This is a genomic window from Zobellia roscoffensis, assembly GCF_015330165.1.
Taxonomy (GTDB): domain Bacteria; phylum Bacteroidota; class Bacteroidia; order Flavobacteriales; family Flavobacteriaceae; genus Zobellia; species Zobellia roscoffensis.
In genome coordinates this window covers 4,037,011-4,267,696 of sequence record NZ_JADDXT010000002.1, presented here as the reverse complement: position 1 = coordinate 4,267,696, position 230,686 = coordinate 4,037,011, and the positions used below count along the sequence as shown (strand labels likewise).

Genomic DNA, 230,686 nt, shown 5'->3' with positions numbered 1-230,686 from the left:
TTTTAAGTTTGATGATAACTTCGTTTCCTTCTCGTGCAACAACAATACGGTCTTGTAAATTGTCATTCGCTTCAATTTGGATTTCCTCTTTATTATCTGAAAAGGTAACGTAGACATCAAAAGCATTGGAAACTTTTAGTCCGTCATAATCTGAAATGGTTAAATCTTTAGTGGTGATTTCGTCCGAAGCTCGTATATGGTCATAGTCACAAGAGGTAAGAATTCCACATGCCAGGGCCATGGCGATAAAAATCGTTTTTGTTTTCATTTTGATTGTTTTTAAGCTTGCCCTAAGGGAAAGCAGATTGATGAATTGTGGTGTTTTAGACGTTTACTAAACGCTCCTGAAGCTTAACTACAGGAATCCACTGAAAGTTAATGGGTGACCATTCTTCTTTAGTTGAGGAACTACCGGTACAATTGTTTCTAAGAAATACTTGGTTGTTTTCACTGAATACATGTTGTGTTTCTATAACATCGTGACAACGCGAACATATTTTTTCGTTTGTTGCTTTCATTGTACGTTCTTTTTGTATCTATTACGACCCATATTAAAAATACCCACTTTAACTCCTATTCCGACTGAGAAGCCATTAATACGAGTAGTTCGTGTTGGAGGAAGTTCTATTCTACTAGAAAAACGATATTTGACACCTGCTTCTAATTGCAGATAGCGCGATACATTAAAAAGAGCGCTGATTCCGGGTTCTGCTACAAAAACTACATCAAAATCATCTTCGGTAAGTTCTTCGTCATAATTATCCTCATCGTGAAAACGATTATCGATATAACCAACACCACCGGCACCTAGTAAAAGTGGAAAAGAAAGATTAACACGTCTTTTACTGAAAAAAATAGGCTCTAGATGTAAACCACCGTAGGCACCAATTAGGTCTTCATAACGTGCTAGACTATTGTTATAAATGTCTTGTTCCGAATATAAAAAATTGCCTGCAAAGCCTATTTCAAATTGACGATTTGCTACGTAGGCCACTTTAAGTCCGCCCATAAATGCGTTTTGATCGTCAATTTCACCAACGCCCATGGTAAGGCCCAGGTATACGCCATGCACAACATTGTTACGGTCGTTAAATTCTAAGTATTCTTCCGTTTCATTTTGGGCAAAACTAAAGAAGGTAGTCCCCAAACATATTACAAGAAGACTCGTTTTAAAAGATTTCATCACTGTTCGTTTTTCGATTGATTACCTAATAGACAGCCTAAGGCACAAAAAGTTGCACCAAAAACGAATTATTTTCAAAAAAAAATGAATTTTTCCTTGTAATAGGAATTGTGAGTAGTGAAAAGGATACTTAATTTAATGGAGGTTTACTATTGTCAGCGCCCCATTTATCCAGACTTTCTAAGATGTCTTTGAGTGATTTTCCTTTTTCTGTTAAACCGTATTCAACTTTTGGAGGAACCACGGGAAATACCTCTCTGATGACCAGTCCGTCTTTTTCTAGTTCACGTACAGTTTGAGTAAACATTTTATTTGATATTCCTGGAATTTTCTTCTGTAAAACGCCAGAACGTAATTGCCTATCAAGGAGATGAAAAAGAACAATTGGTTTCCACTTGGTACCGATTAAATTCATGGTGTGATCTAAAGGGCAGTAATTTTCGTTATTCATTTTAGGTACAAACTGTTGATAATTAGTAATTTACTCTTTTTGGTAACTATGTCACTTTTGGGTAAGTTATTGTCTGTAAGTCAAATATAGGTTTGTTTTGTAGTGTAAAACTAAAAATATGAACACAAATAAAGAGTATCCAAAATCATTTTCACATATTGGTATTACGGTTCCCAAATTAGAAGAAGCCGTTACATTTTATTCCGAAGTAATGGGGTGGTATGTGATAATGGCTCCATCAAAAGTTAAAAAAGAAAAAGAAACAGCCATTGGCCAGATGTGTATTGATGTTTTTGGTGAAGACTGGGAAGAATTTGAAATTGCCCACATGTCCACTTCCGATGGTATTGGAATTGAATTATTTTCATTTCCACAGGGGGGTAAAGAGGCACCAGATTTTAATCCGTTCAATACGGGACTATTCCATTTTTGCATACAAGACCCAAACATTGAAGATTTGGTTGATAAAATTGTAGCGCATGGCGGAAAGCACCGTATGCCTATAAGGTCTTATTATCCTAATGAAAAGCCCTATAGAATGTGTTATGTAGAAGACCCTTTCGGAATTGTTTTTGAAATCTATTCGCACAGTTATGAGTTGACGTATTCTTCCGGGGCATATACGGAGTAATTGAAACAAAATTTAAAATGAAAGCGACCAATACTCAAAAGAGTGTTGGTCGCTTTTTTATACTTTAAAAATTTCTCAAAAGTTAACTTCTCAATACTCAATACCCACAGCTACATCACTACCCACTACATCTAAAGCTCCTTCAACAAAACCACACCTTTTTTACCGGTAATAGAAATACGCCCCTGTGCATTTTTACCATAAACTGCTTTTATTTCCCGTAGTTTATCGCCTTTATCCAATATCTTGGAGTCTACGTCATGAAAGGATTTGGGTAAGCGCACCAGCCCTTCGGCGAGTACTGCTGTAAATTCATGAGGAAAATCGGAGATATTTAAGCTAACCTCAGAAGATTCTTGCTCTATTGCAATAATGGCATTGGGGTCCACTATTTTTTCCACTCTAAAATCTGATATTTTTAGAACTAAATCTATATCCTTGGCTAACCTTCTTAATTGAATAGTACTAAACTTGAGCATCCCGTAAAAAGTGCCTATTTCTTCTAAGTCTACTTCATCTTTGTTGGAATAGAACTCTAAGGAACCAACGGTATGCATGTCAATTTCACAGCCCGCACTATTCAATCGCATGGTCTTGGAATTGTTCATGTTAAGTCCGCCATTCTTTAGGTCTAGGTTGGCATAACTAATGTTTTTGGCTCTAAGCTTGCCATATTTTATACTAATATCGGCTTTGTTCAAGTCGTCATTTATCCACATATCACCATGCTGAACATCAGCCTTTAAAATACCCAGCCAATCTTCAATAAAAACATCACCGAACTTATTGATGATTTCCAATTCGGCCTTTTCGGGCATAAACACTTTGTAATCTATTTGAACATTGCTTCGGTCAAAATCAAACGGATTTGCCTTTTCAAAAAGGTTGGAAAAGAAGCCGTCATTATTCTCGCCAATTTCATAACTAACAGAAATAAAATCGTCACTATGCCTTAGAACGGGGTGTATGCGATCTAGAAGTTCTTGTGCATTATCGTGTTTTTTATGTGTAACGGTAATGTTTACGGTAATAGAAACCTCGTCTTTTGTCCACCCATAAATATTGATATTACCATATTTATTGTCTAAATGAATTTCTCCTGCATTGGTAAACCCGTAAGTCTTGGTTACCTTTTTAGACACTTTTTCCTGCGCCATGACCGGAAGGCCAAAGACCATCACCGCAGCGAAAAGGAGCAGTTTTTTATAAAGTATATCCATAATCGTCATCTTTTAATTTTGATTCGTTTAGCTGGTGCAATAGGTTCTCTATGAGTTCTATTCGCTTTCTATAATTAGAAACAATAGCCTCCAGTACTAGTTCGTTATCCAGGTTGTTCCTCATTTCTAACTTTAATTGTTCATACTCGGCATCCAGTTCATCCATAAAGGATAAAAACTCTTCTTTATCGGCCTCTGATAGTTCATCGTTATTCTTCACCAATTGAACCTGGTAGGACACCAAACCTTTGTAATGCATATCTATATCTTGTAGTTCCTTGGACACAAAGCTATTCTCGGTACTGGAATCATCAAGAAAAGAAACACCGATGAGACCGGAAATCCCCAAAATTATTAGGACGCTAGCGGCAATGCGGATCATAGGAGATTTCCAAAGTGGAACTACCTTTGGCTTCGCCGGTTCTAGCTGGGGCTCTATATTTGCCCACATTTTGCCTCGGTCTGCTTTATGGTCGTCAAACAGCGCCTTGTTCTCCCGGATGTGTTTTTCAAAATTGTCCATTATAATGTGTTTATAATTTCAACTAGTTTCTTTTTGGCCCTGTGGTATTGTGATTTTGAGGTGGATGTGGAAATACCCAGTACCTCACTTATTTCGTTGTGGTCATAACCTTCCAGTAAATACAGGTTAATTATTTGTTTATAGCCCAGGGGGAGCTTTTCAATTCCTGTTTTTACTTTTAAAATATCTACGGGATCTACTTTTTCATGTGCCTCGTCTTCCGTTAGGTGGTATTCATGATCGTCCATTGTGGCAAGCGGTAAACGCTTAACTTTTAAATGGTTGATGCTCTTATTGATTACAATCCGCTTTAGCCATGCCCCGAATGTAGACTCATACTTAAAGTTGTGCAGATTTTTAAAGGCATCTACAAAACTGTCCTGAACAATGTCTTCTGCATCCTCTTTGATTCCCAGAAATCGCATCCCAATATTGTACATAGCATCTACGTAGAGTTCATACAGTTGGTACTGTGAACTTCTATCGCCGGTCTTGCTGCTTTCAACAAGAGATTTATGCCTAAAACGAATATCGGTTTCCAATTAATTTAAGAGGGTTGATTATACTCTATAATTACATTTCACTAACAAAGACAAGCAAAAGTTGGGAGGGTTGCATTTGGTGTGAAATATTTTAAGACTAAGATATAAATATATAGTAGTTCTTTACTTTTACCGTAGATAAGCCTTACAACGTATTTTTTTTAGATAAAAAACTAAACATATGCAACCTTCTCAAAGTTTAGTTGTCAATAAGGGTGTTCATAAATCAAAACGAAAAAGTAAAATGATAAAAATTGAAAAGCACAAGGTTTGGCTGCGGCAATCAAAAGCCGTCTTAAGTCTACTATTATTACTTGTAAGTACGTGTGGTATAGCACAAGAAAATTATACTGTTAGTGGTAAGATAAGTGACAAAGAAGATGGTGAGACCTTATTTGGGGCTTCCGTGTTTCTAGAGGGAACAACCATTGGAGTGGTAACCAACGAGTACGGATTCTATTCCATTACGGCGCCAAAAGGAAACTACCGTTTGCTTATTTCTTATATGGGGTATTCTGAAGAGTACCAGGAAATTACTTTGGATAAAAACCAAAAACTAGATTTTGAGATTATGGCGGTGTCTACACAACTAGAAGAAGTAGTGGTCTCCGCAGACGAACCGGAAATGGCCGTTTTGCGAAAACCAGAAATGAGTGTTGCTAAAATGAATATTGCAACGGTAAAACAAATGCCTGTGGTTTTGGGTGAGGTAGATGTTTTAAAGTCATTGCAAATGCTGCCCGGAGTGACCAATAATGGGGAAGGAACTGGCGGTTTTCACGTACGTGGTGGTGCGGGAGACCAAAACCTGGTTCTTTTAGATGAGGCCATTATTTATAATACCTCGCATATGTTCGGTTTCTTTTCAGTGTTTAACGCTGATGCCATTAAGGATGTGAAATTGTACAAAGGGGGTATTCCTGCACGTTATGGGGGTCGAGTTTCTTCTGTGCTTGATGTGCGTCAAAAAGATGGCAATAATAAGCGGTTCGAAGCTACTGGGGGTGTTGGTATAATTTCAAGTCGCTTGGCTGTTGAAGGTCCTTTGTTCAAAGAAAAAGGGTCGTTTATTATTGCGGGAAGAAGGTCGTATGCAGATTTACTTTTAAAAGCGGCCGGTGAAGATAACAGTGTTAGTTTCTACGATTTAAACCTCAAAACCAATTACAAGATCAATACGAACAACAGGCTTTATCTTTCCGGTTATTTTGGTAGGGATGCTTTTGAATTGGGTGAAAATTTTAGTAGCAGCTATGGGAATTCAACCGGAAATCTGCGTTGGAACCATATTTTTAATGATAAACTTTTTTCAAACTTATCGGCTATATACAGTAAGTATGATTATGATTTAGGGATAACAACAGCGGAGTTCGATTGGGTTTCTTCTATTACCAATTACAATCTAAAATATGATCTAAAATACTATTTCAGTGACAAGTTTAAACTGGATTTTGGGGCTAGTGGTATTTATTATGATTTTGACCCTGGCGAGATTAGGCCTACCTCAGAGACATCAGCCGTTAACCCCTTAACCTTAGATCGTAAAAAGGCCGTGGAAAGTGGTGTATATGTAAATGCCGAACATAAATTAACAGAGAATTTAACCGCTCAGTATGGATTGCGCTACAGCGGATTTACTAGACTTGGAGGGCAAGCCATGGTAGATTATGCAAATGACCAACCTGTTGTTTACAATTCTACTTTGGGTATATATGAACGTGGAACCGAAGTAGGGGAGACAAATTATGAAAAAGGGGATGCCATAGAAACATTTGGAAACTTTGAACCCAGAGTATCATTGGCCTATACTCTAAATGATAATTCGTCATTAAAAGCAGGGTTTTCTAGGGTTGCTCAATACATTCATTTGCTTTCGAATACTTCTTCTGCTACTCCGTTGGATGTTTGGGCACCAAGTGGCCAGTTTATCAAACCACAATTATCCAATCAATATGCACTGGGGTATTTTAGAAATTTCAAGGACAAGGCATATTCCATGGAAGCGGAGGTCTATTTCAAAAACACGGACAATAGAATCGATTATATTGATGGGTCTAATTTAATAGGACAGAATACGATTGAAACAGAAATCTTAAGCGGAGAATCAAGAGCGTATGGTCTTGAACTTTTATTACGTAAAAACGAGGGTAAATTCACGGGGTGGATTGCGTATACCTTATCAAAGTCTGAACAACGCACTCCAGGAGGTAATGCCGGCGGATTAGGAATCAACAATGGTGAATGGTACAATACACCTTATGATAGAACTCATGACATTTCTATTTCCGGGTCATATAAATTGAATAATAAATGGAGCTTTAGTTCTAATCTCGTTTTTCAAACGGGAAGACCGGTTACGTATCCAAACGGGCAGTATGAATATGAAGGTATTTCTATTGCTAGTTATGCAGGCAGAAATTCGGATCGCCTACCTGCGTATCACCGGCTAGACTTATCTGTTAATTATAAACCAAACCGTAAGCCTGAGAGTAAATTTAAAGGGGAGTGGGTATTAGGTATCTATAATGCTTACAATCGTAAAAATGCAGCTTCTATTTCTTTTGGTCAGAATTTAGAAACTGGAGCCAACGAAGCTACTAGAACAGCCATTTTTGGCATCGTCCCTTCTTTAACCTATAACTTTAAATTTTAAAAAAATGCGTAATTATATAAAAATCACAGTATTGCTTTTAGTCTTGTCAATCTCTTGTACAGATGTTGTTGATGTAGACGTACAAGAAGCCCCAACACGTTTGGTAATTCAGGCCTCATTAGATTGGGAGAAAGGAACTATGGGCAATGAGCAAATGGTAAAATTGAGAAACTCTACCGAATTTTTTGATACCACCAGTAATACAGAGGTAACAGGCGCTTCTGTTTCTGTTACGAACGACACTAGCGGAGAAGAATTTATTTTTACCGATCAAAACAACGGCGAATACATTACTACTGAATTTGTACCTGTTTTAAATCAATCTTACACTCTTGAAGTTGTACATAATGGTGAAACCTACTCAGCTCAGGAAACATTGATGCCCGTTACCGAAATTACGGATTTGTACCAAGATAGAGAAGATGGTTTTGATAATGAAGAATTGGAATTACATGTTGAATTTACAGACCCTGTGGATGAAGAAAATTTCTATCTCTTTAAATTTCAAAGGCAAGGAGACCTGTTACCAGAATTTGAGGTGGGATACGATGAATTTGTAAACGGAAATGAAATCGATTGGTGGTATGAACAGGAAGAGGATGAAGACACTGATAAAATAGAGGTATTGGTTCCAGGCGATGTTGTAGCCATAGAAATGTATGGCATTTCTGAAGCATATTATGATTATATGGATATTCTAATTGACCAAATAGGAGGCGTTGGTATTTTTTCGGCAACACCAGTTTCCGTAAAGGGAAATTGTGTAAATCTAACCACTCCTGATAATTATGCACATGGGTACTTTCGGTTAACAGAGGTAAATAAAGCCAGTTATACGTTTGAGTGATTTGTGTTGGTATTAAGTAGTTAGTATGGAGTATAGAGAAGAAAGTATTGGGTCGTTGTTTGCAGTTTTAAAAGTTGGTACTGACGGGACAATTAAAATAAAAAAACTCAGGTAGAGCATTTTTATGATGGGCGTTTTTTAACTACTACTAACTACTAACTACTAACTACTAACTACTAACTACTAACTCTCACCACCAAACCACAAAAAACTTCTCAAACTCGGTATCGGATTTTTTCATCCAGAGCATGGGAGCATTTTCGTTAAGGGTTCTTAGGTTTACTTCCATTAGAGTTTCAAAGTGCGATGACCATCTTACCATTTTATGAGGTTCTATCACCCATTCGGATTTATAGGGGAGGTAGTATTTATGATTTCTGAACGCTGAATTTTCAAAATCAGTAAAACGAACCCAATAACCATAGATACAGTCTGTATTTAAAGGAGTGATATCAACATTCATATCGGTAAAAGGCATGAAAAGCTGGGCCTTATAGCACGCTTGATGCTCAATATCCTCATGGTTTATATTTCTTTCAGATAACGTTCTAATTCCATTTTCGGAATGAAGAAGAGGAAATTGTTTATCGCGTATTTTTTCCATTTTAGTATAGAACATATCCCTTCGGTTAGGTCCTATTAATCGGTGAATAGGTTCCGAAATGGTGGGGTCAATAATGTAAAATTTATAGGTGAGTTCTACATGTAGCAGTTTTTCTGTTTCTCTATTTTTTAGAATAAAATCGATTTCACCAATGGTTAGATTTCCATCTTTTACCGGTTGGTTGTGGAGCACAAGTTCGTAGGTGTTATTTCGTATTAACAGCTGTTCAAAAACATGTTCCATTTGATGACCTAACCGCATCTTTTTAAAAATGGGTTTAGGAAGGAACCTACTCATGTTGAGCTCAGGGAAAACAAACTGTTCTATTCCAAATTGCTCACCTATCCACAAAGCAGGTGTATTCAAAAATCCTAAGCATTGTTCTTTTATCATCTTTTACTCGATAATCGAGATTAAATGCTCCGAGGCTTGCCTCGAAATCAAGGTATATTTCTTTAAATGCCTCGCGGGCTTGCCCGGAGTTTACGAAGATATGTTCTCTAAACGGGCTGTCAAAAAAATAAACGGCACTTTGTAAGACTTTGATAGGAGTGGCATTTCTTGTGATTTAAATTGCTAAAACTTCTTTATATTGTAGTTTCATTTCTACAACAACTCACTAAAAAAGACAAATGAACTCGAATAGAAGAAATTTTCTAAAAAAATCGTCATTGGTAGGAGCAGGAATTGCTCTGGCTCCAAATATTTCTCAAGCTAATTTTTTAGGAACGGAGCGGCCATTTTCGTCGCAATATATGGGTGGCTTTAAGGCCCCTAAATTGGATAAGGTACGTTTTGCATTTATTGGTGTAGGCGCTAGAGGTTCAGGTCACGTAGAACAAATAGCGGCTATTGAAGGTACAGAGGTTGTTGCTATATCGGATTTATATGAAGATTTAGCTCAAAAATCTGCTGATGCCTGTAAGGAAGCTGGTAGAGGCCAAAGACATAAAAAGGTAAAGCTTTATACGGATGGAGAGAACGATTGGAAAAAAATGCTGGAAAAAGAAAAGCCAGACGCTGTTATTATAGCAACCCCTTGGAGTCTACATGCCCCAATGGCCATTGCAGCTATGAATGCCGGTGCTCATGCTTTTGTGGAAGTTCCTATTGCTTTAACTGTTGAAGAAATGTGGCAAATAGTAGACACCTCCGAAAAGACGAAGAAGCATTGTATGATGATGGAAAACGTTAACTACGGTAGAGATGAGTTGTTGTATCTAAATATGTGCCGTGAAGGCGTAATAGGTGAGCTGTTGCATGGCGAGGCATCCTATATTCACGAATTACGTTTTCAGATGATGGAAGAAGAACGTGGCACAGGTTCTTGGCGTACACCACATTATGCGCATAGAAATGGAAATTTGTACCCAACTCACGGTTTGGGTCCGGTAGCACAATACATGAACGTTGGCCGTACAGACGATAATTTTAAGTTTATGAATTCTTTTTCATCGCCTGCAAAAGGTCGTCAATTGTATGCAGAAAAGAACTTTTCTGAGAATCACAAATGGAATAAATTAGATTATAAAGGAGGTGATATCAATACTTCAATCATAAAAACTACTTTGGGTAGAACCATAATGGTACAATGGGATGAAACAAGTCCACGGCCATACACGCGTCATAATATGATCCAGGGGACAAAAGGTACTTTGGCCGGTTTTCCAACGCGTATTGCCATAGAAGGTGGAGTTGAAGGTGCAACCGAAGACCACCATCACTGGGCGGAAGGAGATGGCTTGACAAAGATCTATGAGAAATATGAACACCCATTGTATAAAAGAGTGGGAGACCTAGCTACTAAAATGGGCGGCCACGGAGGAATGGATTTTATGATGCTTTTCCGTATTGTAGAATGTTTGAGAAATGGAGAACCTTTAGATCAAAATGTATATGAAGGTTGTCTTTGGAGTGCGGTTTCACCTTTAAGCGAAGCTTCCGTAGCAGCAAATGGTGCACCTCAAGCATTTCCGGATTTTACTCGCGGTGCTTGGAAAACTACCGCTCCTTTGGGTATTATAAGTTAAGACACTTTTTTCTTCTAAGTAACAGGGCATCTGTGCTCTGTGTTTGGTAATAGCCTGTAACCGTTAACATTTCCTAAAAATGGAGGTGTTAACGGTTTTATTAAGTAATTTTATATAATGGCTATGAACACAAGAAAAGGGTTCCGGTTTTCAACGTATGAAGCACCGGAACAGACTCCCTTTGAAAAACTTTTCGATATTTTTCAAGAACTCATAACCCATACTTCGGGCGATTTTGATGAAGCCATAGATTGGCTGCGTGAATTGGATAAGGAGTATGAACTGACGGATGATGAATACACGATCGATGATTTCATAGAGGAGCTAAAAGCAAAAGGATACATTCAGGAAGAATTTGACGATGATGCTGCCGGTGGAGAAGGAGAAGAGGGCGATGAAAATGGTGGGAAAGGAAATATTTCTATTACGGCTAAAATGGAACGCCTTATTCGCCAACGTGCATTAGATCAGATTTTTGGTAAAATTAAACGTAGTGGTTCCGGAAATCACAAAACTGGTAAATCTGGACAAGGAGATGAACATACCGGCGATTTGCGAGAATACCGTTATGGTGATGGTTTAGAACATATTTCAATGACCGAGAGTCTCAAGAATGCCCAGATTAATCATGGAATGGGTAGCTTCACTTTAAATGAAGATGATTTAGTAGTTGAGGATACGCAGCATAAAGCACAGATGAGCACCGTTCTGATGATAGATATTAGCCACAGTATGATTCTGTATGGCGAAGATCGCATTACGCCTGCAAAAAAAGTGGCGATGGCATTGGCAGAGTTGATTACGACTCGCTATCCAAAGGATACTTTGGATATTTTGGTTTTTGGTAACGATGCTTGGCCTATTCCCATAAAGGACCTTCCGTACTTAAAGGTAGGGCCATATCATACCAATACGGTAGCTGGACTTCAATTGGCAATGGATATGTTGCGCCGTAAGCGGAATACCAATAAACAGATTTTTATGATTACGGATGGGAAGCCCAGTTGTTTACGGCTTCCTGATGGTACGTATTATAAGAATAGTGTAGGCCTGGATGATTATATTGTTGAGAAATGTTATAATATGGCACGGCAGGCACGGAAATTACACATCCCCATAACAACTTTTATGATTGCACAAGATGCTTATTTAATGCAGTTTATTCGTCATTTTACAGAAGCGAACAAAGGCAAGGCTTTCTTTACTGGATTAAAAGGTCTGGGTGAAATGATTTTTGAAGATTACGAGAGCAACAGGAAAAAAAGATTGAAATAAGAGATTCTACCTATGAAATTAGATAATAAAAAGATGCAAACGCTTGGCGAGTTAAAAGCTGCCGGATACCAGACCAAAAGCGTTAAGGATGAGTTACGTGACAATCTCATTCAAAAAATTAAAAAAGGAGAAGATGCGTTTACAGGCGTGTGGGGTTATGAAGATTCCGTAATTCCAGAACTGGAACGTGCGATTCTATCTCGGCATAACATCAACTTATTAGGGCTACGGGGGCAGGCAAAAACACGTTTGGCACATTTAATGGTCAATTTGCTGGATGAGTATATTCCTGTGGTAGAAGGTTCTGAAATTAATGATGACCCTATGAAACCCATGTCTAGATACGCCATGGAACTTATAAAAGAAAAGGGTGATGCCACTCCAATTTCTTGGTTACATAGACAAGAGCGTTTTGCAGAAAAATTAGCTACACCAGATGTTACGGTAGCGGATTTAATTGGTGATGTAGACCCTATAAAAGCGGCGAACCTTAAATTGTCGTATGCTGATGATAGGGTGATTCACTTTGGAATGATCCCACGGGCCAACCGTTGTATTTTTGTTATCAATGAGCTTCCGGATTTGCAGGCTAGAATTCAAGTTTCGCTATTTAATATTTTGGAGGAAGGCGATATTCAGATTCGTGGTTTTAAATTGCGTTTACCGTTGGATATTCAGTTTGTATTCACTGCTAACCCTGAAGATTATACCAACAGGGGAAGCATTGTAACGCCGTTGAAAGATAGAATCGGCTCTCAAATTTTAACGCATTATCCAGAGGATATTGAAACGGCTAGAAAAATTACGGAGCAAGAAGCACATCTTGATGCACGCCAAACAGATTCTGTTTATGTTCCAGATTTGGCGAAAGACTTGTTGGAACAGATTATTTTTGAAGCAAGAGATAGTGAGTATGTAGATGCTAAGAGTGGGGTAAGTGCCCGAACTAGTATTACGGCTTTTGAAAACTTGTTGAGTACTGCCGAAAGAAGAGCGTTATTGACAGATGCGGATAGCACAATGGTTCGCTTGAGCGATTTTATGGGTGTTATTCCTTCTATTACGGGTAAAATAGAATTAGTGTATGAAGGAGAACAAGAAGGAGCAGATGGCGTGGCTGAAATTTTGATTGATGATGCCGTTAAAAGTTTGTTTCCTCAATACTTCCCGGCTATAAACAAATTGGAAAGAAAAGATGCTCCATCTCCTTATGATGACTTATTAAGTTGGTTCTTTCAAGGGGAAGGTTTTGAACTTTTAGATGAGTTTACCGATGAGGAATATAAACGGACTTTAGATAGTATTCCTGAACTGAGTCAACTGGTAAAAGAACATCAACCAGATTTTCCAAAAGAAGATATATACTTCTTAAAGGAATTAGTTTTATGGGGATTGGTATCGCATAAAAAACTAAGCAAAAACAGATTTGCAGAAGGATATCAATTCAAAGACCTCTATGGTAGCTATATAGACGGTTTGTAAAAAAAATGGCATAAAAAGCAAAAAGCCCTTTCGTTAGGAAGGGCTTTTTTAATAGGCTCTTACGGGTTTTTATTCAATAACCCAAACGTCGTTATAGTGCGTTCTAAGATTGTCATCTTGGTCAATGTTCAATCCGCCGGAAATAAGTATTTTATTTTCAAATAACACAGAAGCGTGTCCTAATCTTCCAGTATAGGAATCGTTACCGTTCAGTTTATTCCATTGGGTTCCATTCTCTGAATACCACACATCTGCGAACGAAACAACATCTTGTTCCATCGTTTCTTGATTCGTTACAGCTTGCCAGCCACCAATGACCCACATTTTATTGTCATAAACCAATGAAGTGTGATTGGCACGAATTTCAAATACGGATTCAGTAGCTACTTCCGTCCAGTTAATACCATCGGTTGATGTATAAATGTCATTATAGAATGAAGGAGAAAAATCTTGAACTGAGGTTCCTCCCATTAAGTACATTTTACCATCAAATACAACAGTAGTGTGGTCTGTACGTGGAGAAAATTGCGTGCTTGAGGCAGCTTCTGTCCAAGTTATTCCATCTTCAGAATACCAAACGTCATTCATTTGTTCATTTACCTTAGTACCACCAATAACCCATAGCTTACCATCATAAACTACAGTAGAATGTCCTTCTCTAGAACCGAACGGACCGGATAAATCATTCTTAACCCAATCAATACCATTTGTAGAGGACCAGATATCACTAAAACCTCCACCAATAATCCAAAACTTATCTTTGAACACAATAGCGGTATGATTGTTTTTGCCAAAAAAGGCAAAAGGATTTTCAGCAATTAGTTCCCAAGTTTTCCCATCTATAGAAGACCAAACATCCTTGTAACTTGAATTGTCGTCTTGACCACCTATCAACCATAGTTTTCCGTCAAATTCGGTAATACTGTGGTTTCTTCTTTTGCTAAATTCTGCGTTAGTGGTAAGAGCTGATTCGGATAAAGCAAAGCCTTTCGTGCTAAAACTAAAAGTTTCGGTACTTTCGGTTTCACCTCCGTTAGCATCCATAGCAATCACTTTCCAGTAGTATACTTTGTTTCGGTTCAAACCTTCGGTTATGGAAAATTCGGTTGTTGTAAGATTTTCGGCAATAGTAGTTTCAGGAGATTCATTGGTATCTAAAAGTAGTTTATATGTAATATCATCGCCATCTTGATCCGTTGTAGCAGTCCATGTTAAAAGGGGATTTAATTCTGTGTCTGCGGCACCATTAACTAGAGCAGAGAGGTTAAATGCATTTGGAGGCTTGTTTCCGGATTTTTGTTCTTTTTCTTCAGGTTGCTCTGTGTCCGTTTCTGGTACATCAATTTCCAAATCGTCACTAGAACACGCACCAAATATTACTAAGGAAGCACTAACAAATAGTAGGTCTTTAAACTTCATGATAGGGATTTTAAGTTAGAAGTATATAACTAGCCGTTTTAAAAAAGATTTGAAGATTTAGACCAAGTGTTTCTTGTTATAGATGAACATCAATTAATATAGGAAGGGGAATGTGGTTAGTTAAAAATATAGGAAAAAGAATATAATGATTAACTAATTAATACTATTCGATATGGCTAAATACTTTGTTTAGAATAATAAATAAGTTATATTTGGTAAACCAGTTTGGTAAACCAATTAAATCAAGAAGAATTACTCAATATTCTTATCGATTTAAAGAATCAAATAGAACAAACGCTCTCAATACACTTGAATAATGAAAACTAGTTTATTAGTAATAAGTGCAGCTTTTTTATACTTTTCTTTTGCAAAAAAAACTAAAGAAGAAGGAACCTACGTAAAAGATATCACTGAACTGAATACAGCAATACATACCGCCAGTCCCGGTGATGAAATCATTATGGCTAATGGTAATTGGAATGATATACAAATAAAGTTTGTTGGTTATGGTAATGAGAAACAGCCTATTATTTTAAGAGCAGAAACTGCGGGCAAAGTGATTATTAGTGGTCAATCTGATTTAAAACTTGGGGGAGAGTACTTGATTGTTAGCGGCTTGTACTTTACCAATGGTGCATCTCCTTCTGATGCTGTTATAGATTTTGCAATTAACAAAGATACGGTTGCCAACCATTCTCGTGTTACTAATACAGTAATTTTAGACTTCAATAAAGCTCAAAGAAACCAAACGGATCTTTGGGTACTTTTTAACGGTCGTTACAACGAGTTGGACCATTGTTACATTGCCGGTAAATCTAACCGAGGACCTACGGTGAGGATTGATTTAGCAGGAAACAAAAGCATAAAGAATCATCACAAAATCCATGATAACTATTTTGGTCCAAGGCCTCCTAAAGGTGGTCCCAGCGCAGAAACCATACAACTAGGTAATAGTTATACCTCAATGGCTCCAAGCTATACGGTTGTATCAAATAATTTCTTTGATAGATGTAATGGGGAAGTAGAGATTATTTCTAGTAAAACAAACTTTAATGAATTTAGGAACAATGTCTTTTATAAGAGCGAAGGTTCTTTGGTAACGAGACATGGTAATTACTGTTTAATAGATGGAAATTATTTTATAGGCGATACTGATTCTGAGCAAATAGGAGGGGTTAGGCTGATTGGTACTGGTCATTGGGTCACAAATAATTACTTCTTTAATTTGAAAGGGAAGACTTTTAGAAGCCCACTTGCTGTGATGAACGGTATTCCAAAATCACCTCTTAATAGATATTTACAAGTAACGGACGTAGTGGTTGCCAATAACTCATGGATTAACTGTGATTCGCCGTGGCAGTTTGGAGTAGGGACAAATGTGGACCAAAAAGAAATTCTTCCGCTTTCTGAAATCCGGTCCGCTAGACCTATTCGTACAATTGTAGCCAATAATCTTATTTATAACGATAAGGGAGATCAGCAGCCTATTGTAGCTCACGACTCAATAGATGGAATTGATTTTGAAAACAATATAATCAATAACCAAGGTGTTTCGTTTGAAAAAGTATCAGGGTTGGAGGCTAAAGGCTTTACAGTTTCGGAATTGGAGGAAAACGTTTTTATTCCTGCAAGCGATATATCAGGTACGGAGCTATACAATGGTTTTGAATTTGACCAGATTAAAACGGATATCTTTGGAAATTTCAGGGAGGATAAAAATTCGGTGGGAGCGATAGTTGAAACGCCATCGGAAAAACCAAATCTTATGGATAGGTCACAATACGGTCCGGATTGGTTTACTTCTGAAGCGACAAATAGTGTTGTTAACAAAACTCATTCCGTAGGTTCGGTTTCTCAATTAACAAAAGCCATTCAAAAGGCAAAAAGTGGGGATACTATAGTTTTGACTTCAAATAGATATAAACTTAAAACGCCATTAAAGATTGAAAAGGACCTGACTATTCGGTCTGAGGATAAAAGTAAAAAAGCTATTATTCAATATAACGGGCAAGAAAAGACGCCAGCTTTTGAAATGAATCCAAAAGGAGAGCTTACTCTAATAGATTTAATTCTAAAAGGAACAGGTGAGCAGTATGCCTTTGCAAGTTTAAAGAACAATATGTCCAGTCTCTATAACCTATCGGTTGTGGATTCTAAAATATCTGATTTTGATTATGTGCTAAAAGCCTATAAACTTTCGTTCTCTGAGTACATTAAATTTAAATCTACTGCAATTACCAACTGTGCAAATGGTATAGAACTGTCTGAGGAAACTGATGATCGTGGTGAATACAATGCCGAGAATATTTTAATTAATGCATGTCAATTTAAAGAAGTAGGCAAAAATGTAATTGATTACTACAGGGGCGGCTATGACGAATCTACAGTGGGGGGAAATTTAGTGGTAACCAACAGTAGCTTTACAAAATGCGGTGCACAAGAAGAAGATGGAGTTTTGCTAAATACCTATGGAATTATAAATGTGGAGCTTTCAGGAAATAAATTTCTAGATAATCCGGTAAAATTTGTTGCCCGTCTTTGGGGAGCAAAAAACAACACACATTCAAATAACGAGATCAAAAACTCAGGTGAGCTGATTGTAGAGGAGAATCTTCCGCTTAAACTTATGTATTAAATCAGTCTCAATATTAATGGTTTATTGTGAATCGTGCACACATACAATTCTCTTTTGAATAGTTCTTAGGATATATGGATTTACTGCAATAGCAGAATTACCGTAGTTAGAATTGTTAAATTATCAGTTTCAACAATAAGTAATCGGTCAATATGAATAATATTGACCGATTTTATGTTAAAAATTTGTGTGCTTAACAAATATGCGTATTTTTGGTAAACCAGTTTGGTAAACCAATTATTACATATGAAACACTTAAGTGAAATTTTATCGTTAATTATAATTACAGTTACCTGCTCTTTGGCTACTGCCCAACAAATAGAAACAGTAAAAAGTGTAGAAGAATTTGAAGAAGCACTTCAAAATGTACAACCTGGAGAAAGTATTGTTCTTGCTAATGGCGTATGGACGGATGCAGAGCTTTTATTTGAAGCTAATGGTACTGCTGAAAAACCAATAACACTTACCGTTGAAGAAAAAGGAAAGGTTACCCTAGAAGGAGCTTCTAATCTAAGAATTGCAGGAAATCATCTAATTGTTAGAGGTCTCGTTTTTAAAAATGGATACACGCCAACTAATGCCGTGATTTCTTTTAGGAAGAGTAGAGAAGAAATGGCAAATAATTCTAGATTAACAGAATGTGTTATTGATAATTTTAATAACCCAGAACGTCAAGTACAGGATTATTGGGTTACGATTTATGGCAAAAATAACAGAATAGACCACAACCATATTGTAGGTAAAAAGAACCTAGGTGTTACTATGATTGTAGGTCTGGATACTGAAGATAGTAGAGAGAACAATCATAAAATAGACCACAACTATTTTGGACCTCGTCCTACTTACGGGAACAACGGAGGTGAAACGTTAAGAATAGGAACCAGTCACCATGCATTAGAAAATTCCAACACTTTAGTGGAATCCAACTACTTTGATAGAACGAATGGAGAGCACGAAATCATATCAAATAAATCTTGTCAGAATACCTTTAAGTACAACACATTTTTTGAGTGTACAGGAACATTAACCATGCGACACGGAAATGAAACCTTGGTAGACGGAAACGTATTTATAGGCAATGGAAAACCAAGTACAGGAGGTGTTCGAGTAATTAATGAAACACAAACGGTTACTAATAATTATCATATTGGTTTAACCGGTTACCGTTTTAGGGGTGCATTTGTCATGATGAACGGAGTGCCAGATTCTCCGCCAAACCGCTATGTACCCGTAATTAATTCTAAGGTGAACAACAACACTTTTGTAAATTGCGATAATATTCTTTTTGGTGCTGGTAGTGATGAAGAACGAAGTCAGGCACCAAGAACATCTGAATTTTCGGAGAATATTATTTACAATGAAACTAAGAAAGACATCTTTACTATTGATGATGATATTAGCGGGATTATCTTTAAGAATAATATTTTAGGAAAAAACTCTGAAACCAGTATTCAGAAAGGCTTTAAAAATGCGGATATTAAATTGGTAAAAAATGAGCAAGGGTTTTTGATTCCTACTTCCAAAAAAATAAAGAATAAGGTCACCATTAGTCCAAAGATTGCAACTAAAGAGAATACAGGTACAACTTGGTATTCCAAAGCAGACAATAGTGTAGCATTAAATTCAGGTAAAACGATAAAAGTAAAAGCTGGAATCAATACTTTGTTTGATATCGTAAAAAAATCGGAAGCAGGTGATATCATTGAATTAGAAGAAGGTGGTATATACTTACTAACAAAAGCTGTAAAAATAAATCATCCGCTTACTTTTAAAACAAAAGAAGCAAAAAAAGCAACCATTTTGTTCGAAAGAATGATGGCTTTTGAGATTCAAAACGGCGGAAGCTTATCTTTAGATAATATTACTTTTGATGGTGCTAAATCTCCTGATTACGCAGGTAATTCAGTTATTAGTACAAGTAAGAATTCCATGAATGACAACTACAAATTATTCATTAATAATTGCGAGTTTAAAGATTTGGTCGTAAACCATTCTTTTGATGTGCTACGGGTTTCAAAAGGCACGTTTGCAGATACCATAAGCATTCAAAATTCGACATTTAAAAAGATTACGGGTAGCATCGCAGCACTAGATAAGGAGACGGATGATATTGGTGCGTATAACGTTGAGTACTTCATCATGAAGAACAATACCATAAGCGAACTACAAGGAGCGGCATTACGCTTGTATAGAGGAGGCAAGGATGAAAGTACTTTTGGGCCTTTCCTAGAAGTTGATCACAATGTGTTTGATAATGTAGGTTTTGGAAAGAAAAACAAATACAAATCTGCTATCTCTTTATATGGCGTGCAGGAAACAGATATTAAGAACAATATTTTTAAAGATAGCAAAGCCATTGAAATGCATTTGGTAGTGGGCGAGCCCATAGTTAAAGTACGTAATAATGCGCTAAGCAATTCAGATGAAATGGTTGTAACAGGAGATCAGAAGTATTTTGTAGAAAACCAGTGGGATTTAGCCCCAAAATTCACCGATGGCTCTTATTCTTTAAGTGCAGATTCTCCCCTAAAAGGAAAAGCTACGGACGGCAGTGATTTAGGAGTAAAATAGGAGTGAAGTGAATTGAGAAAACAAACTCAACTATTGTTTATTTCCGTAGTTTATAAAATTGATAAAGCTGAGCACTCCTTCGTTAACTTACGAATAGTGCTCAGCTTTTGTTTTAAACTTGATAAGCTGGAAGGTTGAAGATAAAAGAACTTCCTTCTTTAGGTTTGCTCAACACGGTAATAGTGGTGTCATGTAAATCCATTATCTTTTTAACTATGGCCAAACCAAGGCCATAACCTTGCTTTTTAGCACTTTTATCTACCTGTTTGTAACGGTCAAATATAAAAGGCTGTTCATTTACAGGAATTCCGGTACCAGTATCAGTTATGTTGATTTCAACATTTTTTCCTTTCTTTTGAAGTGATAGCGTAACCTTTCCATTCGCTTGGGTGTACTTAAGTGCATTTTCAATCAGGTTCTGTAAAGCTCTTTCCACAAGACTAACATCTGCAAAGACCATACAGTTTTCTTCAGGATTGTCTAGTTGAAGGTTAATTTGCTTCTGTTCTGCCAACACTCTAAACTTCGCAATCAAATCATGAGAAAGTTCTGTAATGGAAAACGGTTCTTTTACAGGTGTTACTTGTTCGGCCTCTAATTTAGAATATTCAAAAAGTTGATTGATCAAGTTGGAAAGCTTATCTACGTTATCATGAGTAATTTGAAGATATTCTTGCTTTTGAATTTCGGAAAGTGAATCGTTTTTAATCTGTAAAGTTTCAATATAACCTTTTAAAATAGCCAAGGGAGTCCTAAGGTCGTGGGAAACATTGGCAATTAATTCCCTTCGTAACAAATCAATAGATTGCATTTTATCCATATTCCCAACAATACTATCGGCCATTTCATTAAATGAGTTTGCAAATACTTCAATATCCGATTTTTCAGGATTTACTATTCGTGCTTGTAAATCTCCATCATGGAATTTCCGAACCGTTTTTGTAATTAAACGCAAATTTTTGGTTAAGAACCAAATAGCAATAAGGCCAATAATCAGAGAAAAAAGCATGGTCAATAAGGTTGCACCAATTCCTAATTTGGTGAAATATTGACTTAATAGGTTATCACTTACTTCTTGGAATTTTTCGCCGGCAAGAACAATATAAACAAATCCGTTACGACCATCAACAGAGTAAGGAGCAGCAGAAAATATCTTTTGCTCTCCAATATTTCTAGGGTCATCACCTAAAACAAAACGTTCCCCTTTATTTTTAATGAAGAATTCTATAGGCGTTAAAGAAACACTTTTGATAGAACTTTTATCACCATGATCTAATACTACGGAATACAAAACTTCTCCAGTTTCATTCAATAAATAGACTTCAATACTCTGGTTTACGGCCATCATATCGTGCATCAAGTCACCAAAAAGAGGCTTGTTTACACTGCCGTCTTCAAGAAATGGTGAGGCGTCTTTAAACTTTTCGGCTATAACGTGATGGGCAACATCAGCATTAAGGCGTTGCGTAGTCTCTTGGCTATATTTATTGGCAAAATAGCCTGTAATAAATATGAATGAAGCCCCCATCAATAAGACAAGAAGGATAAAGGCCAACCAAAGTTTTTTAATTAGCTTGGGCGTTAATGTTTTTTCTTTTTGACTCATAATGAAATGTCTTCGTTAAACTTGTAACCCACACCCCAAGTCGTAAGAATAAAGGTAGGATTTGCCATGTCAGATTCAATTTTAGCTCGTAGACGATTAATATGAGAATTGACCGTATGTTCATAACCCTCAAAATTATAACCCCAAATCATGTTCAAGAGTTCGGTTCTTGAGTAGTTTCTTCCTGGATTGGAAGCCATTAAAACCAGAAGTTCAAATTCCTTTGGAGACAGTTCAACTTTAGAATCATTTAAAAGCACTTTCCGTTTGTCGATGTCTATAAATAGACCTTCACATTCAATAGTTGCCGTGTTTTCCGCTTTAGTTTGCTGTGCGTCCGTACGTCTCATAACTGCTTTAATACGAGCCAATAACTCACGTATACTAAAGGGTTTTGTGATATAGTCATCCGCACCAATTTCTAGTCCTAAAACGCGATCTATCTCTTCCGATTTTGCGGTAAGCATAATTACCGGTGTATTCTTTTCGACTCTTAGTTTTTTGCAAATTTCAACCCCATCCATACTTGGTAAGGTTAGATCTAATAGTATAAGGTCATAATCATTATTCAACGCCATTAATAAGCCTTCAGCACCATCCATGGCTTTTGAAGTTTTATAAATGAGATCAGTAAGGTGGATTTCTAACAGTTTGATGATTTCTGGATCATCTTCTATAATTAATATTTCTTTCATAATTCTGAGTACGAATGACGTTAAAAAGTATCACATAGTTATCACAAAGAATCTAAATTAGATAAAGGGAAGACATTGGTCTATAATAACCTTTGAAACCCTAAAATTATTGATAACCTGACGTTTAAGTCGTAAAAGTTCACAAAAGTATCACGGAATTAAAGGAAAAGTTTAGCTTTCTGTGACTTTTCCTTTCAATATAACAATTAGTTTGGGTACAACTTAAAAACACGTTATTATGGAAAGAAAACTACTTTTTAATTTGAATGCGAACAACAGATCACTTTTGTATTGGTCTGCACTCTTGCTGACTTTAGTGATGTTTTTCATCTCACCAACAATTTTAGCAAATGATACTACTGAAGCATCCGAAGGAGGAGAAATTAGCGGAGGTCCTTTTATGTTTTGCGTTGGAGATAAATATCCAGACCACGTTTCCGGGGTAGAAGTCTCTGGAAATAACGGAGAAAACTCACAATGGGTCGTGACTGATGAGGCGGGTAACATATTAGGATTGCCACCAAAACCGGAAGCTGTTAATTTTGACGGTGCGGGAGCAGGAACATGCTTGATATGGCATTTAAGCTATACCGATGGCTTGGAAGGCTTGGCAGATGGCATGAATGTTTCTGGGTTGGAAGGTGAATTCAGTTTTTCCAATTCTGTTACCGTGTATCGGAACCAGCCAGACGGAGGTACATTAACAGGTGGCCCATTCGAATTTTATGTAGATGGCACTCCGGATATGGTCAGCGGAATCGCCGTTACGGGAAAACGTTCAGGCAAGAACAGCACCTTTGTCATTACCGATGAGGAAGGGAAGATATTGGGAATCCCACCATCCATGGCCGCAGTTGAAGGTGTAGACTTTGATGGAGCGGGAGCGGGCACTTGCCTAATCTGGCATTTACGTTATGAGGACGGACTTCAAGGTGCTGAGATGGGCCTTAATGCCAATGACCTTGTAGGGTGTTATGACCTGTCCAATCCAATAGAAGTGGTGCGAAAGGAGAAAATGGTGGTCAATGCCGGGGAGCTTTCCGGTGGTCCTTTTTATTTCTGTGTGGACGGAACTGAGGATATGGTCTCTGGAATCAGCATGGGCGGTGACGCCATGGGAAGCAACAGTTCCTTTGTTATTACGGATGATGCCGGAAAGATACTGGGGCTTCCACCAACCATGGATGCCGTTGAAGGCGTAAACTTCGATGGAGCGGGAGCAGGTACTTGTTTGATCTGGTATTTGAGATATGAAGATGGACTGGAAGGCGCGGAAATGGGAATGAACGCCCACGACTTAAAAGGGAACTTCGATTTATCGAATTCAATTATGGTCGTCCGCACGGAAACCGATGCTGGTACATTAACAGGTGGCCCATTCGAATTTTATGTAGATGGCACCCCCGATATGGTCAGTGGAATTGCCGTTACGGGAAAGCGTTCCGGTAAGAACAGCACATTTGTCATTACCGATGAAGCAGGGAAGATATTGGGAATCCCACCATCCATGGCCGCAGTTGAAGGTGTAGACTTTGATGGAGCTGGAGCGGGCACTTGCCTAATCTGGCATTTACGTTACGAGGACGGACTGGAAGGTGCTGAGATGGGGCTGAACGCCAATGACCTTGTAGGGTGTTATGACCTGTCCAATCCAATAGAAGTGGTGCGAAAGGAGAAAATGGTGGTCAATGCCGGGGAGCTTTCCGGTGGTCCTTTTTATTTCTGTGTGGACGGAACTGAGGATATGGTCTCTGGAATCAGCATGGGCGGTGACGCCATGGGAAGCAACAGTTCCTTTGTTATTACGGATGATACAGGGAAGATATTAGGGCTTCCGCCAACTATGGAAGCTTTGGAAGGTGTAAACTTTGATGGAGCGGGAGCAGGAACATGTTTGATCTGGTATTTGAGATATGAGGATGGACTGGAAGGCGCGGAAATGGGAATGAACGCCCACGACTTAAAAGGGAACTTCGATCTATCCAATTCAATTATGGTCGTCCGCACGGAAACCGATGCGGGTACATTAACAGGTGGCCCATTCGAGTTTTATGTAGACGGTACTCCGGATATGGTGAGCGGAATTACCGTTACGGGAAAGCGTTCCGGTAAGAACAGCACATTTGTCATTACCGATGAAGCAGGGAAGATATTGGGAATCCCACCATCCATGGCTGCAGTTGAAGGTGTGGACTTTGATGGAGCGGGAGCGGGCACTTGTCTGATCTGGCATTTACGTTATGAGGACGGACTGCAAGGCGCCGAGATGGGTCTTAATGCCAATGACCTTGTAGGGTGTTATGACTTGTCCAACCCTATAGAAGTGGTACGAAAGGAGGTTCCGGTTACAGAAATGACTTCAAAAGCTTACCCAATACCAGCTACCGATGTTTTAACTGTTTCCTTACCCGAATTTACTGCACCAAACGTTGCAGTTTCATTATTTGACGTTGCAGGCAATCCTGTAAAAAGCGAAATGAGTTCGGTAGAGGATAAACAAATTGCTCTCAATGTGCAATCGGTGCCGGGAGGTTTATATCTTCTGCGAATTAGCCAGCCAAATGGTAAAACAATTACAAAAAAGATTGTAATAAAATAACCATAAGATTGTCATGAGGTTTTGAACGATTTCTCAATTGTTCAAAAAAGAAACCCCCGTTAATTAACGGGGGTTTTGTATTGTAATGGATTATTGCTTATTCCCAAGAATCAATATGTTGGTTCATATCATCAAATTCATATGCTCCCACCATATCCCTACGGTACTTAATTGCTAATAGGGTTAGACCTAATAAAAATAAATGCAACAAGAATATCAATATACCAATAGGAAAAAAACTCGCAGGAATAATATGGTTTTCAAATTCGGAATAACTAACAAGAATATATAATGACTCTACTGTTTTAAACACATAGACGGCAAAAACGGCATACAATATGTATTCAATATTACGCATTTGCGGGTCTGTTAATTCGTCTTCCTTGATTTTAAACCAGAGTACATATAGAAAAGTGAAATGACATAAGGTCAACAACGGAAATATATAGTTGTTAGGTTTAAGAAGGTAAAAGGTATTAGTGTAAAGTCCGTAAAAGCTAAAAATAATAAGTATAGTTATGACAGCTATGGAAATATTTATTGTTCGTTTCCAGGGAAATATTCTTAAAATAAACTTCATAAAAAGTTGTTTTCCAGAGGTTGGGGGTTAATTTTGGAGACTAAAAAACGTCTTTTTTCCTACTTTATTTAAAATAATCGTTAAAGCGCAATATGCTTTGTTTAGTTTAACAAAACAATGGTATTATCAATATTCAAGATTTATGAACACCAATTTATTTTATTGTCTAATTTGCTCTTTTCGACAATATTATGAAATCCAACCTTTAGAATAGCAATATTTTGCAAATAAAACTAAAGCTATACTCACCACAATTATCATAACAGGTAAATATATAGCGCTAGATCCATACACTTCAAAAGTATTGCTTAGGAAAAATTGATACACATTTTGAGCAAGAACTCCTATTAAGGAAATAAAAAGAAGGGATTGTGACCATTTTTTTCTGAACAACAGTGCTATTGACCCTATTATTCCTGCCCAGACAGCAATTGCGTAGGCAGATGTTACCCAAATAGGTCTTGATTCATAAAGTAATCTTTGGTCTTGAGATAGTAGAGCTAGTTCTTCAACACTGATAAAAGCATCAGCTAAGTAAGCACAAACCCCCATTAAATTCCATATAAAGGCGAATATGCTTATAGCCCAAAACCATATGGAAGGTTTGGTTATTTGATTAGCAGTCATTTTTGTCGGTTTTATTGGTTGGCATCTACAAAGTACGAAAAAAATAGTAGCTTGGCCGTAAACAAAGAATTGCATGCAAATACCCCGTTATTGTTATTTAATACGCCTTCAATATTTAGGCTTCCGTTACAGTGGGTGGCAGAAACAGCCAGGTCAAAAAACAGTGGAGGCTATGCTAACAAAAACATTGAAATTTGTATTGATAGACCGGAAATTTAAAATTTTAGGAGCAGGAAGGACTGATGCAAAAGTTTCGGCTCTTGCTATGGTTGCAGAACTTTTTATAGAGGACGAACCTCTTGATGACCTAGACGGTTTTCTACAATTATTCAATAAAAACCTCCCTCCGGATATTAGGGCTTTAACCGTATCCGAAACTAGTAGTTCATTCAATATTATTCAAGACGCTAAAATTAAAGAGTATGTATATTTGTTTTCTTACGGAGAAAAGAACCACCCGTTTTGTGCACCTTTTTTAGCTAATATTTTAGACACGCTGAATGTTGAAAAGATGACAATAGGAGCGAAGCTTTTTGAAGGAGAGCATGATTTTAAAACGTACACGGCTCGTTTGCAGGAAAGCACCAAAACCAAACGGACCATACTTTCTTGCCAACTAAAGAAAAACAAACTTTTAAAAGCAAATTTCTTCCCTGAAAAAAGTTATGCATTACATGTTAAAGGAAAGGGGTTTATGCGGTATCAAATTCGTATGATTATGGGAGCATTGATTCAATTGGGGAAGGGAGATTTAACCTTGGTCGATATTGAAGACTCTCTAAAACCAGAAAGCACCGTTCAACTTACCTATGTGGCCCCGGGTTCTGGACTGTTGTTAAACCAATTAGATTTTGATTCCCAAGAAATATAATTGACCAACTTCTTGTTATATTTATAAAAAAATCATTGAATGGCCCGAAGAAAACCTCTGAGTAAAATCATTCCCAAAAGAAAATCTAAGTTCCATAAAAAAAAGGGTAAGGCCCCAGGAACTATTACCTATATGGGGAAGAGGGAAGGAGGAGCATCCGTTGTAAATATATTAGAATATAATGAGAGTAGTTTTAAAGAACATACTCCAGGCAATATTGATGAGATTGCTGCCCACAAAGACCCACCGGAAATATCTTGGGTAGATGTCATTGGTTTAAGCGATGAAATATTTATTGATAAAGTAGGTAAACGATTTGGTCTAAACCCTTTAGTACTTGAGGATGTTGTTGACACCAATCAACGTCCAAAAATAGATGAGTATGAAGGGTATATATTTGGGGTTTTTAAAATGCTTTATATCAATGAAGAACAGCAAATTGTGTATGAGCATGTAGCCATGGTCATGATGGAAAATTGTGTTCTTGTTTTTCAAGAGTTGGAAGATGATGTATTTAAGGGAGTACGAAATCGCATTACTTCAAAGTCAGGTAGAATACGTACCAGAGGTGCCGATTATCTGTTCTTTGCTTTGTTGGATGCTATTGTAGATAATTATTTTGAAGTCTTGGAGCACCTGAATGAGAAGATTGAACGTTTAGAAGAAGTTGTTTATGACCATCCCACACCTGAGGTTGCCCAGCAAATTCAGGAAGTAAAAAAAGAGGTACTCAAGATTAGAAGGTGGATTTTCCCTGTTAAAGAATTGATCAGTAGGTTAATAGATTCAGAGAATGAATTGGTGACTAAGGATACTAAAGTGTTTTTGCGCGATGCACTGGACCATTCTCTTGAAATTAATGAAAGCATTCAGATTTACCGTGAGATGTCCATGAGTCTTATGGAAATGTACATGAGCAATATGAGTAATAAAATGAACGAAGTCATGAAAGTGCTTACGATTATGGCTTCTATATTCATTCCGCTTACCTTTGTTGCCGGTATTTATGGGATGAATTTTGAACACATACCAGAATTGCAATGGGAGTATGGTTACTATTATTTTTGGGGACTTATGATTACGCTTTTTATAGGTATGATGATTTATTTCAAGAGAAAACATTGGCTTTGATAACGCCCAGTTCCTTATAAAAGTTATCCGTAATTTGTAAAACCGATTCCAAAATTTAAAGTACCGTTATGCGCAGATTGAAGAAATGGGGATTGATACTTGCTGTTTTGTATGTATTAATTACCATTCTAGCTTACACTTACCAAGAACGTTTGGTGTTTTTTCCCTCCACGATGCCCCTAAACCATACCTATGATTTTTGTCAAGATTTTGAGGAACTTAATTTTACTACTAACGATGGCGCTAGTTTAAATGCAGTTCATATCAAACAAGATAGTGCCAAGGGGGTTATTGTGTATTTTCATGGTAACTCCGGGAATATTTCACATTTGATACATGTAGCGAACCTTTTTTCAACAAAAGGTTACGAATCTATTCTTGTGGATTACAGGACCTACGGGAAAAGCACAGGAAAGCTTAGTGAGCAGGCGTTATATAATGATGCGCAACTTTTTTATAACTATGCTAAAAAACTATATAGCGAAGACGAAATTTTGCTTTATGGACGTTCTTTTGGCACTGGTATAGCTACTTGGCTGGCTTCAGAAAACAACCCTAACAGGTTGATTTTAGAATCACCCTTTTACAGTGCAGTATCATTAGGAAAGCATCGCTTTCCCTTTCTACCTATAGATTGGTTGTCCAATTTTAGATTTCCTTCTAATGAATACATCACAAAAGTAGAGTGCCCTATTTTCATTTTCCATGGAAAAGAAGATGTGGTCATACCATATGAATTCGCAGAGAAACTCTACGCGGCCATCCCCGGAAATAACAAACAATTCTTCACAATCAAAGAAGGCGGGCATAACTACCTCCAAGACTTTAAGGTTTTTAAAGAAGGGATGAGCAAAGCCTTAGACTAAATCAATCGCTTTAATCGAATAAATCAGAAGATAAGTATCGGTCTCCTCTGTCGCAAATGATGGAAACTATAGTTCCACTTTCTAGTGTATCTGCTAGTCGTAAAGCTGCTGCTGCTGCGCCGCCGCTACTCATTCCCGAAAATATACCTTCTTCTTTAGCCAATCTTATGGCCATTTCTTTAGCTTCAGCTTGACTTACCTCTATAGTTTGATCTACTTTTTTTGCATCAAAAATCTGAGGCAAATACTCTTTGGGCCATTTTCTAATTCCAGGAATGCTAGAATCATCGGTAGGTTGAACGCCAACAATCTGAATATCTTTATTTTGTTCTTTTAAATAGGTAGAGGTACCCATGATGGTCCCTGTAGTTCCCATAGCAGAAACAAAGTGGGTTATTTTTTGATCGGTATCTCTCCAGATTTCCGGCCCTGTAGATTGGTAATGCGCTTTCCAGTTATCATCATTAGAAAACTGGTTCATCATTACATACCCCTCATTCTTTACTTTATCTTCGGCATAATCCCTAGCACCTTCAATTCCAACACCGGCAGGGGTAAGGGTAACTTTTGCTCCATATGCTCGCATTGTTTGTACACGTTCAATAGTACTTTTTTCTGGCATGACCAATTCTATATCTAAACCGTAAATACCGGCAATCATGGCTAATGCAATACCTGTGTTTCCACTTGTAGCTTCAATGAGTTTAGAGCTTTTATCAAAATCTCCTCTATCAAGACCATTTTTAATCATGTTATAGGCAGCACGATCTTTGACACTACCTCCAGGATTGTGCCCTTCCATTTTAAAAAAGAGCTTAACATTAGGGTTTTTGTTCAATACTTTTGATTCAACCAAAGGGGTATTACCAATTAGGTCTAAAATACTATGAGACATGGGGAAGTGTTTTTATTTTAATTTCAGGTGTGTGAAAAACTGTTGAATTTGGAGGAACTGATGCTGTTAACCAAGCATTACCCCCAATAATGGAATTTTCTCCAATTACCGTTTCACCCCCTAGAATAGTTGCGTTTGCGTATATAGTAACATTGTTTTCAATAGTAGGGTGCCGTTTGGTGCTCTGCAAATGTTTGGCCACATAAAGTCCGCCCAAAGTAACCCCTTGGTATATTTTTACATGGTCTTTGATAATGGCGGTCTCACCAATAACAACCCCTGTTCCATGATCAATATGAAATGAATTTCCAATATCAGCACCTGGGTTTATATCTACACCTGTTTGCCTATGGGCATATTCCGTCATTAATCTAGGTACTAAAGGAAAACCTTCTGAATAAAGCTCATGTGCCAAACGATAAATGGCTATGGCATAAAAACCAGGATAGGCCATATATACTTCCTCTACGGATAATGATGCAGGATCACAGTTTACTGTTGCCTCTGCATCTAGATTTAGACGTTGTAATATGCTAGGTAGTTTTTCTACGTAATTCTCCCAGACTTTTTTACAAGGCTTATTGATGTCCCAACAAGCTAAATCAACTACACTATCAAAAAGTTGCTCTAGTTTGTCTAAATTTTTCTCCACAGGCGTGTCAATATCAAAGAGTGTGTAGAAAAGTAAATTGGTAAACTCTTCAACTTTTTCTTTAAGCCTGTATCTTAAGTTAGGCTGTTTCTTATGCCTGTTAATTTTGTCAATGATTGAAGTATGGTCCATATGCTATTGCTGAAAGGGCTAAATTACTCATAAATCTAAAAGCCGATTTCGTAAAAAGGTTAACTTTATCTAAAATAACAACATTTAGGTCGTATGTTAGATCCCATAATTACGAAAGAAACACTCAATTTTTTAATTCAGCTTAAAAAGAATAACAACAGAGAATGGTTTACAGAGAACAAACCAAAGTTTAAACGTCACGAACAGAGCGTTAAAGCATTTTTTGAAGGCGTAGCCACTAAACTTAACACTCATGATGAAATTGAAAAAACTAAAATGTTCCGGATTTATAGGGATGTTCGTTTTTCTAAGGATAAAACACCTTACAAAGCACATCTAGCAGGTTCTTTTTCCCGTGCAGGTGCCCAAAGGCGTGGCGGTTATTATTTGCATATAAAACCGGGAGAGTCCTTCTTGGCAACGGGTTTTTGGAATCCGAACAAAGAAGATTTGCTCCGGATTCGGAAAGAATTGGAACAAGATTCTTCAGAAATGCGGGAAATTATCTCGCAAGAGCATTTTAAGGAAGCGTGGGGAGAACTACAAGGTGATGAGCTTAAAACTGCACCTAAAGGCTTTGATAAGGCTCACAAGGATATTGATTTAATTAAAAAGAAGCAATTTATTTTCACCCGAAAGTTTACGGACAAGCAGGTGCTGTCTGCAAATTTCGCTGACGAAATTAATGAGACATTTATAGCCATCAGACCTTTTTTTGATTATATGAGTGATGTGCTAACGACAAATTTAAACGGAGAATCGCTTTTAGAGTAATACAGGTTCTTCAAAAAGCTGGACTTGGTCCTTTAAGCGGTCTATAACCATGTTCATCATGCGCTTGTTCAGTGCAGAAGAGTTTTTAATGTAGATTTCGTATTCTTCTACGGTAAAATGGCCAATTACAATACCTTTTAAGGAATTACGGAACTTAATGTCCTTTTGTATGGCATTCTCTATAAACTCAAAACGTTTTTCTAGTGAAAGCTCGTAAAAACTGTTTTTGTGTTTGGCTATATAATTTTTAAAAACGGCAATGAACATGAAATTCTGAAGCTTTAGAATAGGGCGAAAGGTTAGGTTTTGAAACCTTTCATTTTCGCTCATGTTATCAGAGATTTTTGCAGATGGAATTTCAGGACGAATACTTAAGAGATTGTGGGATCGATCACTCATGATACGGGTTTCTATAAAGATAAGGATTAAGCCGCCCAGCCCTTTTTGTGCTAAAATTAGTTTTTAACGAGGTTATGAACATTCTTACAAAGCAGTTACTTTGTAGCGGTAAAAAAATTGCTGAAGAGTATTTAAAATTATCTAAAAAATAATAGAATGAAGGAATCTATAAACCCATATAACGGAGATAAACTGTTTAACTTTAATGAATTGACTTATAATGAATTAGAGGGTAAGGTTAAAGTAGCACATGAATGTTATCTTGACTGGAAAGAGACCTCTTACGAAGAACGAACAAAGCTCATGTACAAGGCTGCGGAAGAACTAAGAAATGACAAAAGGAAGTATGGTGAAATTATAACTAAAGAAATGGGTAAACCAATTTCTCAAGCTATTGCCGAAGTTGAAAAATGCGCCTGGGCTTGTGAGTATTATGCAGAAAATGCAGAAAACCAATTACAAGATGAAATTATAGAAACAGATGCAGAGACCAGTTATGTGCATTACCAACCTTTAGGTGTAATTCTAGCGGTTATGCCATGGAATTATCCATTTTGGCAAGTTTTCCGCTTTGCGGCTCCTAATTTAATGGCAGGTAACGTGGGAATTTTAAAACATGCCTCAAACGTTATGAAATCTGCAGAAATGATTCAAGAGGTTTTTGAGAACGCAGGCTTCCCTAAAGGTTGTTTTCAAAACTTAATATTGAGTAGCGATAAAATTAAATCTGTAATAGAGAACGATTTGGTAAAAGCCGTAACCTTAACAGGAAGTAAGCCTGCGGGGTCTTCAGTTGCATCCATAGCCGGTGAACAAATTAAGAAAACAGTTCTGGAACTAGGGGGAAGTAATGCGTTGGTGGTATTTGATGACGCCAATTTGGATGAAACCATAGAGACCTGTGCTACAGCGCGTTTTCAGAATGTTGGTCAAAGCTGTATAGCCGGTAAGCGCCTTTTGGTACATAAAAGTATTGCAGAGCAGTTTACAAAGCTATTTATAGAAAGGGTGAAACGTTTTAAAGTCGGAGACCCTATGGAGGAAGATACCTATATTGGGGTAATGGCTAGAGAAGATTTAGCAAAAGACCTAGAAAAACAGGTGTCCGATTCCGTCGAAATGGGAGCGAAGGTCGTTTTGGGCGGGAATAGAAAGGGTACGTATTTTGAACCGACCATACTCTCTGGAGTTACTGCGGATATGCCTATTTTTAATGAAGAAACGTTTGGCCCAGCTATTGGAATTACTGTTTTTGACAGTGATGATGAGGCCGTTGAACTTTCTAACAATTCAGTTTTTGGTTTAGGTGTCAGTATATTTACTTCAGATAGGAATCGTGCTAAAAACCTTATCCCCAAGTTTAACGAAGGGGCTGTATTCGTTAATGAATTGGTGAAAAGTGACCCTAGGTTACCTTTTGGAGGGATTGGTATATCGGGATATGGGAGAGAACTGTCGTCACATGGAATTAAGGAGTTTGTGAACAAGAAAACGGTATACATTAAGTAGTCACTCTTTATTTTATATTTTGTTTGTAACTGTTTTATTGTAAGGTAGTTATGAGTTATTTTTTGCTGCTATCGGATAGATCAGGAGAGCAGTTGCAATTAACGATTAATATTAAACAATTAAACTTGTTCATTTTTGAAACGTTTGTATCTTGTAAGAAATATTAACCGCTATAAACAACTAAATTCAGATGTGTAAATTTTTAGTAATGGCATTATTGGTCGTATCCGCTACTACCTATGCCCAGAAAATGAAAGTAAAAGAAGGGGATATAAAAAACCTCAAGGATATTTCTGCCTATACCTTGGAATTTGACTACAGCAATCTGGAAATTCCAAAGTTCGATTCTGAAGAAGATTTTTTAGCTGATAAAATGGCTAAACGAGAGGAAAAAGAAGCTGGTACGGGTGAAAAATTTAAAGAATCTTGGTTTGCGGACCGCGAGGAGCGTTACGAGCCTAAGTTTATTGAATCTTTCAATAAGCGTTTTGATGATGGTGAAGTAAGCGTTTCTATGGATGCTGCTGATTATACCATGAAAATACATACCACTAAAATCTATGCCGGCTATAATGTGGGAATAGTTAGAAAAAATGCCGAAATATCTACTGTTATTACGGTGTATGAAACAGCAAATCCAACTAATGTGTTATTAGAAGGTACGTATGAAGATGTTCAGGGCTATGGCGCAATGGGCAATGATTACAATAGTGGCTACCGTATTTCGGAATGTTACGCTAAACTTGCTAAAAACATTGCAGGGTATATTATTAAGAAGGCATTGAAGTAATACCAGTAAATATATTATTTTAAGAGCGGCTATTTTAATAGCCGCTTTTTTCTTTAGGTAAAGTGCCACATTGCCATTCAGTAAGAATAAATTTAGAATTGAAAATTTATTTAAGATGAAATTTGGAAAAGTAGACCATCCGGAAAATATTGATTTTACACTACCTGAGGACCATGTAACTACTGCTGGAGTACTATCTAAGGTTGATGAAAACCAACCTTTGCAAATTTCCGTAGGGTGTGCCAAATGGAACCGTCAAGATTTGAAGAATTTTTATCCGCGCGGAACAAAAGATGAGCTGGTCTACTATAGTTCTCAATTTAATTGCATAGAATTGAATGCAAGTTTCTATCGCATATTTCCCGCCGAACAGTACACCAAATGGTATGATAAAACCCCGGAGGGGTTCACATTTTTCCCGAAAATCTCTAGAGATATCAGCCACCTTAGACGTTTGAACGAAGCCTCTCTGCCCATTGTAGATAGGTATTTGGAAAACACCTCAAACCTAAAAGAGAAATTAGGGACTATCTTTTTACAAATGCACGATAATTTTGGGCCAAAAAACTGGGATAGGGTGGTGCGCTTTGTAGAATATTGGCCCAAAGAGTTTCCTTTAGCTATGGAATTTAGGCATACAGATTGGTTTAATGAAGAAAAAGTAAGTCAAGAACTGTATCACCTTTTAGAAGAAAACAACATAGCCAATATAATTGTGGATACGGCAGGGCGCAGGGATATGTTACATATGCGCCTTACCAACAACGAAGCTTTTATTCGTTATGTGGGCGCTAATCATAGTAGTGATTACAACCGGTTGGAAGATTGGATTGAAAAACTGGATAGTTGGAAAAAGCAGGGGTTGAGAAACATTCATTTCTTCGTGCATCAAAATATGGAATTGGAGTCCCCTTTATTATCGGCACAATTTATTGACAAATTGAATAAAAAATGGGACACAGACCTTCAAATTCCGAAAACGCTTCAAGATTCTTCGGGTAAACTATTTTAGGGTTTGTTTGTTTCTTAATTTCGCATAAAAATTCAACACTCTTAAACCATTAGTAACATGAGATTTCATTCTAGAAAATGGGTTAAACCCGGAGATTTAAATGCCAACGAGACCTTATTTGGTGGTCGCGTATTGGCATGGATAGATGAAGAAGCTGCATTGTACAGTATTATTCAATTAGAAAACAAAAAAGTGGTCACCAAGTACATGTCAGAAATCAATTTTATGAGTTCTGCTGTAAAAGGTGACATTGTAGAAATTGGTATTGAAGTTGTTAAGTTTGGCAAATCTTCATTAACCTTAAACTGTGAAGTTAGAAATAAAATGACTCACGAAACCATTGTTACCGTAGATAATATTATCATGGTAAACCTTGATGATGATGGTAAACCTAAGCCTCATGGAAAAACAAAAATTGAATATGTTGTAGACCGTTTGGCTACGGAGGATTAAGGTTTTTGCATGTTTTTGGCTATAGCTTGGACTTCATCTAAGACTCTCAACAGATTTTCGCCCCATAATTGGGCAATTTCTTCTTCGGTGTAACCACGTTTTACAAGTTCAAGGGTAACATTAAAGGTTTCAGATGCATCTGACCATCCTTTGATACCGCCACCACCGTCAAAATCAGAACTAATGCCTACATGGTCAATACCTATTAAATTGACCATGTAATCTATATGATTTACAAAATCTGAAACATCTACCATGGCCGGTGCATCAGGAGCTTTGTCTGCGATAGAAATCGCAATTTTTTTCACTTTGGGATAATTCTTCATGAAAACTTCTTTTTGAGAATCGGTCAATGAAGAAAACTGATCTCTTCTATACCATTCTACTCCCATAGAATCTGCAACTTTTTCTAATATGTTTTTGATGTAGGCATTATAGGCCTCATCTTTTTCCGTATTTAAATATGAACTAAAAGCTACGGTCTGTACTACACCACCATTTTCCTTCATGAGTTTTAACTGCTCGTCATCTAGGTTTCTACTGTGGTCGCACAAGGCTCTTGCAGAAGAATGTGAAGCTATAATTGGCGCCTCAGAAAGTGCAATCATCTGTTTCATAGCTTCTTTGGAGGGATGAGAAACATCCACCATAATGCCCAGTCTATTCATCTCTTTTACAGCTTTTTGACCTAATTCACTTAAACCATTGTGGAGCCATACGCTATCTTTCTCGCCGGTATTGGAATCACTAAACTGACTGTGGCCATTATGCGATAATGAAATATAGCGTGCTCCTAAGTCATAGTACTTTTTAAAATTAGCTAAATCATTGCCCATGGGGTACGCATTTTCAACACCGATCATGGCTACCTTTTTGCCGGAATCATGTATGCGTTTTACATCTTCTGATGTTAAAGCGAGTTCTATTTTTTCAGGCGCAATTTCTTCGCATAAACGATGTATAGATTCAAATTTAGAAATAGCATTTTTTTCAGCTTTGGCATAACCTTCATTTGTTAAAGTGTCTTGACCGGTATACACTATAAGCCATGTAACATCCAATCCACCTTCATCCATTTTTGGCAGATTAATTTGTGTTTCTAGGCGTTGGGTATAGTTAAGGCTGTCCGTAAAATTATGGACATTGATGTCATTATGAGTATCTATTGTAATTACTTTTTCATGTATTCGTTTTGCCTTTTCCAGTATGGATTCTTGTGTTTTCTCTTCTACTTTCTTATTGGTTTGGCCACAGGACAGAAAAGACAGAATGCTTAAAAAACAGATAAAATGCTTCATATTAATAGGGTTTTGACATCCAATTTATGCATTTTGACAACATTTATAGGGGCTTAGGGAACATAAAGTTGCTCACCCTTTGTTAAAAAGGGAATTTTACTTTTAGAGCATAGTATACCTATTAAATTTATAAATAAAGTAATGAAAAAATAGTAAAAAATCAGTCCCATTCTTATTAACCTAAACTACCTAAATTGAAAACGAAAAACCTACTTTTCCAATTAACGGATTTAGAGTCGCACCTAAATGATTTTTCAGTCGAAAAATTAACTAAGGATGAGGCTTTTCATCTTAAAGTATCTTTCCAACATTTTAAAAAGAACCTTTTAGAAATGGTCTTCCTGTCTAAGGAAAATATAGACACGGATAAGCAAAAGGAATTATCAAAAGCTAAGTCCAACGAGTTTGAAAAGGTGTATCCAGATTTAGATTTAGAGACGTATGAAGCTGTAATTGAGCATCACAAATCTTACGGTAATGTTTTAAAGGAACTGCAAATTGATACTGCTATGGATAAAAAAGAAATATTAATTCTTAACGGAAAAACAAATGTAAGTGAGCATGACGATACAGAGATTGATTTAAAACCAATGCTGATGGAGTGTATGGGTGAAATGAGCTTATTACGTGAATTGATTTCAATTTTCATAAGTAATGGGCTTGAGTTTATTGGAGCTTCTAAAATTCACCTACAGACCCAAGATTTTGAAGAGTTAGATTTAGCCGCACACAAAATAAAAACGGGATTGGCTATGATGCGAACAGATAATCTACATGAAATTATCATCCAAATTCAGAAAGGATGTAAACTAGATCAGGACCCAAAGCATTTGGAGTTTCTTTGTAAGTGTTTTAGTGAAGAATTCCCAAGAGTTAAAACAGAATTAGACCGTGCTTATGTAGAGCTTACCAATAATTAAAAACCTAGCAATGACCAAAAAGAGATTATTGTTAGCGGAAGATGATGAGTTACTGGCGTCTTTGCTCAACTTTCGATTAAAGAAAGGGGGCTATGAGGTTAATCATAGCACCAACGGAAAAGAGGTAAAAGAATATCTGTCAGGGCACATGCCCGATATTATTGTAAGTGATATTATGATGCCCTATTTCTCCGGTATGGAGCTTATTGCTTATGTACGCAAGGAATTAAAATCTCAAGTACCCATTATTATTATATCATCTGCAGGAAACGAAGAAAACGTGTTGAACGCGTTTGAACTGGGCGCAAACGACTTTATATCAAAACCGGTGAGTCCATCTGAGCTTTTAGTGCGTGTTGCACGAGAATTGAATAAAACTTAATTTGTTAGAAACCTTTAACACATATTATGGTGTGGCGCTTATTACGGCACCAAAAATAAACACAGACATTCTGTGGGGTTTATCTATTGTGTTCGTTGTTCTAGCTGTGGTGTATTTCGTTTCGGTTTTCTTTTTTAGAAATAAGATATCTGCAACGGCAGCACGCACCAGGCAGCGCAAGAAGGAACTCTCACCAATGATTAGTGAGTTTTTGTTCTATGAAGAAGATGCGGATAAGGGAGAAAAATCTAACTATATCTCCTTAAAGATTGAAATAAGAGAACTCCTTAAGGATAATTTCAATAGAAAAGTTTTAGTAGAAGTGCTTTTAGATTTGAGAAAGGATGTTTCGGGAGATACACAACTCCGACTTTTTAGCCTTTATCAAGATTTAGGGCTTCAAAAAGAAGCATTCAAAAAATTGAAAAGCTGGCGTTGGGAAATTATCTCAAAAGGAATTTTAGAGCTTACCCAAATGCAGGTGGTAACGGCTTATGGCTTCATAACCAAGTTCATTAACCATAAGACGGCAACTATAAGGAAGCAGGCAGAAATTGCAACGGTTACCCTAAAGCCAGAAGGAATCAACTATTTTTTGGATACTACACGTTACAAAATATCTGAATGGCAGCAGTTAAAACTGCTTGATGTACTTAGGAACCAAGAGAATTATGAGCCACCTAGGTTCAGAATGTGGTTGACCTCTAAGAATAAACATGTAGTGCTATTCGCTCTTAGGCTCATTAAATATTACAATCAGAATGATGCCAATTCTTCGCTTATAGAGCTGATTAAACACAAGAATTACCAAATAAGAGAAGAGGCTATCAGCTGTATTAAAGAGTTTTATGTGGTTGAGGCGATACCAACACTCAAGGACATTTTTAAAAAATGTAATACAGATGGTAAGATTGCGGTGTTAGGGGCTATTTCTGAATTGGGAAGCGTTGATGATATTAATTTCCTTAAAAATGTAGCGAGGAAAGAAAATAACTTCTCTGTATCTAGCAAGGCTTTGGCAGCAATTAATACAATTTCTCCGGAGACTGTTATGCCATCCGAAGGGTTGGAAAAACCAAAAGCTTATTCAGCAGATATTGAAGAAAGTGAGGCGTTGCAAGATACTGATGTTATAAACTCGTTGCCTGTTCCTACTGAGGAAAAGGCTGTGATTGTTTCTGTAATTGAAGAGGGGCAAAAGGAAGAGGGTGTTCAAGAAGAGTTGCTTGAAGTTAAAACAGCAGAAGCTACAGTTAAAGAAGAATTAGTAGATGCAATAGAAGATGGTATTGCTGATGTAAAGAAAGAAGCCACAGCAGAGCAAGAAATTAGTTTAAGTTCTGATGAAATCTATGCGGTGGAGACCATCTTATCCGAGGAAAAATATGGGTATGTAAAAGAAGAAGACCAAATAGAATTTGTTGAAATAACGGAGATAATAGTTATAGATCCAATTACAGTGACTGGGTTTTTATCAAAAACAGAAAACATACAAATTGAAAATTTTTCAGATTCTTCATTACAACTAGACTTTTTACCTGTTGTAATTGACAATCCAGTATACCCTAACCAACCAACTATAAAATACCGACCCATGGGCGATTCAGAAAACAATAATCTTGATGTTAGATGTATTGAAGTTGAATATGAAGAAGTGGCTTCAGATATTCAAAAGGAAGCTTTACCAGAGGAACCTATGTTTGACATTTCTAAAATTGATTTTCTACCCATAGTAATTGATGATCATAAATTAGAGATTGACGAACTTAAAACTAACAACGGCGCTAATATTGATGATACTTCGGTTGAAAAAGGTACAGAAGAACTGCATGAATTTGTAAATGAAATTAGCGAGCTCAATTTCTTACCTATTGTTATGGATAGTGAAGTAGTGGTAGAGCAAGATATGTCTGAGGTTATTTCAGAAGAGGAGATATCTGAAAGTTCAAATAGTCTTGATGGTTTTACATTATCTGATTTTGAGATTGATTTTGAAAGTACGGAAGATGTAATGCCCGTAGAAAATGATGAAATCCATGAAGAGGCTGCTAATTCTAATTCTCATGAAACGGCAATAAATGATACTGAAGATGTAATGTCTTGGTTGATGGCAGAGAATGAACTTAGGGAGATTGAATTGGAATACGAAGTAGTTTCATCCAAAGAATTACCCAACCCACTTTTAGAGTTAATTCCTGAGCCTATTTATTACAACGAGCATGAAGCGTATATGATGGGGCTTTTAGATGATTTAGAGGAAATGGGTGATCATCGTGAAATCCCTTTGTTGCAGGAACTTTTGGCAGAAGAAACAGAAAATTTTGTAAAAGATCGTATTCATAGTCTTATTGAGCAGTTTTCATATTTTGAAACCTCACTTAAAAACGTTAAAAGCAAACCAAAAGAATCATCAGAGATAGAAATGCCCGTATTTAGTGTGTTTGCAGATTTGTTTAAGAATATAGATACTGAGTCCAAACTGGTTCTCTTAGATGAAATTGTTTCAGTAGGAGATGAAAAAGAAATCGATTTTTTAGATGGATTATTAGAAGATCCTAATCTTAAAATTAGAAAGAAGGCACAGGAAGCCCTGAAGAGTTTGGTTGAAAAAGTTTCAAGAAAAGCTGAGTTTGAAAAAGACCTACTACCTAAACCTATAGAGGAGTTACCTATTGATTTGTCCATTTTAGAGCCATTTACAGGGTCAAAATCTAAAAAGGTTAAGCACATACCAACGAATGAAGGGAACAACTACGAAGGTCAGGAAGTTGTTGGTTTTGATTTTGAATTAGATGACACCCAGGTGCTTGATAAAAAGTATGACCAAAAAACATTGAACATTAACGTTGAATCAACAGATGTACCTCCTAACGAGGGTTCCTTTTTGACCACAATTATAGATTTTCCAAGAAAATTCATTGGTAAATTAAATGGATAGTACTTTTTTCAATATCCTTTTAGATTACATAAACATCGTTTTTTTGATGTTTACAGTTATATTATTTACTTTATTTACCATAATGGGGTATCTATCTACCCGAAACTCTATCCATTACCGAAAAAAAAATAGTTTTGGCAGCCTTTCAAAAGTAATGGCTTCGCCTTTATCTCCCAGTATTACCATTATAGCACCTGCTTACAATGAGGGTTTGACCATTGTAGAGAACATTCGCTCACTCATGTCACTGCGTTACGTAAATTATGAAGTAATGGTGGTTAACGACGGTAGTAAGGATGATACGCTTAAAAAGATGATAGATGCGTATGATCTGGTTAAAATTGAACAAAAGATTGACCCTAATTGGAAAAACAAACCTATTCGTGGTGTTTACAAATCTCCCCATAGGGCGTTTGCAAAGCTCACAGTCATAGATAAAGAAAATGGAGGAAAATCCGATGCCTTAAATACAGGCATGGCACTATCTACAAACCGTTATGTGGGGTGTATAGATGTAGATTGTCTTCTATTGCCAGACGCATTGTTACATGTGGTGAAATCCTTCTACCAACGTTCGGAAAAACGGGTAATAGCAGTAGGCGGAGTGATTCGTGTAGCTAATTCCTGTGTGATAGAAGGCGGGCAATTAGAAGAAATACGATTACCAACCAATTGGCTCGCGCGCTTTCAATTATTAGAATACACGCGTTCTTTTATTTTAGGAAGAATGGCCTGGGGAAGTATAGATAGCCTCCTAATTATTTCAGGAGCTTTTGGGTTTTTTGATAGAGAAATTGCATTAGCTGTTGGCGGTTATGATACAGGTACGGTAGGCGAGGACATGGAAATTGTCTTTAAGATGAGAAGGTATATGCATGATCGTAAAGAACCGTATACCATTGAATATATTCCTGATCCGCTGTGTTGGACGGAAGTTCCGGAGGATTTAAAAATTCTGGTGAACCAAAGAGATAGATGGGCTAGAGGGAACTTAGAGACTTTATTTAAGCATAAAGACATGTTTTTTAATTCTAAGTATGGGCGTCTGGGCTTACTGAGTTATCCATATTGGTTTTTTTATGAATGGTTGGCTCCGTTGTTGGAGTTTTTCGGATTCTTTACCATTATACTTTTTACATATCTGGGAATTTTAAATTGGGACTTTTTTATAGCCATTACGGCAATGGTGTATTTGTTTTCAATTATGTTTTCGTTCTATGCCATTCTATGGGATGTGTATAGCTACAATGAATACAAAAAAACAAAAGATATTTTAACGCTTATGCTTTGCGCTGTTATAGAGCCCATATTTTTTCACCCTATCGTAGTATGGTCAGCAGTAAGAGGTAATTATAAGAAACTATTCAAAATTAAATCGGGATGGGGATCTCAGGTACGAAAAGGCTTCGCTAAAGCCACATAAAATTATAGATGAATACAAGTACAATAGACAGGTACTCTTTAAAGCACTACACGAGATTGATGATTTCTTTCTTTGGTAGTCTTCTGGTGCTTACTATATACCAATACACCACTTTGTATTTTAAAGGCGTTGTAGATATTATTTTTGGAACCAGCTTCTTTATTGCTGTAGTCCACCAAATTGGGTTTACCTCTTTGGTTGGGGTGATTTTAGCATTTCCATTCAATTTTTGGGAAAACCTGAGACCACGTTATGGTTTCAACTTGGTGTTTGTGTTACTTCTGGTTCTATTAATCGTAGAAGCTATGCTTATTAGTTATTTCTGTACGGCATTGGTACCATTAGGCTCGGATTTATTAGGCTATAGTTTTAGTGATATTAAAATGACAATTGCTAATTCTGGGGGAATCTCATGGGTGTTGCCCTTGGGGTTTGTCATTATAGTGGCTATGTTCTTTGGGTTGTACAAAATTTCCTCTAAACATTACCACCATATTAGTAGAATGTACCCGTTTACTATCATTTTGTTTAGTATGTTCATTGCCACGCTTTTTATTGAGGGTAAACCCATTAATCACAATAAAACGCAATACCTAGCGCTCAACCTTTATGATACCTCTACGGAAGATACTTCATATAATTCAGATGTTGAATTCCCTTTAATCAAAGCAAAACCAATACAGAATGTTTTAGGAGAGTATTTTGAACTTAAAGAGCAGAAACCCAATATCGTCTTTTTAATGGTAGAAGGGCTTGGGAGAGATTTTGTTGGAGAAGGAGCGGAGTATGGTGGCTTTACCCCTTTTTTAGATTCGCTTACTACTAAATCATTGTATTGGGAAAACTGTTTAAGTAATACCGGGCGTACTTTTGGTGTGCTTCCATCCTTGTTAGGATCATTGCCTTTTGGTAAAAGCGGATTTATGGAGTTGGAAAAATACCCTAACAAGCTCACTTTGTTTAGTATTTTAAAGAACAATGGGTATCACACCTCTTTTTATCAAGGAACCAATAGTTCTTTTGATAATGTAGATCGATTTCTAACCAGTGAAAATGTAGATTTTGTTTTAGACAAATCGGGTTTTGGTAGTAAATACCAAATGCAGGCAGAAGATGCAGCAGGTGCTTCATGGGGCTATCCGGACAGGGAGCTTTTTAAAAAGAGTATGAGTTTGCCTCGTACAGCGGAACAGCCACGTATGGAGGTCTATATGACCATTAGTACTCACGAACCGTTTATTCCGCCCAAGCAAGATTATTATGAGGCTAAGGTTGCCAAATTACTATCAGAAGGGGATTATAGTGGAAAGATAGAGAAGGTTATTGAGAAAAATGATAATGTGTTCGCTACGTTGTTATATACTGATGATGCCTTAAAATATGCATTTGAAGAATACCGAAGACAACCGAACTATGACAACACCATATTTATTATCACCGGAGACCACAGGTTGATTCCCATACCACAGCGTAATAACCTTAGCCGTTTTCATGTGCCTCTTATTATGTATAGTCCGCTTTTAAAGAAAACTAAAAAAATGAGTGCGGTCAATTCTCATTTTGATGTTACGCCAACTTTATTGGCACTCATGGAAGCTAAATATGAGTTGAAAATGCCTAAAAAAGTAGCTTGGATGGGCAGTGCGTTGGATATGTCCGAAGATTTTCGATCTGTCAAGAACATTCCGCTAATGCGAAATAAAAATGAGCTAAAAGAATTTGTGGACGCAGAGAAACTTTATTCTGATGGATCTATTTACTCTTTGGACGAGAATATGGATTTAGGATCCTCTTTTAGCAGCTCCAATAGTGAGAAAAAGTTGCAAGCTTTTAAATCTATAAATGCTTACGTGACAAATAATGACAAAATAATTCCAGATAGTTTGGCCATATTTTCGGTGAAAAAAGAAAAATTCACAGACTCGGAAATTGTATGGATAAACAGTGTTTACAACGGTCAAAATTTTGATAAGGTTTATATGATTGCACGGGAACTGGCCTTTGAGCGCGAATATGAAAAATCACTTTTACTTAGTCGTTATATTCTTTCGGAAGCTCCAAGTCATATAGATACCAAGGTTTTAATGGGTAGAGTCAATGTGTGGATGGGCAACTATGATGAGTCCATTAAAATATTAAAGGCGTGTGTTAAAATGAATCCTAATTATATAGATTCATATTCCGCTTTATTTGATGTTTATTTTTGGTCGGAACGTTCTAAAGAAGGCTTGGAGTTAGTAAAGTTGGTTCAGGAGAATAGCTCAAGTGCCCATGAAATTAAGGACAAAATAGATAGGGCCAAGAGGCAGGCACAAAAGAAGAGAATTGCTGCATCCATAGAAAAAATTAGAAATTCCAATACGGAGACCGCCATAAATACGTTTGAAATAGAATGAGTAGCCAAACTATATATCTATTTCTGTTATGCATTTTCCTAAGCCTATGGACTAGAGGTCAGGATGTTGTTCTTAACGATGTTAGTTTTGATGAAGCTCGTGACTTAGCTTATGAAGGTGATTATAGGTCTGCAAATGCGATGTTGGCCCAATTGGTGAAACCGGACTCCAAAGATACTGGTGCACGTGCTTTGTTGGCCAGTACGTATAGTTGGAACGGAGAATATGATAAGGCTAGAGATGAATTTAATACTATAATATCTTCAGAAAGGAACGATAGAAAAGTATGGATAGCCGCTATAAAAAATGAACTTTACGCTAGAAATAATGCTACAGCAATGGGCTTGGCAAATAAGGCTTTAGTGTATCTTAAAAGTGATGTTGAGGTAGAAAGACTCAAAAGTATTGCCGAAGAGGATTTTAAAAACAATGAATATTCAGAGATTGGCTGGTTCAATAGTAATGACTCGGTGGTTCCAAAAGAACAAGTTGAAGTAGCCATTGCTAAAGAGAAAAAACCGGAAGCTATTGATACTCTGGCGGCGAAAACTCCGGTTGCAGAAGACGTTTTTAAAAATAGGGTAGCAGTAAGGAACTCCGCGACTATATATGATACCAGGTATGACCCAATGTTTTATTCCAGTATTTCATATAATAGACAGACCTTGGCAGGAACTCTTATTCCTAGAATAAATTATAGTAATCGTTTACAGACGAATGGGGTGCAGTATGATCTGGATTTTTATCCAAAATTCTCAAAACGGTTTTACGCTTATCTAAACTATGGTTTCTCAAACGCTTCAATTTACCCTAAACACAAGTTTGGTGGAGATTTGTATGCCAACCTTCCAGGTGCTATTGAGTTCTCTGCAGGGGGTAGATATATCAGTTATGATAACACCAATGTATCCGTCATTACAAACTCGTTAGGGCATTATAGGGGGAACTATTATTTTTCTCTTCGTTCGTATATTACGCCAATGCCGGATAACCTTACCCGTTTCTCAGGTAACTTGTTGGTTCGTAAATATTTAAAAGATGCCGAGAATTATCTTGGATTAAATGTAGGCATGGGGTATTCGCCAGAATTGAGACAATTGACTTCGGGCGATGAGCTTTTGGCGGAAACTCTTTTATACGTAGAATCACAACGTTTAAGTCTGGAGTATCAATTTACAGGTAAGAACAATCCAAATATTTATAGAGCCAACGTGGGTGCTACCAGACAGGAATTGGCATTTGCTTCAGGCACTTTCTTTTACGGAGTTTCAGCGGGAATTACCTATGAGGTGAAATTCTAATTTGAGGCTGTTTATTTACTGTCCTTTATTGTGATTGCATCAAATACCCATTTATCGGCATACATACCATAAACTAACCCTATTTCATTCTCTTGTACATAGGTTTCATCTTTTCCTGGATCAAAGTTTACATTATATACATATACCTTAATTCCATTATCTCTCAACTGAAGCATCAACTTTTTTTGGGCGGACAATATTCTACGCGATAGCGCTACGTGCTTTACATTATTGATAGTCAACCATTGTAATTTATCTCCTTTTATCTTTAGTAGTGGCTCTTGTGAAATCATTGCATGGATGCCCTGTTGAGAAGCATCTTCTACAGCCATAGGACTAAAAAGCTCCATGAGTAACCTGTCTTTATCTATAAATTGATTTGCAAAATCTATGGGGTTATTTACTTTGTCAGTAACCAATGTAGCATCTGGGTGGGCTTTAAACCAAGAATTTATTCCTTTTAGATCTAGTGTGGTGTATGCTCCATAAATTTTATGTTTCATGAATTCTGAATGGGAGGGAGGTAATTCCCCAGGATAATCCGTGAATCGTGCCCACATGGCCCAGTCGTGTGCTGCTACTAACTTTCCATCAGATGTTTCAATAATATCTAGTTCAAAAAGGCGAAACCCTTTTTTATAATTTTCATCAAGTGCGTTCTTGGTATTGGTAGATTTAACTCCGTCTATTTCTCCACCAGCATGAGCTATATACCGATTATTATTTGGTTCAAAATCATAAGTGACACGAGGAAAATAGATTTGGGCATCTTTAGATATGTCTGGAACATTTTCAGAAATCATGACAGAACTATCGTTAACCTCTTCCGTAATTATACCATTAAAATTATGCATGATGTATGCTTGGCGACCTTTTAAGGCTCCTAGTTTTTGAAAACCCATCTGTGTTAATTCAGTTGAGGTTTTTAATTCACCGTTTACAGCAGAATCATGGGCGAGAATGGCGAAAGTAGCTTTGTGGGATTGTAACTGTTTTAATACGGACATAAGTTTATCCAGTTCTTCTGGGTTAGAGTAGGTGTCATAGGTTTTAAACTCAAAAGTGTCCGATGAGTTAAAATGAATTACCGTGAGACCCCTTTCAATATGTTCGGTTTGACCGCCAACCGTAAAACTACTTTTTTGTTTGGCGTTAAAGCTATGGCTATTTAAGGTTAGGATTGTTTGGTTTACTGTTAGGGATGGCGAAAGTGGAGTAGAACCGGTTTCCATACAACCAGTTTCAGACGACCCCATACAGAGGCTAGTGTATATAAATAGTAAGCCGGCAATTTTTGCTTTATTTTTCATTGTAACTGGTAAAAATAATTTTCAAGACACATATAATATGGGGTATAGAAGGCAATTCTATAAACATTAGTCTATAAGATAGTAACGTTTTGGATTGCTTGCTTATTGCGGTATGTTCTTAGTGTGGTTGATATTGGCCTGTTCTACTAAAAAGAGTTGGTAGATTTTAGAAAATAATGTTTTGAAGTGAAAATTTCTATAGTTGATAATTTTTTGAAAAATAAGCGACTAAGAGTACTAGCACAATGTAGTATAGATTGTAGATTTGAGGCTGCAATTATCCAGTACTACCTATAAACATTGGGCTTAAAGAACGGTAAATATTTGATAAACAGAGGTTAATAGATTAAATGTATCATTTTTACGATGAATAACACACCTGTTTTGTTCAATAAAAGGGCATTTTTACATGATTAACAGGTTTTACAACATTTTTCATTCGTTACACCACATTTTGTTGTTGAAGGTGGTCTTATTGAATAAGTTTACATCATAATAATTGAGACACCAAATCAAAATATTAACTTAACCTATACAAGATTATGCTTTACGATACCTACGGAGAAGAATACCTATCATTCCTTCAAGACTTAAATGAAATCCTAAGTTTAAACGAATTAGTAGAATTAGATTATATGTAATCAGGATCCCAAATCCATCAACTTTTAATACCTACAACTATGGCAAATCAAAACCCAGACAATGCGGCTTACATGAATTTTATTGAAAATTTAAATGAAATTCTAAACAGTGAAGAAATTAATAAATTAAATTTTTCTTAGTTATTTAGTGAAAATTAGTTGTTCAAAAAAAGCCCTAACGAAGAATCGTTAGGGCTTTTTTACGTACAATGTTTTTTAGGGCTTAGCCTAAATAGGTTTTCAATAGTTTACTTCTTGAATTGTGACGTAACTTTCTAATAGCTTTTTCACGAATTTGACGAACTCTCTCTCTGGTGAGATCAAAAGTCTGCCCAATTTCGGCCAAAGTCATAGATTGTTGATCACCTATTCCGTAATACAATTTAACCACATCCGCTTCTCTTGGAGATAAGGTCTCTAGAGCACGGTTAATCTCTGTATTCAAAGACTGTTGCATTAAAATCTTATCAGGCTTTGGAGACTCACCACTACGAAGTACATCATAAAGGTTGGAATCTTCACCTTCTCTAAGAGGAGCATCCATAGATACATGCCTTCCAGAGTTTTTCATTGATTGCTTTACCTCGCTAACCGTCATTTCTAGCTCTTTGGCTATTTCCTCAGCAGAAGGTGGTCTTTCATGTGCTTGCTCTAAATAAGAAAATGTTTTTTTAATCTTATTAATAGAACCAATTTTGTTCAATGGCAAACGTACAACACGAGACTGCTCGGCAAGAGCCTGAAGAATCGATTGGCGAATCCACCAAACGGCATAGGATATAAATTTAAAACCACGTGTTTCATCAAAACGTTTAGCGGCTTTTACAAGTCCAAGGTTACCTTCGTTTATTAAATCGGGTAACTTTAAACCTTGATTTTGATATTGTTTGGCCACGGAGACCACAAAGCGTAAGTTAGCTGTAGTTAATTTTTCTAGGGCTACTTGGTCCCCAGCTCGTATTCTTTGTGCGAGTTCTACTTCCTCAGACGCATTGATCAGATCAATTTTACTGATATCTTGCAAGTACTTATCCAATGATTTTGATTCACGATTCGTAACTTGCTTGATAATCTTTAGTTGCCTCATATATCTAGTATGTTTAGGATTACTACAAGAGTACAGTATACATTTTTATTATCGATTTTCCAAAGAGATGTCAGTATTCTTATACAAAATTTATGAGAAGTTTAAGATTTTAAGTACGAATGTAGGCGGATTCTCGTTGTTCCGTTATTTTTGAAGATAAATAAAGTAAAATGAGCAAGCGAAAGCTGAAAAAATACCTTTCAGAAATTGATAAAGAAGCTATTGAAGAACAGCTTTTAGATCTTTATGATCGTTTTCCAGAGGTAAAGGAGTATTATAACTTCATCTTTAACCCAAAAGAAGACAAGCTTGTTCAAGAAGCGAAAACAAAAATTAGTAACGAGTATTTTCCTGTGAGGAGAAAAAGGCCCAGGGCCAGACGGTCCGTGGCGCAAAAGTTCATAAAGCACTTTAAAAAACTAGGGGTAGATCCACATCTTACGGCAGATGTTATGTTGTACAACTTAGAGATTGCCCAAATATTTGAAAAGGACCGCAACATACCGGATTCCTTTTATAAAAGTATGATGAATTCATTTACTGAAGCTGTGCAGTTTGTTTCGGTAAATGGCCTATTGGGAGAATATAAAGAGCGTATCGTAAAGATTTATACCATAACACAAGAACAAAATTGGCAATTTGGCGAAGGATTTTCCCGAGCCTTGGATATCATAGATTAATATGGCAATAGTAATTATTAGACAAGACGATAAAATTGAACTTTGGAAAAAAGCCCTTTTAGAGCAGCAACCAGATTTGGAAGTGTATAGCTACCAAGAAGAGCATCCCAAGGAAAAAATAGAAATGGCCCTGGTTTGGAAACACCCAAACGGTGCATTGGCTCATTATCCTAATTTAAAATTGATAGCATCAAGTGGGGCAGGGGTAGACTTCATTTTTGAAGATGAGTCGGCACCTAAAAACCTACCCATAACACGGGTGGTAGATGATATGTTGGCAAAAGATATGAGTGAGCATGTTTTGGCTGTCATCTTAGGTCATCTTAAAAATTTAGATCGTTACAGAATTAATCAGACAAAGGGTATTTGGCAACCTGTGCAATACCATCGTATTTCAGATTTTAATGTGGGTATTATGGGTTTGGGAGCGCTAGGCAAAGAATTGGGAACGGATTTGGTAAAATTCGGTTTTAGGGTTCAAGGTTGGGCAAACTCAAAGAAAGATATTGACGGTATTAATTGTTTTGTAGGTGATGCTGGCTTTTCAAATTTTCTTGAGACAACCCAGATTTTGGTATGCCTTTTACCTCTTACGGATGCTACTTCTGGTATTTTGAACAGGAAGGTTTTTGAACAACTGCCAAAAGGAGCTTTTGTAATTAATGTGGCTCGGGGTGGTCATTTAGTTGATGCGGATTTGTTAGAAATGCTGAATAACGATCATTTGTCCGGCGCGGGATTAGATGTATACCATCAAGAACCTTTACCAAAAGAACATCCGTTTTGGAACCATGAAAAAATTCAGATGACACCTCATTACGCTAGTGTTTCTGATACGAATTCGGTAGTTCCCCAAATTTTAGAAAATTATGATAGACTTCAGAAAGGTAGTTCTTTATTAAATGAAGTGGTGATGGATAAAGGGTATTAAAGAATTATTTTTCTATTTTAAATAGATGAAAATCACTCGCGTTTTTAGGGAGGTGAGAAGCTTTTATTTTGCCTTTTTATCGATTTAACTCGAATAAATTTCAAATAAGTACAAATTTCCTTTAATTTTGTGAAATTGAGATTTTGGGGTACCCCACCTACTTACAATAATTGAACACTAAATTTTAGACCCTACTTGGAGTTAAAAAAAAATACTACCGAAAAGCAGCTGTACGACTATCAGATTGAAGATCTGAATACCATTTTTAAGCATCTTGAAGATCCTGAAGAGAAAGGAAATTTACTCTATCAATTACCTACGGGAGGCGGAAAAACGGTTGTTTTTTCTGAGATTGCCCGTCGTTATATTGAGAAAACGGGTAAAAAAGTGGTTGTACTTACACACCGTATAGAGCTAAGTACACAGACATCTAGAATGCTAAAAAGCTTTGGTGTTAAGAATAAGATCATTAATAGTGAGGTAAAGGAACTTACCGATCAAGATGAGTTCATGTGCTTTGTAGCCATGGTAGAAACCCTTAACAATAGGCTGCAAGAAGAGAAAGTAGAGATAAATGACATAGGCTTGGTTATTATAGATGAAGCCCATTACAATTCGTTTAGAAAGCTATTTAAGTTTTTTAAAAAATCTACGATTTTAGGAGTTACCGCAACACCTTTGAGTTCCAATATAAAACTACCCATGAAAGACAACTATCAAAAGTTGATCGTGGGGGAATCCATAGGTGCTTTGATCAAGAGAAATTTCTTGGCCAAGGGAAATATGTACAATTATGATGTAAGTCTGCAAAGTCTCAAATTGGGTATTAGTGGGGATTATACCGTTAAATCATCAGATGAGCTGTATAGCAACCAAAGTATGTTGGGTAAGCTACTATCGGCATACAAAGAAATAGCTGAGGGTACAAAAACGTTAATATTTAACAATGGTATCAATACCTCCCGTTATGTGTATGAAACGTTTAAGAAGGCTGGTTATAATGTGCGTCATCTAGACAATAAAAATACCTCTTCTGAACGTAAAGAAATTTTAGAGTGGTTTTCCAATACACCAGATGCTATTTTAACTTCGGTTAGTATTCTTACTACGGGTTTTGATGAACCATCTGTAGAAACTATTATTTTGAACAGGGCTACACGTTCGCTTACGCTGTATTTTCAGATGATTGGTCGTGGGTCTCGTATTTTAGAGAATAAGAGTGAATTTACGGTTGTAGATTTAGGAAACAACGTAGCTCGTTTTGGTCTTTGGGATGCTCCAATTGATTGGCAAGAGATTTTCCATTTCCCAGATTTCTATCTTGAAAATATCAAGAATGATGAGGAAATAGAGAAAGAATTCGTTTATGAAATGCCCTCGGCACTTCGTGAAAAGTTCAAAGATTCAACGAACATTGAGTTCAATATAAAGGAAGAGTATAAAAAGGTTTTTGCTCAAGGTCTAAGGTCTAAAATAGTGCTTGAACGAAGTATTGATCAACATGCCCAAATCTGTGTAGAAAATTCCGAAGATGTTTTTGATGCGCGTATTTTAGCAAAAGAACTCAAGGAAGAGATCAAGTATAGGGTACGTCAATATTCGTATTGTATTATGAACAATACCAAGAATTACAAAGAATGGTTAGAGGAGGATTATGAGCGTAAATTGCGTTCAAGTATTTCTCGTATGTTTGCTGCCAAGATGTAGTTTCCTTAAGGGATATAAGAAGTGTTGTATTAGCTAACCTAAGTTCTTAAGTAGGGCAAAGTGAAGGAGAGTGTACTATTAGTTATCGGTTTTACTTGGCCAGAACCGGCTTCTACTGCGGCGGGAAACCGAATGCTTCAACTTCTTCTCTTTTTTAAAGCGGAGGGGTACCGTATCGTTTTTACTAGTACCGCGTCAAAATCAGAACTTTCTTTAGATCTTAATGCACTTCAAATAGAATCAAGGTCTATTACTTTGAACGATTCGGGTTTTGATTCTTTTATTAAAGAATTAAACCCTAGCATTGTTCTGTTTGACCGATTTTTGACCGAAGAACAATTTGGATGGCGCGTTTCTGAAAATGTGCCTAATGCTATTAGAATATTAGATACTGAAGATTTGCATTCTCTTAGAAAAGTTAGGGAAACGTCTCTTAAAAAAGGAGTTCCTTTTTCAGTTCAGTCTTGGTTGAAGGATGATAGTGCAAAACGTGAAATAGCAAGTATACTTCGTTGCGATTTGTCATTGATGGTTTCAACCTTTGAGATTCAATTGTTGGTCAAAGAAGTTAAACTAGACTCTAATTTACTTTTACATTTGCCGTTCCTTTTGGAAGAAATACAAATGGAGAACCAAAGGAATTGGACTAGTTTTAAGGATCGATTAAATTTTGTGTGTATTGGGAATGGAAAACATGCACCAAATGTTGATGCCGTAATATGGTTGTATCAAGAAATTTGGCCTCTAATTAGAAAGGCTTTACCAGATGCTCAGGTTGCCGTTTATGGAGCGTACATGCCACAAAAAGTGAAGGAGCTGCACAAACCAGAAATAGGTTTTCTAATTAAGGGATGGGCTAAAGATGCAAATAAAGTATTAGAGAATTCACGAGTAAATCTTGCTCCGCTGCGTTTTGGTGCGGGTATTAAGGGAAAACTTACTTTAGCTATGCAAAACGGCACACCAAGTATTACTACGGGCATAGGTGCGGAAGGAATGCATGAAGGTTTACCATGGAGTGGAGTCATTACCGAAACTGCCATTGATTTTGCTCATGAGAGCATAGAATTGTATACCAATGAGAAGTATTGGCATGATGCGCAACACAATGGTGTGGACCTAATTAATCAACTGTACAGCAGAAAAGAACTGAGCAAACATTTTTCTATAGTATTAGAAAACTTACTACAAAACTTAGAGATGCACCGTCAACAAAATTTTATTGGGAGTTTATTGCAGCATCAAACCATGCAGAGTACAAAGTATCTTTCAAAATGGATAGAGGTGAAGAATAAACAAGAATGATTTTAACAAGGTGAAATTGCAGCATAGGTTTTAATCAAAAAGGATACTAAAAGTAGCACCTTCGTTTACTTTATTAGACACTTTTATTTCTCTGCTCACAGCTTTAAGTTGGGTCTTTGTCATAAAGAATACAACCCTTGTAGTTTCTGGGTGATTATGAAGAACTTCGGTTCATAATTAAAGTGTGTTCCAAATTCTATTAAAGCTTTTAATCCATCTGCAGTTTTGATTAGGGTTTTATTAGGTGTGTCAACAGGCGTTTTCTCTCCTCTTGTTAATTTAGTCTAAGGCATCACAGTATTTACTCACAGCGCTATCTATATCGTAAACCCCTGTATCTACATTTAATTTTCCAAGCACCAATTTTTAAGATGCCATGAATACTATTCATGGCATTGGTACTTAAAGTATTTTTTTCTTACTCATTTACAATGAATTTGAAACTATTGTATAATAGAGGGGAATAGGTGTATGTTTAATCTTTAGGCAGTTAATAAAAGTTGAATCAATTTATAAATTAATATATTATTTACATGCTAGTGTTTCTTCAATTAGTGATTTAAGCTTGTTGCTTTTTAAGGGCTTGGATAAATAGTCTACAACAGATGAGTAGCTTTTGGCTCTTTCTATATCTTCTGGGTCCACGGATGAGGAAACCATATAAATAGGAATCTGTTTGCTTATAGTAGACTCAATATTCTTGTATGCTTCTAAGAATTGAAACCCGTCCATAATAGGCATGTCAATATCCAAAAGGATAAGATGGGGGAGAGCATCAGGGTTATTCTGGTTTTCTAAGATGTAGTTGAGTGCTTCTTCTCCATTACGAAATACAGAAGTTGTGTGTTCTATCTTTAAAAATTTTACAGATTGAATAATTGTAAACCTATAAATATCATCGTCATCAACAATACAAAGGTGAAAGGGGTTTTTCATAATTTTTTAATTAAAATGAATACTAAAAGTAGTGCCTTCATTGACCTTACTCTCTACTACTATTTTGCCACCCATAGCTTCAATTTGGGTTTTTGTCATAAATAAACCAATCCCTTTTGCTTCAGGATGGTTATGGAAAACTTTATTTAACCCAAAAACTTTATGACCATGTCTTTTTAAGTCTATTCCTAAACCATTGTCTTTAAAGCATAGGGTTACCTTGTTTTTATCAATTTTTGAAAAAATTTCTATTTCCGGAGTACGATCGTCAGATTTATATTTTAGTGCATTTCCCACTAAATTTTGAAAAATGCTCTCTAAATAGATCTTATGGTAAAATATAGAGTCAACCTCCGAAAAATCACTTTTAATTACAGCTTTGGTACTTAAAATTTCAGCCGTAAATATTTCTTCAGTTTTAATTAAAGTACTGCTAAATGAAACTTCACGACGATCAATAGCGGTATTATTTTTAGCGTTTAATGCTTCAATTAATGTATTAAGTGTAGAAGTTAAATGACTGATTACAGTCTCAAATTTTAAAAATAACTCTTTGCGGTCTTCTTCGTCATCCATTATTTTATAAATCTCTAAAAGAGAGTTTAGGTTGCTGACCGGTGCACGTAAGTTGTGAGAGGTAATTTGGGTGAAATCTGCAAGTTGATGATTTTGATCGGTAAGCTCTTTGGTTAGGAGTTCTAGTTCTTCTTTAGCATTTAAAATTTTATATTGATAAAGCTTTTCGTCTGTAATATTGCGTATGGCCATAGATATAAGTAGCCCTCCCTTGTTTTGTAGTGGGCCAAGTGTTGCTTCAACTGGGATTTCCTTACCAGATTTGTCTATCATGTAAAAATCCTCTCCTAAATCTAGCTTTAGCACTTTAGGGTTTTTTTGAAATTTTTTTCTCGCTGGTTTTCGTTTTTCGTCAAACCTAGAAGGTATAAGAAGATTAAGAGACTTTCCTACAAGTTCTTCAGAAGTATAGCCAAATAAGTTTACGGCTTCTTTATTAATCATCTGGATAATATTGCCCTTCCCAATAATTAGAGTTGCATTGGGTGCAGATTCTAAAAGGCCTTTAAATTTGATTTCTTCTGCGCGGTGTTCGCTCACATCTTGCAGGGTGCCTACCATTTCGATAACACCACCAGACTCTATATTGGTAACAGTAGCAGATAAATATATTGTTTTGATGTTTCCGTTGGCTAATATTATGCGGTGTGTGACACTTTCATGAGTTTTGGTTTCCCGAAGTTTATTGATTTTAGCCATTACATTATCTCTGTCATCCGGATGTATATAATGGAAATAAGTTTGAAATTCAATTTTTAAATTTACATCAAGCTCAAAAATGCGATATAAATTAGGGGACCAATCTATGGTATTGGTAATTAGGTTCCACTGCCAATGACCAATTTTTGATATTTGTTCTGCAAACGTTAAGAGCTGATTTTTGCTTAAGAGCTTATTTTCAACAGCTTTCTGATCCGTGACATCTTGCGAAATTCCTAAAACATCTAAAACATTTCCGTTTTTATCCGTATTTACTTTTCCATTTACTTTTATATATCTAATAGCATCGTTTCTAACAATTCTATGCGAAAAGGCTATAAAAAGTTTTGTTTTTACGGTTTCATTTAAACACGCATGTACATAATCTATATCTTCAGGATGTACATCTTTTAAGAGGATGTTTAAAGGGAATTTGGTATTTTCCTCAATGTTAAGAAAACGAGACATGTTTTCGGAACAATTGACTAAATTAGTCTTGTGGTCCCATTGCCAGTATCCAAATTTTATTTTTTTCTGTGCAACTAAGAATAGTTGATTTTTTTTAAGAAGCTCATTCTCAAAGTATTTACGGGCAGTAACATCTTGAGAGCTGCACATAAAACCCGTCAGCTCATCGGTATCATCAAAAATGGGTTCTCCTAAAACTTGAATTACTCGCTCTGAACCATTATTAAGAATAAATCGGTGGAAAAGAGTTTTAAAGAATTTATTTTTTACTGAATTTTTTAAATGCTGTAGTGCATATTCTAAATCTTCAGGGTGTATCCCTTCCGTTAATTTTTGAATGGTAACCGGAGTGCCAATAGGAGTGCCAATTATCCTAGATATGTTTTCTGAACATGTAATTAAATTCATGGTCAAGTCCCACTTCCAATGTCCTAAGCCTGCTTTATTCTCTGTAAAATCTAGTAGTTCATTCTTTCTAGATAATTCATTTTCAGATTTTTTCCTATCCGTAATATCTTGTAGCAATCCGGATATTTCTATATTACCTTTGTGTTCTGAGTTGCGTTTACCTATTAAAAGCACCCAAATATCACTTGTATCAATAGAACTTAACTTTAATACATTATTTAATGGGATATTTTCTTTTAAGGAGGTGGTTATTAGTTGTTTTATGGATTGTAATTTATCCTGGAAAAAAGCAACTCCTTTTTTTTTATGAGGGGTACCATGAGGTAGTTCTAAAATTTCATAGGTAACCTTATCAAGCTGAAATTCTTGTGTTTTAATATTGAATTTCCAATAACCTATCCGTGCAATAGCGTTCAAATCTGCGACTGCAATATCTGTGTTATAGAGTTGGTGATTTTCAATACTCATGTAACTAAGATAGTTTAAGTTTTAATTAACAGGAAAAAAACTTCTAATTTTATCTTCTATAACTTACCAAAAATTTATTTATTCCTACTTAAATGTTGTGAATTTTGGAATTAGAACTAACTCGATATGGCTAATTAATTGGATTATTCGGTGTTTGTTCTATGTTTAAAAATTTATTACTTCCATGTAGTTCCTACTTTTAGACTACTTGTGAGTTGAATTTTTAATTGTATTCATCTATCTAAACTTTATTTTCTCATACTTCAAGCAGTGTAGAGTTTGTTTTTTTCAAATTGCTTTACTTTGCAACGCTTAAACTATGATCATGCAAAAACCAGATTGGAAAACAGCCAAAGAATTTGAAGATATCACCTATAAAAAGAGCAATGGCGTAGCTCGTATAGCCTTTAACCGTCCAAATGTGCGTAATGCATTCCGGCCTAAAACTACGAGTGAGCTTTATCAGGCCTTTTATGATGCTCAAGAAGACACTTCTATTGGCGTAGTTTTACTCTCTGCAGAAGGTCCTTCTACTAAAGATGGCATATATTCTTTTTGTAGCGGTGGAGATCAAAAGGCTAGGGGTGATCAAGGTTATGTTGGCGAAGATGGGATGCACCGTTTAAATATTCTTGAAGTACAGCGTCAAATACGTTTTATGCCCAAAGCAGTTATTGCAGTAGTGCCAGGCTGGGCTGTTGGTGGAGGGCATAGTCTGCACGTGGTTTGTGACCTGACTTTAGCAAGTAAGGAACACGCTATTTTTAAACAAACGGATGCAGATGTAACCAGTTTTGATGGTGGTTATGGTTCGGCTTATTTGGCAAAAATGGTGGGTCAGAAAAAAGCTCGGGAAATCTTTTTTTTAGGACGAAACTATTCTGCGCAAGAAGCTTATGAAATGGGAATGGTAAATGCCGTAATCCCCCATGATGAATTGGAGGATACTGCGTACGAGTGGGCACAGGAAATTCTTGAAAAATCACCTACATCTATAAAAATGCTAAAGTTTGCTATGAACTTAACAGATGATGGTATGGTGGGGCAACAGGTATTTGCAGGTGAAGCTACACGTCTGGCTTATGGTACCGAAGAAGCAAAAGAAGGTAGAAATGCATTTTTGGAAAAGCGTAAACCTAATTTTGGCAAGAATAAATATATTCCTTGATACTTAGGAATGTATTTTTTTATTGGAGATTGGTAAGAGAGGAGATGAACCCTCTTAAAACCAGAAAAAGCCTTCCCTGTCCGGAAAAGGCTCTTTCATCGAGAACACTATATGAAAATGAAAAAATTTACTTCTTGTTTTTTACTACACTGTAAATTTACCATGAACCTCCTTTACTACATAACTATTGTTGCGTAGCAAGGTGGAATTGTTGTGTAATTACAATAAAAGTATGTTAAGCTTTTTCTTACGTATTTCGTGAGCCTGAAATAGTGTAGTTATTTTATTGCCGCAAGTATATTTTTCAAAAATAAGTTGATGTCAAAATCAGGAGCTTCGGCAAGTCCGGTTCGTACTACCACTAAATCTTTAGAGGGAATTATAAAAACACGTTGCCCTTGGTAACCATTAGCAGAATATAGGTCTCTAGGTACATCTGGGTATTTCCCGTTAGCATTTAGCCAAAAATGACCACCGTAAGTACCATCGGAATGTAAAGTTGGTTCCGAAACATAGTCAACCCAAGATTCGTCAAAAAGTTGTTCTCCGTTCCAATTTCCTTTGTTAAGATATAAAAGGCCGAATTTAGCCCAATCCCTTGTTGTGGCCCAAGCATAAGAGGAACCCACAAAATTCCCTTTCATATCGGTTTCAATGAGCATACTACTCATTCCTATTTTATCGATTAGGGCTTCATACGGGTAGTTAATGTAGTCTTGGTGAGATTTAAATCGTTTTCTTAAAATGCCAGATAATAAGTTTGAGGTTCCCGAAGAATAGTTCCAGACTTCAGTTGGTGGTGCTATAGCTTCTTTTTTGGCCTGAGAATTGGTCATATCGGCATCCATAAAAAGCATTCGCGTCACATCAGAAATAGAAGTATAATCCTCATCCCAAGCTAGACCACTTTGCATACGTAACAGGTGGTTCAAGGTGATTTTTTTTCTACTGTCTTTCTCCCAGCCTTCTAAAATTACAGGTTCGTTCAAATCTATTTTACCTTGGTATTCTAGGATTCCATACAAAGTAGCGAGTACGCTTTTGGTCATACTCCATCCTAGAATAGGGGTGTCCTTAGTGAAACCATCCAAATACTTTTCGCCAATAATATGGTTTTTATGGGCGACTAAAACGGTTCGTGTCTTTTGAACTTCATTATTGGTAAAAGCACTATTGATTCCCTTTTTTAGTATATCATAATCCACATTGCTAAAAACGGTGTCTTTGGCTTCTTTATCCCCATATGGGAAAACCAAATTATTTTCATTTTTAACACGCTGTGGAACGGGCATCGTAACATTTGGGTCATAATCCTTGTTTACCAAAGTGCAGCCCAGTCCCTCGTGACATATTGCTTTTCGCTCCATAAGTCCAAATACAGAGGCAGATGCACTTTTGCCGTCGGTCTCAACATCGGCAAGATTTATGAGAGGCACATCATTATCATTCAATTCAATAGACTTGGCGCTACGATCTGTTATAAAAACAGTAGAAGCCATATTTTTTGAAGCATAGCCGGATATGAAATTTAGTTTGGGGAAATTAAAATACACTGCCACTGTTATAATTACGAATAAAATTAAAAGTATGCGTTTGAGGATTTTCATGTAAATGGTGGGGTTTGAAAATGAAATATGCACCAAAAGATGCGTAAAAGTAAACCAATTTGTAAAACCGTCAGTAAGATTTTATAAATTGCTTGCTATGAAAGTACTCGTACCGCTAAACATACCGGACATTGGAATAGAAATGTTGAAAAAGGAGGGCCTTGAAGTCACCAAATGGACCAAGGATCTACCCATGACCAAAGAAGAGCTTTATGAAGCAGCCGCTAAACACGATGCGCTTTTAAGTACAAGTAATTATAAGTTTGATGCTGAATTCTTAAACGCGAACAAGCATCTTAGGATTATTTCTCAATATGCAGCGGGTTACGATAATATAGATTTGTCCGAAGCTAAAAAGTTGGGTATTCCTATTGCGAACGCTCCCAATTCTATGACGGATGCCACAGCGGATATGGCTTTCATATTGATGTTAGCAGTATCAAGAAGAATGTTATACATGCACAAAACTATTGCTAGGGGTGAATGGAAACATTTTCGGCCACAAGCTCATTTGGGTATGGAATTAAAGAATAAGACCGTCGGCATTTTTGGTTTAGGGCGAATAGGGTTTGAATTTGCCCGTCGTTGTAAGGGGGCTTACGGAATGGATGTCCTCTACTGTAATCGCTCCAACAACCAAGAGGCAGAAGAGGAGTTAAAAGCTAAAAAGGTCAGTTTTGATGAGCTGTTGGCGCAGAGCGATGTAATCTCGGCTCATTGTGCGCTTACCAAAGATACAAAGTATACGTTTGACGCCGAAGCATTTCAAAAAATGAAACCTACCTCTATCTTTGTAAATACAGCTCGTGGTCAGGTTCATAAGGAAGCGGATTTGATTGCTGCGCTAGAAAATAATGAAATATGGGGTGCAGGTCTTGATGTTACCGACCCTGAGCCTATGAAAAGAGACAATCCCTTACTTGCTATGGAGCAAGTAGCGGTTACGCCGCATATAGGCTCAGCTACGGTTGAGGCACGGAATCAAATGTCCGTATTTGCGGCAAAAAATATTATTGCCCTACATAGGGGAGAGCCGCTACCATACCCAGTTTCTTAAAATTATGTAGCTTTAAGGGAAATCTCTTCAGCTATGTTCAATAAGATAACCGCATTTTTGTTGCTGGCTTTGCTTTATAATGCCTGTGCCAAAAAAAACGACTACGTCTGGAAAACAAAGGAGGTAAACGTTTCTGCATACAACTCCGTTCATTGGCAAACAGATGGTGAGCCTAGTGTAGCTGCCTGGGGCGATACTCTGAAGCCTGGGATGAAGATTATTGCTATTTCTCGAGATTTAATGAAACTAGGGTTTGAGCCGGGTACTCAAGTAAAACTACCTGGGTTGGAAGGTGTTTATGAAGTGAGGGATAAAATGCACAGTAGATGGAAAAATAAAATTGATGTCTATATGGGCTCAGATGTTCAGAAAGCTAGGGATTGGGGAATGAAAAAAGTGAAAATCGAATACCGCGTGAAGCGAGAAGATAATACTCAGAGTGAATGAATAACAATTTTAAAATACTCATAGTTCTTATTTGCTGCACTGCCAGTGTGAACTGTAAACCGGTAAAGGAAACCGTAAAACCCCCAGAAATAATTGATAAACCCATAGTTTTTGACATAACCCGAAAAGAACTTACTTTAGAATATCTCAAAAATAGATATGGAATTGAAAAACAATCCCCTACCATAGATCCTAAGATGATTGTTTTGCACTGGACGGTCATCCCTACGATGGAGAAAACTTTTGATGCGTTCAACCCGGCTACCTTACCTAATTGGCGGCCAGATATTAAAGACGTAAGCGGACTAAATGTTTCTTCGCAATTTTTGGTGGACCGTGACGGAACCATTTACAGGTTATTACCTGAAACTACAATGGCGAGACATGTGATTGGATTGAACCATTGTGCCATTGGCATAGAAAATGTAGGAGGAACCGATGCTTTACCCTTAACGAATGAACAAGTAAAATCAAATATAGCACTGGTAAAATACTTGGCAAATAAGTATGCTATTGACTATCTAATTGGTCATTATGAGTATACGCTTTTTGATAACCATCCGCTTTGGTTAGAAAAAGACCAAGGCTACCGCACAACTAAAACAGATCCCGGTGAAGATTTTATGAAGAAGGTTAGACAAGCCACCAAAAATCTTAATTTTGAATCCTTACCCAATAAACCGATTACCCCATGAAAATACAGATTACCGCATTGTTTCTAGTTGCCAGTCTTTTTTGTGCCGCTCAGGAGAAAGATTTAACCACTATGCTTTATGACACCTATGAAGCCTATAAAGAACCGGTGCTAAAGAAGAGGCGTATTAAACATGCCGATTTGCAACCACTGGTTGAGCAATACCGAAAAAATGAAAAGTTTAAGGTAAGCCAAGTTGGCACCTCAATAGAAGGTCGGTCCTTATCGCTAATTAGTATTGGTGAGGGTGAAACCGATGTTTTTCTATGGTCACAAATGCATGGTGATGAACCTACGGCAACCCAAGCTATTTTTGATATTTTCAATTTTTTTGATAGTAGCGATTTTGCTTCTGAGAAACAGGAGATACTGGAAAACTGCACCCTGCATTTCTTACCTATGTTAAATCCAGATGGTTCGGAAGTATATCAGCGTAGAAACCGTTTGGGCATTGATATTAATCGTGATGCCCTACGTTTACAGTCCCCCGAAGGGCAAACTCTTAAAAAAGTCCGTGATAGTTTAGATGCGGACTTCGGGTTTAATTTGCATGACCAAAGCACGTATTATAATGCGGAAAGAACGGAGAAACCTGCTACTATTTCGTATTTGGCACCCGCGTACAATTATGAAAAGGAGATAAACGAGCAACGTGGCAATGCCATGAAGGTTATTGTTTTTATGAACAACATCATCCAAAAGTATGCACCTGGACAAGTAGGGCGTTATAATGATGATTTTGAGCCAAGGGCTTTTGGCGATAATATTCAAAAGTGGGGTACAAGCACTATTTTAATTGAATCTGGCGGATACTTAGGCGATGTAGAAAAACAAGAAATCAGAAAACTGAATTATGTTTCTATCCTATCGGCTATCTATTCCATAGCAACAGAAAATTACAAGAAAATTGCTCTAGAGGAATATGAAAAAATACCGGAAAATGACCGCAAGCTTTTCGACCTTAAAATAGAAAATGTAGCCTATTCGCTCTTGGGGAAAAATTATATTCTAGATATAGGCATGAACCGTTTAGAAGTAGATAAAAAAGAGCATAACGATTTCTGGTATAGTAGTCGTATTCTTGATCAAGGCGATCTTTCTACGTATTACGGTTACGAAACCTTAGATGCTACTGGATATATAGTAACTCCCGGGAAAGTATATCCTATACTGGTAACATCATTAGAGGCATTGGCAGTTTTGGATATTAAATCTTTATTAAAATCTGGGTATACGTATGTTCGTGTCGAGAATATTCCATCAGGAAAATTGGCTTCTCCATTTCCTATCCATATTCTAGGAAAGAAATACGAAGTGCCGGAATTTTCTATAGAGGTAGGACTCAACCCTACTTTCCTTCTAAAAAAAGGAGAAACCATTACGCATGCAGTAATAAATGGTTTCTTAATCGATTTAAATAGCGATAAAAAAACCAATTTTAAAAATGCAATGATTTATAGGTAAGAGAGGCCTCTGCTTCTAGTAGCCGAATCTTGTTGCCATTTCTGACATTTCAGAGGCGTGAATTGCGATTCTAAAATACATTGTAATTGCCACTATTGCTATGATAGTGAATAACGAAAGGGTTAAAGCCTGGTACCATTTAGGCATTCCGTTTAAAGTTGTGTTCTGAATAATAACTGTTAATACATCCATGTGTTCTAATTTTGCCATTTAGCATAGCATTTGTTCTCAGGATGTAGGTGTTCATTTTCGAATATGGGGTACTCGTGTTCCTTAGACAGCGAAGTAGCCAAAAACCCTACTTAATATTGCTTTAATTCGTTAAAGCGCACAAAAAAAAGGGAGAACGGTATGTTCTCCCTTTTTCTATCACCAAGTTCATGAACTTGGTAAAAAATAGGTCTTAAAGTGACTCGGCATCTAAAAGTGCAAAGAACTTGTTTAAGTTAGGAATGATGACGATTTTAGTACGTCTGTTCGTAGCTCTGTTCTCTCTTGTGTCATTATCTACCAAAGGTAAGTAGCTACTTCTTCCGGCAGCAATCATCTTAGTAGGGTCAACATTGTATTTGTTCTGAAGGATATCTACAACGCTAGTAGCACGTTTAACACTCAAATCCCAGTTGTTACGGAACATTTCAGTGCTTATAGTTTTAGAATCTGTGTGACCTTCAACCATAACTTCCATACTTGGCTCAGAATTGATTACTTGTGCCAATTTTTCAAGAATTTTGTTGGCTTTGCTACTTACACGGTAGCTACCACTGTTAAAAAGAAGTTTGTCAGAGATATTGATCATAACAACAGTCTTGTCAATATTTACATCAACATCATCTTCATCATCAGAGATAGATTTTTTTAAGTTGTATGATATAGCCAAGTTCATTGAATCTTGTAAAGTCTTAGCTTCAGCCAATTTGGTAGGGTCAACATTTGCAAGAGTAGCTCTCATTTTATCTTTAGTGTTGTTGCTCATTACGGCAACATCATCCACAGATGTCATTTGGCTATCGTTAATTTCTTTTAAAGAATTGATTTTAGAATTGTACTCAGCTACACGAGCCTCTATCTTCGTCATTTTTCCTTCAAGCTCTTCCTTTTCAACTTGTGTCTTGGTCAATGCGCTTTGAGTTTCAGATAAATTGTTCTCAAGAGCAACATATTTTTTCTTAGAAACACAAGATGCCATTAGTGTAACGGCAAGCGTACTTAGGATAATAGATTTTTTCATTTTTGAATGTTTTGTTATAAAGTATTTTGATTACTAGTAATACGAAATAGGTTTAAAATTGGATGTCAAAGGCTTCTTAAGATTATCGATCAAAAGTCTCGTAAATACGTTGAATTATAGTTTAACTATTTGATTTTAAGTTGTTCATAGTTGATTGTAGCGCATAAAAAAAGACACCTATTTTAGGTGCCTTTTTTTTGTTTTTTTATGAGTTTTATTAGCTATTCGCAGCCTCCGGTGAATCCGTCAGCATTAAATTTGGTCTGAACAGCGCCCTGTAAACTTCCTTTTTGAACCTGAATGGCCAAATTATTATCACCACCTCTTTTTGGGCTACAGTATTCAAAAAGATAAAAACTACTTGCTCTTTCAGAAACCAAGTCAGAAATTTTATTGAACGTATCTTCCAATTCCTCCTTGTTTGCAGCAAACTCGCTAGAGGTTTTTCCAATAGCAGTCAATGCCTCTGTGTCTATCTCAGATCCTAAACCAATAGTGAAAAAGGAGATGTTCGGGTCTGCTGTATCTACCTTTTTCTGGGCTGCATCTTTTGAATAACGTGATGCTTGGTCTTTACCATCTGTGAATATAACTACAGACGCAGCACCTATTTTTTCACCTTGAGTACTTTCGTTTAAAAGGTCGGTAGCTATATCGGTAGATTTAATAACAGCACCATAAAGATCTGTAGAAACATCACCGCTAATATCATTATTAATACTAGCAATAGCTTCTGTCAATTCTGATTTCACGGAAGTTAGCGGATTCAGTTCGTGCAGCACATCTTCACCATCAAACCAATAGATAGCCATTTTATAGGAATCTTGAGTTGTAGCTGGCATTACCGTATTTACAAAACTTGTACTTGCTGTCTTTAATTCCTCTAAGCTACTTTGTAAAACACTGTTACTTAAATCCAGTATTAATAAGGTGTTGCTTGAGAATATTTGCTCATTAGGCGAAATTCTTGCGTTAGACTCCGAGGTTGAGATGGTATTGAAACAATCATCATTTCTACCTTGCTCATAAATGGTAAACTGGTCAGCGGTCAATCCTGAAACCGGTGTACCGTCACTATTAGAAACTTTAAAGAAAATTGATACTTTACCGGGGTCTTTGGTGAATTGGTCTTGTATGGATAGGATCAAGTCATTTTCTCCAAGGTCAAGGCAGTCATCAACAACTTGTCCCTGTCCAAGTCCATCGCCCGTATTTAAGGCATAGTTTACATCGTCATCTGCATTTCCACAGGAAACAAATAAGGCAATAGATAGAAAAAACAAAATAAGTTTAAAGGAGGAATTCATTTTCGAGATTTTTACGTTCAACCATCACAACGTTGATTTTCGGTTTAAAGTATGAATACCTTAAAAAAATATGTTAATTATTGTTAAGGCTGCAAAGCAGGCTTGTTACTACATTTTTGACAATCAAAGAATACATCCTTTACTCATAGAATAATAAATTTAGAAAATGTATAATGGCTTATGTCTACCCGTAAAGGGCTACAGGGTTTTTAAGCTGCTATTACAAGGGGGCTTATAGACTAAAGAAATTGTTAAAGTGACATCTAAAGGTTATAATTTTAATATCTTGTAATATTATAATCGAGAATCAAAACTAAAACGATATTTATGCCAACCTATCAACTAACGGTAAACGGAAAAGCTCATACGGTAGAAGCTAGTGAAGACACCCCATTATTATGGGTTTTACGAGATCATTTAGATATGGTCGGTACAAAATTTGGTTGTGGTATAGCACAATGTGGGGCCTGTACGGTTCATGTTGAGGGCAATGCTACAAGAAGTTGTTCCTTACCGGTAGCATCTGCTGTAGGAATGTCCATTACAACAATAGAAGGATTGTCCGAAGATGGCTCTCATCCGGTACAACAGGCGTGGAAAGAAGTAGATGTTCCACAGTGTGGGTATTGCCAAGCGGGCCAAATGATGACCGCATCTGCGTTTCTGGCTCAAAATCCAAATCCTTCAGAAGATGAGATTAAGAATGCAATGAACGGTAACATCTGTAGATGTGCCGCATACAACCGTATTAGAAAAGCGGTAAGCGTAGCTGCTGATAAAATGGCCTAAAACATACTACTACGCTTTTAAAAAAAACTAAAAGCTGCAATTCTATAAAATACTGCTCATGTCAACACCATCCATACAATTTAGTAGAAGAAACTTTTTGCGCACGTCATCTTTGGCGAGCGGAGGCCTTTTAATAGGCTTTAACCTTTTTACGGCCTGTAAGTCGGACGTAAAGCCGCCTGTAGATTTAGCGGATTTGAATTATAACGACTTTAATGCCTTTATTAAAATAGCCAAAAACGGAGCGGTGACTATCTTTTCACCAAATCCGGAAATCGGTCAAGGTATAAAAACCTCAATGCCCATGATTATTGCCGAAGAGCTAGATGTTTCTTGGGATAATGTATATGTGCAACAAGGGGTGCTAGATACCAAAAACTATACAAGACAGATCGCCGGTGGTAGCCAGTCCATTCGTTTTGGTTGGGACGCCCTTCGCCAAACAGGTGCCACGGCAAAACAAATGTTGGTAAATGCAGCAGCAGCTCGTTGGGGTGTAGAGGCATCCGAACTTTCGGTTAGTGATGGTGTAATTACGAACAAGGCAGGTGAAACTTTAAGTTATGGAGATGTTGTGGATGAGGCCGCTATTTTGGAAGTACCTGAAAACGTTACCCTAAAAGAACCTAAGGATTATAAGATTATTGGTACGGATAGGCGTAATGTAGATATTGATAAAATTGTAACAGGTCAACCGCTATTTGGTATTGATTATAAAGAGGAAGGAATGCTTTATGCTTCCGTACTTAGGCCCCCTGCTTTTGGTCAGGAATTGGTTTCATTTGATGCTACAGAGGCCAAAGCGATACCAGGTGTAGTTGATGTGATTCAAATTGGTGACATGGCCAAGGCGCTGTTAGGTGAAGAGAAAGTCAACTGGACGGCACAATTAAGTGGTAGCGGAAAAGTAGTGGTTTTGGCAAAGTCTACCTGGGAAGCTTTTAAAGGTAAAAAAGCGATTAAAGCGGTCTGGTCTGATGCTACTCCTTTGGAAAGTACTGAGTTTCATGATGAAAAGTTAAACGGACTATTGGATGGTAAGGATTTTGTTACCATGCGTAAAGATGGTGATGTAAATAAAGCGTTCGCACAAGCGGATAAAGTTTTGGAGCGCACCTATGAATCCCCTTTCTTGCCCCATAATTGTATGGAGCCCATGAATTTCTTTGCGAACGTTAGCGATGAAAAAATTCATTTGGTAGGCCCGGTTCAGACTCCAGAGGACGCCGCTAATACGGTTGCGGCACTTTTAGGGCGTGATGTTGAAGACATTCATTTAGAAATGACCCGTATGGGTGGTGGGTTCGGAAGAAGGCTTTATGGTGATTTTGTATATGAAGCAGCTGAGATTAGCGCCACAATTAAAAAACCGATTAAAATGGTCTCTTCTCGAGAGGATGATATGTCTACTGGAGTCTACAGACCAGCTATAAAATATAGGATTAAAGCGGCAATCAAAGATGGCCAGTTAACTGGTTATCAATTAAAGGAAGCCGCTATTAATGGAAATATGTACGGATTGATACCTAATTTTTTCCCTGCAGGCGCTGTTGAAAACTATCAAGTTGATGTTGCTAATTACAAGAGTAATATTACTACAGGGGCGTGGCGTGCACCCTATACCAATTTCCTAGCGTATGCTGAGCAGAGTTTCTTTGACGAACTTGCTGAGGAAATGGAAGTAGATAAAATAAAAATGCGTTTAGACCTTTTGGAAAAAGTAAAAGGCACGGAAGATGAACGAATTCAGTATTCCCCAGAACGCATGCAAGAAGTTATAAAAATGGCCGTAGATAAATCCGGTTGGGGCAATCAGCCTAAAGGAACGTATCAAGGTTTTGTAGCGTATTACTGTCATAATACCCATGTTGCCGAAGTTGCCGATGTCCAGATTGAAAATGGTTTGCCTGTAGTTAAAAAAGTAACATGTATAGTTGATTGTGGTATTGTGATAAACCCAATGGGAGCTTTAAACCAAATAGAAGGTGGTGTTGTAGATGGTATAGGACATAGTATGTATGGCAGTTTCGGATTTGAAAACGGAAAGCCAACAGCTAACAATTATGATAAGTATCGTTTGGGGCGGATGAAGGAAGCGGCGGTTGTGGAGACTCATTTGGTTCAAAATGAGCTTTCTCCAACAGGATTGGGAGAACCTACTTTGCCTCCGGCCGGAGGAGCGGTAGCCAATGCGCTTAAAGCTGCAACAGGAAAACGCGTCTATAAGCAACCTTTTATAGAGCAATCAGAATTGTGGAAGGCAAAAGAAGAAGAAATATTGGGTTAGTACATGAACCTCCAATATAAAAAAAATCAGTTTCTGTAATGGAATACGATTTGTATGACACATGAACTAAAGAACATAGTAAGAGCCTATAAGGCCGGAAAAGAAAAGAAGCAAAAGACCGTCCTCGCGACGGTCGTTGCTTTAGAGGGCTCTTCGTACCGTCGTCCGGGAGTCCGCATGCTTATCCGTGAGGATGGCAAAAGGGTAGGAGCTGTTAGTGGCGGTTGTGTAGAAAAAGAAATCGTTAGACAGGCGCAAACCGTTTTTATTGATGATGTGCCCAAAATGATGATTTATGATGGTAGATATCGATTGGGTTGTGAAGGTATTTTGTATATTTTGATAGAACCCTTTATTCCAAACCCGGCTTTTCTTGATGCTTTTGATGAGATATTAAAAAGTAGAGCGCAATTTGAGATTAGGTCTTCCTTTACCAAGGAGGAAGGAACATATGCAGACTTAGGTTCGTTTTTTGTCATTGGTGAAAAGAACTATGGAGTGCGACCTAATGTTATTTTAAGTACGGAAAGAATATTATTTAACCAGCAAATGAATCCTTGTTTTAAGTTGATAATAATAGGGGCAGAGCACGATGCCGTGCAGTTGTGTTCTTTTGCCTCTTTAACCGGTTGGGAAGTAACTATTGTAGCTGCAGCAGCAGAGGAAAAGAACATTAAAGATTTTCCGGGAGCAAGTCTTTTTCTGCCGGAAGAACCAGAAATGTTATCTATAAATTCAATAGACAATCAAACTGCAATCGTTTTAATGACACATAGTTATGTTCGTGACCTAAAGTATTTGTTAGCTATAAAAAAATCACAACCTGTGTATTTAGGTTTGTTGGGTCCTGCCCAGCGAAGAGAGAAATTATTGAATGAATTCATGGAACATTACCCCGAAGTTTCAGGTACTTTTTTTGATGTTGTTCATGGTCCTGCCGGTTTAGATATTGGTGCGGAAACTGCGCAGGAAATCGCATTGGCTATTCTTTCGGAAATACTTTCGGTAACAAGAAATAAGGAGCCTATAATGCTCAAAAATAAACAAGGAAGGATACACACCTAATGAAGAAAAAACAGCACCATATTGCCCTTATAATATTGGCAGCTGGAGCTTCCATAAGAATGGGGAAACCAAAGCAACTCCTTCCTTGGAAAAACACTACGTTATTGGGGCACGCAATTCAAACCGCCAAATCTTCAAATGCTATAAAGGTGGTAGTTGTTCTAGGGGCTCATGCGGACCTCATTAAATTAAATGTAAAAGAAGAGGTTGTTTTTGTTGAGAATACTTCATGGCAATCTGGTTTAGGAACGTCTGTTACCGTTGGGACAGAATGGTTGCTTCAAGCTGATATAGAATTTCAAGGAATTCTGATTATGTTGGCGGACCAGCCATTAATCGACCCAGAATACTTGAATAAGTTGATAGCTATCTCCGAACAAAATCCGGATAAAATTATCGCATCAGCCTATAAAAAACGGTCCGGAGTACCTGCAATTTTCCCTAAAACATATGCGGATGCTCTTTTAAAGTTAAATGAGGATTTTGGAGCGAAGCATCTGTTGGAACAAGAACAACGTAATGTAATCACAGTACCTGCTGCGCACCGTATAGTAGATATTGACACTCAGAACGATTATGAACAACTAAAAACCAGAAATGAAATTGAAAATTAATATGATCTTATTCCTATTAGCGAGCCACTTTTTGGCAGCTCAAGAAATGGGCTTTGAAGAGTACAATCCAAAATCTACCTTGGTTGTTCCGGTACATGAGGTGAAAAAAGCGAAATATCCCTTTATAGATATTCATAGTCATCAAAGAAACATGAGTGCGCGAAGCCTTAAAGGTTTGTTGAAAGATATGGATGCCATGAATGAAGCTATTATGGTAAACTTAAGTGGAGGCTCTGGGAGTAAATTAGCGGAAAGTGTAGATAATATCGCTGAAAATTATCCGAATAGATTTGTCGTTTTTGCTAATGTAGATTTTGATGGCACTGGAAAACCAGGGTGGATTGAAAAGACCGTTGCTCAATTGGAAGCAGATATTAAAAAAGGGGCCCGGGGTCTAAAGGTTTTTAAAAGCTTAGGACTAAGAAATATAGATAGTAATGGTGAAAGATTGGCGGTAGATGATGCTCGTTTAGATCTTATTTGGAAAAAATGTGGGGAATTAGGTGTTCCTGTGTTGATTCATTCTGCCGACCCAAAATCTTTTTGGGACGATATGAATTCGGATAATGAACGTTGGTTGGAATTGAAAACACATTCACGTAGAAAGCGATCAGATACGGACCCTGCTCCTTGGCAACAAATCATTGATGAGCAACATAACATGTTTAAAAAACATCCCAATACAAAGTTCATTAATGCCCATATGGGTTGGTACGCAAATGATTTAAAGCAATTAAGTAGTTATTTAGATGACATGCCTAATATGTATGTTGGTATTGCTGCGGTAATAGCTGAATTAGGTCGTCAGCCACAGAATGCACATGACTTTTTTATAAAATACCAAGACCGGATTCTATTTGGAAAAGATAGCTGGAAACCAGAGGAGTTTCCAACCTACTTTAGAGTATTGGAAACCAATGACGAGTATTTTCCTTATTACAAGAAATATCATGCTTTCTGGGCTATGTATGGATTAAATTTACCTGATGACGTGTTGAAAAAAGTATATTATAAGAATGCTCTGAACTTGGTTCCGGGCTTAGATAAAAGTCTGTTTCCTAAGGAGTAGTTATTTTTTATAGAAAAACGAACGAAATTAAAACCCTAAACCTATGTGTACAAAAGCCCAATGTTATATCATCCCTCCATACTTACTTGAAAAACTCGCTAAACACGGTAATAGCAGTTGTAAAAGAGCTTTGAACGATACAGGAAGAATTGCAGAGCGCAGACGTAGTAGTCTTAACAATCTTTTGTTGCGTAACCAACCAGAGGGGAATGGGAAACGTTTCGTATACGATTCTAAAAACCAATTTGAGCAGCGATTGGAGTTGGCAAGAGAAGAAGGACAAGATGCTACGGAGGATGAAACCGTTAATAATGCATATGATACTTCGGGTTTTGTGCGGGATTATTTTCAAGATACTTTTGGGTTGAATTCCATTGATGGAAATGGCTTAGATATTATTTCCAATGTACATTATGGGGAGGCATATAACAATGCGTATTGGGATGGTGATGAAATGACTTATGGTGATGGTGATGGAAAGGAATTTAAGGATTTTGCTAGTGCTATTGATGTCGTTGCTCATGAATTGGCTCACGGTGTAACCCAGTTTTTCGCTAATTTGGAATACCAGAGTCAGCCTGGGGCCCTTAACGAACACTTTTCTGATGTTTTTGGAACGGTAATCAAGCAGAAATACTTGAAACAAGATATTTCAGAAGCAGATTGGCTTATAGGAGATAGTGTCGTTACCGAAGAATTTCCAGGAGTGGCAATTCGCTCAATGAAAGCACCTGGTACGGCAAATGATTTTGATACCCAGCCGGATCATATGGATAACTATTTCAATGGTATGGGTGATAATCAAGGTGTGCATATCAATTCAGGTATCCCTAACAAAGCATTTTACCTTTGCTGTCTTGAAGTTGGTATTGATGACTGTGCTTTAATATGGTTTGAGACTCTAAAGGCACTCTGGCGTACGGCAGATTTCAATGATATGGTTGAAACTTTAGTGAGTACGGCACAACGTTTAATTTCAGAAGGCAGAGTATCTGAGAAAGCGGTAGAAGCGATAAGTGTAAGCTTTTCGCAGGTAGGTTTAACCCCAATCGTTGTATAATGAAATACGATATTAACATAGAAGGTGGTTTTATGGGCATTCCTAAGAGATTTGAGGGAGAGGTAAAACTAGATAAAAACGAAGAACAGGAGATGCGAGATGCTGTAAGTGTCAAGCAAGAAGATCACAGTCATTTACGTGACGGTTTTACGTATACAGTAAAGTTAACTGATGAAAAAGGGGTTTATGAATCGCAATTCAATGAATCTAATTTGCCTAATAAAATTAGGCGTTTTATTACTGATATTCAAAAAGGAGGCAACTGAACTGCAATCAAAAAACAAGATAGAATGAAGAAACCCGAGTTGCTTATTTTTGATATAAATGAAACGCTTTTAAACTTAGGTCCATTGACCGACGCCATAAATGAATCGTTAGATTCTGAACATGCTTTCTCTTTGTGGTTTAGAACATTACTTCACTATTCATTAACTGAAACTTTAACTGGTAATTATGAGGATTTTAGTGTTATTGGGAAAGCTACATTAAAAATGACAATGCAAAAATTTGATAAAAATCTATCGGATGATGCTTTAGATTCTATTTTGGGAAACATCAAAAAATTGCCTGCACATGATGACGTAGAAGAAGGTTTGAAAATCTTAAAGGGAGATGGAATCAAACTCGTAGCGCTTTCTAATAGCAACGCAAAATTACTGAACGAACAACTGCAATTTGCGGGTATCGCTTCTTATTTTGATGCTATCGTTTCTGTGGAAGAGGTGGCTAGTTATAAGCCGGAAGCGGCTCCATATAAAGCTGTTCTTGCCAAAATGAGCGTATCACCAGAAAACACCATGATGGTAGCCGCTCATGGATGGGATATTTTAGGAGCCAAGCGTGCGGGTTTACGAACAGCATTTGTTGCACGTGAAGGCCACGCCATTTATCCCTTGAACGGAACGCCGGAAATAGAAGACAAAACTATACTAGAAGTTGCCCAAACAATTTTGAACAACTAGTTCCTGACTAGTTCTTCCTTCTCGTTCAAATCACCATAATCTTGAAAAATACCGCAAGAGTATTCTTTCTTGATTAAAGATTTTTCTTCTTGTTTTCGCTTTTTGGCTAGAACTTCTATTTGAGGAGATAAGTAACCCATGTTTTCTATTTTTTTAGGTATCGTTAAAACGCCCTTAGTTTAAAATTGTTGTCTTTATTTTCGGTTTTTAGTCGAAATACAGGTCAAATGTAAATCCGTATTTTGAAACCGAATATAATTTTACAAAAACTTTGTGATTTGTTTACCTACAGGTTGAAAATGAGTTACATAGAAGTATTCAACGGTTTGACTTATAACCGTGATAATAATGCTGAAGATGTGTGGAAATGATTAAAAAAAACAAAGGAATTAAGACATTCCTTAAAGAATCTACAATACCACAAGTTGCTTTTCTATGTAGCTTTTTACAAGCATTAAATTCATTTTAAGAACCAATGCCGCAGAAGGAATATTATCATCTTCAATAGCTGAAATTATAGCATTATGCTGATCGTTGGAGTTATAGTGAAAAGAATCATTGGACATAAAGGCGCGTTCATAGAAGAAAACACGTGTCTTCAGGTCTTTTAGTATTTGTTGAAAAACGGAATTTTTATAGTTACAAGTTAGTAATCTATGAAATTCCATATATGCATTTACCCGTTCCAAAGCATCTTCTGCATTTGCAATATGGTTGCTTTGCTTTTTGAGCTTTGCTATTGCTGCTTCATTAAAAATTGATTCTTCTAGCGCTAGAACTTCTAAATGAGCAACCAGTTCGTAAAGATTTTTAGCCTCTTCAGGGTTTACGGCGGCAATTACAAATCCACGGTTGGGTATGGCTCTTATAATATGAGATTGTTGTAATTGGGTCAAAGCCTCACGAATAGGAGTGACACTTACCTTTAGTTTCCTGGATAATGCGGCAAGATTAATGCCTTGTCCGGGTTGTAAATCTCCCTTTTGCATTTGTCTCAAAAGATGCTCGCGTACCTTGTCTCGTAATATGATGCTCATTCCCATATGGTAAATATAACAATCGTATACGATTCTGCAAGGTGGTTTTTATCATAATGAATAATGTTTTAGCGCTAATTTGATTTCCATTGAACCAAGAAAAGTGCATTTCAACTGAAAAAACGTGTGCACAATACTAAAAATCAGGGTTGAACGTTTTAGAGCAAAACCCAAAAATTTGATTATGAGCTACTTATTTAACAAAATCAGTCCTTACTCTTTAGTTGTTTCTGCCGCCTTGTTGGCTTTCAGTTGTTCCGATGATGCTGATGAAATTCTAGATAACCAACAAAATCAAAAAGTTGATCAAACTGAAATTAAGACGGTTCTTGAGACGGATGAGATATCTAGTTCTGCAGATATGATTGTTCAGGGTCTATTTAGCAATAAAGAGTCGGGTAAATCTGCTAAAGATGCCTCTTGTTATGTTGCTGAGTATTCAGATACTGGTTTTACGGTTAGTTTTGATGATTGCTCCGCTGAAGAGAACGGAGAAATACTAAACGGTTCTTTAAGTGTAGTTTATGGTACGGATAATGATTCATTTGCTTACACGGTAATTTATGATGATTTAAAAGTAGGAGGGATAGGTTTAGATGGAACAAGGGCTTTTACATATAGTCAAAGCGAGAGTGGTTCCGTGCTTTTTGATGTAACTATTGATATGACCTTGACTCTGGAAGATAATAAGAAAATATCCGAAAAAGGGTCTAAAACTTTTGGGTTCGTATTTGAAGAAGAAAAGAACATGTTTACTATAGATGGTGATTGGGTGCTTAAATCTGGGAATGATACATATGAAGTAGATATTACTTCAGATTTAGAAACAGAATTTGCATGTGAGTATATTGGCAAAGGTACAATGGACTTAACTAAAAACGGTTTGGAAGTATCTGTAGATTTTGGAGATGGTGCATGTGATGATACCGCTACGCTTATTTATCCGGATAGTACCGTTGAAACAATTTCTTTAAAAGAGTAACCTTTTATCAATAAGACAAATATAAAACGCCCTTGTCCATTAGGATAAGGGCGTTTTTGTTGTTGTATTGTTTTAGACTTCTAAAGTGTTTTTAGGTATTCTAACAGTGCCAATCGTTGGGCGCTGGTTAGGTCGTCTCCAAAAGTGTGTCCTCCATTTCCATACCCTTTTATGGTTGTATCATAGGTTTTCTTGTCTACTTTACTAGTTTCCACGGTGTAGTTCCATCCTAAGTTTTCTTTATCGTAATCAGTACTACTAAAGGTTCGGCTCCAATATTTAGGACGTTCAGAGCTATTTAGCACTTCTGCAATTGTTGCTACGGAGCCGTTGTGAAAATACGGGGCAGTTGCCCAAATACCATCTAACGGAGGGGCAATATATCCTCCTTCTGCTTTGAACTCCAATCCGGCAGTTCCAGTTCCGAACCAACCTGTATTAAACCAATCTAAAAAATAGTCATTTACGGTTGAAGGTGTCGTGTAGAGATTAGAAAGGGCCGGATCTGTTCCAATAGATGTAAGGGATACCAAGAGGTTGGGGTATTCTTCGGTTTCTCCATAAGAGCCGTGGCATTTTACGCAGTTTTCCTCAAAAATGGGTTTACCCTGAGCTGCTAAATCGGTGTCAATTTCAAACGGGTATTCCGGTGCTTCTATACTATAAATATAGGCTAGTACATCGGGCATTTTGGGGTCTATCTCTTCCGCTTTCGTTTTATCATCCAACGTCAATAAACTAGAACCGATGAATGATTTACAAAAATCTTTACGTCCTATAGCGTGGTAAAACATGGCATTTTTCTTTTTCAATAACCACCAGGCAGGTACATCGGCAGGAATCACCTCATCACTCACGTTTACGTATGGCGTATCTGTCCATTCTAATGAGTTCTTATCTCTATGGGATGCTAAAACCCTAGTGATTTTATCAGCAGGATTAGCACCACGGGTTTCTGTTAGTGTTTTTTCTCCAATAGCCTCTATACTTTTTCTAAATTGGTCGAATGCTTCCCATTCGTTACTCTCCTGTCCACCATAAAGGAATGAAATGCCATTACTAACTAAAGCCATGTTAACCGCTCTGTTAATGGTAAAATCCGCGGCGTGACTTCCTAGGCCAACAATAAACTCATTATTAATTAGGCCGGCATGACAGGACATGCAATTGGGTGAAACTATCCGAACTCCATTTGCCGCATCAACCGCAGTATATTCGTAGGTAATATTAGCGTTGTCTCCACTTCGTTGCAATATGTTTGTATTATCTTCTCCAAAACCCTGTATGAATGCATCATAAGGTACACCAGAGCTCATATAATCTCCTGAAATTAGAAACTCATATCCTTTGGCGACGTCACCAATTCTTTGTGCAGAGGCGGGAATTGCATCTAGTTCCAAAATAGGTTCTGGCTCGGGTTCAGGTTCGGGGTCTGGAGTAGGGGATTCCGTATCTGGTTTTGGTACAGGTTCGTATGCATTGCTATCGTTAGAACAGGCATAACCAGCTAATAATAGTACAGCTATCGAAAGGGTGTTAAAGTGCTTTTTCAAAATCAAAAGTTTTTATTCGCTTGGAGGACAACGTTATGGAACTGGGGGAAGATACTGATAAAGGTAATTAATGTAGTCCTTAAACACGTGAAAAACGTAAAAATCAGATAAACCGAAAAAAATAATCTTAGTGTTCAATTCAACTAAATAATTCAAAATTATAACTTGGCAATTCGGACTTGCTGTCGTTTAAAATGATCTACTCTCTTTAGAGATACTAAAAAAAGGAATTGAGAATGATGCTTTTGTGTTTTAGGTAGCAACGATAATGTGCTGTTTTTTAGTATTTTGTAAATTAATTTTAAAGTAAAAGTTTATGCTATTGCTCCTTGTATTTCTTAACATTGAAATCAAAATATAATCAAAATTATTTCTTACCTTATCCTCCTAATTTTAAAACAAGAAAAATACCGAATGGCTAAATCTCAGCAAACTTATAATAAGACTGAAAAAGAGAAAAAACGTTTAAAGAAACGCGAAGAGAAACAAAAGAAAAAAGTTGCGCGTAAAGCTGCTGCAAAAGACAATGACGAAGGAATTCCGTTTGCTTATGTAGACTTCAATGGCAACCTAGTGGATACTCCGCCAGACCCATCACAAAAAGTTCAAGTTGATGCCGAGGATATCGTTCTTGGTATTCCTAAAAAAGAAGAGGGAGACGAAGAAGAATTTGACCCGGTACGCAATGGAAAAGTATCTTATTTTGATTTCTCAAAAGGTTTCGGTTTCATCATCGATTCTGAGAATCAGGAAAAATACTTTGTTCACGTAAGCGGTCTTATCGACGAAATTAACGAGAACGATAAAGTATCTTTTGAACTTGAAAAAGGTATGAAAGGTATGAATGCGGTTAGAGTAAAGAAAATATAGCACCTGTTGCTGTTGAACTTCCAATTGCATTGTTCTAATTGGGCATAATAATTTGTCCATTTCCAATATTTATGAAAAAATATATTTTAGTTTTTTCTATAGTTTTCGCTACCCTTTGGTCATGCGCACCAAGAGCAAAAAATCTATTTAACGGAAAAGATTTAAATGGTTGGCATATAGATGTGCCGGCTATGGATAGCACAGATGCAAGAAACCCTTTTATCATAAGAGATGGCATGTTGGTGAGCTTAGGCACTCCAGCAGGCCATATTATTACAGATGCCACATACGAAGACTTTCGTTTAGATGTGGAATACCGTTTTGCCGGTGAACCTGGCAACTGTGGAGTTTTGGTTTTTGCTTCTACGCCACGCTCCCTATACAAAATGTTTCCAAAATCTATTGAGGTGCAAATGATGCACGAAAATGCTGGGGATTTTTGGTGTATTGTAGAGGATATAACCGTTGATGATATGCTGGCGCGTCGTGGACCTCAAGAAGAATGGGGTATTACCGAAGGTAAGAAACGGAGAATATTAAACCTGACGGATGATTCCGAAAAGCCGGTAGGCGAGTGGAACCACATGCAAATTGAATGCCTAAAAAACGAAATTAAGGTTTGGGTCAATGGCGACTTGGTAAACCACGGTTATGATGCTACGGCACAGACGGGGCAGATTGCTTTGCAAGCAGAAGGCTCGGAAGTTGAGTTTAGAAAGGTTGCGCTCACGCCGATCACTCAACTTACAGAATAAGTCCCAGCTTATTTTCTATTACAAATTTAATTCCTGTGGTAAATCAGGAAAATCGATTACATCCGATGGATTCATACCTTCTAAAGTAACCGACCCTATCCGAACCCGTACCAGTCGTAGCGTAGGAAAACCAACTACAGCGGTCATTTTTCGCACTTGTCTAAATTTTCCTTCCGTTAAAGTAACGGACAACCAAGAATTAGGTCTGTGCGTACCGACCCGTAATAAATGATGTGGTTCAGGAAAATCGGGTTCTTCTGTAAGTAGTCTTGCGTTACAGGGCTTGGTCAAATATTTTTTCCCTTCAATCCCAATTTCAACCCCTTGTTGTAATTCAGCTATAGCTTCAGGGGTAATGATGCCATCCAATTGGGCATAGTATTCCTTTTCTATTCCGGAGCGATTAACGGTATCACTCAGTTTTCCATCCGTGGTCATCAAAAGAAGACCTTCAGATTTTAAATCCAATCGTCCTATCGCCATGACACTATCATCAAAAGGGTATAGCTCACTTATAAACCGCTTAGACCTTTTTTCTTTTATATTGTTAGACCCCATTTGACTTATAAATCCAAAGGGTTTGTAAATTTTGTAATGTTGGTGGGTCATTAAAAAAATTTAAGAACAAAGGTAATAAAGAGTATAGTGTAAAACCTAAACAGAAGTATAGGATAAGATTGAAACAGGAAAGAAGTTGTTATGGGTTAAAAATCGATTAATCTGAATCAATAAAATAGCCCAGTACAGCATAAATTTGTAGTAACTAAAAAATGATGAAATGGAAAATGTATTAGTAGCGGGTGCCAACGGTACCACGGGGAAAAAAATAGTAACACTTCTAAACGAGTCTCAATATTTTACACCTATAGCCATGATTCGGGAAGAATCGCAGAAAGAACAATTTGAAAAAGACAATATCGCCACGGTTATGGGCGATTTGGAAAAAGATATATCCCACACGGTAAAGAACATAGACAAAGTGATTTTTGCTGCCGGTTCCGGTGGAAAAAAGGTAGAGGCCGTAGATCAGGACGGAGCTAAAAAAATGGTGGATGCTTCAAAATCGGCAAATTTAAAGAAGTTTGTAATGCTAAGCTCTATGGGAGCCGAAAACCCAGATAAGGCAAGTGACCTAAAAGAATACTTACAGGCCAAGCATAATGCAGATGTGTATCTTAAAGGTAGCAACCTTGTGTATACTATTGTTCGTCCAGGTTCTTTAACGAACGATAAGGGAACAGGGAAAATTAAGGCCGAAGGAAGTTTAGAGCAATCAGGGTCAATTAGCAGGGATGATGTAGCCCAGACGTTGGTACGTTCTTTACATGATGATGCGGCTAAAAACGCCACTTTCGAAATTTTGGAAGGTGAGACCTTAATAGGAAAAGCTATAGATTCGGTTTCATAAAATGTAGATATTTTCGGTCGTACGGAAAGATTGTAATATATTCGGGTTTGTCTTTTAAGGCAAACCCATTTTTTTGTTCAATTTATTGAAATTCCCCCATTAAAATATGCTTAGAAGAAACTTTATGAAACAGAGTGGTTTGGCATCTGCCGCTACATTTTTACCGGTAACTGGTTTTACCATGAAAAACAAACCCAAATTTAAAATGGGGCTGCAATTATTTACCATTCGTGATGCCATGAAAGCAGACCCCTTGGGTAGCTTAAAAAAGGCAAAGGCTATGGGTTATGAAGACTTGGAAATTTATGGTTTTGACCCAGAGCAAATAGGGTATTACGGGTATGAGGCAAAAGAATTTAAGATGATATTAGATGACCTTAACCTCACAACTACCAGTGGCCATTATGACTTTTCGTCCTATTTTGATAAACCCGATGATGAACTCAAAAGGTATTTAAATTCCTGTATTCAAGGGGCTCACATTTTAAACAAGCCTTATATAACTTGGCCTTGGTTGGCTCCGGAATTTAGAACAATTGAAAATTTTAAAATTCTTTCGGAAAAACTGAATTGGATGTCGGAATATGTAAATGCCGCGGGATTAAAATTTGCGTACCATAACCACGATTTTGAATTTACGGACCACAATGGGCAAACCGGATATGATATTCTATTAAAGGAAACTAACCCACAATTGGTAAAGTTACAGATGGATATGTATTGGGTAATGCATTCCTCAAACAAGACACCACAGCAACTTATTACGGACAATCCGGGCCGCTTTGTCATGTGGCACATAAAGGATATGGATAAGGTAAGCCGTGATTATACGGAACTGGGTAACGGCTCTATAGATTATAAAGAAATGCTTTCGGGTATAGATACGGATGCATTAGAGTATTATTACATAGAACAAGGCAGTAATTTTGCGAAAAACTCCATGAAGAGTATCGCTGATAGCGCTAAATTTTTCAAAAAGAATTTGCAACAATATCTTTAAACCAATCTCATGAAAAACAACACAATTAAAACTTTAGTAATCGCTATGGCGGTTGTAGGTTTTACCGCCTGTAATGAAAAAAAGCAGAAAGTAGAGGAGAAGGAACCTATGGTAAACTATGATGAGCCAGTTTCTGAACTACCCGTTGACCGTTTGAACTTGCCCGCTGGTTTTAAAATAGAAGTATATGCAGATGGTATAGATGGCGCACGTTCTATGGCTATGGGAGACAACGGAACCTTGTTTGTAGGTACAAGAAATGAAAAACGCATTTACGCCGTCCAAGATCGGGATAAAGATTTTAAAGCGGATCATATAATTGAACTGGATTCTACCTTGGAATCTCCCAACGGAGTAGCATTTAGAAATGGGTCGTTGTATGTGGCAGATGTGAGCAAGCTCTTTAGATATGATAATATTGAGGAAAATCTAGACAGTCTTCCTGAGCCCAAATTGATTTATGAAGATTATCCTGAAAATTTTCACCATGGATGGAAATACATTGCTTTTGGACCGGATGATAAGCTGTACGTGCCCGTAGGCGCGCCTTGTAATATTTGCGATTCTACTTCCGTAGATGAGCGTTTTGCTTCTATTACCCGTATGGATCCGGACGGAAGCAATCGTGAAGTGTATGCCCGTGGGGTTAGAAATACCGTGGGTTTTACATGGCACCCAGAAACCAAGGAAATGTATTTTACGGATAACGGTAGGGATATGATGGGTGATGATATTCCCCCATGTGAGTTGAACCGTGTTACGGAAGCTGGCCAGCATTTTGGCTATCCGTTTTGTCATGGAGGTACAATTAAAGACCCTGAGTTTGGCGACCAACACCCTTGCTCGGATTTTGTTGCCCCTGTTCAGACCTTAGGCGCCCATGTTGCGCCGTTAGGGGTCAAGTTTTATACGGGCGATATGTTTCCTGAAAAGTACAAGCAGTATGCTTTTATAGCTGAACATGGCTCTTGGAACCGCTCCAAAAAATCTGGATACAGAATTTCTTTGGTAAAGTTTGAGAACAATGAGGCTGTAGCCTATGAAACCCTTATTGATGGCTGGTTGGATGACGAAACCCAAGAGCAATTTGGTAGGCCTGTAGATTTATTATTTCTAAAAGATGGTTCATTATTAATTTCCGATGATTTTGGGGATGCTATTTATAGGCTGAGTTATGATGATGGAAGTAGTCAAGTGGCTAGTGTGGAGTAGGAAAGAGTATCTCCACTGTTTGTGTCAGTCAAATAATAAAATAAAATATAGTCAGATTTAGTTTAAAGAGCCTAATAAGGTCTAGTAAAACTCATAAAATCATAATTCTAAAAATGATAAAACGACATTTCACAATATTTTATTCATGGCAATCGGATACGAATAAGAAAGAGAATAATTACCTAATTAAAAAGTCAATTGAAAAGTCGATAAAGATTTTGAAAAAAAAATTGATTTAGAGTTATCCTTGGATAAGGATACACAAAAATTAGCAGGAAGTCCAAACATTGTTGACTCAATTTTTAAAAAAATTAAAAACTCTGATATATTTATTTGCGATGTAACAATCATAAATAATAATTTAATTTCAAAAATTTTTAATAATAAAAAAACACCTAACCCTAACGTACTTATTGAATTAGGTTATGCAATTAATCATCTAGGCTGGGAGAGAATAATTTGTGTAATTAATAATTCTATTTGTAAAATAGAAGATTTGCCATTTGATATAAAGCAGAACAGAATATCTCAATATTCCCCAAAAGAGAAGAAGAATCTAGAAAATTTAATGAATGGTGCAATAAATCGAATTATAGATAATTATGACGATATATTGAATAGGGCAAATGTCGATGATTCCAATAATATTGATAGGAAAAATTTTAATCAATTTATTAGGATTCTTAGTGATGACGCTCTGAAAAGCAGTTTAAATTTTGCAACATCAAATTTGCGAACATCAAATTTTTATTATGCTATTTGGGATGAAACAATAAAATATTTGGACAAATCACAAAATAGTTTTCTCAACGTTTCTATTCGAGTAAAAGCCTTAACCTTTAAAAATGCCTTAAGTCATTTTGTTGGATTGTGCTGTAAATTTTTCATTCCCGAGGTCTATGGTGGAGAAGAACAGATTAGTGATTATGAAAATTCTGGAATAGAAATAACAAAAGAGATAATTAATCAAGTGAACAGGTCACAAAGGTACTTGTTTCCAAAAAGTCCGAGCAATAACAATTGGGAGGAATATCATAAGAACCTTAGAAAAGTACAAATGGAACTTAATAAGTCGAGCGAATTGGTGGAAGAAGCTTACAAAGAATTTATAATTGAGGTTAAAAAAGAATTACTAATCTAAGGTTAAAACGACCTCGCTAGTACGAACGTCACGCTCGTAGAAGTAACAAAACAAAAACATAATAAATCAATTTCCTTTTTCTACCAAACTAGAATCTTTCCAAAAGTAAAAATGATGAAGTTAGGTCTTAAATCAATAATCATAATCCTTGCCATTTGGACGATCATGCCCACATACGCACAAGATATTATTGAAGCGTATAGCAAGGTGAAAAACGACAGTTTACGAATAGGTAAGTTAGACACTGACTTTTTAAAATTTACAGAAGAAGGGTATACGTTGGCTTTACCGGATAACGGAAAAGTAAATGGAGTCCTTATCTTTTTTGAAGACGCTAAATTTGACAACAAAAACAACAGCGCAAAACAAATCTATTCCCAGTCAAATGAAGCGGGGTATGGAGTTTTGTCCGTCTCAACAGAAATACCGTTGGACTTCTTTTTCTCGAATACTTCAATTCTGGACGCACACAAAACTATAGGAAAAGCGTTTAAGGAAAATAAGCTTCCCAATAAAAATGTATTCTTAATGGGTGTAGGTTTATCGGGTCATTGTGTATTAAAATATGTTGAATTTGTAAAGAAAACCAATCCTAGTTTTATATTAGACATTTCTGGATTAGTAGTTTGTGATGCTCCATTAGATTGGGTTAGGCAGTACAATGAAGGTAAAAGAGATAGAAGAATAAACTTTGATGAAGGAGCGGTTTGGGAAGGCACTTTTTCCAATTTTATATTAGAAAAAAACCTCAATGGCACTCCATCAACACATCTTGAAAACTACCTCGAGTTTTCAACCTATAGCTATTCTGATAAAACCAACAGGCATATTCAATATTTCAAAGAGTATCCGGTAAGAGCATATATGGAAGTCGCCATAGAATATTGGTTGGAGAAGAAGAGAAAAACCACAATAGACAATAACGGTCCAGATATGGTTGGTCTTATTGCGCAGTTAAAATTGGCTGGAAATGAAAATTCCGATTTGGTCATCTTTTATCCCCAAGACAGTAAAACAGAGAAAAAAAATACTGCCGCAACCTGGGTAACTGTTGATAAAGATGAACTTATTGATTGGGTGAAAATGCAATCTTTCAATTGAAAAATGTAGAACTAAATTATCCCCGCTAGTGCGAGCGTCACGCTCGTACCCATAACTAAAAGGGCAAAATATCATAAAAGCATGAGGACAATTCGGCACAAACAAGATGCCTACGCTAGCATAAAGATGTAATCTAAGAGTTTGTATATTAGTTATTTAGTGTATACTCTTTAAGGAAAAGAGTTTCAAATCTATTACAGCTATTGCAGGCATCATTCTCGCAACTGATTACTACACTATAAAAGCGTATTTTAGTTTAGCAACCTAGAACAGGACTATTCAAATGCATAAGTTAACAACAGACCTATATTTAGAACCTATTACGATAGGTGAATATCAACAGCTATATGATTTAATGTGTACTATATATCCGCCTGCTTATTCACATTTGTGGCCGGATAAGGGTGCTTCGTATATAAACAGTTTATACGCTAAAGAGAATTTAGAGAAGGAGCTTGGTCAACCAAATTCCGAATACTTTTTCATAACCTATAAAAATGAAAAAACGGGAATTTTAAAAGTACTTCTAAATGAATCTTTGCCTCCTGCCCATACAGTTAACGGAACCAAACTACAACGTATTTATTTAGACCAGTCACTGCAAGGAAAAGGTATTGGTAAAGCCCTTATTCTTTGGATTGAGAAGGAATACAGAACTACGAAAAAATCAACCTTATGGCTAGAAGTGATGGATACGCAAGATCAAGCACTTCGGTTTTATGAGAAATTGGGTTTTAAAAAGGTGAATAGTTTTAGTTTTGATTCGGACTTTATGCATGAAGCTATGAAAGGTATGTACCGAATGGCTAAAGAGATTTGATGTGAGCTGTAGATTATTAAAACTATCAATAGTTAAAAGGCGAAAAGTAAAAGAAATATGCTATAAATCAACTTTAGATGGGAATGCAGTCTTGGTTTCCGAAAGGCAATCTTATTTTATAGTGTTCAACTCTAAATTGACTATTTTCGGGAATATAAAGAGAAGCAGAATTGATTATCGATTTTAAAAATATAGTTTACCTAAAACAGGGTAACGAGCGGCAACAATTGGCATATGCTGCAATCGTAAAACATCAGGTTTTAGAAAAACTTGGAGATTACAATCCTATTTTAACGGGTACGATTCCTATTGAAATAGATCTGCCGGAGAGTGATTTAGATATCATTTGCCATTGCAAAGACCATAAGCGGTTTGGTGGCTTTTTAGTGAAGCAGTTCGGCAATGAAACAGATTTCAAATTAGCTACTACAATCCAAAACGGAATTGAGGCTACGGTAGCAACGTTTAGCGCTGATAAATTTGAGTTTGAAATTTTTGGTCAAAACCTACCAACGGAAAAACAAAATGCCTACCGGCATATGATAATTGAGCATAGACTTATACTCAAAAAAGGAAACGATTTTAAGCAGGCCATTATAGAACTAAAATCAAAAGGCCTAAAAACGGAACCCGCTTTTGCCAAACTCTTGGGAATTAAAGGAAATCCGTATGTAGAGTTGCTAAAACGGGAAGATAATTTAAACTAGAAATATGAATCAAAGCAGAGCCTTCATCTTAATTTTAATCACTTGTTTTCTTTCATTTTCTGTATTTGCGCAGGATACAATTTTTACGGGTTATACGGTAAAGGAATTCTCGTTTAAAGGACATGATGCCAAAATTGTATTTCCAAACCAAGCACACGCCAACCACTATTGGATTTGGCGGGCAAGATTCTGGGGGCATGAGCCACAGTTAGATAAAGTGTTGTTAAACAAAGGTTTTCATGTGGTTCATGTGGACGTTGCCAACTTATTCGGAAATAATGAAGCAGTAGAATTGTGGAACGACTTTTATGAATTTTGTGTTTCCACGTACGGTTTAAACCAAAAAACGGTTTTAGAGGGAATGAGTCGCGGTGGATTGATCGTTTACAACTGGGCCTCGAAAAACACGGATAAAGTTTTTAGCATTTATGCGGATGCTCCCGTTTGCGATATTAAAAGTTGGCCAGGAGGAATGTTTAGCGGAGAGGGTAGCGCCAAGGCTTGGGAACTTTGTTTGGCTGCTTATCAACTAGATAGTGTTTCAGTTAAAGAATTTAAAGACATTCCCATTCAAACAAGTGTAAAAGTCGCAAAAGCAGGTATTCCTGTAATTCATGTGTATGGAGATGTAGATGTGGTCGTTCCTTATGATGAAAATACGGCACTGCTCAAAGAAAATTTTGAAAATGCCGGAGGCACCATAGAACTTATCAAAAAAGAAGGGGTTGGTCACCATCCGCATAGTTTGGAGAATCCTTCTCCAATAGCAGATTTCATTTTAGAAAGCGTAGGATACCATAAGTAGCTAATAGAATCTGTAGCTTCAGCTTTCAATCTCAAAAAAAAGAAGTAAATAAAATGGGTGTCCGGTTAAACTTTAAACAAAAATAAACGTCCAATAAGAGATTAGGTTTCGACTTTTTCTACACCTCTTACCTTAAATGATAAAGGGTTCTTGATTTTACTTTATATCGGTAGGAACCCAGAATATAAAATTGAACGTAGGTGTTTTTTTTTTTTTTTTTGTAATACAGTATTGATAATCAGTATATTGGTGTAGGTGTAGTCGATTTTATCTATCAACCTAAAAATAAAAGAATAGAATGGGATTAGTGGAAACCCTTATTAAAAAGGTACTTGAAAAAGGAACGATTGTAGAGAAGACCCAGCTATCGGAATCTGTTTTTAAAATTAGGATACGGAGTGAGCATATAAAAAATGTGGATTTTGTTCCAGGATATTTTATCCGATTAGGAGTAGGTATCGGTAAGGATGAAATTGGACTTAAAGACAAAGTAAGAAGTTATAGTATTTGGGATGTAGACCACGAAAATAAAACCATAGAATTGGCCGTAGCAACGCATAGCAAAGGGATAGGAGCTGAGTGGGCCGAAAATTGCCAAGTAGGCGATGAAGTATATTTTAAATGGAAAAAAGGAAACTTCCTTCTGGACGATACAGCGGACAGTTACCTCATGATCGGTGATTTATCGGCATTGTCCCACCTCTATATGATTAACCGTCATTTACCCGATGCGAAGCAGGTTGAGAGTGTAATTTATACTTCAGACCTGAGTGAATTGTTTTCAGATGTAGATGGAACCGTCCCTTTCGATTTTTATGAAATGGACCAAAACCCAACAGCAGTTCTTAGTGAGGTGTTGCAAAAACTGCTCCCTAATATGTCCGGTAAAAAGATGGTATATATTGCGGGAGACAGTAGGGTTTGTGTGGCTTTGAACAAATATTTTAGAAAGGAACTGAACTGGAATACCAAACAAATTAAAACAAAACCTTTTTGGAATCCTGATAAAAAGGGGTTGGAATAGTTTTCTGTATTCAAGTTACGGTAGGGGTGTACTGATCATTATTATCTAAGCGAACCCCTGGTTACACATTTACCATCTGCGACCGTTTTTTGACCTTTATTCCAATGTTATTAAGGCACATCTTTGCAGGTTCGATCAAAAGCCTTAATAAAAACTAATCCATAAAAAAATGAGTGAAAATCCAGTAAAGAAGAAAACTTCTAAAGTAAGGGTATATGTAGATATTTTCTTTTTTGCCTTGATGATTCTTGTGTTAATTCCTCAAATTACGGGTGTACCTATTCATGAATGGGCAAGTTTTATCATTATTATGCCTTTCTTTTTGCATCTTATTATCAATTGGGAATGGATACGTGCAAATTCCAATAAATTTTTCAAGAAACAGCCTAATAAGACTCGTTTTGACAATGTTTTCAATTGGATTTTATATCTATTTATGGTGGTTGTTACCCTTTCCGGAATAGTAATATCGGAATCTGCCTTACCATTGGTGGGTATCCATTTTGAACCCGATGCATTTTGGTCTAAAATTCACGATGTGAGTGCTACATTATTTATGGCCTTACTAGGTGTACACATTGCCCTGCATTGGAAATGGATTGTTGGAGCCTTTAAGAAACTTAAGTTTAAAAGCGATATACACCATTTAACAGATGTCAAACGAATTCTAGGAACGAGTTCGCGCCAATTGATGTATATAATTGTATTCAGTATTTTTGTGTCTTTTGTGGTCTATATTTTAGATTATAGCGACTGGGCAGATAGCCTGCGAGTTACAAAAGAAGTGACGGAAAGAGCGCAAAATGAAACTTCTGATGGTCGTCCTAAAACTTGGATGAGATACGTGCTTCCCATGGTGAAGGTTACGGTTCTCATGACTATTCCAGCATTGATTACGGGAGGTATTCTTAGACTTAAGAAGAGAATAAAAAGGGCTTAGTTCTATATCTAAGACAATAGATTTATAAAGAACATTCTATTAAGACGTCGTTTTTTAGGTAATTTATGTAACCAGTTACGATATTATTTTTATATTTGAGTAACCAGTTACATATATGAGTATGGATGACTATTTATCAGAGATAGAATTTGCAGGATTAATAAGTAGAATTAAGCGATTGAGTGATGAAATCCTTTATAGCACAAGAGATTACTACAAAACGGTGGGTTTGGATATTGAGCCTAATTGGCATTTGATATTCTTATTGTTAGAGGAGTATGAGTCCATGACCATTACGGAAATAGCGCAAGAGTTGAGAATGTCACATCCCGCATGTGTCAAGATTATCAACAAAATGAAGAAAAAGGGATATGTAACCACTAGAACAGATGACCGCGATTTGAGAAGACAATTGCTAGAGCTGTCTGAAAAATCTAAAAAACAGCTACCTCTTTTCCATAAGCACTGGAACGCTGGAATGAAAACGACCGAAGAGCTGGTAGCCAACAGTCCGCATTTTATTAAAGAATTAAAAGAGATGGAAATTAAGATAAGTAAGAAAAGTTATAAGGAACGAACATTAAACAATTTAGATTTGAGATGAACCTACTTGCTGAAATATTGGGATATATTGCGATTGGTACGGGATTTTTTGCGGCAACCAAAAAAGAAATGGGGTCATTTAGGGTATGGCACCTGGTTTCCAGCTTTTTCTATATTATTTACGGACTATTCTTAAAATCCGGCCCATTAATTATTGCCGGTGTTGTATTCTGTATTATTCATGTGTATCATTTGTATAAGATGAAAGGCAATCAAATCAATAAGCCTCAGAAGACACAATAGGGAAGATGTGGTTAGATTTCTTATTTTTAGGTGAAATTGCAGGACTATTCATTTAAAAATCAATAGCCCTGTTCAAATCTTTTTAATTTGAAGTTAGATACACGAGCCATATGGATTGACCTAAATGAAGAACTGTATAAGTTTATTTTGGGTAAGGTTAAGGAAGAACAAACGGCTAAAGATATTCATCAGGAAGTTTTCTTAAAGATTGAAACTAAGATTTATCAACTAAAACATTCTTCAAAAATTACTTCTTGGGTGTATAAAATTACGCGGAATACTATTATTGACTACTTTCGCAAAGCGAAGAATCAAAACATAGCCATAGGTGATTTAGATATTCCTGAAACAGCACACGACAATTTTGAATATGCGAATTTATCCAACTGCATCAATTCAAAAATAGATAGTCTTTCCGCAGAACATAAAGAGGCAATTGTTTTAACCTCCTTTAAAAACTATTCTCAAAAAGAACTCGCTCAACATTTAAAAATCTCTTATTCGGGAACAAAATCAAGAGTTCAAAAAGCCAGGGAAATTCTTAAGGATAATATTATAGATTGTCCCAATGTTGAGTCGGATAAGTCTGGAAAATTAATTGATTTTGAAAATAATCAAGATTAGCTACGTCTTTTTCTATTTCATACCGTCTATAAGTTGTAACCCAATACATAGATACAATGAACACTTCAAAAAAGAAAGTAACAGTACAGATTCTTAATGCCTTTGCCGAAAACGGAAAAGGAGGAAACCCAGCAGGAGTAGTGCTCAATGCAGATGAACTTACTACAAAAAACAAATTAGAAATAGCTAGAAAAGTAGGTTTGTCTGAAACCGCATTCGTCTCAAAATCCAAGACAGAAGATTTTAAGTTGGACTTCTTTACTCCTAGCAAGCAAATAGCTCATTGTGGCCACGCCACCGTTGCTACGTTTTCATATTTAAAACAAATTGGTGCGCTAAAGAACAATAGTTCTTCCAAAGAAACCATTGATGGAAGCCGGAAAATTCAGATGATAGGAGACTTGGCTTTTATGGAACAATTGGCTCCAAAATATGCAGATGTAAGTCATAAAGAAAGTGCTATTCTAAAATCCTTAGGGTTAAACAAAGTAGACCTTTTAGCTAATGCCCCAATCCAATTAGTGAACACGGGAAACTCATTTATACTAATTCCGGTAAAGAGCAAAGAGATACTAAAAAGCATAGTTCCAGATTTAAACCTAATAACTGAAGTCAGTAAGGAATTTGATTTGATAGGTTATTATGTATTTTCCACTGACATGGAAAGTACAGCCTATGATGCTACTTCAAGAATGTTCGCACCCAGTTATGGAATTGAAGAAGAAGCAGGAACTGGAATGGCTGCGGGACCGCTTGCCAGTTATATGTTTGACGTTTTAAAAAATAAACAGAACAGTTTTAAAATTCAACAGGGGAAATATATGAAAATACCTTCGCCCAGCTTAATTCTCGTAAATCTACAAATTGAAAAAGACGAGATAATGGGCTTGATGGCTGGTGGAGTAGGGTTGCTTCAAAATGAAATAGAGATTGATATTTTATAACTAAATCACCTGACATTTCTAGTGTAGGGTGGTTTAATTGTAAACATTCCAGAGTCTTACTCGATAATCGAGATTAAATGCTCCGAGGCTTGTCTCGAAATCAAAATGTATTCCTTTTAATGCCCCGAGGTAGTTTACTTCGTTGTTATTTCGCCCATTTGGATGACTTCAAAATTGTTTAGGGTAACATTTTTTAATGCTCTAAGGTCATCATTATTCCAGTTGTCATCTGGTGCACCTGATATGAACATGTTTGACCCAACATCTGCTAGTATCAACCCATATTTTTTCATGGCTTGAAGAATTATTTTATTCGTTTCAGAAAAATTACTGGTGTCAAATGTTGACTTAAGTCTTAAAACAGCTCCAAAAGGTAATAATTGGTCACCTTTATCACCAGAAACCAAATGACGTGCAGGATGTATATACCCCTCGTAAATTTTAGACCTAGGTATCGTAAAACGAATGGGGTGGTCTATTTCTCCTTTTTCTATTTCACTATACCTAACCAGTAATGGAAAAATTGGTAATCCTGCCGCATCTGCCGATGTCCATCCATCTGGCCTAAACGTAGTTGCATTTAAATCAAATACAGCTGCACTAGATACTTCAAAACCACTGCCAACTTGTTTTGAATTGAATAGTTCATACAACATACCATTTTCTACATCTACAGAAATAACATGACTATCACCTTTTCCATTACCTTCTATTGGCGCGTCTAAGGGAATAGGAAAAGGTCCCTTGTCACTTTCTGAAGGATACCCGTTTTCACTAAAAGTAATAGGCATATTTTCTTGGCTACCATCAACTACAACATAAGGTATACCAATGGGAGCATCATTATATAACCCACTACCAAAGTCAGTAAAAAGCCCAGAATTTAAACCTATATTTTCTAGTATTAAATTGGAATTAGAATCTATAGGGCTATTGGTAATCTCTTTATTTAATGGATGATTTGATGGAAAAATCTGAATATTTTCTGCACTAGACAGCTCAATTGATTCACTAGATTGTTCATTTAATTCACTATCATCAGCTAGAATAGTATCTGACTCCGAAGAACAAGAAGTAGTAAGTATTACTATTGGTACAATAAAAAGACGTTTTAGGTTAAGTATATTTTTCATGATTATAATTTTTGTTTGGTACCGTTGATGGAGTATTATATGTTAATAAGGCAATGAAGGATGTAAATGCGATTTTACCAGCTAAAAGTCTTTCTCCTTGAATATCACTGGTGATAACGTTAATTGAAAACTCTTTTCCTTAATCATTATTGTTATGTGATTCAAAAAAATAGAGTAAGCAAAATGTATTTATCCAGTATTGAATAGAACTTCTGGAGACCTCATATTTTTTGTCGGTCTTATTTACAGAAATCTGTTTATAAAAGTTCGTAAATTTTCAGTCCAAAAAAAAGCATAGCACAAAAAATCATTATATGAGTAATCAGCTTAGAAAACATATTGAGGAAGTAGTTGCTTTAATTGATGATGAATACTCCTTTGTCCTGTCTCATTTCTCAAAAGAAGCTTATGGTAAGAATGATTTTCTGATTCAAAAAGGAGAATCTGTAAACCATTGCTACTATGTTATTTCCGGACTTTTAAAATTGGTTTATGATGATGCAGATGGAAAGGAGCACATAGCTTCCTTTGCTATGGAAAATTGGTGGGAGAGTGATTTTGCCGCTTTTTTTACCCAAACAAAGGCTCAGATGTCATTGCGATGTATTGAGGAAACTCATGTGCTAAGCATTAGTTTGAATAATTATAACAAACTGGCCGCCGACTGCCCTAAAATGGAATATTTCTTTTTGAAGAAATCCAATGCAGGTCATATAGCTTCCCAGAGAAGAATTTTATCTTTTTTAACTTCAAGTGCTAAGGAAAGGTATGAACAACTGTTGGAACAATATCCAATACTATTTCAACGAGTTCCTAAAATACTTTTGGCTTCGTACTTGGGCGTATCCCGGGAAACACTCAGTAGGCTATCCCATTAAATATGTTACTCGATAATTGAGATTAAATGCTCCGAGGTTTGCCTCGAAATCAAGGTGCATTCTTTTTAATGCCTCGCGAGTTTGCCCCGAGGTAGTTTACTATTTTCACAATTGTGATGTTTGTCACACCATAGTGAATACCAAAATTCAAACCTTTGTAATACACCTAATAGTTGGATTTGTGACTTATAAAAGAGGAATTTTAGTAATCGCGTTAGTGACCGTTACGTCGGTATCCGCACAACATCAAAATCAAATGAAAAAAAGAATAGTTAACCCATGGAAATGGCAAAACGAAAGGAGTTATGTACAAGCTGTTGAAGTGACCAATACACAAGGAACACTTTATATATCTGGCCAGACCGCAATTGATGCAGATGGAAAATCTAGTACGGAGGATATGAAGCCGCAATTGATAAAGGCAATTGAAAACCTTGAAAGGGTAATAAAAGATGCCGGGTATGAATGTAAAAACATAGTAAGATTAAATGTTTATACCACATCTACAGAAGAATTTTTTAGCTGCTTTGATGTGTTTCAAAATTGGACAAAGAAGAATAACGTGCAACAAACCAGTACGGTCTTAGAAGTGAAAGGTCTTTTTGAAACTTTAAAAATTGAATTGGAGGCAACTGTAGTAAAATAGGGTTTCAATGGTCTTAAGTGATGTGCCGAGAATCAACCCAAAAACAAAAAAAGCTCACCGATATAACCGGTGAGCTTTTTGCAAATTTGGGGGAACTACAATTAGTTTAAGCTAGCCAAAAGTTTTTCGGCAACGAGCTCAGATGAAGCAGGGTTTTGTCCTGTTATTAGATTTCCATCTTGTAAAGCGTAGGCAGCCCAATCTTCACCTTTGGAGTAGATACCTCCATTTTCTTTTAATGCATTCTCAACCAAAAATGGAACTACATCTGTAAGTTGAACTGCATCTTCTTCTGTATTTGTGAATCCGGTTACTTTTTTACCTTTCACCAAGAATTCTCCATCTTGTCCTTTTACGCTTTTTAAAGCAGCAGGAGCGTGGCATACAAAAGCAATAGGTTTTTTCTGTTCGTTGAATTTTTCAATCAATGCTATAGAATTAGCATCGTTTGCCAAATCCCATAACGGACCGTGACCACCAGGATAGAAAACCGCATCAAAATCCTCAGCATTTATATCTGCCAATACTTTGGTGTTCTTGATTTTTTCCTGAGCAACGTCGTCTTTTTCAAAACGTTCCGTATCTGCAGTACTTGCATCTGGAGTGTTACTACTCGGATCAATTGGAGCGGCGCCACCTTTTGGAGTCGCTAAAGTAATATCAGCACCTTTGTCCAACAATGTATAATATGGATTTGCGAATTCTTCTACCCAAAATCCTGTTTTTTTACCTGTATCTCCCAATTTATCATGAGAGGTTAAAACGAATAATATTTTCATCTTTTTAAGTTTTTGAATTATTATTAATATGCCATTTTTACGATCTTCTCAGCATCCTGAGGCGTTAAAGCTTGGCGCTCGCCAAGACCTTTCCAACCACGATCGGTAAAACGTTGGGCAATTTTTTCAGCTGTACCTTCATAATCAGAGGTGTAATCAGATAATTTGGTATCGATACCTAACTCTTTAAAGAAAGCTTCCGTTCTTTCAATAGCAGCATACGCTTTATCATCAACACTTCCTTCGGTTACATTCCATACACGTTCTGCATATTGAGCCAATTTTTCTTTTTTAGCTTCAAAATTATACTTGTAATGACTTGGTGCCACTACTGCCAACGTTCTTGCGTGATCAATTCCGTACATAGCAGTAAGCTCATGGCCCATCATATGAATGGCCCAATCACCAGGAACACCTTGTTGAATAAGTCCGTTTAGGGCCATAGTACAGCTCCACATAAAGTTTGCTGCAGCTTCATAATCACTAGGGTCTTTTATAACTCTAGGAGCTACCTCAATTAGTGTCTGTAAAATGCTCTCAGCAAAACGGTCTTGTAAAAGTCCGCCTACGGGATACGTCATATATTGTTCAAGAACATGGGTAAAAGCATCTGTAATACCATTTACCAGTTGTCTTTCAGGAATAGATGTAATTACTTGCGGGTCAAGAACTGAAAATTGAGGGAATAGTGCAGGACCACCAAAAGCTAATTTCTCTTGGGTTTCTTTTCTGGAAATTACGGTTCCAGAGTTCATTTCAGAACCTGTAGCCGGTAATGTTAAAACCGTTCCAAAAGGCATTCCTTTGGTCATAGGCTCTCTCTTTTTTACAAAGTCCCATGGCTCATCACCTTCATAAACCGCAGCAGCCGATAAAAATTTAGTTCCGTCAATAACCGAACCACCACCAACAGCTAGTAGATAGGTAATATTCTCTTCCTTGATAACCTTTAGGGCATCCATAAGAACAGCATATTCCGGATTGGCAGGAATACCTCCAAACTCAACTACATCAGCTTTTGCTAAGGCAGATTTTACTTGGTCATAAACACCGTTCTTTTTGATACTTCCACCACCGTAAAGCAGTAATACTTTAGCGTCAGAAGGTATTTCTTCTGTTATTTTCTTTATCGTATCTTTCCCAAATATAATTTTGGTAGGATTTTTAAATTGAAAATTGTTCATTGCTTTTTCTTTTTTTGTTTGCAGTCATTAAATCTTAACGACCATTTTTCCTTTATTTTTTCCATCGAATAAATCGATGAATGCCTGTGGAATGTTCTCAAAACCTTCTACAATAGTTTCGCTATAAGTCAACTTATCTTCAGCCAACCAAGTTGATAATTGTTTAAGTGCTTCGGGATATTTTTCTTGATAATTAAAAACGATAAACCCTTGCATTAGCGCACTGTTTTTAACCAGAAAGGGTTGCACGCTAACACTCTTGGGCAGTTCAGTATTGTTATATACCGAAATGGCACCACAGATAATCATTCTCGCAAAGTGATTGATATTGAATAATACCGCATCCGAGATAGGACCACCAACGTTATCAAAATAAACATCAACTCCGTTTGGAGCAGCTTTGGCAATTGCCGCAGTCATGTCTTCCGTAGTATTGTAATTAATGCCTTCATCAAAACCGAATTTTGATTTTAGTAACTCTACTTTTTCATCACTACCGGCAATACCAATAACATGAAGCCCCAATATTTTACCAATTTGGCCAACAACACTACCCACCGCGCCAGCAGCACCAGAAACTATTAAAGTTTCGCCTTTTTTAGGCTTACCAATCTCGGTAAGGCCTAAATAAGCGGTAAGACCGGTCATTCCCAAAACTCCTAAATATGTACTTAAAGGCGCTTTATTCTCATCAACTTTTGTAAGACCTTCACCATTGGAAATCTGTTGAGTACTCCAATCTAACATCCCGGCAAGGTAGTCTCCTTCTTTATGCTCAGTGTGCTTAGAAGCTATAACTTTTGCAACCATACCTGAATGAACAGGTTTGTTTAATTCAAAAGGAGGAGTGTAGGACTTAGCATCATTCATTTTTCCTCTTAAATAAGGATCTACAGAAACATATGCAGTCTCTAAAAGCAATTCTCCATCTTTAATTTCTAACGGCGAATCGTTCTCTATAAATTCAAAATCAGAGACTGATGGTCTTCCTTTAGGTCTATTCTTTAATAATATAGTTTTCATAGTAATTTTCTTTTTGTAATTAGTCCATTACGGTTACTAGGTCTTCAGTGCTTTTTCTCACTTTAACCAAATTTGCCAACCAATCCTCTTCTGTTTTTCTGTAGCCAATTGGCAACAATACACAGCTACGCAAACCTTTTGCTCTTAGGCCAAGAATTTCGTCTACTGCATCTGGATCAAAACCTTCCATTGGCGTAGAATCTACACCCTCAAAAGCGGCAGCGGTAAGGGCTTCGGCAAATGCTATGTATGCTTGTCTAGCGGCATGCTCAAAGTTTACTTGTGGGTCACGCTGTGGGTACATTCCCAATAATTGTTGTCTGTAGTTTTCCCAACCTTCATTTTTAAAACCACGAATTTCATTGGTCAGGTCAAACATTTTATTAATACGTTCTTCAGTATAGTTGTCCCAAGCCGCGAAAACTAATAAGTGAGAAGAATCTGTAACAACAGACTGGTTCCAAGCTACAGGCTTAATTTTTTCCTTTAATTCTTGATTGGTCACCACTATAATTTCAAAAGGCTGCAATCCGCTAGAAGTAGGGGCAAGGCGCGCAGCTTCTAAAATACGGTCCACTTTTTCCTGTGGTACGGTTTCGCCGTTCATTGCTTTAGTAGCGTATCTCCAATTTAATTTATCAAGTAATTCCATTTGTATATAATATTTAAAATAATTGTGTTTATATTTTTATACTGTTCCAAGCAGACTGGTAAGCTTCCTCTAGGTGATCTTCATTTAACTGAAAGCGCCCTCTTTTTTGTGTGATCATTAAAAAAGATAACGGGTTGATGGCGTAGGCGTATAATATATAATCCGATAGTGGCTTTATCTTACCTTCCTTTTTACCACGCTCCCACAAGTCCAACAAAGGCTGTAAATGCTTAATGCCTTCCTCTCTGCTTTGTTCGTCAATCATAGGTGTATTATCGCACTGTGCTAAAAACATAGCCTCTTCACATTCTTTAAGCTTAAAGTCTGCAATACGCTTCCATATAACTTCAAAACCTTCGGCGACTTCCATATTTGGATCGTAAGTAGCGAATGCATATTCCGTAAAAGATGCCTTCACTTCTATATATACTTTGTTCACCAAATCCTGTTTGTTCTCAAAATAGAGATAAATAGTTGCAGGCGATACGTTAGCTATCTTAGCTATTTTCGACATAGGAGCTGCGTGAAAGCCACTGTTGTTTACCAACTCTATTGTGGCCTTAACCAATGCTCTTCTCTTAATTTGACTCTTTGTTAATTCTGCCATGATTTCTAATTCTGGTACAAAGGTATATATAAAAATGAACGTTCATTCTTTTTTAACAAAGGTTTAGTTTTTCAGTTGAATCAGGGTGGGAGTAACTATGGAATACTTTAGTAAATTTGTGTTCAAGTGCTACCGTGAAAGCAAGAAGTTTCTAAAAAAAATTTTACCTATTTATCAAAAACATAAATTATGAGTGAGAAGGAAGGATCAACCGTAGAAGTTATTTTATCAGATTTGAATGCTACTACTGTAGATTGGCAACGAGTGCTGGAGAACGTTATTGCCTGTTTTGATTGTACTACGGGAACTCTTCATTTTTTGGACCAAGAAACTGAATTACTACAGATACAAGCTCATAAGGGAATCCCTCCTTTTTTAATCCCAAAGTTATCTACTATTCCTATTGGTAAAGGAATGGCAGGTATTGCCGCTGAACGTAAAGAGGCGGTTGAAATGTGTAACCTACAAACAGATGATTCAGGAGTGGCTCGTCCTGCAGCTAAGGAAACCAAAGTAGAAGGCTCTATTGCAGTGCCTATGTTGCTAGACGGAAAGCTATACGGAACATTGGGTATTGCCAAACCTGTACCTTATGATTTTACGGAAGAAGAGCGTAGGAACCTTCTTGAAATTGGCGAGGCTATGAGCAAGGCTTTATTGGCCTAATTTTCTTTTTTTTTTAGAGGGAAAACGTAAGCCCTAGTTTTAAGTTGGACGAACGGTCACTTTCGGTAGAAGTTGAAAAGCTACTATAGAAATAATTATAAAGTGCAGAAACGCTGAGATGGTCCGTTAGGGGCATTTCGGCCTTAAGCTGACTCAATATTCTATGGTTTGCCATATAGCGATATAAAGGCTGATAGTATACGGTGCCGGTAAAATCTAATCGCGTTTTAGGAAATGAATAGGTGGCAGATAGGTAGCTACTGTTCCTGTGGTTATAAAAGCGTTCTTCAGAATCTACTTGTTTTTCTATTTCATACATATATGCATTTCCAAAATAGACTTTTGCATTGTCTTCGGAAATCAATTTTAAGCGAATACCGGCACCTGCCAGATTTCTATTGGATATGGTGAGAAGAGTGTTGTTCTGATTTTGTATAAAACCTTCGAGTCTAAAGAAATCCGTTATTTTATGGTTATAACGTAAATGAAAGAAATACGAATTCTGGAAGTCTTCGTCTTTACTTCTAATGAGGTTGTAATTTCCGATAAAGAAGAAAATTTTCTTAAGGTCTTTAGATTTTAATTGGGTAGTAATGTTGGAACCAATTTGTAAAATATAGGCGCCATTGTTATCAGTGTAATTAAAAAGCAAATCGCTTTTAAGGGCAAAACGTACCGAATCTTTTTGCATACGTTTAGACTCAATATTTACCAATTGGGCACTAGCATTAGAAATAAAAAGTAACGTTATACCTAAGGATAATGGAAGTTTCATGAAGTAAGCAGTTTTCAAGCTGCAAAACTATCTAATTTCTTTCTTAAACATAAACTTCATGTAAGGGTAATCTTGTGTAAAGCATAATTTCTTACCAAAAACAGCTTTCTTCGAAATAAAATAGAAACAAAAATCGTATTATTGGTGTAAGCAGATTTTAATTCTAAGACCGCTTAACAGCTGTAATATGCAGCATAACGTTAAACGGTGAAGAGAAAAAAATCATTTTAGAAGATATAGGTAGATGGAAATAATAGACGCATTGCAGAAAGATATAAAAGATATTCAATCTATTAATATAGTGCCAACCATTCTAGATGTGGTTTGCAGGGCTACAGGCATGGGTTTTGCTGCTATTGCAAGGGTAACAGAAGATACCTGGGTAACCTGTGGCGTTTTAGATGTTATTCCTTTTGGACTTTCTGTAGGAGACGAACTGGACATACAAACCACCTTTTGTAAACAGGTGCGGGAAAGTGATCAGTTGGTGGTTATAGATCATGTTGAAAAAGATGAAGTATACCATAACCACCCTATACCTGCACAATATGGTTTCCAGAGTTATATTTCTGTACCTATTATGCGAAAGAACGGTGAGTTTTTTGGTACTCTTTGTGCGCTGGACCTTAAACCCAATAAGGTTAATACCCCACAAATAATTGATATGTTTTCAATGTTTACGGAATTGATTGCATTTCATTTAGATGCCCTTGAAACTATGCGAAAGCAGGATACAGCCATAAAAAAGAAAGATATTGAGCTTGCTGCCTATGATTTTATTTCAAGTCATGATTTGCAGGAGCCACTTCGAAAAATTCAGATTCTGACCAGTACCATTGAAAAGAAGGAAGAACAAAATCTTTCGGATAAGGGTAAAAAATACTTTAAATCCATAAAAAAGGCAGCCACTAGAATGCGCAATATTCTCAATGACCTTTTGACCTATTCAGAGACGGAGTTTAAACCTAAAAGTTTTAAAGAACAAGATTTAAAGGTTCTTGTAGAACGGGCAAAAGATAGGTTAACTAAGAAAATAGAGAAAACTAACACCATCATAAACATAGATGATTTATGTACGTTGAGAGTGGTTCCCATACAAATGGAACAGCTTTTTTATAACCTTTTTACGAATAGCTTAAACTTTAAAAGTACCAAAAGGCCCCTTTTAATTGAAATAAGTAATAAAAAGGGTTTGGGTCAAACGTTTGGCGTTCAAGGTTTAGAGGACAATGTAATGTATTGCGAAATTTTGGTAAAAGACAACGGAATAGGGTTTGATCAGCAATACAGCGAAAAAATATTTGATATTTTCCAACGTCTTAAAACCAAAGAGAACGATAAGTCTACTGGAATAGGGCTTTCTATTGTTAAGCGCATTGTAGAAAATCACCAAGGAAAAATCATAGCCGTTGGTAAACCTGATCATTATGCTATTTTTAAGATGTACTTGCCGTTATAAGTAAACTACCTCGGGACAAGCCTGCGAGGCATTAAAAAGAATACATCTGGATTTCGAGGCAAGCCTCGGAGCATTTAATCTCGATTATCGAGTAAAATTCCTTTTTTAAATAAGCATTGGGGCAGCATCTAAAATAGAAACTGCTTGCTTTTCAATTTCATTTAGGAGCTCTATAAAGTCTTTTCTAGAAGTTAAAGGATTCATTACTGAACAACGTAAAGTAAGCTGATCCGCAATTGTAGTTTGTACAATGTAGAAACTTCCTGAAGCTACCAATCTTCTTCTAATATCAGCGTTCAATATGTTCAATTTATTAAGACTCATTTTTTTGTGGGGCACATATCTGAAGTTTACAATATTAGACTCTGGTTCATGTGTTAATTCAAATTCAGGTTTATTTTTTACTAATTGAGCCATCAATTTTGCCGAATCATATAGCTGATTTACATTTTTTTCAAATATATCTGTGCCATGGGTTTTTAGGATAAGGTAAACTTGGGCAGATAAAAAGGGTTTGCTGCATTCAAAGGTTCTTTTTGCAGAATTGTACCATTCTTCCGTTTCTGGAGAATCCCATAGATATTGTGCTCGTTGCGCAAAAGTTCTGTAAACTTTGTTTCCTTCTTTAAATAATAGAGCCGTGCTGAGCACTGGTGTCATAAGCATTTTGTGAAAATCAATAACAACAGAATCTGCTTTTTCCATTCCCCTTGTCAGACTCTTGTATTTTTTAGAAAATACCACGGCACCGCCATGCGCACCATCTACATGTAGCCAAAGGTTATGAGCTTTGCTAAATTCTGCCAAGGCATTAAGGTTGTCATATGAGCCTGTAGCAGTAGAACCTGCGCAGCCAATAACGCAGAATACATGTAGGCCGTCCGCTTTAGCTTTTTCTAGATACTGGGGTAATAAGTCTGTACGGATTTTAAAATTGGAATCTACGGGAACCTTAATAATGCCTTTATCTCCCAAACCTATAATCTTAGCAGCTCTTTCAATACAATAATGAGCTTCTTCAGAAACCAAAACGGCTAATTTTTCATTGTGACCTTCTTCCCATACATTATTAGGCGCTTTGTCTTTTCTAGCCGCTAATAGCGCTGTTAAATTGGCAAGGCTTCCGCCAGAAGTCATAATTCCGGAAGAAAATATATCATACCCTACTTTCTTGGCGGTAAAGTCTGTTATTACCCGTTCCATTGCATTTGATGCAGGCCCCATTTCATACACCCCTGTGCTGTTATTAATTAAATTTGTAACGAGGCTCGTGAGTGCTGAAATAGGAGCTGGAACGGCTGTTTGGTGCCCCATATATTTAGGGTGTTGCGTTTGTTGTGAACGGTTAAGGAGCGTAGTAAGAGTTGCTATTGGATTTGCCTTTTCCTCTAAATCATTTTGCCAAAAGTGCAGTTCTTCCTCAGGAGAATTATTAGGGTATACTGTCTTTTCTTTTTGATGCTGTAAATCATTCAAATGATTTGCTAAAACATCGATTAGTTCTTTTCCTATAAATCTAAACTGTTCTGCATCGTAAACTTTTGAAAGTCTTTCGTTCGTTGTCATAGTCAATATGTTTTGGGGTCTGCATCATCCTACCCACCACAAATCTAGATATCTATAGTTATATATATAAATGCTTAATTTTGATAAACTAATAACAAATACGTATTACTGAAATGGATTTACAGCATATAAGAAGCGCCGTACTGCTTTCAAAAAAATTGAATTTTACAAAAACGGCAGAAGCGTTGCATATTGTGCAACCAGCATTGAGCCGAAAAATAAAACAACTTGAAGAGGCTATTGAGGCACCTTTGTTTAGGAGGAATAAACGTAATGTGGAATTGACCCATGCAGGAAGTTATTTTATCCCAGAGATGGAGAAACTCTTGCTTCAGTATGATTTTATAATTAAGCGAACCCATCAAGTACATAAAGGGGAGGCGGGGGAATTGAAAATTGGTTTTACACACTCCGTCATGCAGTCAATCCTTCCTGAAATACTGGTTGATATACGTAAAAACTTGCCTAATATTAAGACTATACTAAAAGAACTCAATAACCGAGATCAATACATACGTTTACAATCTGGAGAATTAGATATAGGCTTTGCAACCAATCCGTTAGTGCCTGTAGGATTAAAGAGCAAAGTTTTGCATATAGATAATTATGCGGTTTTAGTTCCAAGGGGTTTTGATATGAATAGATTACACGTTAACGGTTTCTCTACATTTGCAAAAGAACCGTTTATCTTCCCTTCAAAAACAGATGGCCCAAACTATGTAAATATTATAGAATCTATTTGTACAAGTGCTGGTTTTATACCTAATGTAGTTCATGAAACCGATTCTGTGAGCACAAGTATAAGATTGATTGAAGCAGGTATGGGGGTTTCGTTAGAACCCATTTCATCTCTTCGCGGTCTTCATTTGCCAATTGATTTTTATGAGCTAAAAGACACTCCCCAAAAAGCTAGATTAACTATGATTTGGAACCCTAAACTAGAGGTTGAACATCCAAAATTATTCAGTCTTTTAAATACGATCAAATAGGTAGCACAGATAACCATAGACCTCGTTTTTAGAGTAATTACAAGGTGGTTTTTCTGATTGACTTTTTTTTGCGATAAGTAATTTGGTAAGATTATCTGAGACAATTTTTTGTACAAATACGTTCAGTTTCTAGCCGAATTAATAGTGAAATAGCTGATTATTTGATCATTTATATCTTAAAATGATGATTTTTTTTCAACTTTTTCCATTATCACCTTAAAAATTAGCATACCCTCTCGAGGGTGTGGAATTGTAAATTGTACAAATAAAGGATTTAAATACACAAAACAATGTATCATTGCTAATTTTTAGATTAAATATGTGCTTAATTAGCAAATATCATAGCATAGCATACAAAAAAAAATTAAAAAACACCTCTATTAGTACATATATCCCCTTTATTTATACCTAACTTGAACATACGAGAGTAGAACGTTATATGTGATCCAAAAAAAATATTCATGGACACCTAGTCCCCTAAATGTATAACCATGGCATTCGTATTGTCTAGCATAATGGAATTAGGAAAGAGGGCCCCGGAATTTAAGTTGCCGGATACGGTTTCAGGTGAGTTATTGTCTTTAGAGAAATTAAAGTCTGATAAAGCAACGATTATAATTTTTATTTGCAATCATTGCTTGTTCGTAAAACACATAAACTCAAAGCTTGTTGAAATTGCAAATAAATACCAGGCTTTGGGAATGCAATTTGTTGCAATTAGTAGTAATGATGTAAAACAACATCCAGAAGACACTCCGTTTATCATGGCCCAAGTAGCTAAGTATCATAAATATCCATTTCCTTATCTCTATGACAAATACCAAGATGTTGCATTAAATTATGGTGCGGAAAGCAACCCGGATTTGTTTGTTTTTGATCATAATTTAGAATGCGCTTACACTGGTAGGTTTGATATGACCAGACCCAATATTCAGCCGGCCACGGGAGCGGATCTTATCTCGGCACTGGACATGCTTCTATTGGGAGAAAAACCAAATCCTAACCAATACCCAAGTATGGGTACTAGTATAGCTTGGAAACATGGAGTGTATAGAAATGATGATAATATCTTCTAATAAAAACTACTTTTTTATAATTGAGCTGTAGTAGCCGCACAGTTTGTATTACGCTTTAGTAGCATATACTCACCATTGTTTTTGAATTCACGTAATGAAGCCCCTGTATAGCGTTTAAATGTTTTAGAAAGGTGACTTACATCAGTAAAGCCTAAATCGTCCGCAATTTGAGTTAACGTAAAATCTGAATTTAATAAACGTATTTCTACTAATTTCAGCTTTGCCTTAATTATATATTCCCTCAAAGATATACTGACTTGTTTTTTGAAAAATTCACTTACATATGTGGGAGACATCATAAATACCTCTGCTAAATTCTCAACTTTTAACTGTTCCGGTTTATCAATATTCTCGTTAATAAAAGTCAGCATTTTGATAATGCGATCATCTGTATTACTCTTTGGCAGTTCGTAAAAACTTCCCTTTTTTACATTTCTGATTAATATTTCCATGACGGAAATCATTAAGGATTTGATTAAAGCTATAGATTCATTACCAAAACTTCTAGATTCTTGTAATATCATAGAAGTCAATTTTTTTAAATATTCTCTATCCCTATCGCTTTTAATAATGTCCCCTGGTAATTGATTGTAATTGGATAGTATATAGGATGCCTCCTTAAACCATTCGTTTTTTTCCGTTATGGAACGGTTTTCATTTTTAAAAAAAGAATCAGTGAATTTTAAGAACACAAATTTTGTAGGCTTTTCTATGGTAAATGAGTGACACTTTAGAGGGGGAAGCAGAAACATGTTGCCCTTGCTGTAGTTGTGGTCATTATAGTTTATACACTGCGTACCTTGGCCTTCTTTTATTAGGACCAACTCAAAAAAATTGTTCTTAACAGGGCGTTGTTTCCAGTCTGTCAATTCAATTTCTTGTATTTCAAAAGGTTTATGTGCTTCTAGTATCTGCATAATAGGCTATTTAGGCTGCTAAAATACAATTTTGTACGACCACAGTGCTGGTTTATATTCATTTTAACCTTTAAAAATACATAATTATCCTTTTTCTATACTTCGTTAAAGGACGAAAGCAGACATATCTTTGTTCTGTATTTAAAAACAAATTTTATTCTTTATAAAATGAAAAATTTATTAGTAGTATCTTCTTTAGCATTAGTGATGTGTAAATCACCAAAATAAAAAGAAAAAAATGATTTCAGAATCAGTTATAACATGCCTATGTTTTTGGTAAGTTTTAGCCTGAGTTCCCGACAAATGATTACATATTAAAATGGAAGAAAATACAAATGTATTTATTTAATCAAACCAATTTATTTTCAACGGAAGAAGTTCGTAAAACTACTTTTGATTTACCAGGTGCTGATGTTACTTTATTTGAGAATTTCTTCAGTTTAGAAGAAAGCAACAACTTGTATGCTAGCTTACTTGAAAATACACCTTGGCAACAAGAACAGATTACCATACACGGCAAACTTGTGGATTACCCTAGGTTGACGGCTTGGTTTGGTGATATTAGCAAAGACATTCAATACACAAATACAAAAAGTAAAATGCATGTTTGGAATGATGATTTACTTTTTATAAAGAAACGAATAGAGCAGGAGGTAGATATAAAATTTACACGCTGTTTACTTAATTATTACCGTGACGGAAAAGATAGTGTAGACTGGCATCAAGATTATAAGGGAGCTCAACGAAAAAATACGGTTATTGCTTCAGTAACTTTTGGTGCTACTAGGCCCTTTCAATTAAAACATGTATCAAGAACAGATTTAAAACGTGTAGATATCCCATTAGCAAATGGCAGTCTTTTATTGATGCAAGGCGCCACCCAAGAAAACTGGAAACATAAAATACCGAAGACCACAAAACAGATTTCCCCAAGAATTAACCTAACCTTTAGGTGGATCGGTTAATTTATCCGGCATCAATCTTTACTTTTATAGTTCTAACATTAGAACCAATTTAAAGCATCTTATGAAAAAATCGTATTTAACCTTAGTGGTACACATTTTAGTAAAAGAAGAATTTAGAGAAGAAATAAAAGCCGAATTGCTAAAACTTATTAGTCCCACTAGAGGAGAAGAAGGTTGTATTGCTTACGACTTACATCAAGATAACGATAACCCGAATCTGTTTTTATTCCACGAGAAATGGGTGAATCAAGATTATTTGACCAAGCATTCACAAAGTGACCATATTGAGGCCTATAGACTTGCTTCTAAAGATAAGCTTGAGAATGTTTCTGCTTATAAAATGACAGAGCTTACCAATTAGAATTGTAATTATAAAGGCTTAACATTAAATTAATGTATTAAAAACCGGTAATTTTACCTGTAACAAGCTCGTTTTGGCAATATTTTAAGATTTCGCCACTTAAAAACCTCCATTTATACCTTATTCTCCTTTTTTTGTACACTATTTAGGGTGTGTTCTCCAATTATCTTTGTCGTCAATAAAACTATCAATTATAAAAAGACATAATAATGAATACACCAAACATTGCACAAGAAGATATTTTAAACGCATTTAATTACAGACATGCTACCAAAGAATTTGATGCGTCAAAAACATTAACCGATGAGCAAATCAATTTCATTTTAAAAACAGCAAATTTATCTCCAAGTTCATTTGGTTTTGAACCTTGGCATTTTATCGTTGTACAAGATAAAGAATTACGTGAGCTTTTAAAGCCAGTAGCTTGGGGCGCTCCCGTAAAATTAGATACTGCTAGTCACTTTATTCTAGGTCTGGCAATGAAAGCTCCTATGGTAAAGCATGATGCGCCATATATTGAACATATGATGAAAGAGGTAAAACAAATGCCCGAAGATGTTGTAGAAGTATACTCTAAGTTTTACCGAGAGTTTCAAGAGCGTGATTTTAATCTAGATTCAGACAAGAAGTTATTTGATTGGTCATCAAAGCAAACCTACATTCCTCTAGGTAATATGATGACTGCCGCAGCCTTAACAGGTATCGATTCTTGTCCTATTGAAGGTTTCCATATAGAGGATACGGAAGCTTTATTAAGAGATAAATTTGGAATAGATACAGATAAATATGGAATTTCTTTTATGGCTGCATTTGGACATAGAAAGGCAGACCCAGAATTTCCAAAATCTAGAAGACCATTAGAGGACATTGTAACTTGGAAATAGGAAATATTATGAAAGCAATAGGATACAAAGAGAATCTTCCAATTGACAATACAAAATCTTTACAAGATGTAGAATTGGAAACTCCAAAAGCTACGGGAAGAGATATTTTAGTTGAAATAAAAGCTATTTCTGTAAATCCGGCAGATTATAAGGTACGTGCAGGAATGCCCGCAGAAGGTGACAGCTGGAAAGTTATTGGATGGGATGCTACCGGAATAGTTACGGCAATTGGTGAAGATGTGACTCTTTTTAATATTGGAGATGAAGTTTGGTATGCAGGCGATTTTACGCGCCAAGGTAGTTATGCAGAATATCAAATTGTAGATGAGCGTATTGTTGGTAAAAAACCTCAAAGCTTATCTTATGCTGAAGCTGCTGCATTACCATTAACCACACTTACAGCCTACGAAATGTTGTTTGATCGATTAGAGGTATCTAAAGACGATGCCAACAAATCTATTTTGGTTATTGGTGCCGCTGGTGGTGTAGGTTCTATTTTGGTGCAATTGGCTAAAAAACTGACGAAGTTGAACATTATAGGTACGGCTTCTCGCGAAGAAACCACATCTTGGTTAAAAGAATTAGGTGCAGATACGGTTATTAACCACAGAAACAAGTTGAGCGAAGAGTTCGAGAAATACAATTTACCGGCTCCAGAGTACGTAGTAAGCTTAAATGCTACGGAACACCACGTAGATGAAATTGCTAAACTGATAAAACCTCAAGGGAAATTCGGATTAATAGATGACCCAAAATCGCTAAATGTAATGCCTTTTAAAGGTAAAGCGGTTTCTACGCATATAGAGTTAATGTTTACACGCTCTATGTTTCAGACCGAAGATATGATTGAGCAGCATAATATATTGAACAAAGCTTCTGAATTAATCGACAACGGTACCATTAGAACCACGCTAGGCGAAAATTTCGGAACTATAAACGCTGAAAACCTTAGAAGAGCGCACGCTTTTTTAGAAACGGGTAAAGCAAAAGGTAAAATTGTTTTAGAAGGATTTTAAGTGTAATGAGCCAAAAAATATATTATAATGAAAATTAAAATTACACTTGCAGCAGTAGCTATAACAGCATTATTTATAAGTACTACGGCAAATGCTCAAGTAAATACCATAGATTCTGTAGCCACTTCAAAAGTACAACATTTCAATTTTGATGAAATGGAATCTGAGTCCATAGGTGAAGGCATTAAAAGAAAATGGTTTCACGGTGAAAAAGGGCAAATGACCATTTTTGACTTGGAAAAAGAAGCACATATTCCTTGGCACAAACACCCTAACGAGCAGATAACATACATTATGTCTGGTAAGGTAAAAATCAAGACTATAATTGATGGCAAAGAGGAATTTGTAATTGTTTCTGGCGGAGAAGTAATTGTTTTCCCAGAAAATGTACCACACGAATTTTGGGCATTGGAAAAAACGGTGGATTTAGATGTTCACGTTCCTGTTCGCCAAGATTGGTTAAGCAAAGAATTACCAGATTATTTAAAGAAAAGTGAATAAAATTTGCATCAGCAATACTTATTAATAATACATATATAAAATATATCAAAATGAAAAAAACAATACTACTTGCATTAGCGATAGCAACAACGGCATATGCAAGTGCACAAACACCAACAACGGATCCTGCCAAATCTGTAAATGAGGTGGTAACGGCGGACAATGTAGAATGGGGGTGGTTGAATCCACTTCGAGGCGATAAGAGTCCCGCTGCAGGAAAACTTTGGGGAGATCGTACAAAAAATGAACCTGCAGGATTTTTAGTGAAATTTAATAAAGGATTTTCATCGCCTCCACACATTCACAACATTACTTATAGAGGTGTTGTAATACAAGGATTATTACACAATGACGATGAAAAAGCAGAAAAACAGTGGTTGCCAGCAGGTTCTTATTGGCAGCAACCAGCAGGAGAAGCACATATTACAGCTGCTGACGATAACGAGAATATGGCTTTTTTAGATATTCAAGAAGGACCGTATTTAGTACAACCAACTTCAGAAGCTTTTGATAATGGCGAAAGACCAATTAATGTTGATAAAAGCAATATGGTTTGGTTAAATGCCAACGATATAGAATGGGTTTCTGCAAAAAGTAATGTTGAAACTGCCTTTTTATGGGGAAGCCACGGGGAAAATCAATTGCGTGCAACACTTTTAAGGTTACCAGCAGGCTTCAGTGGAAAAATCAAAAATTTGAGTCCTAATTTTAGAGCAGTTGTTATTTCTGGAGGAATATCACATCAGTTTTCTAAAAAAGAGGATAAAAATGAATTAGAAGCTCCTTCATATTTTGGTACAGAAGAAAACGCAACCTCTATCATTTCAACAACTAAAGAAACGGTGATTTATATTAGAAGTAACGGTGATTTTGAAGTGAAGTAATGATGAAAAAGATAAGTATCATATTAAGTTTAGTTACTTCAGTTATGGCTTTGCAAGGACAAAACACCGTTTCCGAAGTAGAAACATATGGTACGGTAGATCAAGCGGTGGGAAATATTGCTTTTACCAATGATGGTGAATTAGTATACAGTCATCATCCATTTTTTTCTCCAGAAATAAGAGTCGTGAAGTTTGATAAAAAGGCGAACACAACTTCGCCTTTTCCCAACTTGGAATGGAATACACCACGAGAAACCGATGATAATTACTTAAGCAATGTTCTCGGAATCCGTAATGATGAAAATGGTGTTATCTGGATGATAGATATGGCGCAGCGTAATAATGTTACGCCAAAAATTGTAGGTTGGAATACAAAAACCAATAAATTAGAACGTATATATTACTTACCAGAGTCAAGTGTGCCTTCAATTAGCCAACCCAATGATATGGTGGTTGATACCAAACACGGCTTTTTTATTATAGCAGATGAGGGTATAGGTAATGGAGGAGATGGAAGCAAGGCAGCTTTTATCATCGTAGATATGAAAACGGGAAAAACACGTCGGGTTTTGGAGGGTACACGTACTACAAAACCAGAAAATACCCCAACGGTTATAAATGGTAAGCATCTGGCAGTAAATGGAAAAGATTTGTTGATTGGTAATGACGGAATTACTGCCGATGCTAATTTTGAATACATCTATTACGGATCGTTAAACGGACCAAAAATCTACCGAATTAAAACGTTGGATTTAGTTAATGAAGATTTCACGGATGCCGATTTAGATATCAAAATTGAAACCTACTCAGACAAACCAAACAATGGCGGTATGTCTATTGATAATGAAGGCAATTTATATTTAACTGCTTTAGAAACCAAAAGTGTTGCTGTAGTTCTAGCTAAAGACCGTAGCGTAAAAACAATGGTTCAAGACAAAAATATGGTTTGGCCAGATGGTGTTAGTTACAACCACGTAGATGGTTATATGTATGTATCGGCAGCACAAGTAAATAGGGGAGCTCCTTTTAATGAAGGTAAAAGTGTTGCAACTAAACCATTTTATATTTTCAGGTTTAAGCCTGTTGTAAAAGGTGTTTCATTTAGATAAAACGTGATAAAATATATTAGGATAATTCAAAAAGCCACTTTTCCTAATGTGGCTTTTTCATTTTAACGCTTTCTTGAATTTGTAAAGCAAACTGAAGTATTCAATTTTTAAGCGGTAGACTTTGTAAGATTAGTACGATGAATATCAGATAATCGATATCATTTATAAAAACGGCGGTGAATTGTTTCGGAAAGCCCTTCAATATATTAGTAATTATATATTGAAGGTTTTACCTTTGCATGCTACAGAAAATGATATCATGCAAGAGACTCAATTTGAACTACAAGAAAAGAAGACTGAAAAAGAACTTTACAGCTACCAGCAAGGTGCCATTCAGCGCATATTTGAAAAGTTCGATAATGAAAGAGAAGATTACCACCTATTATATCAATTACCTACTGGTGGTGGAAAGACCGTAATTTTCTCTGAAATGGTCCGGCAATACCTTAAAAATCACTCGAAAAAGGTTTTGGTAATGACACACCGTGTAGAACTCTGTAACCAGACTTCTAAAATGCTCACCAGTTTTGGAGTGGTCAATAAAGTAGTCAACAGCAAAGCCAATTTAGATGACCATGAACGTTACAACTGTTATGTTGCCATGGTAGAAACACTAAATAATAGGCTTAACGATGGTATATTGGATATTTCGGATGTTGGCCTGGTCATTGTGGATGAGGCTCATTATAATTCCTTTACAAAACTGTTCAAGTTTTTCGAAAATTCTTTTATTCTTGGTGTTACCGCTACGCCCTTAAGCTCCAATAAGGAGTTGCCCATGAACAGCAACTATGATGAGTTGATACCTGGGGAATCTATAGAAAACCTAATTGAAAATGATTTTCTGGCCAGAGCTGAAACTTTTCAGTATGATATGGGGCTGACTTCATTGGAGGTAGGTTCCAATGGGGATTATACGGTTAAATCCTCAGCGGACTTGTATACTAGCCCATCTATGCTGAACAAATTATTGGAAGCTTATACCGTGCATTCCAAGGGTAAAAAAACACTAATATTCAATAATGGTATTGAAACTTCAATACAGGTATACCACACCTTTAGGAGTGCGGGGTTTCCTATTATGCATTTGGATAATACCGCTACCAAAAAACAACGAAAACAAATACTAACGTGGTTTCATGAAACTCCGGACGCGATACTAACATCCGTAAGTATTTTGACCACTGGTTTTGATGAACCCACAATAGATACCATTATTCTAAACAGGGCCACAAAATCATTAACCTTGTACTACCAAATGATAGGTAGGGGTTCTCGTGTGTTGAACAACAAGTCTAAATTTACCGTTATAGACCTTGGTAATAATATCTATCGTTTTGGCCCTTGGGGAGCGGACTTAGACTGGGAAGCAATTTTTAAATCTCCTAATTTCTTCATAGACCGTATTAAGGATGATGAAGATATTGAAGGTTCTTTTAAACATGAACTTGCCGATGATATTCGGTCAGAATTTTCAAAATCTAAGGACACTTACTTGGATATTAAAGCTATATATAAGGAAGCGACCTTTTCCGGAGAATCTTCCAAAGTGGTATTGGAAAAATCCATTGAACAGCATGCCTATATCTGTATAGAAAACAGTGAAGACGTGTATGATGCCCTTGCGTTGGCAAAATTACTTAAAGAGGACATAGATAATAGAATACAAGTGTATGGCAAGTGTATAAGTAAAAGCACCTATAATTTTATCAGTTGGCTGAAAATGGATTACCAAAAAAAGCTTAATGTCTATCTTCGAGAAAACTTTGATGCCGTTTTTGAGCAAATTCACGGGCATCCGCCAGAAGATTAACCAAGTGCGATAATTAAGAAATTAGATTGTTTTTTGGTTTATCTAATACTGGTTGAAATAAGGTGAAATTGTAGTAATCAAACCTTTTTGCTTTTATAGATGTAAGCCAGTTATAGAAGGGGTTTGCTTTAATGAATTTCAATGTGAATTTAACGATTTAGAGGCTTTTTAGTATCTTACTAAAAGAGTGTTATCAAACTAACAGTTAACCATTAAACTACCAAATATGGCGCGAACCATTATTGATAATATTGTTATTGCCCAATATAAAGATCAAACTTTTTTTGAATTTTGTAAATATACTACCATTCGGTTTTTTGAAATTGTATATTTTGAAAAAGGTGAAGGAACTATTAAGATTAATGGGCATACCGTAAATTATTCGGCTAACAGTATTTTCGTTTTTGTTCCCGACGATATTTATATAGTGAATCCAGAGACTGCAACCACAACCACGGCTATTAAATTTTTGAAAAGTTTTTTTAGGGGAGATGCTCAGCAAAATGCAAATCTTCCGGTGAACGATTGGTTTCGTAAAATTGAAGGAATTCTAAATAGTGAAAGTCATCAATTGCGTGAAATGCGTTTTGAAACGGAATCGGATAAAATACACCTAATATCACTGATAAAAATGGTGGCAGCGGAAAACGATAAAAAGAAATCATACGATTTGTTTATCATTCAAAATTCACTTTCTGTAATTCTTCATCTTGTTGCACGTAATATTCAGTTTTTAAATGCTGATATGACGACCAAGCTTGTAGAATCGTCTAAAATTCAACAAATCATAAATTATCTTCATGCTAATATTTACAACCCAGAATTATTAACCACCAAAAACTTGGCAGAGGAGTTTCATATGGCGGATAATTATATTAGTGAGTATTTTAAAAAGCATACGGATGTTTCTTTAAAAAAGTACATTCTTAACTACAAATTGAAGCTGGTAGAAACAAGATTGAAATATACGGATTTGCAGTTTTCTGAAATTGCAATGGAGCTTGGTTTTACAGATTCTAGTCACCTTAACAAAACCTTTCAAAGCTATAAGGGAATGACCATTGGAGCTTACAAGGCTAGTATTTCTGCATAATTTTTCAATGGAATAGTTTTTTATAACTGCTGTCATCGATTTTCATAATCGATGGTTTTAGGGTATTCTATAGTTTGTTTACCTAAAAAAATACCATTAACCTTTTTTTTTACCAGAAGCCCTTTGTTTTTTACCCTTTTAAAAGTGTATGTCCAAGATACCTTTGTACTGTAATTATTACAGAATAAATATCAACCAAAAACTTAATACTATGGACTACAAGAATTTTCAAACATTTACGGCAAAACAAACAGGAGGAATTTTAACAGTTGATATCAACTTTGGACCAGTAAACGTACAAGGACAAGAAATGCTAGCAGATTTAAGCAGCCTTTGTTTACGATTAGAACGCGATAGAAGTGTAAAAGTAGTCGTTTTTGAATCTTCAAATCCTGGGTACTGGGTATGTCATTATGATACCAACTTGTTAAAAGATTTATCTACAGAAGCGGTACCAAGAAACGAAGTGGAGTTGTTTGATTTACAATTAATCTTAGAAAGATTAAGCAATGTACCACAAGCGACTATAGCAAAAATTGAAGGTTTTGCTCGTGGTGGCGGACACGAAATGGCATTGGCTTTAGATATGCGTTTTGCAGCAAGAGGAAAAGCCAAGTTCATGCAGATGGAAGTAGGCATGGGTATTCTGCCTTGTGGTGGCGGAGCTTCACGTATGGCAAGACAAACAGGTTTAGGAAAAGCATTAGAACTTATTTTAAGTGCCAAGGATTGGGATGCAGATGAAGCCGAAAAATTTGGCACCATAAACAAAGCTTTAGATGCTGATGAAATAGGACCTTATGTAGATACTCTAGCACAACGTATCTCTAAATTTCCTGCAGAGTCTATTGCTGCTAGTAAACGTGCTGTACATACTTCTATAGACTTACCTATTAAAGAAGCTTTAAAAGAAGAAGCATACCAATTGTTTCAAGCAACAAGTAAAACTCCAGCCGTTAAACGTTTCCAATATGCAGATGATAACGGCGCCCAGTTTGACCATAATAACCAAAAGAATTGGGAGCAAATGGTAATGGATATTCAAGAAGTAAATTAATAAAACAAGAATTATAATTAAATAAAAACAGAGATTGATATGAAAGCAATGTTATTAAACAGTTACGGAGAAAATGCAAATTTTGAAGTTTCCGAAATAGCGAAACCAGAAGTTACCGCAAATCACGTTTTAGTAAAAATAGTGGCATCTAGTGTCAATACTATTGATATGATGATTAAAAATATGGGGACGGATTTACCATTGTCTCCTGCTACTCCAGCTTTATTAGGTATGGATTTTTCCGGAGTAATTGAAGCTGTTGGAGAAGGCGTAGAAGGTTTTAATGTAGGTGATGAAGTTTATGGTTGTGCAGGCGGACTTGCAGATTTACCAGGTACATTAGCAGAATACATTGTAGCAGATAGCAACCTTGTGGCTCACAAACCAAAAGGATTAACAATGCGTGAAACTGCAGCCTTACCTTTAGTAGCTATTACAGCTTACGAAGGTTTAACTAGAGCAGGCGTAAAAGCGGGTCAAAAAGTATTGGTACACGGTGGTTCTGGTGGTGTTGGTCACTTAGCGGTACAACTGGCTAAGTATTTTGGAGCAGAAGTTTTTGCTACAGGAACAGGAGAAAACCAAAAAGCAATTGTAGAAAAATTTGGTGCAACCTTTATTGATTTTAAAACTGAAAAGGTAGCAGATTACACAGCAAAATATACCGATGGTGGTTTTGATGTGGTTTTTGATACGGTTGGAGGTCCAAACCTAACCAATTCTATTGAAGCGGTTGCCTTAAACGGACACATTTCTACAACAGTATCATTATGTGAGTTAGATTTAACACCGTTACACTTTAAAGGTGCTACATTACACGTAGTATTTATGTTAATACCAATGTTACATAATTTTAAAAGAGACGTGCACGGTAATGTATTAGAGCGTTTAGCAGAAATTTCTAACGAAGGACACTTAACTCCAATTGTAGATGAAAACAGCTTTTCTTTAGAACAAGTTGGTGATGCTTACGCACATTTACAAAGTGGTAAAGCTATTGGTAAAATAGTAGTAGAAAACTAAAAATAATAGGGATTTCCAATGTATCCTTATGTCTGACTAATAGTGATGAATGCCTCTTTTTTAGAGGCATTTTTCATTTTTAGAAAGTCAACCTTGTTTTTTACCTAAACTTCCATTTTTGTTACCAAACGCCAACCGGTGTTGGTCCTTAACTTTGTATTAAATAACAAGAACAAAAGCAGTTATACAACTTTTAAAAAATAAAAATCATGAAAACAATAACAAATACAAATGCACTTGAACAAGCTCTTGCACTAGAAGTTCCTACACGAGAAGCTTCATTAAGACGAGAACCATCCGTTTCTCAATTTTGGAATGACAACCGTAAATTGTTAGAAGCTGCTTGGGCAGAATGGGAAACTGAAAATAAAGACAATTTACTGGTTCCTGATGAAACCTTACTTGACCCACGATTACGACAAGCTATTAACGATGCTTGGGAAAATCCAGAAAAAGAATCTGCCGTTGCCGATTTGTGGGAAGAAATTATTCCTGGTGTTTATGTTGCACAGTTTTTTGATGTTGAACGTTTAGCAGAATTCCGCAGTTATTTGGAAGATGTGGTTAACTCAAAAATACCGAAACGCGCACCTTACGGTATTCAGTTGAATCGCTATGGTATGATGTTGGATCCACGATCGGAAGGTCATCTTGCAGCTCCTAATTTTCAGGCATTTTATAATGAAATGATGGATCGTTACATGCGTCCAATTGCACGCTTGTTACTAGGTACTTATGGTTACGATAACCAAACCTTTGGTTTCTCTATTCAGTATAATCCAGATAAGGATAAAGATTTACACGCACATACGGATGCCTCGGCTGCAACCTTAAATATCAACATTAACTTACCTGATGAAGAATTTACAGGTTCACAAGTTGATTTTCATGATACATCCACAAGAAAAGTTGTTCAGACTATCTTTGAACCAGGTAAAGCAATAATTCATACCGGAAAAGTACCACATGCTACGCACCCAATCACCAGCGGACAACGGAGTAACTTGGTAGTATGGCTATATGGAGACCGAATGCAAATACCACGAGGTGGTACAAGCAGCTATGGTGGTGGCAATAACGCTGCATCCAAAGTTGTTTCGTCAGAAGACATTACTGCACGCCAGCGCTGGAGTTTGCCAGATGGTCCTAAAGATACCATTGCACCGTTTTAAAAAGAACAGGAATCAGAATTTTGGCAGAAAATATTCTGCCAAAATTCCATTTAAAATATTCAAAAGTTTATTAAAATGAAATATATATTAATTACAGGAAGCACAGACGGAATAGGAAAATTACTAGCATTACGTTTGGCGAAAGAAGGTCATTTTGTTGGTGTTCACGGTAGAACCGAAACTAAGTTAAAAGCTACTGTAACAGCAATAAAAGAGCAATCCAATAACGAAAATATAATTGGTTTTTTAGCGGATTTTTCAGATTTGGCGGATGTTAAAAAGATGGCTGCTGATGTCATTGAAACTATGCCAAAAATTGATGTTTTAGTAAATAATGCAGGTATTTTAACCAGTAAGGTGGATAGTATTCCTTCGGGAATTGATATTCGTTTGGCAGTAAATTACTTGGCACCGTATCAACTTACAAATACCGTTCTATCTTTATTAAAAAAGGCTGATGCTCCGCGGGTAGTGAATTTGAGTTCAGCAGCACAGTCACCGGTTTCATTGCTTGCTTTGGAAGGAAAAACATATTTAGGTACTAATGAGGCCTACGCCCAAAGCAAATTAGCCTTAACCATGTGGAGTTTTGATTTAGCCGCAAAAGAACCAAATATTCTTGTTGTAGCCGTAAACCCAGGTTCATTATTAAATACCAAAATGGCACATGAAGCATACGGCCAGCATTGGTCTCCCGCTGAAAAAGGGGTAGATGTTCTATACGATTTAAGTATGACCGATAAAGCTAAAACAGCATCTTATTTTGACAATGATAAAGGTGGGTATTCGCAAGCACATCCGGATGCTTATAATTCAAGAAAGATTGAAGAACTCATTGCATTAAGTGATACCATCACTTTAGAATAGAATAAGTTCTAAAGAAAAATACGGATGATTACTGTATAAAAAGAAAATAACAATGATTCTTTGCATTGTAGTTTCAGCTAAATTTGCGTTATGAAGAATATATTAGTTTTATTTTCTCACCCTAAGTTTGAAAAATCTAGGGCTAATTCCATTTTAGCAGATAAAATAAAGGATAAAGTTGGGGTAACATTTCATGATTTGTATGAGCGTTACCCTGATTTTAATGTAGATGTAGATGCTGAAAAAGAATTGATGGAGGCGCATGATATCATTATTTTTCACCATCCATTTTATTGGTATAGCTGTCCTCCTCTAATGAAGCAGTGGATAGATATGGTGTTGGAGTTTGGTTGGGCGTACGGCCCTGCAGGAAATGCACTGTTAGATAAAAAATGGCTAAACGTGATAACTACAGGAGGCTCTAAGGCTATGTATTGCGAAAACGGCACCAATTGCTATGCTATAAATGATTTTTTACGACCATTTCAGCAAACAGCTAATCTATGCGGTATGCGGTATTTACCTCCTTTTGCAGTTATGAATACACATAAGATAGAAGATAAAAAGTTGCATGCCTATGCAGAGCAATATGATAAGTTAATTGATTTATTAGTAGAAGATGCAGTAGTTGCGGAAGTTGGCAACATCTCTTTTTTGAATGATATTCCACAACTAAACGCGTAGCACTATGACAGGTAATATTCTTTTTGAAGCCATAGTTTTTTTATTAGGTGCAATTATTTGTGTTTCCATAGCTAAACGTCTGGGACTAAGTTCTGTTTTGGGCTATTTGTTGGCTGGAGTTTTAATAGGTCCTTACGTACTAGGTTTTATAGGAAATGAAGGAGAAGATATTCTTCATTTTGCTGAGTTTGGTGTCGTTATGATGCTATTTTTAATAGGGTTGGAAATTGAGCCTAAAAACTTCTGGAAAATGCGGAAGACTATTGTAGGAATGGGCGGCATTCAAGTGGCTGGAACCATGCTAATTTCCTACTTTTTATTCCTATTTTTTGGTTTTGATTGGAAGGTAGCTTTAACATTTTCCATGGCCGTAGCCTTATCTTCTACAGCAATAGCGTTACAAACCATAAAAGAAAAAGGGTTATTGAATACTACTTTTGGAACATCTTCATTTTCTATTTTATTGTTTCAAGATATCATTGTGATTTTTATGCTTGGAGCTCTGCCATTGTTGGCTAATACAGATATAACTCCATTAGAAAATAGCGAGGAACACACTAATTTACTTCAGAATTTACCTTTGGGTTTGCAAACCTTGGCTATTTTGGTTTCTGTTGCTACTATTGTAGTAGCAGGACGTTTCTTGATTGTACCCTTATTACGTAAAGTCGCAAAAACAGGAGTTCGGGAATTGCTGATAGCTGCAGCCTTGCTTATCGTTTTTGGTATCTCGTTCTTGATGGAATTGGTTGGTTTGAGTCCAGCTTTGGGCGCCTTTTTAGGGGGGGTGGTTTTATCTAACAGTGAATTTAAACATGAGCTAGAAAGCACATTAGAGCCTTTTAAAAATTTACTTTTGGGTTTGTTTTTTATGGCCGTTGGGGCTTCCATAAACTTTATAGTCATTGCTAAAAGCCCGTTAACGGTGGGTGGTATTCTGGTAGCGGTTATTGTCTTAAAAGCATTGGTCTTATTTGTTACAGGTTCTTTTTTTAAATTAAAACTAAATCAGAAACTACTACTAACATTTAGTTTGTCCCAGATTGGGGAGTTTGCTTTTGTACTGTTGTCCTTTGCTTTTTCCTTAAATATTTTAGAACAAGAGCAACTAGATATTATGCTAGTGGTCACGGCATTAACCATGACTATCACGCCTATAATAGGAATAATAAACGAAAGGGTTTTGTTACCACGATTAGGCACTAGGGAATCTATAAAAAGACCAATGGATCATATTGCGAAATCACAGAAGGTAATTTTAGTCGGTTTTGGTCATTTTGGGAGTACTATTGGTCGCTTTTTACGTACTCACGGTGTAGAAGCTACTATTTTGGACCATGATTCTAACAGAGTGGATTTTTTACGTAAAATGGGTTTTGAGGTGTATTATGGAGATGCCACAAGAACGGATTTACTAGAATCTGCAGGTATTGCAGAGGCGAATATTCTTATTTGTGCAATGGACAATCCTGAGGTAATAAAACAACTGGCAAAAGCCGTAAAGAGCAAATACCCGAAAGTAAAATTAATGGTCAGAGCTAGAGATAGGTATGCCGCTTATGAGTTTTTGAATATGGAAATAGACCATATTTATAGAGAATCTTTAGAAACTTCTTTAAAATTGGCAAGTGAAGTTCTCAGCCAAATGGGCTTTAGAAAATATACGTTACAACGTCAGGTTCAAAATTTTATTAGGTACGATGAGGACAGCCTTAAACGTTTGGCTAAAGAGAAGAAAATTGGTGATGAAAATTATATTTTTAAGGCCCGTAAGGAATTAGAGCAACAGGAAAAGTTATTAGAACAAGATTTTAAAAGAGGTATTGTTGAGTTTGACACCCATTGGGATGGGGAGCAAATTAGGGCAGCTTTGGAGGATAAAAATATATAGATAAAACTACAGTTCTAAACTAAAATCGGCTATTTACTTATTAAGTAGCCGATTTTTTATTGCTCTAATGTAACCGTTTTATTATCAAAAACTGGTTGGGATTGTTTATTTCAAATTCTGAAGTTTTAAATCCAATTTGACTTTAATGCATATAAAATCAAAACTTAAGAAGTTATGATTAGAAATTGTACAGTTGTTTTTTATCCCTGTCAAGTTTTTGATCAGTGGTTTTTTTTACTTCAACAGGGTTCATCCTGTATCTTGGTGAAATCAAAAAAACAGAAAAGAGCCTCAATGAATTCTATAAAAATAGGAACCGTAATTCTCAGTCTTATATGCCTTTCCTGTAAGAGTGAACCCCAAGAAGAGCCTGAGCCACAACAAATAGAACAAAAATTACAGAATGAAGAAGAGCTAACACTTACAGAAGGTATTGAAGAGGGAAATGAGACGGACAATGTAAATAATAATATCGTATATGATTTTACCGGAAAAACACCACCACAAGCGCCAGAAGGAATGGAGTGGAAGCTCATTGATGAACTGACCGATGAATTTGAGAGTAACGATTTAAACACGTCTAAATGGACAAAATCATTATGGAACTATGGAGTTCCTGTCCAAATGATAGAGGAAAATTCAGGAGTTGTAGATGGTAATCTCTGGATAAAAGCAACCCTGGACGATGATAATGAACGTTGGTTTCAAAGTTCTCGAGTAATGTCCATAGAACAAATTAATTATCCGGTATTTACGGTTAGTCGTATTAAAAATGCACATATATCTGCTTACAATACTTTTTGGTTGAATAATGGTAATATCTCTAACCGAAATGAAATTGATGTTATAGAGAATAACTCAAACCCGTCTTGCGACTGTCAGCCAGATTTTCCATGGCAAATGAACGCACAATACTTTCATGTGGTAAATGATGATACCAAGCGCAACAAAGGCAATTATGATAATCGTAAGTTATCAGATGGAAATCCGCTAAAAGGAGTGCCTTGGAATGAAGAATACCACACTTTTGGAGTATGGTGGAAAGATGCAACCCACATTCAGTTTTATTTAGATGGAGAACCTGCTGGAAGTGTGGTTTCTGCGAGAGAATTTACAAGAAACTTAAATATCATATGGGACCTGTGGACCGTAGATGCCGATTGGTTGGGCGGTTTGGCACAAAAAGAACATTTATCAGATAGTACATTGAATACCATGAAAGTAGATTGGATACATACCTACAAGTTGGTACATAAATAGAATTAACAATTGAGAGTTGTTTAGTTTAGTTGAATAAGGCATTGACGTTTAGTTGATGTCTTATTTTTTTTGTTCCATATTTTTCCTGTCGCCCTATGAAAAGTCGGCTATCGTCTTTTTTAGAATATGAAGTTCCAGTTTAGTATTCCTTGACCTTTTCTTCAACTCTGCGATTTCACGTTGCTCGTCCGTCAGGTTCGGGCTTCCCTTTCAAGGAAAACTGTTCTTACCATAGGTGTCCGATTCTCTACGCCAGTGGCTCAACACCGATGTAGGGATATCTAATTCTCTGTATATCTCTACAACGCTACTACTTGCGTAATTATGTCCCACGGCCTGTTCTTTAAACTCTACAGTGTAATTTCTTTTTTCTTTTGGTAGGCTAGAAAATTAATATAGACAGCCAACACGCTCTTAACTTTGTGTCCAGTTAAATATAGTAATTCCTGTTTGATCGCAAATACGATCTGCGACTCTGAATATTTTAATCCTTTCATATCATAAGCAAATAGTTGTTTAAAGTTGAAGATTCATTCGCTCAGTTTTCTTCAATTTTAAACGGGCTGATTTAACGGGAGGAGGTCAATGTTCAGGTACATAATTCGTTCAGATTCCTTTTTTTTTTATATATTATTAATGAAAATCATAAGAAACTACACATCTTGCTTTACAGCATATTTTCCAGGTGTGGTCTTATACATTTTTTTAAAAAGGTTGGTGAAGTGGGTTCTACTTTTAAATCCAACCATTAAACATACCTCGCTAACTGAATAATTGTTTTTTCTTAGTAAGTCTGCAGCCTTTTTTATTCTATAATCTTTCATCAATTCCATTGGTGTTTGATTGGTTATGGATTTGACTTTTTGATAAAATTGAGTTCGGTTTATGTATAGGTTTTTAGCAATTTGGTTAAAATCTAAATTTGCATTATCCAGGTTGTCATCCATAAGTTCATATAGTTTCTCCATAAATATGGCATTGTCCTTACTTGTTTTGTTTGGTGCTAAGACTAATGGCATATTCATTTGAAACCTCTCTCTTAATTGTTTTCTATTTTGTAATAAAGATTCTACAGATGCTATCAAATGTGCGGTATTAAACGGTTTTTTAATGTAAGCATCGGCTCCATCTTGAACGCCTTGTATCTGTTCGTTCATTGTAGTGCAAGCCGTTAGTAATATAACTGGAATATGACTGGTTTTAATATCTGATTTAACGGTTTTACATAATTGTAATCCGTTAATTAAAGGCATTAAAAGATCACTTATTATAATATCTGGCCATACCTCTTTCATGGCTTCAAGACATTCTTTTCCGTTTGAAAAAGTAGTGACTATAAAGAATTTGGAAAGGACCTCAGAGATAAACATTTTCATTTCAATATTATCTTCTACTAGAAAAACACTGGAATTTTCAAATTGTTTGTCTGCATCAAGAATTGCATCATTTAAGAGTTTAGAGAAGTTTGTTTCAATAAGATTCGCTTCAGCTTTTTTTTCGGCGTTTAGAATCATTTTAACTTTTTGTTCTTCAATATCCACTTCGGTTTTTTCATGAATTACAGGTAACGAAATATTTATATCAGTTCCAGTACCTAATTCACTAGCGGCCCATATTTGTCCATAGTGCATCTCTACAAGTCTTTTAGAAAATGAAAGGCCAATTCCGGATCCTCCAATATATTCAATCTGTTTATGTTGCGATTGGTAGAACCGTTTAAATATATGTTCAACATCATCTTTTTTTATGCCTTGCCCAGTGTCACGAAGGGTAATAAGTAGATTGTTGTTTTTGCATTTATAAGAGAACCTTATAGTGTCTGCTTTTCTAGTAAATTTAAAAGCATTGTTTAGAATATTGTTTAGGATTTTTTCTAGTTTGTCCTTATCTGCTTTAACATATACTTCGGATACGTTTTCTTTCTCAAGCAATAGTGTTTTTTGTTCACTTTCGGCCATGAGCTCATAATCGGTCAACAACTCTTTAATGAACGAATCAAAATCAAATACGGTATATGTAAGTTTTAGAACTTGAGCTTCTGACTTTTGGAAATCCAATACCTGATCAAGTAATCCAGATATTTTGTTTGTTTGACGTTGAACAAGCTTAAATTTTTTAAACGAATCAGGGTCGCTGGCATAACGGTCATATAGTATTTCCAAGGGACCATTAATTAAGGTTAAAGGCGTTTTTATTTCATGGGAAATATTAGAAAAAAACCGAAGTTTTGAAGCATTTAACTTTTTAACATTGTCAATTTCTATTTTATCTATTTCTATTGCGTGATGCATGGATTGCATTTTCAATTTTATAATTAAAATAATGTAAACTATAGCTACTAGGGCAAGAACATAAAGTAGAATTGCCAAGTTTGTTTTCCAAAATGGAGGAGAAATATTAATCTGAAGTGTTTTTTGAGGAGTCCACTTGTTAAGCGTGTTAGAAGCCATTACCTTTAGCTCATACGACCCTGGTTGTAAACCATTGTAAGCTATTTTTTTTTGGTCTGATGGGGTCAATATCCATTCTTCATTAATTGGAGAGAGTTTATATTTTAAATAATGACTTTTAGCATTTGAATAATGCAATGCGTTTACTTCAACTGAAAATACATCTTCATTGTATTTTAGGTCTATGGTCTGCGTTTCACCCAGCCTTTTATTGAGTAATATTCGTCCGTTTATAGAATCTCCCGGTGATATATTAGAATTAAACAAGCTTAGCGATGCAAACTCTAATTTGGGCAATGGTTCGTCATTAGGTAGGTGATTTGGGTTAAAGTAACAAAACCCGTTAATACCGGAAAAAATAAACTGTCCGTTGTCAAGAACCACGGCACCATAGTTAAAATCCTCAAAAGGTAACCCGTCTTTTATAGTGAACTTTCTAAAGCTTTGATCCGTAGCACAAAATTTGTTAAGCCCCACATTTGTAGAGACCCACAGATTATTACTATGGTCCCACAGAAAATTTTTAACCACATTATTGGACAGTCCCTGTTTTTCAGAAAACGATATGAATTTAGGTGTTTTGTGACTGTTTTCTACTTTGACTATACCGCCACCTTCAGTACCTAACCACAACTCCCCATTAGGTATACGTTTAATACAGCTAACAAAATTGCTCGGTAATGAGGTGGTATCCTGTCTATGGTTAATATAGTGTTGTATAGGTACTTTTTTAAGTGATTTCTCTGTGGTCAAATCTAATCTCAATAGTCCCTCGGTGTCTGTGCCTACCCATGCGTAATTATATATTTCATCAAAATAAAGACTCCGTATCATAGTAATAGGCTTGCCCTTTAGTAAAGGATTGGTATTGAGAGATTCTATCTCTTCTATGTTTTGGTTTTTATCAAATACTATTTTATATAGCCCACTTTTGTCTCCGATCCATAAATTTGCTTGTTTGTCCTTTAGTATGATGTGCGGTAATCGGTACAAGCCCAAAGAAGGTATTAAATCAGAGTTTATTGTAGTTAATAGTTTACCCGTTGGTGAGATCTTGGTAATACCTTTTGTTCCGGTATACTTTAGCAAAATATTCTTATCACTGTCTACGGAAATCTGCACACCGCTTTCTTCCTGTTTTGATGAGATAGGAAAAGGGATTGGTTCAAATTTCTGAGATTCGGTATTCAATAAAGCAATACCACCGCTATTGGCAGTTAAAAAAGCCCTTTTACTGTCTAATGCTTCAATTTGTATAATTTCATTGGACCACATCCCATTGGGATAATTCATTTTGGTATTATAGTAATTGAAAGGTGCGGGTTGAAGCTTAAATTGAAAAACACCTTTGTTGAATGTTCCGAACCAACATCCATTCTGTTCGGTTATTAATAAGGAACTGGTGCGTATTAAATCCGCTCCTGTTCTATAATAGGATTTCTCGTAAGAAAGATTGCTTATAAATGCATCCGCACTATTTATATGAAGCATACCGTCATTTTTGGTGCCTAACCATAAATTGTTTTGTTTATCAATACCCAAACAAGTAAAGGTTTCTTCATTTAATTCTCTTTTCTTAAGACTAAAAAGAAAATCATCACCTTGCTTTTCCATATGGATTACACCCAGCCCATGATTGAACGTGGTCAAAAATGTGTTTTCATTCGCTTTTATGATAGCACTGGAATAGGTTACTTTATTAGGTAAAACTTTTTTGAATTTTTTAGTTTTGAGATTAAAGAGCAATAGTCCGTAGGAGGATGCAAATAGATAATTATCACTCTCAAGATGTACTCCGTCATAGAAAGGGAGGTTTCTAACTGAATTGTCATGTAGTGGTGCCAGTTGTTTAATAAAACTACCATCTTCCTTAAAAATGAGTATTCCAGACTCTTCAGTTAAACAAATGACCCATTCGTTATATTTGTTGAAAACAATTTTACGTACAATTGGCCCTGAGCGAATTGACGCATTCTTGTGATGTGTATAGATATTTGAAAAACGTTCGTTTTGATAATTATATAGTGAAATGCCTTCATCCGTACCTATCCATAAATTACCGTTTCTATCTTCCGCAATAGTTCTTATACGGTTACTCGCTAGTATATCTTTGGATTTGTTTAATCGGTTTTTAAAAATTTTAAATTCATATCCGTTATAATGATTGAGACCGTCATATGTTCCAAACCAAATGTAGCCTCTAGAATCTTGGAGTATTGAGGTAATCCCGTTATGCTCCATTCCTTCTGAAATTGTAAACTGCTGGGAATAGTTCAGTTTATTCTTTTGTCCATTAACTACATAAAGGGAGCAAATTATTAGTATAGAGCAAAGTAATCGATTCAACATATTTTATTTTGACATTTGGTAACGTAAGAAATAGATACTAAGGACTTGTAATTATTAAGAATTTCTTGTTTGGTATAATTAGCTTAAAGATCAAATGTATTGAAGTATTGGTGTTTTTCAGGTATATAAAATATGTTTAGGGCTGTTTAATTGTTAATTTTTTAAGGTTTTTACTGTATAGTACTTTTTTTGAACTGATGAGTACAGTTCATGATTACATATTTTAAAGATTTACAGAAATATTAATTAACCCCAGCACTTATAATGAAAAGAAGATGCTTGAGTAACGCTATAGTTGCGATATTTTTCTGTGCAATATCTGTAAAATGTAAGAAAAATTCAGTTCAAAAAAATCGGGTATCTATTTTTTTTTCACAAGAAAATAGTAGTGATGCAACACCTGTTGTATTAGAGGAAATCTTAAAGGCCTCTCAGTACCCCATATCCGAAATAAAATTTGAACCAGGTACGTACCATTTCTATCCAGATAAGGCTTTAGAGAAATTTGTGCATATATCCAATCATAACGATGTACTGGTGCGTACGGCAATGCCTATATCAGGAATGAAAAATTTAACCATAGATGGCCAAGGTGCTAAGTTTGTTTTTCATGGTGTCATGATTCCTTTCCTCATGGAGAACAGCAGCAATATTACAGTTAAAAACCTGAGTATAGATTGGGCAGTACCGTTTCATAGTGAAGCCTTAGTCGTAGCCAGTGACGAGAAGAATAGAACTTTTGATATTAAAATATCCGAAGAATATCCATATGAAATACGGAACGGAAATTTAGTTTTTGTAAAAGAATACTACGAACATAGCTTGGGGCAGACTATACTTTATGACCCCAAGAGAAAGGCAATAGCTTTTGATACGGAATCTTATACCGATCTAACATATATATCTAGGAAAGCGGTACAGTATAATTCCGAAAAAATTAAATACAAGTATAAAACAGACCCTAGGGATTATCCTCAGAACAGGATTGGGGTTGAACAACGGTTGAGAGCCGAACAACTAGAGCCAGGACTGGTAAGAATCTTTAACCATGGAAAAAAAATGCCTCCTGTGGGCTATATCCTTACATCTAAGGGAGAACAGAGCGCCAATAGGCTTGCACCAGCATTTAGACTGGTTGATATTCATGGTTTTAAAGGTGAAAATTTAATTGTTCACCACGCCGGAGGAATGGGGTTTATTGCTGAAAACTCATCAAATATTCTCTTAGACGACTTTAACGTGATTCCCTCAAGTAATAGAATGGTTTCAACTACTGCAGATGCTACTCATTTTGTGGGTTGTAGCGGAGTTGTGGAATTGAGAAATTGCACCTTTAAAAATCAGTTGGACGATGCCATGAATGTTCACGGTAGCTACCAAGAGATTGTAGATGTTTTGGATGATTACCGATTGGGTGTCCGCATGGGCCATTTTCAACAGAAAGGTTTTAGTATAGGCAAAGAGGGAGACAAAATAGGATTGGTAAGACTGTCTGATTCATTTTTCCCTTATGACCGTAGAACCATAAAAAAGACCCAATCTATTAATGGTAGATACCATATTATCAGTTTTACAGAAAAACTTCCGAAAAACCTTGCTGTAGGTGACCTGATAGAAAATTTAAACGGATATCCTGAAGTACTGGTAGAAAATTGCACTATAAGCAACAACCGTGCAAGGGGTTTGTTGATTTCTAATCCAGTGAAAACGGTGGTAGACAACAATTACTTTAGTACAGAAATGGAGGCAATTTTAGTGCCGGTAGAAAGTAGCCACTGGTTTGAATCTGGCAATGCCGCTAACCTGACCATAAAAAACAATGTCTTTAAAGATTGTCAGCATAGTGGTTTTGATAGAGGAGTTATTCGCTTTGTAACCGATGATGATAATGACAATATTGCTTTTAAAAACATTCAAATAACGGGAAATACTTTCGACCAATTTGATAACCTCATCCTAGAAATCTCAAATACGGACGGGCTGAGTTTTACAGGAAACACTATTACCTCTTCTAATAATTTTAAGAAGCTCCACCCAAAGAACCCAGCAATAAAACTAAAATCATCCAAAAACATCACATTTCAAGGAAACACTTATAAAGGTGATGCCCAAAGAATTGTTGAAGCCAAGGGTGATATGTCTGAAATTCAATTCAATTAACTCTAAAACTAAAACTATGAACACTATGAGCAGCCTTTTTTCTCTTCTCGGTAAATTTTACCTCAGACCGGACTAGTAGTTGTGCAAACAACGTTTTAGTCCACTTGTTTCCGACTATCTATTTAACAATAGTTAGAAGCTAAAACCACTTCATGAAAATGTAGTCGGAAAAATTTATAACCAATTATAAGAACAATGAAAAAAACAAAACAATCAAAAAGTACTAGATTATGGCTTCTACAAAGTGTAGCCATTCTATTCTTTGTTTCCTATGGAGGAGGCAATCTACGGGCACAGGATACTGTTACCGGAGTTATAGTAGAGGAGGGTAGTGATTCTATGCCCATACCCGGAGTTTCGGTAATCAAAAAAGGTACAAAAGTTGGTGTTATATCCAATTTTGACGGAGAATATTCAATACCTGCTGAGCCGGGCGATGTCTTGGAGTTCAATTACCTAGGTATGAAGAGAAAAAGTATAACCGTTACGGGAACAACTCATAATATTACCATGGAAGCCGATGTTGAGAACTTGGAAGAGGTAGTAGTTGTAGGCTATGGAACAGTTAAAAAGAAAGAGCTCACCGGGGCTGTATCCAGTGTTAAATCAGAGGATATTGAAAATTTTGTAACATCAGATTTAGGGAACGCACTGCAAGGTCAGGCCTCAGGGGTAAATGTTATTAGTTCGGCACAACCAGGAGGGAGCTCAGAAATCTTAATTAGGGGTATAACCTCGGTTTCAGGAAGTAACACGCCACTATATGTCATAGATGGTATACCTCAGGCAGATGACCCTAGAATACCACCATCAGAAATAGAATCTATAGATATTTTAAAAGATGCGGCTTCAGCTGCTATTTATGGTACACGTGGAGCTTCGGGAGTGATATTAATAACAACCAAAAGAGGAAAAGCAGGTTCGTTACAGGTAAAGCTCAATGGTAGTTACGGTATACAGAAAATAACGTCCGGGACACCATTAATGAATACGCAACAACAAACCTATTTTAATCTTGTTAGAGATAGAAATGTTACGGGAAGCACGGACGATGTTACTGTTCTTGGCTTATCTAGAAGTCCACAAGGCTTTTTATATGATACGGATTTATCGGAATTGGTATTTGTAGATAATGCCGCTATACAGGATTATACCATAAACGTGTCCGGTGGTACACAGGATATAACATACAATGTGTCTTCTGGTTTCTATGAAGCGGAAGGAGTTATAATTAATTCCAACTTTAAAAGGTTTAACACCCGTATAAATACAATGTACCAGCATAAGCGGTGGAAAATAGGAGCAACGGCAGGTATGAACAAAGAAGAGGTAGAGAGGTCTCCTGGTGGAATCATAACTCAGACCATCCGGTATTATCCAACTCAACAAGGTTTACCGGATAATATTAATGAACCTATTGAAACCTTGGGAGGTGATGAATCGAACAGATTAGGTTGGGTTATTGATAGTTTTGACAATATAGATGTATCTAATACAACAAGAGCCTACGCTAATTTAAATGTTGATTATGAGTTGTTGTCCGGTCTAAATCTAAAATTTAGGGCAGGAATAAACGAAGCCAATGATTTTAGGGAAAAATTTAACGGGTATACTCCTGTTTATAATTCTCAAACTGGAGAATTGTTAAGCAATCCGTCCAATAGTTTTGTTGAAAACATTGCCAGTTATTGGTCTTCCTCTACTTATGATGGTATAATAACCTATAACAAAAAGTTAGAAGATAACAACATTACATTTACCGCTGCCGGATCCCGAGAAAGCTATGGGTATAAACAATTTACGGCCAAAAAATATGGTGTGGTCAGTAATGATGTGCAAGTACTTAATAATGCCACACTCAACCCCGATGCCAGATCGGGCTCCAATTATAAGAACAAGCTAATTGGAATTTTAGGGAGAGTTCAATATGACTATAAAGGTAAATACTTATTGAGTTCTAGCGTTCGTAGGGATGGATCTTCAAAATTTGGACAGGACTATAGGTGGGGTACGTTTCCTTCGGTTTCCGTAGGATGGAACGTTTCGGATGAAAACTTTTGGTCCTCTCTGAAACCGGTAGCCAACAATTTTAAAATAAGGGCAAGTAGGGGTACCGTTGGAAATCAAAGTTTTTCTCCTTACTCCTTTTCAGCAGGTATAACACAAGGTGTAGACTATGCTTTTGGTCCCGAAGGTGGAGATGTGCTGTCTTTTGGTTCTACACAAACAGAATTTGCGAATGCTGTTGTAAAATGGGAAACTTCAATTCAGAACAACGTTGGTATTGATCTGGGCTTTTTTGACAATAGACTTACACTAACTACAGAATATTATCAAACTAAAAAACAAGATATGTTATTCCCAATTGTATTGCCAGGCTCTACTGGTGGAGGGAACAATGCACAAGTAGTTCTTAATGTAGGTAATATGACCAACTCTGGTTTTGAGTTTGCCATGGGGTTCAATGATCGTATAGGTAAACTTAACTGGGGCTTAAACGGGACCTTCACAACCATGGATAATGAGATTACTAAAATAAACGGTGAAGGTGGTTTTCTATTTACTAATGACTATGGTCTAATTAGCGGAGCTACAACTAGTTCGCAAGTTACCGTACTAGCAGAAGGGCACGAAGCCGGAGCCTTTTTCTTGTATCCAACAAACGGTATTATCGATACTGCCGAAAAGCTTACGGAGTATCAAAACTTAGTTCCTAATGCCCAAATGGGAGATTTAATTTATGTAGACTCCGATGGGAGTGGGGATATTTCTGATGCAGATAGAGTCTATAGCGGTAGTGGGCTACCAGAATACGAAGTGGGCTTGAATTTAAATGCAGATTTTAAGGGTTTTGATTTTTCAATGCAATGGTACGGAGCCTTTGGGCATGAAATAATGAACGGGGCAAAAGCAACAGCTTATGGGTATGGCCGCCATAGAGATTTGGTTTATGCATGGTCCGAAGCAAACCCAAGCACTACAATTCCTGCTTATAGAGGAGACACAAAGTCACACCCCAATTTTAAGGGATTCACTGATCTTTGGCTGGAGAAAGGAGATTATGTCAGGTTAAAGGCACTCACCCTTGGGTATAGTGTGCCTAAAAGTATTTGCGATAAAATAGGCACATCAAAATTAAGGTTCTATTTCACCGCGCAGAATCCACTGACCTTTACTGATTATTCTGGTTACGATCCGGAAATTGGAGGAGGTATCAGTGCTAGGGGACTTGACAAAGGGAATTACCCGGTTACTTCTCAATATATTTTTGGATTAAATTTTAATTTTTAAACGCAATTAACATGAAACGAATACTTAGCATTCTAATCATGGTTGCCGCCTTAAGTGCATGTGAGAATCAAGAATTCTTGGCGGAGACCAATCCCAATGTAATCGCGACAGACAATTATTGGAAAAATTTAGACGAAACGGATAGTGGTGTAAATGCCATATACGCTACACTTTTAAATCATAATGTTCTAAGTCTTTTAGAGGAGTCTTGGCGTTCAGATATGGGCTGGCCGGGTTATGGAAGGCCTACTCCTGGAAACGAACAGGGAAGAACGTATTATTATAAAACGTATACCAATAGCGATAATTCCATAAAAAATAAATGGGAAGCTCTCTACCAGGGTATTTTTAGGGCAAATCAGGTTATTGAAGCCCTAAATAAACTAGAAGGTACTGTGAACGAAGAAGAGTGGACTGTTCAAATGGGGCAAGCCCGTTTTTTTAGAGGGTTATTTCATTTCTATTTACATACTTCTTTTAATGAAGGGAACATAATAATAAGAGAGAAGGTGCCCGTTACGCAAGAAGATTTTAACAAAGCAGTATCCGCGTCTGCGGATGTTATAGAATTTTTTAGAACAGACCTTAAGTATGCCTATACAAACCTACCATTACAATATGATGGGGGAGGTGCTACTATTGGGCGTGTTACTGCGGGAACGGCGGCCACCATATTGGGAACCAGTTTTTTATACGAAGAAGATTATGGACAAGCCCTTGTATATTTTAATGACGTAATAGACAATACTGAATATGGTTATGAACTGGTTGACCCTAGCCTTCTATTTACAAAGGAGGGGGAATTCAATAAAGAGTCGATATTTGAGATAGCTTACAATACGACCCATAGATCAGAATTGGGACAGTGGGATGAATTAAGCCAGACCAATAGACTAGCTACCCTTTTTGGAGGAGTCTATGTTTCAATGCCTGCATGGATTCAATACGAATACAAAACAGAACCCATGGATCCTCTTGATGACAGAAATTTTTACATGGACATAATTAATGGTAAAACTATGCGGAATGTACCCTTAAGAGCTTCTCATATGGTAACCTTGGTAGAAGATGAACAAACCCCATTCTATCTTAACTATAATGTTAGTGAGAAAATGAAGAAAAGCGCTACAGGGTGGGGGTTTGGTCATTGTAAAAAGTATTTAAATTCAGACCATTTAGAAGATGAGAATGATAATCCTGAAGGGGGATGGAATTCCGGGAAAAATGTGGTTATAAACCGTTTGGCCGATGTCTATTTAATGAGAGCTGAATGCCATATAAACACGGGGAATATAACTGATGCTATTGCAGACATCAACAAGATAAGAGAGAGATGGGGGCTAGTTCTTTTGGGTAATCCGTTAGATTCTGAGCATACTTATGACAATGTGGTTTATACACCTCAATCTCTAATGAACCATCTAATGTATACGGAAAAACCTTTAGAATTATCAAATGAAGGTTTTTCTATTAGATGGACGGATTTACGTAGATGGAATATTGCCAAAAGTAATTTTGAGCGATTGGCTAAAGAAGAGTATTACGCTGTTGATTATGAATATCACACCCTGCTAGGCAAGGCGGAAACGAGCGATGCATCAATACAGATCGGACCAGAACCTGAAAACTTTAAAATGAAAGTTGATTTTGAATATGATTTAACAAGTCAAAATTATATTCCGGAATTACATGATTATTTACCTATTCCATTGAGCGAAGAAACAAGTAATTCTAGTATCAATTAACGTCAATCATTAGAAAATATATTATGAAAAAAATAGAACTATTAATAGGTTGTTTTATACTCCTTTTAAGTACGGCTTGTCAAGACGATGATGAATATGTGGCACCAGATACTTTATCTGATATTTCTTGGTACACCAGTATTCATCCTGGTGGTCTTTATGTAAAAACTACGGGGCAGTATATTTCCTTTATGGATACAAGCCAAGGCGCATTAACACATGAATGGAGTATTGATGAAGGGACTCATTTTTTAAAAGGTCAGTTTAGCAGTAATGATTCCTTACCTCTTTTTATCGATCCTGATGTGCAAAAATTATCGGATAAGGAAACAGTCCATGTTTTGTTTACGGAAGAAGGAGAAAAACGGGTTTGCCTCAAAAACACGTTTTCGGAGAAGGTGGTTTTTCAATCAGAAGAAGGTCCTGTTGAGTCTGTAAAAGAAGGAGATCTATGGGTGTTTACTAGATGTTTTGAGGTAGATGTTATTCAAGATAAGTTGCAGCCCAGCTTTAAGGTCTATAAGGGCGAAGAGGAAATTTTGAGTGTCTCAGAAGATGATATGCCGGATTTATCCAATTCGGAAACATGGCCTATTATTGATGTTGAAGTAAATACGTCATTAAAATTCGTAGACCTTACTACAGTTGGAAGACCAAATGCAAGAACGTGGAATATTTCCGGGACTCCTGGGTCTTCTAATGACTCAATAGTTGAGATTACCTTTTTAAAATATGGTACGTTAACGAACGTGGGGTCATTGGTGTCTCAAAGAATAGATCCGCTACCGGTTGGGACTACTTCCAAGCCAATACCGTTAAGAGTAAATGTAATAGCTTCTTCTGCTCCTTATGAGATATTAGGAAACGTAATGGAGAATGAAGAAGAACTACTTAGTCTACAGTTAACAGGGGGTGTTATGGCATCTTCGTTAGCAGGTGAAAATGTCAATTTTACGGTACATGTTAGCAACAGTGTTTCTGGTTTTGAACAAGATATAGCTGTTGAATCTTTAGGGGTGAGAAGTGATGATGATACATTTTTAGAGCTGAGGTTGGCAGAGCCTATATACAATACTGATAAAATTTTGGTCTCTTACATAGGCGGAAATATAAAATCTACGGATGAAAGGATTTTACAGCCTTTTACAGAGAAGGCCGTTAGTCCATATTTTGAGGAAAGCCTAGTAGGGAACGATCCGCGTTTTAGTTTTGAGACGGAAGAAGATCGGGGTAATGGAGGAAACACTGCTGGTTGGTGGAGTCAACATAAACCTTCTTTCTGGAGTACCGATGAAATTGCAACTGCTGCTGGTAGCCGAACTATGCGTTATGAAGTGGATGCCTATGAAAACGTTCCTGGTAAATCAAACCTATGGGGTCCAGGAGATTCTTTTACAAGTCCAATTCCTGCTGGGAGTTATCGTATTGCTATGAAATTCTATAGACCTTCAGGCTCTACGGTATATGCTTTACGTACTATTGTAAACCCACCTTGGACTGTACTTCAATGGAATTTTGATGATATACCTAATGATGAATGGGTGACCTATTATCATGATATAACTACGGACGGGCCAATGGATAAATTTGATATTCAAATGGAGGCGGCAGATAACGTAGCGGTAAATGGACCTCAAACTTTTTATATAGATGATATTCAAATACTAGCTTTAGAACCAAGATAGTAACGTCTAAATTAAACAGAACGAATATAAGTTGTGTTAGGAGTAATCCACCCTCTGTTTTGAAATACAGGGGGTGATTTTTATGCATCGAAAAATTAGTATCTAGAATGAAAATTATATACAACCTGAGTGTACTTCTTATTCTGTTATTCAGCTATAATATTGTCTGTGCTCAGCATGTTAGGGAACCTAGGGTTTACATTGAAGATTATAAAGGAACAGAGGCGGGAGCGCTTAAAAAAATAGATAGCGTTGAAGCCTTGATTGTTACAGCAGAATCTCAAGGTATTTCTACAGAGCAAGAGAAAATGACGATTAGCTTGGCAAAAACATTTTTGTTATATGCTAATTGGGATGAAGAAAACACCCCTGTTTATACGGAGATGTTTGATGGATTGCATGAATTTTTTCAAACAACGCCAGAGAATTTAGCTCAACACTTGCCTACGTATGAGAGAAGTGAAGTCATTACCATGCTTACCGAAAGCATCACAACTTTAGAAGCTTTGTTATCTGGTGAAATTAGTAGGCAACCTTCACCCATTATAGATTGGCGTAAAATATCCTATGACACCAATAGACTTGTATATAATGAAAAACCAGTATTCTTGGCCGATTATACTTGGCAGCCAAAAAAGGCGGGTGTTATTTCATTAGAGGATTATTTTGGAGCTTATGATGGGTTTTATTTTGATCCTACAGCGGTAGTTAGTGAACAAGGAGCAATAGCGGACCAGCTTAAGAAATATTTGAAACAAAAACCATCTGGTAATTTCGGCACTACTTTTATTGGCCATAAAAATATTCCATCATGGTTAGAATCAAAATTCCCAAAAGTAGATATAGGGAAGGCTTTGTATACCGGTTATGACATAAGCAATCCTGCTTCTCGTGAAATTATCCAAAAATTGTTCTCGGGAATTGTTCCGTTAATAAAGGGTAAAAACTATACAAAGCAAGGTTACATGTTAACTAATGAACCACATTGGAACCTGACGGGAAATTGGGAAATAGTACAGTTTTCAGATTATGCCAAAGATAGTTTAAGGGTTTGGTTAAAGAAGAAACATAGAAATATAGAAGCTTTTAATACACTCTGGGGTAAGGATTATTCTAGCTTTGATGAAATAGATATTGAATCCTTTCCTATGGAGGATGGTGAAAGGGGGAAGCCCATTGGTTACGATATTATTAAGTTTAACCAAGACAGGGTTACCAATTGGTTTACTTTTTTAGATAGTGAAGTAAAGAAATACGATTCTGGAGCCATGACCCATATAAAACTTATTCCAATGCATTGGTCTCAAAATGGTAGAGGAAATGGTCTGGATTTTGAAGCCTTGACCAGACTTACATCTAACATTGGCAATGATGCCGGAGCAAAAAAATCATTTAGGTGGGGAGGTCCGTACGATTGGACAAAAAGATACGCCTATTTTTGGCGTGATATGGCTATGACCTATGATTTCTTTAGGTCCGTTTCACCCAAAAAAGTAAACTATAATTCAGAAGGACATTTTTTGCAAAGTACAGCTTTTACAGACCTTTTTTTGGAACCTTCTTATGTGCGTTCCATATACTGGTTAGCCGTTTTGCAAGGTATGAATTCTGTTCAGTCATGGTTTTGGCCTAGAGAGAATAATGGAAGTCTTCAAAACAAGGGAGAAGATATTGCGGCCTCTCTTATAAATCAGCCTAGAGTGGTAAATGAGATTTCAAAAACCTTTATGGATTTAAATACACATTCAGAAGATATTGATGCTTTACAACACCTGGAACAGCCCATACGTTTATTCTATTCCGAAACTTCTGCTATAAATAAACTGCAATATATGGATGGTATATTTAAGTCTTATGAAGAACTTTATTTTGAAGGCTTGTCCATTGGTTTTGCTACAAAGGACATTCTTGAGAAAAATGACAATCGTACATGGGAAGTTGTTCTGATAAAAAATACCGAATATGTAACCACGGAAGAACTGAATGCTTTACAGTCTTATTTAGATAATGGAGGTACTATAATTATGGATACGTTAAGTCTGAAGAAAAACGAATATGATGTATTGCATAGACAAAATCTTGTGCAAGGAAAAGGTAGTTTAAGGGTGATGGATACTCCAGAAAATATGAATAGGACTGCGATGCATAAAATTTCATCACAGAATAAATTACCTCCGTTAACTTTAAATGAGCACAATACTGGCAATAAAAAAAGGTGCGTATGGCGGTCTTACAAAGATGAAGATGAACGGTATGTAATTAATGTTTTGAATATAGGTAACAAAACTTCACAAGTTACAGTAGGTATTAGAGGCGTTTCTAATGATGTTAAATGCGTTAATCTTCTGAATGGTGAAAAAATGAATCCTACTTTTTCTATAAATCCTGAAGAAGTATTATTGCTTGAAATAACGAAAAATACGAATTAGAATATAGTATAGAAGCCTTTTTTCTTCTATATAACTTCATTGAGATTCATGCGGTAATCTTTAAAATGCAGTTTCAAGCCCCAAAAATTGTTTTCAGACCCTAAAAAAAACGAGGGTTGTTCGTTTGCCTGAAGAACAAAACCGTTTTAAAATTAATAAGGTCCATAGTTGTTTTTTAACTCAGTTCTGTGTTGAAGGATAGTACAACGTAGACCAATCGTCAAGTCGTGATCGCTCCAGGCCCCATACTTCACAGATTTGAATTAAAACTTCAAGACAACGAAACTACATATAACCATGTATCTGTATTTTGTTAACCAAATTATGTGACAGCTTAGACGGCTTAATATATGAGAGCCTTTTCGTAACTTTAGATTCTAAATGGATATCAAAAAAAATATTTTTAAAACATTTAGTATATTGTTACGGTACCAAAAGGTTTTGAACACCATACAGGTTGGGGTTTCAGGGTTTATAATGGTTCACCCAACACCATCTGAATATGAAAATAAAAATTGCTGTACTTCTAACATTTTGTACCATTGGAAGTCTAGTTGCCCAAGTTGATAGTTTGCAGATTCGACCCAAAAAGAAGTTGTTTAAAAAAACAATAGTCCCTCTTTCTTTGCTCACCGCAGGTATACTATTATCGGACAGTAATTTTGAAAAAAATCTTCATGAAACCGCTCAGGGTTGGGTGGGCAATGATTTCCGAACACATTTGGATGATTATACACGTTATGCTCCTGTAGCTACTATTTTTGTTGCGAACGTAGCTGGAGTAAAAGCAAAACACCATTGGTTCGATCAAACCAAAAATCTAGCGGTATCCATGATACTTACGGATGTGGTAACCAGAGCCATAAAAAATTCAGTGTATAAAATAAGGCCTGATGGATCTAATGACAATGCTTTTCCATCCGGGCATACTTCCATTGCATTTGCATCAGGTTCTGCTGTTTATGAAGAATATAAGAACACTAACCCTTATGTGGCTTATAGTGGTTATGGTTTCGCTACGATTACGGGAGGGCTAAGATTATTCAATAATAAGCACTTTATTTCGGATATATTGGCAGGCGCTGGCATAGGAATCTTGGTCACAAAACTCGTCTATCATTTTGATTATCTGTGGAAATGGAATCCTTTCTTAAAATTTAAAGATGTAACACTGGTTCCTCGTTATGCTCCAGGAAATGTTGGGCTATATTTCTCTAAATCTTTTTAAGAAGTTCATTTAAGTTCTACACATTCAAAATTTTGATTTTTTAATACGTTTACAACGTTATTAACTAAATCGTATTTACTTTCTATCCTTAGGATATTATCACAATCTTCTAAATCAAAATTCCATTTACACCCTTCTAGTAATCTATCAAGAATGGGTTTTAGGCTTTTTATTTGGGAACTAGATTGAACACTTGTTTTAAAGACAAATACCATGTTATGAGTTTAGTTTACTAAGGATTTTTTTATCAATATAGAAAGTCCCAAAAGGGATGAAACAGGCCAAAATCACTTTCCAAGTTGTTTTACTAAACTTCCAGTTCTGTTCAATACCTACACTGAGCGTATTAATAATAAAAAGTAAAAATAAAGCTCCATGAATAGGACCTAGAGATTTAGTTAAGCTAGGATTCTGAAAATAATATTTAAGGGGTACAGCAATAAAAACCAGTATCAAAAGAGAAATACCTTCTAAATAGGCTATAATACGTAATCTCCCAATAGTTGTTTTAAATAGATTTCCCATGATTATCTGATATAAGGTCTATGTGCTAATGGTGAAAACGGCCAAGGAATAGCAATAAAAATGATTAAAAGTGCTAGTGAAAACCAAATCAACATGGTTTTGAACTTTGCGCTGTCTGTAGGTTTTCGTTTTGCTAACGCAGAGCCAATTGTTAGGAAAACTATGGCTAATAACATGAGTATAATGTGTATTAACCCAAAAAAAGTGGACTCTAAGTCTGTTATGGCTTGATCGAAGTTTTCCCAGAAGTATTTTATGGTAGGACTTTGACTATATAATATAATACCAATAACCAATTGAATATGAGCTATTGTAGCGGTCCAATGTCTTGTAAGGTTATCTCGCTCGGTAAACTTTAAACCTTGAAAATACCCTTTGTATGCCCTGTATACTGAATAGATAAGGCTGAATAAAACAAGCCATCTAACAATGGAGTGAACGTATGTAAACGATTGATACATCAATATATAAATTAAATATTGATGCAAAGATAATAAATAACATACTAGTTAGTATGTTTTGAGTTGAATTATGAATTCAAACTTTCTAAGTAGAGTTTAAGTTCTTGTAAATAAGAATGATAACAATCTATGTTATTGGTTATTTTTCCAAAATTCCGAATGCCCCAGTAACCAGAAATCACAAAATAGGCTACTTGTTTGGGATTTATTTCAGCTTTTACGGTACCGTTTACAATCTCTTTTTTTATAACATTTTCTATTGTGGTCAACCATTCTAGTGTTATCTCATTTAATACCGTAGAAAATTCAGTATTCCAAGGCGCCATTTCTTGTGATAAATTACTGGCAGGGCAACCATACTCGAATTTTAAAAAAGAGTTTTCTAAGAGAAGGGATTTTGTCATAAGATAGATTCCCTCCAGTGGTTTTGTAGCGTTTTCTAAATGTGTAATTAACGAATTATGCATGGCAGGTTTAACAATCTCTTTAATAACAGCAATACCCATCTCATCCTTTGTTTTAAAATGATAGTAGAAAGCGCCTTTCGTAACATTAGTTGTTGCAATAATTTCATCTATACTAGTGGTTTGATATCCTTTTTTATAAATTAAATCGAATGCTTTTTGAAGTATGGTAAGTCGAGTATTAGATGCTTTTGTCATAAAAAATACTAGTTAGTATGGTGTGCAATGTAAACAAAATTATAGTAATGGATGCACGATATAGAAAGCAAGGGGAAATCCTAAATACAAATCCATTAGAGGACATTGGTAATACTCAGGATATAAAATATATAGTCAAAAGGGGCATTGTAGTTCAATAATACTATTGTTGTAATAGGGTAGGAGTATACCATTTTTCTATGGTGATACCCACTTCAAATCACTATTTTCTTGTTTCTTACCATCCATCCAATACACATTGCATGGTGTAGGGTTCTGTTGTAGTTAATGGAAGATCTTGGAGTTCGTCGCCTAAATAATTATCAGTTGCAACTCCTGTGGCATCTTTGAAGCGGTATGACCAGCAATATCTGAGGTTGGTATGCTCTTCGGAATATGTCACTAGATTATCGATTAAGGTTACATTTTTAAAATCCGAAAAAGCCATAAAATAGCCATAGAACTTATTTCTACGAACATCGGCATCAGAGCTTTTGTACATATACATTCCGCAATTATTGCAAACATTATCATGCACATAGGTAGCCCGATTATGTCCTTTGTCACCTCCGCCAGAATATTGAATATAACCTAGTCTGCCATTAACCGAACCGGTGTCCATGGTAATGGTGTTTCTAGCAATGACGTTATGGGTTTTATGCCAAGAAACTAATGGCCCATCTATATAATCATTGCCTTTGCCTTGTTCCAAAATGTTATTTAAAATATATACATTTTTCCCACTGGTGTTTACAATATCTCCTCCTTTATTATGATGAAAATAGTTGTTCTGAATCAGGATATCTTCATCTACACGGCCAGCACCTTCAATATCAATTCCAAATTGTGGGCTCGTACCATTTATGTGGTGAATTTCATTATCGGTAATGGTAACGCGTATACCACCTACAATAGAAATACCTTGCCTTCTATTGTTATAGATATTGTTGTTGGTAAACGTAACGTCCGTGGCTTCCAAAACTAGAGAACCATCGCCTGTGGTGTTTCTAATGATCATGTTATCTACAAGCACCACATTACTATCGTTCCAAACACAAATACCATGGCCTTCGTCATGAGATATATTCCCATCACTTTCCCGAGGTGTAAAAACATGTGTATCTCTATCACCTTGAATAATACCATCTCTAATAATAATATTATCCCCATCTAGGCTCATTACGCAATAGTTCCATTTGTTATTGGTATCTATTTCTAGAATAGCTCCTTCACTAAAAACAAACTCCGTATTGTCATGGACTTCAATACCACCTTGGTAAATTTCATTTACGTCTTCACCTACCAAAAAAGTACCTTCAGGCAATATAACTCGGCCATATTCTTCTTCATGGGCCCAATCAATAGCGGCCTGTAAATTAGCTGTGGTTTTAACGGCGTCCGTTCCGTCATTAGGAATGTCCCATTGGTCTATGTCTATGGTATATTCTAGGCTGTTGGTTACTGTGGGTAATTCTGCCTGGAATTCTATTTTAGGTAAACCTTGCTCATCAAGATCTTCCTTCTCGGTTTCTGATGTGGTGTCTTCTGTGCCCAAGTTTAAAACATCTTTTTTACAGGAAACTACAGAGAGGATAGTAAAGAGAAGTAGGTAGAATGATATATTTTTCATTTGAAAGGTTTGAAGTTTTAGCTATAAAATCAAACTCAATTTTAAAATGAAAAGTATGTATAGCTACATTTTTTCGATACACTGCATTAAGCTATTTACTAAGATGATATGTTCAGGCCAATACTGGTTTTAGTACTAGTGCGTTGATATTTTGAAATTGTCCATAGACCAGAAATCACCATTCACTGAAAAGACCACCGCATTCACAGATTCTATAAAATTGCTATTCTTCTTCTCTGCATCTTTACCCAATAACAAAAACTAATAAACTGAATATAGAATGAAAAAAGTAAGTATACTGCTACTATTAGCTATCCATTTTACCTTCACAATTTCCTGTGCAGATGATGATACCATCACTACAGATGAAGATTCTGAAAATGCAGAAGTGGTAGATGACCAAACGGATGAACAAGATGAAACGACCTATGTAGAATCTTATGATGATACTGACTTTGATGCAACAGACTGGACTGATGCTACCCATAGCAAATCTGCAGACCCTAATTTTGATGTGGTTTTTGAGGACAATACGGTAAAACGTTTAGATCTTGTAATTACAGAAGAACGTTGGCAGAGCATGTTGGACGACATGACTTCCCTTTATGGCAATTTTGGTGGTATCAGTGGTCCTGGATCAGGAGGTCCAGGTGGTGGTGGATTAGTAGAGACAGATGAAGATCCTATTTTCGTGCCAGGAGAAGTACTTTTTGAAGATAAGGAATGGTACCGCGTAGGATTACGTTTTAAAGGTAATTCTAGTTTACAGTCAAGCTGGTCAGCTGGTATTTTAAAATTATCGTTTAAGTTAGATTTTGATGAATTTGAAGATGAATATCCGCAAATAGATAATCAACGTTTTTATGGTTTCAAGAAATTAAGCCTAAAGAATAACTACAATGATAAATCTATGTTGCGCGAAAAAATAGCAACAGATGTATTTAGGGAAGCAGGTTTGGCCAGCTCACATGCGTCTATCTATGAAGTGTATGTTGATCATGGAGACGGTCCTGAATACTTTGGAGTGTATACCATGGTAGAAGAAGTGGATGATACGGTAATAGACACACAGTTTTCGGATAATGACGGGAATTTATACAAGCCAGATGGCGATGGTGCTAGCTTTGCAGAAGGTACTTTTTCAGAAGATGTATTCGTAAAGAAAACCAATGAGGATGAAGCTGATTTTTCTGATATTGAAAATCTTTTTGCAGCATTGCATGCAGATAACCGCACAACGGATCCAGAAGCTTGGCGTACCAATTTGGAGACTATTTTTGATACGGATACATTCTTAAACTATTTAGCAGTGAATACGGTTATCCAAAATTGGGATACCTATGGTAGAATGACGCATAACTACTTCCTATATAACAATCCTGATACAGAAAAGTTAGCATGGATTCCTTGGGATAATAACGAAGCGCTACAGAGTGGAAATCAGCAGGGTTCCTTGGCTTTGGATTTCTCTGATTTAAATGACACAGAATGGCCGTTAATAGGTTATTTGTATGAGGACGCAACCTATAAAGCAAAATATGATAGCTATGTACAGGAATTTGTAAACAACGTATTCACAGTAAGTGCTATGCAATCTGAATATGCTGCCTACGCTTCATTAGTAGAACCTTATGCTACTGCCGAAGTTGAGGGGTATACATTCTTGAATTCTAGTGCAGACTTTCAGGCAGCAATTAGTGAGTTGAATAGTCACGTGTCTGAGCGAGTGGCCGCAGCGGAAAATTATTTGAATTAATGAGTTTTATATAGCGTGATGATGAAGAGGAGTTATATAGGAGAAGAATCCGGTTACCAGGAGGTAATCGGATTTTTTTTGTGATTTGGTTTCAGAACCTAAAACGTATGGATAATAAAAACTGGTTAGTTGTGGGTAGGTTAGATATGGTAGTTCTTCCGAATTGCACACCCACTTCTAATTTCATCTTTTTCTTAATTCTATAACCAATGCCCAGATTAACATTGATAAGATTTCCTTCCGTAGTTCCTGTAACTTGGTTAATATCATAGGTTGGTCCGCCACGGAAGAATACGTACTTCTTTTCATTTACATCGTAAGTAAACCCAACGGACGGACTTATGCGCTCATGGGTTCCAAATTTTGCGTAATCCCTTTCTAATCCTACACTTATTTTATCTGATACCTTGTAGTCGAAAGCTCCGTTGGTAAACACTTCGCCATTTAAGCTCATAGGAGTTTCAATACGGTATTGAGATAAATTGGTAATGAGCAAAGAGTCTAATGAGAGATATTCTTTTGGTGGGATTTGCGCTTGTATATAAGAAGAGAAGTATAAACTGGAAATTACATATAGAAATTGTTTCATTGGGTTGTTTTAGACACTTTTCGTTATTAAAAATAGGAAATAGATTACGGTATGTTTAGCTATATACTTCTTTTTGGTAGAAGTTTAACAGCATTCTCAATATTCAGAATTTGAAGTAATGGATGTGATTTAAGGCGTTGGGAGGTTGTTATACATATCTATAGAGATGAGCATCTTCTTTTTTGTAAAAATCTCGTCGATAAAATGGAGGCTTTTGTATAGATGATAACGGCAGACTTCTATTCCCTTTTAATAAAGAAGTTGAATGTTTCACTTTTGGGGTGTTAATTAAAAACACGCTTTGAATGAAACAATATATAATCATAGTAACAAGCATTTTATTTGCACAACTTGCTTTTTCACAAGAAGCCGAAACAACTACAGCTTCAAAAATATGGTCCCTAGAAGATTGTATTGCGTACGCTATGGAAAATAACATCACAGTTAAAGATGCGACGTTGAATGCAAGTATTTCAGAAGTAGATTATAGCAAATCAAAATCAGCTCGGCTACCAAATCTTTTCGGTAGTGCATCTCAGAATTTTTCAAGTGGTACTTCTATTGATCCTATTACCAGTGATTATGTTTCGGATCAAATTCATAGTACCAATCTTGGAATTAACAGTTCAATGACTCTTTTTCAGGGTAATCAACTTTCAAATCAAATTAAACAAAATAAACTTTTACTAGAACAAAATAGCCTGCTGGCGGAAGAAGCTAAAAACAGCATTGTCATCAGTATTTTAGAAAGCTACTTGCAAACTTTATTTAGTAAAGAAGGAATTGCTATTGCTGAAAGCAATTTAGACGCATCCGAAAAAGAGGTACTACGTGCAAAATCTCGACTCGATGCCGGTTCTATAGCCCTAACCGATTACACCGAAGCTCAGAGTCAGGCTGCGACCAACAAATACAATGTTATTGCCGCAAAAAATGAGTACGAACAGAATATCATCACTTTAAAGCAATTGTTAGAATTATCGCCTTTAGAAAATCTAGAAATCGAAACTATTGATGAGAACACGGATCTATTGAACCTGGAACTCAATAAAGAAGCAATTTATACGAATGCCTTAAACTATTTACCTGAGGTGGAAGCAAGTAAGACCAACATTGCGGTGAATGAAAAGGAATTGGATATCGCCAAAGGTGGTTACCTGCCTACATTGTCGCTTATAGGAAGCGTTGGTTCTGGGTATACCAGTATAAACGACAATACATTTTCTGATCAATTAGATGTGAATTTCAACCAGAAATTGGGGTTGAGCTTAACCATACCCATTTTTAACAGGAATCAGACCAAGGCTGCCGTGCAGACCGCATCCCTATATATTGAAAGAGCTGAGATACAAAAACAAACTGTAGAAAAAGAAGTTATTAAAAAGGTTGAAACCGCATACCAAAATGCGCTTTCATCACAAGAACAATTGGTTGCTGCGGAGGCTTCTAAAGAAGCTGCCGAGCAATCCTATGATCTAGCACAGAAAAAATACGAGTTGGGCGATTTAAGTACAACTGATCTAGTTATAAGTCAGAACACATATACCAATGCCCAACAAAATTACCTACAGTCTAAATATCTAAATATTCTGTACCACCAATTATTACAATTCTATCAAGGAAACGAAATTAAACTTTAACTAAAATGAAAAATAAAAACAAAATCATATTAGGCGGTATTGCATTAGTAATCGTAGCCTTTGTAGCCTATAGCTTTATGACAGGGGATGAAAATACCACCATTGAAGCTAAAACTATAGTTGCCAAAAAAGGAGACGTCACTACCATGGTCACTGCAACAGGAACCATAGAGCCAATAAATCAAGTAGATGTTGGTACACAGGTATCTGGGGTAGTTGAAAAAATATATGTGGATTATAATAGTGTTGTTAAAGAAGGGCAGCTTATTGCAGAGTTGGATAAGACCAATCTAAAAGCTGCAACAGTACAAGCACAAGCCTCGTATGATAATGCGGTAAGCAACCGAAATTATCTACAGACGATTTATGAAAGACAAAAAACATTGTATGACAACCAAGTTATAAGTAAATCTGATTATGACGATGCTCTTTACAATTACGAAACCGCAAAGGGTACTGTAACGCAGCGTTTATCTGATCTACAGCAAGCGAGAACCAACTTAGGTTACGCCAATATCTATTCTCCAATTGATGGTGTAGTACTATCTAGAGATATTGAAGAGGGACAAACGGTAGCCGCAAGCTATAGCACACCAACGCTATTTACCATTGCTCAAGATTTAAAGGAGATGCAGGTAGAAGCCGATGTTGATGAGGCAGATATAGGTGTTGTAGAAGAAGGTCAGCGAGTAAGTTTTACGGTTGATGCATACCAAGGTCAAGAATTTGAAGGAGAAGTCACTCAGGTTAGGTTAGATCCTACCGTGACCTCAAATGTAGTTACGTATACTGTGGTTATAAAAGCCGACAATCCTGATTTGAGATTGAAACCCGGACTAACAGCAACGATATCTATTTACACATTAGAGTTAAAAGATGTGTTATCGGTAGAGGCAAAGGCAATCAATTTTAAACCTACACCGCCAGAAATGATGGCTTATAATGAGCAAGAAAACTTAACCGTTGAGCGTCCAGAAGGCGGACCTATGAACAATGATGAAGAATCTACTAAAGTTTGGGTAATGAAATCTAACGGAGCTATTTCTCCAAAAGAAGTGACTTTAGGTGCGAGTGACGGAGTAAATGTTCAAATTCTCAGTGGTATAAACGAAGGAGACAAGTTGGTCTACAGTTTAAAGTCTGAAACTGGAATATCTGGACCACCAACGGGCGGTTCTGAAGAGAGTCCGTTCATGCCAAAACCACCAGGAAAAAAATAGAATTATGAGTAAAGAAATTATAAAAATACAGGACTTAACACGTCAGTTTACCATGGGTACCGAAACTGTTCATGCCCTACGTGGAATTTCATTTACCATACACGAGGGTGAGTTTGTAACTATTATGGGATCTAGTGGCTCTGGCAAAAGTACGATGTTGAATATTTTAGGATGTTTAGACCAACCAACATCCGGTTCGTACGAGATAGATGGTGTTGGTATGAAAGATTTGAGCCGTAATCAATTGGCAACCATCCGAAATAAGAAAATAGGATTTATCTTTCAATCATACAATTTATTGGCAAGAACCTCTGCTATAGAAAATGTTGAGTTACCGTTACTTTATAATAGTACCGTAGGTAATGATGAGCGTAGAGAGCGTGCCGTAAAAGCATTGGAGATGGTCGGTTTAGGCGATAGGTTACATCACACGCCATCTCAGCTTTCAGGTGGTCAACAACAGCGTGTTGCCATTGCCCGATCATTGGTAAATAATCCTGTTATGATTTTAGCAGATGAGGCCACCGGTAATTTAGATACAAGAACATCGTATGAAATAATGTCTTTGTTCCAGGATCTGAACAGTCAAGGTATTACCATCACATTTGTTACGCATGAGCCTGATATTGCGACCTTTAGTAACAGAACCATTGTTTTAAAAGATGGAAATATTATTCAAGACTATAAGAATGAAAATATACAGTCTGCAGCAAAAGAATTGGCAAAACTGCCTCAAGAAGACCATTGATTATGAGAATATTAAATCTACTTAAAATAGCATATAAAGCCATAGTTCTCAATAAAATGAGAACCCTGTTGACCATGTTAGGTATAATAATAGGTGTAGCATCAGTAATTGCCATGTTAGCAATAGGGGAAGGTTCAAAAGAGAGTATAAGAAGTACCATTTCAAGCATGGGGTCTAATATGATTACCATAAGACCCGGTACCGATGATAGAGGACCGGCAAGAGGTAGTGGTGGTGATGTGCAAACGTTGACACTAGATAATTATGAAGTCATAAAAGAAAAATCTACCCTATTGAGCTACATTACACCAGTGGTGAACGGTGGCGGACAAGTCATTAGTGGTGCAAATAACTGGCCTAGTACTATATACGGTGTAAACCCGGATTATCTAGAAATTAAAGTTGTTGGTCTTCAAAGCGGTAGCATGTTCACCGATGCAGAGGTAAAGTCAGCTTCTAAAGTCGTAGTGCTTGGTCAAACTGTGGTCGAAAATGTTTTTCCAGATGGTCAAGATCCCGTAGGTCAAATGATACGTTTTGATAATATTCCGTTCAAGGTAATAGGAGTTTTAGAAGAGAAAGGCGAAAACACTTTTGGTCAAGATCAAGATGATATTGTAATAGCGCCTTATACGACAGTACAAAAAAGAATCTTGGCCATTGATTATTTGAATCAGATTATGGCTTCTGCCGTTAGTGAAGATGATGCACCAGATGCCGTAATTGAGGTTACCGATATATTACGCTCAGAACACAAGTTGATGGATAATGAAGAGGATGATTTTTCTGTGCGTTCTATGGAAGAATTAATTTCAACTTTTAGTTCTACCAGTGAAATGCTCACCATACTATTGGTTGCAGTAGCAAGTATATCGTTATTGATCGGTGGTATCGGTATTATGAACATTATGTATGTGTCTGTAAAAGAACGTACAAAGGAAATTGGACTACGTATGGCAGTTGGAGGAAAAGGCTCTGATATTCTATTACAATTCTTAATTGAAGCTATATTGATCAGTATAACAGGCGGACTCTTAGGTGTAATCTTAGGTTTAAGCGCTACCGTTTTCATAGAAAAGTTCTTACATTGGCCTACAAGTGTAGCCATGTATTCCATTTTTGTGTCATTTGCCGTGTGTGCGATTACCGGTATTTTCTTTGGATGGTACCCTGCAAAAAAAGCTGCGGCATTAGACCCTATTACAGCATTGCGCTATGAATAAGTAACTATGTATAAAAACAAAAAAATACTACTAGCACAGCACCTTCTCATTTGGTTGGTGCTGTTCAGCATGCCCTTCGTTCTATCATACGGGCAAGAATTGGATACCAATAGATTGGTTGCCCATTTCTTGATTCCTATGTTATTCTATGCGGTGATATTTTATTTGAATTTTTTCGATCTAATCGATAGGTTTCTATTCTCTAAAAAGACATTCGCCTTTATTATTATCAATCTTGGTTTAATAGGTTTTTCTATTCTGCTTAAAGAATTTATTGAAGCTAGTTACTTTGCTGACCTCATTAAAAACAGACCACAAGATGATAGTAGGGAAGGACCTCCATTTCAGTTGTTTATATATGTGCAAATGCTATCTTATGCAGCTCCAATACTGTTTTCAATAGCCATTAAAACAACTAAAAGATGGGTAAAAACAGAAGCTGAAAAGAAAGAAGCCGATAATTTTAAGTTACAGACAGAACTGCAACATCTTAGATATCAACTTCAACCACATTTCTTTTTCAACTCCTTGAACAACATCTATTCATTGGTGGATATCTCTCCAGAAAAAGCAAAGTCTACAATTCATAGCCTGAGCAAATTAATGCGCTATTTGTTATATGAAACAAGTACAGAATTTATACCGCTTTCAAAAGAAATAGAATTCATGAGAAAGTATATCGAATTGATGAAGTTGCGCCTAACGGATAAAACCACGGTAGAATCTAGTTTTCCCCTTAGTGAGCCGCAAATTAAAATTGCCCCTTTGCTGTTTATTTCATTAATAGAAAATGCTTTTAAACATGGTGTTTCTGCCAATAAAGAAAGTGTAATTTCCATTGATATGATTACCCAAGATAATAGTGTAGTATTTCAAATTGAAAATTATAACTTTCCTAAAGAGCATACAGATAAAAGTGGTTCTGGTATTGGTCTGCCTAACTTAGAAAAGAGATTACAATTACTATACCCCAATAAACACCAGTTCACACAAGAAACCAAAGATGGTATTTATTCGGTTTACCTGAAAATTATAACCTAGTATGGAAGCAGTTCAGATTACTTGTATGATTGTGGATGATGAACCTATGGCGGTGAATCTAGTAGAAAGTTATGTGGAGAAAACTCCGTATTTAAAACTTAAAAAGAAGTGCAATAGCGCCATTGAAGCCATGCAGTTTTTAAATACAGAACAGGTTGACCTTCTTTTTCTTGACATTCAGATGCCAGATTTAACAGGTATTGAATTTTCAAAAATGCTACCGAAAAATTCTAAGGTCATCTTCACCACCGCCTTTGATCAATATGCCCTAGAAGGCTTTAAAGTAGAAGCTTTAGATTATCTGCTTAAACCTTTTGATTATGCTGAATTCTTAACGGCTTCTAACAAAGCTTTAGAGTGGTTTTCATTAGTGAGAGGAAATAAAACCGCTCAAAGTCAAGAAATACCTCAAGAAAAGGAGTTTCTTTTCGTAAAATCCGAATACAAACAATTACGCATTAAATTGGCAGATGTACTCTATTTTGAGGGTTTAAAAGATTATATTAAAATTTGGTTGAAAGACAACCCGAAGCCAATTCTAACATTAATGAGTCTAAAAAGCCTAGAGGAAGATTTACCTTCTTCGCAGTTTATGCGCGTACATAGATCTTTTATAGTTGCCCTAAAATATGTTGAAGTGGTTGAACGTAGCCAGATTATCATCAACAAACAACGTATTACGGTCTCTGAACAGTACAAGCCCCAATTTCTAGAATACATTAATGACAACTCTTTGAATTCTTAAAAGCCCGAAGGTAATTTTATACCATCACCTTTTAATTTTCTGTACATTTAGGACTGTCAGCACAAACTTGTCCTATTTATGAAACGACTTATTTGCATTCCGGCAATAGTTGCTATACTGTTCTTAACTTCTTATTCCTGTGGAAATAAAAAAGTAAGAAAAAATACTGCGCAAACTACGGAGCAGGCAGCAGTTAGTACCGAGCCTAAATGGACTTCCATCTTTAATGGGAAAGATATAACCGGATGGACCATAAAAATTCCGGGGCATGAGTTAGGTGAAAATTTTGGAAATACCTTACGGGTAGAAGATAGTATTTTAAAAATACGATATGATGCATACGGGTCGGAATTTAAAGACCGATTCGGTACCGTTTATTTTGATAAATATTTGACTAATTATCGGCTAAAAGTTGTTTACAGATTTGTTAGCGAAACAGCACCTGGGGCACCTACTTGGGGTTATCGTGATAGTGGCATCCAATTCCACGGACAACCACCGGTTACGCAAAAAATAGATCAAGCTTTTCCGGTATGTTTAGAATACAATTTTCATGGTGGTAATGGAACGGACGAGCGCCCTTTAGGGGCTGCCTGTACGAACGGTATGTTCATTGAATATAATGGTGAAAAGAATACAACCACGTGTATTGCCGCTGATATTGCAAGAACATTTCATGGCGACCAATGGGTTACTGCCGAAATTGAAATTAAAAACGGGGTTATTACACATTTTGTAAACGGGGAAAAAATTCTAACCTATTCAAATCCCACATACAACCCAGCGAACGAAATGGCAAAAAAGTTAATGGATGGTAATGATACCAAGGTAAAAGGCGGCTATGTTTCCTTACAGTCCAATAGCCACCCTATAGATTTTAAAAGTATTGAACTAATTGAATTTTAGTTCCAACAATTATCGGTTTAATTTACAACATCACTTTATCTCCTGTTTTTGCCGCTAGGAATATGGCATCGATAATTTTCATGTCCTTAACGCCTTCTTCGCCATCAACGGGAACAATGGGTTGAACTCCTTCAAATATTAAAGCTGCCATACCATCCATTTGTAAAGTTTGGTGGGTTACATGGGGCTGGGTCAGTTTTCCTTTATGTGTTCTGCCTTCAATGGGTCCATATCCTGTTGAAGGTTGCATTTCAACAAAACCTTTAGAGCCGGTCATAAAAAAGCGATCTAAATTATTCATATTATAGGTCGATAAACAATTTGCAACGGCACCACTAGGAAAACCCATTTGAAATTGTATGGTTTCATCAATACCTTCTTTAAACTTTTCAGGATTGGTTTTCGTTTCTTGAGCGGTAACCCAAACAGGTTCTTCACCCAACATATAACGTGCACCATTAATTGAATAGATACCAATATCCATCATTGCACCGCCTCCTGAAAGTTCTTTGTTTAAGCGCCATTGTGTTGGGTCGCCAATAGTGAAACCAGATTGACCTTGAAAAAATTTTGTTTCACCAAAAGCACCGTCTTTTCGCATCTGTATTACTGCAACCGTTTTGGGTTCAAAATGCATTCGATACCCTATCAGTAATTTTACATTTGCAGCTTTACAGGCATCTACCATGGCTTGACCTTCTTCTGCATTAACGCCCATTGGTTTTTCACAGATAACATGCTTACCCGCTTTGGCGACTCGTATAGACTGATCTTTATGCAATCCGTTGGGTGTAATTACATAAACGGCATCAATATCCGGATTGTCCTTAATAGCATCAAAATTCTCGTAGTTGTAGCAGTTTTTATCTGGTATATTATATTTTGATTGCCATTTTTTAATTTTAGAAGGTGTTCCGCTGATGACACCAACCAGTTTTGCCCTTTTACAATCCTCCATTGCCTTGGCAACACGGGTACCATAGCTACCCAATCCCATTATGGCAACTTTTAAAATGGGTCCGTCGTATGGTTCTGTGGAATTTGCGAACAATTGAGCGGGACTATGCAATAATGGTAGACCTACCGCGGTTATGGATAGCTTTTCTATAAAATTTCTTCTTGAACTCATGAGTAAATTGTTGTTTGATGATTTATAAGTACTTAAATATAATGAAACTACATCTTTTAAAATTACAATTGATAACGGATTCTTGATATGTAAAGAATATCTCTTTTTTGAGACAAAGATGTGTTGTATGTCATCAATTAAGTAGGGAGACATCCAGTAAATTGCATGTTAAAATTATTTCGATGAGCAGAGGATTTGTAAAAGAAGAAGATCAGGAAGAAATACCAATGGTACCACCAAGGGCAGACTTGCCATTAGGCGCCACCAATTATGTAACCGAAACAGGTTTACATAAATTATTAAGTGAGAAGGACAGACTGATAAAGGATAAGGAATTTTCTCATCAAGATAATGAAAAAGAACAACGCATTGCCATCAATTTAATAAATGCCAAATTACAGCTATTGAATGAGCGTATTTCTTCGGCAAAAGTTGTGAACTTAAATGACCAACCGTTAAACGAAGTTCGTTTTGGCGCTTTAGTCTCTTTATTAATAGGTGATGCTAAAACACCTAAAGAGTTTCAAATTGTAGGTGTAGATGAGGCTAATATTGCAGATGATAAAATCTCTTTTCTATCACCTATTGCAAGGCTGATCATTGGGAAAAAAGTAAATGAGGTTGCTGTACTTAAAATTGGAAAAACCGACCGTACATTTAAAATTGTTGAGATAAGTTATACGGCGAAACCATCTATTTATCCTTTGAATATTGACTAAATATTAATAAAACGAAAAACGTAAAATTTAACCTAAGTCGTTCAAAATAAAGGCGTAGCTTCGCCGCTTCAAAAATTGGGTCTATGAAACGTATTAGTCAGTACAAGAAGTTATTCGGAATTGAGAAGGAAATTGAATTGAAATCGCTTAAATCCACCTACCGGAATTTGGTAAAAGAATGGCATCCAGATAAATTTCAAGAAGGAGACCCTAAACGTGAGGAGGCGGAAGTAAATAGCCGTGCTATCATTGATGGCTATCATTTTTTAGTGAGTATTGCTCCTGAAACTATTGCAGCCAATCTAGACGCCTATAATGAAACCATTAACAATTCTGGTATTGCGGACTATGTACACAAAGGTATGCTCTTGGAAATTACTTTTTTGGATGGTACAACCTATGAATATTTTGGCGTTACCAAAGCGGTTTACATTAAAATGGTCAATTCCAATAAATTGAATCGTTTTGCCAAACGTAGCATCTATCCTAAGTATATCTACAGAAAATCGAAACGTACGCTACAGGAAGCTTAAATTACACCTATTTATAATATTGCTGGTTTACCGAGGGCTAATTGCTCGCTTTTGAAGGAATTAGCATCTCATTTTACACGACTCTCATGCTTCGTGTGCCTATCTTTGCTTAAAATTATTCTATGTCCAAGTCATTTTCCGCATTAGGAATCAACGAACAATTACTACAGAGTTTAGCAGACCTTAAGATTTCCGTACCCACGGATATTCAGGAGAAGACCATTCCAATTGTATTATCCCAAAAAGATGACGTTGTTGCCTTGGCAAAAACGGGAACGGGAAAAACAGCTGCTTTCGGTTTGCCCTTGTTGCAGTTGGTCAATACGACAAATACGGATGTTCAGGTAGTCATTTTATCTCCCACGAGGGAACTGGGTCAGCAGATTTATGAGAACTTGGTTTCTTTTGCATCGCATAGTCCTGAGATTTCCATTGCTTCGGTTTGTGGAGGTATTCCTATAAAACCTCAAATTGAGCGTTTAAAGGAGCCTACTCACATTATTGTTGCTACCCCGGGACGATTAATAGATTTGATTCAGCGAAAAGCGGTCACTATTAAAAAATTGAAATATTTGGTTTTGGACGAAGCCGATGAAATGGTAACAGCTCTAAAAACGGATTTGGATACTTTGGATGCTGAAATGCCAAAATCTAGAAGAACTTTATTGTTCACAGCTACTATGCCGGGAACCGTAAAACAATTGGTACAGAATTATATGTCCAAGCATGTGGTGCACCTAGAAGCGGATATGGCGCAAATGGGCCATAAAGGTATTGACCATAAATATATGGTAGTGGAGCCTATTGAAAAGCTCGAAGTTTTACTTCATTTTCTGAATTCCAAAGAAGGGGAGCGTGGTATTATCTTTTGTAAGACCAAAGCGGCCGTTAATAAGCTGGCAAAGAAATTGGCCATCAATAAATTTTCTTCGGGCTCTATTCATGGTAGTTTAACACAGGGCATCCGTGACCGGATTATGGGACAGTTTAGAGAAGGGTATATTGATATTCTTGTGGCAACGGATTTAGCGGCACGTGGTATTGACGTAAAAGAAGTTTCTTATGTGGTAAATTACCATTTGCCAGATACCTATGAAGCGTATGTACACCGTAGTGGACGTACGGCCAGGGCAGGGGCAGCCGGACTTTCACTGAGCATTATACAAGAAGAAGAACGCGCCGATATTCCTGAATTTGAAGAGGAATTGGGGTTGGTTTTCAATGAAATGAAAAAGCAAGATGCTGAAAATAGGGAAGAAACCAATCTGGTACTTTGGGCCAAACGTATTTTTAAGACAAAGCCTAACCGTACGGTTTCCGTAGACACCAAAGAGAAGCTAAAAACGGTTTTTCATCATTTAACCAAAGACGAACTAATAGAAAAAGTACTGGCAGACCATATCATGCAAAACACTCCAGCTGCACCTAAAACGGAACAACCACAAAAGAAATAAGCCATGGCCAACGACATTCGTACCCAAGAGGATATTTTACGGAAAATGGGCATTGAGGCATTGAACCCTATGCAAGAAGAAGCATTGGAAGTTATTGGCATAAACGCAAATACCGTGCTACTTTCTCCAACGGGCACAGGTAAAACCTTGGCGTTCTTGTTACCGCTTTTAGAAACGCTGGATGCTGAGTGTAGTGAAGTGCAAGCATTGATTCTGGTGCCTTCCCGAGAATTGGCCATTCAGATTGAACAGGTGGTGCGTGAGATGGGTTCTGGTTTTAAGGTGAATGCAGTGTATGGCGGCAGACCTATCTCTAAAGATAAAATAGAATTAAAACATACTCCCGCTATTTTAATCGGTACACCCGGTAGAATTGCGGATCATTTTGGAAGTGACCGTTTTACTAAATCTGATATCAAGACCTTGGTGCTCGATGAATTTGATAAATCGCTGGAAACCGGTTTTGAAGGTGAAATGAGTGAAATCATTAATCAGTTGCCAAATCTTGAAAAGCGGATTCTTACTTCCGCTACGCAAGGGGTTGAAATTCCTAATTTCGTTCGGTTGGATAAGCCAGCTTTTATTGATTATTTAGATACGAAAAGGAAATCTAGATTAGCGATTAGAACCGTAATCTCTCCGGATAAGGATAAGCTACAGACGCTGGTAGATTTATTGTTCCATATTGGGAACCAGCCAGGGATTATTTTTTGTAATTATAAGGATAGCATAGAACGCGTGAGTGCTTTTTTAGATAAAAACCGCATAGATCACACCTGTTTTTCTGGGGGAATGGAGCAACGTGATCGTGAGCGTTCATTGATAAAGTTCAGAAATGGCACGTGTCAGGTAATGATTGCAACGGATTTAGCGGCCAGGGGAATCGATATTCCAGAAATGAAATATATTATTCATTATGAACTGCCCAGGGCCGTAGAAGAATTTACCCACCGTAATGGGAGGACAGCTCGGGTCAATGCCAAAGGAACGGCATACGTTCTACAATCCAAAACGGAATATGTTCCTGAATTCATCAAAGATGTAGAACCGGTAGACATATCACAAAAAGGTGTGAGGAAACCACCGTATTGGGAAACTTTATTTATATCCGGAGGGAGAAAGGATAAAATTTCAAAGGGTGATATTGCGGGACTCTTCTTTAAGCAAGGTGGTTTAAAAAGAGACCAATTGGGCGTCATTGAACTCAAGCAAGATTGTGCTTTTGTGGCCGTACCGGTGTCCTTGGCGAACCAAATGATACAGAAGCTGAACAACTCTAGATTAAAGAATAAAAAAGTTCGTGTAAGCGTATTATAAAAATTCGTTGTAAATAATTCAATTAAAATGTTGAATGTCAAAAAAATGGAGTCATCTTTGCGGCTCAATTAGCATTATAAATTTTTTAATTACATTACAATGAGTAAAGGAACAGTAAAGTTTTTCAACGACACTAAAGGTTTTGGTTTTATCACTGAAGAAGGTGTTGAGAAAGATCATTTTGTACACGTTTCAGGTTTAGTAGACGAAATTCGTGAAGGCGATGAAGTTGAATTTGATTTACAAGAAGGTAAAAAAGGCCTAAACGCAGTAAACGTAACAGTATTATAATTCTATATATACTTTAAGTTTTACAAGAAGCCCATCTATTTAGATGGGCTTCTTTTGTCCAAGAATGTTAGGGTAAAGTATTCTTATTAATAGAATTTAATCGTTCCATTCATTCAAAACTATTCCATTAGCGTCAAGAAGCAGTTGTTTTTCTTCGTCCCAGCCCTTTTCTAGCTCTACTTCAAAAGTTACAGAACCATTTTGATCTGTCTTTTCTATAGAGTCAACTCTATAAGTTGCATATTGATTGTCAATTGTAGCCAATATAGCCTGTGGCAAATCTTTCTTTTTAATTTCCGTTTCCGTTTTAACGGTGCTGCCATCTGAGGAATACCAAACTTCACTATCTTGCCAGTTGACGTCAAACTCCACTTTGTAGTTTTGACCTTCCATTTCCCATTCAACATCAGAAGCATTGGGGTAGGCTTGCTCAAAAGTGGTTCTTATGTTTGAAGGAACATTTTGAGGGTTTATATCCTGTGCAGAAATTGTTGCGACACCTAATACGGCAAGCATACTCACCATTACTTTTTTATTCTTCATAATATTTACATTTTGAATTCACAACGAAGAAAGTCAGGAATACTGGAAGAAATTAGGAATATGTAAATTCAGTTTTTTAATTTTGAAAGCACTTGGAAAATGAAGATTTACCCATAAGGTCTTTTCAGCTTTTTCCCAATTCTTTCTAGAATTGTATACTATAGTTGGTTTAAATTTGTAACCCTATGAAAGTTCTGATAATAGAAGACGAACCACAAATGCTGGATAATATGCGGCAGACCTTGGAGCGTGAACAATACACCGTAGAAACTGCTACAGATTTTATAACCGCAGATGCCAAAATTGGGGTTTATGATTATGATTGCATTTTACTAGATATTACTTTACCGGATGGCAATGGACTTGAACTTTTGAAACGGTTAAAAAAATTAGGTAAAGAAGACGGAGTTATTATTGTGTCTGCGAAAGATTCGTTAGATGACCGTATTAAAGGGCTGGACCTTGGAGCGGATGATTATTTGCCTAAACCTTTTCATATGGCAGAACTGCATGCACGTGTACGCGCAGTGGTTCGTCGGCGTAGTTTTGATGGTAATAAATTTATAGAAGTAGGGAATGTTTCCATTGACCCAGAAAGCAGACTGGTCAAAATTGACGCTAAGGAAATAACCTTTAATCGTAAAGAGTATGACATAATGCTTTATATGATTGCAAATAAAACACGTCTGGTGACTAAATCAGCCCTTGCAGAACATGTTTGGGGAGATCATATTGACCAGACGGATAGTTTTGATTTTATCTATTCACAAATAAAGAACTTGCGTAAAAAACTGAGCGAGGCAAAAGCCACTATTGAAATAGAAGCGGTATATGGAGTGGGTTATAAGCTGTCCGAATGAAACTGTTGAACCACACATCTAAGTATTTTGCAATTTTACTAATTGTTCTCATTTCTGTGTGGGCAGTTATATTTTATTTTGCCATGTTAGATGAAGTTTATGATAGCCTAGATGATGGATTGGATAATCAGATGGAACTCATTGTAAAAGAGGCTAAAAAAGATTCGGCAATATTACATACAAACGACTTTGGCATAGGAAATTTTACGATTACAAAGACCTCTCTCAAGCATCACCATAAACTAAAAGATATTTATAGGGATACCCTTATGTATATGCAGAACGAAGATGATTATGAACCTGTTCGCATCTTAGAGAGTGTATTTGAACACAAAAATTCCTATTATAAAATTAAGCTGATTACCTCTATGGTAGAGGAAGATGACCAAATTGAAAATCTCATCACCTACCTCATATGGTTATACATTGTATTAGTTACGAGCGTTATAATTCTCAACAACCTAGTATTGAAAAAAGTATGGAGTCCATTTTATAGCCTTGTTGCTAGATTAAAGGAATTCCGTATAGAGAAAGATGAGCCTATACAAGCCGTGCCGACAAATATTGATGAGTTTGAGCTATTAAATCATAGTGTAGAAATGTTGACAAAAAAGTCCAGAGAGACCTATGTGGCACAAAAAGAATTTATTGAAAATGCAGCACATGAATTACAAACTCCGTTAGCCATCAGTATCAATAAGTTAGAGTTGCTTCTTGAACGAAACCAAATAAATGATGCACAATCACAAGTAGTGGGCGCAGTATTAGAAAATTTGGGACGGCTAACTCGTTTAAACAAGTCCTTGTTATTATTATCTAAAATAGACAACAAACAATACATAGGACTTGATACTGTTAATTTTCAAGTCCTTGCTACAGAAATTTCGGATAACTTTGAAGATTTTGCCAAACACCAAAATATTGAGTTAGAATTAACTTCCAGTGCTCACTTAGAATTTGCTATTAATACAGATTTGGCACGGGTACTACTGACCAATCTCATCAAAAATGCCATTATACATGGGGAAAGAAATAACAAGGTAACTATTGAGATTGCAGATCGTACTATTCATATAAGCAACATGGGAAGTAAAATTAGCTTAGACGCTTCTAGTATTTTTGACCGATTTAAGAAGAGCGGTTCTGACCAGAAATCTACAGGGTTGGGGCTTTCTATTTCTAAGGCTATTGCAGATAAATATGGTATTCGTTTGGTGTATTCATTTTCAGACAGACATGTTTTTAGCCTGTATTTTCCCGCCCACTAATTAAATTTATTCCGTTTCTTTCCAGATTTGGCTTTTAGTTTTGTCCACATAAATTAAAAATCATGTTATGGAGAAATTGAAATTTTTTACTGCAATCTTATCACTCGGAATAATTTCGTGTGACAATAATGACGATGACTTTGCTGATAATGATAGTGATATTCTGAATTCAGAGGTGCCGGCGGTAGTAAAAAGCGCTTTTGAAGATACCTTTTCAAATGCCACTGATGTAGAGTGGGAAACCATTGGAGAAAGTTATAATGTTGATTTTGATATGGAGACTGTAGAGTATGAGGCGTTGTACGAAGCATCTGGAACACTCACAAATTATAAATATGATATAGCTGCTAGTGAATTACCCGAAGCGGTAAAGACTGCAATTGTAAACGATTATGATAATAAACAAATTGACGACGCCGAAGTTTTGATAGTTGGTGAGAACACCTATTATCAAATAGAGCTAGATAAAGAACCTACTGATTTACACTTGGTTTTTAATCAAGATGGTAACGTGAATACTGAAGTAGTATTCGTCAATTAAATTTTTTGATAGTGGTTTATTGCCCTCAGTATCTAGAAAATATAGAATTCTAGGTACTGAGGTTGTTTTGATTTAATTAGAACTGGAATTAGATACAGAATATATTTGACATGAGAAAAACAAAAATTTTCACGGTTTTAATACTCCTATTCGGGCTTGCCCTTATAGTCATTTCTTTTAAGGACAGGGTAACGGAAATTAATAAGAATGGGTTAAGTTATGATGCGGTTGCCCGTTGGGAGTTACCAGCGCAATTAAAAGAAGTATCTGCTATTGAATGGTTGAGTGATACTGAGATTGCGGCCGTACAGGATGAAAAAGCAACTATTTTCATTTATAGCCTAAAATCAAAAAAGATAATACAAGAAATAGATTTTGGAAAACCAGGGGATTACGAAGGTTTGGTCATACGTCAAAAAGACGCCTATGTGCTTAGAAGTGATGGTACTCTTTACGAAATTAAGGAATATAAAAGTACAGCACCTGTTATAAACACGTATGAAACACCGTTTACTACAGACAACAATATGGAAAGCTTGGCACTTAACGTAAAGAAAAACGAATTATTGATGATACCCAAAGATCACGGTTTGGAATCAGATAGTTCAAAAGGCATTTATAGCTTTTCCTTGGAAACAAAAAAAATGAGTTCAGAGCCTATTTATACTATCGAAATGAGGGATAAGATTTTTAAAAATTTTAGACAATCTAAAATATACAAAACATTCCGACCTTCAGACTTGGAGGTGCACCCCATGACAGGTGAAATTTATGTATTAGAAGGTTCTAAGCCTAAATTATTGATTCTAGACTCAGAGGGGAATACTAAAAATGCGTATGAATTAGACAAACATATATTTCCACAACCCGAAGGCATTGCATTTAGTCCGGATGGAGTGCTTTATATTTCGAGCGAGGGAAAAAAAGATAATAACGGTACTATAACGGAGTTAAGGCTACATCAATAACAAGGTTTGCTTGCTTATGGCTATTAGGTGATTCGTCTATAACTTCTATGCGTGTATAGATAGAATAGGCTTATTGGTCTATAATCTTCTTTTTTATCCGGTTTGCCAGATTACTTTTGTACGCAATTAAACATATTAAACACAAAACCATGAAAAAAGTAATAGCCTCATTAGCCCTTTTAGCGGCATTATCTAGCTGTAACAGCGTAAAAAATATGGATACCTCCACCGCTTCACAAGCGGCATCATTATTAGGCTCGTTGAGTTCAAACTCAACGGTACAACAAGTAGCAAGTTTATTCAGTTTGTTGGATACGGATAATAATGACGCTATTAGCTCAACAGAAGCCATGGGGTCTGTCTCTGAAAATTTTGACACCTTGGATACGGACAACAATTCTAATCTTAACCTTACGGAACTACAAGGTATTCTTGCTTTGTTGAAGTAAACACATCAGTTTTTAGCAATGAAAAGGCGTATTCTTAGGGATACGCCTTTTCTTTTGCTCGGTATACTCAAAATAGGTACAATTTTCTATCTATAAAATCTACAAGTTGGTAGATAAAAAATATCCGCTCGTCTAGTTTTCATCAAATAACGCGCTTCCTCATTAAACCAGGCTTGAAAATTGTGGTCAAAGTAGTGATAGTATAAATGAAAGTTTAACCATTTAAAATTTAGAAATCATGAAAACAAATACTAAAACATACTTCGTATTACCATTGTTATTAATAGGATTCATTTTTGCGGGTACGGCCCAAACTAGGAAACGTTCCACAAAAACAACGACTACAACAACACGAACGGTAACGAAAAGTACCCCTAATAGGGTATCTAGTAAACGAGTAGTGTATAAAACCCCAAAAAAGAAGGTGGTTTCTGTACGAACAGTACCAAATAAGCGAGTAGTAAAATACCAAGGACAGAATTATTATTACTCAAATAACAGGTATTATACCTCTTCTAGAGGGCGTTATATTCCTATAGCTCCTAAAATCGGATTTAGAATTAGCACTTTGCCAACAGGGCATCACAGAGTTCGTTTCAACAATCATATGTATTTCAATTTTGGTGGTATTTTTTATTCCGAGGTCGGTAATGAATATGAAGTAGTGGAACCAGAAGTAGGGACTATAGTCTACGAACTGCCAGATGATTATGAAAGAGTAACGATTGACGGTCAAACGTATTACGAGTACGCTAATATTTTATATGAAAAAGTGCAGGTAGATGGCACTAGAGCGTATGAAGTAGTTGGGATTATTGATATGGAATAATTTAGATTTCCACAAGAAGCAAGCGTTTACCATTTTTGGTAAGCGCTTTTTTGTTTGGTATAGGTTTGTTTTCTGATGGAAGTCATTTATTAACCTTCTGTTCAAGATTGAAATAAAACGAGAGATTTGCATAATGCAAAGCGAATAAAGGTGTAATTTCGCGCGGCATAAAATGTGATCGGGTCGTGGTTTACTACGGATAAAAATAGGCAGTATGAAGAGTGAAGAATTGGATGATAACCAGGAGGTTTCTTTAGACGAGGTAAAACAAGCCATTGCTGTTCTAGAGCGATTGGTAGCGGACACCAATCAGATATTTGAAATTCCCAAAGAACAACGTACGGCCTTAATAAAGGTATCCGGACAATTGTCCCGTCCAAGTCGTGAAGAATTTTCCCGTAGAAAGAAAGATGCCAAAAAAGCCGCAAAACGTAAACAAGCCGCAAAAGATAGAAGTGCACGTAATGAAACCGGAATTCGGTATGCGCGTGAGGCTTCAGTATTTGTAGCGCCTAAATTATTGGCTGCTGCTGATCTGGCCCAAAAGCAAACTAAGGAACTGGAATCGCCTAGGGATTGTTACGTATGTAAGACCAAATTCACTAAACTGCACCATTTTTATGATACCATGTGTACGGAATGTGGAGACCTTAATTATGCCAAACGCTTTCAAAATGCTGATGTAAAAGGCCAAGTGGCCGTTATTACCGGTTCACGTCTTAAAATTGGATATCATATTTCTTTGATGTTATTGCGTGGTGGTGCCACCGTTATTGCTACCACTCGTTTTCCTGTAGATTCCGCTTTGCGTTTTTCCAAAGAGGAAGATTTCACGGAATGGGGTCACCGCCTAAAAATTCATGGACTGGATTTACGACATATTCCTAGTGTGGAGATTTTCTGTAATTACATTGAGCAGAATTATGAGAAATTAGATATTCTCATTAACAATGCTGCACAAACGGTTCGCCGTCCTGCAGGGTTCTATGCGCATTTAATGCAGAATGAAGAACGTCCTATTGAGTCCTTGCCAGAATATGCCCAAGGGGTACTTAAAGATCATATGAGTTGTTTGGATGAATTAACAACTTTGACTACCACTGCATCCTCCAATAAGAATATGCCAGTATCATGGCACGGTCCAGAACCTGGTATTGGGCTAAGGTCTTCTGCAAAATTATCTCAGATTCCGTATAGTTTTGATGCAAGTCTGGTTACCCAAGAAGTATTTCCGGAGAGTCAACTGGATGCAGATTTACAACAAGTAGATTTACGTAAAACCAACAGCTGGCGCCTAAAACTAGGTGCGATTGAAACTACAGAAATGGTGGAAGTACAGCTTGTAAATTCCGTGGCGCCTTTTGTACTGTGCAACCGACTTTCAGAAGTCATGAAAAAGGAAAATACGGGGCAAAAACATATCATTAATGTTACGGCTATGGAGGGTAAATTCCATCGGTTTTTTAAAGAATCGCGCCATCCGCATACCAATATGGCTAAGGCGGCCTTGAATATGCTTACGCATACCGCTTCTGGTGATTTGGCCAAATATGGCATTTACATGAACGCGGTGGATACCGGCTGGGTAACGGATGAGGACCCTGCAGAACTGGCCAAAAGAAAACAGGAAGTACACGATTTTCAACCACCGTTAGATATTGTAGATGGTGCCGCAAGGGTAGTGGACCCGCTTTTTGACGGTATCAATACCGGAAAACACTGGTGTGGAAAATTCCTAAAGGATTACTTCCCTATTTCTTGGTAATAAGCTTACAATTATGCTTTTACAGTTCTAGAGTGCTCCATAAAATGACTCTTTAGACGCTCCAATTGTGGATGTGGTTTTTCGGCATAAAGTACAAACTGACTCTTCTTTATACTGGCTGCCATTGCAATAAGGCCTGTAGACTCCTTTTTGTTGGAAAGGAATTCTGCATCGTCTACACTGATGATTTTCAGTTCGGAAATACTCACGCCGTTGGTCAAAAACAAGTTGTGAAGTGTTTTAGGTGTAGTGATCAACACATCTACGCCCATGTATATTTCGGACTTCTGAACGTCTATATGCAGTTGCTCATAACTGGCATAAAGTCGTACCGTACTGTATTTGGTGTATTCGGCAAAAGCATTGTAGAGTTCTAGCACTCTTTCTTTATTTTCTACAAGAACTACGGCTCTTGGCGCATCGCCAACGGCTTCGCATTTTAACTTCTGTAAAGTAGTCAGGATTAACGCGGTGGTTTTTCCGCTTCCTTTTTTAGCAAAAGCAAAGACATTGATACCACTTTTAATTACGGGAATGCTACTTTTTTGAAATGGCGTTGGCGTTTCTATTTCCAAACGCTCTAAATTTTCTAATAAGTGCGGGTGTAATTTTCTAAATGGCATATGCTAAATTTACTAAAATTGTGGTTTTTAAAGAAACCGGTTACGTATGCAAAGATAGGTACAACTACTGGGGAAAGTGAAATTTGTACGGGAACTTATTTTGAGGGTATCTGTGAATTATGGTAGGTAGCACCAAACTTGCTTGAATTCTATTTCTTGGCATTGGTTCTACATCAAATAGTTATCAGCTTGACACTGATTATCGCCTCCTTTTTATTTGAATCCACTGATTAATTTGCCATGTAACACCCCACAGCACTAATATGAGCATTACGATATTCAAAATAATCTGTAATATAAAACCCGAAGTATCAAGGCTGGGCTCATTTTCTATTGCGTATCTGTCGGGTATATTTTTGTGATGCCAAACCCAAATAGAATCGTTCATGGGTAGATAGAATGGCGTAGCATCATAGATTTTAAAGAAATGTCTATAATCATCTTTATCCTGTTTCCAAATAAAAATATCTCCTTCCGGTGAGTCCAAACTAACTTTTTCTTTAGGATTGTTATAGTGAACGTCGTAACCATACAAAGTAGAACTTCCTCCAATAGAAGTACCAACAATTGGCTGAATAGAATCTACTCTAACCTTTAGTTTGGTAAACTCGTTTTTATGATTGAGGTAAACAAACTTTTCCTTTAAATTAAGAACGGTAAAAGGGGTGAAGAAAAATAGAAACATAAAAAGGAGCGTGAGAATTACTTTTAAAACTTGTGATCCTTTTTTATTGATGTTGTTAGCCATAAAGAAAAACCAATATCTTGATGATGATTATATATCACAACGGTATTTATATATGGAATGTTATAGTCTCTTTATAACCCCTACGAATACAAAATCAAAAACACACCGATTAAAATACCGGCCAACGGCACCAACTTCTTGCGTTTGTTCTGTTCTTTAAAGATGAGTCCGCCTACCACTACGGCAATGATAATCTGGCTGCGTTTAATGGCGGAAAGCAGCATGATCAACGCATCAGGGTCTTGCAGGGCCTTAAAATAAAAGTAATCCGCTATTTGCAGGAGCATACCCACTAGAGGAATGGACCAACGCCACTTGAACGCCTTGCGCTTCTCCGCATTCGGAAACCAGGTGATGCTCAGGATTACCAATAGAATAAGAATGGTATAGAAACAAAACCAGAATTGCAGCGTCTGCGGGTTCAAGGTAAGACTCTGAATGAGGAATTTATCGTACAGTCCGCTGGAAGCCCCTAAAAAAGTAGCGCCGATAATAGCGAATATCCATTTGTTGCTTTTAAAATGAATGCCTTCTTTTTTACCGATTCTGGAATACAGCAGCACCGAAAAGATAATGAGAAAGAACCCTATCCACTGCCAGCCGTTGGGCTTTTCTTGGTAAATGGTAATCGCGCCGATAAAAGTAAAAAACGGACCGGCAGACCGTATGGGCGTCACAATGGTAATGGGCAGGTGTTTTAGCGCCTGATAGGCCAATAGCCATGAGGCCGCCATAATAGCGGACTTTATAAAAATGTATCCGTGGGTCTTTAAGGGAATATCGGTAACGAAGAGTTGTAAGTCCAACATCTTAGCGGGAAACCAAAGGGAACCCAAGTAACACGGCAGCAGCAATAAGAAACCCGAAGAAATGGTGCCCAAAAGCACCGGAAAAACCTCGTTGCCCTGAACGGCGTGTTTTTTGAGTAGGTTGTGAAACCCTAAGAATAAAGCGGCCAGAAGCCCAAGATACATCCACATAGCGGGCGCGAAGATATTGGTTTTTTAGGGTTTGAAAGGCATGTGAAAAGCAAGATTTTAAAAAAGCGGCCTCGTAGTTTTAAAGAACGTAAAATTGTTTTGCAGGCACGCGGGCGCTTACGCCAATTCTTGCTTTCTATTACGCTTTTCTGTAACCGATTACTTATTAAATTTTAATATATTTAGTGACTACAAAGCAGTGTTTTCCTGAATTCTGAATAACAAGATGTATAAAATTTTATCGTTAGACGGTGGCGGTAGTTGGGCCATAATTCAATTGCTTACCCTTAGGGACCGCTACGGGAATATGAACGGTCATGAGGTGCTGCGCAAGTTTGACATGGTAATCGCCAATTCCGGTGGTAGTATTGTTTTGGCGGCCTTGGCAGAGAATTATTCCATTGATAAAGCCATTAGCCTGTTCAAGGAGAAAGAAAACCGAGAACGCATTTTTTGTAAGAATGCCTTTTGGGACCGCTTTTTTCCGGTAGATTATTTACGGTTTTTCGGTATTGGATTTGGACCAAAATATAGTGCTACCAAGAAAATGGAAGCTTTTGAACATTTGTTTCCAGAAGTAGATAAGGTGCAGATGAACGAACTGCCAAAAATCATTGGCAAAGAATCCTTAAAAATTGTAGTTTGTACCTATGATGCGTTAAACAACCGCGCTAAGTTTTTTAAATCCTACGCCTTAACGCCTTCGCGCTATGATTCCGTGCGGCTTACACAGGCCATTAACGGTTCTTCCAATGCTCCCGTGCAGTATTTTGATTTTCCGGCACGGTTTAAAGCACAGGAAAGCGGGGTGTTTTTTGAACTTTGGGATGGCGCCCTTGGCGGTTTCAATAATCCTATTCTAGCGGGTATTATTGAGGCCTATAAACTAAAAGTGGACTTAAAGGACATACAAATTGTTTCCCTTGGTACCAGTAACCCGCTAATGTCTTCGGATAATAAAGAGACGTTTTGGAATTGGAAGCTAGACACCCAGCAACACCGAAGAAAGAAATGGGCTTTTCATAAATTCAAACCTCAGGTAAGCTTCTTTATGGAAACGGTTTTTAACCAAGCCAAGACCATTTTATACCAACCGCCAGATACCGCCAATTATATGGCCATGATGTTCTTTAAGGCCACAACGGGCAAAGATTTGAACAAAAGCATCATACGGTTATCGCCACTTATTCATTTTGATGATAAGCTCTCTACCGAAGCCGTACCGCTTATAAAACAACTCTATGCGCTAGATATGGATTTGACCAAAGATGCTCAGATAGACTTGCTCCTCCAATGTTTTGAGGCTTGGAAAACTGGAAAAATCTATAACCAACCTGTAGAATTTGAAGTGGAAAGAAATAATGATTTGTTATTTATTTCTGGCGATAGATGGTATCGAGATGGGATGGATAGATGGGTTACTTGGGAGACAAAGGTGTAATTATAACCACTTGAAGCTGCAGAAGATATTTATTTTTAAGGTTTTAAAGTATACATTTATAATACACGTAATGATCAACATAAAAATAACAATATTATGTGCATTACCTGCTATTAATAATGATTTTCAAGACTAATTTACACCTTAATTATACATATCTGTAATTAAATTTTTACTAATAATTGTAGATTTATCATTACAAATGTTTCCGTAATTATTAGTTATTAAAATAATACTATTAAGAATGACCAAACCAAAATACCCCATTTTCCTATCAGGAAAACCTTCAGGCAAAGACAAGATGGCTGGTGGCTCTCACAAAAAAACAGCAAAAATAATTACTCAAACCATAAAATCTGAAATTCTAGAAAAGAGAGTAATAGGACTGGAAGGAGAATGGGGCTCGGGCAAATCAAATATCATAAAAATTATTGAAGAGCAACTTGGTACAGATTATTATATGTTTATTTTTGATTCTTGGGGTAATCAGGAAGATTTAACAAGAAAGTCATTTTTAGAACAACTAATCAGTCAACTTTTTGATGCATCTTTTCTAACCGATACGGACAGGTGGTCAAAATTAGAAAATCAGCTACTTTCTAAAACTTCTACAACGCGTAAACAAAAATTTCCCAAAACTAAGTCATATTGGGTTTTGCTAACTATTTCAGTTTTATTATTGACAGGTTTATCTAGCGTATATGATAATGTCCTTGTTTTGAACAATGACCTACTACCTCAGTTTAATTTTGGCTCTTTTTGGAAACCCGTATTAGCTATTTATTTACTTCCTATAATATTTTTAATATGGGCGATTTGTCTTGGAGCTAAAGATTATTGCCGATTAAGGGCAGAAAATGAGGAAAAAGAGAATCGAAAAAGAGAAAGTAAATGGGATACATTAGGTAAAATATTCTATTGGTTTAGTGGTCAAGAAATTGATACGGAAGAGGTGGAAAACATATTAGAAGAAGAACCTTCGGTTAAAAAATTTAGAGATTACTTTTCTAAAATTGAACGCGGTATAACTCACAACCACAAAAAACTAGTAATTGTTTTCGATAATATTGACCGACTGGAAAAAGATAAAGTTAAATCTCTTTGGTCATCCATTCATACTTTTTTTGCTGACGATAATGATTCTGTAGACTCTTGGATTATTGTACCCTATGACAAAGCTAAATTAAACGAACACTTTGGTGGTAATGGATTTATTCAAAAAACATTTGCTATTAACTTCCGAGTGACACCACCAGTAGTAACACAATGGGAAGCATTTTTACAAGAATCCATTTCTGATGCTTTCGGTAAAGATATAATCACCAAAAAAGAGAAAGAATATATTATTAAACTCTTTGATATATTAGTTTCAGCTGAAACAATAAAACCAAGACAAATAATAAATTATGTAAATGATTTAACAGCTCTGTATCTTCAATGGGAAACTGAGATTACAAAGGGAGAAATTAAATTAAGATATTTGGCATTATTCATTTTAGTGAAAATTGAAATTTTAAAAAATCCTAATGATGAAATTCTATCTCGTAAATATTTAAAAGGCGCGGTTAATCAATTTGAAGATGTGGCTGAATTAGATGAATCCATATCAGCTTTGACATTTGGCGTTAATAAGAAGCTTGCAAACGAAGTACTTTTACTTAGAGAATTACAGATGATTTTGAGGGCAGGGGATGTGGACAAAATGCAAAATTATTTAGGCCATACTGCTTTTGATAGTTATTTTCATAAAGCATATTTTAGTATTGAAATTGTTGATAAAATAAACGGGCTAGCTAAGATATTAGAAGTTGTTTCGGAAAAATTTTCTAATGAGCGCAAACATTTATATTGGTCTGATTTTGCAAAAAAGATAGTGTCAGTGGATATCGTAGATGAGTTTAAAGAATTTAATGATAATCACAAAGCGATACTAAAAAACACTAATAAAGAAAATTGTAGAGCTATCCTGGTTAGGCTAATTAAGGAGTTAGAAGAGGGTATTAATCCGTTAGAGGGACAGGACAAGTATTATTCTCAATTATTAGAAATTGAGAAATTCATAAATGATGAGAAGATAGATATTAAATTTACATCGTTAATTAATCAAGTAAATCTTAATGTAGATTCATACTTAAAGTTTATTGCAATAGCAAAATATGATTACAAAAAATACCTAATAAAATGTACAAAAGAAGAGCTGTATAGTCGGTTCTTTACACCTAAAGATAACTTAGTTGTAAATGATGTTTATGAAGAGTTGGATAATCTAAAAATAATAAAGGAGGATTACGATTTATCGGATATCAACGATATTATCACGACAAAATTCAAGTCTTTAGGAGAAGCTGATAAAGATCAACTAGACAAAAGCTTACAAATATTGAAAAGTCTCTCAGTGAAACCTTTGCAACTAGAATTATCAGATGATTTTTTTAGTCAAATTTCATCTGAAAAATTGGAATCTGATGATATATTTATTGAAGGCCTTTGTATAGCAATTTCCAATTTTCAGGTTTCGCATTCTAATTCGTATACCTTCAATAATCTTTTACTTGGTTTAACGGATGAACAGATTACAAAAATCTCAAACAAAATAGAATGGTATTTTAGCTTTCAAGATTTGTTGGTATTGTTAGTTTCTAATAAAGTTGCAAGTGAAATTCCTCAATTAAAGAAAATAGCTTTGGAATTAACATTAGACATTGAAAGAGACTTCGTTTTAGACGTTAACTGGTCTCTTAAAGAATTTGATAAAATAGCTTTAAAGGTTTTTGACAATAAGAGAGAGTCGGTCAAATTTTTTATTGAAAAGCTAAGTGTAATGCATAAGTTATTTGATATAGATGTTAATCAAATTGCGAAAGGATTTTTTAAATATTTGAATTACTCGGAAATTATATTAATAGATTTGATTGCTCAAGAATCTCTTAAATACTTTGATGGTTTATTAAAGGAAGATATTCTTAAGTCTTTGCAAACCCACAATATTGATTTTAAAATATTCAAGGCTTTATTTGAAAATAACCTCATTCAATCTTTTTCTGATGCATTTTATAGTTCATACGATGATTATATCAAAGATATTGCTTCGGAGAATGAAGGAATAACTGAAATTGATTTCCTAAATAAATTACTAGACAATCTGAATACTAATAAGTTGAAGAGTACTTTTACAAGTGTCAGAGATATATTTATTAATCAAAGAGGAGAACTTGAAGAAGGTGAGCTTGAATTTTTTGTCAAAGGTCTAATTTATTATGGAAATCTCACTACAAGAGCGGAAGAGAGCACGCTCAAAATAATTATTCCTCTGATAAAGTCAGATAAAAATTTCAATTCATTTTTAGATAATAAAAATTTGTTGTTGCCAGTTATTCACCTTTCTAAGGAACATAGAGATACGGCCATAGGAGAGCTTCAATTAAGATATGATTCTGAGAAACATAAAAAGGATGAAAGAATGATAGAAGTAGCATCAGCATTAAATCTAAAAAAAGCTGATGATATTGAAAACAATATTTCCGATGAGTAATAATAGATATGATCTTTTATTTCAATCAGAAGATTCTAATTTGTGAGGAATAAGCTATGTTAAGAAGTTGCTTGTATTCAATTTAGCTTCAACTTTATAATTGTAGAAAACTATTAAAATTATTTTTCAATAACCCGGATTAAAAAATATCACGGCTTTTTTATTGTCAACACTTTTGGAGAAGGAAAATTTAAGAGAATAAAATACTCTTGATTTATGACACAATTTATGGATAGTATACTATAAAGAAGATGAGTCAAGAGAAGATAGTAGTGTTTATGAAGGTACATAAAAGCGAATATTTAGAGAATTAACAAGAATACATGAAAGAAGATACTCAAATAAAATGCCCAAACTGTGGCACATCAATAGATGTACAAGATATTTTGGCGCATCAACTTGAAGAAGAAATCAAACAAAAATATCAGTCTCAAATAGCAGTAGAGAAGAAACGTTATGAATTTGAGCAGGAGAAGCTGAGACGAGAAAAAGCGGAGTTTCTAGAGAAGAAGAAGCAAGAAAACGAGCTTTTTCAAGAACGTTTAGAGAATCAATTAAAAGAGGGCAAGAAAGAGATAGAATCTAAACTTAAACTCAAATTAAAAGAAGAACAATCAGATCAGTTTGATGCTTTGCAAAAAGAACTGAACGAGAAATCTGAGCAAATAAAAGAACTCAACAGAACCAAGGCCGAAATTGAAAAGCTAAAACGCGAAAAATCCGAGCTTAAAGAGATTGCAGAAGCAGAATCTCAAAAGAAATTGAACGAGATTCTTATCGCAGAGAAAGAGAAAATCAAAAAATCCGAAGAGGACAAAAATGAATTGCGTTTTAAAGAAATGCAAAAGCAATTAGAAGACCAGAAGAAGCTTACCGAGGAAATGAAACGTAAGCAGGAGCAGGGTTCTATGCAATTGCAAGGCGAAGTGCAAGAGCTGGCCATTGAAGAATGGTTGGCGGCGCAATTTCCGTTAGACAGTATAGAAGAAATCAAGAAAGGTGCCAGAGGCGGAGATTGTATTCAGGTTGTAAATACCCGTGCGGCCCAAAATTGCGGTTCCATATACTATGAGAGTAAACGTACCAAAGATTTTCAGCCCACGTGGATAGAAAAGTTCAAAGCGGATATAAGGGATAGAGGCGCTACTATTGGTGTTTTGGTTACTGAGGTTATGCCCTCCGGTATGGACAGAATGGGATTAAGAGATGGCATATGGATATGTAATTATGACGAATTCAAAGGCCTTTGCGCCGTTTTAAGAGAAACTATTGTTAAACTGGATACGGCCATTAGTTCCCAAGAAAACAAAGGAGACAAAATGGATATGCTATACACCTTTCTAACGGGAAATACGTTTCGCATGCAAGTGGAGGCCATTGTAGAAGGTTTTACCCAGATGAAAACCGATTTAGAGAGCGAGAAACGCTCCATGCAGCGTATCTGGAAACAACGTGAAAAGCAAATTGAGAAAGTGGTTACGAATACCATAGATATGTACGGATCTATAAAAGGGATTGCCGGTAACGCCATACAATCGGTTAAAGCATTGGAATTACCGGGTGGTGATGAGGATGATGAACTACTTTTCTAGCAGCATGAGAATCCTGTAGCTTATTTTGGAGATTATCATAAAAACTATGGTAACGGAAAACATAATAAAACCCTTCTAAACTATATTCAAAATCAAATTCATACAGCAACATTTGCTTGAAGTTTGCGTTAGATTAAAGCTTTGTTGAAGCACGTACGTAAATTGAAATATAGTCCCCAAAAAATAACCTACCATGAAGTTTTTATCCATTGTTTGGATGTTCCTAGTCATGTCCGTTTTCCCAATATTCGGTCAAAGTCCAGAAGAACTTCCTTTATTTTCAATGCCGCAATTGACCTATGAAGGTGCATTTCGTATCAGTTCACATTCCAATGGTGTTTCCAACCTCAACTACAATCAAGGACCCATTGCCTATAATTATGAAAACCATTCCCTTTATATTGTTGGTCATTCGCACCATCAAGCCATAGCGGAATATGTGATTCCAGAAATCGTAAAGAGTGAAACCCTTTCAGAATTGAATATGGTAGAAACGCCCATTCAGGTTTTTAGTTCCGTACTAACGAAAACAAATGACGGAAACCCTCAGAAAATTAATAGTGTAGGAGGGATGTATTATGTAAACCATGGCGGACAGGCCAAACTAATCGTGAACGGTTATGAATATTATGATGCACCGGCAGATAATACCATGACTACGGTAATCATTGAGGATGCCAATGCCATTGAAACTTCACCGGTTAGTGGTTATTATAGTTTTAAAGGCGGTGCCGGCCATACTTCTGGATGGATTTCCCCAGTACCGGAAGAGTGGAAAGAAGCGTTAGAAGGTTCACATATTACGGGTCAGTCCAGTGGAATCCCCATTATATCAAGGGCCAGTGTGGGGCCGTCTGCATTTTCCTTTGAAATGAGTGATGCTTTGAACGCGGTAACATCCATAGAAACCACTACTTTGTTAGACTTTAGTTTATCCAACCCCTTGAACAAGGATTTGAGCAACGAATCTAAAACCAACAATATCTGGACGCACCTATCCAGGGCCACTTATGGTTTTATCGTACCCGGAACCCGAACGTATTTGACCCTAGGCAATAGTGGCGGGCACGAAAGTGGCGTATGCTACAAGTGTACCCAAGATAATGGTAAACTATGTGGCGGATATTGCCCTCCTGTGGCTAGTGATAGGTATCAATACTACTGGCTGTGGGATATGAACGATTTAATGGCCGTAAAAAACGGAACGTTAAAAGCGTATGAAGTAATGCCCTATGATCATGGCTTTTTTGAGTCCCCTTTTCAAGAAACAGGAAATAAAGGTATTGGTGGCGGTAGTTTTGACCCCAGCACCGGAAACCTCTATTTGACGATACAAAGTGGCGACATGGAACAAGGTACCTACTCAAGACCACCAGTTGTGGCCGTTTATAATACCAATGGCAGTGTTTCCGAAAATGAAATCTTGGAACATGTAGAGGTAACCATGTATCCGAACCCCACTTCTGACATTCTTAATATTGAGGGAATGGTTTCAGAATCAGTCATTCAAATCACCGATATGAACGGAAAACAGGTTAAAAGTATTACTACAAGTGAGGCTTCTTATCCTTTTGATATGAGTAGTTTATCTGCAGGAATGTATGTGGTTTCCGTACGAAATGTTGCTAAGTTTACCGTACACACCGAAAAGGTGCTAAAAGTAGATTAAGCTGATATCAACTTACTAAAAGCGAACCTTAAAACCCTAAATTTTAGGGTCGGGGTTTAAGGTGTTTTCTCCACCATCCTGCACCAAAAGCATATTCATTGTAGAAGAAGCATGACGGTATTTTACGGCCTCTTGGTATTCAGGGTCCGCAAACCAGTCGTCTACGCTCTTTCTATTGGGAAACTCTAAAATTACCATCCTATCATTGTACGGTGTTCCTTCTACCGTAGAAACCGCTTCTCCACGCGTTAGGAATTTACCCCCGTATTTCTCCACTGTTTTAGGGGTTCTATCGGTATATTTTCGATAGGTTTCAAAATCGTGAATAGTCATCATTGCAATTACATAGGTAGCCATAGGTTTTTATTTATTTGTGTTGGTCTTAGCTTGGTTCATCCGGTCTTTGGCAATTTCGTCCGCTACTTCGGAAGTCGGTCGTTTTTCGTTTTTCGCTTTTTGCAAAAGGTTTAAGATGATATCGTATAAACCCGAAACCCGTTCTTTGGAGTCTTCCATTGTAGGTTTTGAGAATATTCTAGATCCCGCACCCATCATTCCACCGGCATTAATTACATAATCAGGTACATAGGTAATTCCCAATTCCATAAGTTGTTTTCCGTGTGCAGCGGTAGCCAATTGATTATTGGCAAGTCCGCAAATGGCTTTGGCCTTTATTTCATTGATAGTAGCATCATTGATAATGGCACCCATAGCACAGGGAGCAAAAATATCTACTTTGGCAGCATGTATTTCTTTAGGGGAAATGGCCATTGCTCCATAGGCTTTCACAACAAAATCCACCGCTTCTTGATTTACATCTGCCACCACTAATTGTGCACCTGCCTCATGCAAAAGTCGGGATAATTCTCTTCCTGTGGCTCCTAACCCTTGAATAGCGACCTTTTTATGTGATAGATCAGTAGAGTTCCATAAGTGCATTGCCGCGGCTCTGATGCCTGTAAATCCACCAAAAGCGGTAAACAAAGAGGGGTTGAAACCAGTAGGGTATTGGCTTGCCCTGGCAAATATAAAATCGCAATTCTCAGCTAATACATCTGCATCTTCAGGACCTACGCCTACGTCAATAGCGGTCCAATACCTTCCGTTTAAATGCTGAACATGTTTTGAGAACGCCCGTAACAATTGCTTTTTGTTAGGCGTGTTGGGGTCGGCAATAATAACACATTTGCCGCCGCCCAATGGCAGTCCTGCTATGGCATTTTTATAGCTCATACCTTCTGAGAGACGAAGTACATCTGTAAGTGCATCGTCATAGGTTTCGTAGGGATACATGCGGCATCCTCCCGCCGCAGGCCCTAAGGCGGTATTATGAATGGCGATTATGGCATGTAGGCCCACACTGGCATCATGACAATATATTACTTGCTCATGGTCATTAAAATCTTTGTGGCTGAAAACGGACATATTGTTAGTTTATGGAATGAGTACAATGGATTGGGTGAGTGTTCTAGAGGCTAGGAGCTCGTGTGCTTTTGAAGCCTCTTTCAATGGCATTTGAAGTGGTTCGGTAGTTTTGATGTCACCCTTTTCAATTGCCTTGAAGAGGGTCTGGCTCATATTCAAAAGTTCTTGCCGTTTGCGGACATAATGAAAAATCATAGGACGGGAAAGGGTAGCGGATTTCTTGGCCAGCATGGAAACCTCAAAGTTTTTGATAGGTCCTGATGATTGTCCAAAGTTCACCAAATGGCCTCCAAAATCAAGGGAAGCCAGTGAGTCGTGAAAAGTATCTTTCCCAACACTATCGTAAATGATTCTCAGGCCTGTACCGTTGGTAATATCCATAACGCGGCCATAGACATTTTCTTCCCTGTACCGTATAATATGGTCACAGCCCTTGTTTTTTGCGATTTCTGCCTTGACATCGGACCCCACTGTACCAAAAACCGTTGCGCCTTTGTTTTTTGCTTCCTGAACCAAAAGTTGACCTACACCGCCCGCAGCAGCATGCACAAGAATAGCATCACCTTTTTGAATCCGGGCCACTTTATTCGCAAGCATTTGTACCGTTAGCCCTTTCAGAATGACCGAGGCAGCGGTAACATCACTAATACTGTCGGGAATGGGGACGGCTATGGCTGCAGGAAGGCTTCGTTCAGAAGCGTAACCGCCGTAACCAGAAGTAATGTACGCAACACGGTCGCCTATAGAAAAAGAAGTAACCTCACTGCCAATTTTTGTAATGACGCCAGCACCTTCAATTCCCGGAATTCCTGGTAAAGAGAGTGTTTTATACAATCCGGAACGTACATAAATATCATGAAAATTAATACCGATTGCCGTTTGCCGAATTACAATTTCATCTGGTTTAGGTGTGATGGGAGAGAGGTCTGTTAATTTTAATACCTCTGGAGCACCATAACTGGATATTTGAATAGCTTTTGCCATATTCTTGTTTTCGGATTAGTTATAAAGGGAATAAAAAATACTTGCTTCAGGCAAATATAAATATTAATACTTGACAAAAGCAAGTAATTAATGTAAATTTGGATTATGAGATTAGAAACGATAGATCGGATACGGGCATTCAATAGATACTATGTTAGGGCGATAGGGCTCTTGGAGAATACCGTAGTCAAGAGTGGTTATACGCTTACGGAAGCACACATCATCAATGAAGTGAATGCCACACCGAACACCACAGCAACGGAAATCAATAAAATGTTGAAGCTGGACGAGGGATATTTGAGCAGGGTAATCAAAAAATTGATTTCTAAGTCCCTTTTAACAAAATCACGCTCCGCAACAGACAAACGTGCGTACGTCATTAACTTAACCGAAAAGGGAAGAGCGGAATATCAAAAACTGGATAGTCGTTCTACGGAATTAGTAGCCTCTAATATTAGCAATCTAGATAGTAAAGAGACTGTAGAACTTGCCAACCTAATGGATAGGATTCAGTTTCTTTTAGAGAAAAATACTTCGCTAGAGAAGGACGTTGTAAGCTGAGCAATTTAGCTACTCTTAAAATTCCGAAACTTCGCGTAACGACATCCTTTATTACCCCTAAAATTACAACCAAATATTTGGGATAGGAAGATTTTAAAAATTAATAAGAAGTATTACTCTTATAGAATTCTATGTAAACTTAAGTATTTGTATTAGTGCAATTTAAAATATCACAATTAAATCTAAAGATTAAGAGTCTAAATCTGTGACGTGACTGTAAAATAAGCGTTTGACTATAGCGGATTAATGTTAAACGGCTCCAGTAGAACTAATAGATATTTTTTATTTACAACAAATGCTGAATATTTTCAATATTGGCTCTATGATATGAAATGAGTCGGTTCAGAGACAGTTCGTAGCTCAACTGTTTTACGGAATCACTAAGGTCGCTTTTGACGATTTCGTCCAGATTTTCTGTCATTTCATTCACAATGGAATCTATAGTATTACCTGGGTTTACCTGAAGATTTCTGAGCATTTCTGCGGTCTGTTCTTCATGCGTACAGCTAAACTTTACGTAATTGCTCAATAGATTTTGTACTCTCGTCTTAAGAAAGCTGATATCGCTTCCATTAAAATAGTGGTTGACCTGTTTTGCGATGGCGTAGAGGTTGCTCATCTCTTTTCCTAATAAATCGTCTTTTGTCATATTTCCCGTTTAATGTGTTGTATCCATATTTGATGTTTATGGATATCACGAAAAATATACGTTCGTAGCCTCTTCTGCGGGCTCATTCCGTAAAAATAGTGACACTTTTACAAGCGGCTTATAGAACCTTCAGACATTACTCGATAATCGAGATTAAATGCTCCGAGGCTTGCCTCGAAATCAAAGTGTATTCCTTTTAATGCCTCGTGGGCTTGCCCCGAGGTAGTTTACTCATAGAACTCCGCAACTTCATCTAACGGCTTTCTTTTAATATCCGGAACGTAGGTGGGTGATTTTGGATAACCTATGGGAAGTAATAAAAACGCACGTTCATTACTAGGTCTGTTTAATAGCTTCGCCAAGAAATTCATTGGGCTAGGGGTGTGGGTCAAAGTAACCAAACCTGCATTGTGTATAGCCGTAATGAGCATTCCACTGGCAATACCTACGGATTCGTTAACGTAATAGTTATTTACTTTTTCGCCGTTCTCATCCAGGTCATGTACTTTTTTAAAAACGATAATGAGCCAAGGAGCAATTTCCAGGAAAGGTTTGTACCTATTCGTACCCATCGGTTCCAAATCCTTTTTCCAACGGTCGCTCATTCGGCTTTCGTAGCTTTCCTTTTCCTCCGCTTCCGCAGCTTCCTTAATTTGTGTTTTAAGCGCTGGGTTAGATACCGCACAGAACGTCCAAGGTTGTTTGTGCGCACCAGAAGGAGCAGTTGAAGCTGTTTTTATCAAAGTCTCTATAACCTCTTTAGGTACAGGCGTATCCGCATATTCCCGAACAGACCTTCTTTTATTTAAATAGGAATAGAGGGCCTGACTTTGTTTGAGCAATTCTTTTTGAGATAGTACATTTTCTTGGTAGAGCACATGCTTGTGACCGTTGACTATAATATGCGGTTTAGTGTCCATAGTTTTGGGTGCTATTTGGTTACGGAATAGGAATATCAAAGATATTGCTTTTTCGTGAATCCGTTTTTGAGGAGGAAAGTAGCGAAACGAACGTGCTTTTAATTGGATTCGGTTCTAGACAGAAACATCACCATAAGGATGTTTTGGAGGTGATTCGCATTAAAAAATCTATTTCCTGTAAGGTTTGTGCATGTCACAGACTAATGCTCAATTAAAAACACAATACTTAACATAGAAAGATGAATTCAAAACTTAAAAACGTATTAGCCGGAACTTTAATGGCTTTTGTAGCTGTAGGTACGGTAAATGCTCAGGAATCTGAGGCTAAAGTAACCGAGTTACTGGATGCTTTGGAAGAAGTGAATGGGGGTTACGGAACTTTAGCCGCTAAAAAAGATGTGGAATACCACTATGTGTATGACAATTTTGACAAAGGTAAAGATGTCTCCACCGAACGTTATATTTTTAATGGTGAACAGTCCTGGGGTTCGTATGACCAACATGAAATTAATTTACTGCCCAAACAAGAAGGAGTAGCGGTACAATCGCTAGTAGATAACCAGCCGGCCCTAACATTAGATGGTAAAAGTATTACCGACCCAAAAGCACTTGGAGGAACGGTTTTCTTGCGTAAGGTAAATTTTTACTGGTTTGCAATGATGTACAAGTTAACGAACCCAGGAACAAACTATAAATACCTTGGCACCGAAAAAGTGGATGATGTTACCTATGACAAAGTAAGCTTGACTTACAATGCCGATGTGACCAAAAAAGAGCAAAACGATGAATATATTCTGTATTTCAATCCAGAAACACATTTGGTAGATCAGTTTTTCTTTTCATTACCAGCCTTTGGTATCAACCAACCCATTTTAAAAATGACCTTGACTTACGAAACCGTAGATGGTGTGTTACTATCTACCGTACGTGAGAGCTATATGCCCAATAAAGAAGGGGGTTATGTAAAAAGTGGTGAGTACACTATGACGGATATAAAATTCAATAATGGTTTTAAGAAGGAAGATTTCCTTTTGAAATAGAATCAGACCAATATAATTTGTAAAAAGCCCAATCTAAGATTGGGCTTTTTTTGTACCGTTTATTAATCAAACTCTGCAACTTACTTATTTAATTCTATCAATGAACTCAAGTATCTTCTCTGCAAACAACTCCTTTTCACTGGCCATAGGACTATGGCCTGAACGTTCAAAAACCAGAAGTTCTTTATCTTCCGACCCAATATTAGCTAATGCCTCTTCCGCAAACTTAGTAGGAACTATCAAGTCATGCTTTCCAGTAATAATCAAAGATGGAATTGTAATTTCAGAAAGTCTATCGGTGTATGATATATTTTCCCATAGTCCATTGTTTGTTAGAATTTTTAAAATTTGGCCAGAGTTCCATAAGGCCATGAATACGTTGTAGTTAACTCCTATTTCATCTTCCCATTTTTCCTCATTTATAATATCATCTTCTACAAGTTGTTCTTCTGCAGTAAAGGCTTCCCGATTTAAATCAAAAAAATTATCTTCGTCATAAGTAGGTGAAACACTATCAACTAACTGCAGTACGGTTTCCCAATAGTCAACGCTATTGCCTAAAGCTATTTGTTCGTTTGCTGTTTTTGTATGGTTGGTGGTATATTCCGAGTACATTTCCCTAGGGTCATGAGACCCATCCACTTCGATCCAACCTAAAAAATCATCTTGATCTTTCAATAGCGTAGCAGTGCCTAAAGTGCCTCCCCAGCTGTGCCCCATTAAAACTATTCTAGAATCATCACCATATTTTTCTTTAATCACCTTGGTCAATGCTAGCACATCCTCGGCCATTAGATCTACAGTAACCTCTTTTTCTAAGTACTTGCCCTGGGAAACACCAGAACCGCGTTGGTCAAAATACACTACGGCATACTTTTCTTCAATTGTTTCTATAAAGGTTTTTGTCCTGTAGGTCAAACCAAAACCTCCCGGGCCTCCGTTCAATACAATCAGAAAAATTTTTTCTGTGGCGTTGCCATGAACATAAGCGGGCATATCTGCGTTTTCATGACGCACAAAAAAAGTTTCACTTAAATTATCTATCTCATCATCATTAGAACAAGAGAAAAGACTGAACAATGCAACTACTAGTAGAAGTGGCTTCATAAGGTTTAAAGTATATCTGTGCATTATTTTTTCTTTTTAAAATTAAAACGATAGCCATATTCCAAAGAAACGACCGGTAGAGAACCTGCGTTATAGTCTGTACGCACAGAAATATTTACGTTAAAATATCGCCCTGTGAGCTTTTTACCTTTTCGTTGTTTTCCAAAACCAATGGAGAGTGAGGGTGAGTAATACCCTCTACCTGCTAGAAAAACTTTATCCACATTATCCCCTTTTACTTCATAGGTTTCGGGTAAAAATGAACGGTAATATCCTAACGGATTAAATTCCACACTAATTTGTTTTCCCTTGTGATTTGTTCTGCGCCATGTTAGTCCGTAGTTCGTAAAAAGACCGGTATTTGTTTTGTTGAAAAAATTGGTGGTAGCACCCAAGTTTCCATTTAACAAAAATTGATGTGTGATGGTCTTGTCACCTCTTTTCCGCTTTTTAATCCTTGAGTTTTCTTTCCATAAGTACTCTGTACCAACGTTGATACCGTTATTCCAAAAGATGTTACCAAAATAACCTGCTTTGAATTCTGTACGATCTAAAAAAGATTCCGGCAATAGGGTTTGTTCTTTTTTTTGGGCCTGTAATTGGCTACAACCTAAAAAAAGAAATAGGGGTAGATGTTTTATCATTTCTTGATTTTAAGTCATAAATATATAGGGCCAAGAATAAAATAAATGCTAATTGTGATTTTGTTAAGTAGTAATTAACAGTGATTTATGAGATGTATTTTCTTAATAATATTCAGATTGAATAAAATTAAATTTACTAGATAATCCAGATTGATTGCTCCAAGACTTGTCTCTTAATCGTGGTATTTTCCTTTTGATGCCTAGTGGGTGTGCCCCCGAGGTAGTTTACTTTTTAAAGGATTCTTCCCTCTACATATAGATGATTTTACAACATAGGTTTATAAGGGTGAACTCTTACCTATTAGGGTCTAGATACGTAGTTTGTACATTCAAAAGGACCATACCTTTAATGTCAAGTATCTATTTTACAATAGAACATATAGAAATACCTTCCATTTTAAGTATTAATAACAAGATTTGGGAACTTGTTATTAATATCACTAAAAATCAGGATTCACCAAAACTTCACCTTCTGCTCGAGCTTTCATATAAACTGCTTTAGAGGGTCTTGGGCGTATGCGGTATTTGGTAGGCAAGCCTGTTTCCCTGAAGAAATCATCCGGAGTTCTTTCCGTAGGAAGTACATCATTAGTGGCGGTTCTGATTTTCTCCAATCTAGATTTTAAATCCTCCAATACGCTCCTGTATTCTGGGTTGCCTGCCAGGTTGTTCAGTTCGTTGGGGTCTTTGATGATGTCAAAAAGTTCATCGGTATCCCTAGGGGTAATAAAGCATTTAAGTTGCGCTTCGTTCAAGGTCCCTTTTTCTTTTTCCTCAAGCATGCTTTGCCAACCCAAACCTCTAATAATATCCGCCGAAGGTGTATTCGGTAAATCTGCATAGTAATTCTTTATGTACTTAAATTGTTTGGTACGTACTGCTCTGGTATAATCTTCATAATCATGAAAATGGTCTTCGGCATATATTTCATCGCGAATCGCTATATCATTGTTCTCCAATAAAGGCATAAAACTAAGGCCGTCAAACTCCTGTAAGGGTTCTAATCCTGCCATTTGCATAAAAGTTGGTGCTATATCCACAGAGCTAACCAATTCCGTATTGGTTTGTCCGCCTTTAATTTTTGCGGGCCATTTAATGATCCAAGGGGTTTTTATACCGCCTTCGTATAACGTAGTTTTATCTCTTGGGAAAGCTCTCCCATTATCCGAAACAAAAAGAATAATGGTATTGTTGGCTACGTTCTGCGCTTCTAATTCCGCCACTACTTTACCTATATACTCATCCATTCTAGAAACCTCATCGTAGTACAGAGCAAAGTCCTTTTTAACCCCGTCCGTATTAGGTATATAAGGCGGTAAAATCACATCTTCCGGTCCGTGTGGATTCTCAATAATACCCTCATAAAAAGGTCTGTGGGCATCAGCAGAGGCTAACCACGTAAAAAACGGCTGGTCTTTAGGCCTTTCTTGTAATAGCTTGATCCAATCATCACAACCACTACCATCGCCAACTAATCTTCTGTCCAGACCTTTTAATCCAATGTTGTCATTCCATTGCATTTCCCACAACACATCAAAATCATCGTTTACGGATTCGCCAAGGTGATATTTTCCGGCCAAACCGGTCCAGTATCCGGCATTTTTCAGCTCTTGAACAAAGGTTTTTTTGTCTTCCGGTAATGGCCAAGCCAATTGTTCGGCATCCGTATTATGGGGGTATAGTCCAGAAATAATACTGGTTCTACTTGGGCTACATGAGCTTGTGGTTAAAAAGGCATCGGTAAATAACATGCCGTCTTTTGCCAATTGGTCCAAATTGGGCGTTCTGATATTCTTATGGCCGTATGGGCCAATATCGTTCCAATTAACATCATCGGCAATAATGAAAACAATATTGGGTCTTTGGGGCGTTGTGTTTTTCGATTTTCCCTCCTGACCGATTAGTAGAATGGGTAAGCAAAAAAAAGACATATATAAAACGTACAGACTGTGATTCATGGGTGATGGTGGTTGGTTAAAACACGAATGTAGTATAATTTGTTGGCACAAAGTACGTTGAAAAAGAATAGTTGTAAGATAGACACGTAATACATATCCAATTAGGTATAGACAAAACAGTACACCCTATGTTGACAAAACAAAAGCCGACTTTTAACGAGTCGGCTTTTGTAATTATGTAAAACTGTATGTTTACAGATATGCTTTTAAAATTTCGTTCTGAGACCTATTCCTGAGCATACGGATAGATTTTTCCCTTATTTGTCTTACCCGTTCTCTTGTAATATCAAAAAGTTCACCAATTTCACTTAAACTTCTTGGGCTGCGTTCGCCAATGCCATAGTATAACTTAATAATAGCACTTTCTCTGTCCGGGAGTGTATTTAAAATATGGTCTAGATCGGTTCTTAGTGAATCGACCATCATATTAGCATCAGGGCTAGTGGCGTCTTTAGATTGAATAACGTCATATAAACTAGAAGATTCTCCTTCTTGAAAAGGGGCATCCATAGATAAATGCTTTCCAGAATTTTTCATAGCGAATTTCACTTGAGCGGCATTCATATCTAATTCCTTAGCAATTTCTATGGCGCTAGGAGGTCTTTGATGCCTTTGTTCCAAAGAAGAATGCACCTTATTGATTTTACTGATTTCGCTTATTTTGTTAAGCGGTATCCGTACCATTCGCGAGTGATTGGAAATGGCCTGTAATATGGATTGTCTGATCCACCATACGGCATAGGAGATAAATTTAAATCCTCTCGTTTCATCAAAACGTTTGGCTGCTTTTACCAAACCAATATTACCTTCATTGATCAGGTCAGAAAGTCGTAATCCGCTTCCTTGGTATTGTTTTGCCGTAGAAACTACGAACCGTAGATTGGCATTTACTAATCTATTAAGGGCAACATCATCTCCTTCACGAATTTTTCTTGTTAGTTCCACTTCTTCCTCTGGGGTAATCAAATCAATTTTTGATATTTCTTGAAAGTACTTTTCTAAGGATTTAGTGTCTCTGTTTGTAATTTGTTTCGTGATTTTCAGTTGCCTCATATATTTATTTTATTTTGTTACCTTATAATACAGTATTTATTGCAATAATCCTAATGATTATTCAAATTGTTTAAAAATTTTTCAAAGAATTTTCAATTTTACATCGATTCGACCAATTAAATTTAAATTAAAATAGAGAAAGGGCAACTTATGCGTATAAACAGGAAAATCAACTATGAAAACGAAATGTCCAAACATAAAAAAAGGCTGTCTAACAGATGATTGGACAGCCTTTTTTAATGTATATTTTTAGAGAACTACTCTTCTTCACTTTCTACTAGCACATCGGCCATCTCCAGTTTTTCATCCATTTCAAGATTTACGGGAACAGAATCTTTTAACGCATTGAATTTCTCCAAGCGCTTCAGTTCATCTTCTTCACCAGAAAAATAAGGGAATACATCCATAATTGGGGATTCTGAAATAGCAGGTATGGTATACTCGCCCATGGTATCCTTCATAACACCAACCGTATTGTCATACGCTTCTTTTACATCATTTGCCTGTACCAATAGGTATTGATTCGTTTTACGCTCTTTACCACTTTCCTCATCAAAAGCGATCAAAGATACTCTAGACTTAAACCAGCGGTCAGAATTTTCAAAAGGGTGGATCTCTGCGTAGTTTGCCACTTTTATATTGGTAATCTTAATTTCATCGGTATCACTTAAGTAAACGGACATTTCTTCGGTTATTCTACTTTCGGCTTCCGTATACGAAATAGCATCCACCAAAAAAGGCTCTGTCTTTACCTTTTGTGTACCTGATGTTTCATCAAGTTTTCTATATTTCACTTTGCATTCATACCACGTTGCACTCATATCTTTTTCTTTTAGGGGAACCAAATATAAGATTATGCATGTGCTGATAATATCAAATAATCGAATAGATATTCACAATTTAAAATCGATTTTTATATTCCTTTTAGCTTGAGACAGTTAACATTTTAATGATTCTTACAAATGCAAGAAATTGAGGCGTAAGGGAATGTCAAAGTTTAGATAAAAGAGTATTAACTTTGTCGGATAATTGGTTTGTCAATTAAGATACTATCCAATTGATATGAACGTATACCATGGATAAAGCAGAATTTTTTGATAAAAATATCTTTCAGAACTTAAAGAACCTTAATACTGGTTTTGACTCTGATTCAACACAGTACTTTTCTGAAGCAGATTTTGAAACCGTTTTAGAACGGATAGAAAATTTTGGAATTGGGATTTACGAAATAAAACCTAGGTTAGAAGAAGATTTTCTAGAAGTAAAAGTAAATGAAGATTACAGAAAAAAGGCGACTGATGCAAAATGGTATAAAAGGGCTTTTTCTGATTATAAGAAACAACACGCTAACTTGAAGTTTTCTGCAAGTTATAAAGTATCGGATAAGTTACTTAATAGGCAGAATTCCTCAGATGACGAGGAGCTAAGCAAAAAATAAGTAAAAAGGGCATTGTGGCTGAATGGCTAGGCAAAACTCTGCAAGGGTCTTTATAGTGGTTCGAATCCATTCGATGCCTCAAATGATATTTATTTCTAAGAGAAACCAACACCTTGATTTAGAGGCAAACCTCGGAGCATTTAATCTCGATTATCAAGTAAAGCATACTTAAGGTAGTCTATAAAATTTTGTAAAGGGGTGTTCTTTTTAAAAGGTTTGTGTTTTATACGTTTTAAAGCAAAAAAATCCGAGTTATTTACAAGAAGAGCTGTTGGTATTGAAAATATGTTGGCTGCAAGGTATCTACTAAACCATGACAAACACGCTAAATTGACAAATTAGTTAAACAAAGGTGACAACACCAATTAAACATAACTAGCTAGATATGCCTATTTAATATCCCTGTTAAGCAGAATAACATTTTTGTCTACAAACTCCTTAAAAGAATTTTCAGAAGAATGCCCCACATAGGGAACATAAAAATGGGTTTTAACGGCGTTACGCCAAACTAGGGTGTAGGTTATTCCGCTGCTTCTTATAGCTTTATATAAATTTTCTGTATACCAATCGTGTTGCGGTAAGTTCTCGAGGCCAGTTTCGGTAAGCGCAAAAAGCATGTTCTTTTCCATGGCTATGCGCTCAACAATCTTTAAATTATGGAGTGCCTTCTGTAAAAAATCACCATTGCTAAAATCATAAATATCAATACCCAAGAGGTCTACATAAACATCACCAGGATAATTTTGTAAATATTCTTCCCTGTGAGAAAATGAATTTGGAGCATATAGGTACAGTAAATTATGAACGTTAAAATCTTCCGTTAGAATTGTGACCGTATCCCTGAACAATTGCTTAAACTCTTCTGTTGTTCTTAGGCCTTCTCCCCAAAAGAAAAAATTGCCGTTCATCTCATGCCACGGCCTAAACAAAATGGGAATAGGATTTCCGTTAGAATCCTTTAAATCATTGAAAAATAGGGCCAAACGTTCCATATGCTGAAGAAACACTTTACGATGAGTCCCATTTTCCAACATTTGAGACACGGCAGAAACCCTATCAAACGAGTTTTTCCCTGTTATGGGGTTGCTTGCATGCCAAGAGACGGTGATGATACTTCCGTTTTCGTGAGCGTTAACAATCCATTCCTTTCTATAATCCCTGATGGAAGAATCCGGATTTAATGGGTCGTTTAGTTCCAAACCCTCTAAATCAAATCCAACAATGGCGGGGTGATCATTGGCCACAATACTAAAGTCACTTTCCAGGCTATTGGGGTCAAACGTTTCAATGCTACCACCAATGGCTTCTTGCTGACCAAAAGCAATGCCTTGTTGCGTTATAGACCGTAGTCGTGTGTGTAGGTCTTTTGCTTCTTGAACCAAGTTGGGGTCGGTAAATGAAACCTCACCAACCACTTCGGCCGGAATACGAATGGCATTGGGATCAAATAAATTATCATCGGAAGTACAGCTGAAACAAAGAAAGACACTGAAAATCACAACCACCAAATCCTTATTCATCAGCGCTTTTTTAAACTGTGTCGTGAAAAGAAAGACAAACTAACCGAAAAAAGCCATATTTCCACTAAAGCACACGCATGGGGTAATGGCTATTTTATTGGTCAAATGAGTAGAGACGATACCCTAAACGAATAAACTTAAAGAAGCCGTAAAGGTTTAAAATTTATGAATTGTTTAGGAATAGACGTCTAATAGTAATCAGATTAGGGAAATCACCTCGGGGTATTTAGTCATTAGTATTGAGTTAAGATGTTCTAGTTTCAACTATTTTATAACAAGCATAAAACCAAATACGCCTATGCTTGCTCGGGTATAACCTCAGATGGTGAAATACCTTATATTTTAAATGTTTATAGTAGTGTATCCTTTTGTATAGTAAGTTTTAAAAGAGCTATCCTGAAGATCTTCAAAATTTCCTACAACACATTTAACATATTTGTCATCTTTTTCTTATAAAATCACAACAAAAATTACTACTAAGTTGATTTTGTAGATACTTTCACTCTGCACTATTACCAAGAACCTGTTACTATTCATGAAATATTCCGTTTTCATAGCATTAGTATTCTATACATGTCTCACTTTGGGGCAAGTTAAAATAGGCGATAATATCAGTACAATTAATGAAGCATCCATTTTAGAATTAGATAGTCAAACCAAGGCCTTTGTTCCTACACGTATAACTAATGAACAAATGAATGCAATCACACCTTTAAAAGGGGCATTGATTTACAATACAGATTATGACTGCATATTTGCTTTTGATGGTGTACTTTGGAAAAACCTTTGTAATTCCGGGGTGGTTGTTACTACGGCTCCTTCCGCACCGACCGATAATTTTGCTGGAGATATTTGGATAGAAGAAGCATCTAACAAGGTAAATATTTGGAACGGGTTTGAGTGGATCCTTACAAATTCGAACCCAACAAGCGGGGAGGGGTTACCCAATAGTATGACTGTGAACAACCCCGTAGCAGGAGATATTTATGTAGACGAGACCTCTGGAAATATATTTGCGTATAACGGCACTATGTGGCAAGAAAATGGTATTTATAATGTTGAAAATGGCCTCACTATTACCTCCTCAAGAAGTATAGGACTGGGCGGGAATTTAACCCGGCCAACCGTCATAACCACTAGTAACACTAATACGTTGGCTATTGAAGGACTTTCTGATATAACCCATACCGATGTAAAAATACTTACGGTAGATAATACAACCGGTGTAGTGCATAGCGCCGCTCCCAACTCATTTCTACAAAGAGAAGAGCTAACGATCATTGCTGTTAATGGGCAACAAGAATTTACCACTCCGTTAACGATTACGGATTCTAAAAAAATATCAGTCTATAGAAACGGGATTAAAATAGACTTTGATGCTTTGGGAACTAACCTTATAAAACTAGAAACCAATGTAATATGCTATGAAAATGATGAAATTAGAATAGTTCAATTTTTTTAAACACCTATAAATCAATCTTAATATTCACTTTTAAAATAAAAATAACATGAAAAACTCTACGTATCAAAACGCATTAAAAACAGGGATATTCGCTCTTATTCTGCTAACCTTTGGTATAACAAACGCGCAACAAACTACTGGAGATACCGCTAAACAAGGTGATATTGTTCCAGGAACTACAGTTACCGCTGGTGCAGTACGTGTAGTAGACAACAAAGGAACTATTAAGTACCTACAATCTATGAATGGTGTAACCATGCTTTCCAATACTACAAATAATGTAACTACAACAACGTGGCAATTGGGAGGTACACTTACAGATGATACTTTTATAGATGCAGATGGAAATGTTTTTGGTCTTGACGGTATTGAACTGATTACTACAGAAACTGCTTCAACAGATGCAACTACAGAATCTGATCATGGTACAGGTACAGGGTACACTATTTTGGTAAGAGATGAGGCTACAGGAGCAACTAAAAAATTATTAGCAACAGATTTACTTCAAAGCGGGCAAGAGAGTTTTACGGCCACTGCAGCACAAGTAGCATATCCTTTGACCGGTAGTCCGGTATTGCCAGCTTTTAGCCAAGTATGGGTATACAGAAATGGAGCTAAATTGATTGCGAATGTAGATTATACCATTGCAGCATCTACCGTTACTCTGGTACCAAATACTACCGTTCCAAATGATTGGTCTGTTTATGCAGGTGATATTGTAGAAGTACAATTTGTTAAATAAGATGCGATAACGTCATTATTTTTCAGGATTTAAAAGAAACAATTCGTCACTAAACCATTCGAGTAATACTATCTATTATCATATCGCGAATCATATATCGTTTGAGTACTATCATCATTCTAGTTTTTCAAACTGGGGTGTATGCTCAAGAAACAATGGCCATCAACCACAAGGGAACTCAGGTAAGTGTGAGAAATACTATTGTCACTGCAGCTCCTATTGCTCCAAGTGACCCATTGCAAAATGATATTTGGTTTGATACCGTTGCCGAAGTAACAAAAATATATAACGGTACGGTTTGGTTGACAATAAACTTAGATGCTTTGTCCAAAAAAGAGGATAGTGTCAATAAATCAACCGATACCAACTTAGCAGATGCCACTAATACAAAGTTCCCAACAGAACTTGCTGTAAAAACCTATGTGGACACGAAATTTACCGCATCGGTAGATGATGATATTACGGCAGTTTCTTTTGATGGAGCAAACCTTACGGTAGATGAAGGAGCTACATCGTTTAGTACAGACCTATCTAGTCTTAAGGATAGTGATTGGTTTCAAGAGGCATCCGGTAATACCGCAACGAATATCAATCAGAATATCTATACTATGGGAAATGTTGGTATTGGCACCAATAGTCCTAATGCCCAACTAGATATAGAAAGTACCGGAGTTCCGTTAAATATAAAACCAAGTACGGCAACTCCTACCGGCACACAGACCGGTCAAATATTTATGGATGATGAGGGTATTCTGTATACTTATGACGGCAGTAGAAGTAAATGGCTTAGTGTGGATAGACAAAACTTGACTTGGGCTAGAGGTATTATTGCTACCAATCAATATTTAACAGCTCACAATTCCCTCTCAAGTGCCAACGGTTACCGTATGCTTCGCGATGCTACTATTACAGGAATTACTGCACAGGCCAATGCTTTAGGTAGTTGGAGCCTTTTAATCCTGAAAAATAATTCTAGCACTTCCATAGCCTATATTACACTTTCAGGAGAAGCAGGCAAACATGCGCGCAACTTGAATGTAGATATAAATGAGGGCGATTATATACAAGCATACTGTCTTGGTCTATTAGTTAACAATCCACTTGGTACTATAGAATTTGCATGGCGAAAATAAGTTTTGTTCTGATTAATGGAATACTTCTTAGAAGTCATATACCCTATTAGATTGTTATTTAGTTATCCATAGTCTAATTATTTCTCCATTCTTATCTGCTGGTCGCACATCGTTTCCTTTAGAAGCGGTAAAATCAATAGTGACCCTGTAATTTTTATTAAGAGCATCACGCAATAGAATTACTAGAAGAGTAATCCCCAAAATTCTTAATTAATTAATTTACTCGAATATTGTTTAGGGGTGTACAAAAATGATATTGAAGGTCCAATTAAAAAAATGGCTTTCGAAGGGGTAAAGTTAGCTTTCTAATGGTTGGGGAAAAGGTACTATTGTGAAGAGAATTTTGCTACAAAGGGTCCATATACACACTAATTCTATCAACACATACATATTTCATTTAAAAAGAAAAGGCTAAGCTTATTTTCGTTGTAATAATTTTCTGGAATTTATAGATTTTATATAAGCGAGAACAGGAATTCATTTTTATCTCTTCGTTGTGCAGTTGTATTATACAGTTTACTTATAAAAGTTAATTAGAACATAAAACAATCATTATGGCAGAAAATGCATTAGTTAATTTTCATTTTAAAGTCGAATGGGGAGGCACTAGAATCGGTTTTACCGAGGTCACTGGTTTAGATATTGAACAAGAGGTTCTTGAATACCGTGAGGGTGCTAGTCCAAAAGATGCTCCATTAAAAATTCCCGGTTTGCGGCGCTATTCCAATATTATACTAAAGAGAGGTGTTTTTAAATCTGATAACGAGTATTACGAATGGCTAAATACCATTCAATTGAATAGTGTGGAAAAACGAGATATTACCATCTCGCTTTTAAATGAAAGTCATGAACCCGTAGTAGTATGGGTTGTAAAATCTGCATGGCCCATAGGCCTTAAATCTACAAACCTGCATAGCACTAATAGCGAAATAGCTATTGAGACTTTAGAGATTGCTCATGAAGGTCTAAGAATTGAACATACATAGTGGCAGTCTTAAATACATATCCGCCGTTAAATACGCACTTTGTTGTGGATTTCCATAACAATAAATATGGTTTAGACCATAAATTTCAATCTGTAGATGGACTTAGCGTAAAGCTTGTAAAAGATGACACGCGTAAAGAGCCCATAGCTCAATTTCAAGATATTGTTTTAAAGCGAGCTTACGAACCAAACTCTAAACTTCTTGCCTGGTGTATGGATACTATCAATAATAAAAAATATGTCCATGAAAATTTCACTGTTAAATTGTTAGATGCTAAACATGAGGTTATTAGCGCTTGGGTTATTGAGCAAGCTTTACCTATAGGCTGGAATATTGAGGAGCTTCATGCGCAAGACACTAAAATACTAATAGAAACCATTACGTTCAAATACAGTTATTTTCAGATTTTAAATAGTAAGGGTCAGAAAATCTCACCAAAAAACTAGGCTAGAACAGTTTATAAAATTCTTGGCAATTGTTCTTACTATATTATTACTGTGAACATCTACCTGAATAAATGTCACTAGTAGTAGGGTTGTAAGCATTCTCCTCAATCAAAACCTCAGTATATGTTCCGTTCTTAATTAAGTTTGTTATACCACAAAAATTAGTTAGTGAATAGTTGCCGCCGTATATCAAATTGAAATCTTCATCATAGGATGCACCAATTATAATTTTGTCGCCTACGGAGATAAGTTTTTCTAAGCCATTTAATGAGGTGATTCCGTTTTCGTGCAGTGATAAAGCTGCTCCAATTGAAGTGATATTTTCCAAATCTAGAATAGAGTTAAGTCGCGAATTGTTCCAAATAGCTACATTGTATAGGACCGAAGTAATAGTATTCAAACCCTTTACAGATGTAAGTTGACTGTTTTTGGAAATACTCAAATGACCTTGAATCTCAGTTATATTTTCTAACCCTTCAAGAGAGATGAGTTTTGCATTATTTCTAATTTCTAAATCACCTTTTATTGTGGTAACATTGTCTAGACCACTAAATGTAGTAAGTTCAGGATTAGCCCCTATTTGCAGACCAACAGTATTATAGGCACTACCTGATAAAACAAGGCCATGACCAATAGAAGTAAGATTATCTAACCCGCTTAACGAGGTAAGATTCCTATTTTGAGTAATGATCAGGGCAAGTTCAATTGATGAAATATTATCTAGACCTGCTAGCGAAGTAATACTGTTATAAGATATCCGCAACTCACCATTGATTTCAGTTATATTTTCTAGACCTGTTAACGAAGTTAGTGCACTGTTATTAGTGATAGTAACGTAACGACCTCCTATAGATGTAACATTACCCAGTCCTGTAAGAACGTTAAGATTGTTGTTGTTTGAAATGGTTAAACGGTTCCCTATAGAAGTGAGATTTTGTAAACCTTGTAAATTGGTTATGGCGGTTTTAGAAATTGTCAAAGACCCTCCAATTTTTGTCAAATAATCTAAGTTTGCAAGAGAGGTAATGGTTGGCGTAGCACTATCCTCTATAATTACATCACCCGTAACTTCAGTATAGCCAATGGTTCCAAAATTTTCTACTTCAGCTTGGGTAGTCAACGTAATAGAACCTTCATAAATACCTCCACTTTGAGCGTGTTCATCACAATCTCCATTATAAAGGTCATTATAGGTTGGGTTGTATTGGTTATCCGAAATTCTGACATCACCATGGGTACCATTAGTAATTAAATTGGTTAAAGCACAAAAATTAGATAAACTTGAGTTAGGACGAAAACTAGTACCAATAAATAGTATGTCACCAATTGAATTTAGATTTTCTAAACCTGTTAGTGTCGTAAGTAACGGGTTGCCATTAATTCTAAAATTTCTTCCAACGGAATTTAGACTTTCTAGCCCTTCAATTGTAGTTAGTTTATCATTATCTTGAATAGTTAAGTCAAGCCCAACTGACGTTATATTTTGTAAACCTTGGAGGTTCGTTAGATTTAGATGATTGGTAACATATAAGTTTTCATCAATAGTGGTCAAATTTTCTAGTCCCGTTAGTGCGGTAAGGTTCTGATTGCTATTAATTATAATACTACCAGCAGAAGTTAGACTTTCTAAACCAGTTAATGTGGTAAGGTTTTTGTTAATATCAATCCATAAAAGACCACCTACAGAGGTTAGATTTTCAAGTGCGGCTAAAGACGTAAGATTTGAATTCTGAAGAAGTGAAAAATCACCACCAATTGTTTCTAGTTTTTCTAAACCTATCAAGTTCTGAACTCCAGATTTTATATACAAGTTTCCTCCTATAGCGGTTAAGGTTGCTAAGCTTTCCAAAGAAAAAATATGTTCTTTTCCTTCTAGCTTTATATCTCCGGTAATCTCACTATACCCAAAAGCACCAAAAGCATCTAGTTCTTCTTGGGTAGTTAAAGTTATAGACCCTTCAAATACGCTGCTTGCTTCACCAGGACACGTTTGTAATTGTCCTAAATTGGTAATGCCATTTTCAATAATAGTTAGGGTAGTTTCATCAGAAACTTCATTAGTATCCAAGTCAATTACAACCATGCTATAGTTTCCTTCTTTACAATATACGAGTTGCTGTTCAATTTCACCATTACGTATGGGAAGAATTTTAGAATCATCGCTGTTATTGGTTGAATATAAAAGGGCATATCCATTAGTTAAAGGTGCATTACTACAATTAGTTACAGTACTAACCAGAGTAGTAAAAGCGGAATCCGCCAATTCGGTAACATTAATTGTAATAGATGGACTATCCTCTAAAAAAGGCCCAATTTCTATAGATGCTTCCGGTTTTTCATTATCACAATCTCCAAGCAGGGTAACGGTAAGTTTTTCATTCTTCGGAAATAAACCACAGTTTAAACCCTGCTCGTCTGTAGTGCTGGTATATATAAGCTGGTCATCTGATGATGTTGTAATCTTAAAACGGGTATTTGGTAGAATAACGTCTTTTTTCAATTCAAAACATGCTCTAATAGAGTTGAGAGGTAAATCACAGTTCCACCAAGTAAAATGGGTTACTTCTGCAACGTACATTCCATCAATAGTTGTGGCAACTCCTTGTTCTTTCCAATACCCGACCGTTTCATCAAAATACCAAAGAGGAATGGTTGAAGGCGCATTTGGCGTTGTAGTAGAAACGGGAAAATGTAATACTGCAGGGGTGTCTTCGGATATATTTAAAACCTCTCCAGCAGGGGAGTATAAGTTAATGGCTAACATGCCATAAGTTTCCATAGCGGATGGCTCATTGTTTTCCCTTTTACCAAAAAGAGAACCTGGCATTTGAGAAAATGTAGTCGTTTGGTTCGGTTCCAAATAATGTATGGATACCTCAACTTTTCCGGAATATTCGGCACCGGAAGCATCTATAAAACTACCGGCAAAATTTACCTTGGCTCCATTTGGTAAACTCACTTCTGATGCTTTTCCTGTATTTATCGTCTCAATGCTATTCCTTTTAAGAAGAGTTATGTTAGCAACATTACTGCCATTGGAAGAAGGAACTATAGTTCTGGAACCTAAAATATATGTTGCTTTTTCAGCTTTAATAAATGCGAATTTCTCGTGTACCGCAACCTCACTTAAGCTAAAAACACCATTAACATCAGTTAATGTTGTTTGGTTACCAATGGTAATTTTGACTTTTTCCAAGGATGTTCCGTCAATATCAGTAATTTTTCCAATGAAACTACTGGTTTGCTGGCTCCCGAAATTTTTTGCAGCAAATTCTTGGTCTGTACTCGCTATGATATCCACATTTGCGGTATCAACAGCAATCGTGTCATTTTTAATTGGGTCTATAGAGACCTTTTCTAATTCATGGTCGTCATTAGTACAAGAAATGAGAATTGCAAATAATATAATTATGGTAAGTAGGTATTTCATGGGGAAGATTGTTCAGTTAGAATTAGTTGGTCGGGTGTTATTTCTTTGGTAACCAAATAGCCTGTATTTAACTTAAAAACTGTTAAAATATTGCAGTAAGTACTGTGTTTACATGATTATTGGATAGAACTATTTGCTTAAAATAGATAGCTACAAATAGACAATGAATGGTTTCGGTATTGATGATGGGGAAATATTACACGTGTGGAAATCAAAGTAATTGAAGTATCTGCAAAATTAGAAATTAGCTCCGAAAACAACTGAATTCTCTTTTATTTAAAACAATTGCGCATGGTATAGAAAAAAAATGAAAACACTAAAAAAATAATATTGTTACAGTAATTTTGTATCTCATACACCCCAAATAATACAAAAGCTTGCTAGAAAAAAGAAGACAATTACCACAAGAACGATTAACAGATGAAGACCATTTCATTTACTGTTTAGAAGGTGTCGATGATATAGAAACTGAACAACTTACCGAAGCACAACAAAGCTTGGAACAGCTCGCCATGAAATATGGCATTGCAAGTATCTACAAAACGTGCGATACCATAGAAGGACTAGAAGAAAGCCTAAACGCATTGGTGTTGGATGATCATAATTTTAAGGATTATGAAATCATTTATTTAGTAATGCATGGGGAAGCAAATAGTATCTGCTTAAACGACTACTACTATACATTACAGGAAATTGCCGAAATTTTTGAAGGTCGTTTAAAAGGTAAGATCCTCCATTTTTCAAATGCTAAAGTTCTAGACCTAGACGAAGAAGAAGCTCAATACTTTTTAGATATTACAAACGCCAAAGCAGTTTCTGGCTACGGAAATGCTTTTAACGGTGTAAGCAGTGCAAATCTTGATAAAGCATTCTTTAATTTATTTAAAGAAGATGATGATATGTTTGAGGTCGTAGAAGAGCTGCATCAAAGGCATTACAATGTCTGTAAAGTGCTGGATTTTAGGATGTATTATTGAGATTGAATGCTTCCCAAACCAGTTCTTATCTATCAATTACAGGCTTCCGTAAAATACCATCCGTAGGTTAAATTATTTTTGAGTAAAACCCAAATAATCTAAAACGTGTGTATAATGAAAATCGAAGCAATTAAACTTTCGAATTTTGCAACTATATATTACGCGTTACTTTTTTAAAACTTTTTTAAGTGTTTCAATTTCGATATTATTTAACTTTACAACATATAGCCCTGCTTGTAAGATGGAGATCTCTACTTCCAATGGTTCATCAGAAAGCAGTTCATTTGCTCTTATCGAAATAACTTTCTTTCCGGTAAGGTCATAGATATTAATATCAAACTCAGAAGCTATATTTTTATTAGATTTAATGTAAAACTTACTACTTGTCGGGTTTGGATGAATGGTAATTTCACTTTCATTAAAAACATCATCTTCCACAAAGTTTTGTTCAATACTTATAGTTCTTGATATAGTATCAGCTGTAATGTTAATTGTTGCCATTCGCATTTCCTGACTAATATTTTCGTCATAATTTACGGTAAAGGTATTCTCATCAGTCTTAACCACCGTTAACCAATCCGAAATTTCACTTACATCCCAATCGACATTTGAAGCAACGCTATAAGTTTCAGAACCCGCTTCGGCAGTTACGGTTAGGTTTTTTGGGGAAACTACTAAACTTGGCGTTATACCGTTTTGTATTAGTAATATTTCATTGGTAAGTTCACCACCTGAAATCGATATTGTTGCAATCCTATCTTCTGTAATTATATTTTCATCATACGTAACAGTCAGTGTAGTATCATTTGTTTTAACTGCTTCCAGCCAATCAGAACTTTCACTCACACTCCAATCAACATTTGAGGAAACACTGTAGGTTATAGTGCCCGAAGTAACATCAACATTCTGGGTCTCAGGACTAATTTCAAGGTTATTGGGCACCTCAGAAAGAGCTTCAATTTGCCAAACTCCACGACCAAAAGTTCCTGCAGTCAGCAGTCCATCATTACCATTATATTTTAGTGAATTAACAATGGTGGTCGGTAAAGTTTCAAGACAATAGGGCATCCATGCTGTACTTAAATTGCTTATATAGTAATAGACTCCTATATCGGTTCCTGCATAAATAACATCTGAATCGTCCAGTTTTTGATAAGCCAAAGTGTTCACGGGTGTATTAGGCAATCCTTCCGACATATTTATCCAATTTTGCCCTCCATCACTAGAGTAAAACGTTTTCTCATTAGCTGTGTAACCTCCGCTAGCCACCCAAATTTTTTCAGTTTCGCTATCACTCATTACTATACTAGTCAATTTATTTTCAATCTCCGGAAAAGCATCTGAAATATCGGTGAAAGTAGGTTGAGCATTAAGCAAATTCTCAGATTTTACTATTAAATTCCAATTATTTCCATTTGCAGAAACACCATAAAAAGAATTCTTATTTGTTTCAGATACATCGAAACCAACCCAACGGGTATACCCTTCACTAAACTGACCATTACTTAAATTTTGCCAATTAAAATTAAAATCTTGGTCTATTAAAATTCTTTTTATATCAAAACCATCTGCTAATAACAGAACGTCCGTTTCTAAACCGTTTTGTGAATAGGAATCATAAACAAGCATAGGACCACTACCTGTGTTTTTTGGTTCCATTTTTTTTAATTCGTTAGGGTTGGTATTTGCAGCACCTAGTAATCTATAATTAATATTAAAATAAACTCGATCAAACAATTTCGAAGCAGCAACATAATAAGCGTCTCCACCGGAAATCACTTCTTCATTACCATTATTAACATAGGAAAACCCATTATCTTGAGTGCCTAGAAGAATTTTTCTTGAATCATTATTATCTGTATCAACCTCGTAAATTTGTTTAATCAACATACCGTTAGACAAATCTTCCCAGTTTTCAAAGTCGGTGGTCATATCAAGACCTCCATCATTACAACTAAATAATCTTCCATTTATAAGATATAAACCCCTAACATCTACATGGGCGTTTTGACTATCAATAGCCTCTAAATTACCAGTACTTGAATTATACCTATGCGTAAAGAAGCTCCCGGTAAAAATATCATTCTCATTAATTGGAGAAACTACAATTTCAGCCATCCCATTTTTTTGATTTAAAAACCAAACATCAGGCATATCATCTTCGAATAAAGAAAATGTTTGTCCCTTATCGGTTGACTTGTAAATTCCATGAAATTTAGAATTATCGCTGCTATTGGCTTCCATACTTAAATAGTACACCACATTTGGATTAGCTGCTGTAACAGCGATTCCGGTCTGGGCTCCACTCGTTACTGTTCCCCCAGGCATAGTTGAAACATTCCATGAATTTCCACCATCAATAGATCTATGAAATATTTGATCACGTTCAACAACATATAAGGTTTCGCTATCATTGGGGCAAACTTCCAAGTCATAAAAACCATAATTACTAGTATTACTAATAGTTAATTTAGTCCATGTGTTGCCACCATCTAGCGTCTTGTAAATTGATGTCCAAAAAACCGCATACAGAATATCTGAATTCATTGGATCCATAACCAATTTTCTTGCCGAGGGATTATTTACTGTCTCATCAAATTGCAAACTAAGGGGAGACCATGTTGACCCACTATCGTTTGTAACATAAATACCTGTACTATGATATTGATTACCCCATCCTCCGTCACCAACAAGAACATAGATTTTTCGACTGTTAACCGGAGAATTAGGATCTATTACGATACTGGTTGTACCTAGTGTTGGCAAATTATCGGTTAGTGGAACCCAGTTTAAACCACCATCTATAGTTTTCCAAACCCCACCCGTATTAGCTCCTGCGTAAATAATATCTGAATTTGAAGGATCTACAGCAACACAATCAACTCGACCACGTTCTGTCGGTACTTCATGTATGACATTTTCCCATCGCAAATCATCCCCATTCTTTGCAGATATAAATGCGTTCTTATTAGCCTTCCTTAACTTTATATTTTGTTCTAAAGCGGCCTCAAAATTAAGTTGACCAATGTTTGCAATTTCACCATTGGCATCCAATCTATTTTCAGCAAATGTTCTCCAACGCATATATTTCTTATAATCTTTTCGTTCCTGCTTAGCTGACGTTGAATAATAGGCGTCAATTTCGTTTACTAAAGATTGAAAATTCTTTGTTTTGGATAATTCGATAATGCTTTTATAGGTTTTGTTCGGTTTTTCGTTAGCTTTTTGAGCATTCAATCCAGACAAAAATATAAGTGAAACTAAAAGAAAAATGTGCTTCATAAGGGGTGAACTATTTACTTGGTAAATATAAAGAAATAGCGCTACCTGAGATTCTTTTTAATAGAAGATTAGCAACAAATTAGTTTTATTTAGTTGTACATTACTTTTAAAAAAAGCAATAAATGGATATAGCATGAATGGTTTTGAAATTAAATTGAAAAATATAAAAGCTTATTTTAATTTTACATTTCATATATGTAAATAAATTCTAAAACTTGTTAGAAAAAAGACAACAGTTACCTCAAAACCTATCTACAGGTGAAGACCATTTCATTTACTGTTTAGAAGGGGTTTCTGAATTAGAAACGGACCAGGTAACTGAAGCACAAAAAAACTTAGCGCAACTGGCCATGAACTATGGCATAGCCAGTATTTATAAAACATGCGACACCATTGAAGGGTTAGAAGCTAGCTTAAATGCACTTGTATTAAATGATCATAATTTTAGGATTATGAAATCATTTATTTAGTAATGCATGGGGAAGCAAATAGTATCTGTCTAAATGATTACTACTATACTCTACAAGAAATTGCCGAAATCTTTGAAGGTCGTTTAAAAGGCAAAATCCTGCATTTTTCAAATGCAAAAATTCTGGACCTAGACGAAGAAGAAGCTCAGTACTTTTTAGATATTACAAACGCCAAAGCAGTTTCTGGCTACGGAAATGCTCGTAACGGCGTAAGCAGTGCAAATCTTGATAAAGCATTCTTTAACTTATTTGAAGAAGATGATGATATGTTTGAGGTCGTAGAAGAGCTGCACCAAAGGCATTACAATGTCTGTAAATTACTAGATTTTAGGCTGTATTATTAAATCTAAAAAATTTTACTTACGACATTTTTTAATGCTCAAGAATCAATAAAAAGTTACAACTTATTTAGAGATGTGGCTGTAAATTTTGATGTTGCGAAAAACTGTGGCGACCAGCATACAAGAAGTCCTACAATAAGTAAATCTTGGGCATTTGCTTTTAAAAATAAAAACGAGCCATTAACCATTCTGCAAGATATATTGATGGGAATCAATACACCTATTAATCTTGATTTTGGGGTTAGCTGTTAGTGCAGAAATGCATGGAAAGGAGATAGCGGAAATTGAAAATGATTTTAATAAAGTCAACAGTATTCTCGCCAGCATTGTTAATGAAATGCAAGACCGACTTAGTAGAGTGTCTAGATTGTTGTTTTTACTTGATTTAGCCGGTCTAAATACAGATGAACAAATCATAAACTTTAGTTTAGGTAAAGCACGAGAACTATCATGGCATAACGCAAATTTACTTTGAGGTCTCGGTATGGATCACCAAAAGGACGCTATTGATAAAATAGACCTCATAGTCTTAAGCTTAGGAGAATTTATAAAAGCGCCCAAATCTAAAATAATCTCCTACATGCTCAACCTTATTGCTAGATTAGAAGAAAAGAATGTGGGAAAGGTTATTTTGAAATTGAAACAAGAATATATTTCCTTACTACTATTGTTTATTTGATTGCTAATCTTATCTATATATGAAGCAAGGACTATATATTTAAAGAAGACCCCATGTATAAAAATAGTATTGATGAGTGGTTTTTTTAGAGAATTTATTCTTTAGAATTTATTTTCAATTTCTGCAGCTTCCAGCATTAAATAATGAAGGTCTATGTTCTTAATAAACGGTTTTAATAGATGGTTGCCGGGCCCGTACATGGCCAGTTCTACATAATCAGCGGAATGTTGCATACTTATCCAACCCACGGAATTATGCTGTTCCTGAATTTTAGCCAAAATCTTAAAAGGAAGGTGTTTGGGGTTGTAAAGTCCATCTTCTGTTTGTAGGTTGGTATAATAGCTTAATAGCTGCTCACATTCTTCATTGGTTATTGAAAAATTATTGGCATAGTTTACCCTTTCTTTTACTTGAGAAATAGACGTTTCTTTACCAATTCCGTTTAATATCCATTCATTGGTGTGTTTGTATTCTTGAATGGTATCAAAATTATCATTCGCATCATTTCCATAGATAACACCAGGGTTAGCATTACCGTGGTCGGTGGTGATAATAACTAATGTTTCTCCATCTTGTTCCGCAAAATCCATTGCTATTTGAATGGCCTCGTCATGAGCGGTCTGGTCATAAATAAGTCCGGCAATATCATTACCATGAGCAGCCCAGTCCACTTTTCCTGCTTCTACCTGCAACACAAAGCCTTTAGGGTGGTCTTTCATTGCCTCAATAGCTTTTTGGGTCATTTCGCCAAGCGTAGGCACTTTTTGAAGTAGCTCTTTACTATTTTGTCTGTCTATAGTATATGGAAGTCCGTTATCATGAAAAACTCCTAATATAGGCTTGTCAATTGAAGCGGAAAACATGTCGTTTCTTGTGTTAACTACTTCATATCCGTTTGATGCAAAAGCTTCATACATGTCTTTTTTATCTTTTCTCTTCTCGGGAGTAAAATAATTGTTTCCGCCACCCATCATCACATCAAACTTATGCTCTAAATACTTTTCCGCTATCTGTTCCTGGGCATTTCTAGATTTAGAATTTATACAAAATCCGGCAGGCGTAGCATGGGTTATAGGTACCGTAGTAACGCAACCTGCTTTTTTGCCTGCCTGTTTAATTTTTTGCCAAATGGGAAGATGTTCTTCTCCGTTTTTGCTCACATTTAATGAGCCATTTGCAATACGAACACCACCGCCCCACGAGGAGCTAGCAGCTGCGGAGTCGGTAACAATTGAACTGGCCGAAGCCATGTCCATTAAGGATCTAGTTACCTTATTGTCTTTGTACAGTTGCAGCCAATTGGTACCTGTACCTGTTTTTCTGGATAGATACAGGTCTGTCATATTTAAGGTACCAGTGCTCATGCCATCACTTATGATTACAATAATATTCTTGGCTTTTTTATTTTTACTATTATATGGAAGAGTATTGGCCACACCACTGAACGGTTGTAGTAAAGTTGTTCCTAAAGTGGCCAGTGATCCGTTTCTGAAAAATTTTCTTCTGTTCATTTTGAATTGATTTGTTATAAAATGACTGATTATTTCAATTGAAAACCAGAGCAATCGGTAAGTATGTAATTAAAGTGCTCCACGTCGTCTTTATTAAGTTGTAATGTGCCGGTTATAAGCACCACATCGTCTGTTTTAAAGTCGGGTTTAGATTTGAACTGTATTTCTACTGCTGTTTCAGGTCCGCCATTGCCACAAAAGAAACAGGAAGCCAATGGATTCTTGGATAGTATAATGAGTTCCCCATTGGGGTCTACATCTAAGAAATAACCGGATAGGGTTACTTCTTTGCCTTGAAGGTCGGTTATTTCTTTACTAAATTCTGGATACAGAAAGTTAGATTCATAGGCCGGAAAATATTTTTCGGTGTAATCTATTTTTGCCAAATCATCCCAGGTAAGGTCCGTTTGACCCACGGCCGTCATCGAAACCAGAAGGAATAGCACGTATAAAAGCTTATTTTTCATCACTTAAAATTTTTGAGATATTCATTTTCAACAAAGGAAGAATAGCCAACACAATTGAAACTACGGAAATGACTACTACAATGAGGACCGTCCATAGCATTTGGTCTGTAGAAAATGTGAGAATGATATCTTGTTGAAATTGGGATTTAAATAGGTTGACCATAAAGTATAATCCGATAAGGGAAAACAAAAAACCAAATATCAAGGATGCCAATACCATTAGAACACCTTCAAAACCCACAATGCGAAACAACTGAAAATTACTGGCACCATAGGTACGCATCAAGGCAAGGTCAAAAGCACGTTCACGCACCATTTTGTATAGACCGATAAAAATAGAAACACAGGATATGAGTAGAATAATATAGGCAATCCAGGAGATTGCTTTGACCCCAACGCCCGTAAAGCGAAACAGTCGCTCTAGCTCATACTTGGGCAAGGCGGCTTGCATGTCCGTGTTGGAATTAATGTTTCTTGGCATGGTCATGAGCCCAATTGGGTTTCTAAAAGAAACCAGAATAGAGGTTATTTCTCTATCATCGTCTTCTTCATGCAAATCGTGCGCATGGTGGTTTTCATGGTTTTCATGGTCTTCATGATTCTCATGTTCACTATGGTCATCATGTTCTGGTTCTAAATGCGCTTCATCATGGCCTTCTTCATGCCCGTCATGGTCGTGAACATCCCAGATACTTTCTAGGTTGGTTACGATCAATCTATCTATAACTTTATATGTTGGCTTGTAGATACCGACCACCGTAAAGTATTCTTCATGTTGTTCGATTGAATTTTCCGTTAGTCCGTGCGAACTCACAAATGTATCACCCAGTTTTAAGCCTGACCGTTGGGCTACATCATTGCCCAAAACGGCTTCCATAGCAGTTTCTACTTCTCTTCCTTCCAGTAGTTCCGCACTATACATTTTAGCGAAACCCAGCGTAGCACCTACGATACGGTGGCCTTTGTAGCTATCGCCATAGGAGATGGGTACGGCTTCTTTTACCAAAGGATTTTTTTTCATTTTTACCACTTCGCTGTACGCGATATTCCCCGTTGGGTTATCTATGTGTAGAACAGAGGAAAGCACTAATTGTAACGGACTTCCCTTGGCACCAACTACCATTTCTACAGCACCCAAACCATTTTCAAATTGGTTTTGTATGGAAGTGTCCAATTGTTGAATACCCAGAAGTAAACCAATACTGATAGATAGGGAAAATATACTTAAAAACGCATAGAGCGGTTTATGGATAAGGTTCTTAAGGCTTATTTTCCAATTATTCATAGTGTAATTACATTTTTAAACGCAGACTTGATGCGGTTATCATGGGTAATAACTATTAGATTCGCTTGGTTTTTCTCGGCCTGTTGTTGTAACAATCGTAATACGGCCATACAATTTTCATCATCCAGACTGGAGGTAGGTTCATCAGCTAGAATAACTTGAGGGTTATGTACTACGGCCATAGCGATTCCTAAGCGCTGTAGTTGTCCTTCGCTGAGTTCATTGATTTGTTTCTTTTTAATTTCGGTTAGATCCAATTGCTCAAATAACGAATCGATTACAGTATGGTTGATGGACTTTCCGCTAAAAAAAAGGCGGGCCTTTAAGTTGTCCAGAACGTTTAACGACCTGACGGCATGATTTTTTTGAAATACAAGCCCAATGTTTTGTCCCCGAAATTTATCTAATTGTGAGTGAGACAGCTTGTTGATCTCTACGCTATCTATTATTAGCGTTCCGCTTGCAGGCTTAAGTAAACCGGCCAAAAGATGTAGTAGGGTTGTTTTTCCTATTCCGGATTTTCCTAAAATGAGTAAACTTTCCTGCTCTTTTAAATCTATATTGGGAAAGCGAAACCTATGTTCCGCTTTTTTATAATGAAATGTGAGATTGTCTGTTTGAACCATCTTAAAATTGTATTTCTACTATTGCTACGCTATGGGCCATTGGTCTTGTTGCGGGAATAATTGATTTTCCCAAAGGTCTATTTCCGGCTCCGTGAGCAGGCAATTTTTCAATTCTAAAATCATTTTTTCTTTATTTATATGCTGCCCAATAAAAACCAGTTCTATTTTTCTATCGCCAAAAAGAACATCCCAGTCTGATTCAATTTGATCTTGATTTTCAGAGAATGCAGCATAGTTTATCCGTTCTGAAAAGGGCATTGATGTCCACCAAACACCAGCAGAATCAGCTTTGCAAGAACCACCTGCAGAGCTCCATAATAATGCTTGGTCAGATCTTGAGGCCAACCAAAACAAACCTTTGCTTCTGATGATGTTTTGAGGGAAACTTTGGTTCAGGTAGGTTAAAAAACGTTCTGGGTGAAATGGCTTTTTACTTCTGAAGACAAAGGAACCTATTCCGTATTCTTCGGTTTCGGGTACATGTTCATTTTCCAATTCTTGAATCCACCCTGCCGAGGCCTCTGCTTTCTCATAATCGAACAACCCTGTGTTGATAACGTCCACTAGTTCTACTTTAGATTCAGTAGCTGTAATAATACGCGCTTCGGGGTTCAATTTATGAATAATAGCCCTAAGTTCTTCTAATTGATCGGACGTAATTAAATCAATTTTATTGATGATGATTACGTTGGCAAATTCAATTTGATCGGTAAGCAAATTAACAATGGTTCTATGGTCTCCTTCAATATCCGTTAAAGACCTGGTAGTAAGATAGTCCGGACTGGAAAAGTCTTTTAAGAAGTTAAATCCGTCCACTACGGTAACCATGGTGTCAACATAACTGAAACGGCTAAGGTCAATAGTGCCATCTTCGCTTTCAAAGGTAAAGGTCTGTGCCACGGGAATAGGTTCGCTTATGCCCGTACTTTCTATCAATAGGTAATCGAATTTATTCTGGGCGGCAAGTTTTTCTACTTCTACCATAAGATCCTCACGAAGGGTACAGCAAATACATCCATTGGACATTTCTACCAGTTTTTCCTCGGTTCTAGAAAGTGTATTTTCATTTTCAATGAATTGGGCATCTATATTTACTTCGCTCATATCATTTACGATAACAGCTACTTTTAACCCTTCTTTGTTATGTAAAATATGATTGAGTAAGGTGGTTTTTCCAGCACCTAGAAAGCCACTTAATACGGTTACAGGTAGTTTTTTCATTTCCATACGATTTAAAATTTAAGAGACGCTTAGTATTTTTTCTAGCTGAAGTTTTTTTCTTCTATGTTGAAATTGATGCGTTAAGGCTTTGTTGTATTATTTTTTCTAAAATTTCAGGACTACTGCCTGGTCCTATGGCCAAGAGCTTGGTGCCGGTTATGGGAACACCGTTAAAAGGTCTAATATGGACCTCGCCATCTGGGTTGCGTTCAAAATAAGTGTAAGCACTTTCCTCATTGATTTGAGCACAGCCTTTTACCCTGAGTATGTTTTTGGGGAGGGCTTCACAAATCCTATGGATACACTCTAGGTGGGGCAAAATGGGCAAATCTGCAGAGCAGGAAGACCAATGTGCTTTGTGATGCTCCATTTTTTGAGGCGCATTGGTAGCGGGTAAAAGTTCTGGAAGAAGCGAAATATTTAAATCTTCCATAGTGCTAATTCGTGCCAGTGGATTGAGCGCTTTTATTTCCTTAACGACTACATCCTGTCGGCTTTTGGTTGTATTTTCTAAGTGCGTTAAAACAAGAAGTGAGGAAACCTGAATCTGATTGGCTTCCAATTCATTATGTTCTCCCCGTTTTTGCCAGTTTTTAACATCTACAACAGATATTTGAATAGGGGGTAAGAACCTATCATTTAGGCCTACGCCTAAGAACTCCGTAAGAGAGCAAGCATCAGAGGTTCCGTTAGCTTCAATTAAGGTAATTCCATTTTTTCTTTTGGGAATTCTATTTACGATGTTCCTGAGTTCCGCTATACCACTGCAACAAATACAACTGCCGGTAAGCGCTTTAATGCTTTTTGACTGTATTTGTTCTACAAATTGTTGAGCGTCCATATGGGCATTCTCATAGTCGTTAAGAATGAGAAAAGGGTCCCAACCTTTCTCAGAAAAACTATCTATTAAAAACTTTAATAAAGTAGTTTTTCCTGCTCCCAAAAAGCCAACAATTGTAATAATCGCTTCCATATGGTAATAGGTATTTTTAAGCTTTGTAATGCTATTTACTCGATAACAATATCGAATTCGATATATTGAAATGCACTTTTTAAGTATGTGAAATTATAATATACAACCCCATAATAGTAAGTACCGCTCTCCCAAGCTATATCTTCTGTAATGGGGGTGGCTTCTGGAAAATTGTTGTCTTCCGTAGCACCAATTTTAAGAGGTACCCCATACATATAATGGTTATTAAAGTTTGTATTATAACTATTGGCAAAAGTTCTAACCTCTTCAAAACCTGAGTGTTCTTTAACCTCTGTAACGATAACTTTAGAAAAATCAATGGCTTCTAAGGTTTCAGGCTTGTGGTTTTGACTTTTCTTGATTAATAGACCATACATAATACCATCTCCCTTTATCTCTCCTATTTGTATGGATGACCATATTGACTCGTTTGTGCTAAAAAATGCTTCATCAGGATTTCTGAATTCGCCATTATTGTAAAAATTGTTAAATCCTCCCGTGCCCTCAATATTTATCTTGTCTACTCCAAATACATCTACATGCGGATTAACTTCTGGAAAATCTGCAGCATCAATCAATTCAATGTTTCTGACTTCTTCTGAAGATGTTCCGTTTTGGTCTGTAACAGTTATTATAAAATCAAAAATTCCTTTAGGTGCTTCTGCAGGTATATCAAAATGCTGATGCATAGTAGCATTTTTTAAACCTTGATATTTATCCCAAACCATTTCAAAAGACCAATCTGTTGAATACGTTTCTCCTTCTCTTTGCTCAATATTTATAGTAACCAAATCTAATAAGTCACCTGCTAAAAACTCTGCATTAAAGTGAAAATCTTCTCCTACCACTCCAAGTTCATTATTAAATAATCCTACCTCAACTTCTGATACCGTAGGGGATATTAAATTAATTTCTTCGTCGTCATTACTGTCACAAGAATGAAGTAAAAGCATTAGGGTAATTATTGGAAGTAGTAAAAATTGTAATGTCTTGTTAATTCTAAAATTCATTCTATAATTAATTTTATGTATCAAAACCATTTGATTATAATGTTAAACACCGCAACCAATAGAGTTAAAAACAAAGTATATTTTTCTATGCTGTTTATTCTACTATTTTGATATCAATAGATGTTCTACTTTGCCAGCCGGTGGCATCTGTAACCGAATAGGCACAGTGGTAATCGCCTGTATCAATATCAGTTGGGATGGTTACGGGAATATTAATTTCATAGCTGGTCAAGGAACCTTCAATTGTAAAGTTTTCTACATATATCAAAGGATTAACAGGGCTTTGAATTTCGCCTAAATCGCATTCGGTTACTTGGTCATCATGGGTATGATGGTCAAAATTATGATGGATATCAATACTGTATGCAGCAAGTTCGCTGTTGTCGGTCACCATAGCCCTAAAATTATAAGTTTCTCCTCTGGAAAGTAAAGCACAGCCTTGAGGAAAACCAGCAGTATAATTAACACTGATAGTTGGTTTATCTTCGTCTATTTCAGTGCTGTCATCACTGGAACATGCCGCAGCTAGCAGTATGATGAATAAAAAATAAAAATGTTTGAATGTAGATTTCATAAGATTAGTTTTAAAACCGCACAGCACGCTTTTGTGCTATGCGGTTTTGTTTTATTAATTAAGCAGTAACATCTATATGCGTTTCATATTCAATAGTGTCACCATCTTCATCTTCAACAGTAAATATGATATGATATTCTCCTGCAGGAGCAGTAGCAGGTACATCTATATGCTCATGGAATTCTGCTTCGGTTTCTTCGTGATAACCTTCTAAAAATTCTTCTTCATAATCCCATTCTACTTCTCCTTCACCAGGTGTAACACCGTCTGCATGAATATCTACAGCAATACTATGTATGCCATGTGCAGCAAGAATCATAAACTCAATATGAAAGTCATCTCCTCTTGCAACCGTTTCATCCATTTCAAAGCCACTAATAGTAATGGTGTCCATGATTTCAAGGTGACCATCTACTTCTGTGCTATTCCCCAATTCGTCGGTTACCAAAAGTTCAATATGGTACTCCCCTGAAGGAATATTGCTAGGAACATCTACATGCTCATGAAATTCAGGATTAATTACCAAGTATTTAGCATCTGTAAATACTTGTTCAAACTCCCAATCTACTTCGCCTTCTCCAGCAGTTACCTCGTCTGAATGAATAGAAAGCGTTATGCTGCTAACTGTAGCTTCTGCGTTGATTTCTGCAGCTAAATGAATGTCTGCACCTTTGAAGGCATATGCTTCTTCTGATTCATGGTCATGGTCATGATCGTCATCCCCATCTTCGTCATGGTGCCCTTCACCATATTCAAAACTGATAATTTCAGGAGCGCTTAACTCAATACTGTCATCATCATCGCTACTACATGATTGTAAAAAGAGTCCGGCAGACGCAACGATTGCTAAAAATTTTAAATTCTGTTTCATAATGGTTGTTTTCATTGTACTAATTTTTAATTTGATTACTGATTACTGATTACTGATTACTGATTACTGATTACTGATTACTGATTACTGATTACTGATTACTGATTACTGATTACTGATTACTGATTACTGATTACTGATTATTGATTACTGATTATTGATTACTGATTATTGATTACTGATTATTGAAAGGGTATTGTTAGTGATAATGAAATATTTCTACCAGCCTCTGGCACATCTATGAGCCTATAAAAACTAGTATGATTAAAATATTTGGTGTCGAATACGTTATTCAATTTTACGCGCATTTCTAGCGGTAAACTGTTTTTAAACACATCTATTTCTGATAAGAAAGACATGTTTAAAACTTGATAGCCGTCTGTTTTTTCTTCTGGTGGCACAATTTCTTCTTGTGCTGCGGTAATTCTATAATCCGCAATCAATTGTGGTTTGTTAAAAATCAAAAGCTTTTCAAATTGATATCGGGCAGATAACAATCCAGATAAAGGCGGAGAAAACGGTAATGTAAATCCTTCTTTAGGACCACTGGTTTGCTCTGAATACACATACTCTACAGATGCATCTAACTGCAAGTTTTTAGTAATAGTAGCACTTGCGTTGAATTCACCACCTATTCTAAATACTTCAGCCTGCGTGTACTCGTAAATTTGTATGGTTTCGTAATAACTTGAAGTTGGATTCAGGTAAATATAATTTTGAAAAATATTTACGAACGGACTAACGCCAACACTGAAAGAGTTTTCAGTATGTTCTACGGATAAGTCTAGCTGATACGAAACTTCGGGGTCTAAATCTAGATTACCTCTTTCGTAGCGATACATGTGATAGTTAACTCCGTCAGACGCAAGTTCGTTAGCCAATGGCATTCTAAAACTTCTACCTACATTTATTTTGTAACTGGTTTTATCTTGAATATAACTTAACCCTAAAGAAGCACTAAGACTCCCAAAATCTAAGGTTTTGTCTTTAGACCTTTGTTGGTGAATATATGATGTGGAACCATCGGCATTATTTACAGTTGAAGGATACCAATCATAATATGCCTTGGTATCTACCCTACCGACATCATAACGCAATCCGCCTAAGAAATGAAAATTAGAATTAATCTCAAACTGATCATACGCAAAAACACCCGCTGTAAAACGGTTGTATTCTGGTATTAGAAATCCCCATCCACCAATATTATTATTTTGGTATTCCGTATTTAGACCAACCACCATATCATGTTTATCGGTAGGGTTAAAGTCGTCTCTAAAATTTAAGGAGTAGGTGTTTTTAATGAACAACCTTTCTTTAGTGTCCGGTGGTGTAGGCATATACCCGTGCGGTACAGGTTCTGAATGTTCTTCTCTATTATTGTTTTGATAACCAAGATCTATATGTAATAAATGTTCCCCGGCACTGATTGAAGTATTATTCGTTATTTTAAAGTGATTTACTTTGTGATATGGAAGGTCAACATCTCTGTTAGAGCTATCATAATCTATACTAGAAGTTCGTACTTCTAAACCATGTGCATTTGCAAAGAATCCATTTTTTGCATTTACATTACTAAAAACGGTTTCAGATTTGAATCCCTCAGTTACATAGCCAATACTTAAACTGGCATCAGCTTCGTTACCTGCAGTGTTCCTTAAATTATTATCATCTAGTTCAAAAACATAGTTTTCATAATTGATTCTATCTGCGGGAACTTTATAGTCCCCGTAGTCTCTATATGTAAGTCGCCCTCGGTAGAACCATTTATCTTTTCTAGATGTTATACCAGCTGAAACACCCAACAGATCATTATTACTTTCTCCAAGAATATTGACTTCACCACTAAAGGAATTAGGTAACGGAGTTTGGTTAGGTTGAATATCTACCACACCGGCAATAGCATCAGAACCATATAATAAAGAAGCTGGACCTTTAATGATTTGTATGTTTTCAATACCGTGCTGATCTATTTCAAGACCGTGGTCGTTTCCCCATTGCTGTGCTTCGTGCTTTATGCCGTTTTGTACGACGGCAACCCTATTAAAACCTAAACCTCTAATCACCGGTTTAGATTGCCCCGAACCAATATTGATCGTACTCACTCCGGCAATTTTGCTCAAAGTTTGCATTAAGGTGTTTTCTCTATTCTGTTCAAGAAATTCTTTGGAAACCGTTTGGGTAACAATAGGAACTTCTTTTGCTTCCCTTCTTTTAGTTTTTCCGTTGACTTTGACCTCTTCAAGAACCGTTGCGGATTCAACCAAATAAACCTTTAATCCGTCCATATTTTTCTGTACGTCAACACTTAGGGTTGTAGGTTCGCAACCAATATGAGATATGGTAAAAGTGTAGGTGCCTTTAGTCACATTGTTGATGGTAAAAGCACCATTTTCTGATGAAACTGCATAAAGTTTTTTACCTACGATTGTAGCTCCTTGTGCCGGTGATAAGTCCTTTGCATGTAGCACAACCCCTTTTAATTGAAAAGTATCTTGTGCAAAAGCTGTAGAGCATAGACTAAAGAATAGCCATATACCCAGTAATTTATGAAACATAATAATGTACTCTAAGATATTAAACTGTTGTCCCAAAAAAGGGGCTAGGTCAACCTGTACAATGTGATGCTGAAGTAGTCAATCAATTTCTTAGTACATGATTAAAAGGACCAAATAAATTAATTGCAATTGAATTATAACGCGCAGTATGTATCACAACCCATAAGGTATACAGGAGTTCTTATAGTACAAATGGGGGAGGCCGGGAAAAAAGCTGGTCTGGAGCGATTGAACTAGAAACAAGGAAACGATAAATTTCCGTTATTGCTTCATGGGGTACGTATGCTTTGTTTTCTATTACCGGACCCTGAGAATCAGGAGTAATAGCAGGAGTTGAGTTGATTGCGTTTACATGGACGCAAATAGAGCATTCCACTCCATGGTCATCTTCATCTATATGTGAAAATACATGAAGCCCCGCCATTTTCGTTGTTATGAATAGCGCAAGGAGGAGAAACGTTATACTATTTCTTAGACGACCAATTTTCATCAAAAAACCTACTTAAACATAAAATTTATGAATCTAATCATTATAAAAAACTGATGTCTGCAACGGTCTATAGCACCCAATTAGCTGTGAGTATTTATAATCATGCTTAAGACATTTGCAAGCTAATTTTTACTGTCCGTATTGATTCTGGCCAATAAGAATTAGCAAAACTTAATGCTGGCAAAATTAATAATAAAAAGCATTAATGCAACTGAATTGCGTTTATAATGCAATAAGGGTGCAGTAAGTTTAAAATGAAGAAGTCTTTCTATAAGATGACCATATGCCTTTTCATCACCGCTTTTTAAACTTTCAATCAGTGAATTTTGATTATAAAAATACTTTTTCATGCTATTGAAGAAGTGGCAGCCGAGGTATAGCCTATAGGATACGGATTTGAATATTCTGGGATGACACGTGAAGAGATTTCGGCAGGGAGCCAAACAGTCTATATTTTTATGCTATGCTTCATATTCGTGTTCTTCTTGTTAAGTCCGCAGTACGAAAGTTACATACTTCCGTTTGCTGTTTTGTTGGCTGTAACAGCGGGATTCTCAGGGGGTTCTATTAATGAAATCAAGGAACGAGGTTCATGAATGTCTGATATAAAATATACCTAATAACTGACTAAAAGTAGGAGAGTAGGGCAATCTTTGAAGGAGATACGCAAATATTTTTATACAATAGGCCTATTGTTTTTAACCGTGCGTGCTATGGTATTTCACTTCAAATGAATTTAAAGCACTTTTTCTTACAAAGCTAGCCATTTAGACAATTTTTATCCGTACAATTTAAAGCAACTTAGTTGCATTAATAGATATATATTTATATTTTGCAACTAAGTTGCATTAGTCTTGGTTTTAAATACCAGTAATAAACGTCAAATTTAAATAACTAAAATTTTTAAAGCATTTCTGCAGAGAGAACAACTATAAATTCAACTAAACACATACAGTTATGAAAATTAAAGAAACAGTAAACAAACATTACCCCAGTGCTAAAACTGGAGCGGAAATAACTGATAGTTATCTATCTCTCTTAGAAACGGAGTATCAGTCCGATCTTAAAAAAATGTTGTTCGCTACTTCGGTTTGCTCAGATGATGTAAATGTTTCAACAGATTTTCGAAAAGTATTGAGTAGACCTTTTACCATGGGCGGATTAGGTGGATTACCTTTTTCTGGATTTACTGGCATGGTCGCTTTTTCTCACCACATTCCAGATGACGGGGATGCATTTATTTTTTACGGACCGCATATTGGCATTACAGATGAGGGCGAATTGGGACGTATGCGTAGAATAGGGCAATCTCGTTTAACAAATAGTTGTGGTGCCTTAATGCTTGCCTTAGAACGGTTTAATAAAAAAGATGAAGACCCAATTTACGTACCTCAAAACGTGTATTACGATCATCAACAAATTCAGTTAGAACAATCGTTAATGCCATTTAAACATGATATTGTTCATGCTGATAATCCCAAAAAAGCCATAACAGACTATACGTATGTAGCCATAGACAAGCAGATAAAGCAATTGGTAAAAATGAGTCTGAATGAATTCTCTTGTAAAAGGATTTTTCTACTTGGAGGTGTAATTATCAACACCAGCGAAGAATTTAACGATTATGTTGATGTTAGAAATTTTGATGTAATACATACCGAAAAACCAGACAATTTTGAATCGGTATCCATTATGGAAACAGAAGCATTTAAAAACTTATAGTTCTTATACCATTAGTAGTACTTACCTATTTTTAATGCAGAACAATCTATTTCTCTTATGTCCCACAGATAATTTAGAACCCGTAATTAATACATTGTATAATTACGAAAATTATTTTTATACCTCCTTAGGCAATACATTTTCAAAGGATATAAGAACATTGAACAGCCTTAAAAAATTAATAAGGACAAAAAGTATTGGGAACATATTTTTTGTCCTTTCCAGCGAAAACAAAATTATTTTGGATGCGTTAGAGAGCCAGTTTTTTAAAAACATCACTGGTTTAGAAAAGCTATATAAAAAAATTGAAGAACAAAAAAAGCACTCGGAATTTTGGGACAACCACCACTTCCAAGAGTTACTGTTTTCGTATTATTTAAATTATAAAATTAAAGAGCTTAGCAAGTATTTAGGCCATTCGCTTCTCCAATCTATTCCTATTAAAGGGAAAATTTATAACCAACAGGAAAACAAGTTTTACCCGATTTATTCAAATTTAATCTGCAAAGAAAAATTCCATTTTAATTAAAGGAAGTCATGATATAATCATAGACAATTCATTTACTTTATGTGAAAAGCAGGACTAAGCACGGTAGCTATCTTAGTGTATAACTAGCTGTGGTAGCTCGTAAATTGGCTTTTGCATAATTAAGAATTATAGTTATCATTTAATTCACCCTTAGTGGAATTTCACCAGCGCGCTAATTTTCTTGATTTTAGCTTCAGCCACTGGCTAAACCTAAAGTACAAAATGTACTATAATATTCTGCGTTATGAAACTTGATCTGTAGTTAAGGCATAAAATAAAGGTTGAGAATCTTTATTTTTTGGGTGAGATTCCGTGTGAGTAAAATATTTCTACCTTAACTTCTTTCTATCTAAAAACTTTCTTCCGAAAAAGTATTGCAACCTATGAAAAAGTTAGACGAACGCTTATAGAAAGCGATATTTAACTTATGAATAAACACCTATTATGCGAGCCAATTATGGGGTAGGAGTGTACGTAGTGAGATTTATATCTATCAGAAACCTATACATAAATCCTAGCAATGCATACATATTTTACTTATAAACAATGAATTACGTTTACTTTTGTTGTGGTCATATAGGGAATAAGTCATTCCCTCCTTTAATAATTTATAATTTGCGGTATTGAAAAAGGCTTTCGTGTTTCTTGACAGCCATCAGTCCGTACTTTCCTCCGGCAATATATCTCCCCGAACAGTAACATCCCCCAACAGTATTCATTTTGAATTTTAAATACCAGCGGTTTAAGATTAAAGTATATCGTATAAATAATCGTCATACTAACCTATCGCTGGGAGTGTATAGTATGACACAAAAATAAATGTTATGGTTAATCAGACATTAGATGAAAAGTCATTAAAAATTGCAGACGTTCAAAGCAAGCATCAAGATGAGTTGCTTAGTTTGTCAAATGTGGTAGGAGTTGCCATTGGCAACAAAGTTAAGAACGGGGTGGAAACTAACAAGCCCGTACTTTCAGTACTTGTAACCCATAAGTTAGATCCGAGCTTGTTAACACAAAAAGATATGATCAATCAAAAAATTGGTGGGATCGAAACGGATGTGGTGGAAGTAGGTACATTGTTTGCGGGTAACGCATATTGCGAAGTACAAAAAGAAGCACAAAAAGTAGAGCCCGAAACTCGTGATGTTGCTCAAGCCAATGGGTTTGTCCCTTCTTTAACAAGAAGAATTCGTCCAGCAATGGGTGGTTTTAGTGTGGGACATTATAAAATTACCGCAGGAACTTTAGGAACCTGCTGTTATGATTTATCTCCATTCCCGAGCAAGCCGGGCAGTTATTACATTTTAAGTAACAATCACGTGTTGGCCAATAGTAACGACGCACGTATTGGAGACCCTATTCTTCAACCAGGGCCTTATGATGGTGGAAAATATCCGCAAGATGTTATCGCTAGGTTGAGCAGGTATATTCCTATCAAATTTATTGATGGAGACAATGCACCTTGTAATTATGTAGATGCCGCTATTGCAGAAGGCAATCTACAAGACCTGAACAGGGAAATCTATTGGGGCGGACATGTCAAACGTCTATACACGGCCCCAAAAGTAGGAGACATTGTGCAAAAGGCAGGCAGAACTACAGGCTTTACTACAGGCAAGGTCACCAATATTAACGCAACCGTTAATGTAAATTATGGAGGCGGAAGGATAGCCAAGTTTTGCCGTCAGATAATAACCACGGATATGAGCGCAGGTGGTGACTCTGGAAGTTTGGTTTGCGACACCAATGAAGGTGCTGTAGGGCTTTTGTTTGCGGGCTCCGCAACAAGAACCATAGTAAACAACATTTTATATGTGCAATCCATGTTGCGCGTAAGAGTGACGGAAATATAATAGAAATGGTCGCTTAGAAATACTTTTAAATATAAAGCTCAGGGTGAAATCTAGTTTACTCTGAGCTTTACAATTAAGCTCTGTTTTAATTATCTTTAGATAATGGGGGTTGACTGTTTTTGTACAGAAACAACAAATACTAATTTTATAATAACATAACCATGAACATAGAAGATGCTTTAAAAGAAATACAATCATGGCTATTCCTTAAGGGAATTGAAGGCGTGGCCCAAGGAGAATATGATGGTAAACCCTGTATAACGGTTTTTGTTTCTTTAACTGAGGTAAAAAATACGCTGCCGGAAACGTACAAAGGTTTTAAGGTGGTAATAGAATCTACTACTGAATTTGGGATTCAAGGAGGGGCGCTCTAAGCCACACACTATTCTTTTGCTATTACGTTTTTCATTAAACCTATGAGGTATGTTGGCAGCTGCATCGTCTTTTTTGATTATTGCTTCAGCCACGCCAATAATACAAAAAGTACTATAATGTTCCGCGTTATGTAACTTGAGCTTTGGTTACGGCAGAAAAATATAGATAAGAATCTTTCTTTTTTGAGCGGGTTGGTGCGCGGGCAAAGTTGTTACCATCTTCTTTTATTTTTTTCTTTCTTAAAATTTTCTTCTCAAAAGGAAATGGAACACTTATTAACTGACCGACAATAGGAGGGAGGGCAATGTGTGTGGAATGAAAATGTATTTTTAATGACTGTGTAAAGTAAATTTATGCTCTTTAACTGGTTGTCTAGTTAATATAATATGCAACAATAAATAACATTTTAAATAAAGAAGAGTATTTTTACTTTATGGAAGACAGGTTTCAGTTATTAAGACAACATTTTGAAGAAATCGTTTCTTTAACAGATGACGAATGGAACTTTGTAAAATCACATTTTGAATATAAAAGCTTGAAAAAGCACCAATTTTTAATTCAAGTGGGGCAACCTGTAGATTTTGAATATTGGATTATCAATGGGTTGGTCAAAGCGTATTCCATAGACGAAAAAGGCAAAGAACATATTCTTCAATTTGCTATGGAAAACTATTGGGTGAGCGACCATTGCGCTTTTCAACATCAAGAACCAGGTACTATTTTTGTAGATTGTCTTGAAGATTCAGAGTTTTTCTGTTTGTCTTTAGAGAATAGGGAAAAAATTTGTTTTGAAGTCCCTGCCGTTGCCAACTTTTTCAGAATTAAATCGAACCACGGTTACATCAATCTACAGCAAAGAATCTTGTCTTTACTTACAATGACCGCAGAAAGTAGGTATGAGTACCTATTAAATAAGCTTCCAACATTAATACAACGCGTTCCTAAAAAATTAATCGCTTCCTATTTAGGCGTATCCAGAGAGACTTTAAGTCGTTTTAACAGCTAAAAGTGACCTAAATCACTTTTCCATATTGATATACATCACAAAAAATCCGTGATGTATGTCCTCGCACACCCCTTTGTTTTCATAGAATTTTGTATCGAACAATTAAATACAATGTACTATGAAAACTACAAGAACACTTTTTCTATTATTTACAGTAATTGCCATAGGTTTTAACGCCTATGCGCAAGAAGACAAAAGACCGTTAATGGGTAACTCCTACGGTATTATCAATATTGATGAATACGTAACACTACTTCCTAAAAGTCATAATGGTATCATCAAAGACATCAGATTAATAGACCGCGAACACGCAGGTGTCAGAATCTTTAGGTTGTATGATGAAGTGCCTATGCACTACCACGCAAAATCTGATGCCTACCTCTACATTTTAAATGGCAAAGCAGAATTTTATGTTGCCGATAAAGGTCCTGTTGTTGCAGGAAAAGGCGACTTATTGTTTTGGGGAAAAGGCACAGCACACGGTAACGGCAAAATTTTAGAAGGTCCGTTAGACGTACTCGTTTTTGATGCCATTGCCAGAGACCCAAGTGATGTTATCTGGGTAGACCCATCAACGCAAAAGAAATTTTTAGGCAACTAATTAAATCAATTCAATTTTAAAAAACAATAACGATGAAAACAGTAACAATTATAAAAACAGTCTTGTTTGCATTTGTAATGAATTTTACACTATTAGCACAAGCACAATTAGAAACTATAGCAACATTTCCAGAATCTAGACCAGGGAATATAACAGTGTCTAACGACGGAAGAATATTTGTAACAATGAGTGCCTTAAGCGCTTCAAAATATATGGTAAAAGAAATTTTACCTAATGGAGAAGCTATTCCTTTTGGAGATAAAGAATGGATTGTAAAACCAGAAAACGGAAGTATAAAAGGTATCAATTCAACTATCGGAATTCAAGCCGATGCTAACGGAATCCTTTGGGTGTTGGATATGGGTAACATCAAACAAAACCAGGCACCAAAATTGGTTGGTTTTGATTTGGTTACCGGTAATGTCACTAAAGTTTTTCCTATTCCGAATACGGTATTATCATCAAAACCATTTTTACAAGATTTTGTGATTGATGTTAAGAACAATACTGCTGTAATTGCAGATATGACCGATGCATTAAATCCACCAATTGCACCAGCTTTTGTCGTGATTAACTTAGAAACAGGTTATATAAGACGCGTTCTGGAAGGGAATGCATCATTTTTGCCTGTAGATGAGCCAGTGAAAATTCACGGTAGATTAGTATCGCACAAAAGAAAAGACGGTACTACCATTCAGCCAAGATATCCGTTAAATCCAATTTCTATAGATGATGAAAACAAATACATCTACTATGGTGCAATGGGAAATACCAAGATTTACCGCATTCCGTCTGCTGTATTAGCGGATGAAAGCAAGCAAGATAGCGACCTTAATAAGTACATCGCGTTTTATGCCAACAAACCAAAATCTGACGGATTTAAAGTAGGTGCAAACGGTAAAGTGTATGTCACCGATGTTGAAAATTCAGCCATTGTAGAAAGTACACCTGCTGGAATGAAAACCATTGCACAGTCTAAAAAAGACCTGTCTTGGCCCGATGGTGTTGCCATACACGGAAACTATTTGTATATCGTAGCTAATCAACTTCATAATCTGCCTTTGTTAAATGAAGGAAAAGATGCTAGTAAACCGCCTTACTTGGTGTTAAAGATGAAGATTGAAGAGTAAGTATCTCTAAACAAAACAAGTGATGTATGCGCAGTATTAAATGTGACATACATCACTATAAAATGGTGATGTACATCCTCGCACACCCCTAGCTTTAATCGGAAATTTGTATAAGAAATTTAAAAACATATTAAAATGAAAACAATAGTAAATACATTAAAAACAATTGCCTTAGCAGCTACACTTTTTACTGCTTTAACTACAAACGCACAACAAGTACCAACGTCACCTTATGGTGCAGACGATGAAATTGGTGCACTTAATCTGTTAAATGAAGAAACGGTTTTAGATGCCGTAAAATTGGTTAAAAAAGGAAAAGTATACCGCTTAGGAATGGTGGTAAATGCAGAAACCGCAGCTTTCCGTCACAGATACTTTCATATTGAAACGTTACAACCAGAAACTGCTGCTGCAGGTTCTAATAAATTCACCTACGTCGATGACCAATTAATTGGTTGGACAGGTGTTGGATCTCAAATAAACGGATTGGCACATTATGGTAGAGACAATGTGCATTATAACGGACACAAAGTAGAAGATTTTTTAACCGTTTCTGGTGTAAAAAAATTAGGGCTAGAAAAATTACCTCCAATTGTAACTAGAGGTATTGTTTTAGATATGCGCTCTTACTACAATCAAGATATTGTAAAAGAAGGTACTGTTTTTACAGTGGAAGACATTGAAAAAGTAGCCAAAAAACAAGGCATTGAAATCCGTAAAGGAGATGTGGTTTTATTTTATACAGGATGGACCAAATTAATGGGTAAAGATGACAAACGTTACCTAGCTGGCGGACCTGGAATTGGTACGGAAGCTGCGCATTATTTAGGTGAAAAAGGAATTGTTGCAGCAGGTGCAGACAACTGGTCTTTTGAGGCTGTGCCACACGAAAACAGCGCACTGTCTTTCCCTGTAAATCAAATGATGGCAACTGAATACGGTGTACAAGTATTGGAAAATATTCTTGTAGATGAGTTGGTTGAGGATAAAGCCTGGGAATTTCTTTTTGTATTAGGTCACCCATTATACGAAGGGTCTACACAAGTACAAATAAACCCTGTTGCCATTAAATAACAATAACAAAAAACAATTAGAAATTATGGAAACATCAACAATACATAGAGATACTACGGTAGCCAAAAAGAAGCGTCTACCAGCAGCATTATGGGCATTGACTATAAGTGCATTTGCCATAGGAACAACGGAATTTGTAATTGTAGGGTTATTATCTACAGTTGCAAACGACCTAGGTACTTCATTAACCTCAGCAGGATTATTAGTCAGTCTGTACGCCATTGGTGTTGCCATTGGTGCACCCATTTTAACTGCATTAACGGGTAAAATTCCAAGGAAACAATTACTAATGGGAATTATGTTACTATTTATAATTGGTAACGGTTTAGCAGCTATCTCACCAAGTTTTGAGTTGTTGCTATTATCTAGAGTGGTCACAGGTTTTGCACACGGTGTATTCTTTTCTATCGGGTCTACCATTGCAGCTAGTTTGGTGCCAAAAGATAAGCGAGCAACTGCCATTTCTATAATGTTTGCAGGTCTAACGGTAGCTATTGTAACTGGTGTTCCTTTAGGAACATACATTGGTCAGAATTTTGGATGGAGAGCAACCTTTATTGGTGTTGCTTTATTAGGATTAGTAGGTGCAATAGCTAGTTTAGCTTTGGTTCCTAAAAACATCAAACAATCGGCTACATTACGACTTATAGACCAATTAAAGGTGATTAAGAATCCGTCTATTGTATTGGTGTTAGCCATTACTGCATTTGGCTATGGTGGTACGTTTGTCACTTTTACCTACTTAACTCCGCTGTTAGAAGAAGTGACTGGTTTCTCTTCAAATATGACTAGTGTATTTCTTTTAATTTATGGTATTGCCATCGCGATTGGGAATATCATTGGTGGTAAAGTCTCTAACAACAAACCAGGCAAAGCCTTATTGGTAATGTTTGCTTTACAAGCCATAGTATTGTTTGTGTTATACTTCACAGCTTCTAGTCAGATTTTTGCTATAGTAACCTTATTTTTTATGGGAATATTAGCATTTTCAAACGTGCCTGCATTACAATTATACGTGGTGAAGATGGCGGAAAAATACTTACCAGGAACCGAAGATGTAGCATCTGCTTTAAACATTGCAGCTTTTAACGTTGGTATTGCTATTGGTGCTTATGTAGGCGGAATGGTTGTGGAATCTGAATTAGGTATTGAAGCAACACCTTGGGTAGGTGGTATACTAGTAATTGTGGGATTCTTGTTAACCTTAGTTTTATTCAAAAAAGAAAAAATATAAATAATGACTGCATTAAAATTTAGAAATAACGACGAAATGCCAATTTTAGGTTTAGGAACGTTTCGTTCTGAACCAAATGAAGTGTACAATGCTGTACTATCGGCTATTAAAATAGGATACAGACATATAGATTGTGCTGCGGCTTACGGAAACGAAAAAGAAGTAGGTAATGCCATTGCTGAAGCAATTAAACAAGGTTTGGTTACGCGTAACGATTTATGGGTGACTTCCAAATTATGGAATGCTTCTCACGGAGAAGAGAATGTGATTCCTGCGTTGAAACAAACTTTAAAAGATTTACAACTAGAGTATCTAGACCTGTATCTTATCCATTGGCCTGTCGCTCTTAAAAAAGGAACGGAAATGCCAGAAAAAGCATCTGATTTTATTCCATTATCAGAAGTGCCTTTAACCAATACTTGGAAAGGGATGGAAGCTGCTTTAGAGGAAGGACTTGCAAAACATATTGGCGTGAGCAATTTCAATGAAAATCAGTTGAAAGAAATACTAGCGACTGCAGTGCATCAACCAGAAATGAATCAAGTAGAAATGCATCCATTTTTGCAGCAAGATGCATTACAATCATTCTGCGTAAAAAACGATATTCTGCTAACTGCATACGCACCTTTAGGTTCGCTTGTAGATGAAAATTCCAAATTACGTTTGTTAGAAAATGATACGATAAAAAACATTGCCAAAGCAAGAAATATGTCGCCTGCACAAGTAGCACTGGCGTATACAATACAACGAGGCATTGCGGTCATTCCTAAATCTATTAATGAAGCGAGATTGCTTCAGAACCTAGAGACATTAAACCATACGCTTACAGAAGAAGATATGGCGTTATTGAAAGATTTAGACAAAGCACATCGCTTTATTGACGGTAAATTTTGGAAAGTTGACAACGGACCATACACTGCAGATAGTATCTGGAATGCTTAATCACATTGTTCATCAGGTGTCTTAACAGATACCTGATGAATTTAAAAAACACACTATGAATCCATTTGATAAACTATACAAACCAGGTAAAATGACATTGGGTATAGAGTTTCCTTTAGACAACGATTGGTCAACCGAAGGCAATCGCAAACGTTTGGAAGATAACAGACCTTTTGGAGTTCCAGATATCTCCAATCACTTAGCATTAGCACAACAAATTGACGAAGCAGGATTCGCAGCTTTATGGATGCGAGATGTTCCTGTGTACGACCCTAACTTTGATGATGGTGCACAATTGTTTGACACCTTACCATACTTGGGTTATTTAGCTGCTGCTACCAAAAACATTTTGTTGGGTACAGCTGCCATAGTATTGCCATTACAACAACCTATAAAATTAGCAAAAGCTGCTGCTACCATAGAAAATTTAAGTGATGGCAGACTTTTGTTAGGCTTGGGCTTAGGCGACAGACCTGTGGAATTCCCAATGTATAATATCGACTATAAAAAAAGACCTGAAATCTTTAGACAAAATCTTGATATCATTAAAGAAGCTTGGAAAACAAATAGCAATTTAAAATCTAAATACTATTTTTTAACTAACGGTATAGAAGTTTATCCTAAACCAAAAAATGACATTCCGCTTGTAGTAGCTGGTCATTCCGGACAAAGTATTAATTGGATCGCAAAAAACGCACAAGCTTGGTTTAATTACCCAAGACCTGTTGCCGAAACTTTGGAGAACAGAAAATACTGGTGTAATGCGTTGTATGAGGAAGACCAAGCAGCGAAACCTTATATTTCGGCTATACATTTAAACCTATCTAAAGACGACAATGCGACTTTTAAACCACAGCGTTTTGGAGGTACGGTAGGCATCAATCATCTTACAGAATATTTAAAAGCATATGAAAATGTGGGAGTCAACCATATGGCAATAAACCTTAGAAAATCTGAAACGCCACTTAGTGAAGCTATTGCAAAAATTGAGGAAGTGGTGTTGCCGGATTTTTAGTCTGTATTAATATATTACTAGATAATATTTAAGTTATTTTAAATTACCGTCTACAAAATCTATAAGCATTAGGGCTATTTTACATAACGACAAATTATAGATACAAATAAATTATTTCGCCGTGCGCAGCACACCGCTTAAAAAAGTTTGATGACCCTGTTGTAAGGTTTAATCGATTCTCAGCGCTTGAGGGATATTTTATATAATATAGAATTATAGCTTACAAACGTATATTCTCTTGTTTGGTGAAAATGCTATACTTTGTACTATAATGTTTTGCGTTATGTAACTTTGCTTTGGTAAAAGCGAAGTTAAACTACTACTTTTTCTTATTTTTTCTTCTAAAATGTTCCTTTAAAAATGTAATGAAATACGCTTTGCCCGAAGCGACGATAGGAGTGAGGTGGTAATGTGTATGCAATGGGATTACATCGAAATCTTTAATTAAAATTTGGTTTTACTTAACTACTTAATAATACTTTTGTATATTTTTACTAAAATTCTTCATTCCAAATGGCTGCTGCTGAACAAATAAAAAGCTTAATAAAATCCTTTAGTGAAGGGGATGATTCTCGTTTCTATGCAACTGCAATGCAAATTGCTGCTGCTGAGGCTAGGAAAGGACGCCAAGAACTCGCTCAAGAATTAAAAAAATTAATTAAAGATTCTAAAAAGGCTAAACTAGATGTAAGTAGCATAAAAAGTTTACCCGTAAATGCTGCTCAAAAAGAGCTAAATGATTTGCTAGAGTTTACAAGACCTGATGACAAATTGAAAGACATGGTCTTGGGAGATAAATTAAGGAAAATAATAGTTCGAATTTTAGACGAGCAACGCCAAATTGAAAAACTTAGACAGCATAATCTTTTTCCAAGAAAAAAACTTCTTTTAACGGGTCCACCAGGTTGTGGCAAAACAATGACTGCCAAAGTACTATCTAATGAGTTGGGAATACCACTTTTCATAATAAGACTTGATGGTTTAATTAGTAGATATATGGGAGAGTCGATTGCTAAGCTTCGTTTAGTTTTTGATACCATGAAAGAGTTTCGAGCTGTTTATTTGTTTGATGAATTTGATAGTATAGGTACTACAAGAAATCATGGGAATGATGTAGGCGAAATTAAAAGAGTCTTGAACAGTTTTTTATTGGAAATTGAGAAAGATGACTCAAATAGTTTGATTATTGCGGCCACAAATATGCCAGAAAATCTTGATGTTGCTCTTTTTAGAAGATTTGATGATTTAATTAGCTATCCATTACCCACAGAGAAGCAAATCTATGACTATTATAAAAGAGAATTATCAAACGATGTAATAAAGAGTAATAAAATATTATCTACAATTTCTAAAAAATCGTTAGGCTTAAATTTTTCTGATTTAGAGAGAATTTGTCAAGATTTCTTAAAGAATATTCTTATTTATGGAAAGGAAAATTCTAATTTAGAATTTATAAATGAAATTATAGATTCTAGACGCAAGCCTTTCTAACCACTTATGCCAGAATTCAATCATATTTTCCTACCGGGAAGCACTTCATCTTTTCCATATAGTACTCACGGAGGTGGGGGCTTTAATTTAAGACCGCGATTAAATCGTGGACAACATGGCTCAAGAATACAAGGAGCTTTTACAGAGGCTGTTTCTGAATTCTCTGAAGGTGATAGCGATTTTGAATTTGTTTATATTGAGTTTGAATCTGCAATTAATTTTGAATTAGCTTTTGATAGATTTGAGGATACAGCTGGTAATATTAGGCTGGCCACTTGTCGAGCAATTTCATCTACCGATGATAATGAACAGATTACTTTTAAAATAGCAGTTTATCTGAATAGGACAGCGGTCTCAAGTTTTTTAACCAAAATCGAGCAATACATAGCAGAGGACACACCTGCAGGAAGGCCAAGAAATCAAAATTTGGTTGCCAACATTGAAAATATCAGAGCGGCAACACTAGAAAGTTTTTGGCAAGAACCGGAAATAAGTTTCCCTCAGCCAAACGAAAATGTTTGGTGGGAAGTTTGGTTCAGCAAAAGCGAGGGAAATGAAATTCAAGAGGCTTTTTCTAGTTTGAGAGAAAATAACCTTCTCGTTAGCGAAAGATTACTTGAATTTCCTGAAAATACTGTTTGCCTAGTTAGGGGAACAGTTAATCAACTTGCGGAAGTAATACTTTATCGAAATAATTTAGCTGAGTTAAGAAAGCCTGTTGAAACATCTGATTTTTTTGCTAATCTAGATAAGGCTTGGACAGGTGAATTTATCGATGATTTGAAAGCTAGAATAATTAATCAAATTGACGAGCATGAAATTTCAGTTTGTTTACTTGATACTGGAGTTAACAGGGTTAACCCTCTCTTAGAGGATTTAATACAAGCAAGAAATTTAGACTCAATTAACCCATCATGGACTAATTCTGACTCATATAGATATGGACATGGAACTCCAATGGCTGGTTTAATTTTGTACGGCGATTTAAATGAACCTTTAAGTTCTTCAGATAGTATCAATATTACTAATAACGTTGAAAGCATAAAAATAATTGATGCAAGTACTGCAAATGACCCAGACTTATATGGCAAAATCACACTTGAAGCTATTGCTAGTGCAGAAGTCATAAATCCTTCACATAAAAGAATTGTTTGTTTAGCCGTAACAGCCCCTGATCATAAATATTTAGGAAGACCTTCATCTTGGTCTGCAGCTATTGACCAAAAATTATTTGGTGCTATTGACGAAAGAAATGATAATACTTTAGTGCTAATTTCTGGAGGTAACTTACCTCTAAATGATAGGTTGAACTATCCGCTAGCAAATGATGATTTTTCAATCGAAGACCCTGCGCAATCCTTCAATTCAATAACGGTTGGTTCATTTACAAATAAAGACAGAATTGACGCAGTAGAATTTCCGGGAGCAACTCTTTTAGCTAATCGTGGAGCAATGGCACCTTGCAATTCAACTTCTATACTTTGGAATAATAAATGGCCTAGGAAACCTGATGTGGTTTTTGAAGGAGGAAATGATGGAGTTTTTGATACTGGAATTCTGGACCATGATTCTTTAAAATTACTTTCTAGTGGGGTTGGAGGTGTTGGAAAGTCTTGGTTGACAACATTTTCAGATACAAGTGCCTCTGTCGCGTTAGCCTCAAAATTTGCATCAGAATTATATCAGCAATATCCAGATTATAAACCTGAAACTATAAGGGCCCTGATAATTCACTCTGCTGATTGGAATGATATCATGCTAAATAGTGCTAGTTTATCGGATTTAAATGCAGAACAAAAAACGGACTTACTTTCAAAGGTAGGCTATGGTATACCTAATTTAGGCAAAGCAAAGTATAGTGCAGAAAATTCACTAAGTATTATCGCAGAAAGGTCTTTAAAACCTTTTAAATATGAAGAGAGCCGTGTGAAAACAAATGAGTTTCACTTATTTGACTTACCATGGCCTTCGGATATATTGGTAGAATTAGCGGAGTTAGAGGTAAAACTAAAAATAACATTATCATATTTTATTGAGCCAAATCCAGGCAACAGGAGATATCAAGATGACCAGTCATATAAATCACATGGCTTAAG

206 protein-coding genes, 1 tRNA gene and 3 pseudogenes (2 of these 210 running past the window's edge) are annotated in these 230,686 nt (G+C 36.5%); 136 read left to right on the top strand and 74 right to left on the bottom strand.

What is annotated here, in order from left to right:
- The 4 genes from IWC72_RS17335 to IWC72_RS17320 all read right to left on the bottom strand — a co-directional run.
- Nucleotides 1-268, bottom strand: partial view of a head GIN domain-containing protein gene (locus IWC72_RS17335; RefSeq protein WP_194530656.1) — the 5' portion only. It extends 455 nt beyond the left edge of the window; only the first 268 of its 723 coding nucleotides appear in the window; its start codon is at nt 266-268; its stop codon lies off the left edge, out of view.
- Between the two features lie 55 nt (nt 269-323).
- Nucleotides 324-518, bottom strand: coding sequence for a hypothetical protein (locus tag IWC72_RS17330; protein ID WP_194530655.1), 195 nt, complete (start codon nt 516-518; stop codon nt 324-326).
- Nucleotides 515-1,183, bottom strand: coding sequence for a hypothetical protein (locus tag IWC72_RS17325; protein ID WP_194530654.1), 669 nt, complete (start codon nt 1,181-1,183; stop codon nt 515-517). The genes IWC72_RS17330 and IWC72_RS17325 overlap by 4 nt, the downstream gene beginning before the upstream one ends.
- A gap of 130 nt (nt 1,184-1,313) precedes the next feature.
- Nucleotides 1,314-1,634, bottom strand: coding sequence for a winged helix-turn-helix transcriptional regulator (locus tag IWC72_RS17320; RefSeq protein ID WP_194530653.1), 321 nt, complete (start codon nt 1,632-1,634; stop codon nt 1,314-1,316).
- 118 nt (nt 1,635-1,752) lie between these two features.
- Between IWC72_RS17320 and IWC72_RS17315 the strand changes: the two genes are divergently transcribed.
- Nucleotides 1,753-2,265, top strand: coding sequence for a lactoylglutathione lyase family protein (locus IWC72_RS17315; protein WP_194530652.1), 513 nt, complete (start codon nt 1,753-1,755; stop codon nt 2,263-2,265).
- Nucleotides 2,266-2,396: 131 nt separating this feature from the next.
- Here IWC72_RS17315 and IWC72_RS17310 read toward each other — a convergent pair whose 3' ends face one another.
- From IWC72_RS17310 to IWC72_RS17300, 3 genes are read right to left on the bottom strand one after another with little or no spacing between them, the layout of a single operon-like run.
- The gene (locus IWC72_RS17310; protein WP_194530651.1) at nt 2,397-3,485 is read right to left on the bottom strand and encodes a hypothetical protein; all 1,089 of its coding nucleotides are present in this window, start codon (nt 3,483-3,485) and stop codon (nt 2,397-2,399) included.
- Nucleotides 3,469-4,008 (bottom strand): hypothetical protein, encoded by a 540-nt coding sequence (locus IWC72_RS17305; RefSeq protein WP_194530650.1) that lies wholly within the window; start codon nt 4,006-4,008, stop codon nt 3,469-3,471. The genes IWC72_RS17310 and IWC72_RS17305 overlap by 17 nt, the downstream gene beginning before the upstream one ends.
- Nucleotides 4,008-4,550: an RNA polymerase sigma factor gene (locus tag IWC72_RS17300; protein ID WP_194527432.1), complete on the bottom strand. Its 543-nt coding sequence runs from the start codon at nt 4,548-4,550 to the stop codon at nt 4,008-4,010. Before IWC72_RS17300 ends, IWC72_RS17305 begins: the two co-directional genes overlap by 1 nt.
- A 244-nt stretch (nt 4,551-4,794) precedes the next feature.
- Here IWC72_RS17300 and IWC72_RS17295 point away from each other — a divergent pair, with 244 nt between their 5' ends.
- A complete protein-coding gene (locus IWC72_RS17295; protein WP_194530649.1) occupies nt 4,795-7,203 on the top strand; it encodes a TonB-dependent receptor in 2,409 nt (802 codons plus the stop codon).
- Between the two features lie 4 nt (nt 7,204-7,207).
- Nucleotides 7,208-8,050, top strand: a complete 843-nt coding sequence (locus tag IWC72_RS17290; RefSeq protein ID WP_194530648.1) for a DUF4249 family protein — start codon at nt 7,208-7,210, stop codon at nt 8,048-8,050.
- Between the two features lie 190 nt (nt 8,051-8,240).
- Here IWC72_RS17290 and IWC72_RS17285 read toward each other — a convergent pair whose 3' ends face one another.
- Nucleotides 8,241-9,047 carry a DUF1853 family protein gene (locus IWC72_RS17285; RefSeq protein ID WP_194530647.1) on the bottom strand — a complete coding sequence of 269 codons (807 nt, stop codon included), beginning with the start codon at nt 9,045-9,047 and terminating at the stop codon, nt 8,241-8,243.
- A 239-nt stretch (nt 9,048-9,286) separates the two neighbouring features.
- Between IWC72_RS17285 and IWC72_RS17280 the strand changes: the two genes are divergently transcribed.
- The 3 genes from IWC72_RS17280 to IWC72_RS17270 all read left to right on the top strand — a co-directional run bounded on the left by IWC72_RS17280 (nt 9,287) and on the right by IWC72_RS17270 (nt 13,441).
- The gene (locus IWC72_RS17280; protein WP_194530646.1) at nt 9,287-10,684 is read left to right on the top strand and encodes a Gfo/Idh/MocA family protein; all 1,398 of its coding nucleotides are present in this window, start codon (nt 9,287-9,289) and stop codon (nt 10,682-10,684) included.
- A gap of 117 nt (nt 10,685-10,801) precedes the next feature.
- Nucleotides 10,802-11,959, top strand: a complete 1,158-nt coding sequence (locus IWC72_RS17275; RefSeq protein WP_194530645.1) for a vWA domain-containing protein — start codon at nt 10,802-10,804, stop codon at nt 11,957-11,959.
- Between the two features lie 12 nt (nt 11,960-11,971).
- Nucleotides 11,972-13,441 carry an AAA family ATPase gene (locus IWC72_RS17270; RefSeq protein ID WP_194530644.1) on the top strand — a complete coding sequence of 490 codons (1,470 nt, stop codon included), beginning with the start codon at nt 11,972-11,974 and terminating at the stop codon, nt 13,439-13,441.
- Nucleotides 13,442-13,510: 69 nt separating this feature from the next.
- Here IWC72_RS17270 and IWC72_RS17265 read toward each other — a convergent pair whose 3' ends face one another.
- The gene (locus tag IWC72_RS17265; protein WP_194530643.1) at nt 13,511-14,860 is read right to left on the bottom strand and encodes a Kelch repeat-containing protein; all 1,350 of its coding nucleotides are present in this window, start codon (nt 14,858-14,860) and stop codon (nt 13,511-13,513) included.
- A 316-nt stretch (nt 14,861-15,176) separates the two neighbouring features.
- Here IWC72_RS17265 and IWC72_RS17260 point away from each other — a divergent pair, with 316 nt between their 5' ends.
- Together IWC72_RS17260 and IWC72_RS17255 are read left to right on the top strand one after the other, a co-directional pair.
- Nucleotides 15,177-17,495 carry a chondroitinase-B domain-containing protein gene (locus tag IWC72_RS17260; RefSeq protein ID WP_194530642.1) on the top strand — a complete coding sequence of 773 codons (2,319 nt, stop codon included), beginning with the start codon at nt 15,177-15,179 and terminating at the stop codon, nt 17,493-17,495.
- 246 nt (nt 17,496-17,741) lie between these two features.
- Complete coding sequence (locus tag IWC72_RS17255; RefSeq protein WP_194527423.1) at nt 17,742-20,066, top strand: polysaccharide lyase 6 family protein; 2,325 nt, start codon at nt 17,742-17,744, stop codon at nt 20,064-20,066.
- Nucleotides 20,067-20,178: 112 nt separating this feature from the next.
- Here IWC72_RS17255 and IWC72_RS17250 read toward each other — a convergent pair whose 3' ends face one another.
- The gene (locus IWC72_RS17250; protein ID WP_194527422.1) at nt 20,179-21,672 is read right to left on the bottom strand and encodes a sensor histidine kinase; all 1,494 of its coding nucleotides are present in this window, start codon (nt 21,670-21,672) and stop codon (nt 20,179-20,181) included.
- Nucleotides 21,669-22,367 carry a response regulator transcription factor gene (locus IWC72_RS17245; protein WP_194530641.1) on the bottom strand — a complete coding sequence of 233 codons (699 nt, stop codon included), beginning with the start codon at nt 22,365-22,367 and terminating at the stop codon, nt 21,669-21,671. Before IWC72_RS17245 ends, IWC72_RS17250 begins: the two co-directional genes overlap by 4 nt.
- A gap of 238 nt (nt 22,368-22,605) precedes the next feature.
- Here IWC72_RS17245 and IWC72_RS17240 point away from each other — a divergent pair, with 238 nt between their 5' ends.
- Nucleotides 22,606-24,966 carry a T9SS type A sorting domain-containing protein gene (locus IWC72_RS17240; RefSeq protein ID WP_194530640.1) on the top strand — a complete coding sequence of 787 codons (2,361 nt, stop codon included), beginning with the start codon at nt 22,606-22,608 and terminating at the stop codon, nt 24,964-24,966.
- 97 nt (nt 24,967-25,063) lie between these two features.
- On the opposite strand, the gene IWC72_RS17235 is transcribed toward IWC72_RS17240, so the two are convergent.
- Complete coding sequence (locus IWC72_RS17235; protein ID WP_194530639.1) at nt 25,064-25,546, bottom strand: hypothetical protein; 483 nt, start codon at nt 25,544-25,546, stop codon at nt 25,064-25,066.
- Between the two features lie 189 nt (nt 25,547-25,735).
- Nucleotides 25,736-26,173 (bottom strand): hypothetical protein, encoded by a 438-nt coding sequence (locus tag IWC72_RS17230; RefSeq protein ID WP_194527418.1) that lies wholly within the window; start codon nt 26,171-26,173, stop codon nt 25,736-25,738.
- 172 nt (nt 26,174-26,345) lie between these two features.
- Here IWC72_RS17230 and IWC72_RS17225 point away from each other — a divergent pair, with 172 nt between their 5' ends.
- The 3 genes from IWC72_RS17225 to IWC72_RS17215 all read left to right on the top strand — a co-directional run bounded on the left by IWC72_RS17225 (nt 26,346) and on the right by IWC72_RS17215 (nt 29,041).
- Entirely contained in the window at nt 26,346-27,044 is a 699-nt protein-coding gene (locus IWC72_RS17225) for a tRNA pseudouridine synthase A (RefSeq protein ID WP_317171418.1), read from the top strand.
- Nucleotides 27,045-27,083: 39 nt separating this feature from the next.
- Nucleotides 27,084-28,175, top strand: a complete 1,092-nt coding sequence (gene corA / locus IWC72_RS17220) for a magnesium/cobalt transporter CorA (RefSeq protein ID WP_194527416.1) — start codon at nt 27,084-27,086, stop codon at nt 28,173-28,175.
- A gap of 68 nt (nt 28,176-28,243) precedes the next feature.
- On the top strand, nt 28,244-29,041 hold the full coding sequence (locus IWC72_RS17215) for an alpha/beta hydrolase (protein WP_194530638.1): 798 nt from the start codon (nt 28,244-28,246) through the stop codon (nt 29,039-29,041).
- Nucleotides 29,042-29,051: 10 nt separating this feature from the next.
- Here IWC72_RS17215 and cysM read toward each other — a convergent pair whose 3' ends face one another.
- Nucleotides 29,052-29,936 carry a cysteine synthase CysM gene (cysM, locus tag IWC72_RS17210; protein ID WP_194530637.1) on the bottom strand — a complete coding sequence of 295 codons (885 nt, stop codon included), beginning with the start codon at nt 29,934-29,936 and terminating at the stop codon, nt 29,052-29,054.
- Entirely contained in the window at nt 29,926-30,720 is a 795-nt protein-coding gene (gene epsC, locus IWC72_RS17205) for a serine O-acetyltransferase EpsC (RefSeq protein WP_194527413.1), read from the bottom strand. The genes cysM and epsC overlap by 11 nt, the downstream gene beginning before the upstream one ends.
- Nucleotides 30,721-30,813: 93 nt before the next feature.
- On the opposite strand from epsC, the gene IWC72_RS17200 reads away from it, so the two are divergent.
- Nucleotides 30,814-31,494 (top strand): DUF2461 domain-containing protein, encoded by a 681-nt coding sequence (locus tag IWC72_RS17200; RefSeq protein WP_194530636.1) that lies wholly within the window; start codon nt 30,814-30,816, stop codon nt 31,492-31,494.
- Here the strand turns inward: IWC72_RS17200 and IWC72_RS17195 are convergent.
- Nucleotides 31,486-31,893: a glyoxalase gene (locus IWC72_RS17195; RefSeq protein WP_194530635.1), complete on the bottom strand. Its 408-nt coding sequence runs from the start codon at nt 31,891-31,893 to the stop codon at nt 31,486-31,488. The two genes, IWC72_RS17200 and IWC72_RS17195, sit on opposite strands and share 9 nt — an antisense overlap.
- A gap of 156 nt (nt 31,894-32,049) precedes the next feature.
- Between IWC72_RS17195 and IWC72_RS17190 the strand changes: the two genes are divergently transcribed.
- From IWC72_RS17190 to IWC72_RS17175, 4 genes are all read left to right on the top strand, one after another.
- The gene (locus tag IWC72_RS17190; RefSeq protein ID WP_194530634.1) at nt 32,050-33,402 is read left to right on the top strand and encodes an NAD-dependent succinate-semialdehyde dehydrogenase; all 1,353 of its coding nucleotides are present in this window, start codon (nt 32,050-32,052) and stop codon (nt 33,400-33,402) included.
- 190 nt (nt 33,403-33,592) lie between these two features.
- Nucleotides 33,593-34,192, top strand: coding sequence for a hypothetical protein (locus tag IWC72_RS17185; protein ID WP_194530633.1), 600 nt, complete (start codon nt 33,593-33,595; stop codon nt 34,190-34,192).
- A 115-nt stretch (nt 34,193-34,307) separates the two neighbouring features.
- Nucleotides 34,308-35,204 carry a DUF72 domain-containing protein gene (locus IWC72_RS17180; RefSeq protein WP_194530632.1) on the top strand — a complete coding sequence of 299 codons (897 nt, stop codon included), beginning with the start codon at nt 34,308-34,310 and terminating at the stop codon, nt 35,202-35,204.
- 57 nt (nt 35,205-35,261) lie between these two features.
- Nucleotides 35,262-35,657, top strand: coding sequence for an acyl-CoA thioesterase (locus IWC72_RS17175; protein WP_194527407.1), 396 nt, complete (start codon nt 35,262-35,264; stop codon nt 35,655-35,657).
- Here IWC72_RS17175 and IWC72_RS17170 read toward each other — a convergent pair.
- Nucleotides 35,654-36,955, bottom strand: coding sequence for a dipeptidase (locus tag IWC72_RS17170; RefSeq protein WP_194530631.1), 1,302 nt, complete (start codon nt 36,953-36,955; stop codon nt 35,654-35,656). The genes IWC72_RS17175 and IWC72_RS17170 overlap by 4 nt on opposite strands.
- A gap of 194 nt (nt 36,956-37,149) precedes the next feature.
- Between IWC72_RS17170 and IWC72_RS17165 the strand changes: the two genes are divergently transcribed.
- The 6 genes from IWC72_RS17165 to IWC72_RS17140 are packed head-to-tail and all read left to right on the top strand — an operon-like array spanning nt 37,150 to nt 46,315.
- Nucleotides 37,150-37,875: an Hpt domain-containing protein gene (locus IWC72_RS17165; RefSeq protein WP_194527405.1), complete on the top strand. Its 726-nt coding sequence runs from the start codon at nt 37,150-37,152 to the stop codon at nt 37,873-37,875.
- A gap of 10 nt (nt 37,876-37,885) precedes the next feature.
- Nucleotides 37,886-38,257: a response regulator gene (locus tag IWC72_RS17160; protein WP_194527404.1), complete on the top strand. Its 372-nt coding sequence runs from the start codon at nt 37,886-37,888 to the stop codon at nt 38,255-38,257.
- Between the two features lies 1 nt (nt 38,258).
- On the top strand, nt 38,259-41,195 hold the full coding sequence (locus IWC72_RS17155; RefSeq protein WP_194530630.1) for a HEAT repeat domain-containing protein: 2,937 nt from the start codon (nt 38,259-38,261) through the stop codon (nt 41,193-41,195).
- Between the two features lie 46 nt (nt 41,196-41,241).
- Nucleotides 41,242-42,618, top strand: coding sequence for a glycosyltransferase family 2 protein (locus tag IWC72_RS17150; protein WP_394370101.1), 1,377 nt, complete (start codon nt 41,242-41,244; stop codon nt 42,616-42,618).
- An 8-nt stretch (nt 42,619-42,626) separates the two neighbouring features.
- Complete coding sequence (locus tag IWC72_RS17145) at nt 42,627-45,014, top strand: LTA synthase family protein (RefSeq protein WP_194530628.1); 2,388 nt, start codon at nt 42,627-42,629, stop codon at nt 45,012-45,014.
- A complete protein-coding gene (locus tag IWC72_RS17140; protein ID WP_194530627.1) occupies nt 45,011-46,315 on the top strand; it encodes a YaiO family outer membrane beta-barrel protein in 1,305 nt (434 codons plus the stop codon). Before IWC72_RS17145 ends, IWC72_RS17140 begins: the two co-directional genes overlap by 4 nt.
- Before the next feature lie 11 nt (nt 46,316-46,326).
- Here the strand turns inward: IWC72_RS17140 and IWC72_RS17135 are convergent, their stop codons facing one another.
- Both IWC72_RS17135 and IWC72_RS17130 read right to left on the bottom strand, forming a co-directional pair.
- Nucleotides 46,327-47,625 carry a PI-PLC domain-containing protein gene (locus IWC72_RS17135; protein ID WP_194530626.1) on the bottom strand — a complete coding sequence of 433 codons (1,299 nt, stop codon included), beginning with the start codon at nt 47,623-47,625 and terminating at the stop codon, nt 46,327-46,329.
- An 864-nt stretch (nt 47,626-48,489) separates the two neighbouring features.
- Entirely contained in the window at nt 48,490-49,353 is an 864-nt protein-coding gene (locus IWC72_RS17130; protein WP_194527398.1) for a sigma-70 family RNA polymerase sigma factor, read from the bottom strand.
- Between the two features lie 170 nt (nt 49,354-49,523).
- Between IWC72_RS17130 and IWC72_RS17125 the strand changes: the two genes are divergently transcribed.
- From IWC72_RS17125 to IWC72_RS17110, 4 genes are all read left to right on the top strand, one after another.
- Nucleotides 49,524-50,033, top strand: coding sequence for a DUF6155 family protein (locus tag IWC72_RS17125; RefSeq protein WP_194527397.1), 510 nt, complete (start codon nt 49,524-49,526; stop codon nt 50,031-50,033).
- Between the two features lies 1 nt (nt 50,034).
- The gene (locus IWC72_RS17120; RefSeq protein ID WP_194530625.1) at nt 50,035-50,964 is read left to right on the top strand and encodes a 2-hydroxyacid dehydrogenase; all 930 of its coding nucleotides are present in this window, start codon (nt 50,035-50,037) and stop codon (nt 50,962-50,964) included.
- A 195-nt stretch (nt 50,965-51,159) separates the two neighbouring features.
- Nucleotides 51,160-52,671, top strand: a complete 1,512-nt coding sequence (locus IWC72_RS17115; protein WP_194530624.1) for a DEAD/DEAH box helicase — start codon at nt 51,160-51,162, stop codon at nt 52,669-52,671.
- Nucleotides 52,672-52,731: 60 nt separating this feature from the next.
- Nucleotides 52,732-53,976 (top strand): glycosyltransferase, encoded by a 1,245-nt coding sequence (locus tag IWC72_RS17110; protein WP_317171417.1) that lies wholly within the window; start codon nt 52,732-52,734, stop codon nt 53,974-53,976.
- 525 nt (nt 53,977-54,501) lie between these two features.
- Here IWC72_RS17110 and IWC72_RS17105 read toward each other — a convergent pair.
- Together IWC72_RS17105 and IWC72_RS17100 are read right to left on the bottom strand one after the other, a co-directional pair.
- Nucleotides 54,502-54,912: a response regulator gene (locus tag IWC72_RS17105; RefSeq protein ID WP_194527394.1), complete on the bottom strand. Its 411-nt coding sequence runs from the start codon at nt 54,910-54,912 to the stop codon at nt 54,502-54,504.
- A 6-nt stretch (nt 54,913-54,918) separates the two neighbouring features.
- Nucleotides 54,919-57,531, bottom strand: a complete 2,613-nt coding sequence (locus tag IWC72_RS17100) for a PAS domain-containing sensor histidine kinase (RefSeq protein WP_194530623.1) — start codon at nt 57,529-57,531, stop codon at nt 54,919-54,921.
- Between the two features lie 325 nt (nt 57,532-57,856).
- On the opposite strand from IWC72_RS17100, the gene IWC72_RS17095 reads away from it, so the two are divergent.
- Nucleotides 57,857-58,699 (top strand): 1,4-dihydroxy-2-naphthoyl-CoA synthase, encoded by an 843-nt coding sequence (locus IWC72_RS17095; protein WP_194530622.1) that lies wholly within the window; start codon nt 57,857-57,859, stop codon nt 58,697-58,699.
- Nucleotides 58,700-58,977: 278 nt separating this feature from the next.
- On the opposite strand, the gene IWC72_RS17090 is transcribed toward IWC72_RS17095, so the two are convergent.
- Nucleotides 58,978-60,306: a serine hydrolase domain-containing protein gene (locus IWC72_RS17090; protein ID WP_194530621.1), complete on the bottom strand. Its 1,329-nt coding sequence runs from the start codon at nt 60,304-60,306 to the stop codon at nt 58,978-58,980.
- Nucleotides 60,307-60,403: 97 nt separating this feature from the next.
- On the opposite strand from IWC72_RS17090, the gene IWC72_RS17085 reads away from it, so the two are divergent.
- From IWC72_RS17085 to IWC72_RS17070, 4 genes are read left to right on the top strand one after another with little or no spacing between them, the layout of a single operon-like run.
- Nucleotides 60,404-61,363 carry a 2-hydroxyacid dehydrogenase gene (locus tag IWC72_RS17085; protein ID WP_194530620.1) on the top strand — a complete coding sequence of 320 codons (960 nt, stop codon included), beginning with the start codon at nt 60,404-60,406 and terminating at the stop codon, nt 61,361-61,363.
- Nucleotides 61,364-61,396: 33 nt separating this feature from the next.
- Nucleotides 61,397-61,810, top strand: coding sequence for a 3D domain-containing protein (locus IWC72_RS17080; protein WP_194530619.1), 414 nt, complete (start codon nt 61,397-61,399; stop codon nt 61,808-61,810).
- Nucleotides 61,807-62,505 (top strand): N-acetylmuramoyl-L-alanine amidase, encoded by a 699-nt coding sequence (locus tag IWC72_RS17075; RefSeq protein ID WP_194530618.1) that lies wholly within the window; start codon nt 61,807-61,809, stop codon nt 62,503-62,505. The genes IWC72_RS17080 and IWC72_RS17075 overlap by 4 nt, the downstream gene beginning before the upstream one ends.
- The gene (locus IWC72_RS17070; RefSeq protein WP_194530617.1) at nt 62,502-63,968 is read left to right on the top strand and encodes a M14 family metallopeptidase; all 1,467 of its coding nucleotides are present in this window, start codon (nt 62,502-62,504) and stop codon (nt 63,966-63,968) included. Before IWC72_RS17075 ends, IWC72_RS17070 begins: the two co-directional genes overlap by 4 nt.
- 15 nt (nt 63,969-63,983) lie before the next feature.
- On the opposite strand, the gene IWC72_RS17065 is transcribed toward IWC72_RS17070, so the two are convergent.
- From IWC72_RS17065 to IWC72_RS17055, 3 genes are all read right to left on the bottom strand, one after another.
- Entirely contained in the window at nt 63,984-64,160 is a 177-nt protein-coding gene (locus tag IWC72_RS17065) for a hypothetical protein (protein WP_194530616.1), read from the bottom strand.
- A gap of 211 nt (nt 64,161-64,371) precedes the next feature.
- Nucleotides 64,372-65,199, bottom strand: coding sequence for an OmpA/MotB family protein (locus IWC72_RS17060; protein WP_194527385.1), 828 nt, complete (start codon nt 65,197-65,199; stop codon nt 64,372-64,374).
- A 221-nt stretch (nt 65,200-65,420) separates the two neighbouring features.
- On the bottom strand, nt 65,421-66,506 hold the full coding sequence (locus IWC72_RS17055; protein WP_194530615.1) for a vWA domain-containing protein: 1,086 nt from the start codon (nt 66,504-66,506) through the stop codon (nt 65,421-65,423).
- 327 nt (nt 66,507-66,833) lie between these two features.
- Between IWC72_RS17055 and IWC72_RS17050 the strand changes: the two genes are divergently transcribed.
- The 8 genes from IWC72_RS17050 to IWC72_RS17015 are packed head-to-tail and all read left to right on the top strand — an operon-like array spanning nt 66,834 to nt 74,352.
- Nucleotides 66,834-67,295 carry a (2Fe-2S)-binding protein gene (locus IWC72_RS17050; protein WP_194527383.1) on the top strand — a complete coding sequence of 154 codons (462 nt, stop codon included), beginning with the start codon at nt 66,834-66,836 and terminating at the stop codon, nt 67,293-67,295.
- Between the two features lie 58 nt (nt 67,296-67,353).
- On the top strand, nt 67,354-69,582 hold the full coding sequence (locus IWC72_RS17045; RefSeq protein ID WP_194530614.1) for a xanthine dehydrogenase family protein molybdopterin-binding subunit: 2,229 nt from the start codon (nt 67,354-67,356) through the stop codon (nt 69,580-69,582).
- Between the two features lie 54 nt (nt 69,583-69,636).
- Nucleotides 69,637-70,647, top strand: coding sequence for an XdhC family protein (locus IWC72_RS17040; RefSeq protein ID WP_194530613.1), 1,011 nt, complete (start codon nt 69,637-69,639; stop codon nt 70,645-70,647).
- The gene (locus IWC72_RS17035; RefSeq protein WP_194530612.1) at nt 70,647-71,261 is read left to right on the top strand and encodes a nucleotidyltransferase family protein; all 615 of its coding nucleotides are present in this window, start codon (nt 70,647-70,649) and stop codon (nt 71,259-71,261) included. Before IWC72_RS17040 ends, IWC72_RS17035 begins: the two co-directional genes overlap by 1 nt.
- Complete coding sequence (locus IWC72_RS17030; RefSeq protein ID WP_194530611.1) at nt 71,245-72,330, top strand: amidohydrolase family protein; 1,086 nt, start codon at nt 71,245-71,247, stop codon at nt 72,328-72,330. Before IWC72_RS17035 ends, IWC72_RS17030 begins: the two co-directional genes overlap by 17 nt.
- A gap of 43 nt (nt 72,331-72,373) precedes the next feature.
- On the top strand, nt 72,374-73,390 hold the full coding sequence (locus IWC72_RS17025; RefSeq protein ID WP_194530610.1) for a M4 family metallopeptidase: 1,017 nt from the start codon (nt 72,374-72,376) through the stop codon (nt 73,388-73,390).
- Nucleotides 73,390-73,656 (top strand): protealysin inhibitor emfourin, encoded by a 267-nt coding sequence (locus IWC72_RS17020; RefSeq protein WP_194530609.1) that lies wholly within the window; start codon nt 73,390-73,392, stop codon nt 73,654-73,656. Before IWC72_RS17025 ends, IWC72_RS17020 begins: the two co-directional genes overlap by 1 nt.
- 24 nt (nt 73,657-73,680) lie before the next feature.
- The gene (locus IWC72_RS17015; RefSeq protein ID WP_194530608.1) at nt 73,681-74,352 is read left to right on the top strand and encodes a haloacid dehalogenase type II; all 672 of its coding nucleotides are present in this window, start codon (nt 73,681-73,683) and stop codon (nt 74,350-74,352) included.
- Here the strand turns inward: IWC72_RS17015 and IWC72_RS17010 are convergent.
- A complete protein-coding gene (locus IWC72_RS17010) occupies nt 74,349-74,492 on the bottom strand; it encodes a hypothetical protein (protein ID WP_194527375.1) in 144 nt (47 codons plus the stop codon). The genes IWC72_RS17015 and IWC72_RS17010 overlap by 4 nt on opposite strands.
- A gap of 270 nt (nt 74,493-74,762) precedes the next feature.
- Nucleotides 74,763-75,389, bottom strand: coding sequence for a GntR family transcriptional regulator (locus tag IWC72_RS17005; protein ID WP_226979617.1), 627 nt, complete (start codon nt 75,387-75,389; stop codon nt 74,763-74,765).
- 184 nt (nt 75,390-75,573) lie between these two features.
- Here IWC72_RS17005 and IWC72_RS17000 point away from each other — a divergent pair, with 184 nt between their 5' ends.
- A complete protein-coding gene (locus IWC72_RS17000; RefSeq protein WP_194530606.1) occupies nt 75,574-76,371 on the top strand; it encodes a hypothetical protein in 798 nt (265 codons plus the stop codon).
- An 80-nt stretch (nt 76,372-76,451) separates the two neighbouring features.
- Here the strand turns inward: IWC72_RS17000 and IWC72_RS16995 are convergent, their stop codons facing one another.
- Entirely contained in the window at nt 76,452-77,924 is a 1,473-nt protein-coding gene (locus IWC72_RS16995) for a c-type cytochrome (protein ID WP_194530605.1), read from the bottom strand.
- Nucleotides 77,925-78,338: 414 nt separating this feature from the next.
- Here IWC72_RS16995 and IWC72_RS16990 point away from each other — a divergent pair, with 414 nt between their 5' ends.
- Together IWC72_RS16990 and IWC72_RS16985 are read left to right on the top strand one after the other, a co-directional pair.
- A complete protein-coding gene (locus IWC72_RS16990; RefSeq protein ID WP_194527371.1) occupies nt 78,339-78,794 on the top strand; it encodes a cold-shock protein in 456 nt (151 codons plus the stop codon).
- 71 nt (nt 78,795-78,865) lie between these two features.
- Nucleotides 78,866-79,549, top strand: coding sequence for a 3-keto-disaccharide hydrolase (locus IWC72_RS16985; protein ID WP_194527370.1), 684 nt, complete (start codon nt 78,866-78,868; stop codon nt 79,547-79,549).
- A gap of 18 nt (nt 79,550-79,567) precedes the next feature.
- On the opposite strand, the gene IWC72_RS16980 is transcribed toward IWC72_RS16985, so the two are convergent.
- Nucleotides 79,568-80,158, bottom strand: coding sequence for a pseudouridine synthase (locus tag IWC72_RS16980; protein ID WP_194530604.1), 591 nt, complete (start codon nt 80,156-80,158; stop codon nt 79,568-79,570).
- A 169-nt stretch (nt 80,159-80,327) separates the two neighbouring features.
- On the opposite strand from IWC72_RS16980, the gene IWC72_RS16975 reads away from it, so the two are divergent.
- From IWC72_RS16975 to IWC72_RS16910, 14 genes are all read left to right on the top strand, one after another.
- Nucleotides 80,328-80,957: an SDR family oxidoreductase gene (locus IWC72_RS16975; RefSeq protein WP_194530603.1), complete on the top strand. Its 630-nt coding sequence runs from the start codon at nt 80,328-80,330 to the stop codon at nt 80,955-80,957.
- A gap of 124 nt (nt 80,958-81,081) precedes the next feature.
- Complete coding sequence (locus IWC72_RS16970) at nt 81,082-81,957, top strand: sugar phosphate isomerase/epimerase family protein (RefSeq protein ID WP_226979615.1); 876 nt, start codon at nt 81,082-81,084, stop codon at nt 81,955-81,957.
- 9 nt (nt 81,958-81,966) lie between these two features.
- Nucleotides 81,967-83,169 carry a PQQ-dependent sugar dehydrogenase gene (locus IWC72_RS16965; protein ID WP_194530602.1) on the top strand — a complete coding sequence of 401 codons (1,203 nt, stop codon included), beginning with the start codon at nt 81,967-81,969 and terminating at the stop codon, nt 83,167-83,169.
- 247 nt (nt 83,170-83,416) lie between these two features.
- Complete coding sequence (locus IWC72_RS16960; protein ID WP_194530601.1) at nt 83,417-84,310, top strand: TIR domain-containing protein; 894 nt, start codon at nt 83,417-83,419, stop codon at nt 84,308-84,310.
- Between the two features lie 111 nt (nt 84,311-84,421).
- On the top strand, nt 84,422-85,411 hold the full coding sequence (locus IWC72_RS16955; protein WP_194530600.1) for a hypothetical protein: 990 nt from the start codon (nt 84,422-84,424) through the stop codon (nt 85,409-85,411).
- 283 nt (nt 85,412-85,694) lie between these two features.
- The gene (locus tag IWC72_RS16950; protein ID WP_194530599.1) at nt 85,695-86,231 is read left to right on the top strand and encodes a GNAT family N-acetyltransferase; all 537 of its coding nucleotides are present in this window, start codon (nt 85,695-85,697) and stop codon (nt 86,229-86,231) included.
- A gap of 170 nt (nt 86,232-86,401) precedes the next feature.
- Nucleotides 86,402-86,938 (top strand): DUF4269 domain-containing protein, encoded by a 537-nt coding sequence (locus IWC72_RS16945; RefSeq protein ID WP_226979612.1) that lies wholly within the window; start codon nt 86,402-86,404, stop codon nt 86,936-86,938.
- A 4-nt stretch (nt 86,939-86,942) separates the two neighbouring features.
- Nucleotides 86,943-87,743: an alpha/beta fold hydrolase gene (locus IWC72_RS16940; RefSeq protein WP_194530598.1), complete on the top strand. Its 801-nt coding sequence runs from the start codon at nt 86,943-86,945 to the stop codon at nt 87,741-87,743.
- A gap of 298 nt (nt 87,744-88,041) precedes the next feature.
- Nucleotides 88,042-88,767 (top strand): siderophore-interacting protein, encoded by a 726-nt coding sequence (locus IWC72_RS16935; protein ID WP_194530597.1) that lies wholly within the window; start codon nt 88,042-88,044, stop codon nt 88,765-88,767.
- A gap of 169 nt (nt 88,768-88,936) precedes the next feature.
- Nucleotides 88,937-89,707: a DUF4405 domain-containing protein gene (locus tag IWC72_RS16930; RefSeq protein ID WP_194530596.1), complete on the top strand. Its 771-nt coding sequence runs from the start codon at nt 88,937-88,939 to the stop codon at nt 89,705-89,707.
- Nucleotides 89,708-89,828: 121 nt separating this feature from the next.
- Nucleotides 89,829-90,311, top strand: a complete 483-nt coding sequence (locus IWC72_RS16925) for a MarR family transcriptional regulator (protein WP_194530595.1) — start codon at nt 89,829-89,831, stop codon at nt 90,309-90,311.
- The gene (locus IWC72_RS16920; protein ID WP_194530594.1) at nt 90,308-90,553 is read left to right on the top strand and encodes a YgjV family protein; all 246 of its coding nucleotides are present in this window, start codon (nt 90,308-90,310) and stop codon (nt 90,551-90,553) included. Before IWC72_RS16925 ends, IWC72_RS16920 begins: the two co-directional genes overlap by 4 nt.
- An 87-nt stretch (nt 90,554-90,640) precedes the next feature.
- Nucleotides 90,641-91,177: a sigma-70 family RNA polymerase sigma factor gene (locus IWC72_RS16915; RefSeq protein WP_194530593.1), complete on the top strand. Its 537-nt coding sequence runs from the start codon at nt 90,641-90,643 to the stop codon at nt 91,175-91,177.
- Nucleotides 91,178-91,233: 56 nt separating this feature from the next.
- On the top strand, nt 91,234-92,121 hold the full coding sequence (locus tag IWC72_RS16910) for a PhzF family phenazine biosynthesis protein (RefSeq protein ID WP_194530592.1): 888 nt from the start codon (nt 91,234-91,236) through the stop codon (nt 92,119-92,121).
- Nucleotides 92,122-92,255: 134 nt separating this feature from the next.
- Here IWC72_RS16910 and IWC72_RS16905 read toward each other — a convergent pair whose 3' ends face one another.
- On the bottom strand, nt 92,256-93,254 hold the full coding sequence (locus IWC72_RS16905; protein WP_226979610.1) for a hypothetical protein: 999 nt from the start codon (nt 93,252-93,254) through the stop codon (nt 92,256-92,258).
- Nucleotides 93,255-93,568: 314 nt separating this feature from the next.
- Here IWC72_RS16905 and IWC72_RS16900 point away from each other — a divergent pair, with 314 nt between their 5' ends.
- Together IWC72_RS16900 and IWC72_RS16895 are read left to right on the top strand one after the other, a co-directional pair.
- On the top strand, nt 93,569-94,132 hold the full coding sequence (locus IWC72_RS16900; RefSeq protein ID WP_194530591.1) for a Crp/Fnr family transcriptional regulator: 564 nt from the start codon (nt 93,569-93,571) through the stop codon (nt 94,130-94,132).
- Between the two features lie 256 nt (nt 94,133-94,388).
- On the top strand, nt 94,389-94,778 hold the full coding sequence (locus IWC72_RS16895; RefSeq protein ID WP_194527354.1) for a RidA family protein: 390 nt from the start codon (nt 94,389-94,391) through the stop codon (nt 94,776-94,778).
- 101 nt (nt 94,779-94,879) lie between these two features.
- Here IWC72_RS16895 and IWC72_RS16890 read toward each other — a convergent pair whose 3' ends face one another.
- Genes IWC72_RS16890 through IWC72_RS16870 form a run of 5 tightly spaced genes read right to left on the bottom strand, consistent with a single transcriptional unit; the run spans nt 94,880 to nt 99,023 of the window.
- Nucleotides 94,880-95,557 carry a type 1 glutamine amidotransferase domain-containing protein gene (locus IWC72_RS16890; protein WP_194530590.1) on the bottom strand — a complete coding sequence of 226 codons (678 nt, stop codon included), beginning with the start codon at nt 95,555-95,557 and terminating at the stop codon, nt 94,880-94,882.
- Between the two features lie 23 nt (nt 95,558-95,580).
- Nucleotides 95,581-96,741: an iron-containing alcohol dehydrogenase gene (locus tag IWC72_RS16885; RefSeq protein ID WP_194530589.1), complete on the bottom strand. Its 1,161-nt coding sequence runs from the start codon at nt 96,739-96,741 to the stop codon at nt 95,581-95,583.
- A gap of 27 nt (nt 96,742-96,768) precedes the next feature.
- On the bottom strand, nt 96,769-97,764 hold the full coding sequence (locus tag IWC72_RS16880; protein ID WP_194530588.1) for an NADP-dependent oxidoreductase: 996 nt from the start codon (nt 97,762-97,764) through the stop codon (nt 96,769-96,771).
- Nucleotides 97,765-97,783: 19 nt separating this feature from the next.
- A complete protein-coding gene (locus IWC72_RS16875) occupies nt 97,784-98,416 on the bottom strand; it encodes a nitroreductase family protein (RefSeq protein WP_155600826.1) in 633 nt (210 codons plus the stop codon).
- 28 nt (nt 98,417-98,444) lie between these two features.
- Nucleotides 98,445-99,023 carry a TetR/AcrR family transcriptional regulator gene (locus IWC72_RS16870; RefSeq protein WP_194530587.1) on the bottom strand — a complete coding sequence of 193 codons (579 nt, stop codon included), beginning with the start codon at nt 99,021-99,023 and terminating at the stop codon, nt 98,445-98,447.
- A 189-nt stretch (nt 99,024-99,212) separates the two neighbouring features.
- On the opposite strand from IWC72_RS16870, the gene IWC72_RS16865 reads away from it, so the two are divergent.
- Nucleotides 99,213-99,689, top strand: coding sequence for a GAF domain-containing protein (locus IWC72_RS16865; protein ID WP_194530586.1), 477 nt, complete (start codon nt 99,213-99,215; stop codon nt 99,687-99,689).
- Nucleotides 99,690-99,702: 13 nt separating this feature from the next.
- Here the strand turns inward: IWC72_RS16865 and IWC72_RS16860 are convergent, their stop codons facing one another.
- Nucleotides 99,703-100,464: a DUF481 domain-containing protein gene (locus IWC72_RS16860; RefSeq protein ID WP_194530585.1), complete on the bottom strand. Its 762-nt coding sequence runs from the start codon at nt 100,462-100,464 to the stop codon at nt 99,703-99,705.
- Nucleotides 100,465-100,708: 244 nt separating this feature from the next.
- On the opposite strand from IWC72_RS16860, the gene IWC72_RS16855 reads away from it, so the two are divergent.
- Complete coding sequence (locus IWC72_RS16855; protein ID WP_194530584.1) at nt 100,709-101,923, top strand: GAF domain-containing sensor histidine kinase; 1,215 nt, start codon at nt 100,709-100,711, stop codon at nt 101,921-101,923.
- Nucleotides 101,924-102,028: 105 nt separating this feature from the next.
- Here the strand turns inward: IWC72_RS16855 and IWC72_RS16850 are convergent, their stop codons facing one another.
- On the bottom strand, nt 102,029-103,489 hold the full coding sequence (locus IWC72_RS16850; protein WP_194530583.1) for a pyridoxal phosphate-dependent decarboxylase family protein: 1,461 nt from the start codon (nt 103,487-103,489) through the stop codon (nt 102,029-102,031).
- Nucleotides 103,490-103,602: 113 nt separating this feature from the next.
- Here IWC72_RS16850 and IWC72_RS16845 point away from each other — a divergent pair, with 113 nt between their 5' ends.
- Nucleotides 103,603-104,478, top strand: a complete 876-nt coding sequence (locus IWC72_RS16845) for a LysR substrate-binding domain-containing protein (RefSeq protein WP_194530582.1) — start codon at nt 103,603-103,605, stop codon at nt 104,476-104,478.
- A 491-nt stretch (nt 104,479-104,969) separates the two neighbouring features.
- Nucleotides 104,970-105,554 (top strand): thioredoxin family protein, encoded by a 585-nt coding sequence (locus tag IWC72_RS16840; RefSeq protein WP_194530581.1) that lies wholly within the window; start codon nt 104,970-104,972, stop codon nt 105,552-105,554.
- Between the two features lie 14 nt (nt 105,555-105,568).
- Here IWC72_RS16840 and IWC72_RS16835 read toward each other — a convergent pair whose 3' ends face one another.
- The gene (locus IWC72_RS16835; RefSeq protein ID WP_194530580.1) at nt 105,569-106,471 is read right to left on the bottom strand and encodes an AraC family transcriptional regulator; all 903 of its coding nucleotides are present in this window, start codon (nt 106,469-106,471) and stop codon (nt 105,569-105,571) included.
- Between the two features lie 335 nt (nt 106,472-106,806).
- On the opposite strand from IWC72_RS16835, the gene IWC72_RS16830 reads away from it, so the two are divergent.
- The 16 genes from IWC72_RS16830 to IWC72_RS16755 all read left to right on the top strand — a co-directional run bounded on the left by IWC72_RS16830 (nt 106,807) and on the right by IWC72_RS16755 (nt 123,051).
- Nucleotides 106,807-107,436 carry an alpha-ketoglutarate-dependent dioxygenase AlkB family protein gene (locus IWC72_RS16830; protein WP_194530579.1) on the top strand — a complete coding sequence of 210 codons (630 nt, stop codon included), beginning with the start codon at nt 106,807-106,809 and terminating at the stop codon, nt 107,434-107,436.
- A gap of 61 nt (nt 107,437-107,497) precedes the next feature.
- Nucleotides 107,498-107,797, top strand: a complete 300-nt coding sequence (locus IWC72_RS16825; protein ID WP_194527342.1) for a putative quinol monooxygenase — start codon at nt 107,498-107,500, stop codon at nt 107,795-107,797.
- A 209-nt stretch (nt 107,798-108,006) separates the two neighbouring features.
- Nucleotides 108,007-108,681 (top strand): NAD(P)H-dependent oxidoreductase, encoded by a 675-nt coding sequence (locus IWC72_RS16820; RefSeq protein WP_194530578.1) that lies wholly within the window; start codon nt 108,007-108,009, stop codon nt 108,679-108,681.
- A gap of 8 nt (nt 108,682-108,689) precedes the next feature.
- The gene (locus IWC72_RS16815) at nt 108,690-109,697 is read left to right on the top strand and encodes a zinc-binding alcohol dehydrogenase family protein (protein WP_194530577.1); all 1,008 of its coding nucleotides are present in this window, start codon (nt 108,690-108,692) and stop codon (nt 109,695-109,697) included.
- A gap of 27 nt (nt 109,698-109,724) precedes the next feature.
- Nucleotides 109,725-110,198 carry a cupin domain-containing protein gene (locus IWC72_RS16810; protein WP_194530576.1) on the top strand — a complete coding sequence of 158 codons (474 nt, stop codon included), beginning with the start codon at nt 109,725-109,727 and terminating at the stop codon, nt 110,196-110,198.
- A gap of 50 nt (nt 110,199-110,248) precedes the next feature.
- Nucleotides 110,249-111,082 (top strand): DUF4437 domain-containing protein, encoded by an 834-nt coding sequence (locus IWC72_RS16805; RefSeq protein ID WP_194530575.1) that lies wholly within the window; start codon nt 110,249-110,251, stop codon nt 111,080-111,082.
- Nucleotides 111,082-112,191 carry an L-dopachrome tautomerase-related protein gene (locus tag IWC72_RS16800; RefSeq protein ID WP_194530574.1) on the top strand — a complete coding sequence of 370 codons (1,110 nt, stop codon included), beginning with the start codon at nt 111,082-111,084 and terminating at the stop codon, nt 112,189-112,191. Before IWC72_RS16805 ends, IWC72_RS16800 begins: the two co-directional genes overlap by 1 nt.
- Nucleotides 112,192-112,450: 259 nt before the next feature.
- A complete protein-coding gene (locus tag IWC72_RS16795) occupies nt 112,451-114,004 on the top strand; it encodes a DEAD/DEAH box helicase (protein ID WP_194530573.1) in 1,554 nt (517 codons plus the stop codon).
- A gap of 226 nt (nt 114,005-114,230) precedes the next feature.
- Nucleotides 114,231-115,097, top strand: coding sequence for an AraC family transcriptional regulator (locus tag IWC72_RS16790; RefSeq protein ID WP_194530572.1), 867 nt, complete (start codon nt 114,231-114,233; stop codon nt 115,095-115,097).
- 211 nt (nt 115,098-115,308) lie between these two features.
- On the top strand, nt 115,309-116,154 hold the full coding sequence (locus IWC72_RS16785) for an enoyl-CoA hydratase/isomerase family protein (protein ID WP_194530571.1): 846 nt from the start codon (nt 115,309-115,311) through the stop codon (nt 116,152-116,154).
- A 39-nt stretch (nt 116,155-116,193) separates the two neighbouring features.
- Entirely contained in the window at nt 116,194-117,177 is a 984-nt protein-coding gene (locus tag IWC72_RS16780) for a zinc-dependent alcohol dehydrogenase family protein (protein WP_194530570.1), read from the top strand.
- Nucleotides 117,178-117,386: 209 nt separating this feature from the next.
- Nucleotides 117,387-118,349, top strand: a complete 963-nt coding sequence (locus tag IWC72_RS16775) for a 2OG-Fe(II) oxygenase (protein ID WP_194530569.1) — start codon at nt 117,387-117,389, stop codon at nt 118,347-118,349.
- Between the two features lie 75 nt (nt 118,350-118,424).
- A complete protein-coding gene (locus IWC72_RS16770; protein WP_194530568.1) occupies nt 118,425-119,216 on the top strand; it encodes an SDR family NAD(P)-dependent oxidoreductase in 792 nt (263 codons plus the stop codon).
- 90 nt (nt 119,217-119,306) lie between these two features.
- Nucleotides 119,307-119,900, top strand: coding sequence for a glutathione-regulated potassium-efflux system oxidoreductase KefF (kefF, locus tag IWC72_RS16765; protein WP_194530567.1), 594 nt, complete (start codon nt 119,307-119,309; stop codon nt 119,898-119,900).
- 4 nt (nt 119,901-119,904) lie between these two features.
- Nucleotides 119,905-121,791 (top strand): monovalent cation:proton antiporter-2 (CPA2) family protein, encoded by a 1,887-nt coding sequence (locus tag IWC72_RS16760; RefSeq protein WP_194530566.1) that lies wholly within the window; start codon nt 119,905-119,907, stop codon nt 121,789-121,791.
- 294 nt (nt 121,792-122,085) lie between these two features.
- The gene (locus IWC72_RS16755; RefSeq protein WP_194530565.1) at nt 122,086-123,051 is read left to right on the top strand and encodes a LamG domain-containing protein; all 966 of its coding nucleotides are present in this window, start codon (nt 122,086-122,088) and stop codon (nt 123,049-123,051) included.
- Nucleotides 123,052-123,261: 210 nt separating this feature from the next.
- Here the strand turns inward: IWC72_RS16755 and IWC72_RS16750 are convergent.
- Nucleotides 123,262-123,411 (bottom strand): annotated as a pseudogene (locus tag IWC72_RS16750) (transposase); the annotation flags it as partial.
- A gap of 293 nt (nt 123,412-123,704) precedes the next feature.
- Nucleotides 123,705-127,850: a hybrid sensor histidine kinase/response regulator transcription factor gene (locus IWC72_RS16745; protein ID WP_194530563.1), complete on the bottom strand. Its 4,146-nt coding sequence runs from the start codon at nt 127,848-127,850 to the stop codon at nt 123,705-123,707.
- A gap of 279 nt (nt 127,851-128,129) precedes the next feature.
- Here IWC72_RS16745 and IWC72_RS16740 point away from each other — a divergent pair, with 279 nt between their 5' ends.
- From IWC72_RS16740 to IWC72_RS16715, 6 genes are all read left to right on the top strand, one after another.
- Nucleotides 128,130-130,010: a right-handed parallel beta-helix repeat-containing protein gene (locus IWC72_RS16740; protein ID WP_226979609.1), complete on the top strand. Its 1,881-nt coding sequence runs from the start codon at nt 128,130-128,132 to the stop codon at nt 130,008-130,010.
- A 195-nt stretch (nt 130,011-130,205) separates the two neighbouring features.
- Nucleotides 130,206-133,301 carry a SusC/RagA family TonB-linked outer membrane protein gene (locus IWC72_RS16735; RefSeq protein ID WP_194530561.1) on the top strand — a complete coding sequence of 1,032 codons (3,096 nt, stop codon included), beginning with the start codon at nt 130,206-130,208 and terminating at the stop codon, nt 133,299-133,301.
- An 11-nt stretch (nt 133,302-133,312) separates the two neighbouring features.
- On the top strand, nt 133,313-135,046 hold the full coding sequence (locus tag IWC72_RS16730) for a RagB/SusD family nutrient uptake outer membrane protein (protein WP_194530560.1): 1,734 nt from the start codon (nt 133,313-133,315) through the stop codon (nt 135,044-135,046).
- Nucleotides 135,047-135,069: 23 nt separating this feature from the next.
- Nucleotides 135,070-136,731, top strand: a complete 1,662-nt coding sequence (locus tag IWC72_RS16725; RefSeq protein ID WP_194530559.1) for a hypothetical protein — start codon at nt 135,070-135,072, stop codon at nt 136,729-136,731.
- Between the two features lie 107 nt (nt 136,732-136,838).
- Nucleotides 136,839-139,160, top strand: a complete 2,322-nt coding sequence (locus IWC72_RS16720; protein ID WP_194530558.1) for a beta-galactosidase — start codon at nt 136,839-136,841, stop codon at nt 139,158-139,160.
- Between the two features lie 502 nt (nt 139,161-139,662).
- A complete protein-coding gene (locus IWC72_RS16715) occupies nt 139,663-140,388 on the top strand; it encodes a phosphatase PAP2 family protein (RefSeq protein ID WP_194530557.1) in 726 nt (241 codons plus the stop codon).
- A gap of 216 nt (nt 140,389-140,604) precedes the next feature.
- On the opposite strand, the gene IWC72_RS16710 is transcribed toward IWC72_RS16715, so the two are convergent.
- The 4 genes from IWC72_RS16710 to IWC72_RS16695 all read right to left on the bottom strand — a co-directional run bounded on the left by IWC72_RS16710 (nt 140,605) and on the right by IWC72_RS16695 (nt 143,666).
- The gene (locus tag IWC72_RS16710) at nt 140,605-140,913 is read right to left on the bottom strand and encodes a DUF3817 domain-containing protein (protein ID WP_194527319.1); all 309 of its coding nucleotides are present in this window, start codon (nt 140,911-140,913) and stop codon (nt 140,605-140,607) included.
- Nucleotides 140,914-140,915: 2 nt separating this feature from the next.
- On the bottom strand, nt 140,916-141,374 hold the full coding sequence (locus IWC72_RS16705; protein ID WP_194530556.1) for a hypothetical protein: 459 nt from the start codon (nt 141,372-141,374) through the stop codon (nt 140,916-140,918).
- A gap of 68 nt (nt 141,375-141,442) precedes the next feature.
- Nucleotides 141,443-142,036 carry a TetR/AcrR family transcriptional regulator gene (locus IWC72_RS16700; protein WP_194530555.1) on the bottom strand — a complete coding sequence of 198 codons (594 nt, stop codon included), beginning with the start codon at nt 142,034-142,036 and terminating at the stop codon, nt 141,443-141,445.
- Nucleotides 142,037-142,274: 238 nt separating this feature from the next.
- Nucleotides 142,275-143,666: a right-handed parallel beta-helix repeat-containing protein gene (locus IWC72_RS16695; RefSeq protein WP_194530554.1), complete on the bottom strand. Its 1,392-nt coding sequence runs from the start codon at nt 143,664-143,666 to the stop codon at nt 142,275-142,277.
- A 280-nt stretch (nt 143,667-143,946) separates the two neighbouring features.
- On the opposite strand from IWC72_RS16695, the gene IWC72_RS16690 reads away from it, so the two are divergent.
- Entirely contained in the window at nt 143,947-145,422 is a 1,476-nt protein-coding gene (locus IWC72_RS16690; RefSeq protein WP_194530553.1) for a CotH kinase family protein, read from the top strand.
- A 91-nt stretch (nt 145,423-145,513) separates the two neighbouring features.
- Here IWC72_RS16690 and IWC72_RS16685 read toward each other — a convergent pair whose 3' ends face one another.
- Nucleotides 145,514-146,011, bottom strand: a complete 498-nt coding sequence (locus IWC72_RS16685) for an outer membrane beta-barrel protein (protein WP_194530552.1) — start codon at nt 146,009-146,011, stop codon at nt 145,514-145,516.
- Between the two features lie 305 nt (nt 146,012-146,316).
- Here IWC72_RS16685 and IWC72_RS16680 point away from each other — a divergent pair, with 305 nt between their 5' ends.
- The 7 genes from IWC72_RS16680 (at nt 146,317) to IWC72_RS16650 (ending at nt 153,534) form a co-directional block, all read left to right on the top strand.
- Nucleotides 146,317-147,651, top strand: a complete 1,335-nt coding sequence (locus IWC72_RS16680) for a TolC family protein (RefSeq protein WP_194530551.1) — start codon at nt 146,317-146,319, stop codon at nt 147,649-147,651.
- A gap of 5 nt (nt 147,652-147,656) precedes the next feature.
- A complete protein-coding gene (locus IWC72_RS16675; protein WP_194530550.1) occupies nt 147,657-148,871 on the top strand; it encodes an efflux RND transporter periplasmic adaptor subunit in 1,215 nt (404 codons plus the stop codon).
- A gap of 4 nt (nt 148,872-148,875) precedes the next feature.
- Nucleotides 148,876-149,619 carry an ABC transporter ATP-binding protein gene (locus IWC72_RS16670; RefSeq protein ID WP_194530549.1) on the top strand — a complete coding sequence of 248 codons (744 nt, stop codon included), beginning with the start codon at nt 148,876-148,878 and terminating at the stop codon, nt 149,617-149,619.
- 2 nt (nt 149,620-149,621) lie between these two features.
- The gene (locus IWC72_RS16665) at nt 149,622-150,842 is read left to right on the top strand and encodes an ABC transporter permease (protein ID WP_194530548.1); all 1,221 of its coding nucleotides are present in this window, start codon (nt 149,622-149,624) and stop codon (nt 150,840-150,842) included.
- A gap of 6 nt (nt 150,843-150,848) precedes the next feature.
- On the top strand, nt 150,849-151,883 hold the full coding sequence (locus tag IWC72_RS16660; protein ID WP_194530547.1) for a sensor histidine kinase: 1,035 nt from the start codon (nt 150,849-150,851) through the stop codon (nt 151,881-151,883).
- Between the two features lies 1 nt (nt 151,884).
- Nucleotides 151,885-152,628, top strand: coding sequence for a LytR/AlgR family response regulator transcription factor (locus IWC72_RS16655; RefSeq protein ID WP_194530546.1), 744 nt, complete (start codon nt 151,885-151,887; stop codon nt 152,626-152,628).
- A gap of 78 nt (nt 152,629-152,706) precedes the next feature.
- A complete protein-coding gene (locus tag IWC72_RS16650; RefSeq protein ID WP_194530545.1) occupies nt 152,707-153,534 on the top strand; it encodes a 3-keto-disaccharide hydrolase in 828 nt (275 codons plus the stop codon).
- A 22-nt stretch (nt 153,535-153,556) separates the two neighbouring features.
- Here IWC72_RS16650 and IWC72_RS16645 read toward each other — a convergent pair whose 3' ends face one another.
- Nucleotides 153,557-154,663: a Gfo/Idh/MocA family protein gene (locus IWC72_RS16645; protein ID WP_194530544.1), complete on the bottom strand. Its 1,107-nt coding sequence runs from the start codon at nt 154,661-154,663 to the stop codon at nt 153,557-153,559.
- A 182-nt stretch (nt 154,664-154,845) separates the two neighbouring features.
- Here IWC72_RS16645 and IWC72_RS16640 point away from each other — a divergent pair, with 182 nt between their 5' ends.
- From IWC72_RS16640 to IWC72_RS16620, 5 genes are all read left to right on the top strand, one after another.
- Nucleotides 154,846-155,382, top strand: coding sequence for a GreA/GreB family elongation factor (locus IWC72_RS16640; RefSeq protein WP_194530543.1), 537 nt, complete (start codon nt 154,846-154,848; stop codon nt 155,380-155,382).
- A gap of 83 nt (nt 155,383-155,465) precedes the next feature.
- Nucleotides 155,466-155,915 (top strand): KTSC domain-containing protein, encoded by a 450-nt coding sequence (locus IWC72_RS16635; protein WP_194530542.1) that lies wholly within the window; start codon nt 155,466-155,468, stop codon nt 155,913-155,915.
- A gap of 122 nt (nt 155,916-156,037) precedes the next feature.
- Nucleotides 156,038-157,369, top strand: a complete 1,332-nt coding sequence (locus tag IWC72_RS16630) for a DEAD/DEAH box helicase (RefSeq protein WP_194530541.1) — start codon at nt 156,038-156,040, stop codon at nt 157,367-157,369.
- Nucleotides 157,370-157,372: 3 nt separating this feature from the next.
- Nucleotides 157,373-158,686, top strand: coding sequence for a DEAD/DEAH box helicase (locus IWC72_RS16625; protein WP_194530540.1), 1,314 nt, complete (start codon nt 157,373-157,375; stop codon nt 158,684-158,686).
- A gap of 99 nt (nt 158,687-158,785) precedes the next feature.
- Nucleotides 158,786-158,977, top strand: a complete 192-nt coding sequence (locus IWC72_RS16620; RefSeq protein ID WP_194527301.1) for a cold-shock protein — start codon at nt 158,786-158,788, stop codon at nt 158,975-158,977.
- Between the two features lie 96 nt (nt 158,978-159,073).
- On the opposite strand, the gene IWC72_RS16615 is transcribed toward IWC72_RS16620, so the two are convergent.
- Nucleotides 159,074-159,520, bottom strand: a complete 447-nt coding sequence (locus IWC72_RS16615; protein ID WP_194527300.1) for a PepSY-like domain-containing protein — start codon at nt 159,518-159,520, stop codon at nt 159,074-159,076.
- Between the two features lie 185 nt (nt 159,521-159,705).
- Here IWC72_RS16615 and IWC72_RS16610 point away from each other — a divergent pair, with 185 nt between their 5' ends.
- The 7 genes from IWC72_RS16610 to IWC72_RS16580 all read left to right on the top strand — a co-directional run bounded on the left by IWC72_RS16610 (nt 159,706) and on the right by IWC72_RS16580 (nt 166,200).
- The gene (locus tag IWC72_RS16610; protein ID WP_194530539.1) at nt 159,706-160,380 is read left to right on the top strand and encodes a response regulator transcription factor; all 675 of its coding nucleotides are present in this window, start codon (nt 159,706-159,708) and stop codon (nt 160,378-160,380) included.
- Nucleotides 160,377-161,648 (top strand): sensor histidine kinase, encoded by a 1,272-nt coding sequence (locus IWC72_RS16605; RefSeq protein WP_194530538.1) that lies wholly within the window; start codon nt 160,377-160,379, stop codon nt 161,646-161,648. The genes IWC72_RS16610 and IWC72_RS16605 overlap by 4 nt, the downstream gene beginning before the upstream one ends.
- A gap of 67 nt (nt 161,649-161,715) precedes the next feature.
- Complete coding sequence (locus IWC72_RS16600; RefSeq protein ID WP_194527297.1) at nt 161,716-162,189, top strand: PepSY-like domain-containing protein; 474 nt, start codon at nt 161,716-161,718, stop codon at nt 162,187-162,189.
- 110 nt (nt 162,190-162,299) lie between these two features.
- Entirely contained in the window at nt 162,300-163,157 is an 858-nt protein-coding gene (locus IWC72_RS16595) for an SdiA-regulated domain-containing protein (protein ID WP_194530537.1), read from the top strand.
- A 149-nt stretch (nt 163,158-163,306) separates the two neighbouring features.
- Nucleotides 163,307-163,606, top strand: coding sequence for a hypothetical protein (locus IWC72_RS16590; RefSeq protein ID WP_194527295.1), 300 nt, complete (start codon nt 163,307-163,309; stop codon nt 163,604-163,606).
- Nucleotides 163,607-163,844: 238 nt separating this feature from the next.
- Nucleotides 163,845-164,435: a DUF6515 family protein gene (locus IWC72_RS16585; protein ID WP_194530536.1), complete on the top strand. Its 591-nt coding sequence runs from the start codon at nt 163,845-163,847 to the stop codon at nt 164,433-164,435.
- Between the two features lie 214 nt (nt 164,436-164,649).
- Nucleotides 164,650-166,200, top strand: coding sequence for an SDR family oxidoreductase (locus IWC72_RS16580; RefSeq protein ID WP_194530535.1), 1,551 nt, complete (start codon nt 164,650-164,652; stop codon nt 166,198-166,200).
- Nucleotides 166,201-166,211: 11 nt separating this feature from the next.
- Here the strand turns inward: IWC72_RS16580 and IWC72_RS16575 are convergent, their stop codons facing one another.
- The 3 genes from IWC72_RS16575 to IWC72_RS16565 form a co-directional block, all read right to left on the bottom strand.
- Nucleotides 166,212-166,823, bottom strand: coding sequence for a DEAD/DEAH box helicase (locus tag IWC72_RS16575; RefSeq protein ID WP_194530534.1), 612 nt, complete (start codon nt 166,821-166,823; stop codon nt 166,212-166,214).
- Nucleotides 166,824-167,022: 199 nt separating this feature from the next.
- On the bottom strand, nt 167,023-167,508 hold the full coding sequence (locus tag IWC72_RS16570) for a hypothetical protein (protein ID WP_194530533.1): 486 nt from the start codon (nt 167,506-167,508) through the stop codon (nt 167,023-167,025).
- Between the two features lie 143 nt (nt 167,509-167,651).
- A complete protein-coding gene (locus IWC72_RS16565) occupies nt 167,652-168,551 on the bottom strand; it encodes an EamA family transporter (RefSeq protein ID WP_194530532.1) in 900 nt (299 codons plus the stop codon).
- 226 nt (nt 168,552-168,777) lie between these two features.
- Here IWC72_RS16565 and IWC72_RS16560 point away from each other — a divergent pair, with 226 nt between their 5' ends.
- From IWC72_RS16560 to IWC72_RS16545, 4 genes are all read left to right on the top strand, one after another.
- Nucleotides 168,778-169,992 (top strand): patatin-like phospholipase family protein, encoded by a 1,215-nt coding sequence (locus IWC72_RS16560; protein ID WP_194530531.1) that lies wholly within the window; start codon nt 168,778-168,780, stop codon nt 169,990-169,992.
- A gap of 244 nt (nt 169,993-170,236) precedes the next feature.
- The gene (locus IWC72_RS16555; protein ID WP_194530530.1) at nt 170,237-173,524 is read left to right on the top strand and encodes a P-loop NTPase fold protein; all 3,288 of its coding nucleotides are present in this window, start codon (nt 170,237-170,239) and stop codon (nt 173,522-173,524) included.
- A 323-nt stretch (nt 173,525-173,847) separates the two neighbouring features.
- Entirely contained in the window at nt 173,848-175,116 is a 1,269-nt protein-coding gene (locus IWC72_RS16550) for a DUF2130 domain-containing protein (RefSeq protein WP_194530529.1), read from the top strand.
- 193 nt (nt 175,117-175,309) lie between these two features.
- The gene (locus tag IWC72_RS16545; protein ID WP_194530528.1) at nt 175,310-176,785 is read left to right on the top strand and encodes a T9SS type A sorting domain-containing protein; all 1,476 of its coding nucleotides are present in this window, start codon (nt 175,310-175,312) and stop codon (nt 176,783-176,785) included.
- 36 nt (nt 176,786-176,821) lie between these two features.
- Here IWC72_RS16545 and IWC72_RS16540 read toward each other — a convergent pair whose 3' ends face one another.
- Genes IWC72_RS16540 through IWC72_RS16530 form a run of 3 tightly spaced genes read right to left on the bottom strand, consistent with a single transcriptional unit; the run spans nt 176,822 to nt 179,194 of the window.
- A complete protein-coding gene (locus IWC72_RS16540) occupies nt 176,822-177,142 on the bottom strand; it encodes a DUF1330 domain-containing protein (protein ID WP_194530527.1) in 321 nt (106 codons plus the stop codon).
- Between the two features lie 6 nt (nt 177,143-177,148).
- Nucleotides 177,149-178,210, bottom strand: coding sequence for a Glu/Leu/Phe/Val dehydrogenase (locus IWC72_RS16535; protein WP_194530526.1), 1,062 nt, complete (start codon nt 178,208-178,210; stop codon nt 177,149-177,151).
- 9 nt (nt 178,211-178,219) lie between these two features.
- Complete coding sequence (locus IWC72_RS16530) at nt 178,220-179,194, bottom strand: quinone oxidoreductase family protein (RefSeq protein ID WP_194530525.1); 975 nt, start codon at nt 179,192-179,194, stop codon at nt 178,220-178,222.
- Nucleotides 179,195-179,299: 105 nt separating this feature from the next.
- Between IWC72_RS16530 and IWC72_RS16525 the strand changes: the two genes are divergently transcribed.
- Nucleotides 179,300-179,755, top strand: coding sequence for a MarR family winged helix-turn-helix transcriptional regulator (locus IWC72_RS16525; protein WP_226979607.1), 456 nt, complete (start codon nt 179,300-179,302; stop codon nt 179,753-179,755).
- Nucleotides 179,756-180,041: 286 nt separating this feature from the next.
- On the opposite strand, the gene IWC72_RS16520 is transcribed toward IWC72_RS16525, so the two are convergent.
- Both IWC72_RS16520 and IWC72_RS16515 read right to left on the bottom strand, forming a co-directional pair.
- Nucleotides 180,042-180,404, bottom strand: a complete 363-nt coding sequence (locus tag IWC72_RS16520) for a hypothetical protein (RefSeq protein ID WP_194530524.1) — start codon at nt 180,402-180,404, stop codon at nt 180,042-180,044.
- A 227-nt stretch (nt 180,405-180,631) separates the two neighbouring features.
- Complete coding sequence (locus IWC72_RS16515) at nt 180,632-181,324, bottom strand: nitroreductase family protein (RefSeq protein ID WP_194530523.1); 693 nt, start codon at nt 181,322-181,324, stop codon at nt 180,632-180,634.
- A 239-nt stretch (nt 181,325-181,563) separates the two neighbouring features.
- Between IWC72_RS16515 and IWC72_RS16510 the strand changes: the two genes are divergently transcribed.
- A complete protein-coding gene (locus tag IWC72_RS16510; protein WP_194530522.1) occupies nt 181,564-182,364 on the top strand; it encodes a DUF6503 family protein in 801 nt (266 codons plus the stop codon).
- A gap of 84 nt (nt 182,365-182,448) precedes the next feature.
- Here IWC72_RS16510 and IWC72_RS16505 read toward each other — a convergent pair whose 3' ends face one another.
- From IWC72_RS16505 to IWC72_RS16485, 5 genes are all read right to left on the bottom strand, one after another.
- Nucleotides 182,449-183,471, bottom strand: coding sequence for an alpha/beta fold hydrolase (locus IWC72_RS16505; RefSeq protein ID WP_194530521.1), 1,023 nt, complete (start codon nt 183,469-183,471; stop codon nt 182,449-182,451).
- Between the two features lie 23 nt (nt 183,472-183,494).
- Complete coding sequence (locus tag IWC72_RS16500) at nt 183,495-184,115, bottom strand: hypothetical protein (RefSeq protein ID WP_194530520.1); 621 nt, start codon at nt 184,113-184,115, stop codon at nt 183,495-183,497.
- A gap of 440 nt (nt 184,116-184,555) precedes the next feature.
- The gene (locus IWC72_RS16495; protein WP_226979605.1) at nt 184,556-186,046 is read right to left on the bottom strand and encodes a sulfatase family protein; all 1,491 of its coding nucleotides are present in this window, start codon (nt 186,044-186,046) and stop codon (nt 184,556-184,558) included.
- A gap of 219 nt (nt 186,047-186,265) precedes the next feature.
- A complete protein-coding gene (locus IWC72_RS16490; RefSeq protein ID WP_194527276.1) occupies nt 186,266-187,126 on the bottom strand; it encodes a sigma-70 family RNA polymerase sigma factor in 861 nt (286 codons plus the stop codon).
- A gap of 257 nt (nt 187,127-187,383) precedes the next feature.
- Nucleotides 187,384-187,947: a DUF4494 domain-containing protein gene (locus IWC72_RS16485; RefSeq protein ID WP_194530518.1), complete on the bottom strand. Its 564-nt coding sequence runs from the start codon at nt 187,945-187,947 to the stop codon at nt 187,384-187,386.
- Between the two features lie 254 nt (nt 187,948-188,201).
- Between IWC72_RS16485 and IWC72_RS16480 the strand changes: the two genes are divergently transcribed.
- Both IWC72_RS16480 and IWC72_RS16475 read left to right on the top strand, forming a co-directional pair.
- Complete coding sequence (locus IWC72_RS16480) at nt 188,202-188,564, top strand: hypothetical protein (RefSeq protein WP_194527274.1); 363 nt, start codon at nt 188,202-188,204, stop codon at nt 188,562-188,564.
- An 8-nt stretch (nt 188,565-188,572) separates the two neighbouring features.
- Nucleotides 188,573-188,643, top strand: a tRNA-Cys gene (locus IWC72_RS16475).
- Between the two features lie 310 nt (nt 188,644-188,953).
- Here the strand turns inward: IWC72_RS16475 and IWC72_RS16470 are convergent.
- Nucleotides 188,954-190,084: a glycoside hydrolase family 26 protein gene (locus IWC72_RS16470; protein WP_194530517.1), complete on the bottom strand. Its 1,131-nt coding sequence runs from the start codon at nt 190,082-190,084 to the stop codon at nt 188,954-188,956.
- A gap of 535 nt (nt 190,085-190,619) precedes the next feature.
- On the opposite strand from IWC72_RS16470, the gene IWC72_RS16465 reads away from it, so the two are divergent.
- From IWC72_RS16465 to IWC72_RS16445, 5 genes are all read left to right on the top strand, one after another.
- A complete protein-coding gene (locus IWC72_RS16465; RefSeq protein ID WP_194530516.1) occupies nt 190,620-191,546 on the top strand; it encodes a hypothetical protein in 927 nt (308 codons plus the stop codon).
- A 46-nt stretch (nt 191,547-191,592) separates the two neighbouring features.
- Nucleotides 191,593-192,288 (top strand): hypothetical protein, encoded by a 696-nt coding sequence (locus IWC72_RS16460; protein WP_194530515.1) that lies wholly within the window; start codon nt 191,593-191,595, stop codon nt 192,286-192,288.
- A 101-nt stretch (nt 192,289-192,389) separates the two neighbouring features.
- Nucleotides 192,390-193,421, top strand: a complete 1,032-nt coding sequence (locus IWC72_RS16455) for a hypothetical protein (protein ID WP_194530514.1) — start codon at nt 192,390-192,392, stop codon at nt 193,419-193,421.
- A gap of 554 nt (nt 193,422-193,975) precedes the next feature.
- Nucleotides 193,976-194,407 carry a phage tail protein gene (locus IWC72_RS16450; protein WP_194530513.1) on the top strand — a complete coding sequence of 144 codons (432 nt, stop codon included), beginning with the start codon at nt 193,976-193,978 and terminating at the stop codon, nt 194,405-194,407.
- Nucleotides 194,407-194,853, top strand: coding sequence for a phage tail protein (locus IWC72_RS16445; protein ID WP_194530512.1), 447 nt, complete (start codon nt 194,407-194,409; stop codon nt 194,851-194,853). Before IWC72_RS16450 ends, IWC72_RS16445 begins: the two co-directional genes overlap by 1 nt.
- Nucleotides 194,854-194,899: 46 nt before the next feature.
- Here IWC72_RS16445 and IWC72_RS16440 read toward each other — a convergent pair whose 3' ends face one another.
- Nucleotides 194,900-198,283, bottom strand: coding sequence for an autotransporter outer membrane beta-barrel domain-containing protein (locus IWC72_RS16440; protein WP_194530511.1), 3,384 nt, complete (start codon nt 198,281-198,283; stop codon nt 194,900-194,902).
- A 377-nt stretch (nt 198,284-198,660) separates the two neighbouring features.
- On the opposite strand from IWC72_RS16440, the gene IWC72_RS16435 reads away from it, so the two are divergent.
- Nucleotides 198,661-199,260, top strand: coding sequence for a DUF6642 family protein (locus IWC72_RS16435; protein ID WP_194530510.1), 600 nt, complete (start codon nt 198,661-198,663; stop codon nt 199,258-199,260).
- Between the two features lie 165 nt (nt 199,261-199,425).
- Here IWC72_RS16435 and IWC72_RS16430 read toward each other — a convergent pair whose 3' ends face one another.
- Nucleotides 199,426-202,542 carry a VPS10 domain-containing protein gene (locus IWC72_RS16430; protein ID WP_194530509.1) on the bottom strand — a complete coding sequence of 1,039 codons (3,117 nt, stop codon included), beginning with the start codon at nt 202,540-202,542 and terminating at the stop codon, nt 199,426-199,428.
- Nucleotides 202,543-202,757: 215 nt separating this feature from the next.
- Here IWC72_RS16430 and IWC72_RS16425 point away from each other — a divergent pair.
- The 3 genes and pseudogenes from IWC72_RS16425 (at nt 202,758) to IWC72_RS16420 (ending at nt 203,828) form a co-directional block, all read left to right on the top strand.
- A pseudogene (locus tag IWC72_RS16425) lies at nt 202,758-203,356 on the top strand (DUF6642 family protein).
- A gap of 72 nt (nt 203,357-203,428) precedes the next feature.
- Nucleotides 203,429-203,605: a DUF5995 family protein gene (locus IWC72_RS20480; protein ID WP_394370100.1), complete on the top strand. Its 177-nt coding sequence runs from the start codon at nt 203,429-203,431 to the stop codon at nt 203,603-203,605.
- The gene (locus IWC72_RS16420; protein WP_194530508.1) at nt 203,583-203,828 is read left to right on the top strand and encodes a DUF5995 family protein; all 246 of its coding nucleotides are present in this window, start codon (nt 203,583-203,585) and stop codon (nt 203,826-203,828) included. Before IWC72_RS20480 ends, IWC72_RS16420 begins: the two co-directional genes overlap by 23 nt.
- 305 nt (nt 203,829-204,133) lie before the next feature.
- Here IWC72_RS16420 and IWC72_RS16415 read toward each other — a convergent pair whose 3' ends face one another.
- The 11 genes from IWC72_RS16415 to IWC72_RS16365 all read right to left on the bottom strand — a co-directional run bounded on the left by IWC72_RS16415 (nt 204,134) and on the right by IWC72_RS16365 (nt 215,549).
- Nucleotides 204,134-205,543, bottom strand: coding sequence for an alkaline phosphatase (locus IWC72_RS16415; protein WP_194530507.1), 1,410 nt, complete (start codon nt 205,541-205,543; stop codon nt 204,134-204,136).
- 29 nt (nt 205,544-205,572) lie between these two features.
- Nucleotides 205,573-206,010, bottom strand: coding sequence for a hypothetical protein (locus tag IWC72_RS16410; protein WP_194527260.1), 438 nt, complete (start codon nt 206,008-206,010; stop codon nt 205,573-205,575).
- Entirely contained in the window at nt 206,000-207,295 is a 1,296-nt protein-coding gene (locus tag IWC72_RS16405) for an ABC transporter permease (RefSeq protein WP_194530506.1), read from the bottom strand. Before IWC72_RS16405 ends, IWC72_RS16410 begins: the two co-directional genes overlap by 11 nt.
- Nucleotides 207,292-207,921 carry an ATP-binding cassette domain-containing protein gene (locus tag IWC72_RS16400; RefSeq protein ID WP_194527258.1) on the bottom strand — a complete coding sequence of 210 codons (630 nt, stop codon included), beginning with the start codon at nt 207,919-207,921 and terminating at the stop codon, nt 207,292-207,294. The genes IWC72_RS16405 and IWC72_RS16400 overlap by 4 nt, the downstream gene beginning before the upstream one ends.
- A 24-nt stretch (nt 207,922-207,945) precedes the next feature.
- Complete coding sequence (locus tag IWC72_RS16395) at nt 207,946-209,142, bottom strand: GTP-binding protein (RefSeq protein ID WP_194530505.1); 1,197 nt, start codon at nt 209,140-209,142, stop codon at nt 207,946-207,948.
- A gap of 61 nt (nt 209,143-209,203) precedes the next feature.
- A complete protein-coding gene (locus tag IWC72_RS16390; RefSeq protein WP_194530504.1) occupies nt 209,204-210,115 on the bottom strand; it encodes a GTP-binding protein in 912 nt (303 codons plus the stop codon).
- Nucleotides 210,116-210,150: 35 nt separating this feature from the next.
- Entirely contained in the window at nt 210,151-211,125 is a 975-nt protein-coding gene (locus tag IWC72_RS16385) for a DUF4625 domain-containing protein (RefSeq protein ID WP_194530503.1), read from the bottom strand.
- A 94-nt stretch (nt 211,126-211,219) separates the two neighbouring features.
- Complete coding sequence (locus IWC72_RS16380; protein ID WP_194530502.1) at nt 211,220-211,699, bottom strand: DUF4625 domain-containing protein; 480 nt, start codon at nt 211,697-211,699, stop codon at nt 211,220-211,222.
- A 58-nt stretch (nt 211,700-211,757) separates the two neighbouring features.
- Nucleotides 211,758-212,585 carry a DUF4625 domain-containing protein gene (locus IWC72_RS16375; RefSeq protein ID WP_226979603.1) on the bottom strand — a complete coding sequence of 276 codons (828 nt, stop codon included), beginning with the start codon at nt 212,583-212,585 and terminating at the stop codon, nt 211,758-211,760.
- 167 nt (nt 212,586-212,752) lie between these two features.
- Nucleotides 212,753-215,125 (bottom strand): TonB-dependent receptor, encoded by a 2,373-nt coding sequence (locus tag IWC72_RS16370; protein ID WP_194530501.1) that lies wholly within the window; start codon nt 215,123-215,125, stop codon nt 212,753-212,755.
- Between the two features lie 181 nt (nt 215,126-215,306).
- Nucleotides 215,307-215,549, bottom strand: coding sequence for a hypothetical protein (locus tag IWC72_RS16365; protein ID WP_194530500.1), 243 nt, complete (start codon nt 215,547-215,549; stop codon nt 215,307-215,309).
- A gap of 416 nt (nt 215,550-215,965) precedes the next feature.
- Between IWC72_RS16365 and IWC72_RS16360 the strand changes: the two are divergent.
- The 14 genes and pseudogenes from IWC72_RS16360 to IWC72_RS16295 form a co-directional block, all read left to right on the top strand.
- Nucleotides 215,966-216,175: pseudogene (locus IWC72_RS16360) on the top strand (efflux RND transporter permease subunit); the annotation flags it as partial.
- Between the two features lie 397 nt (nt 216,176-216,572).
- A complete protein-coding gene (locus IWC72_RS16355; RefSeq protein ID WP_194527250.1) occupies nt 216,573-217,337 on the top strand; it encodes a hypothetical protein in 765 nt (254 codons plus the stop codon).
- 241 nt (nt 217,338-217,578) lie between these two features.
- Complete coding sequence (locus IWC72_RS16350; RefSeq protein ID WP_194530499.1) at nt 217,579-217,866, top strand: hypothetical protein; 288 nt, start codon at nt 217,579-217,581, stop codon at nt 217,864-217,866.
- 824 nt (nt 217,867-218,690) lie between these two features.
- On the top strand, nt 218,691-219,722 hold the full coding sequence (locus tag IWC72_RS16345) for a chymotrypsin family serine protease (protein WP_194530498.1): 1,032 nt from the start codon (nt 218,691-218,693) through the stop codon (nt 219,720-219,722).
- Between the two features lie 161 nt (nt 219,723-219,883).
- Nucleotides 219,884-220,096: a hypothetical protein gene (locus tag IWC72_RS16340; protein WP_194527247.1), complete on the top strand. Its 213-nt coding sequence runs from the start codon at nt 219,884-219,886 to the stop codon at nt 220,094-220,096.
- 434 nt (nt 220,097-220,530) lie between these two features.
- The gene (locus IWC72_RS16335) at nt 220,531-221,103 is read left to right on the top strand and encodes a Crp/Fnr family transcriptional regulator (protein WP_194530497.1); all 573 of its coding nucleotides are present in this window, start codon (nt 220,531-220,533) and stop codon (nt 221,101-221,103) included.
- 118 nt (nt 221,104-221,221) lie between these two features.
- Nucleotides 221,222-221,704, top strand: a complete 483-nt coding sequence (locus tag IWC72_RS16330) for a cupin domain-containing protein (protein ID WP_051941812.1) — start codon at nt 221,222-221,224, stop codon at nt 221,702-221,704.
- Between the two features lie 32 nt (nt 221,705-221,736).
- Nucleotides 221,737-222,834: an L-dopachrome tautomerase-related protein gene (locus tag IWC72_RS16325; protein ID WP_194530496.1), complete on the top strand. Its 1,098-nt coding sequence runs from the start codon at nt 221,737-221,739 to the stop codon at nt 222,832-222,834.
- Nucleotides 222,835-222,969: 135 nt separating this feature from the next.
- The gene (locus IWC72_RS16320) at nt 222,970-223,908 is read left to right on the top strand and encodes a cyclase family protein (protein ID WP_194530495.1); all 939 of its coding nucleotides are present in this window, start codon (nt 222,970-222,972) and stop codon (nt 223,906-223,908) included.
- 25 nt (nt 223,909-223,933) lie between these two features.
- A complete protein-coding gene (locus IWC72_RS16315; RefSeq protein ID WP_194530494.1) occupies nt 223,934-225,142 on the top strand; it encodes an MFS transporter in 1,209 nt (402 codons plus the stop codon).
- 3 nt (nt 225,143-225,145) lie between these two features.
- Nucleotides 225,146-226,084, top strand: a complete 939-nt coding sequence (locus IWC72_RS16310; protein WP_194530493.1) for an aldo/keto reductase — start codon at nt 225,146-225,148, stop codon at nt 226,082-226,084.
- Nucleotides 226,085-226,139: 55 nt separating this feature from the next.
- Nucleotides 226,140-227,099, top strand: coding sequence for a TIGR03571 family LLM class oxidoreductase (locus IWC72_RS16305; protein ID WP_194530492.1), 960 nt, complete (start codon nt 226,140-226,142; stop codon nt 227,097-227,099).
- Between the two features lie 513 nt (nt 227,100-227,612).
- A complete protein-coding gene (locus IWC72_RS16300; RefSeq protein WP_194530491.1) occupies nt 227,613-228,590 on the top strand; it encodes an AAA family ATPase in 978 nt (325 codons plus the stop codon).
- Between the two features lie 6 nt (nt 228,591-228,596).
- Nucleotides 228,597-230,686, top strand: partial view of a S8 family peptidase gene (locus tag IWC72_RS16295; RefSeq protein WP_194530490.1) — the 5' portion only. 163 nt of this gene lie beyond the right edge of the window; 2,090 of the gene's 2,253 nt are visible here — the first part of the coding sequence; its start codon is at nt 228,597-228,599; its stop codon lies off the right edge, out of view.

Excerpts from the sequence above, each read along its gene's own strand:
- IWC72_RS17330 (WP_194530655.1), bottom strand. The coding sequence starts at position 518 with ATGAAAGCAACAAACGAAAAAATATGTTCGCGTTGTCACGATGTTATA.
- IWC72_RS17325 (WP_194530654.1), bottom strand. The coding sequence starts at position 1,183 with ATGAAATCTTTTAAAACGAGTCTTCTTGTAATATGTTTGGGGACTACC.
- IWC72_RS17320 (WP_194530653.1), bottom strand. The coding sequence starts at position 1,634 with ATGAATAACGAAAATTACTGCCCTTTAGATCACACCATGAATTTAATC.
- IWC72_RS17315 (WP_194530652.1), top strand. The coding sequence starts at position 1,753 with ATGAACACAAATAAAGAGTATCCAAAATCATTTTCACATATTGGTATT.
- IWC72_RS17310 (WP_194530651.1), bottom strand. The coding sequence starts at position 3,485 with ATGGATATACTTTATAAAAAACTGCTCCTTTTCGCTGCGGTGATGGTC.
- IWC72_RS17305 (WP_194530650.1), bottom strand. The coding sequence starts at position 4,008 with ATGGACAATTTTGAAAAACACATCCGGGAGAACAAGGCGCTGTTTGAC.
- IWC72_RS17295 (WP_194530649.1), top strand. The coding sequence starts at position 4,795 with ATGATAAAAATTGAAAAGCACAAGGTTTGGCTGCGGCAATCAAAAGCC.
- IWC72_RS17290 (WP_194530648.1), top strand. The coding sequence starts at position 7,208 with ATGCGTAATTATATAAAAATCACAGTATTGCTTTTAGTCTTGTCAATC.
- IWC72_RS17285 (WP_194530647.1), bottom strand. The coding sequence starts at position 9,047 with ATGATAAAAGAACAATGCTTAGGATTTTTGAATACACCTGCTTTGTGG.
- IWC72_RS17280 (WP_194530646.1), top strand. The coding sequence starts at position 9,287 with ATGAACTCGAATAGAAGAAATTTTCTAAAAAAATCGTCATTGGTAGGA.
- IWC72_RS17275 (WP_194530645.1), top strand. The coding sequence starts at position 10,802 with ATGGCTATGAACACAAGAAAAGGGTTCCGGTTTTCAACGTATGAAGCA.
- IWC72_RS17270 (WP_194530644.1), top strand. The coding sequence starts at position 11,972 with ATGAAATTAGATAATAAAAAGATGCAAACGCTTGGCGAGTTAAAAGCT.
- IWC72_RS17265 (WP_194530643.1), bottom strand. The coding sequence starts at position 14,860 with ATGAAGTTTAAAGACCTACTATTTGTTAGTGCTTCCTTAGTAATATTT.
- IWC72_RS17260 (WP_194530642.1), top strand. The coding sequence starts at position 15,177 with ATGAAAACTAGTTTATTAGTAATAAGTGCAGCTTTTTTATACTTTTCT.
- IWC72_RS17255 (WP_194527423.1), top strand. The coding sequence starts at position 17,742 with ATGAAACACTTAAGTGAAATTTTATCGTTAATTATAATTACAGTTACC.
- IWC72_RS17250 (WP_194527422.1), bottom strand. The coding sequence starts at position 21,672 with ATGAGTCAAAAAGAAAAAACATTAACGCCCAAGCTAATTAAAAAACTT.
- IWC72_RS17245 (WP_194530641.1), bottom strand. The coding sequence starts at position 22,367 with ATGAAAGAAATATTAATTATAGAAGATGATCCAGAAATCATCAAACTG.
- IWC72_RS17240 (WP_194530640.1), top strand. The coding sequence starts at position 22,606 with ATGGAAAGAAAACTACTTTTTAATTTGAATGCGAACAACAGATCACTT.
- IWC72_RS17235 (WP_194530639.1), bottom strand. The coding sequence starts at position 25,546 with ATGAAGTTTATTTTAAGAATATTTCCCTGGAAACGAACAATAAATATT.
- IWC72_RS17230 (WP_194527418.1), bottom strand. The coding sequence starts at position 26,173 with ATGACTGCTAATCAAATAACCAAACCTTCCATATGGTTTTGGGCTATA.
- IWC72_RS17225 (WP_317171418.1), top strand. The coding sequence starts at position 26,346 with ATGCTAACAAAAACATTGAAATTTGTATTGATAGACCGGAAATTTAAA.
- corA (WP_194527416.1), top strand. The coding sequence starts at position 27,084 with ATGGCCCGAAGAAAACCTCTGAGTAAAATCATTCCCAAAAGAAAATCT.
- IWC72_RS17215 (WP_194530638.1), top strand. The coding sequence starts at position 28,244 with ATGCGCAGATTGAAGAAATGGGGATTGATACTTGCTGTTTTGTATGTA.
- cysM (WP_194530637.1), bottom strand. The coding sequence starts at position 29,936 with ATGTCTCATAGTATTTTAGACCTAATTGGTAATACCCCTTTGGTTGAA.
- epsC (WP_194527413.1), bottom strand. The coding sequence starts at position 30,720 with ATGGACCATACTTCAATCATTGACAAAATTAACAGGCATAAGAAACAG.
- IWC72_RS17200 (WP_194530636.1), top strand. The coding sequence starts at position 30,814 with ATGTTAGATCCCATAATTACGAAAGAAACACTCAATTTTTTAATTCAG.
- IWC72_RS17195 (WP_194530635.1), bottom strand. The coding sequence starts at position 31,893 with ATGAGTGATCGATCCCACAATCTCTTAAGTATTCGTCCTGAAATTCCA.
- IWC72_RS17190 (WP_194530634.1), top strand. The coding sequence starts at position 32,050 with ATGAAGGAATCTATAAACCCATATAACGGAGATAAACTGTTTAACTTT.
- IWC72_RS17185 (WP_194530633.1), top strand. The coding sequence starts at position 33,593 with ATGTGTAAATTTTTAGTAATGGCATTATTGGTCGTATCCGCTACTACC.
- IWC72_RS17180 (WP_194530632.1), top strand. The coding sequence starts at position 34,308 with ATGAAATTTGGAAAAGTAGACCATCCGGAAAATATTGATTTTACACTA.
- IWC72_RS17175 (WP_194527407.1), top strand. The coding sequence starts at position 35,262 with ATGAGATTTCATTCTAGAAAATGGGTTAAACCCGGAGATTTAAATGCC.
- IWC72_RS17170 (WP_194530631.1), bottom strand. The coding sequence starts at position 36,955 with ATGAAGCATTTTATCTGTTTTTTAAGCATTCTGTCTTTTCTGTCCTGT.
- IWC72_RS17160 (WP_194527404.1), top strand. The coding sequence starts at position 37,886 with ATGACCAAAAAGAGATTATTGTTAGCGGAAGATGATGAGTTACTGGCG.
- IWC72_RS17150 (WP_394370101.1), top strand. The coding sequence starts at position 41,242 with ATGTTTACAGTTATATTATTTACTTTATTTACCATAATGGGGTATCTA.
- IWC72_RS17145 (WP_194530628.1), top strand. The coding sequence starts at position 42,627 with ATGAATACAAGTACAATAGACAGGTACTCTTTAAAGCACTACACGAGA.
- IWC72_RS17140 (WP_194530627.1), top strand. The coding sequence starts at position 45,011 with ATGAGTAGCCAAACTATATATCTATTTCTGTTATGCATTTTCCTAAGC.
- IWC72_RS17135 (WP_194530626.1), bottom strand. The coding sequence starts at position 47,625 with ATGAAAAATAAAGCAAAAATTGCCGGCTTACTATTTATATACACTAGC.
- IWC72_RS17130 (WP_194527398.1), bottom strand. The coding sequence starts at position 49,353 with ATGAGGCAACTAAAGATTATCAAGCAAGTTACGAATCGTGAATCAAAA.
- IWC72_RS17125 (WP_194527397.1), top strand. The coding sequence starts at position 49,524 with ATGAGCAAGCGAAAGCTGAAAAAATACCTTTCAGAAATTGATAAAGAA.
- IWC72_RS17120 (WP_194530625.1), top strand. The coding sequence starts at position 50,035 with ATGGCAATAGTAATTATTAGACAAGACGATAAAATTGAACTTTGGAAA.
- IWC72_RS17105 (WP_194527394.1), bottom strand. The coding sequence starts at position 54,912 with ATGAAAAACCCCTTTCACCTTTGTATTGTTGATGACGATGATATTTAT.
- IWC72_RS17100 (WP_194530623.1), bottom strand. The coding sequence starts at position 57,531 with ATGAGTATTGAAAATCACCAACTCTATAACACAGATATTGCAGTCGCA.
- IWC72_RS17095 (WP_194530622.1), top strand. The coding sequence starts at position 57,857 with ATGCAAAAACCAGATTGGAAAACAGCCAAAGAATTTGAAGATATCACC.
- IWC72_RS17090 (WP_194530621.1), bottom strand. The coding sequence starts at position 60,306 with ATGAAAATCCTCAAACGCATACTTTTAATTTTATTCGTAATTATAACA.
- IWC72_RS17085 (WP_194530620.1), top strand. The coding sequence starts at position 60,404 with ATGAAAGTACTCGTACCGCTAAACATACCGGACATTGGAATAGAAATG.
- IWC72_RS17080 (WP_194530619.1), top strand. The coding sequence starts at position 61,397 with ATGTTCAATAAGATAACCGCATTTTTGTTGCTGGCTTTGCTTTATAAT.
- IWC72_RS17075 (WP_194530618.1), top strand. The coding sequence starts at position 61,807 with ATGAATAACAATTTTAAAATACTCATAGTTCTTATTTGCTGCACTGCC.
- IWC72_RS17070 (WP_194530617.1), top strand. The coding sequence starts at position 62,502 with ATGAAAATACAGATTACCGCATTGTTTCTAGTTGCCAGTCTTTTTTGT.
- IWC72_RS17065 (WP_194530616.1), bottom strand. The coding sequence starts at position 64,160 with ATGGATGTATTAACAGTTATTATTCAGAACACAACTTTAAACGGAATG.
- IWC72_RS17060 (WP_194527385.1), bottom strand. The coding sequence starts at position 65,199 with ATGAAAAAATCTATTATCCTAAGTACGCTTGCCGTTACACTAATGGCA.
- IWC72_RS17055 (WP_194530615.1), bottom strand. The coding sequence starts at position 66,506 with ATGAATTCCTCCTTTAAACTTATTTTGTTTTTTCTATCTATTGCCTTA.
- IWC72_RS17050 (WP_194527383.1), top strand. The coding sequence starts at position 66,834 with ATGCCAACCTATCAACTAACGGTAAACGGAAAAGCTCATACGGTAGAA.
- IWC72_RS17045 (WP_194530614.1), top strand. The coding sequence starts at position 67,354 with ATGTCAACACCATCCATACAATTTAGTAGAAGAAACTTTTTGCGCACG.
- IWC72_RS17040 (WP_194530613.1), top strand. The coding sequence starts at position 69,637 with ATGACACATGAACTAAAGAACATAGTAAGAGCCTATAAGGCCGGAAAA.
- IWC72_RS17035 (WP_194530612.1), top strand. The coding sequence starts at position 70,647 with ATGAAGAAAAAACAGCACCATATTGCCCTTATAATATTGGCAGCTGGA.
- IWC72_RS17030 (WP_194530611.1), top strand. The coding sequence starts at position 71,245 with ATGAAATTGAAAATTAATATGATCTTATTCCTATTAGCGAGCCACTTT.
- IWC72_RS17025 (WP_194530610.1), top strand. The coding sequence starts at position 72,374 with ATGTGTACAAAAGCCCAATGTTATATCATCCCTCCATACTTACTTGAA.
- IWC72_RS17020 (WP_194530609.1), top strand. The coding sequence starts at position 73,390 with ATGAAATACGATATTAACATAGAAGGTGGTTTTATGGGCATTCCTAAG.
- IWC72_RS17015 (WP_194530608.1), top strand. The coding sequence starts at position 73,681 with ATGAAGAAACCCGAGTTGCTTATTTTTGATATAAATGAAACGCTTTTA.
- IWC72_RS17010 (WP_194527375.1), bottom strand. The coding sequence starts at position 74,492 with ATGGGTTACTTATCTCCTCAAATAGAAGTTCTAGCCAAAAAGCGAAAA.
- IWC72_RS17005 (WP_226979617.1), bottom strand. The coding sequence starts at position 75,389 with ATGAGCATCATATTACGAGACAAGGTACGCGAGCATCTTTTGAGACAA.
- IWC72_RS17000 (WP_194530606.1), top strand. The coding sequence starts at position 75,574 with ATGAGCTACTTATTTAACAAAATCAGTCCTTACTCTTTAGTTGTTTCT.
- IWC72_RS16990 (WP_194527371.1), top strand. The coding sequence starts at position 78,339 with ATGGCTAAATCTCAGCAAACTTATAATAAGACTGAAAAAGAGAAAAAA.
- IWC72_RS16985 (WP_194527370.1), top strand. The coding sequence starts at position 78,866 with ATGAAAAAATATATTTTAGTTTTTTCTATAGTTTTCGCTACCCTTTGG.
- IWC72_RS16980 (WP_194530604.1), bottom strand. The coding sequence starts at position 80,158 with ATGACCCACCAACATTACAAAATTTACAAACCCTTTGGATTTATAAGT.
- IWC72_RS16975 (WP_194530603.1), top strand. The coding sequence starts at position 80,328 with ATGGAAAATGTATTAGTAGCGGGTGCCAACGGTACCACGGGGAAAAAA.
- IWC72_RS16970 (WP_226979615.1), top strand. The coding sequence starts at position 81,082 with ATGAAACAGAGTGGTTTGGCATCTGCCGCTACATTTTTACCGGTAACT.
- IWC72_RS16965 (WP_194530602.1), top strand. The coding sequence starts at position 81,967 with ATGAAAAACAACACAATTAAAACTTTAGTAATCGCTATGGCGGTTGTA.
- IWC72_RS16955 (WP_194530600.1), top strand. The coding sequence starts at position 84,422 with ATGATGAAGTTAGGTCTTAAATCAATAATCATAATCCTTGCCATTTGG.
- IWC72_RS16950 (WP_194530599.1), top strand. The coding sequence starts at position 85,695 with ATGCATAAGTTAACAACAGACCTATATTTAGAACCTATTACGATAGGT.
- IWC72_RS16940 (WP_194530598.1), top strand. The coding sequence starts at position 86,943 with ATGAATCAAAGCAGAGCCTTCATCTTAATTTTAATCACTTGTTTTCTT.
- IWC72_RS16935 (WP_194530597.1), top strand. The coding sequence starts at position 88,042 with ATGGGATTAGTGGAAACCCTTATTAAAAAGGTACTTGAAAAAGGAACG.
- IWC72_RS16930 (WP_194530596.1), top strand. The coding sequence starts at position 88,937 with ATGAGTGAAAATCCAGTAAAGAAGAAAACTTCTAAAGTAAGGGTATAT.
- IWC72_RS16925 (WP_194530595.1), top strand. The coding sequence starts at position 89,829 with ATGGATGACTATTTATCAGAGATAGAATTTGCAGGATTAATAAGTAGA.
- IWC72_RS16920 (WP_194530594.1), top strand. The coding sequence starts at position 90,308 with ATGAACCTACTTGCTGAAATATTGGGATATATTGCGATTGGTACGGGA.
- IWC72_RS16910 (WP_194530592.1), top strand. The coding sequence starts at position 91,234 with ATGAACACTTCAAAAAAGAAAGTAACAGTACAGATTCTTAATGCCTTT.
- IWC72_RS16905 (WP_226979610.1), bottom strand. The coding sequence starts at position 93,254 with ATGAAAAATATACTTAACCTAAAACGTCTTTTTATTGTACCAATAGTA.
- IWC72_RS16900 (WP_194530591.1), top strand. The coding sequence starts at position 93,569 with ATGAGTAATCAGCTTAGAAAACATATTGAGGAAGTAGTTGCTTTAATT.
- IWC72_RS16895 (WP_194527354.1), top strand. The coding sequence starts at position 94,389 with ATGAAAAAAAGAATAGTTAACCCATGGAAATGGCAAAACGAAAGGAGT.
- IWC72_RS16890 (WP_194530590.1), bottom strand. The coding sequence starts at position 95,557 with ATGAAAATATTATTCGTTTTAACCTCTCATGATAAATTGGGAGATACA.
- IWC72_RS16885 (WP_194530589.1), bottom strand. The coding sequence starts at position 96,741 with ATGAACAATTTTCAATTTAAAAATCCTACCAAAATTATATTTGGGAAA.
- IWC72_RS16880 (WP_194530588.1), bottom strand. The coding sequence starts at position 97,764 with ATGAAAACTATATTATTAAAGAATAGACCTAAAGGAAGACCATCAGTC.
- IWC72_RS16875 (WP_155600826.1), bottom strand. The coding sequence starts at position 98,416 with ATGGAATTACTTGATAAATTAAATTGGAGATACGCTACTAAAGCAATG.
- IWC72_RS16870 (WP_194530587.1), bottom strand. The coding sequence starts at position 99,023 with ATGGCAGAATTAACAAAGAGTCAAATTAAGAGAAGAGCATTGGTTAAG.
- IWC72_RS16865 (WP_194530586.1), top strand. The coding sequence starts at position 99,213 with ATGAGTGAGAAGGAAGGATCAACCGTAGAAGTTATTTTATCAGATTTG.
- IWC72_RS16860 (WP_194530585.1), bottom strand. The coding sequence starts at position 100,464 with ATGAAACTTCCATTATCCTTAGGTATAACGTTACTTTTTATTTCTAAT.
- IWC72_RS16855 (WP_194530584.1), top strand. The coding sequence starts at position 100,709 with ATGGAAATAATAGACGCATTGCAGAAAGATATAAAAGATATTCAATCT.
- IWC72_RS16850 (WP_194530583.1), bottom strand. The coding sequence starts at position 103,489 with ATGACAACGAACGAAAGACTTTCAAAAGTTTACGATGCAGAACAGTTT.
- IWC72_RS16845 (WP_194530582.1), top strand. The coding sequence starts at position 103,603 with ATGGATTTACAGCATATAAGAAGCGCCGTACTGCTTTCAAAAAAATTG.
- IWC72_RS16840 (WP_194530581.1), top strand. The coding sequence starts at position 104,970 with ATGGCATTCGTATTGTCTAGCATAATGGAATTAGGAAAGAGGGCCCCG.
- IWC72_RS16835 (WP_194530580.1), bottom strand. The coding sequence starts at position 106,471 with ATGCAGATACTAGAAGCACATAAACCTTTTGAAATACAAGAAATTGAA.
- IWC72_RS16830 (WP_194530579.1), top strand. The coding sequence starts at position 106,807 with ATGTATTTATTTAATCAAACCAATTTATTTTCAACGGAAGAAGTTCGT.
- IWC72_RS16825 (WP_194527342.1), top strand. The coding sequence starts at position 107,498 with ATGAAAAAATCGTATTTAACCTTAGTGGTACACATTTTAGTAAAAGAA.
- IWC72_RS16820 (WP_194530578.1), top strand. The coding sequence starts at position 108,007 with ATGAATACACCAAACATTGCACAAGAAGATATTTTAAACGCATTTAAT.
- IWC72_RS16815 (WP_194530577.1), top strand. The coding sequence starts at position 108,690 with ATGAAAGCAATAGGATACAAAGAGAATCTTCCAATTGACAATACAAAA.
- IWC72_RS16810 (WP_194530576.1), top strand. The coding sequence starts at position 109,725 with ATGAAAATTAAAATTACACTTGCAGCAGTAGCTATAACAGCATTATTT.
- IWC72_RS16805 (WP_194530575.1), top strand. The coding sequence starts at position 110,249 with ATGAAAAAAACAATACTACTTGCATTAGCGATAGCAACAACGGCATAT.
- IWC72_RS16800 (WP_194530574.1), top strand. The coding sequence starts at position 111,082 with ATGATGAAAAAGATAAGTATCATATTAAGTTTAGTTACTTCAGTTATG.
- IWC72_RS16795 (WP_194530573.1), top strand. The coding sequence starts at position 112,451 with ATGCAAGAGACTCAATTTGAACTACAAGAAAAGAAGACTGAAAAAGAA.
- IWC72_RS16790 (WP_194530572.1), top strand. The coding sequence starts at position 114,231 with ATGGCGCGAACCATTATTGATAATATTGTTATTGCCCAATATAAAGAT.
- IWC72_RS16785 (WP_194530571.1), top strand. The coding sequence starts at position 115,309 with ATGGACTACAAGAATTTTCAAACATTTACGGCAAAACAAACAGGAGGA.
- IWC72_RS16780 (WP_194530570.1), top strand. The coding sequence starts at position 116,194 with ATGAAAGCAATGTTATTAAACAGTTACGGAGAAAATGCAAATTTTGAA.
- IWC72_RS16775 (WP_194530569.1), top strand. The coding sequence starts at position 117,387 with ATGAAAACAATAACAAATACAAATGCACTTGAACAAGCTCTTGCACTA.
- IWC72_RS16770 (WP_194530568.1), top strand. The coding sequence starts at position 118,425 with ATGAAATATATATTAATTACAGGAAGCACAGACGGAATAGGAAAATTA.
- kefF (WP_194530567.1), top strand. The coding sequence starts at position 119,307 with ATGAAGAATATATTAGTTTTATTTTCTCACCCTAAGTTTGAAAAATCT.
- IWC72_RS16760 (WP_194530566.1), top strand. The coding sequence starts at position 119,905 with ATGACAGGTAATATTCTTTTTGAAGCCATAGTTTTTTTATTAGGTGCA.
- IWC72_RS16755 (WP_194530565.1), top strand. The coding sequence starts at position 122,086 with ATGAATTCTATAAAAATAGGAACCGTAATTCTCAGTCTTATATGCCTT.
- IWC72_RS16745 (WP_194530563.1), bottom strand. The coding sequence starts at position 127,850 with ATGTTGAATCGATTACTTTGCTCTATACTAATAATTTGCTCCCTTTAT.
- IWC72_RS16735 (WP_194530561.1), top strand. The coding sequence starts at position 130,206 with ATGAAAAAAACAAAACAATCAAAAAGTACTAGATTATGGCTTCTACAA.
- IWC72_RS16730 (WP_194530560.1), top strand. The coding sequence starts at position 133,313 with ATGAAACGAATACTTAGCATTCTAATCATGGTTGCCGCCTTAAGTGCA.
- IWC72_RS16725 (WP_194530559.1), top strand. The coding sequence starts at position 135,070 with ATGAAAAAAATAGAACTATTAATAGGTTGTTTTATACTCCTTTTAAGT.
- IWC72_RS16720 (WP_194530558.1), top strand. The coding sequence starts at position 136,839 with ATGAAAATTATATACAACCTGAGTGTACTTCTTATTCTGTTATTCAGC.
- IWC72_RS16715 (WP_194530557.1), top strand. The coding sequence starts at position 139,663 with ATGAAAATAAAAATTGCTGTACTTCTAACATTTTGTACCATTGGAAGT.
- IWC72_RS16710 (WP_194527319.1), bottom strand. The coding sequence starts at position 140,913 with ATGGGAAATCTATTTAAAACAACTATTGGGAGATTACGTATTATAGCC.
- IWC72_RS16705 (WP_194530556.1), bottom strand. The coding sequence starts at position 141,374 with ATGTATCAATCGTTTACATACGTTCACTCCATTGTTAGATGGCTTGTT.
- IWC72_RS16700 (WP_194530555.1), bottom strand. The coding sequence starts at position 142,036 with ATGACAAAAGCATCTAATACTCGACTTACCATACTTCAAAAAGCATTC.
- IWC72_RS16695 (WP_194530554.1), bottom strand. The coding sequence starts at position 143,666 with ATGAAAAATATATCATTCTACCTACTTCTCTTTACTATCCTCTCTGTA.
- IWC72_RS16690 (WP_194530553.1), top strand. The coding sequence starts at position 143,947 with ATGAAAAAAGTAAGTATACTGCTACTATTAGCTATCCATTTTACCTTC.
- IWC72_RS16685 (WP_194530552.1), bottom strand. The coding sequence starts at position 146,011 with ATGAAACAATTTCTATATGTAATTTCCAGTTTATACTTCTCTTCTTAT.
- IWC72_RS16680 (WP_194530551.1), top strand. The coding sequence starts at position 146,317 with ATGAAACAATATATAATCATAGTAACAAGCATTTTATTTGCACAACTT.
- IWC72_RS16675 (WP_194530550.1), top strand. The coding sequence starts at position 147,657 with ATGAAAAATAAAAACAAAATCATATTAGGCGGTATTGCATTAGTAATC.
- IWC72_RS16670 (WP_194530549.1), top strand. The coding sequence starts at position 148,876 with ATGAGTAAAGAAATTATAAAAATACAGGACTTAACACGTCAGTTTACC.
- IWC72_RS16665 (WP_194530548.1), top strand. The coding sequence starts at position 149,622 with ATGAGAATATTAAATCTACTTAAAATAGCATATAAAGCCATAGTTCTC.
- IWC72_RS16660 (WP_194530547.1), top strand. The coding sequence starts at position 150,849 with ATGTATAAAAACAAAAAAATACTACTAGCACAGCACCTTCTCATTTGG.
- IWC72_RS16655 (WP_194530546.1), top strand. The coding sequence starts at position 151,885 with ATGGAAGCAGTTCAGATTACTTGTATGATTGTGGATGATGAACCTATG.
- IWC72_RS16650 (WP_194530545.1), top strand. The coding sequence starts at position 152,707 with ATGAAACGACTTATTTGCATTCCGGCAATAGTTGCTATACTGTTCTTA.
- IWC72_RS16645 (WP_194530544.1), bottom strand. The coding sequence starts at position 154,663 with ATGAGTTCAAGAAGAAATTTTATAGAAAAGCTATCCATAACCGCGGTA.
- IWC72_RS16640 (WP_194530543.1), top strand. The coding sequence starts at position 154,846 with ATGAGCAGAGGATTTGTAAAAGAAGAAGATCAGGAAGAAATACCAATG.
- IWC72_RS16635 (WP_194530542.1), top strand. The coding sequence starts at position 155,466 with ATGAAACGTATTAGTCAGTACAAGAAGTTATTCGGAATTGAGAAGGAA.
- IWC72_RS16630 (WP_194530541.1), top strand. The coding sequence starts at position 156,038 with ATGTCCAAGTCATTTTCCGCATTAGGAATCAACGAACAATTACTACAG.
- IWC72_RS16625 (WP_194530540.1), top strand. The coding sequence starts at position 157,373 with ATGGCCAACGACATTCGTACCCAAGAGGATATTTTACGGAAAATGGGC.
- IWC72_RS16620 (WP_194527301.1), top strand. The coding sequence starts at position 158,786 with ATGAGTAAAGGAACAGTAAAGTTTTTCAACGACACTAAAGGTTTTGGT.
- IWC72_RS16615 (WP_194527300.1), bottom strand. The coding sequence starts at position 159,520 with ATGAAGAATAAAAAAGTAATGGTGAGTATGCTTGCCGTATTAGGTGTC.
- IWC72_RS16610 (WP_194530539.1), top strand. The coding sequence starts at position 159,706 with ATGAAAGTTCTGATAATAGAAGACGAACCACAAATGCTGGATAATATG.
- IWC72_RS16605 (WP_194530538.1), top strand. The coding sequence starts at position 160,377 with ATGAAACTGTTGAACCACACATCTAAGTATTTTGCAATTTTACTAATT.
- IWC72_RS16600 (WP_194527297.1), top strand. The coding sequence starts at position 161,716 with ATGGAGAAATTGAAATTTTTTACTGCAATCTTATCACTCGGAATAATT.
- IWC72_RS16595 (WP_194530537.1), top strand. The coding sequence starts at position 162,300 with ATGAGAAAAACAAAAATTTTCACGGTTTTAATACTCCTATTCGGGCTT.
- IWC72_RS16590 (WP_194527295.1), top strand. The coding sequence starts at position 163,307 with ATGAAAAAAGTAATAGCCTCATTAGCCCTTTTAGCGGCATTATCTAGC.
- IWC72_RS16585 (WP_194530536.1), top strand. The coding sequence starts at position 163,845 with ATGAAAACAAATACTAAAACATACTTCGTATTACCATTGTTATTAATA.
- IWC72_RS16580 (WP_194530535.1), top strand. The coding sequence starts at position 164,650 with ATGAAGAGTGAAGAATTGGATGATAACCAGGAGGTTTCTTTAGACGAG.
- IWC72_RS16575 (WP_194530534.1), bottom strand. The coding sequence starts at position 166,823 with ATGCCATTTAGAAAATTACACCCGCACTTATTAGAAAATTTAGAGCGT.
- IWC72_RS16570 (WP_194530533.1), bottom strand. The coding sequence starts at position 167,508 with ATGTTTCTATTTTTCTTCACCCCTTTTACCGTTCTTAATTTAAAGGAA.
- IWC72_RS16565 (WP_194530532.1), bottom strand. The coding sequence starts at position 168,551 with ATGTGGATGTATCTTGGGCTTCTGGCCGCTTTATTCTTAGGGTTTCAC.
- IWC72_RS16560 (WP_194530531.1), top strand. The coding sequence starts at position 168,778 with ATGTATAAAATTTTATCGTTAGACGGTGGCGGTAGTTGGGCCATAATT.
- IWC72_RS16555 (WP_194530530.1), top strand. The coding sequence starts at position 170,237 with ATGACCAAACCAAAATACCCCATTTTCCTATCAGGAAAACCTTCAGGC.
- IWC72_RS16550 (WP_194530529.1), top strand. The coding sequence starts at position 173,848 with ATGAAAGAAGATACTCAAATAAAATGCCCAAACTGTGGCACATCAATA.
- IWC72_RS16545 (WP_194530528.1), top strand. The coding sequence starts at position 175,310 with ATGAAGTTTTTATCCATTGTTTGGATGTTCCTAGTCATGTCCGTTTTC.
- IWC72_RS16540 (WP_194530527.1), bottom strand. The coding sequence starts at position 177,142 with ATGGCTACCTATGTAATTGCAATGATGACTATTCACGATTTTGAAACC.
- IWC72_RS16535 (WP_194530526.1), bottom strand. The coding sequence starts at position 178,210 with ATGTCCGTTTTCAGCCACAAAGATTTTAATGACCATGAGCAAGTAATA.
- IWC72_RS16530 (WP_194530525.1), bottom strand. The coding sequence starts at position 179,194 with ATGGCAAAAGCTATTCAAATATCCAGTTATGGTGCTCCAGAGGTATTA.
- IWC72_RS16525 (WP_226979607.1), top strand. The coding sequence starts at position 179,300 with ATGAGATTAGAAACGATAGATCGGATACGGGCATTCAATAGATACTAT.
- IWC72_RS16520 (WP_194530524.1), bottom strand. The coding sequence starts at position 180,404 with ATGACAAAAGACGATTTATTAGGAAAAGAGATGAGCAACCTCTACGCC.
- IWC72_RS16515 (WP_194530523.1), bottom strand. The coding sequence starts at position 181,324 with ATGGACACTAAACCGCATATTATAGTCAACGGTCACAAGCATGTGCTC.
- IWC72_RS16510 (WP_194530522.1), top strand. The coding sequence starts at position 181,564 with ATGAATTCAAAACTTAAAAACGTATTAGCCGGAACTTTAATGGCTTTT.
- IWC72_RS16505 (WP_194530521.1), bottom strand. The coding sequence starts at position 183,471 with ATGAAGCCACTTCTACTAGTAGTTGCATTGTTCAGTCTTTTCTCTTGT.
- IWC72_RS16500 (WP_194530520.1), bottom strand. The coding sequence starts at position 184,115 with ATGATAAAACATCTACCCCTATTTCTTTTTTTAGGTTGTAGCCAATTA.
- IWC72_RS16495 (WP_226979605.1), bottom strand. The coding sequence starts at position 186,046 with ATGTCTTTTTTTTGCTTACCCATTCTACTAATCGGTCAGGAGGGAAAA.
- IWC72_RS16490 (WP_194527276.1), bottom strand. The coding sequence starts at position 187,126 with ATGAGGCAACTGAAAATCACGAAACAAATTACAAACAGAGACACTAAA.
- IWC72_RS16485 (WP_194530518.1), bottom strand. The coding sequence starts at position 187,947 with ATGAGTGCAACGTGGTATGAATGCAAAGTGAAATATAGAAAACTTGAT.
- IWC72_RS16480 (WP_194527274.1), top strand. The coding sequence starts at position 188,202 with ATGGATAAAGCAGAATTTTTTGATAAAAATATCTTTCAGAACTTAAAG.
- IWC72_RS16470 (WP_194530517.1), bottom strand. The coding sequence starts at position 190,084 with ATGAATAAGGATTTGGTGGTTGTGATTTTCAGTGTCTTTCTTTGTTTC.
- IWC72_RS16465 (WP_194530516.1), top strand. The coding sequence starts at position 190,620 with ATGAAATATTCCGTTTTCATAGCATTAGTATTCTATACATGTCTCACT.
- IWC72_RS16460 (WP_194530515.1), top strand. The coding sequence starts at position 191,593 with ATGAAAAACTCTACGTATCAAAACGCATTAAAAACAGGGATATTCGCT.
- IWC72_RS16450 (WP_194530513.1), top strand. The coding sequence starts at position 193,976 with ATGGCAGAAAATGCATTAGTTAATTTTCATTTTAAAGTCGAATGGGGA.
- IWC72_RS16440 (WP_194530511.1), bottom strand. The coding sequence starts at position 198,283 with ATGAAATACCTACTTACCATAATTATATTATTTGCAATTCTCATTTCT.
- IWC72_RS16430 (WP_194530509.1), bottom strand. The coding sequence starts at position 202,542 with ATGAAGCACATTTTTCTTTTAGTTTCACTTATATTTTTGTCTGGATTG.
- IWC72_RS16415 (WP_194530507.1), bottom strand. The coding sequence starts at position 205,543 with ATGAACAGAAGAAAATTTTTCAGAAACGGATCACTGGCCACTTTAGGA.
- IWC72_RS16410 (WP_194527260.1), bottom strand. The coding sequence starts at position 206,010 with ATGAAAAATAAGCTTTTATACGTGCTATTCCTTCTGGTTTCGATGACG.
- IWC72_RS16405 (WP_194530506.1), bottom strand. The coding sequence starts at position 207,295 with ATGAATAATTGGAAAATAAGCCTTAAGAACCTTATCCATAAACCGCTC.
- IWC72_RS16400 (WP_194527258.1), bottom strand. The coding sequence starts at position 207,921 with ATGGTTCAAACAGACAATCTCACATTTCATTATAAAAAAGCGGAACAT.
- IWC72_RS16395 (WP_194530505.1), bottom strand. The coding sequence starts at position 209,142 with ATGAAAAAACTACCTGTAACCGTATTAAGTGGCTTTCTAGGTGCTGGA.
- IWC72_RS16390 (WP_194530504.1), bottom strand. The coding sequence starts at position 210,115 with ATGGAAGCGATTATTACAATTGTTGGCTTTTTGGGAGCAGGAAAAACT.
- IWC72_RS16385 (WP_194530503.1), bottom strand. The coding sequence starts at position 211,125 with ATGAATTTTAGAATTAACAAGACATTACAATTTTTACTACTTCCAATA.
- IWC72_RS16380 (WP_194530502.1), bottom strand. The coding sequence starts at position 211,699 with ATGAAATCTACATTCAAACATTTTTATTTTTTATTCATCATACTGCTA.
- IWC72_RS16375 (WP_226979603.1), bottom strand. The coding sequence starts at position 212,585 with ATGAAAACAACCATTATGAAACAGAATTTAAAATTTTTAGCAATCGTT.
- IWC72_RS16370 (WP_194530501.1), bottom strand. The coding sequence starts at position 215,125 with ATGTTTCATAAATTACTGGGTATATGGCTATTCTTTAGTCTATGCTCT.
- IWC72_RS16365 (WP_194530500.1), bottom strand. The coding sequence starts at position 215,549 with ATGGCGGGGCTTCATGTATTTTCACATATAGATGAAGATGACCATGGA.
- IWC72_RS16355 (WP_194527250.1), top strand. The coding sequence starts at position 216,573 with ATGAAAATTAAAGAAACAGTAAACAAACATTACCCCAGTGCTAAAACT.
- IWC72_RS16345 (WP_194530498.1), top strand. The coding sequence starts at position 218,691 with ATGGTTAATCAGACATTAGATGAAAAGTCATTAAAAATTGCAGACGTT.
- IWC72_RS16340 (WP_194527247.1), top strand. The coding sequence starts at position 219,884 with ATGAACATAGAAGATGCTTTAAAAGAAATACAATCATGGCTATTCCTT.
- IWC72_RS16335 (WP_194530497.1), top strand. The coding sequence starts at position 220,531 with ATGGAAGACAGGTTTCAGTTATTAAGACAACATTTTGAAGAAATCGTT.
- IWC72_RS16330 (WP_051941812.1), top strand. The coding sequence starts at position 221,222 with ATGAAAACTACAAGAACACTTTTTCTATTATTTACAGTAATTGCCATA.
- IWC72_RS16325 (WP_194530496.1), top strand. The coding sequence starts at position 221,737 with ATGAAAACAGTAACAATTATAAAAACAGTCTTGTTTGCATTTGTAATG.
- IWC72_RS16320 (WP_194530495.1), top strand. The coding sequence starts at position 222,970 with ATGAAAACAATAGTAAATACATTAAAAACAATTGCCTTAGCAGCTACA.
- IWC72_RS16315 (WP_194530494.1), top strand. The coding sequence starts at position 223,934 with ATGGAAACATCAACAATACATAGAGATACTACGGTAGCCAAAAAGAAG.
- IWC72_RS16310 (WP_194530493.1), top strand. The coding sequence starts at position 225,146 with ATGACTGCATTAAAATTTAGAAATAACGACGAAATGCCAATTTTAGGT.
- IWC72_RS16305 (WP_194530492.1), top strand. The coding sequence starts at position 226,140 with ATGAATCCATTTGATAAACTATACAAACCAGGTAAAATGACATTGGGT.
- IWC72_RS16300 (WP_194530491.1), top strand. The coding sequence starts at position 227,613 with ATGGCTGCTGCTGAACAAATAAAAAGCTTAATAAAATCCTTTAGTGAA.